General features: G+C 69.8%; 227 protein-coding genes, 4 tRNA genes and 1 pseudogene (2 of these 232 running past the window's edge). 130 read left to right on the top strand and 102 right to left on the bottom strand.

The window, feature by feature from the left end:
• The 6 genes in view from coxB to GON04_RS11420 are tightly spaced (at most 37 nt apart) and all read left to right on the top strand, a layout consistent with a single transcriptional unit that may run on beyond the window.
• A protein-coding gene (gene coxB / locus GON04_RS11440; protein WP_157397989.1) for a cytochrome c oxidase subunit II crosses the window boundary here: on the top strand, nt 1-861 show its 3' portion. 300 nt of this gene lie to the left of the window's left edge; the window shows 861 of its 1,161 coding nt (coding positions 301-1,161); its start codon lies beyond the left edge, outside the window; it ends in the stop codon at nt 859-861.
• Nucleotides 862-886: 25 nt separating this feature from the next.
• A complete protein-coding gene (gene ctaD, locus GON04_RS11435) occupies nt 887-2,542 on the top strand; it encodes a cytochrome c oxidase subunit I (protein WP_157397988.1) in 1,656 nt (551 codons plus the stop codon).
• Nucleotides 2,543-2,561: 19 nt separating this feature from the next.
• Nucleotides 2,562-2,678, top strand: coding sequence for a cytochrome oxidase small assembly protein (locus GON04_RS26765; protein WP_220132911.1), 117 nt, complete (start codon nt 2,562-2,564; stop codon nt 2,676-2,678).
• A 34-nt stretch (nt 2,679-2,712) separates the two neighbouring features.
• A complete protein-coding gene (locus GON04_RS11430) occupies nt 2,713-3,261 on the top strand; it encodes a cytochrome c oxidase assembly protein (protein ID WP_157398486.1) in 549 nt (182 codons plus the stop codon).
• Entirely contained in the window at nt 3,258-3,434 is a 177-nt protein-coding gene (locus GON04_RS11425) for a DUF2970 domain-containing protein (protein ID WP_181653999.1), read from the top strand. The genes GON04_RS11430 and GON04_RS11425 overlap by 4 nt, the downstream gene beginning before the upstream one ends.
• A 37-nt stretch (nt 3,435-3,471) precedes the next feature.
• Nucleotides 3,472-4,353: a cytochrome c oxidase subunit 3 gene (locus GON04_RS11420; protein WP_157397987.1), complete on the top strand. Its 882-nt coding sequence runs from the start codon at nt 3,472-3,474 to the stop codon at nt 4,351-4,353.
• Between the two features lie 64 nt (nt 4,354-4,417).
• Here GON04_RS11420 and GON04_RS11415 read toward each other — a convergent pair whose 3' ends face one another.
• Nucleotides 4,418-4,639 (bottom strand): twin transmembrane helix small protein, encoded by a 222-nt coding sequence (locus GON04_RS11415; protein ID WP_157397986.1) that lies wholly within the window; start codon nt 4,637-4,639, stop codon nt 4,418-4,420.
• Between the two features lie 24 nt (nt 4,640-4,663).
• Between GON04_RS11415 and GON04_RS11410 the strand changes: the two genes are divergently transcribed.
• Genes GON04_RS11410 through GON04_RS11385 form a run of 6 tightly spaced genes read left to right on the top strand, consistent with a single transcriptional unit; the run spans nt 4,664 to nt 9,474 of the window.
• Entirely contained in the window at nt 4,664-5,383 is a 720-nt protein-coding gene (locus tag GON04_RS11410; protein ID WP_157397985.1) for an SURF1 family protein, read from the top strand.
• Complete coding sequence (locus GON04_RS11405) at nt 5,334-6,047, top strand: hypothetical protein (protein ID WP_157397984.1); 714 nt, start codon at nt 5,334-5,336, stop codon at nt 6,045-6,047. Before GON04_RS11410 ends, GON04_RS11405 begins: the two co-directional genes overlap by 50 nt.
• Nucleotides 6,044-7,198 carry a COX15/CtaA family protein gene (locus GON04_RS11400; protein ID WP_157397983.1) on the top strand — a complete coding sequence of 385 codons (1,155 nt, stop codon included), beginning with the start codon at nt 6,044-6,046 and terminating at the stop codon, nt 7,196-7,198. Before GON04_RS11405 ends, GON04_RS11400 begins: the two co-directional genes overlap by 4 nt.
• Entirely contained in the window at nt 7,195-8,064 is an 870-nt protein-coding gene (gene cyoE, locus GON04_RS11395) for a heme o synthase (protein ID WP_157397982.1), read from the top strand. The genes GON04_RS11400 and cyoE overlap by 4 nt, the downstream gene beginning before the upstream one ends.
• Before the next feature lie 8 nt (nt 8,065-8,072).
• Nucleotides 8,073-8,663, top strand: a complete 591-nt coding sequence (locus tag GON04_RS11390; RefSeq protein WP_157397981.1) for an SCO family protein — start codon at nt 8,073-8,075, stop codon at nt 8,661-8,663.
• A 4-nt stretch (nt 8,664-8,667) separates the two neighbouring features.
• Nucleotides 8,668-9,474, top strand: a complete 807-nt coding sequence (locus GON04_RS11385; protein WP_338050937.1) for a DNA alkylation repair protein — start codon at nt 8,668-8,670, stop codon at nt 9,472-9,474.
• A gap of 130 nt (nt 9,475-9,604) precedes the next feature.
• Here the strand turns inward: GON04_RS11385 and GON04_RS11380 are convergent, their stop codons facing one another.
• The 4 genes from GON04_RS11380 to GON04_RS11365 all read right to left on the bottom strand — a co-directional run bounded on the left by GON04_RS11380 (nt 9,605) and on the right by GON04_RS11365 (nt 14,012).
• On the bottom strand, nt 9,605-10,615 hold the full coding sequence (locus tag GON04_RS11380) for a Bug family tripartite tricarboxylate transporter substrate binding protein (protein ID WP_157397980.1): 1,011 nt from the start codon (nt 10,613-10,615) through the stop codon (nt 9,605-9,607).
• A 94-nt stretch (nt 10,616-10,709) separates the two neighbouring features.
• On the bottom strand, nt 10,710-12,419 hold the full coding sequence (locus GON04_RS11375; RefSeq protein ID WP_157397979.1) for a 7TM diverse intracellular signaling domain-containing protein: 1,710 nt from the start codon (nt 12,417-12,419) through the stop codon (nt 10,710-10,712).
• 87 nt (nt 12,420-12,506) lie between these two features.
• Nucleotides 12,507-13,427, bottom strand: a complete 921-nt coding sequence (rpoH, locus tag GON04_RS11370; protein WP_181653997.1) for an RNA polymerase sigma factor RpoH — start codon at nt 13,425-13,427, stop codon at nt 12,507-12,509.
• A gap of 168 nt (nt 13,428-13,595) precedes the next feature.
• Entirely contained in the window at nt 13,596-14,012 is a 417-nt protein-coding gene (locus GON04_RS11365) for an Mpo1 family 2-hydroxy fatty acid dioxygenase (RefSeq protein WP_338050936.1), read from the bottom strand.
• A gap of 100 nt (nt 14,013-14,112) precedes the next feature.
• Between GON04_RS11365 and cutA the strand changes: the two genes are divergently transcribed.
• Nucleotides 14,113-14,448, top strand: coding sequence for a divalent-cation tolerance protein CutA (gene cutA / locus GON04_RS11360; RefSeq protein ID WP_157397976.1), 336 nt, complete (start codon nt 14,113-14,115; stop codon nt 14,446-14,448).
• Here the strand turns inward: cutA and selD are convergent.
• Both selD and senB read right to left on the bottom strand, forming a co-directional pair.
• The gene (gene selD, locus GON04_RS11355; protein WP_157397975.1) at nt 14,445-15,527 is read right to left on the bottom strand and encodes a selenide, water dikinase SelD; all 1,083 of its coding nucleotides are present in this window, start codon (nt 15,525-15,527) and stop codon (nt 14,445-14,447) included. The genes cutA and selD overlap by 4 nt on opposite strands.
• A complete protein-coding gene (gene senB / locus GON04_RS11350) occupies nt 15,524-16,513 on the bottom strand; it encodes a selenoneine biosynthesis selenosugar synthase SenB (protein WP_157397974.1) in 990 nt (329 codons plus the stop codon). The genes selD and senB overlap by 4 nt, the downstream gene beginning before the upstream one ends.
• Here senB and senA point away from each other — a divergent pair.
• Genes senA through phnE form a run of 5 tightly spaced genes read left to right on the top strand, consistent with a single transcriptional unit; the run spans nt 16,501 to nt 21,090 of the window.
• Nucleotides 16,501-17,682, top strand: a complete 1,182-nt coding sequence (gene senA / locus GON04_RS11345; RefSeq protein ID WP_157397973.1) for a selenoneine synthase SenA — start codon at nt 16,501-16,503, stop codon at nt 17,680-17,682. The genes senB and senA overlap by 13 nt on opposite strands.
• Nucleotides 17,683-17,713: 31 nt before the next feature.
• A complete protein-coding gene (locus tag GON04_RS11340) occupies nt 17,714-18,583 on the top strand; it encodes a putative selenate ABC transporter substrate-binding protein (RefSeq protein ID WP_157397972.1) in 870 nt (289 codons plus the stop codon).
• Between the two features lie 16 nt (nt 18,584-18,599).
• Nucleotides 18,600-19,427 carry an ATP-binding cassette domain-containing protein gene (locus GON04_RS11335; RefSeq protein ID WP_181653996.1) on the top strand — a complete coding sequence of 276 codons (828 nt, stop codon included), beginning with the start codon at nt 18,600-18,602 and terminating at the stop codon, nt 19,425-19,427.
• Between the two features lie 5 nt (nt 19,428-19,432).
• Complete coding sequence (locus GON04_RS11330) at nt 19,433-20,269, top strand: PhnE/PtxC family ABC transporter permease (RefSeq protein WP_157397971.1); 837 nt, start codon at nt 19,433-19,435, stop codon at nt 20,267-20,269.
• Nucleotides 20,270-20,274: 5 nt separating this feature from the next.
• Nucleotides 20,275-21,090: a phosphonate ABC transporter, permease protein PhnE gene (gene phnE / locus GON04_RS11325; protein WP_157397970.1), complete on the top strand. Its 816-nt coding sequence runs from the start codon at nt 20,275-20,277 to the stop codon at nt 21,088-21,090.
• A gap of 21 nt (nt 21,091-21,111) precedes the next feature.
• Here the strand turns inward: phnE and ftsY are convergent, their stop codons facing one another.
• Nucleotides 21,112-22,326 (bottom strand): signal recognition particle-docking protein FtsY, encoded by a 1,215-nt coding sequence (ftsY, locus tag GON04_RS11320; RefSeq protein WP_157397969.1) that lies wholly within the window; start codon nt 22,324-22,326, stop codon nt 21,112-21,114.
• Nucleotides 22,327-22,354: 28 nt separating this feature from the next.
• Between ftsY and GON04_RS11315 the strand changes: the two genes are divergently transcribed.
• The 4 genes from GON04_RS11315 (at nt 22,355) to coaD (ending at nt 26,491) form a co-directional block, all read left to right on the top strand.
• Nucleotides 22,355-23,797, top strand: coding sequence for a M16 family metallopeptidase (locus GON04_RS11315; RefSeq protein WP_157397968.1), 1,443 nt, complete (start codon nt 22,355-22,357; stop codon nt 23,795-23,797).
• A gap of 10 nt (nt 23,798-23,807) precedes the next feature.
• Nucleotides 23,808-25,166 carry a M16 family metallopeptidase gene (locus tag GON04_RS11310; RefSeq protein ID WP_157397967.1) on the top strand — a complete coding sequence of 453 codons (1,359 nt, stop codon included), beginning with the start codon at nt 23,808-23,810 and terminating at the stop codon, nt 25,164-25,166.
• Nucleotides 25,167-25,355: 189 nt separating this feature from the next.
• Complete coding sequence (rsmD, locus tag GON04_RS11305; protein ID WP_157397966.1) at nt 25,356-25,955, top strand: 16S rRNA (guanine(966)-N(2))-methyltransferase RsmD; 600 nt, start codon at nt 25,356-25,358, stop codon at nt 25,953-25,955.
• A 29-nt stretch (nt 25,956-25,984) separates the two neighbouring features.
• Entirely contained in the window at nt 25,985-26,491 is a 507-nt protein-coding gene (gene coaD, locus GON04_RS11300) for a pantetheine-phosphate adenylyltransferase (protein ID WP_157397965.1), read from the top strand.
• On the opposite strand, the gene GON04_RS11295 is transcribed toward coaD, so the two are convergent.
• The 8 genes from GON04_RS11295 to GON04_RS11260 all read right to left on the bottom strand — a co-directional run bounded on the left by GON04_RS11295 (nt 26,488) and on the right by GON04_RS11260 (nt 35,147).
• Nucleotides 26,488-27,180 carry an alpha/beta fold hydrolase gene (locus tag GON04_RS11295; RefSeq protein ID WP_338050935.1) on the bottom strand — a complete coding sequence of 231 codons (693 nt, stop codon included), beginning with the start codon at nt 27,178-27,180 and terminating at the stop codon, nt 26,488-26,490. The genes coaD and GON04_RS11295 overlap by 4 nt on opposite strands.
• Complete coding sequence (locus GON04_RS11290; protein ID WP_157397964.1) at nt 27,177-28,511, bottom strand: tetratricopeptide repeat protein; 1,335 nt, start codon at nt 28,509-28,511, stop codon at nt 27,177-27,179. Before GON04_RS11290 ends, GON04_RS11295 begins: the two co-directional genes overlap by 4 nt.
• Nucleotides 28,501-29,922, bottom strand: a complete 1,422-nt coding sequence (locus GON04_RS11285; RefSeq protein WP_157397963.1) for an amidase — start codon at nt 29,920-29,922, stop codon at nt 28,501-28,503. The genes GON04_RS11290 and GON04_RS11285 overlap by 11 nt, the downstream gene beginning before the upstream one ends.
• A complete protein-coding gene (locus GON04_RS11280) occupies nt 29,922-31,418 on the bottom strand; it encodes an ABC transporter substrate-binding protein (protein ID WP_157397962.1) in 1,497 nt (498 codons plus the stop codon). Before GON04_RS11280 ends, GON04_RS11285 begins: the two co-directional genes overlap by 1 nt.
• A gap of 102 nt (nt 31,419-31,520) precedes the next feature.
• Nucleotides 31,521-32,321, bottom strand: coding sequence for an ATP-binding cassette domain-containing protein (locus tag GON04_RS11275; protein WP_157397961.1), 801 nt, complete (start codon nt 32,319-32,321; stop codon nt 31,521-31,523).
• On the bottom strand, nt 32,318-33,313 hold the full coding sequence (locus GON04_RS11270; protein WP_157397960.1) for an ABC transporter ATP-binding protein: 996 nt from the start codon (nt 33,311-33,313) through the stop codon (nt 32,318-32,320). The genes GON04_RS11275 and GON04_RS11270 overlap by 4 nt, the downstream gene beginning before the upstream one ends.
• Before the next feature lie 5 nt (nt 33,314-33,318).
• Nucleotides 33,319-34,200 carry an ABC transporter permease gene (locus GON04_RS11265; protein WP_181653995.1) on the bottom strand — a complete coding sequence of 294 codons (882 nt, stop codon included), beginning with the start codon at nt 34,198-34,200 and terminating at the stop codon, nt 33,319-33,321.
• Entirely contained in the window at nt 34,197-35,147 is a 951-nt protein-coding gene (locus tag GON04_RS11260; protein ID WP_157397959.1) for an ABC transporter permease, read from the bottom strand. The genes GON04_RS11265 and GON04_RS11260 overlap by 4 nt, the downstream gene beginning before the upstream one ends.
• 57 nt (nt 35,148-35,204) lie before the next feature.
• Here GON04_RS11260 and GON04_RS11255 point away from each other — a divergent pair, with 57 nt between their 5' ends.
• Nucleotides 35,205-35,480 (top strand): YfhL family 4Fe-4S dicluster ferredoxin, encoded by a 276-nt coding sequence (locus GON04_RS11255; protein ID WP_157397958.1) that lies wholly within the window; start codon nt 35,205-35,207, stop codon nt 35,478-35,480.
• Here the strand turns inward: GON04_RS11255 and GON04_RS11250 are convergent.
• The 8 genes from GON04_RS11250 to GON04_RS11215 all read right to left on the bottom strand — a co-directional run bounded on the left by GON04_RS11250 (nt 35,477) and on the right by GON04_RS11215 (nt 41,800).
• A complete protein-coding gene (locus GON04_RS11250; protein ID WP_157397957.1) occupies nt 35,477-36,010 on the bottom strand; it encodes a hypothetical protein in 534 nt (177 codons plus the stop codon). The genes GON04_RS11255 and GON04_RS11250 overlap by 4 nt on opposite strands.
• A 32-nt stretch (nt 36,011-36,042) precedes the next feature.
• Nucleotides 36,043-36,651 carry an aminoacyl-tRNA hydrolase gene (gene pth / locus GON04_RS11245; protein WP_157397956.1) on the bottom strand — a complete coding sequence of 203 codons (609 nt, stop codon included), beginning with the start codon at nt 36,649-36,651 and terminating at the stop codon, nt 36,043-36,045.
• An 83-nt stretch (nt 36,652-36,734) separates the two neighbouring features.
• The gene (locus GON04_RS11240; RefSeq protein WP_157397955.1) at nt 36,735-37,415 is read right to left on the bottom strand and encodes a 50S ribosomal protein L25/general stress protein Ctc; all 681 of its coding nucleotides are present in this window, start codon (nt 37,413-37,415) and stop codon (nt 36,735-36,737) included.
• 112 nt (nt 37,416-37,527) lie between these two features.
• Nucleotides 37,528-38,505 carry a ribose-phosphate pyrophosphokinase gene (locus GON04_RS11235; protein WP_157397954.1) on the bottom strand — a complete coding sequence of 326 codons (978 nt, stop codon included), beginning with the start codon at nt 38,503-38,505 and terminating at the stop codon, nt 37,528-37,530.
• Between the two features lie 76 nt (nt 38,506-38,581).
• A tRNA-Gln gene (locus GON04_RS11230) sits at nt 38,582-38,658 on the bottom strand.
• Nucleotides 38,659-38,678: 20 nt separating this feature from the next.
• Nucleotides 38,679-39,545 (bottom strand): 4-(cytidine 5'-diphospho)-2-C-methyl-D-erythritol kinase, encoded by an 867-nt coding sequence (gene ispE / locus GON04_RS11225; protein ID WP_157397953.1) that lies wholly within the window; start codon nt 39,543-39,545, stop codon nt 38,679-38,681.
• A 3-nt stretch (nt 39,546-39,548) separates the two neighbouring features.
• On the bottom strand, nt 39,549-40,055 hold the full coding sequence (locus GON04_RS11220) for an outer membrane lipoprotein LolB (RefSeq protein WP_338050934.1): 507 nt from the start codon (nt 40,053-40,055) through the stop codon (nt 39,549-39,551).
• Nucleotides 40,052-41,800 (bottom strand): tetratricopeptide repeat protein, encoded by a 1,749-nt coding sequence (locus GON04_RS11215; RefSeq protein WP_232532976.1) that lies wholly within the window; start codon nt 41,798-41,800, stop codon nt 40,052-40,054. The genes GON04_RS11220 and GON04_RS11215 overlap by 4 nt, the downstream gene beginning before the upstream one ends.
• A gap of 39 nt (nt 41,801-41,839) precedes the next feature.
• Here GON04_RS11215 and mutM point away from each other — a divergent pair, with 39 nt between their 5' ends.
• Genes mutM through mutY form a run of 3 tightly spaced genes read left to right on the top strand, consistent with a single transcriptional unit; the run spans nt 41,840 to nt 45,702 of the window.
• A complete protein-coding gene (mutM, locus tag GON04_RS11210) occupies nt 41,840-42,655 on the top strand; it encodes a bifunctional DNA-formamidopyrimidine glycosylase/DNA-(apurinic or apyrimidinic site) lyase (RefSeq protein ID WP_157397951.1) in 816 nt (271 codons plus the stop codon).
• A gap of 48 nt (nt 42,656-42,703) precedes the next feature.
• Complete coding sequence (locus GON04_RS11205) at nt 42,704-44,662, top strand: dynamin family protein (protein WP_181653994.1); 1,959 nt, start codon at nt 42,704-42,706, stop codon at nt 44,660-44,662.
• Nucleotides 44,659-45,702, top strand: a complete 1,044-nt coding sequence (gene mutY, locus GON04_RS11200; RefSeq protein WP_157397950.1) for an A/G-specific adenine glycosylase — start codon at nt 44,659-44,661, stop codon at nt 45,700-45,702. The genes GON04_RS11205 and mutY overlap by 4 nt, the downstream gene beginning before the upstream one ends.
• Here the strand turns inward: mutY and rapZ are convergent.
• From rapZ to GON04_RS11185, 3 genes are read right to left on the bottom strand one after another with little or no spacing between them, the layout of a single operon-like run.
• Nucleotides 45,699-46,580 (bottom strand): RNase adapter RapZ, encoded by an 882-nt coding sequence (gene rapZ / locus GON04_RS11195; RefSeq protein ID WP_157397949.1) that lies wholly within the window; start codon nt 46,578-46,580, stop codon nt 45,699-45,701. The genes mutY and rapZ overlap by 4 nt on opposite strands.
• Nucleotides 46,577-48,229, bottom strand: a complete 1,653-nt coding sequence (gene recN, locus GON04_RS11190) for a DNA repair protein RecN (RefSeq protein WP_181653993.1) — start codon at nt 48,227-48,229, stop codon at nt 46,577-46,579. Before recN ends, rapZ begins: the two co-directional genes overlap by 4 nt.
• Nucleotides 48,226-49,125: an NAD kinase gene (locus tag GON04_RS11185; protein ID WP_157397948.1), complete on the bottom strand. Its 900-nt coding sequence runs from the start codon at nt 49,123-49,125 to the stop codon at nt 48,226-48,228. Before GON04_RS11185 ends, recN begins: the two co-directional genes overlap by 4 nt.
• Before the next feature lie 45 nt (nt 49,126-49,170).
• Here GON04_RS11185 and hrcA point away from each other — a divergent pair, with 45 nt between their 5' ends.
• The 17 genes from hrcA (at nt 49,171) to GON04_RS11105 (ending at nt 69,288) form a co-directional block, all read left to right on the top strand.
• Nucleotides 49,171-50,172 (top strand): heat-inducible transcriptional repressor HrcA, encoded by a 1,002-nt coding sequence (gene hrcA / locus GON04_RS11180; protein ID WP_157397947.1) that lies wholly within the window; start codon nt 49,171-49,173, stop codon nt 50,170-50,172.
• Between the two features lie 35 nt (nt 50,173-50,207).
• Nucleotides 50,208-50,284: transfer RNA gene (locus GON04_RS11175), tRNA-Ile, on the top strand.
• Nucleotides 50,285-51,987: 1,703 nt separating this feature from the next.
• On the top strand, nt 51,988-53,259 hold the full coding sequence (locus GON04_RS11170) for a hypothetical protein (protein ID WP_157397946.1): 1,272 nt from the start codon (nt 51,988-51,990) through the stop codon (nt 53,257-53,259).
• Complete coding sequence (locus tag GON04_RS11165) at nt 53,253-54,392, top strand: hypothetical protein (RefSeq protein WP_157397945.1); 1,140 nt, start codon at nt 53,253-53,255, stop codon at nt 54,390-54,392. The genes GON04_RS11170 and GON04_RS11165 overlap by 7 nt, the downstream gene beginning before the upstream one ends.
• A 903-nt stretch (nt 54,393-55,295) precedes the next feature.
• Nucleotides 55,296-55,430 carry a hypothetical protein gene (locus tag GON04_RS27065; protein ID WP_255481833.1) on the top strand — a complete coding sequence of 45 codons (135 nt, stop codon included), beginning with the start codon at nt 55,296-55,298 and terminating at the stop codon, nt 55,428-55,430.
• Nucleotides 55,431-55,438: 8 nt separating this feature from the next.
• Entirely contained in the window at nt 55,439-56,044 is a 606-nt protein-coding gene (locus GON04_RS11160; protein ID WP_157397944.1) for a HutD/Ves family protein, read from the top strand.
• A gap of 177 nt (nt 56,045-56,221) precedes the next feature.
• Nucleotides 56,222-57,277, top strand: a complete 1,056-nt coding sequence (locus GON04_RS11155; RefSeq protein WP_157397943.1) for a TRAP transporter substrate-binding protein — start codon at nt 56,222-56,224, stop codon at nt 57,275-57,277.
• A 22-nt stretch (nt 57,278-57,299) separates the two neighbouring features.
• Nucleotides 57,300-57,923: a TRAP transporter small permease subunit gene (locus GON04_RS11150; RefSeq protein ID WP_157397942.1), complete on the top strand. Its 624-nt coding sequence runs from the start codon at nt 57,300-57,302 to the stop codon at nt 57,921-57,923.
• Nucleotides 57,917-59,275 carry a TRAP transporter large permease gene (locus GON04_RS11145; RefSeq protein ID WP_157397941.1) on the top strand — a complete coding sequence of 453 codons (1,359 nt, stop codon included), beginning with the start codon at nt 57,917-57,919 and terminating at the stop codon, nt 59,273-59,275. Before GON04_RS11150 ends, GON04_RS11145 begins: the two co-directional genes overlap by 7 nt.
• Nucleotides 59,272-60,612, top strand: coding sequence for an MmgE/PrpD family protein (locus GON04_RS11140; protein ID WP_157397940.1), 1,341 nt, complete (start codon nt 59,272-59,274; stop codon nt 60,610-60,612). The genes GON04_RS11145 and GON04_RS11140 overlap by 4 nt, the downstream gene beginning before the upstream one ends.
• Before the next feature lie 91 nt (nt 60,613-60,703).
• Nucleotides 60,704-62,755: a hydantoinase/oxoprolinase family protein gene (locus GON04_RS11135; protein ID WP_157397939.1), complete on the top strand. Its 2,052-nt coding sequence runs from the start codon at nt 60,704-60,706 to the stop codon at nt 62,753-62,755.
• A gap of 8 nt (nt 62,756-62,763) precedes the next feature.
• Nucleotides 62,764-64,428: a hydantoinase B/oxoprolinase family protein gene (locus tag GON04_RS11130; protein ID WP_157397938.1), complete on the top strand. Its 1,665-nt coding sequence runs from the start codon at nt 62,764-62,766 to the stop codon at nt 64,426-64,428.
• The gene (hutG, locus tag GON04_RS11125) at nt 64,421-65,278 is read left to right on the top strand and encodes an N-formylglutamate deformylase (protein WP_370530043.1); all 858 of its coding nucleotides are present in this window, start codon (nt 64,421-64,423) and stop codon (nt 65,276-65,278) included. The genes GON04_RS11130 and hutG overlap by 8 nt, the downstream gene beginning before the upstream one ends.
• 11 nt (nt 65,279-65,289) lie before the next feature.
• Nucleotides 65,290-66,288 (top strand): LysR family transcriptional regulator, encoded by a 999-nt coding sequence (locus GON04_RS11120; protein ID WP_157397937.1) that lies wholly within the window; start codon nt 65,290-65,292, stop codon nt 66,286-66,288.
• Nucleotides 66,289-66,403: 115 nt separating this feature from the next.
• Nucleotides 66,404-67,591 (top strand): NAD(P)/FAD-dependent oxidoreductase, encoded by a 1,188-nt coding sequence (locus tag GON04_RS11115; protein WP_157397936.1) that lies wholly within the window; start codon nt 66,404-66,406, stop codon nt 67,589-67,591.
• A 14-nt stretch (nt 67,592-67,605) separates the two neighbouring features.
• Complete coding sequence (locus tag GON04_RS11110; RefSeq protein WP_157397935.1) at nt 67,606-68,355, top strand: electron transfer flavoprotein subunit beta/FixA family protein; 750 nt, start codon at nt 67,606-67,608, stop codon at nt 68,353-68,355.
• Nucleotides 68,356-69,288, top strand: a complete 933-nt coding sequence (locus tag GON04_RS11105; protein WP_157397934.1) for an electron transfer flavoprotein subunit alpha/FixB family protein — start codon at nt 68,356-68,358, stop codon at nt 69,286-69,288. It begins immediately after the preceding gene.
• Between the two features lie 557 nt (nt 69,289-69,845).
• Here GON04_RS11105 and GON04_RS11100 read toward each other — a convergent pair.
• Genes GON04_RS11100 through GON04_RS11090 form a run of 3 tightly spaced genes read right to left on the bottom strand, consistent with a single transcriptional unit; the run spans nt 69,846 to nt 72,265 of the window.
• Nucleotides 69,846-70,847, bottom strand: coding sequence for a Bug family tripartite tricarboxylate transporter substrate binding protein (locus GON04_RS11100; protein WP_157397933.1), 1,002 nt, complete (start codon nt 70,845-70,847; stop codon nt 69,846-69,848).
• Nucleotides 70,848-70,851: 4 nt separating this feature from the next.
• On the bottom strand, nt 70,852-71,274 hold the full coding sequence (locus GON04_RS11095; protein ID WP_157397932.1) for a carboxymuconolactone decarboxylase family protein: 423 nt from the start codon (nt 71,272-71,274) through the stop codon (nt 70,852-70,854).
• A gap of 16 nt (nt 71,275-71,290) precedes the next feature.
• The gene (locus GON04_RS11090) at nt 71,291-72,265 is read right to left on the bottom strand and encodes a Bug family tripartite tricarboxylate transporter substrate binding protein (protein ID WP_157397931.1); all 975 of its coding nucleotides are present in this window, start codon (nt 72,263-72,265) and stop codon (nt 71,291-71,293) included.
• 130 nt (nt 72,266-72,395) lie between these two features.
• On the opposite strand from GON04_RS11090, the gene GON04_RS11085 reads away from it, so the two are divergent.
• Nucleotides 72,396-73,142: a maleate cis-trans isomerase family protein gene (locus GON04_RS11085; RefSeq protein ID WP_157397930.1), complete on the top strand. Its 747-nt coding sequence runs from the start codon at nt 72,396-72,398 to the stop codon at nt 73,140-73,142.
• 4 nt (nt 73,143-73,146) lie between these two features.
• On the opposite strand, the gene GON04_RS11080 is transcribed toward GON04_RS11085, so the two are convergent.
• The 3 genes from GON04_RS11080 to GON04_RS11070 are packed head-to-tail and all read right to left on the bottom strand — an operon-like array spanning nt 73,147 to nt 75,867.
• Nucleotides 73,147-74,178, bottom strand: a complete 1,032-nt coding sequence (locus tag GON04_RS11080) for a threonine aldolase family protein (RefSeq protein ID WP_157397929.1) — start codon at nt 74,176-74,178, stop codon at nt 73,147-73,149.
• The gene (locus GON04_RS11075; RefSeq protein ID WP_198349254.1) at nt 74,162-74,944 is read right to left on the bottom strand and encodes an IclR family transcriptional regulator domain-containing protein; all 783 of its coding nucleotides are present in this window, start codon (nt 74,942-74,944) and stop codon (nt 74,162-74,164) included. The genes GON04_RS11080 and GON04_RS11075 overlap by 17 nt, the downstream gene beginning before the upstream one ends.
• 47 nt (nt 74,945-74,991) lie before the next feature.
• Complete coding sequence (locus GON04_RS11070; protein ID WP_157397927.1) at nt 74,992-75,867, bottom strand: IclR family transcriptional regulator; 876 nt, start codon at nt 75,865-75,867, stop codon at nt 74,992-74,994.
• A 124-nt stretch (nt 75,868-75,991) separates the two neighbouring features.
• Between GON04_RS11070 and GON04_RS11065 the strand changes: the two genes are divergently transcribed.
• The 10 genes from GON04_RS11065 (at nt 75,992) to GON04_RS11020 (ending at nt 87,649) form a co-directional block, all read left to right on the top strand.
• Nucleotides 75,992-76,969, top strand: a complete 978-nt coding sequence (locus GON04_RS11065) for a Bug family tripartite tricarboxylate transporter substrate binding protein (protein WP_157397926.1) — start codon at nt 75,992-75,994, stop codon at nt 76,967-76,969.
• A gap of 20 nt (nt 76,970-76,989) precedes the next feature.
• A complete protein-coding gene (locus GON04_RS11060) occupies nt 76,990-79,080 on the top strand; it encodes a hydantoinase/oxoprolinase family protein (RefSeq protein WP_157397925.1) in 2,091 nt (696 codons plus the stop codon).
• 125 nt (nt 79,081-79,205) lie between these two features.
• On the top strand, nt 79,206-80,897 hold the full coding sequence (locus tag GON04_RS11055; RefSeq protein ID WP_157397924.1) for a hydantoinase B/oxoprolinase family protein: 1,692 nt from the start codon (nt 79,206-79,208) through the stop codon (nt 80,895-80,897).
• Complete coding sequence (locus GON04_RS11050) at nt 80,894-81,634, top strand: SDR family oxidoreductase (RefSeq protein ID WP_157397923.1); 741 nt, start codon at nt 80,894-80,896, stop codon at nt 81,632-81,634. The genes GON04_RS11055 and GON04_RS11050 overlap by 4 nt, the downstream gene beginning before the upstream one ends.
• A 35-nt stretch (nt 81,635-81,669) precedes the next feature.
• Nucleotides 81,670-82,623: a Bug family tripartite tricarboxylate transporter substrate binding protein gene (locus GON04_RS11045; RefSeq protein ID WP_157397922.1), complete on the top strand. Its 954-nt coding sequence runs from the start codon at nt 81,670-81,672 to the stop codon at nt 82,621-82,623.
• Between the two features lie 58 nt (nt 82,624-82,681).
• Nucleotides 82,682-83,602, top strand: coding sequence for a Bug family tripartite tricarboxylate transporter substrate binding protein (locus GON04_RS11040; protein ID WP_157398476.1), 921 nt, complete (start codon nt 82,682-82,684; stop codon nt 83,600-83,602).
• A 14-nt stretch (nt 83,603-83,616) separates the two neighbouring features.
• Nucleotides 83,617-84,657 carry an ornithine cyclodeaminase family protein gene (locus GON04_RS11035; RefSeq protein WP_157397921.1) on the top strand — a complete coding sequence of 347 codons (1,041 nt, stop codon included), beginning with the start codon at nt 83,617-83,619 and terminating at the stop codon, nt 84,655-84,657.
• Between the two features lie 108 nt (nt 84,658-84,765).
• Complete coding sequence (locus GON04_RS11030) at nt 84,766-85,515, top strand: maleate cis-trans isomerase family protein (RefSeq protein WP_232532975.1); 750 nt, start codon at nt 84,766-84,768, stop codon at nt 85,513-85,515.
• Between the two features lie 35 nt (nt 85,516-85,550).
• Nucleotides 85,551-86,516: a Bug family tripartite tricarboxylate transporter substrate binding protein gene (locus GON04_RS11025; RefSeq protein WP_157397920.1), complete on the top strand. Its 966-nt coding sequence runs from the start codon at nt 85,551-85,553 to the stop codon at nt 86,514-86,516.
• Between the two features lie 608 nt (nt 86,517-87,124).
• Nucleotides 87,125-87,649, top strand: coding sequence for a tripartite tricarboxylate transporter substrate-binding protein (locus tag GON04_RS11020; RefSeq protein WP_157397919.1), 525 nt, complete (start codon nt 87,125-87,127; stop codon nt 87,647-87,649).
• A 316-nt stretch (nt 87,650-87,965) separates the two neighbouring features.
• On the opposite strand, the gene GON04_RS11015 is transcribed toward GON04_RS11020, so the two are convergent.
• A complete protein-coding gene (locus GON04_RS11015; protein WP_157397918.1) occupies nt 87,966-88,109 on the bottom strand; it encodes a hypothetical protein in 144 nt (47 codons plus the stop codon).
• A 367-nt stretch (nt 88,110-88,476) separates the two neighbouring features.
• On the bottom strand, nt 88,477-89,589 hold the full coding sequence (locus GON04_RS27175) for a flavin reductase (protein ID WP_157397917.1): 1,113 nt from the start codon (nt 89,587-89,589) through the stop codon (nt 88,477-88,479).
• A gap of 362 nt (nt 89,590-89,951) precedes the next feature.
• Between GON04_RS27175 and GON04_RS11005 the strand changes: the two genes are divergently transcribed.
• The 10 genes and pseudogenes from GON04_RS11005 to GON04_RS26750 all read left to right on the top strand — a co-directional run bounded on the left by GON04_RS11005 (nt 89,952) and on the right by GON04_RS26750 (nt 95,780).
• Nucleotides 89,952-90,467, top strand: a complete 516-nt coding sequence (locus tag GON04_RS11005) for a tripartite tricarboxylate transporter substrate-binding protein (protein WP_181654046.1) — start codon at nt 89,952-89,954, stop codon at nt 90,465-90,467.
• Between the two features lie 2 nt (nt 90,468-90,469).
• The gene (locus GON04_RS11000) at nt 90,470-91,570 is read left to right on the top strand and encodes an LLM class flavin-dependent oxidoreductase (RefSeq protein WP_157397916.1); all 1,101 of its coding nucleotides are present in this window, start codon (nt 90,470-90,472) and stop codon (nt 91,568-91,570) included.
• A gap of 4 nt (nt 91,571-91,574) precedes the next feature.
• Complete coding sequence (locus tag GON04_RS10995) at nt 91,575-92,114, top strand: alpha/beta fold hydrolase (protein ID WP_157397915.1); 540 nt, start codon at nt 91,575-91,577, stop codon at nt 92,112-92,114.
• The gene (locus GON04_RS10990; RefSeq protein WP_198349252.1) at nt 92,098-92,262 is read left to right on the top strand and encodes an alpha/beta fold hydrolase; all 165 of its coding nucleotides are present in this window, start codon (nt 92,098-92,100) and stop codon (nt 92,260-92,262) included. The genes GON04_RS10995 and GON04_RS10990 overlap by 17 nt, the downstream gene beginning before the upstream one ends.
• A 59-nt stretch (nt 92,263-92,321) precedes the next feature.
• Entirely contained in the window at nt 92,322-92,534 is a 213-nt protein-coding gene (locus GON04_RS10985) for a LysR family transcriptional regulator (protein ID WP_157397913.1), read from the top strand.
• Nucleotides 92,535-92,550: 16 nt separating this feature from the next.
• Complete coding sequence (locus GON04_RS10980; RefSeq protein ID WP_338050961.1) at nt 92,551-93,216, top strand: LysR substrate-binding domain-containing protein; 666 nt, start codon at nt 92,551-92,553, stop codon at nt 93,214-93,216.
• Complete coding sequence (locus GON04_RS10975) at nt 93,117-94,058, top strand: TRAP transporter substrate-binding protein DctP (protein ID WP_157397911.1); 942 nt, start codon at nt 93,117-93,119, stop codon at nt 94,056-94,058. Before GON04_RS10980 ends, GON04_RS10975 begins: the two co-directional genes overlap by 100 nt.
• 25 nt (nt 94,059-94,083) lie before the next feature.
• The gene (locus GON04_RS10970; protein WP_157397910.1) at nt 94,084-95,061 is read left to right on the top strand and encodes a Bug family tripartite tricarboxylate transporter substrate binding protein; all 978 of its coding nucleotides are present in this window, start codon (nt 94,084-94,086) and stop codon (nt 95,059-95,061) included.
• A 162-nt stretch (nt 95,062-95,223) separates the two neighbouring features.
• Nucleotides 95,224-95,619, top strand: a pseudogene (locus GON04_RS27250) (porin); the annotation flags it as partial.
• Nucleotides 95,620-95,636: 17 nt separating this feature from the next.
• Nucleotides 95,637-95,780: a hypothetical protein gene (locus GON04_RS26750; RefSeq protein ID WP_232532973.1), complete on the top strand. Its 144-nt coding sequence runs from the start codon at nt 95,637-95,639 to the stop codon at nt 95,778-95,780.
• A 459-nt stretch (nt 95,781-96,239) separates the two neighbouring features.
• On the opposite strand, the gene GON04_RS10960 is transcribed toward GON04_RS26750, so the two are convergent.
• On the bottom strand, nt 96,240-97,205 hold the full coding sequence (locus GON04_RS10960) for a Bug family tripartite tricarboxylate transporter substrate binding protein (RefSeq protein WP_157397909.1): 966 nt from the start codon (nt 97,203-97,205) through the stop codon (nt 96,240-96,242).
• A 14-nt stretch (nt 97,206-97,219) separates the two neighbouring features.
• Nucleotides 97,220-98,227: a Bug family tripartite tricarboxylate transporter substrate binding protein gene (locus tag GON04_RS10955; protein WP_198349249.1), complete on the bottom strand. Its 1,008-nt coding sequence runs from the start codon at nt 98,225-98,227 to the stop codon at nt 97,220-97,222.
• A 102-nt stretch (nt 98,228-98,329) separates the two neighbouring features.
• Between GON04_RS10955 and GON04_RS10950 the strand changes: the two genes are divergently transcribed.
• The 4 genes from GON04_RS10950 to GON04_RS10935 all read left to right on the top strand — a co-directional run bounded on the left by GON04_RS10950 (nt 98,330) and on the right by GON04_RS10935 (nt 101,995).
• Nucleotides 98,330-99,127 carry an IclR family transcriptional regulator gene (locus GON04_RS10950; protein ID WP_157397907.1) on the top strand — a complete coding sequence of 266 codons (798 nt, stop codon included), beginning with the start codon at nt 98,330-98,332 and terminating at the stop codon, nt 99,125-99,127.
• Between the two features lie 91 nt (nt 99,128-99,218).
• Nucleotides 99,219-100,211, top strand: coding sequence for a zinc-dependent alcohol dehydrogenase family protein (locus tag GON04_RS10945; RefSeq protein WP_157397906.1), 993 nt, complete (start codon nt 99,219-99,221; stop codon nt 100,209-100,211).
• Between the two features lie 119 nt (nt 100,212-100,330).
• Entirely contained in the window at nt 100,331-101,188 is an 858-nt protein-coding gene (locus GON04_RS10940; RefSeq protein WP_157397905.1) for an amidohydrolase family protein, read from the top strand.
• A gap of 27 nt (nt 101,189-101,215) precedes the next feature.
• Nucleotides 101,216-101,995 carry an SDR family oxidoreductase gene (locus tag GON04_RS10935; RefSeq protein WP_157397904.1) on the top strand — a complete coding sequence of 260 codons (780 nt, stop codon included), beginning with the start codon at nt 101,216-101,218 and terminating at the stop codon, nt 101,993-101,995.
• A 615-nt stretch (nt 101,996-102,610) separates the two neighbouring features.
• On the opposite strand, the gene GON04_RS10930 is transcribed toward GON04_RS10935, so the two are convergent.
• The 8 genes from GON04_RS10930 to GON04_RS10895 all read right to left on the bottom strand — a co-directional run bounded on the left by GON04_RS10930 (nt 102,611) and on the right by GON04_RS10895 (nt 107,848).
• A complete protein-coding gene (locus tag GON04_RS10930) occupies nt 102,611-102,793 on the bottom strand; it encodes a hypothetical protein (RefSeq protein WP_157397903.1) in 183 nt (60 codons plus the stop codon).
• An 18-nt stretch (nt 102,794-102,811) separates the two neighbouring features.
• The gene (locus GON04_RS10925) at nt 102,812-103,126 is read right to left on the bottom strand and encodes a hypothetical protein (RefSeq protein ID WP_157397902.1); all 315 of its coding nucleotides are present in this window, start codon (nt 103,124-103,126) and stop codon (nt 102,812-102,814) included.
• Nucleotides 103,123-103,335, bottom strand: a complete 213-nt coding sequence (locus GON04_RS10920; protein ID WP_157397901.1) for a hypothetical protein — start codon at nt 103,333-103,335, stop codon at nt 103,123-103,125. Before GON04_RS10920 ends, GON04_RS10925 begins: the two co-directional genes overlap by 4 nt.
• Nucleotides 103,336-103,693: 358 nt before the next feature.
• A complete protein-coding gene (locus GON04_RS10915) occupies nt 103,694-104,146 on the bottom strand; it encodes a hypothetical protein (protein ID WP_157397900.1) in 453 nt (150 codons plus the stop codon).
• Between the two features lie 217 nt (nt 104,147-104,363).
• Complete coding sequence (locus GON04_RS10910; protein WP_157397899.1) at nt 104,364-104,855, bottom strand: hypothetical protein; 492 nt, start codon at nt 104,853-104,855, stop codon at nt 104,364-104,366.
• A 470-nt stretch (nt 104,856-105,325) separates the two neighbouring features.
• On the bottom strand, nt 105,326-105,589 hold the full coding sequence (locus tag GON04_RS10905) for a helix-turn-helix transcriptional regulator (protein WP_157397898.1): 264 nt from the start codon (nt 105,587-105,589) through the stop codon (nt 105,326-105,328).
• A gap of 130 nt (nt 105,590-105,719) precedes the next feature.
• Entirely contained in the window at nt 105,720-106,496 is a 777-nt protein-coding gene (locus GON04_RS10900; protein WP_157397897.1) for a hypothetical protein, read from the bottom strand.
• Nucleotides 106,493-107,848 carry a site-specific integrase gene (locus GON04_RS10895; RefSeq protein ID WP_157397896.1) on the bottom strand — a complete coding sequence of 452 codons (1,356 nt, stop codon included), beginning with the start codon at nt 107,846-107,848 and terminating at the stop codon, nt 106,493-106,495. Before GON04_RS10895 ends, GON04_RS10900 begins: the two co-directional genes overlap by 4 nt.
• 314 nt (nt 107,849-108,162) lie before the next feature.
• Here GON04_RS10895 and GON04_RS10890 point away from each other — a divergent pair, with 314 nt between their 5' ends.
• A complete protein-coding gene (locus GON04_RS10890; RefSeq protein WP_157397895.1) occupies nt 108,163-108,753 on the top strand; it encodes a hypothetical protein in 591 nt (196 codons plus the stop codon).
• A 4-nt stretch (nt 108,754-108,757) separates the two neighbouring features.
• Here the strand turns inward: GON04_RS10890 and GON04_RS10885 are convergent, their stop codons facing one another.
• A complete protein-coding gene (locus tag GON04_RS10885) occupies nt 108,758-109,942 on the bottom strand; it encodes an MFS transporter (RefSeq protein WP_157397894.1) in 1,185 nt (394 codons plus the stop codon).
• A 79-nt stretch (nt 109,943-110,021) separates the two neighbouring features.
• Between GON04_RS10885 and GON04_RS10880 the strand changes: the two genes are divergently transcribed.
• Nucleotides 110,022-110,098 (top strand) — tRNA-Arg (locus GON04_RS10880).
• A gap of 243 nt (nt 110,099-110,341) precedes the next feature.
• Here GON04_RS10880 and GON04_RS10875 read toward each other — a convergent pair.
• Both GON04_RS10875 and GON04_RS10870 read right to left on the bottom strand, forming a co-directional pair.
• Nucleotides 110,342-110,854 carry a hypothetical protein gene (locus tag GON04_RS10875; RefSeq protein WP_157397893.1) on the bottom strand — a complete coding sequence of 171 codons (513 nt, stop codon included), beginning with the start codon at nt 110,852-110,854 and terminating at the stop codon, nt 110,342-110,344.
• A gap of 133 nt (nt 110,855-110,987) precedes the next feature.
• On the bottom strand, nt 110,988-111,128 hold the full coding sequence (locus tag GON04_RS10870; protein ID WP_157397892.1) for a hypothetical protein: 141 nt from the start codon (nt 111,126-111,128) through the stop codon (nt 110,988-110,990).
• 213 nt (nt 111,129-111,341) lie between these two features.
• Between GON04_RS10870 and GON04_RS10865 the strand changes: the two genes are divergently transcribed.
• Entirely contained in the window at nt 111,342-113,213 is a 1,872-nt protein-coding gene (locus GON04_RS10865) for a putative bifunctional diguanylate cyclase/phosphodiesterase (protein WP_157397891.1), read from the top strand.
• Between the two features lie 39 nt (nt 113,214-113,252).
• Here GON04_RS10865 and GON04_RS10860 read toward each other — a convergent pair whose 3' ends face one another.
• On the bottom strand, nt 113,253-113,651 hold the full coding sequence (locus tag GON04_RS10860; protein WP_181653991.1) for a response regulator: 399 nt from the start codon (nt 113,649-113,651) through the stop codon (nt 113,253-113,255).
• Nucleotides 113,652-113,817: 166 nt separating this feature from the next.
• Here GON04_RS10860 and GON04_RS10855 point away from each other — a divergent pair, with 166 nt between their 5' ends.
• The gene (locus GON04_RS10855) at nt 113,818-116,250 is read left to right on the top strand and encodes a bifunctional diguanylate cyclase/phosphodiesterase (protein WP_157397890.1); all 2,433 of its coding nucleotides are present in this window, start codon (nt 113,818-113,820) and stop codon (nt 116,248-116,250) included.
• 6 nt (nt 116,251-116,256) lie between these two features.
• Here the strand turns inward: GON04_RS10855 and GON04_RS10850 are convergent, their stop codons facing one another.
• Both GON04_RS10850 and GON04_RS10845 read right to left on the bottom strand, forming a co-directional pair.
• Complete coding sequence (locus GON04_RS10850) at nt 116,257-116,994, bottom strand: hypothetical protein (RefSeq protein ID WP_157397889.1); 738 nt, start codon at nt 116,992-116,994, stop codon at nt 116,257-116,259.
• 144 nt (nt 116,995-117,138) lie between these two features.
• Complete coding sequence (locus tag GON04_RS10845) at nt 117,139-117,429, bottom strand: hypothetical protein (protein ID WP_157397888.1); 291 nt, start codon at nt 117,427-117,429, stop codon at nt 117,139-117,141.
• A gap of 124 nt (nt 117,430-117,553) precedes the next feature.
• Between GON04_RS10845 and greB the strand changes: the two genes are divergently transcribed.
• Complete coding sequence (greB, locus tag GON04_RS10840) at nt 117,554-118,120, top strand: transcription elongation factor GreB (RefSeq protein WP_157397887.1); 567 nt, start codon at nt 117,554-117,556, stop codon at nt 118,118-118,120.
• Here greB and GON04_RS10835 read toward each other — a convergent pair.
• The 4 genes from GON04_RS10835 to GON04_RS10820 all read right to left on the bottom strand — a co-directional run bounded on the left by GON04_RS10835 (nt 118,109) and on the right by GON04_RS10820 (nt 122,337).
• Nucleotides 118,109-120,379 (bottom strand): RelA/SpoT family protein, encoded by a 2,271-nt coding sequence (locus GON04_RS10835; protein WP_181653990.1) that lies wholly within the window; start codon nt 120,377-120,379, stop codon nt 118,109-118,111. The two genes, greB and GON04_RS10835, sit on opposite strands and share 12 nt — an antisense overlap.
• Before the next feature lie 187 nt (nt 120,380-120,566).
• Entirely contained in the window at nt 120,567-120,770 is a 204-nt protein-coding gene (rpoZ, locus tag GON04_RS10830; RefSeq protein ID WP_135262476.1) for a DNA-directed RNA polymerase subunit omega, read from the bottom strand.
• 12 nt (nt 120,771-120,782) lie between these two features.
• Nucleotides 120,783-121,403 (bottom strand): guanylate kinase, encoded by a 621-nt coding sequence (gene gmk, locus GON04_RS10825; RefSeq protein WP_157397886.1) that lies wholly within the window; start codon nt 121,401-121,403, stop codon nt 120,783-120,785.
• Between the two features lie 19 nt (nt 121,404-121,422).
• Nucleotides 121,423-122,337 (bottom strand): YicC/YloC family endoribonuclease, encoded by a 915-nt coding sequence (locus GON04_RS10820; RefSeq protein WP_157397885.1) that lies wholly within the window; start codon nt 122,335-122,337, stop codon nt 121,423-121,425.
• Between the two features lie 69 nt (nt 122,338-122,406).
• On the opposite strand from GON04_RS10820, the gene GON04_RS10815 reads away from it, so the two are divergent.
• From GON04_RS10815 to GON04_RS10790, 6 genes are all read left to right on the top strand, one after another.
• Nucleotides 122,407-123,402: a serine/threonine protein kinase gene (locus GON04_RS10815; RefSeq protein WP_157397884.1), complete on the top strand. Its 996-nt coding sequence runs from the start codon at nt 122,407-122,409 to the stop codon at nt 123,400-123,402.
• 10 nt (nt 123,403-123,412) lie between these two features.
• Nucleotides 123,413-124,315 (top strand): PP2C family protein-serine/threonine phosphatase, encoded by a 903-nt coding sequence (locus GON04_RS10810; protein WP_157397883.1) that lies wholly within the window; start codon nt 123,413-123,415, stop codon nt 124,313-124,315.
• Between the two features lie 54 nt (nt 124,316-124,369).
• A complete protein-coding gene (gene rph, locus GON04_RS10805) occupies nt 124,370-125,095 on the top strand; it encodes a ribonuclease PH (protein WP_157397882.1) in 726 nt (241 codons plus the stop codon).
• A 43-nt stretch (nt 125,096-125,138) separates the two neighbouring features.
• Nucleotides 125,139-125,744 (top strand): RdgB/HAM1 family non-canonical purine NTP pyrophosphatase, encoded by a 606-nt coding sequence (gene rdgB, locus GON04_RS10800; protein ID WP_157397881.1) that lies wholly within the window; start codon nt 125,139-125,141, stop codon nt 125,742-125,744.
• A gap of 71 nt (nt 125,745-125,815) precedes the next feature.
• On the top strand, nt 125,816-126,979 hold the full coding sequence (gene hemW, locus GON04_RS10795) for a radical SAM family heme chaperone HemW (protein WP_220132915.1): 1,164 nt from the start codon (nt 125,816-125,818) through the stop codon (nt 126,977-126,979).
• 67 nt (nt 126,980-127,046) lie between these two features.
• Complete coding sequence (locus GON04_RS10790; RefSeq protein WP_157397880.1) at nt 127,047-127,238, top strand: DUF3606 domain-containing protein; 192 nt, start codon at nt 127,047-127,049, stop codon at nt 127,236-127,238.
• A 3-nt stretch (nt 127,239-127,241) separates the two neighbouring features.
• Here GON04_RS10790 and GON04_RS10785 read toward each other — a convergent pair whose 3' ends face one another.
• Entirely contained in the window at nt 127,242-127,583 is a 342-nt protein-coding gene (locus tag GON04_RS10785; RefSeq protein ID WP_157397879.1) for a hypothetical protein, read from the bottom strand.
• Between the two features lie 191 nt (nt 127,584-127,774).
• On the opposite strand from GON04_RS10785, the gene GON04_RS10780 reads away from it, so the two are divergent.
• The 11 genes from GON04_RS10780 to GON04_RS10730 all read left to right on the top strand — a co-directional run bounded on the left by GON04_RS10780 (nt 127,775) and on the right by GON04_RS10730 (nt 137,431).
• Complete coding sequence (locus GON04_RS10780; RefSeq protein WP_157397878.1) at nt 127,775-128,557, top strand: SDR family oxidoreductase; 783 nt, start codon at nt 127,775-127,777, stop codon at nt 128,555-128,557.
• 152 nt (nt 128,558-128,709) lie between these two features.
• The gene (locus GON04_RS10775; protein ID WP_157398470.1) at nt 128,710-129,219 is read left to right on the top strand and encodes a cupin domain-containing protein; all 510 of its coding nucleotides are present in this window, start codon (nt 128,710-128,712) and stop codon (nt 129,217-129,219) included.
• A 14-nt stretch (nt 129,220-129,233) separates the two neighbouring features.
• On the top strand, nt 129,234-130,058 hold the full coding sequence (locus GON04_RS10770; protein WP_157397877.1) for an alpha/beta fold hydrolase: 825 nt from the start codon (nt 129,234-129,236) through the stop codon (nt 130,056-130,058).
• The gene (locus tag GON04_RS10765) at nt 130,055-130,918 is read left to right on the top strand and encodes an IclR family transcriptional regulator (protein ID WP_157397876.1); all 864 of its coding nucleotides are present in this window, start codon (nt 130,055-130,057) and stop codon (nt 130,916-130,918) included. Before GON04_RS10770 ends, GON04_RS10765 begins: the two co-directional genes overlap by 4 nt.
• Nucleotides 130,915-132,582 (top strand): thiamine pyrophosphate-binding protein, encoded by a 1,668-nt coding sequence (locus GON04_RS10760; protein ID WP_232532972.1) that lies wholly within the window; start codon nt 130,915-130,917, stop codon nt 132,580-132,582. Before GON04_RS10765 ends, GON04_RS10760 begins: the two co-directional genes overlap by 4 nt.
• Nucleotides 132,583-132,585: 3 nt before the next feature.
• Nucleotides 132,586-133,380 (top strand): aspartate dehydrogenase, encoded by a 795-nt coding sequence (locus GON04_RS10755; protein WP_181653989.1) that lies wholly within the window; start codon nt 132,586-132,588, stop codon nt 133,378-133,380.
• On the top strand, nt 133,377-134,846 hold the full coding sequence (locus tag GON04_RS10750; protein ID WP_157397875.1) for an aldehyde dehydrogenase: 1,470 nt from the start codon (nt 133,377-133,379) through the stop codon (nt 134,844-134,846). Before GON04_RS10755 ends, GON04_RS10750 begins: the two co-directional genes overlap by 4 nt.
• Before the next feature lie 17 nt (nt 134,847-134,863).
• Nucleotides 134,864-135,847 carry a Bug family tripartite tricarboxylate transporter substrate binding protein gene (locus GON04_RS10745; protein WP_157397874.1) on the top strand — a complete coding sequence of 328 codons (984 nt, stop codon included), beginning with the start codon at nt 134,864-134,866 and terminating at the stop codon, nt 135,845-135,847.
• A complete protein-coding gene (locus GON04_RS10740) occupies nt 135,847-136,200 on the top strand; it encodes a hypothetical protein (protein ID WP_157397873.1) in 354 nt (117 codons plus the stop codon). The genes GON04_RS10745 and GON04_RS10740 overlap by 1 nt, the downstream gene beginning before the upstream one ends.
• Nucleotides 136,187-136,636, top strand: coding sequence for a RidA family protein (locus GON04_RS10735; protein ID WP_157397872.1), 450 nt, complete (start codon nt 136,187-136,189; stop codon nt 136,634-136,636). Before GON04_RS10740 ends, GON04_RS10735 begins: the two co-directional genes overlap by 14 nt.
• A 15-nt stretch (nt 136,637-136,651) precedes the next feature.
• On the top strand, nt 136,652-137,431 hold the full coding sequence (locus tag GON04_RS10730) for an SDR family oxidoreductase (protein WP_157397871.1): 780 nt from the start codon (nt 136,652-136,654) through the stop codon (nt 137,429-137,431).
• A 537-nt stretch (nt 137,432-137,968) separates the two neighbouring features.
• On the opposite strand, the gene GON04_RS10725 is transcribed toward GON04_RS10730, so the two are convergent.
• The 6 genes from GON04_RS10725 to GON04_RS10700 all read right to left on the bottom strand — a co-directional run bounded on the left by GON04_RS10725 (nt 137,969) and on the right by GON04_RS10700 (nt 142,816).
• A complete protein-coding gene (locus tag GON04_RS10725) occupies nt 137,969-138,958 on the bottom strand; it encodes a Bug family tripartite tricarboxylate transporter substrate binding protein (protein ID WP_157397870.1) in 990 nt (329 codons plus the stop codon).
• A gap of 55 nt (nt 138,959-139,013) precedes the next feature.
• Nucleotides 139,014-139,973 (bottom strand): PDR/VanB family oxidoreductase, encoded by a 960-nt coding sequence (locus GON04_RS10720; RefSeq protein ID WP_157397869.1) that lies wholly within the window; start codon nt 139,971-139,973, stop codon nt 139,014-139,016.
• 25 nt (nt 139,974-139,998) lie between these two features.
• Nucleotides 139,999-141,039, bottom strand: a complete 1,041-nt coding sequence (locus tag GON04_RS10715) for an aromatic ring-hydroxylating oxygenase subunit alpha (RefSeq protein WP_198349248.1) — start codon at nt 141,037-141,039, stop codon at nt 139,999-140,001.
• A 21-nt stretch (nt 141,040-141,060) separates the two neighbouring features.
• Complete coding sequence (locus GON04_RS10710; RefSeq protein ID WP_157397868.1) at nt 141,061-141,285, bottom strand: recombinase-like helix-turn-helix domain-containing protein; 225 nt, start codon at nt 141,283-141,285, stop codon at nt 141,061-141,063.
• Nucleotides 141,286-141,316: 31 nt separating this feature from the next.
• Nucleotides 141,317-142,282 carry a VOC family protein gene (locus tag GON04_RS10705; protein ID WP_157397867.1) on the bottom strand — a complete coding sequence of 322 codons (966 nt, stop codon included), beginning with the start codon at nt 142,280-142,282 and terminating at the stop codon, nt 141,317-141,319.
• A gap of 237 nt (nt 142,283-142,519) precedes the next feature.
• The gene (locus GON04_RS10700) at nt 142,520-142,816 is read right to left on the bottom strand and encodes a hypothetical protein (RefSeq protein WP_157397866.1); all 297 of its coding nucleotides are present in this window, start codon (nt 142,814-142,816) and stop codon (nt 142,520-142,522) included.
• Nucleotides 142,817-142,819: 3 nt separating this feature from the next.
• Here GON04_RS10700 and GON04_RS10695 point away from each other — a divergent pair.
• A tRNA-Ser gene (locus GON04_RS10695) sits at nt 142,820-142,909 on the top strand.
• 215 nt (nt 142,910-143,124) lie between these two features.
• A complete protein-coding gene (locus GON04_RS10690) occupies nt 143,125-144,747 on the top strand; it encodes an arylsulfatase (RefSeq protein WP_157397865.1) in 1,623 nt (540 codons plus the stop codon).
• Between the two features lie 51 nt (nt 144,748-144,798).
• Here the strand turns inward: GON04_RS10690 and GON04_RS10685 are convergent, their stop codons facing one another.
• From GON04_RS10685 to GON04_RS10650, 8 genes are all read right to left on the bottom strand, one after another.
• The gene (locus tag GON04_RS10685) at nt 144,799-145,596 is read right to left on the bottom strand and encodes a LuxR C-terminal-related transcriptional regulator (protein WP_157397864.1); all 798 of its coding nucleotides are present in this window, start codon (nt 145,594-145,596) and stop codon (nt 144,799-144,801) included.
• A 169-nt stretch (nt 145,597-145,765) separates the two neighbouring features.
• Entirely contained in the window at nt 145,766-146,110 is a 345-nt protein-coding gene (locus tag GON04_RS10680; RefSeq protein ID WP_157397863.1) for a P-II family nitrogen regulator, read from the bottom strand.
• 14 nt (nt 146,111-146,124) lie between these two features.
• Nucleotides 146,125-149,211 carry an efflux RND transporter permease subunit gene (locus GON04_RS10675; protein ID WP_157397862.1) on the bottom strand — a complete coding sequence of 1,029 codons (3,087 nt, stop codon included), beginning with the start codon at nt 149,209-149,211 and terminating at the stop codon, nt 146,125-146,127.
• Between the two features lie 10 nt (nt 149,212-149,221).
• Nucleotides 149,222-150,421, bottom strand: a complete 1,200-nt coding sequence (locus GON04_RS10670) for an efflux RND transporter periplasmic adaptor subunit (protein WP_157398466.1) — start codon at nt 150,419-150,421, stop codon at nt 149,222-149,224.
• 11 nt (nt 150,422-150,432) lie between these two features.
• Entirely contained in the window at nt 150,433-151,734 is a 1,302-nt protein-coding gene (locus tag GON04_RS10665) for a TolC family protein (RefSeq protein ID WP_232532971.1), read from the bottom strand.
• Between the two features lie 101 nt (nt 151,735-151,835).
• Nucleotides 151,836-152,207 (bottom strand): hypothetical protein, encoded by a 372-nt coding sequence (locus GON04_RS10660; protein WP_157397860.1) that lies wholly within the window; start codon nt 152,205-152,207, stop codon nt 151,836-151,838.
• Between the two features lie 150 nt (nt 152,208-152,357).
• A complete protein-coding gene (locus tag GON04_RS10655) occupies nt 152,358-153,449 on the bottom strand; it encodes an NUDIX hydrolase (protein ID WP_157397859.1) in 1,092 nt (363 codons plus the stop codon).
• A 49-nt stretch (nt 153,450-153,498) separates the two neighbouring features.
• Complete coding sequence (locus GON04_RS10650) at nt 153,499-154,719, bottom strand: CoA transferase (protein ID WP_181653988.1); 1,221 nt, start codon at nt 154,717-154,719, stop codon at nt 153,499-153,501.
• A 202-nt stretch (nt 154,720-154,921) separates the two neighbouring features.
• On the opposite strand from GON04_RS10650, the gene GON04_RS10645 reads away from it, so the two are divergent.
• The 18 genes from GON04_RS10645 to GON04_RS10560 all read left to right on the top strand — a co-directional run bounded on the left by GON04_RS10645 (nt 154,922) and on the right by GON04_RS10560 (nt 171,326).
• Nucleotides 154,922-156,133: an ABC transporter substrate-binding protein gene (locus GON04_RS10645; RefSeq protein ID WP_157397858.1), complete on the top strand. Its 1,212-nt coding sequence runs from the start codon at nt 154,922-154,924 to the stop codon at nt 156,131-156,133.
• Between the two features lie 9 nt (nt 156,134-156,142).
• The gene (locus GON04_RS10640; protein ID WP_338050933.1) at nt 156,143-156,985 is read left to right on the top strand and encodes an HTD2 family dehydratase; all 843 of its coding nucleotides are present in this window, start codon (nt 156,143-156,145) and stop codon (nt 156,983-156,985) included.
• A 23-nt stretch (nt 156,986-157,008) separates the two neighbouring features.
• Nucleotides 157,009-157,755, top strand: coding sequence for an SDR family NAD(P)-dependent oxidoreductase (locus GON04_RS10635; protein ID WP_157397857.1), 747 nt, complete (start codon nt 157,009-157,011; stop codon nt 157,753-157,755).
• 9 nt (nt 157,756-157,764) lie between these two features.
• Entirely contained in the window at nt 157,765-158,703 is a 939-nt protein-coding gene (locus GON04_RS10630; RefSeq protein WP_157397856.1) for an NAD(P)-dependent oxidoreductase, read from the top strand.
• Between the two features lie 5 nt (nt 158,704-158,708).
• Nucleotides 158,709-159,587, top strand: coding sequence for a branched-chain amino acid ABC transporter permease (locus tag GON04_RS10625; RefSeq protein WP_157397855.1), 879 nt, complete (start codon nt 158,709-158,711; stop codon nt 159,585-159,587).
• Nucleotides 159,580-160,575: a branched-chain amino acid ABC transporter permease gene (locus tag GON04_RS10620; protein WP_338050932.1), complete on the top strand. Its 996-nt coding sequence runs from the start codon at nt 159,580-159,582 to the stop codon at nt 160,573-160,575. Before GON04_RS10625 ends, GON04_RS10620 begins: the two co-directional genes overlap by 8 nt.
• Nucleotides 160,572-161,354, top strand: coding sequence for an ABC transporter ATP-binding protein (locus GON04_RS10615; RefSeq protein WP_157397854.1), 783 nt, complete (start codon nt 160,572-160,574; stop codon nt 161,352-161,354). The genes GON04_RS10620 and GON04_RS10615 overlap by 4 nt, the downstream gene beginning before the upstream one ends.
• Nucleotides 161,347-162,117: an ABC transporter ATP-binding protein gene (locus GON04_RS10610; protein WP_157397853.1), complete on the top strand. Its 771-nt coding sequence runs from the start codon at nt 161,347-161,349 to the stop codon at nt 162,115-162,117. Before GON04_RS10615 ends, GON04_RS10610 begins: the two co-directional genes overlap by 8 nt.
• Nucleotides 162,114-163,055: an SMP-30/gluconolactonase/LRE family protein gene (locus tag GON04_RS10605; protein ID WP_157397852.1), complete on the top strand. Its 942-nt coding sequence runs from the start codon at nt 162,114-162,116 to the stop codon at nt 163,053-163,055. The genes GON04_RS10610 and GON04_RS10605 overlap by 4 nt, the downstream gene beginning before the upstream one ends.
• Nucleotides 163,052-164,047 carry a Bug family tripartite tricarboxylate transporter substrate binding protein gene (locus GON04_RS10600; protein ID WP_157397851.1) on the top strand — a complete coding sequence of 332 codons (996 nt, stop codon included), beginning with the start codon at nt 163,052-163,054 and terminating at the stop codon, nt 164,045-164,047. Before GON04_RS10605 ends, GON04_RS10600 begins: the two co-directional genes overlap by 4 nt.
• A gap of 100 nt (nt 164,048-164,147) precedes the next feature.
• Nucleotides 164,148-165,365 (top strand): FAS1-like dehydratase domain-containing protein, encoded by a 1,218-nt coding sequence (locus GON04_RS10595; protein ID WP_338050931.1) that lies wholly within the window; start codon nt 164,148-164,150, stop codon nt 165,363-165,365.
• 25 nt (nt 165,366-165,390) lie between these two features.
• Nucleotides 165,391-166,557, top strand: coding sequence for a CoA transferase (locus GON04_RS10590; RefSeq protein ID WP_157397850.1), 1,167 nt, complete (start codon nt 165,391-165,393; stop codon nt 166,555-166,557).
• Nucleotides 166,554-167,753 carry a CaiB/BaiF CoA transferase family protein gene (locus tag GON04_RS10585; protein WP_157397849.1) on the top strand — a complete coding sequence of 400 codons (1,200 nt, stop codon included), beginning with the start codon at nt 166,554-166,556 and terminating at the stop codon, nt 167,751-167,753. Before GON04_RS10590 ends, GON04_RS10585 begins: the two co-directional genes overlap by 4 nt.
• A gap of 21 nt (nt 167,754-167,774) precedes the next feature.
• A complete protein-coding gene (locus GON04_RS10580; RefSeq protein ID WP_338050930.1) occupies nt 167,775-168,356 on the top strand; it encodes a cysteine hydrolase family protein in 582 nt (193 codons plus the stop codon).
• A gap of 7 nt (nt 168,357-168,363) precedes the next feature.
• On the top strand, nt 168,364-169,173 hold the full coding sequence (locus GON04_RS10575; RefSeq protein WP_157397848.1) for an HpcH/HpaI aldolase/citrate lyase family protein: 810 nt from the start codon (nt 168,364-168,366) through the stop codon (nt 169,171-169,173).
• 100 nt (nt 169,174-169,273) lie between these two features.
• Entirely contained in the window at nt 169,274-169,900 is a 627-nt protein-coding gene (locus GON04_RS10570; protein ID WP_157397847.1) for a GntR family transcriptional regulator, read from the top strand.
• A 72-nt stretch (nt 169,901-169,972) separates the two neighbouring features.
• Nucleotides 169,973-170,938, top strand: a complete 966-nt coding sequence (locus GON04_RS10565) for a tripartite tricarboxylate transporter substrate binding protein (protein ID WP_232532970.1) — start codon at nt 169,973-169,975, stop codon at nt 170,936-170,938.
• Nucleotides 170,939-170,960: 22 nt separating this feature from the next.
• Nucleotides 170,961-171,326, top strand: a complete 366-nt coding sequence (locus GON04_RS10560; RefSeq protein WP_157397845.1) for a translation initiation factor Sui1 — start codon at nt 170,961-170,963, stop codon at nt 171,324-171,326.
• 7 nt (nt 171,327-171,333) lie between these two features.
• Here GON04_RS10560 and ureG read toward each other — a convergent pair whose 3' ends face one another.
• From ureG to GON04_RS10525, 7 genes are read right to left on the bottom strand one after another with little or no spacing between them, the layout of a single operon-like run.
• A complete protein-coding gene (gene ureG / locus GON04_RS10555; RefSeq protein ID WP_157397844.1) occupies nt 171,334-171,984 on the bottom strand; it encodes an urease accessory protein UreG in 651 nt (216 codons plus the stop codon).
• The gene (locus tag GON04_RS10550; RefSeq protein WP_157398460.1) at nt 171,981-172,655 is read right to left on the bottom strand and encodes an urease accessory protein UreF; all 675 of its coding nucleotides are present in this window, start codon (nt 172,653-172,655) and stop codon (nt 171,981-171,983) included. Before GON04_RS10550 ends, ureG begins: the two co-directional genes overlap by 4 nt.
• The gene (ureE, locus tag GON04_RS10545) at nt 172,624-173,238 is read right to left on the bottom strand and encodes an urease accessory protein UreE (protein WP_157397843.1); all 615 of its coding nucleotides are present in this window, start codon (nt 173,236-173,238) and stop codon (nt 172,624-172,626) included. The genes GON04_RS10550 and ureE overlap by 32 nt, the downstream gene beginning before the upstream one ends.
• 13 nt (nt 173,239-173,251) lie before the next feature.
• Nucleotides 173,252-174,970 carry an urease subunit alpha gene (gene ureC, locus GON04_RS10540; RefSeq protein ID WP_157397842.1) on the bottom strand — a complete coding sequence of 573 codons (1,719 nt, stop codon included), beginning with the start codon at nt 174,968-174,970 and terminating at the stop codon, nt 173,252-173,254.
• Between the two features lie 6 nt (nt 174,971-174,976).
• Nucleotides 174,977-175,285: an urease subunit beta gene (locus GON04_RS10535; protein WP_157397841.1), complete on the bottom strand. Its 309-nt coding sequence runs from the start codon at nt 175,283-175,285 to the stop codon at nt 174,977-174,979.
• Nucleotides 175,285-175,464, bottom strand: a complete 180-nt coding sequence (locus GON04_RS10530) for a hypothetical protein (protein WP_157397840.1) — start codon at nt 175,462-175,464, stop codon at nt 175,285-175,287. The genes GON04_RS10535 and GON04_RS10530 overlap by 1 nt, the downstream gene beginning before the upstream one ends.
• A 21-nt stretch (nt 175,465-175,485) precedes the next feature.
• Nucleotides 175,486-175,788 (bottom strand): urease subunit gamma, encoded by a 303-nt coding sequence (locus GON04_RS10525; protein ID WP_157397839.1) that lies wholly within the window; start codon nt 175,786-175,788, stop codon nt 175,486-175,488.
• A 194-nt stretch (nt 175,789-175,982) separates the two neighbouring features.
• On the opposite strand from GON04_RS10525, the gene GON04_RS10520 reads away from it, so the two are divergent.
• Both GON04_RS10520 and GON04_RS10515 read left to right on the top strand, forming a co-directional pair.
• Nucleotides 175,983-179,351, top strand: a complete 3,369-nt coding sequence (locus GON04_RS10520) for a hybrid sensor histidine kinase/response regulator (RefSeq protein WP_157398459.1) — start codon at nt 175,983-175,985, stop codon at nt 179,349-179,351.
• Nucleotides 179,348-180,325, top strand: coding sequence for a response regulator transcription factor (locus GON04_RS10515; protein ID WP_157397838.1), 978 nt, complete (start codon nt 179,348-179,350; stop codon nt 180,323-180,325). The genes GON04_RS10520 and GON04_RS10515 overlap by 4 nt, the downstream gene beginning before the upstream one ends.
• 323 nt (nt 180,326-180,648) lie before the next feature.
• Here the strand turns inward: GON04_RS10515 and GON04_RS10510 are convergent, their stop codons facing one another.
• Together GON04_RS10510 and GON04_RS10505 are read right to left on the bottom strand one after the other, a co-directional pair.
• Complete coding sequence (locus GON04_RS10510; protein ID WP_157397837.1) at nt 180,649-181,272, bottom strand: hemerythrin domain-containing protein; 624 nt, start codon at nt 181,270-181,272, stop codon at nt 180,649-180,651.
• A 24-nt stretch (nt 181,273-181,296) separates the two neighbouring features.
• Nucleotides 181,297-182,448 (bottom strand): glycosyltransferase, encoded by a 1,152-nt coding sequence (locus tag GON04_RS10505; RefSeq protein WP_157397836.1) that lies wholly within the window; start codon nt 182,446-182,448, stop codon nt 181,297-181,299.
• 260 nt (nt 182,449-182,708) lie between these two features.
• On the opposite strand from GON04_RS10505, the gene urtA reads away from it, so the two are divergent.
• The 5 genes from urtA to urtE all read left to right on the top strand — a co-directional run bounded on the left by urtA (nt 182,709) and on the right by urtE (nt 188,532).
• The gene (gene urtA, locus GON04_RS10500) at nt 182,709-183,986 is read left to right on the top strand and encodes an urea ABC transporter substrate-binding protein (RefSeq protein ID WP_157397835.1); all 1,278 of its coding nucleotides are present in this window, start codon (nt 182,709-182,711) and stop codon (nt 183,984-183,986) included.
• A gap of 225 nt (nt 183,987-184,211) precedes the next feature.
• The gene (urtB, locus tag GON04_RS10495) at nt 184,212-185,780 is read left to right on the top strand and encodes an urea ABC transporter permease subunit UrtB (protein WP_157397834.1); all 1,569 of its coding nucleotides are present in this window, start codon (nt 184,212-184,214) and stop codon (nt 185,778-185,780) included.
• A 4-nt stretch (nt 185,781-185,784) separates the two neighbouring features.
• The gene (gene urtC / locus GON04_RS10490) at nt 185,785-186,951 is read left to right on the top strand and encodes an urea ABC transporter permease subunit UrtC (protein ID WP_157397833.1); all 1,167 of its coding nucleotides are present in this window, start codon (nt 185,785-185,787) and stop codon (nt 186,949-186,951) included.
• Entirely contained in the window at nt 186,948-187,823 is an 876-nt protein-coding gene (gene urtD, locus GON04_RS10485) for an urea ABC transporter ATP-binding protein UrtD (protein WP_157397832.1), read from the top strand. The genes urtC and urtD overlap by 4 nt, the downstream gene beginning before the upstream one ends.
• A 16-nt stretch (nt 187,824-187,839) precedes the next feature.
• On the top strand, nt 187,840-188,532 hold the full coding sequence (urtE, locus tag GON04_RS10480; protein ID WP_157397831.1) for an urea ABC transporter ATP-binding subunit UrtE: 693 nt from the start codon (nt 187,840-187,842) through the stop codon (nt 188,530-188,532).
• A gap of 199 nt (nt 188,533-188,731) precedes the next feature.
• Here the strand turns inward: urtE and GON04_RS10475 are convergent, their stop codons facing one another.
• The 6 genes from GON04_RS10475 to GON04_RS10450 form a co-directional block, all read right to left on the bottom strand.
• A complete protein-coding gene (locus GON04_RS10475; RefSeq protein WP_157397830.1) occupies nt 188,732-188,971 on the bottom strand; it encodes a hypothetical protein in 240 nt (79 codons plus the stop codon).
• A gap of 171 nt (nt 188,972-189,142) precedes the next feature.
• Nucleotides 189,143-189,634 carry a hypothetical protein gene (locus tag GON04_RS10470; RefSeq protein ID WP_157397829.1) on the bottom strand — a complete coding sequence of 164 codons (492 nt, stop codon included), beginning with the start codon at nt 189,632-189,634 and terminating at the stop codon, nt 189,143-189,145.
• Between the two features lie 133 nt (nt 189,635-189,767).
• Entirely contained in the window at nt 189,768-190,607 is an 840-nt protein-coding gene (locus GON04_RS10465; protein ID WP_157397828.1) for an urease accessory protein UreD, read from the bottom strand.
• 31 nt (nt 190,608-190,638) lie between these two features.
• Nucleotides 190,639-191,406 (bottom strand): ABC transporter permease, encoded by a 768-nt coding sequence (locus GON04_RS10460; protein WP_157397827.1) that lies wholly within the window; start codon nt 191,404-191,406, stop codon nt 190,639-190,641.
• Complete coding sequence (locus GON04_RS10455) at nt 191,403-192,218, bottom strand: ABC transporter ATP-binding protein (RefSeq protein ID WP_157397826.1); 816 nt, start codon at nt 192,216-192,218, stop codon at nt 191,403-191,405. Before GON04_RS10455 ends, GON04_RS10460 begins: the two co-directional genes overlap by 4 nt.
• Before the next feature lie 84 nt (nt 192,219-192,302).
• Entirely contained in the window at nt 192,303-193,337 is a 1,035-nt protein-coding gene (locus GON04_RS10450) for an ABC transporter substrate-binding protein (protein WP_157397825.1), read from the bottom strand.
• 331 nt (nt 193,338-193,668) lie between these two features.
• Between GON04_RS10450 and GON04_RS10445 the strand changes: the two genes are divergently transcribed.
• Nucleotides 193,669-193,935: a GlsB/YeaQ/YmgE family stress response membrane protein gene (locus GON04_RS10445; RefSeq protein ID WP_055891594.1), complete on the top strand. Its 267-nt coding sequence runs from the start codon at nt 193,669-193,671 to the stop codon at nt 193,933-193,935.
• 248 nt (nt 193,936-194,183) lie between these two features.
• On the opposite strand, the gene GON04_RS10440 is transcribed toward GON04_RS10445, so the two are convergent.
• Genes GON04_RS10440 through GON04_RS10425 form a run of 4 tightly spaced genes read right to left on the bottom strand, consistent with a single transcriptional unit; the run spans nt 194,184 to nt 198,948 of the window.
• The gene (locus GON04_RS10440) at nt 194,184-195,431 is read right to left on the bottom strand and encodes a M20 family metallopeptidase (RefSeq protein WP_157397824.1); all 1,248 of its coding nucleotides are present in this window, start codon (nt 195,429-195,431) and stop codon (nt 194,184-194,186) included.
• A gap of 27 nt (nt 195,432-195,458) precedes the next feature.
• Entirely contained in the window at nt 195,459-197,237 is a 1,779-nt protein-coding gene (gene uraD, locus GON04_RS10435) for a 2-oxo-4-hydroxy-4-carboxy-5-ureidoimidazoline decarboxylase (RefSeq protein ID WP_157397823.1), read from the bottom strand.
• Nucleotides 197,238-197,264: 27 nt separating this feature from the next.
• On the bottom strand, nt 197,265-198,242 hold the full coding sequence (gene puuE / locus GON04_RS10430; RefSeq protein WP_181653986.1) for an allantoinase PuuE: 978 nt from the start codon (nt 198,240-198,242) through the stop codon (nt 197,265-197,267).
• Between the two features lie 34 nt (nt 198,243-198,276).
• Nucleotides 198,277-198,948, bottom strand: coding sequence for a GntR family transcriptional regulator (locus tag GON04_RS10425; protein WP_157397822.1), 672 nt, complete (start codon nt 198,946-198,948; stop codon nt 198,277-198,279).
• Between the two features lie 64 nt (nt 198,949-199,012).
• Between GON04_RS10425 and uraH the strand changes: the two genes are divergently transcribed.
• Complete coding sequence (uraH, locus tag GON04_RS10420) at nt 199,013-199,366, top strand: hydroxyisourate hydrolase (RefSeq protein WP_157397821.1); 354 nt, start codon at nt 199,013-199,015, stop codon at nt 199,364-199,366.
• 82 nt (nt 199,367-199,448) lie between these two features.
• Here the strand turns inward: uraH and GON04_RS10415 are convergent, their stop codons facing one another.
• Complete coding sequence (locus tag GON04_RS10415; RefSeq protein ID WP_157397820.1) at nt 199,449-199,973, bottom strand: hypothetical protein; 525 nt, start codon at nt 199,971-199,973, stop codon at nt 199,449-199,451.
• A 149-nt stretch (nt 199,974-200,122) separates the two neighbouring features.
• On the opposite strand from GON04_RS10415, the gene xdhC reads away from it, so the two are divergent.
• From xdhC to GON04_RS10390, 5 genes are all read left to right on the top strand, one after another.
• Nucleotides 200,123-200,929, top strand: a complete 807-nt coding sequence (gene xdhC / locus GON04_RS10410; RefSeq protein ID WP_157397819.1) for a xanthine dehydrogenase accessory protein XdhC — start codon at nt 200,123-200,125, stop codon at nt 200,927-200,929.
• Nucleotides 200,930-200,937: 8 nt separating this feature from the next.
• A complete protein-coding gene (locus GON04_RS10405) occupies nt 200,938-202,137 on the top strand; it encodes a urate hydroxylase PuuD (protein WP_157397818.1) in 1,200 nt (399 codons plus the stop codon).
• Between the two features lie 29 nt (nt 202,138-202,166).
• Complete coding sequence (locus GON04_RS10400; RefSeq protein WP_157397817.1) at nt 202,167-202,586, top strand: secondary thiamine-phosphate synthase enzyme YjbQ; 420 nt, start codon at nt 202,167-202,169, stop codon at nt 202,584-202,586.
• A gap of 66 nt (nt 202,587-202,652) precedes the next feature.
• A complete protein-coding gene (locus GON04_RS10395) occupies nt 202,653-203,738 on the top strand; it encodes a tartrate dehydrogenase (protein WP_181653985.1) in 1,086 nt (361 codons plus the stop codon).
• A gap of 43 nt (nt 203,739-203,781) precedes the next feature.
• The gene (locus GON04_RS10390) at nt 203,782-205,104 is read left to right on the top strand and encodes a glycerate kinase type-2 family protein (RefSeq protein ID WP_157397815.1); all 1,323 of its coding nucleotides are present in this window, start codon (nt 203,782-203,784) and stop codon (nt 205,102-205,104) included.
• A gap of 9 nt (nt 205,105-205,113) precedes the next feature.
• On the opposite strand, the gene GON04_RS10385 is transcribed toward GON04_RS10390, so the two are convergent.
• The 4 genes from GON04_RS10385 to GON04_RS10370 form a co-directional block, all read right to left on the bottom strand.
• Complete coding sequence (locus GON04_RS10385; protein ID WP_157397814.1) at nt 205,114-205,383, bottom strand: YkvA family protein; 270 nt, start codon at nt 205,381-205,383, stop codon at nt 205,114-205,116.
• A gap of 111 nt (nt 205,384-205,494) precedes the next feature.
• The gene (locus GON04_RS10380) at nt 205,495-205,908 is read right to left on the bottom strand and encodes an acyl-CoA thioesterase (RefSeq protein WP_157397813.1); all 414 of its coding nucleotides are present in this window, start codon (nt 205,906-205,908) and stop codon (nt 205,495-205,497) included.
• A 37-nt stretch (nt 205,909-205,945) separates the two neighbouring features.
• Nucleotides 205,946-206,647 carry an SDR family oxidoreductase gene (locus GON04_RS10375; protein WP_157397812.1) on the bottom strand — a complete coding sequence of 234 codons (702 nt, stop codon included), beginning with the start codon at nt 206,645-206,647 and terminating at the stop codon, nt 205,946-205,948.
• 39 nt (nt 206,648-206,686) lie between these two features.
• Nucleotides 206,687-208,120 (bottom strand): MATE family efflux transporter, encoded by a 1,434-nt coding sequence (locus GON04_RS10370; RefSeq protein WP_157397811.1) that lies wholly within the window; start codon nt 208,118-208,120, stop codon nt 206,687-206,689.
• Nucleotides 208,121-208,245: 125 nt separating this feature from the next.
• Between GON04_RS10370 and GON04_RS10365 the strand changes: the two genes are divergently transcribed.
• The gene (locus tag GON04_RS10365; protein WP_157397810.1) at nt 208,246-208,698 is read left to right on the top strand and encodes a MarR family winged helix-turn-helix transcriptional regulator; all 453 of its coding nucleotides are present in this window, start codon (nt 208,246-208,248) and stop codon (nt 208,696-208,698) included.
• Between the two features lie 7 nt (nt 208,699-208,705).
• Here GON04_RS10365 and GON04_RS10360 read toward each other — a convergent pair whose 3' ends face one another.
• The 4 genes from GON04_RS10360 to GON04_RS10345 form a co-directional block, all read right to left on the bottom strand.
• Nucleotides 208,706-209,143 carry a hypothetical protein gene (locus tag GON04_RS10360; protein WP_157397809.1) on the bottom strand — a complete coding sequence of 146 codons (438 nt, stop codon included), beginning with the start codon at nt 209,141-209,143 and terminating at the stop codon, nt 208,706-208,708.
• A 154-nt stretch (nt 209,144-209,297) separates the two neighbouring features.
• On the bottom strand, nt 209,298-210,407 hold the full coding sequence (locus GON04_RS10355) for a helix-turn-helix domain-containing protein (protein ID WP_157397808.1): 1,110 nt from the start codon (nt 210,405-210,407) through the stop codon (nt 209,298-209,300).
• A gap of 165 nt (nt 210,408-210,572) precedes the next feature.
• Nucleotides 210,573-210,761 carry a CD225/dispanin family protein gene (locus GON04_RS10350; RefSeq protein ID WP_157397807.1) on the bottom strand — a complete coding sequence of 63 codons (189 nt, stop codon included), beginning with the start codon at nt 210,759-210,761 and terminating at the stop codon, nt 210,573-210,575.
• Between the two features lie 77 nt (nt 210,762-210,838).
• Entirely contained in the window at nt 210,839-211,204 is a 366-nt protein-coding gene (locus GON04_RS10345; protein WP_157397806.1) for a hypothetical protein, read from the bottom strand.
• A 202-nt stretch (nt 211,205-211,406) separates the two neighbouring features.
• Here GON04_RS10345 and GON04_RS10340 point away from each other — a divergent pair, with 202 nt between their 5' ends.
• On the top strand, nt 211,407-211,670 hold the full coding sequence (locus GON04_RS10340) for a hypothetical protein (RefSeq protein ID WP_157397805.1): 264 nt from the start codon (nt 211,407-211,409) through the stop codon (nt 211,668-211,670).
• On the opposite strand, the gene GON04_RS10335 is transcribed toward GON04_RS10340, so the two are convergent.
• Nucleotides 211,667-211,933: a cupin domain-containing protein gene (locus GON04_RS10335; protein ID WP_157397804.1), complete on the bottom strand. Its 267-nt coding sequence runs from the start codon at nt 211,931-211,933 to the stop codon at nt 211,667-211,669. The genes GON04_RS10340 and GON04_RS10335 overlap by 4 nt on opposite strands.
• 108 nt (nt 211,934-212,041) lie before the next feature.
• Between GON04_RS10335 and GON04_RS10330 the strand changes: the two genes are divergently transcribed.
• Nucleotides 212,042-212,236, top strand: coding sequence for a hypothetical protein (locus GON04_RS10330; RefSeq protein ID WP_157397803.1), 195 nt, complete (start codon nt 212,042-212,044; stop codon nt 212,234-212,236).
• Nucleotides 212,237-212,246: 10 nt separating this feature from the next.
• On the opposite strand, the gene GON04_RS10325 is transcribed toward GON04_RS10330, so the two are convergent.
• From GON04_RS10325 to xdhA, 3 genes are all read right to left on the bottom strand, one after another.
• The gene (locus GON04_RS10325) at nt 212,247-212,576 is read right to left on the bottom strand and encodes a hypothetical protein (RefSeq protein ID WP_157397802.1); all 330 of its coding nucleotides are present in this window, start codon (nt 212,574-212,576) and stop codon (nt 212,247-212,249) included.
• A 61-nt stretch (nt 212,577-212,637) separates the two neighbouring features.
• Nucleotides 212,638-215,025 carry a xanthine dehydrogenase molybdopterin binding subunit gene (xdhB, locus tag GON04_RS10320; protein ID WP_157397801.1) on the bottom strand — a complete coding sequence of 796 codons (2,388 nt, stop codon included), beginning with the start codon at nt 215,023-215,025 and terminating at the stop codon, nt 212,638-212,640.
• Nucleotides 215,022-216,473: a xanthine dehydrogenase small subunit gene (gene xdhA / locus GON04_RS10315; protein ID WP_157397800.1), complete on the bottom strand. Its 1,452-nt coding sequence runs from the start codon at nt 216,471-216,473 to the stop codon at nt 215,022-215,024. The genes xdhB and xdhA overlap by 4 nt, the downstream gene beginning before the upstream one ends.
• Before the next feature lie 88 nt (nt 216,474-216,561).
• Between xdhA and GON04_RS10310 the strand changes: the two genes are divergently transcribed.
• The 3 genes in view from GON04_RS10310 to GON04_RS10300 are tightly spaced (each overlapping or abutting the next) and all read left to right on the top strand, a layout consistent with a single transcriptional unit that may run on beyond the window.
• Nucleotides 216,562-217,503 carry a LysR family transcriptional regulator gene (locus GON04_RS10310; RefSeq protein ID WP_157397799.1) on the top strand — a complete coding sequence of 314 codons (942 nt, stop codon included), beginning with the start codon at nt 216,562-216,564 and terminating at the stop codon, nt 217,501-217,503.
• A complete protein-coding gene (locus GON04_RS10305) occupies nt 217,500-219,017 on the top strand; it encodes an ABC transporter ATP-binding protein (protein WP_157397798.1) in 1,518 nt (505 codons plus the stop codon). Before GON04_RS10310 ends, GON04_RS10305 begins: the two co-directional genes overlap by 4 nt.
• On the top strand, nt 219,004-219,859 hold the 5' portion of the coding sequence (locus tag GON04_RS10300) for an ABC transporter permease (protein WP_157397797.1). The gene runs 209 nt beyond the window's last position; only the first 856 of its 1,065 coding nucleotides appear in the window; the start codon lies at nt 219,004-219,006; its stop codon lies beyond the right edge, outside the window. Before GON04_RS10305 ends, GON04_RS10300 begins: the two co-directional genes overlap by 14 nt.

Raw genomic sequence — 219,859 nt, 5'->3', positions numbered from 1 at the left:
ACCCTGGTGCCTTTCCTCATCGTGATCGGCATGGCGCTGCCGGCCACCAAGGTGCTGGTCGCCGCCAAGGACACCAGCAACGCCGACCTGACCATCAAGGCCACCGGCTACCAGTGGAAGTGGGGCTACGACTACCTCAACGGCGAAGGCTCGGGCCTGTCGTTCCTGTCGACGCTGCTGCCCACGCACCGCGAGATCTCGAACGCGGGCGCCAAGGCCGACGTGCCGGACAACTACCTGTTCGAGGTCGACAACCCGCTGGTGGTGCCGGTCAACAAGAAGGTCCGCATCATCACCACCGCCAACGACGTCATCCACGCCTGGGGCGTGCCGGCGTTCGGCGTCAAGCAGGACGCCATCCCCGGCTTCGTGCGCGACACCTGGTTCCGCAGCGAGAAGACCGGCGACTTCTACGGCAACTGCTACGAGCTGTGCGGCAAGGAGCACGCCTACATGCCGATCCACGTCAAGGTGGTGACGGCGCAGGAATACACCGCCTGGGTCGGCGACCAGCAGAAGCGGGCCGCGGCCAAGCAGGACGACCCCAACAAGGTGTGGCAGCTCTCCGACATCGTCACCCGCGGCGAGAAGGTCTACGCCGCCAACTGCGCCGCCTGCCACCAGCCCAACGGCAAGGGCGCCGGCCCCATCAAGGCGCTCGACGGCTCGCCCATCGTGCAGGACGCCGACAAGTCCAAGCAGCTGCAGGTCGTGCTCAACGGCAAGGGCGCCATGCCGGCCTGGAAGCAGCTGTCCGACACCGACATCGCCGCCGTGGTCAGCTACACCAAGAACAACTGGTCCAACAAGACCGGCCAGGTCGTCCAGCCGTCCGAAGTGCTGGCGCAGCGCGGCAAGTAATCCAGGCATCCCGAGGTCACACCCCATGAGCGCAGTTCTCGACACCCACGGTCACGCGCACGAGCACGACGACCACCATGGCGCCCCCACCGGCTGGCGGCGCTGGGTCTACGCCACCAACCACAAGGACATCGGGACCCTGTACCTGCTGTTCTCGTTCACCATGCTGATGGTGGGCGGCCTGCTGGCGCTGGGCATCCGCGCCGAGCTGTTCCAGCCCGGCCTGCAGGTGGTCAACCCCGAGCTGTTCAACCAGCTCACCACCATGCACGGCCTGATCATGGTGTTCGGCGCCATCATGCCGGCCTTCGTGGGCTTCGCGAACTGGATGATCCCGCTGCAGATCGGCGCATCCGACATGGCGTTCGCGCGCATGAACAACTTCAGCTTCTGGCTGATGGTGCCGGCCGGCATCATGCTGGTGGGCTCGTTCTTCATGCCGGGCGGCGCCCCCGCCGCCGGCTGGACGCTCTACGCGCCGCTCACGCTGCAGATGGGCCCGTCGATGGACGCCGGCATCTTCGCGATGCACGTGCTGGGCGCCAGCTCGATCATGGGCTCGATCAACATCATCGTCACCATCCTGAACATGCGCGCGCCCGGCATGACGCTGATGAAGATGCCGATGTTCGCCTGGACCTGGCTCATCACCGCCTACCTGCTGATCGCCGTCATGCCCGTGCTGGCCGGCGCGATCACCATGACGCTGACCGACCGCCACTTCGGCACCACGTTCTTCAACCCCGCCGGCGGCGGCGACCCGGTGATGTACCAGCACATCTTCTGGTTTTTCGGCCACCCCGAGGTCTACATCATGATCCTGCCGGCCTTCGGCATCATCAGCCAGGTCGTGCCCGCCTTCTCGCGCAAGCGCCTGTTCGGCTACGCCTCCATGGTGTATGCGACCAGCTCGATCGCCATCCTGTCGTTCATCGTCTGGGCGCACCACATGTTCACCACCGGCATGCCGGTGACCGGGCAGCTGTTCTTCATGTACGCGACCATGCTGATCGCTGTGCCCACGGCCGTGAAGATCTTCAACTGGATCGCCACCATGTGGCAGGGCTCGATGACCTTCGAGACCCCCATGCTGTTCGCGGTGGGCTTCATCTTCGTGTTCACCATGGGCGGCTTCACCGGCCTGATCCTGGCGATCGCCCCGGTCGACCTGGTGCTGCAGGACACCTACTACGTGGTGGCGCACTTCCACTACGTGCTGGTGGCCGGCTCGCTGTACGCCATGTTCTCCGGCTTCTACTACTGGTCGCCCAAGTGGACCGGCGTCATGTACAACGAGACGCGCGGCAAGATCCACTTCTGGTGGTCGCTGATCGCGTTCAACGTCACGTTCTTCCCCATGCACTTCCTGGGGCTGGCCGGCATGCCGCGCCGCTACGCCGACTACGCGATGCAGTTCGCCGACTTCAACGCGATCGCCTCCATCGGCGCCTTCGCCTTCGGCCTCGCTCAGGTCTACTTCTTCATCTTCGTCGTGCTGCCCATCATGCGCGGCCAGGGCGCCCCGGCGCCCCAGCGGCCCTGGAACGACGCCGACGGCAAGGGTGCCGAGGGCCTGGAGTGGGAAGTGCCGTCGCCGGCCCCCTTCCACACCTTCGAGGTGCCGCCCCGCCTGAACGCCAGCGCCACCCGCGTGCTGGATGCGCAGCCCTCCGGCCACTGATCTGCCCGGACCCATGGCCATGGCCACCGACGATGACCGCAAGAAAGCCAACCGCCGCCTGGGCCTGATCCTGGCGTCGGTGGCCATCGTCTTCTTCCTGGGCTTCATCGCCCGCATGGCGCTGTTCAGGGGCTGAGCCGGTGGCCACGCGCAAGTCCCACAACCTGCGGATGGTCGGCAAGCTGTGCGTCGTCGCGGCCGGCATGTTCGCGTTCGGCTACGGGCTGATCCCGCTCTACAAGCACATCTGCGAGCTCACCGGCATCAACATCCTGGCGCTGGGCGAGCAGCAGGTGCCAGGCGCATCGCGCGCGCCGGCCAACTCGCAGGTCGACCTGTCGCGCACCATCACGGTCGAGTTCGATGCCAACTCGCGCGGCCCCTGGGACTTCAAGCCGGCGCAGCGCACGCTGCAGGTGCACCCGGGCCAGCTCACCACGGTGATGTACGAGTTCCAGAACGTGCAGAACCGGCGCATGTCGGCCCAGGCCATCCCCAGCTACGCACCGCGGCAGGCGGCGGCGCACTTCAACAAGATCGAGTGCTTCTGCTTCAACCAGTACACGCTGGAGCCGGGCGAGAAGAAGCAGTGGCCGGTGGCGTTCGTCATCGACCCCAAGCTGTCGAAGGACGTCACCACCATCACGCTGTCGTACACCTTCTTCGAGGTGGGCGCGGGCACCCCGCCGGCACCGGCCGGCGAGGGGGCGAGGTCGTGAACGTGCTGCGCACCGCGCGCGCGGTGGCCTGGTCGTTCCTCGGCATCCGCCGGGGTGCCGGCCTGGAAGAGGACATGAAGCAGCTCAATCCCGTCCACGTCATCCTGGTGGCGCTGGTCGGGGTGTTGCTGCTGGTGGGCGGGCTGGCCATGCTCGTCCACTGGATCGTTTGAGAATCACGGAAGAACCGAAAGCAGGAGTCGAGAAGAAATGAGTTCGAGCGCCAGCGGCACCACGCCCCATTACTACGTGCCGCACCCGTCGCGGCATCCGGCCTTCGCGGCCTTCGGCCTGCTCTTCGTCATCTTCGGCGCGGCGCAGTGGATCAACGGCGCCGACTGGGGCAAGTGGTCGGTGCTGTTCGGCCTGCTGTGGCTGTTCTGGGTGCTGTTCCAGTGGTTCGGCGACGCCATCGGCGAGAGCGAGGCGGGCCAGTACGGCCACCGCATCGACCTGTCGTTCCGCTGGAGCATGAGCTGGTTCATCTTCTCCGAGGTGATGTTCTTCGGCGCCTTCTTCACCGCCCTGTGGTGGATGCGCTCGCACTCGGTGCCGGCTCTGGGCGGCCTGGACAATGCCCTGCTGTGGCCCGACTTCAAGGCCGTGTGGCCCAGCGTCGCGCCCGGCGTCACCGCCTCGCCGGCCGGCATCATCGAGCCGTTCCAGACCATGACGCCGTTCTGGCTGCCGACGATCAACACGGCGCTGCTGCTGTCGTCGGGCGTCACGCTCACCATCGCCCACCACGCCCTGCGCGAGAACCACCGCGGCCGCACCATCGCCTTCATGTGGATCACCGTGGCGCTTGGCGTGACGTTCCTGTTCGTGCAGGGCTACGAGTACTTCCACGCCTACAGCGAGCTCAACCTCAAGCTCAGCTCGGGCGCCTACGGCTCCACCTTCTTCATGCTCACGGGCTTCCACGGCTTCCACGTGCTGATCGGCATGCTGATGCTGCTGTTCATCACGCTGCGCCTGATGAAGGGCCACTTCACCCCCGAACGCCACTTCGGCTTCGAGGGCGCCGCCTGGTACTGGCACTTCGTGGACGTGGTGTGGCTCGGCCTCTACACACTGGTCTACTGGCTGTAAGCGCGGCCGCACCGCAGCAAGTGAAAGGGGCCGCGCAAGCGGCCCCTTGTCCTTGGGTGGTGCGCTACCGGCCGACCGGGATGCCCGTGGGGTGGATCCAGCCGAGCTTCCAGGCGACCAGCACGCAGACGAACAGCAGGATGGAGAAGCCGACCCGGAACGCCAGCGCGCGCGCCATGTTGCTGGTCTTGGGCTTGCCGTCCTGGCCGTCGCGCATCATGAAAAAGAGCGCCGAGCCCAGGCTGCCGATGATGGCCAGGAAGGCCAACGCGACGAGGTACTTCATGCCGGCCATTATCCGGCCCGCCACATGACGCGCGCCCGCTTCTGGGTCGTCACCGCCGCCACCGCCGTCGGGGTGGCGGTGACCTTTTCCCTGGGCGCCTGGCAGTTCGGCCGCGCCCACCAGAAGGAGGCCCTGGCCGGCGCCATCGCCGCCCGCCGCGACCAGGCGCCGCTGCTGCCATCCGCGCTGCTGGCGCCCGACGTCGCCGGCCAGCTGCACAGCCCGGTCCGGCTGCGCGGCACCTGGGTGGCCGAGCGCACCGTGTTCCTCGACAACCGCCAGATGGGCGCGCGGGTCGGCTTCTACGTCGCGACCCCGCTGCGCCTGACCGGCACCGACCGCGCCGTGCTGGTCCAGCGCGGCTGGGCACCTCGCAACTTCGAGCGGCGCGAGGCGCTCCCGCCGGTCGAGACGCCGGCCGGCGAGGTCGAGCTCACCGGCCGCATTGCCCCGCCCCCGGCCAAGCTATACCAGTTCGGCTCGGCCGGTAGCGGCGCCATCCGGCAAAATCTCGACCTCGTGCCCTTTGCCGCCGAGACGGGCCTGCGCCTGCTGCCGGTCACGGTGCTCGAGACCGGGCCGGCCTCGCAGGGGCTGCTGCGCGACTGGCCCGAAACCGGTGGCCGCGGCCCCGACACCAATTACGGCTACGCCGCCCAGTGGTGGGCCCTCAGTGCCCTCATCGCCATCCTCTATGCCTGGTTCCAGTTCATCGCCCCCCGCCGCCGCGCCCCGCAGGCTTGACGAGCCGCTGGACCTCACCATCCACGCACTGCCCGGCCCGCGCGAGGTCGGGGAGGCGCAGCGCACGGTGCGCGGGCGCCTCAAGATGCTGTTCGTGATGCTGATCTGCGCGGCGCCGGTGGTGGCTTCCTATTTCACCTACTACGTCGTGCGGCCCGAAGGCCGGCGCAGCTTCGGCGAACTGATCGAGCCGCAGCGCGCGATGCCCGCGCTCACCGCCACCACGCTGGACGGCCGCCGGGTGCGGCTGGACAGCCTGAAGAACCAGTGGCTGCTGGTCAGCGTCGCGGGCGGGGCCTGTGCGGCGCCGTGCGAGCAGAACCTGTACCTGCAGCGCCAGCTGCGCGAGGCCCTGGGCAAGGACAAGGACCGGCTCGACTGGGTCTGGCTGGTCGAGGACGAGCAGCCGGTGCGGGCCGACCTGCGCCCGGCGGTCGCGGCCGCCACCGTTCTGCGCGTGCCGCGCGAGCAGCTCGCGCAGTGGCTGCAGCCGGCGCCCGGTCGCGCGCTGGCCGACCACCTGTATGTCATCGACCCGATGGGCCACTGGATGATGCGCATGCCGGCCGGGCTGAACCGCGAGGGCGCACCCAACGCCAAGCGCGACCTCGAACGGCTGATGCGCGCGTCGGCCAGCTGGGACCAGCCAGGGCGCCCGCAATGAACGGGCTGGTCGACCTGGCGCCGCTCACGCGGCTGATGCTCATGGGCGCGATCGTCGCGCTCGGGCCGATCGCCTGGCTGTGGCTGCGCAGCCGCAACGCCAGTGCGGCCCAGCGGCTGTCGCGCTTGACGCTGCTCACGCTGTTCCTCACCTTCGACCTGGTGCTGTTCGGCGCCTTCACCCGGCTCACCGATTCCGGGCTGGGCTGTCCCGACTGGCCGGGCTGTTACGCCAACGCCACGCCCGCCGGCGCGCACGAGCAGATCAGCGCCGCGCAGGCGACCATGCCCACCGGCCCGGTGACGCACACCAAGGCCTGGATCGAGATGGTCCACCGCTACCTGGCCACCGGCGTGGGCGTGCTGATCCTGACGCTGGCGGCCGGCACCTGGGCGCTGCGCCGGCGCGCCGCGCTGCCGGTCGATCCCTGGTGGCCCACCGCCACGCTGGCCTGGGTCTGCCTGCAGGGCGCGTTCGGGGCGCTCACCGTGACCATGAAGCTGTTCCCGGCCATCGTCACGCTGCACCTGCTCGGTGGCATGGTGCTGCTGGCCCTGCTGTGCCGGCAGGCCGTGGCCTACCGCCAGGCCGAGACCGGCGCCCGGCCCGCCGCCCTGTCCGGTGGCCGCTTCGCGCTGCTGGCCGCGACCGTGGCCGCGCTCTGGATCCAGGTCGCTCTCGGCGGCTGGGTCAGCACCAACTACGCCGTGCTGGCCTGCTCCCAGTTCCCCTCTTGCCAGGGCAGCTGGTGGCCGCCGATGGACTTCCGCCAGGCCTTCGAGCTGTGGCGCCCGCTCGGCCTCACCGGCGCCGGCGAGCATGTCTCGTTCGCAGCGCTGACGGCCATCCACTACGTGCACCGGCTGGCCGCCTACGTCGTCCTCGGCCTGCTGCTCGCGCTGGCCTGGCGCCTGCGCGATGCACTTCCGCGCCAGGCCCGGCTGCTCGGCCTGCTGGCCCTGTGGCAGCTGGCCAGCGGCCTGTCCAACGTCGTCCTCGGCTGGCCGCTGGCGGCGGCGCTGGCCCACACCGGCGGGGCGGCGGCCCTGGTGGTGGTGCTCACCTGGGCGCTGTGCGAGAGCCGGCCCGCCGGCGCCCGTGCGGCCGGCCGCTCCGCGGCCCTGGCGCGCGGCGAGGGAGTGCCCTCATGAGCCGCTTCGCCCAGTTCTACGCGCTGACCAAGCCGCGCGTCATCCAGCTCATCGTCTTCTGCGCGGTGATCGGCATGGTGCTGGCCGTGCCGGGCGCGCCGTCGGCCGACGACCTGCGCACCGCCGCCTTCGCCGCGTTCGGCATCTGGCTGGTGGCGGGCGCCGCCGCGGCGTTCAACTGCCTGATCGAGAAAGGCATCGACGCCAAGATGCGGCGCACCGCCTGGCGCCCCACGGCCAGGGGCGAGCTGTCGGACACGCAGACGCTGGTGTTCTCGATCGTGCTGTGCGCGCTGGGCTCGGCGCTGCTTTACGCCACCGTCAATCCGCTGACCATGTGGCTCACGTTCGCCACCTTCGTCGGCTACGCCATCATCTACACCGTGGTGCTCAAGCCGCGCACGCCGCAGAACATCGTGATCGGCGGCGCCTCGGGCGCCATGCCGCCGGTGCTGGGCTGGGCGGCCATGCGCGGCGATGTCGGCCCCGAGGCGCTGGTGCTCTTCCTCATCATCTTCCTGTGGACGCCGCCGCATTTCTGGGCGCTTGCGCTGTACCGGGTCGAGGACTACCGCAAGTCCGGGCTGCCGATGCTGCCGGTGACGCACGGCAGCGAGTTCACCCGGCTGCAGATCCTGCTGTACACGCTGGTGCTGGGGGCGGCCTGCCTGCTGCCGTTCGCCATCGGCATGAGCTCCTGGCTGTACCTTGTCACGGCGCTGGTGCTGAGCGCCGGCTTTACCTGGTACGGCCTGCGCCTGTGGCGGAACTATTCCGATACGCTTGCGCGCAAGACCTTCCGTTTTTCACTCATCCACCTCAGCGTGCTGTTCGCCGCGCTGCTGCTGGACCATTACCTGCTGTGAGGTGCACCATGGACCGCCGCCATGCCCTGGGACTGATCGCCGCCGCCGCCGCCCTGGCCGCCTGCGGGGAGAAGAAGCCGCAGTTCGCCGCCGTCGACCTCACCGGGGCCGACTACGCGAAGGATTTCTCGCTGCCCGACACCAACGGCCAGACGCGCAGCCTGAAGGACTTCCGCGGCAAGGCGGTGGTCGTGTTCTTCGGCTACACGCAGTGCCCCGACGCCTGCCCGACCACGCTGGCCGAGATCGCCCAGGCCAAGAAGCTGCTGGGCGCGGATGGCGACAAGGTGCAGGGCGTGCTCATCACGGTCGATCCCGAGCGCGACACGCCGGAGCTGCTCAAGGCCTACACCGCCAACTTCAGTCCCGACTTCATCGCGCTGCGCGGCACGCCCGAGCAGACGGCCGCCGTCGCCAAGGACTTCAAGGTCTACTACAAGAAGGTCGAGGGCAAGACGCCCGGCACCTACACCATGGACCACTCGGCGTCGAGTTTCGTGTTCGATCCGCAGGGCCGGCTGCGCCTGTACACCCGCTACGGCAGCGGCGCCCAGACGCTGGCCGACGACCTCAAGCAGCTGCTCGCCACCTCCGCCTGAGGTGGTGCAGCACCTGCTGGCGCGCCGGGGCGCGGCGCGCATCGCGCTGATCCCGCCGCCGGTGCTGGAGGCCCTGAACGACGGCCTGGTGCCCACGGTCAACCTGAACGAGTTCCTGGCGCTCGACCTCGCCCGGCTGGCCCGCAGCGTCGCCCGCGCCATCGGGCTGGACCCCGGGGCCGAACGGCTGGACGACACCCTGGCCATGCTGCCGGCGTTCAAGCCGGTCAAGCGCCACCTGCATGTCGCGCGGGCGTTCTACGACCTGACGCTGCCCCGCAGCGACCGCGACGCGGTGGCGCACCGCCTGGCCACCCACGCCAGCGACATCGCCCGCAGCTGGGCGGCCCAGTGGGTCGCCTTCTCCGGCCTGGGCCTGGACGGGCAGCTGCAGGCGGTGCGCCGCTTTGCCGCCGACCCGCACTTCGGCGTGCGCGAGATGGCCTGGTCGGCGGTGCGGCCGGCGGTGGCCACCGATGTCGACGCGGCCATCGCGCTGCTGGCCGGCTGGGTGCGTGACGACGACGCCAACCTCCGCCGCTTCGCCAGCGAACTCACCCGGCCGCACGGCGTCTGGTGCGCGCCGCTGCAGGCACTGAAAGCCGAACCCTGGCGCGGCCTGCCGTTGCTGGAGCCCCTGAAGTCCGACCCCAGCCTCTACGTGCGCAACTCGGTGGCCAACTGGCTGAATGACGCCAGCCGGACGCACCCCGAGTGGGTCGTCGAAACCTGTGCACGATGGACACGGGGATCCAAGACCCCCGAGACCGCCTACATCACCCGCCGCGCCCAACGCACCCTGAACAAATAACGACCGCAGGTCGATCCGTGCGCGCGCAATAGCATGCAGCGCGCACACACCTTGAAGGTGGATCCGGCTTCGCCGGTCCACCTTCAACCGATCAGAGCACTTCGAAAACGCGCAGCGTTTTCGAAGCGAATCACTCGGCCTTGATGCCCCGCATCTGGATCACGCCACCCAGCAGCGCGGTGTCGGCCTTGATGCGGTTGGCCAGGCCTTCGCTGGACGTGCCGGCCACCTGCCAGCCCTGCTGGAACAGCTTCTGGCGCACGTCGGGCATGCGCGCGATCTCGGCGATCAGCGACGACAGCTTGGCCACGATGGGCTTGGGCATGGAGGCCGGCGCGGCGGCCGCGGTCCAGATCTCGAGCTGCAGGCCGCGGGTGACGCCACCTTCGTCCAGGCTCGGGTACTCGGGCACCAGCGGGCTGCGGCCGGGGGAGGTGACGCCGATGGCGCGCAGTTTGCCGGCGCGGATCTGCGGCGCCGCCAGCCCGGGCGGCAGCAGCGCCAGATGCACCTGGCCGGCGATCATGGCGTTGATCACCTGCGGGTTGCCCGGATAGGGCACGTGCACCGGATCGATGTTGGTGCGCGTCTTGATCAGCTCCATGCCGATGTGGCCGACGGTGCCCACGCCCGGCGTGCCGTAGCTCCACTTGTTGCCGGCGTTGCGGGCGGCGACGAAGAATTCCTGCGCGTTGTGGCCGGGGGCGTTGGCCGGCGCCGTGAGCAGCAGCGGCGCGGTGCCGATCAGGCTCACCGGCGCCAGGTCCTTCAGCGGGTCGAACGGCGTGGCCGGGTTGAGCAGCTTCGCGATCGTCATGTTGCCGTTGATCATCACGCCGATGGTGTGGTCGTCGGTCGCGCGGACCACCGCATCGGCGGCGATGTTGCCGCCGGCGCCGGGCCGGTTGTCGACCACCACCGGCTGGCCCAGGGCCTTGGACAGCGGCTCGGCGATGGTGCGGGCGACCAGGTCCGGCGTCGAGCCGCCGGGGAAGCCGACGAGGATGCGCAGGGGCCGCGTGGGCCAGTTGGCGGCCGTGGCCGAGGCCGGTGCCGGTTTGCGGCTCTGCGCCAGCACGGGCGCCGAGGCGGCGGCAAGCGCCAGCGCCAGGGCGGCGCGGCGGTGGATGGGTTGGTCCATGTCCAAGATCCTGATGGGTGCAAGGGCTCCGGGGACGGAGCGGGGCCGTGATGCTAACGCGAGCGTGCTGGCAATCAGCTGGCGACCCCCCGCATCAGAAGTTGAGTGCCCGGATCTGCTTGCGCGAGTCGTTCCGGATGCCGCCCAGTGCGCCCTGCACCCATTGCAGCGTGGCCTCGGCATCGGGCGCCTGGTCGGGCAGCAGGGTGATGACCACCAGCAGGCGCAGCGTGACATCGGCGGGCAGGGCCTGCACCGGGCGCAGGCCGCTGGCCACCAGCTGCTGCGCCCGCGCGGTGGCCAGGTCGGGTGTCGTCGGGCCCTCGACCAGCAGCGCGAATTCGCGCTCGCCGATGCGCGCCGCCAGGTCGATGTCGGTTGCGGCCCGGCGCAGGTGCGAGGCGGTGACCACCAGGGCCCGGTCGAGCGTGTCGCGGCCGTGCTCGCCCAGCAGGGCCTCGGCATTGGCCACACGCACCAGCAGCAGTGCGCAGGGGCGCTTCTGGTTGCGGGCCCGGGCCATGGCCGCGTCCAGCCGCTGCACCAGGCTGCGCCGGTTGGCCAGGCCGGTGAGGGCGTCGGTGTGCGGCAGCGCGGTGGCGCGCTGCTGCGCCTCGCGGCGCCGGCTGGCGCGCAGGTTCAGGGCATAGAACAGGATCGGCATCTCCAGCGCGGCGCCGATCGCCAGCCCGTAGCGCGTGACGATGGAGTTGGGAATGACGTTCAGGCCGCGCAGGATGGGGAACACCGCCATCACCAGCACCGGCAGGAAGCCCAGCGCGATGACGCGGATGTCGGGGTCGTCGCCCTTGCGCCAGACCAGTCCGACCAGCACCGCCACCAGCCCCAGCGCCGCGCTGGTGAGCAGCAGGCGGGCGCCGAAGGTGGCCCGCGACGGCACCAGCGTGTCCAGAACCTGCGCGGCCAGCAGCAGGCCGATGAGGGCCAGCACCGCCAGGTTCAGTCGGCGCGAGAAGCGGGCCGGCTCGGTGACCACCTGCACGAACCACAGGGCCGCCGCCGCCGACAGGCCGGGCAGCAGGAAGGTGCTTTGGGCGTTCCAGTCGAGCCAGCGGTCCCACAGGTGCTGCGCGCCGACGCCCAGGTAGGCGGCCTGGCCCAGCGTGAACAGGATGAGGTAGAGCGCGTAGGCGGCGAAGTTGCGGTCGCCCCACAGCAGCGCATTGGCGACCGACACCAGCGCCAGCAGCATGGCGACGCCGAAATAGGCCCCGAACAGGAACTGCTCGCGCTCGCGCATGGCCAGCAGCTGCGGCTGGCTGTGCAGCAGCAGCGGGGCAGCGAAGTCCACCCGGTCGTGCTCGATCCGCGCCCAGTAGGTGGTGGGGCCGCCCTGGCGCGCCAGCTCGAAGGTCGGGACCCGGCCCGGGACCGGCCATTCGGACACCGGGCGGCTGTCGCCGGCTTCCTCCACCACCCAGCGCCCGCCCGGGCCGCGGTGGAACAGCTGCACCCGGTCGATGCCGGACGAGTCGACCACGAAGTACCAGCGCTCGCTGTCGCGCAGCTCGACGGTGAAGCGGACCCACAAGGCCGCCTGGTCGAGGCGATCCTGCTGCCCCGGCTGGCGCACCTGCCAGGGCAGCGCCGGCCCGGCGGCGTCGATCTCGTCGATGGTGCGGCCGCGACCCGCCTCGATCCAGGACTCGGCCGCGCCGCCCAGCGAGACGGCCGCGGCACCGGGCGTCAGGACGATGGGCGCCGGCTGGTCCTGCGCCAGGGCACCGCCGACCAGCAGCCAGCCGAGCAGGACGAGGAGGCGGAGGACGGACCGGCCAGGCACGGGCGGATTGTCACACCTGGACCGTAGCGGGCGGAGGGCAAAAAAAAGCCCGGCGCTGCCGGGCTTCTCGGCCGACGGCAGGAGCCGTCAGGCGAAGGCGGCGAGCGCCTTGCGCATCTTCTTCATCGCCGCGACCTCGATCTGGCGGATGCGCTCGGCCGACACGCCGTACTCGGCCGCCAGTTCGTGCAGCGTCATGCCGCCGGAGCCGTCGTCGTTCACCTTCAGCCAGCGCTCCTCGACGATGCGGCGGCTGCGCGGGTCGAGCTCTTCGAGGGCGGCGGCGATGCCGTCGCTGGCCATCACGTCGCGCTGCTGCGACTCCATGACGGCCGTGGGCTCGTGGCTGGCGTCGGCCAGGTAGGCGATGGGGCCGAAGGCATCCTCGCCGTCGTCACCGGGCGAGGGATCGAGCAGGACGTCGCCGCCCGACATGCGGGTTTCCATCTCGACGACTTCCTCGCGCTTGACGTTGAGTTCACGCGCCATGACGTCGATCTGGGCGTCGGTCAGCGTGTCGCGGTGGGTCTCGGCGTCGGCATCGTCCTTGAAGCCCTGCTTCATCGAGCGCAGGTTGAAGAACAGCTTGCGCTGGGCCTTGGTCGTGGCGACCTTGACCATCCGCCAGTTCTTCAGGATGTACTCGTGGATCTCGGCCTTGATCCAGTGCAGGGCGTAGCTCACCAGCCGCACGCCCTGGTCGGGGTCGAAGCGCTTGACGGCCTTCATCAGGCCGATGTTTCCTTCCTGGATCAGGTCGCCGTGGGGCAGGCCGTAGCCGAGGTACTTGCGCGAGACCGACACCACCAGCCGCAGGTGCGACAGCACCAGCTTCCCGGCAGCGTCCAGGTCGTCATGGGCCCTGAACTTGCGGGCGAATTCCTGCTCTTCGTCGACCGTGAGCATGGGCAGGCGGTTCACGGCCGAGATATAGGCGTCCAGATTGCCCAGCGATGGCACCACAGCCCAGGGGCTGGCCACGGCCAGGGCACCTGCGGGGGCTGTCATCGAAGCGGTCATACCGGGTGCTCCTTTCATAGTTGAGAGGCATGTTAGCACTCGATGAGTGAGAGTGCTAAAGGCCGGATCAATGCCCGCGATAGCGAAATGCGGGTTAACCCGAACCAGCCGTCATGGACCCTGGAACGGCCCCGGAAGTTCCGGGGACCTCAGCCGTCACCAGCGCAGGCCGAGCTTGCGAAACAGCAGGCTGAGCACGAACAGTGGCCCCACCCACAGGTACTGCAGGTCCTCGAAGAACGAGGGCTTGCGGCCCTCGAGCTTGTGGCCGACGAACTGGGCGATCCAGGCCGCCACGAAGATGCCGGCCGACAGGGGCAGCACCCGCTCGCCCATCGCATGGACCAGCGCCAGGGCCAGCAGGGACACCAGCGCCATGCTGGCCAGGAACACGCCCGACAGGCGGGCGTAATAGACCAGGCTGGCCGCCACGAAGGCATAGGCCACCCAGGGATGGAGGGCGGCCATCAGGCCGAGCAGGCTCAGCAGGATGAGCGGGATGGCCACGCAGTGGATGGCCTCGTTGCGCGGGTCCCGGTGGCTCTCGCCGTAGTGGGCGAGCAGGGCGTCCACGCGGCGCGGCGCGGCGACGCGCCGGCGGCAGGGTCGGTGGCGGACTGCATGGTGTCTCCCGGTCGTTGTTGGAACAATGGCGCCAGGAGAAGTTTGCACCATGGCACCCGGCAACGACACCCGTGTCCTCAGCCTCACGACCACGGTCGGGAACCGCGACGACGCGCGGCGGCTGGCCCGGGCGCTGCTCGACTGCCGGCTCGCCGCCTGCGTCCAGATCGACGCCGAGGTGGAGTCGCACTACCGCTGGGAGGGCGCCCTGTGCGCCGAAACCGAGCTGCGGCTGACGGTGAAGTCGCTGCCGGACCGCCTGGAGGCACTGCAAGCCTGGTTCGCCAGCGAGCATCCGTACCAGCTGCCGCAACTGCTGTGGCAACTCGACGAGGCCAGTGCGGCCTATGCCGACTGGGTACGCCAGGAAGTCAGCGCCCGCTAGCGCACCACCAGCCGCGGGCCGGCAGCGTCCGCCGCCTGGACCTCGCCGACGACGGCGGCGCCGTCGAAGCCATGGCGGCGGAACAGTGCCAGCACGGACTCCACGGCGGCCGGGGCGCAGGACACCAGCAGGCCGCCGCTGGTCTGCGGGTCGGTCAGCAGCGCCTGCGAGGTGGTGGCGAACCCGGCCGGCAACTGCACGTCGGCGCCATAGCCGGCCCAGTTGCGGCCCGACGCGCCGGTGACATGGCCGGCGGCGGCGAGCTCCGCCACCCCGGGCAGCAGCGGCACCTGGGCCCAGTCGATCACCGCGGTCAGCCCGGCGCCGCGCGCCAGTTCCAGCGCGTGGCCGGCCAGCCCGAAGCCGGTCACGTCGGTGAGCGCGTGCACGCCGTCCAGCGCCGCCAGCTCCGGGCCGGGCGTGTTCAGCCGGGTGGTGGTGGCGATCATCCGGGCGTAGCCGGCGGCGTCCAGCGTCTCCTTCTTCAGCGCCGCCGACAGTACCCCCACGCCGAGCGGCTTGCCCAGCACCAGCCGGTCGCCCGCGCGGGCGTCGGCGTTGCGCTTGACGCGATCCGGGTGCACCAGGCCGAGCGCGACCAGCCCGTAGATCGGCTCGACCGAATCGATGGTGTGGCCGCCCGCGATCGGGATGCCGGCGGCGCGGCAGACCGACGCCCCGCCTTCCAGGATGCGGCCGATGGTGGCGGTGGACAGCACGTTGATCGGCATGCCCACCAGCGCCAGCGCCAGGATGGGGCGGCCGCCCATGGCGTAGACGTCGGAGATCGCGTTGGTGGCGGCGATGCGGCCGAAGTCGAACGGGTCGTCGACGATCGGCATGAAGAAGTCGGTGGTGGCGATCAGCGCCTGCTCGTCGTTGAGCTTGTAGACCGCCGCGTCGTCGGCGGTCTCGATGCCCACCAGCAGCTCGGGCGGCACCGGGAAACCGGTCGTGCCCTTGAGGATGTCGGCCAGCACGCCGGGCGCGATCTTGCAGCCGCAGCCGCCGCCGTGCGACAGGGAGGTCAGGCGCGGCTCGGCGGCCGAGGCGACGGTGGGATGGTGGGGGGCGTTCATGGGGCGTCCAGCAGGTCCTGCACGAGTTGCAGCAGCGCGCGCCGTTCGGCTTCGGGATCGAACAGCCGGGCGCGGCGTCCGCATTGTGCGCGCAGGGTGGCCAGCAGGGTGCCGTCGGGGGCTTTGTCCAGTTCGCCGTGGCAGCGCAGCAGCAGCCGGCCCAGGGCTTCGGTGTCGCCGTGCGGGAAGTAGCCGGCGTAGTCATCGCCCAGCATGCCGACATTGCCAGGCACGTGCGAGGCCAGCACCGGAGTGCCGCTGCACACCGCTTCCATCACGACATGGGCCCCGCCTTCCAGCGCGCTCGGATGCAGCAGCAGGTGGGCACGCTGGATCACCCGGCGGGCCCGGTCATGGGGCAGGGGACCGAGCCAGCGGTAGCCGGCGTTCACCGCTTCGGTGGCGCGGGCCTGGGCCGCCCAGCCGGGATCGGCGTCGCCGACATGGTCGATCCGGACCCCGGCCACGCCGGCCAGCTGCCGCGCCAGTGCGAATACCGTGTCGGGGCTCTTCACCTCGCGCAGGTGGCCGACGACCGCGACCCGCAGGTGCCGGTGGGTCTTGGGCAGCGGCTGCCGCGTCGGCGCCGACTGGTAGATCACGCGCGCCTTGTGGCGCACCGCCGCCGGCAGTGCGGCCGGCGCCTGGTCCTGCAGCACGACCAGCCGGCCGGCCAGCGCCAGCGAGCGCTGCGCGGCCGCATCGTGCGGCAGGTCGGCCTGGTAAAGATCGGTGCCGGTCAGCACCACCGCCAGCCGCGCGCCACCGTGGGCGTCGGCCCAGGCGGCCACGGCGTCGGCCGAGCGGCGGGCATGCAGGGCCAGCATCACCTGGTCCCGCGCCGCAGCGCCGTCCGGCCAGCGGTCGGTGATGCGCACCCGGTGGTCCGTCGCCAGGTGCTGGTGCCAGCGGCGCGCCGTCTGCCAGTTCCCATTGTTGGCCTGGGCGAGCGCCGGGCTTACGATGACCACCGATGAGCGATGCATCCGTCGGTTATAGCGCGGCCACCCGATTGCGGACGGGCACGCGCGATGACGTGCGCGCGGCCCTGGTCGCGCAGCGCGCGCGCACCCTGGCGCTGGCCCAGCGCTACGTCGACGCGCTGGGGCCCGACCTCGCCGTTCCCTACGACCCCGGCCTGAACCCGCCGCGCTGGGAGCTCGGCCACGTCGCCTGGTTCCAGGACTGGTGGATCGCGCGCAACCGGCAGCGCCCGCTGGGCGTGCGCTGCGACCCGCTGCACCCGCGCCCGCCCGCGACGCTGGCCGGCGCCGACGACTGGTTCGATTCCAGCCGCATCGCCCATCGCCCGCGCTGGTCGCTGCCGCTGCCGCCGCTGGGCGGGCTGCGGCAGTGGATGGACGAGACCTTCGCGGCCACCCTGGGCCTGCTGGACGCGCTGCCGCCGGACGCGGGCGACGACGACCTGTACTTCTTCCGCCTCGTGTGCCTGCACGAGGCCATGCACGCCGAGGCGGCCTGCTACATGGCGCGCAGGCTGGGTTTCGCGGTCCCGCTGCCGCCGCGGCCGGTCGGCCCGCCGTCGGCCCTGCAGGTGCCGGCACAGGCGTTCGACCTCGGCTGGCAGGGCGCCGGCTTCGCCTTCGACAACGAGCTGCAGCCGAGGACGGTCGCGCTGGCCGCGTTCGAGATCGATGCCGTGCCCGTCACCTGGGCGCGCTACGCCGCCTTCGTCGACGCCGGCGGCTACCAGCAGCGCGACTGGTGGACCGCCGACGGCTGGCAGTGGCGCCAGCGCGAGCGGCAGCACCCGCCCCGGTTGCCGCGCGGCCACGACGCCGCCGTGCACCTGAGCTGCCACGAGGCCGAGGCCTGGTGCCGCTGGGCCGGACGCCGGCTGCCGTCCGAGGCCGAGTGGGAATGCGCCGCGCTCACGGCGCCGGGCTTCGCGTGGGGCCAGGCCTGGGAATGGACCGCCTCCACCTTCCAGGGCTGGCCGGGGTTCGTGGCCCATCCCTACCGCGACTACTCGCAGCCCTGGTTCGGGCGCCCGCGCGTGCTGCGCGGCGCCTGCGCCGCCACCTCGGAGGTGTTGGCGCACCCGCGCTACCGCAACTTCTTCGATCCGTGGCGCAGCGACATCTTTGCGGGCTTTCGCAGCTGCGCACTTCCCGCTCCGGCGGTTGCGGTGTAATCGCCCGCTGCACTTCGCAGCGAGGATTTCCATGCCGGGCCCCACACCGCTCACCCGCCGCGCGCTGATCGCGCTCACGGCCGCCGCCGCTTTCTCCGCCGCCCAGGCCCAGGGCCAGCGGGTGTTCCGCATCACCGCCATCCCGGACGAGTCGCCGACCGAGCTGGCCCGCAAGGCGGCGCCGCTGGTCAAGTACCTGGAGCAGCGGCTGGGCGTCAAGGCCGAGTACACGCCGGTGACCGACTACGCCGCCGCCGTCGAGGCGCTGGCCAACCAGCAGGTCGACCTGGCCTGGTTCGGCGGCTTCACCTTCGTGCAGGCGCAGCAGCGCTCGGGCGGCAAGGTGGTGCCGCTGGTGCAGCGCGAGGAAGACGAGAAGTTCCGCTCGGTGTTCGTCACCACCGAGGCCGGGATCAAGTCGCTGGCCGACCTGAAGGGCCGCACCCTCAGCTTCGGCTCGCAATCCAGCACCTCCGGGCACCTGATGCCGCGCAGCTTCCTGCTCGGCGCGGGCGTCGACCCGGACCGCGACCTGAAGCGGGTGGCCTATTCCGGCGCCCACGATGCCACCGTCGCCGCCGTCGCCTCCGGCAAGGTCGACGCCGGCGCGCTCAACATCTCGGTGTGGGACAAGCTGGTGGCCGACAAGAAGGTCGATCCGGCCAAGGTGCGCGTGTTCTTCACGACGCCCGCGTACTACGACTACAACTGGACGGTGCACGCGGACATGCCGGCGCCGCAGCGCGAGCGCCTGGCCAAGGCCTTCCTCGACCTGAACAACGCCACGCCCGAAGGCCGCGAGATCCTCGAGCTGCAACGCGCCACCCGCTTCGTGCCGACGCGTGCCGAGAACTACAAGGGCATCGAGGCCGCGGCGCGCAATGCCGGCCTGCTGAAGTGACCCAGGGTTCGCCGGCGTGCAGGTGACGCTTCGCGCCGCGCAGGTGCGGCATCTCTCCGCCGCGCGCGGCGCCGCTCCCACGCTGGCCTCGCTCACCCTGGCGCTGGCGCCGGGCGAGCAGGTGGCGGTGATCGGCCCCTCGGGTGCCGGCAAGACGACGCTGCTGCATGCGATGGCCTGTGCGCTGCGGCCGTCGGCCGGCCGGGTGGAGCTCGATGGCCAGGACCCCTGGTCGCTGGGTGCCGCCGCCCTGCGCCGTTTGCGCGGACGCCTGTTCCTGGCGCCCCAGGTGCCGCCGCTGCCGCCTCGCCAGCGCGTGGTGACGGCGGTGCTGGCCGGCCGGCTGCCGCACACCGGCCTGCTGGCCAGCCTGCGCAGCCTGGTCTATCCGGTCGGCATCGCGCAGGCCCAGGCCGCGCTGGCGCGCTTCGACCTCGCCGACAAGCTGTTCGAGCGGGTCGACCGCCTGTCCGGCGGGGAGCGGCAGCGCGTCGGGCTGGCGCGTGCGCTGGTCGCCGAGGCCGGTCTGCTGCTGGTCGACGAGCCGTTGTCGGCGCTGGACCCGGCGCGCGCCGGGCTGGCCTTGCAGTCGCTGTCCCAGGCCGCGCGCGACCGCAATGCCACGCTGGTCTGCACCATGCACGACGTGCCGATGGCGCTGCGCCATTTCCCCCGTGTCCTCGCACTGCGCGACGGCGCGCTGTGCTTCGACCTGCCGGCGGCCGCCGTCACGCCCGAGCGGCTGATGGCGCTGTACGACCAGCACCTCGACGAGCTGAAAGGGCCGGTGCCCGAGCCGGGCATGCTGCCGGCGCCGCCGCGAACGGCGCCCTACTGCCGCTGACGGCCATGGCGACCGCCCCGCTGCCAGCGCCCGCCGCGCGCGACCCGGCCTGGTCCGGCCGCGTCGGCTGGACGCTGGCTGCCCTGCTGCTGCTGTGGCCGCTGCTGGTGGTCGCGGAGTTCCGTCCGTGGCAGCTGTTCTCGGTCGAAGGCCTGCGGCCCGCGGCGCACTTCCTGGCCGACTTCGTGCCACCGCGCGCGGATGCGCAGTTCCTGGCGCTGGTGGCGCGCGAGACCTGGCGCACCGTGGCCATCGCGACCTGCGGCATGGTGCTGGGCCTGGCCATCGGCGTGCCACTGGCGTTGCTGTCGGTGCGCACGCTGTCGATCTCGGCGCTGGCCGGGCGGATGGGCGTGGCGCCGGCGGCCCTGCGCTGGTTCGTGCGCGCGGTGCTGGTGGTCCTGCGCAGCGTGCCGGAACTGATCTGGGCCCTGGTGTTCGTGCGCGTGGTGGGCCTGGGCCCCACCGCCGGCGTGCTGGCCATCGGGCTCACCTATGGCGGCATGCTGGGCAAGGTGTACGGCGAGATCCTGGAGAGCGGCGACCCGCAGGCCGCGAGCGCCCTGCTGCGCAACGGCAGCGGCCGGCTGCAGGCATTCTTCTACGGCCTGTTGCCGCAGAACGCGTCGGAGCTCACCAGCTACACCGTCTACCGCTGGGAGTGCGCGATCCGCTCCTCCGCGGTGCTGGGTTTCGTGGGTGCCGGCGGACTGGGCCAGCAGATGGACAACGCGATGAAGATGTTCAACGGCGCCGAGGTCTGCACCCTGCTGGTGGTGTTCGTGCTGCTGGTCGCGCTCACCGACCGCCTGAGCGGCTGGTTGCGCCGGCTGCTCGGGTGAGGGCGATGGCAGGCATGGCCGATCCCGTCCCGCCGCCGTCCTGGCGCAGCTTGCGCCTGCGGGTGGCCGCCTTTCTGCTCGCCCTGCTGGGTCTCGTCGGCCTGAGCTTCGCCTCGCTGGACCTGCAGTGGGGCCGCTTCTTCGGGCCGCAGTCGCTGGCCCGCATGGGCCGCTTCGCCGGCGAGTTGCTGTCACCCAGCCTGGACGGCCGCTTCCTCGCCAGGCTGGCGCCGGCCCTGCTGGAGACGGTGGCGATGTCGGTGGTCGGCACCTTGCTGGCGGCGCTGGGCGGCCTGCTGCTGGCGCTGCCGGCCAGCCGCACCCATGCGGGCGATCCGGCCCGCTGGCGCGGCCCCAGCCGGCTGCTGCTGAACGTGCTGCGCAGCGTGCCCGAGCTGATGTGGGCGGCGCTGCTGCTGATCGCCGCCGGCCTCGGACCCTTCGCGGGCACGATGGCGCTGGCGCTGCACACCACCGGCGTGCTCGGGCGGCTGTTCGCCGAGGCGATCGAGAACGCCGCGCCCGAGCCCGGCTTCGCGCTGCGCGTGCGCGGCGTCGGCGAGGCGCGCGTGCTGGCCTACGCCGTGCTGCCCCAGGTGACCCCCCAGCTGCTCAGCTACACGCTGTACCGGTGGGAGAACAACATCCGCGCGGCCGCGGTGCTGGGCGTGGTGGGGGCGGGCGGCCTGGGGCAGTTGCTGGCGTTCCACCTCGGGCTGTTCCAGATGGCCGAGACCGCCACCATCCTGGCCGCGATGCTGGTGCTGGTGCTGGCGGTCGATGGCGCCAGCCACGGGCTGCGGCGCCTGCTCACTCGCTAGGCGCCTGCGCCGTGCGGGCTGCTAGCCGAGCAGCGCCTGCGCGAACTCGCGCGCGTTGAACGTCTCCAGGTCCTCGAGCTTCTCGCCCACGCCGATGAAGTAGACCGGCACCGGCTTTTCCTGCGCGATCGCCGCCAGCACGCCACCCTTGGCCGTGCCGTCGAGCTTGGTGACCACCAGGCCGGTGAGGCCGAGCGCGGCGTCGAAGGCCTTGACCTGCGCCAGCGCGTTCTGCCCGGTGTTGCCGTCGAGCACCAGCAGCACCTCGTGCGGAGCGTCGTCCTGCGCCTTCTGCAGCACGCGCTTGATCTTGCGCAGCTCCTCCATCAGGTGCAGCTGCGTCGGCAGGCGGCCCGCCGTGTCGACGATGACCACGTCCTTGCCGCGCGCGCGGCCGGCCGTCACGGCGTCGAAGCTCACCGCCGCCGGGTCGCCGCCTTCCTGGCTGACGATCTCGACCGTGTTCCGGTCGGCCCAGATGGCGAGCTGCTCGCGCGCCGCGGCGCGGAAGGTGTCGGCCGCGGCCAGCAGGACCGAGGCGCCTTCGTCGGCCAGGTGCTTGGTCAGCTTGCCGATCGAGGTCGTCTTGCCGGCGCCGTTGACGCCCGCGACCATGATCACGGTGGGCAGGCGCTCGCCGATCACCAGCTCCTTTTCCAGCGGCTTGAGCAGCTGCGCCAGGGCCTCGTTCAGGATGTTCTTGACCTGCACCGGTCGCGTGGCGCCGGTCGCCGCCACCTTGCGCTTGACCTCGGCCAGCAGGTGCTCGGTGGCCCGCACGCCGGTGTCCGCCAGCAGCAGCGCGGACTCGAGTTCCTCGTACAGGGCGTCGTCGATCTGGCCGCCGGTGAACACCTGGGCCAGGCTGGAGCCGGTCTTGCGCAGACCGGCGCTCAGGCGGTTCATCCAGCCCTGGCGTTCCGGCGCCACCGGCTCCACCGGCGCCTGCACCGGGATCTCCATCGGCCGCACCAGCGCGCTGCCGATGAGGCCGCCGCCGGTCAGCGGCGCCGGCGCGGGTGCCGGTGTCGGGATGGGTGCGGGTGCTGGCGCAGGTGCGGGTGTCGGGATGGGCGCGGGTGCGGGTGCAGGTACCGGTGCCGGGATCGGCGCCGCCGGGGCGGCAACGGGTGCCGGCGCGGGGCTCGAGACGACGGGTGGAGTGGTCGGCGCCGGGCTCGCAACCGGGGCCGGGGCGGGAGTCGGGGCCGGTTTGCGGCGAAAGAAACTGAACATCAGCGGGTTTCTAGAATCAATGGATTCTATGAAACGCCCCCTGCGATGCGTGGCCGCTGCCTGCTGGGCCACGCTGATCCTCGCCGGGCCGCCCGCGCAAGCGCAGGCCGTGCCCGCCACCTCCACCACCTCCGCCCCGGCCCGCGCCGGTGCCTCGGTGCCCGTCCAGTTCACCCTGGCCAACGGCATGACGCTCATCGTCAAGCCCGACCGGCGCGCGCCCACGGTGGCCCACATGCTGTGGGTGCGCGTGGGTGCCATGGATGAGGTCGACGGCACCAGCGGTGTCGCCCACATCCTGGAGCACATGCTCTTCAAGGGAACGGCCCAGCTCGGGCCGGGCGAGTTCTCGCGCCGCGTGGCCGCGATGGGCGGGCGCGAGAACGCCTTCACCAGCCGCGACGCCACCGGCTACTACCAGCAGATCCCCAGCAACCGGCTGGAGGAGGTGATGAAGCTGGAAGCCGACCGCTTCGCCAACAACCGCTGGCCCGACGACGAGTTCAGGCGCGAGCTCGAGGTCGTCAAGGAGGAGCGCCGGCTGCGCATCGAGGACTCGCCGCGGGCCATGCTGTACGAGGTGATCAGCGGCGCCACCTACCTGGCCTCGCCCTACCGGCGGCCGATCTCGGGCTGGATGGGCGACCTGGAGACCATGGCCCCGCAGGACGCACGCGAGTTCTTCCAGCGCTGGTACGTGCCGGCCAATGCCGCCGTCGTGGTGGCCGGCGACGTCGACCCGCAACAGGTGCGCCGGCTGGCCGAGCGCATCTACGGCACCATCCCGGCGCGTCCCGTGCCGGCGCGCAAGGCGCGCATCGAGCCGGCGCAGGCCGGCGCCCGCCGGGTCGAGCACAAGGCGCCGGCCGAGCAGTCGTACGTGGCGCTGTCGTACAAGGTCCCGCAACTGCGCGGCTTCGAGCCGGGCCCGGAAGGCGACGATGCGCTGGCGCTGACGGTGCTGGCCGCGGTCCTCGACGGCTACAGCGGCGCGCGGCTCGATCGCGCCCTGACGCAGGGGCCGGACCGCGTGGCCGACAGCGCCGGGGCCGGCAACGGCCTGTGGGGCCGCGGGCCGCAGCTGTTCACCCTCGACGGCGTGCCGGCGCCGGGCAAGACGCCCGAGCAGGTCGAGGCCGCCCTGCGTGCCGAGGTGGCCAAGGTGGCGCGCGAGGGCGTCAACGAGGCCGAACTGCAGCGCGTGAAGACGCGCTGGGTGGCTGCCGAGGTCTACAAGCTCGATTCCGTCTTCAGCCAGGCGCGCGAGCTGGGCACGTTCTGGGTGCAGGGCCTGCCCCTCGATGCCAGCGAGCGCCTGATCGAACGGCTCAAGGGCGTCACCGCCGCCCAGGTCCAGGGGGTCGCCGCCCGCTACTTCGGCGACGACCAGCTCACCGTCGGCATCCTGCGGCCGCTGCCGCGCGACCCGAACGCCCGTCCCCGCACGCCGCCGGCCGGCCTGCGCCATTGAGGTTGTCCGCATGACCCGTCTTCTTCCTGTCCTGCGCGCCGGCCTGGCAGCGGTGGCCTGCCTGGCCACGGCCTCGGCCAGCCTGGCGGCGCTGCCGATCCAGAAATGGCAACAAGCCAGCGGCGCCACCGTCTACCTGGTGGAAAGCCACGCCATCCCGATGGTCGACGTGCAGATCGACGTCGACGGCGGCGGCCGCCGCGATCCCGCCGCCCAGGCCGGGCTGGCCAGCCTCACCGCCTCCATGACCGGCAAGGGCGTGCTGGCGGCCGGCAACGAGCCGGCCCTCGACGAGAACCAGCTGGGCGAGGCCTGGGCCGACCTGGGCGCCGGCTTCGGCGGCGACGCCGGCAGCGACCGCATGAGCTTCAGCCTGCGTTCGCTGACCGACCCGGCATTGCTGGAGCGGGCGGTGCACCTGGCGGCGCGCCAGATCGGCGAGCCGTCGTTCCCATCCGACGTGTGGCTGCGCGATCGCCAGCGCATCGCCGCCTCCATCCGCGAGGCCAACACCCGCCCGGGCACCGTGGCCGGCCGCGCCTACCGGCAGGCCGTGTACGGCGGCCATCCCTACGGCTACGAGACCACCGAGGCCACGCTGGCCGCCATCGAGGTGGACGACATGCGGCGCTTCCATCGCGCGCACGTGCTGCCGTGCCGGGCCAAGGCCAGCGTGGTGGGCAACGTCACCCGGGCCCAGGCCGATGCCATCGTCGCCGAGCTGCTGTCGCGGCTGCCGCAGGGCACCGGCGCCTGTCCGGTGCTGCCGCCGGTGGCCGACGTGCCGCCGCTCGCCGCCCCGGCCGCCATCGCCGTGCCGTTCCAGTCGGCGCAGGCCCACGTGCTGTTCGGCCAGCCCGGCTTCCGGCGCAGCGACCCCGACTTCTTCCCCCTGCTGGTGGGCAACTACATCCTCGGTGGCAGCGGGCTGGTGTCGCGCCTGTCGGACGAGGTGCGCGAGAAGCGCGGGCTGTCGTATGGCGCGTCGAGCTCGTTCTCGCCCGGGCTGCACGCCGGCGCCTTCACGGTGGGCCTGCAGACCCGGCCCGACCAGGCGGCGCAGGCGACCCAGGTCGCGCGCGAGACCGTGGCCCGCTTCGTGGCCGAGGGCCCGAGCGCGGCCGAACTGAAGGCCGCCAAGGACAACCTGGTGGGCGGGTTCGCGCTGCGCATCGACAGCAACCGCAAGCTGCTGGACAACGTGGCCTCGATCGCCTGGAACGAATTGCCGCTGGACTACCTGGACACCTGGACGGCGCAGGTGGAACGCGTCACTGCCGAGCAGGTGCGGGCGGCCATGGCGCGCAAGCTGCAGCCCGAGCGCATGGTCACCATCACCGTGGGCGCGACGCCGCCGGCGGTGCGCTGAGTCCTGTCAGTCATGACAGGGCCGCAGTGCGGGCGGCCCGAGCCCTGCTCAAGAATGGAGCCACCTGCTGTCACACAGGTGCCCGAGGAGCAACGTCAGGGCGACAACGCATCGCAAGCAGAGAGGATTCGGCGCGGGCCCCACGGGACCCGCGCCGATTTTTTTCGGGGCGGGCGGTAAGCTCGCCGCATGCCCAGAGCCACCGCCCCTGTCGCCCGCCGCGCCGTCCACGAGGTGCGCATCATCGGCGGCCAGTGGAAGCGCACCCGGCTGCCGGTGGCCGACAAGCCCGGCCTGCGTCCCACGCCGGATCGCGTGCGCGAGACGCTCTTCAACTGGCTCGGCCAGGACCTGGGCGGCTGGCGCTGCGTCGACGCGTTCGCCGGCTCCGGCGCGCTGGGACTGGAAGCCGCCTCGCGCGGCGCCGCGCAGGTGCTGCTGGTCGAGCAGGACCCCGAGCTGGTCGCCACCCTGCGCAGCGTGAAGGCCCGGTTGTCGGCCGACACGGTGGAGGTGCGGCGCGCCAACGGCCTGTCGGTGCTGAAGGACCTGGCCGGCACGCAGCAGGACCTGGTGTTCCTCGACCCGCCGTTCGATGCCGACCTGTTCGACAAGGCGGTGGCGGCGGCGGTCCCGACCCTGGCGCCGCAAGGGCTGCTGTACCTGGAGGCGCCCACGGCCTGGTCGGTGGCGCAGGCGGCCGGGCGGGGGCTGGAGCTGCGGCGCCACATCCGGGCCGGGGCCGTCCACGCCCACCTGCTGGGCCTGGCCGCCGGCGCGGCGCCATAATGCCTCCCCGGCTCGACCCCCGAGGCACCATGGCCCAGAACCAACCCGTGATCGCTGTCTATCCAGGCACCTTCGACCCCATGACCCTGGGGCACGAAGACGTGATCCGCCGCGCCATCCAGCTGTTCCCGCGGGTCATCGTGGCGGTCGCGGCGGGCCACCACAAGAAGGCGATGTTCACGCTCCCCGAGCGCATCGACATGGCCCGCCAGGTGGTGGCCGAGTACCCGCAGGTCGAGGTGGAGAGCTTCTCCGGCCTGCTGCGCGACTTCGTTGTCGCCCGCGGCGGCAAGGCCATGGTGCGCGGCCTGCGCGCGGTGACCGATTTCGACTACGAGTTCCAGCTGGCGGGCATGAACCGCAGCCTCATGCCCGAGGTCGAGACAGTGTTCCTCACGCCCAGCGACAAGTACCAGTTCATCAGCAGCACCTTCGTGCGCGAGATCGCGGTGCTCGGCGGCGAGGTCGACAAGTTCGTCTCGCCGCTGGTGCAGCAGCGCCTGATGGAGAAGGTGCGCAGCCTGGGCGGCACCTAGCCGGGCAGCCGGCCCAGCCACTCGCGCAGCAGGGCGTTCACCGCCTCGGGCTGCTCCATGGTCAGCATGTGGCCGCAGTGCGGCAGCAGCGTGAGCTCGGCGCCGGGGATGAGGGCGGCGATCTCGCGCGACAGCGCCGGCGGCGTGAGCCGGTCGTCCTCGCCGCACACCACCAGGGTCGGGCAGCGCACCTGCGGCAGGTGGGCCCGCGCATCCGGCCGCGCGACGATGGCGCGGTTCTGGCGGATCAACTGCGTGGCGCCGGCGCGCAGCACGAACGCGAGGTAGTCGGCCTGCAGGGCGGCGTCGGCGGCATGGAAGGCCAGGTCGGCATTGGGCCGGATCACCTCCTCGACGCGGCCCTGCGCGAACAGCACCATGGCCTGCTCGCGCAGCTGGCGCATCTCCGGGCTCTCGGGCTGGGCGTTGGTGCCGAGCAGCGCCAGGCCGGTAACGCGATCGGGTGCCTGGCGCACCGCCTCCATCGCGACGATGCCGCCCATCGACGCACCGCACAGCACCAGCGGGCCGGGGTGGCGCGCCAGCAGCGCCGCCGCCATCTCCGGGATGCTGGCGTGGCGCATGTGGACGTCGCTCACCTGCGGCTGCCAGCGGGCCAGGCCGGCCAGCTGGTGGCGCCACATGGCGGCGTCGGCCGCCAGCCCCGGCAGCAGGACCAGGGTGTTCACAGGAAGTGCTCCGTGGCGCCGCCCAGGCCGAGGGCAGCGTAGAGCGCGGCGGCCTGGCGGCGCAGGCGCCGGGACTCGGGCTGGGCGCGCAGCTGGGGCTGCAGCAGGTTCTGCGCGCCGCCCAGGTGGCCGCTGCGCACCAGCGCGTCGAGGTGGATCTGCGCGAACAGGTCGCGCTGGGCGTGGCTGCCGCCGATCTCCAGCAGGCGCGGCAGCGCCTGGCCGAGGTCGCGCACGCAGGCTGCGTGGTCGCCGCGCGTCCAGGCCAGCAGGCCACGCGCGGCCGGCCAGGCGACCTCGGCCCAGGCGGCGTCGGTCGGGCCGGCCGCGCGCGCCCTGGCCGCGATGTTGGCCAGCAGCGTGTCGGCCTCGGGCCGGCCGGCGCGGCCCAGTCCGACCAGGTACTGCAGGTCCAGGAAGGGTAGCACCTGGTCGGCCGTGCGCCGGGCCAGGTAGCCGGCCACGTCGTCCCAGCGGCTGCCGACGTCGACGCCGGCCAGTTCGAGCCGCGCCAGCAGCGACACGGCATTGACCTGGTCCTGCGTGTAGTCGCAGGCGACGCCCCAGACCTGCTGGTCGTAGAGCGCCAGCACCTCGTCGGCGCGGTCGAGGTCGAGCGCGAACAGCGCCTGGTGCCACCAGTTGTGCGTGACCATGAACGAGTTCAGCCCGGTCCAGGTCTCGCTGACGTCGGCCAGGAAGTCGTGGCCTTCGTGCAGCCGCCCCTGCGTGAGCAGCACGTGCGCCAGCGCGTGGTGCGCCCAGGGCTCCTTGCGCCGCATGGCAATGGCGGTGCGGGCCTGCGTCTCGGCCTCGTCGAGGGCGTGGCACTGCTCCCAGGCGAAGGCCAGCATGCCGTGCAGGTAGGGCACGTCGGCCGCCGCGGGCAGCGCGGCGAGGGCCATGCGCAGCATGCCGGGCGAGTCGCCGCGGTTGAACAGGTGGTAATGGCCGAGCTTGAGCGACGCCAGGTCGCGCGGGTGCTCGCGCGCCTGTGCCTCGTGCAGGGCGACGGCGCTCGGGATGTCGCCGTCGGCCCAGGCCGCGACGGCGGCAATGAACTGCCGCTCGCGCGGGGTGGCGGCGTGCGCGCCGGCCTGCGCGCGCAGCACGTGCGGGCGGGCGCTGGCGGCCGCGGTGGCGGACTCGGCGAACAGGTGCACGGCCGCGATCGCCGCCTGGACGATGGGGCTGGGATCGTGCTGCGCCTGCAGCACGTTGGCCGCCCGCGCCTCGCTGGCGATGAACCCCTCGACGAAGTCGTTCAGCAGCGCCAGGCTGGCGCCGCCGCCGTCCAGCGTGACGGGGTTGCCGAGCGTGTCAGTCCACATGCTCCCGTGACCCCGCCGGTGGCTGCGGCCAGGCCGGCATCGGCTCGCGCAGCAGCTCGAAGGCCCGCGCGACCTGCAGCACGCCGAGGTCGTCGAAACGCTGGCCGGCGATCTGCAGCCCGATCGGCAGGCCGTCGCGGGTGAAGCCGCAGTGGACCGACGCCGCCGGCTGCTCGGACATGTTGAACGGCACGGTGAAGCCGATGTGCTCCAGCGGCCGCAGCGGGTCGTTGGTGGGCGACGGCAGCTCGGCCGGGAAGGCCGGCACCGGCGACACGGGCGACAGCACGTAGTCGAACGCACGGCAGGCGGCGACGGTGGCGACGCGGGTGGCGTGGAACTGGCTCGCAGCCTTGAACATCGCCTCGCCGCCGAGCGTGGCGGCGCTGTCGGCCCACCGGCGGATGTAGGGCAGCACCAGCGCCCGACGCTCCGGCGGCAGGGCCTTCAGGTCGACATGCGAGCGCATGCGCCAGAAGTGGTCCATGCCGTCGAGCATGCCCTGGGTCATGAACGGCTGCATCGGCAGCACCGTGGCGCCGGCGCGCTCGAACAGGCGGGCGGCATGCTCGATGGCCGAGCGCACCTCGGGCAGCACGGCCAGGCCGCAGCCCGCCTCCAGCAGCAGGCCGATGCGCAGGCCGCGCAGGCGGCCGACGCCGCGGTCGCTGTCGTGCCAGGCGATGTCCTGCCACGGCAGGCTCATGCTGTCGCGCGGGTCGGCTCCCGACAGCACCTGCATCAGCAGTGCCGCATCGGCGACGCTGCGCGTCATCGGCCCGGCGGCACGGCCGGTGTACGGCGGGTCGATCGGGATGCGGCCCAGGCTGGGCTTGAGCGTGAAGATGCCGCACCAGCCGGCCGGCAGGCGCAGCGAGCCGCCGATGTCGGTGCCCACGTGCAGCGGCCCGTAGCCGGCCGCCGCGGCGGCGCCGGCGCCGGCGCTGGAGCCGCCGGGCGTCTTGGTCAGGTCCCACGGGTTGCGCGCCAGCGCGTGGTAGCTGGACAGCCCCGAGGAGAGCATGCCGTAGTCGGGCATGGTGGTCTTGGCGACCACCACGCCGCCGCTGTCGCGGACCCGGGCGGCGGGCGGGGCGTCGGCAGCCGCCGGCACCAGGTCGACGGCGGCGGTGCCCAGCGGCGTGGGGTCGCCGGCGGTGGCGATGTTGTCCTTGAGCGTGACGGGCACGCCGTCGATGGGGCCGAGCGGCTCGCCGCGCAGCCAGCGCGCCTCGCTCGCCCGCGCCTGCGCCAGCGCGCGCTCCGGACGCAGCAGGAACAGGGCCTGCAGGTGCGGCTCCCAGCGCTCGATGTGGCGCAGGACAGCCTGGGTGACGTCGACGGGCGACAACTCACGCCGGCGGTAGCCCGCCACCATCTCGGTGGCGGGGAGATCGTGCAGTTGCGGCATCAGGCCCAGGTCAGCGCGGAGAGGTCGTTCGCGAAGATCGGGAAGTCCTTCCAGAGTCCCTTCATGTTCTTGTTGGCCACCGTGACCCACTGCGGCTGGTACAGGAACGCGTGCACGCAGTCGTCGGCCAGCAGGCGCTGGGCGTCGGCCAGCAGCTTGGAGCGGTCCTGCGGGCGCTGGGCCTTCTTCAGGCGGTCGTAGATCTCGTTGAACTTCGGGTTGGAGTAGTTCCAGTAGTAGTCGGGCTTGGCGAAGTTGCCCAGGTCGAACGGCTCGACGTGCGAAATGATGGTCAGTTCGTAGTTGTGGGCGCCGCCATAGGTGTTGGACAGCCACTGGGCCCACTCGACGTTCTGCAGCTTGGCCGTGATGCCCACCTTGGACAGCTGCGAGGCGATGACCTCGCCGCCCTGGCGCGCGTAGGGTGGCGGCGGAAGGGTGATGGTGAGCTCCAGCGGGCCGCCGATGCCGGCCTCCTTGAGCAGGGCGCGGGCGCGGTCCGGGTTGTACGGGTTCACGCCGGTGGTGTCGACGTAGCCGAACGCGCCCGGCACGTAGTGGCTGCCGATCGGCGCGCCGTAGCCGTCGCCGGCGCCCTGGATGACGGCCTTGCGGTCGATGGCGGCGGCGATGGCGCGGCGCACGCGCACGTCGTCGAGCGGTTTCTTCTTGTTGTTGATGGCCAGGATGGTCTTGGCGCGCGAGCCGCTCACGACGACCTGGAACTTCGGGTTGTCCTTGAACTGCGCCACGCTGCGCGGCGTGACGCGCGGGAAGGCGTCGACGTCGCCGGCCAGCAGCGCGGCGACCTGCGCCGCCGGGTCGGGGATGAAGCGGAAGGTCGCGCGCTTGAGCTTGATGGCGGCGGCGTTGCGGTAGCCGTCCCACTTGGCCAGCGTGACCGACGAGCCCTTGACCCAGTTCTCCAGGCGGTACGGGCCGGTGCCGGTGGGCTTGGTGGCGTTGCCGTCGGCGCTCTTGGGCTCGACGATCACGGCCGTGGCCTGGCCGAGCAGGAACGGGAAGTCGGGATCGATCTCCTTGGTGAGGATGACGACCGTGTTCTCGTCGATGACCTGCGTGCTGATGTTGGCGAAGGTGCGCTTGTCCTTGTTGGTGCTCTTGTCGCCGCCGGCGCGGTCGAACGAGAACTTCACCGCCTGGGCGTTGAACGGCTCGCCGTTGTGGAACTTCACGCCCTTGCGCAGCTTGAAGGTGTAGGTGGTGAGGTCGGGCGAGACCTCCCAGCTCTCGGCCAGCAGCGGCGTGACGCTGCCGTCGGCGTTGATCTTGGTGAGCGTCTCGAAGACGTTGTAGAGCGTCACCTCGCCGATGGACGACGCCGCCCCGCCGGTGGGGTCGAGGCCGGGGCTGGGCTCCAGCGCCATGGCCAGCACGATGCTGTCCTTCCGGGCCTGCGCCAGGGCGAGGTCGGGCAGCGCCAGCGGCAGGCCGGCGAGGGCGGCGGAAGACAGGACGGTCCGTCGGTTCAGCATGGTGGGGCTCCAGGGAGGTTCAGGTGGGATACGGTGCGGCCTGGCTCAGCGGCGCGCAGGGCATCATCCCCGACATTCTCGCGCGCAGGCAAGAGGGATTGCTCATGCCGCGGGCGGCTCGGCGCGCGGCACGGCGGCCAGCAGGGCGCGGGTGTAGGGGTGCTCGGCGGCCTGGAACAGGCGCTCGGGCGGACCCTGTTCGACGATGGCGCCCTTCCACAGCACCGCGACGTCGTCGCACAGGTGGTGCACCACGGCCAGGTCGTGGCTGATCAGCATGTAGGTGACGCCGAATTCGCGCTGCAGGTCCTGCATCAGGTTGAGCACCTGCGCCTGCACCGAAACGTCGAGCGCGCTCACCGGCTCGTCGGCGACGATCAGGCGCGGCCGGGTGACCAGGGCGCGCGCGATGGCGATGCGCTGGCGCTGGCCGCCCGAGAACTCGTGCGGGTACTTGCCCAGGTCGTTGGCGCGCAGGCCCACCGATTCCAGCACCTCGCTGGCCCGCCGGTGCCTCTCGGCGGCGGCGCTGCCCTGCGCGGCCAGCGGCTCGCTGACGATGCGCTCGACGGTCTGGCGCGGATCGAGCGAGCCGTAGGGGTCCTGGAACACCATCTGGAAGTCGCGGCGCGCACGCCGCAGCTCGTCGCGCGGCAGCGCATGCAGGTCGCGGCCGTCGAGCAGCACCCGGCCCGCCGTCGGCTGGTCGAGCGCCATCACCAGCCGCGCGAGCGTGGACTTGCCCGAGCCGGATTCGCCCACGATGCCCAGGCTGCGGCCGGCGGCGATGGTGAAGCTCACGCCGTCGAGGGCGCGCATCGTCGGCGGCGGCGCGAACAGCGAGGTGCGCGGCATCGTGTAGTCGCGCGCCAGGTTCTCCACCTGCAGCAGCGGTGCGTTCATGCGGCCGCCTCCGCCTGCCGGGCGGCCGCCACGGCATCCAGGCGGATGCAGCGCGCCTGCTGGCCGGGCGCGATGGTCACCGGCGGCGGCGCGGTGACGTGGCATTCGGCGATCGTGAACCGGCAGCGCCCGGCGAACGGGCAGCCCGGCGGCAGGTCGGCCAGTTCGGGCACGGTGCCGGGGATGGTGACCAGCCGTCCGCCGCGCGCCGCCCCCAGGCGCGGCCGGGCACCGAACAGGCCCAGCGTGTACGGGTGCATGCGGTTGGCGAATACCGCGCGCGTGGGGCCGCTCTCGACCACCGAGCCGCCGTACATCACCAGCATCTCGCGCACGTTCTGCGCCACCACGCCCAGATCGTGCGAGATCAGGATCAGCGCCATGCCGCGCTCGGCGACCAGCTCGCGGATGAGGTCCAGGATCTGCTGCTGGATGGTGACGTCCAGCGCGGTGGTCGGCTCGTCGGCGATCAGCAGGTCGGGGCCGCAGGCCAGGGCCATGGCGATGGTGATGCGCTGGCGCTGGCCGCCGGAGAACTGGTGCGGGTAGGCGTCGAAGCGGCGGGCGGCGTCCGGGATGCCCACGCGGTCGAGCAACGCCAGGGCCTCCTTGCGCGCCTGTGCGGCGTTGAGGCCGCGGTGCAGGCGCAGCGGTTCGGCCACCTGGCGGCCGATGGTGTGCACCGGGTTCAGGGCCGTCATCGGCTCCTGGAACACCATGCCGATGCGGTCGCCGCGCAGGGCGCACAGGGCCGACTCGGGCAGGCCGACCAGCTCCTGGCCGTCGAAGCGGATGCTGCCGGTCACTTTCGCGCCCTCGGGCAGCAGGCCCATCAGGGCCATGACGGTGATCGACTTGCCGCAGCCCGATTCGCCCACCAGCCCCAGCGTCTGGCCGCGCTCGAGCGTGAAGCCGGCATCGCGCACGGCGCGCGCCGGCCCGCGCTGCGTCTGCAGCACGATGGTCAGGTCCTTCACTTCGAGCAGCGGCATCGGTCTCAGCGCTTGCGGGCCAGGCGCGGGTCGAGCAGGTCGCGCAACCCGTCTCCCAGCAGGTTGAGCCCGAGCACGGCCAGCGCGATGGCCACGCCGGGAAACACGGCCAGCAACGGGGCCTGGAACATCAGCGTCTGGGCCTCGCTCAGCATGCGGCCCCAGGAGGGCTGCGGCGGCTGCGTGCCCAGGCCCAGGTAGGACAGCGCAGCTTCCGCCAGGATGGCGATGGCGAACCGGATCGTCGCCTGCACTATCAGCACCGACACGATGTTGGGCAGCACGTGCTCCATGGTGATGCTGAACACGCCCTTGCCGCAGGCGCGCGCGGCCAGCACGAACTCGCGCCCCCAGACCCCGTTGGCCGAGGCGCGCGTGATGCGCGCGAAGGTGGGGATGTTGTAGATGCCGATGGCGATGATGGCGTTCACCATCCCGGGGCCGAACACGGCGGTCAGCATGATGGCCGACAGGATGGCGGGGAAGGCGAAGCCAAAGTCGGCGATGCGCATGATCACCTCCTCGACCCAGCCGCGGCGGGCCGAGGCGAGCAGGCCCAGCGCGGTGCCCGCCAGCAGGCCGATGCCGACCGCGATGACGCCGACCACCATGGACGCCCGGGCGCCGACCAGCAGCAGCGAGACCTCGTCGCGCCCGTAGGGGTCGGTGCCCAGCCAGTGGGTGCCGCCCGGCGGCAGCAGCCTGGCGGCCATGTCGACGTCGTAGGGCGAGTGCGGCGTCCAGGCTAGCGAGAGCGCGGCGGCGGCGGCGAGCAGCAGCGTCAGCAGGCCGCCGAGCACGAAGCTGCGGTGGCGCAGCGCGCGCCGCCAGAAGCCCGGGCCGCGTGCGGGCGGCGTGGCCACCAGGCCGGCGACGTCGGCGCTCATATGTCGCTCGCCTTCACGCGCGGGTCGATGCTGGCGTACAGCAGGTCGACCACGAAGTTGACGATCACCACCATGGCCGCCAGCAGCATGACGCAGTTGCGCACCACGATGAGGTCGCGGTTGGAGATCGACTGGAAGATCAGGCGTCCCAGGCCGGGCAGGTAGAACACGCTCTCCACCACGATGGTGCCGGCGAGCAGTTCGGCGAACTGCAGCCCCATGACGGTGACCACGGGAATCAGGGCGTTGCGCAGCACATGGCCCCACAGCGTGCCGCGCTCGCTGACGCCCTTGGCACGCGCGGTGCGCACGAAGTCCTCGCGCAGCACGTCCAGCACCGCCGACCGCGTGATGCGCGCCAGGATGGCCGACTGCACGGCGGCCAGCGACACGGCCGGCAGCAGCAATGCCCGCAGGCCCGGCAGGATGCCTTCGTCCCAGCCGGGGAAGCCGCCGGCCGAGAACCACTTGAGCTGGACCGAGAACAGCAGGATGAGGAGGATGGCGAACCAGAAGTTGGGGATGGCGATGCCCACCTGCGACAGCCCCATGACGGCGAGGTCGCCGGGCTTGTTGTGGCGCGCGGCGGCGTAGATGCCCGCCGCCAGCGCGATGGCCGCGGTGAATGCCATGGCCATCACGGCCAGCGGCACAGTCAGGCTCAGCCGTTGCGCGACCAGCTCGGACACCGGCGTGCTGTAGGCGTAGCTGTTGCCGAGGTCGCCGTTGAGCATGCCGCCCACCCAGTGCAGGTAGCGCTCCATCGGTGGCCGGTCGATGCCGAGCTGGACGGCCAGCGCCTGCACCGCCTCCGGCGACGCGTCGGGCCCCATGAGGATCTGGGCCGCGTTGCCCGGCAGGATCTCCAGCACCAGGAACACCACCGCCGAGGCGCCAACCAGCGTGGCGATCAGGGTGATCAGGCGCTTGAAGAGGAAGATGCTCATGCAGGCGGGGATAATGCCAGATCACCCCCAGGCAACTACCCTCTCCGGAGCGCACGCATGGCCTTGATGATCACCGACGAGTGCATCAACTGCGACGTCTGCGAGCCCGAATGCCCGAATGAAGCCATCTTCCTCGGGCCCGAGATCTACCAGATCGATCCCGGCAAGTGCACCGAATGCGTCGGGCACTTCGACGAGCCGCAGTGCGTGCAGGTGTGCCCGGTCGCCTGCATCCCGCTGAACCCCGAGCACATCGAGGACCGCGAGACGTTGTGGCGCAAGTACCGGCGCCTGACGCTGAAGGTGGAGCCGGGCGAGGGCGGCGCCGCCTAGGAGCTGCCGCCGGCCGGAGCGGGCCTGGCAATCTGCTGCGCGCGTGCCTCGGGGCCCGCGGCCGCCTTGGCAGACTTTCCCGCCGCGGTGCCGGCTGATTGGGTGTCCGCCTTGGCGTCCGCCCCGGACTTGCCCTTCTTGCCGTCCTTGTTCTTCTTCTTTGCCGGCGTGCCGGGAGCGCTGGCGGTGAACACGTCCAGCTTGCGGGTGGCGTTCTGCTCGGGCCACTTGTGGCCTTCGCGCACCGGCTCGGCCGGCGGCGGCGGGATGTACAGCGGCTGCGCGGCGGCCTGGCTCTCCTGGCGCACCCGGTCTTTCTCCAGCGTGGCGGCGAGCGCGGCGTCCCGACGGGCGTTCGCGCCTGCCTGGGCGCGGTCGGCGGCGCTGGGCGCGGGTGCCGTGGGCACCAGCTGGCCGCCGGCGCAGGGTTGCTGGCTGTAGCTGTCGCCGCAGCGGTAGATGGTCTGCGCCTGGGCGGTCAGGCAGGCGGCCGCCAGCAGCGGCGCGGCGGCCCGGACGGGTGATCGCATGGTTCTCCTCCCTCTGGCCGCCGCTGGCGGAATCAGCCTTCCGGCGGCCGCGGCGGCTTGGGCCTGGGAGGCTTGTGCGTGTGCACGATGAGCGTGGCCTTGTCCATCTCGCCGGCCAGCAGCGCCGGCACGGCCTGCATGGTGCGGTCGATGCAGGCCTCCATGGCCTCGCGCTGGTCGGGTGCGGGCTTCTTGAGCACCCAGTCGATCACCTCGGCCTTCACGCCGGGATGGCCGATGCCGAGGCGCAGGCGCCAGTAGTCGCCGGTGCCCAGTTGCGCGTGGATGTCGCGCAGGCCGTTGTGGCCGGCATGGCTGCCGCCGAACTTGAGCTTGGCCTGCCCGGGCACGACATCGAGCTCGTCGTGCGCGACCAGGATCTCCTCGGGCTGGATCTTGAAGAAGCGGGCCAGCGCGGCGACCGACTTGCCCGACAGGTTCATGTAGGTCTGGGGCTCCAGCAGCCAGATGGGCCGGCCATGCACGGAGCCGCGTGCCGCCAGCCCGTGGTAGCCCTTGTCCATGGCCAGGTGGAGCTTGAGGTCGCGCGCCAGCGCATCGACCCACCAGAAGCCGGCGTTGTGGCGGGTGGCCTCGTACTCGGGGCCCGGGTTTCCCAGGCCGACGAACAGCTTGATCATCGGGGAATGGTACGGTGAAAGCGGGCGCGGCCCACAAACGGCGAGGCCCGCCGAAGCGGGCCTCGTCCCTCAGGTGGAGGGGTTTACTTCTTGGCGGCGGCCTTGGCGTCCTTGGCGGGAGCAGCCTTGGCGTCCTTGGCCGGGGCGGCGGCCTTCGCATCGGCAGGCGCGGCACCGGCGGCCGCCTCGGTGGCTTCCTCGCCACCGCCGATGGAGACCACCGACACCAGCACCGGGTCCTTCTTGCCGTGGGTGATCGCGGTCACGCCCTTGGGCAGCTTGATCTCGCTCAGGTGCAGCGAGGTGCCCTTCTTCAGGCCCGACAGGTCGACCTCGATGAACTCCGGCAGGTCGCCGGGGAAGCACGAGATGTCGAGGTCGGAGATGACGTGGTTGACGACGCAGTGGTCGAGCTTGACGGCCTGCGACTCCTCGGCGCCCACGTAGTGCACCGGCACCTTCATGTGCAGCTTGGTCTTGGCGTCCACGCGCTGGAAGTCGACGTGCTGCACCAGCTGCTTGAACGGGTGCATGTTGACGTCGCGCAGCAGCACCTTGCTGACCTTGCCGCCCAGTTCCATCTCGAGGATGGTGGAGTGGAACGCTTCCTTCTTGAGGGCGTGCCACAGCGCGTTGTGATCCAGCTCGATGAGCTGCGGCTGGCCTTCACCGCCGTAGACGATGCCGGGCGTCTTGCCCGAGTTGCGCAGACGGCGGCTCGCACCCGTACCCTGCGCCTGGCGCTCGAAAGCGACGAATTTCATAGTGTTCTCCGATTGAAAGTCCACCGCGACCAGTGTGACTTCGGGGTTGCCGGGCCGGCTGCTGCCGGCCCATTCGATGGACACGGGCCCCATGCCCGCGCCCGTTCACGCCTCAGAACAGGTTTTCCTGCTCCGAGAACAGACTCATGACCGACTCGCCCTTGGCAATGCGCTGGATCGTCTCGGCGATCAGCGGCGCCACGGTGAGCTGGCGGACCTTGCTGCAGCCGCGCGCGGCGTCGGACAAGGGAATGGTGTTGGTGACGACGACCTCGTCGAGCGCCCCGCCCTTGGAGATGCGCTCGATCGCCGGGCCCGAGAAGATGGCGTGCGTGCAGTACGCGTACACCTTCTTCGCGCCGCGCTCCTTGAGCACCTCGGCCGCCTTCACCAGCGTGCCGGCGGTGTCGATCATGTCGTCCATGATCACGCAGTTGCGGCCGTCGATCTCGCCGATGACGTGCATCACCTCGCTGACGTTGGCGCGCGGGCGACGCTTGTCGATGATGGCCAGGTCGGTGCCCAGCTGCTTGGCCAGCGCCCGCGCGCGCACCACGCCGCCGACGTCGGGCGAGACCACGATGAGGTCTTCGTACTTCTTGGAGCGCACGTCGTGCAGCAGCACCGGCGAGGCGTAGATGTTGTCGACGGGGATGTCGAAGAAGCCCTGGATCTGGTCGGCGTGCAGGTCCATCGTGAGCACGCGCGAGACGCCCACGGTCTGCAGCAGGTTGGCCACGACCTTGGCCGAGATGGGCACGCGCGAGGAGCGCGGGCGGCGGTCCTGGCGGGCGTAACCGAAGTAGGGGATGACGGCGCTGATGCGTTCGGCCGAGGCGCGCTTGAGCGCGTCGACCATGATCAGCAGTTCCATCAGGTTCTCGTTCGTGGGCGCGCAGGTCGACTGCACCACGAAGACGTCGCGGGCGCGGACGTTGGTGTTGATCTCGACCGTGACTTCACCGTCGGAGAAACGGCCCACGCTGGCGGCCCCCAGCGAGATGCCGAGGTGACCCGCGATCTCGGCCGCGAGGCCGGGATTGGCGTTGCCGGTGAACACCATGAAATCGGGATGCGGTACGGGCTGCATGTGGACCCAGCGATCAGAGAACGGTTTGCCTCAATCTCGGACGCCTCGGCACGCGCTTGCGTGCCGGGCGGGTATTTGGCAGGGGAGGAAGGACTCGAACCCTCGCATGCCGGAATCAAAATCCGGTGCCTTAACCAACTTGGCGACTCCCCTACACGGGTGGTCCGCTGCAATCAGCGGGCCACCGATGAATCGTCGCTGGGTGCCCATCCCGCCAGGGGATGACCATCCATCTTGCCGCATTCCCGCACTGTCCAGCCATCGGGCACCGGGGCCCCTGTGGCCTGGAATCCCGGGGGCAGGGGCGCGAAGACCGCGCTGCCCGATCCGGTCATCCGTCCGGCCAGTCCCTGGGATGCCAGCCACCTCAGCGCCTCGCCCACCTGGGGACAAAGCTGCTCGGCGACAGGCTGCAGGTCGTTGCGGCCGAATTGCAACGGGTTTGCAGCAAAGCCTGCGAGTATAGCAGGCTCGGTGTCGCGGCGAAGGCCGGGCGTTCGGAAGATGGTGGCCGTGTCCAGACCGACCGACGGCTTGACGACCAGGAAACGCGCCGGCGGCACGTCCACCGGCGTGATCCGTTCGCCGATGCCCTCGACCCAGGCGTCATGGCCGCGCAGGAAGAACGGCACGTCGGCGCCCAGCGCGAGGCCGATGGATTCCAGCTGGGGCAGCGACAGGCCGGTGCCCCACAGCCGGTTGAGCGCGAGCAGGCAACTCGCCGCATCGGACGAGCCGCCGCCCATGCCGGCCTGCGCGGGCAGGCGCTTGTCGAGGACGACATGGGCGCCGGCCGTGCAGCCCGTGGCGGCCTGCAGTGCCCGGGCGGCCTGCAGCACCAGGTCGTCGGCCGGCACCGGCGTGCCGATGTCCTCGCGGCTGAGGGCGGCGCCAGGGCGCAGTTCGAAATGCAGCACGTCGTGCCAGTCGACCAGCACGAAGACCGACTGCAGCAGGTGGTAGCCGTCGGCGCGCCGGCCGGTGATGTGCAGGAACAGGTTGAGCTTGGCCGGTGCCGGCACATCGTGCAGCGCGCGCATGGCCTAGCGATCCAGCACGAGGCGCAGGTCGGCCTGGGGCGGCGGCGAGCGGCGCTGGGCGCGCAGGCGCCCGTCGGCCACGGACGAGAGATCGGCCTCCCAGCCCGGCACCGGCGTGTTCACGCCGGCCAGCCAGTCGAACAGGGCCGTGACCGGCACCGGCGCGCCGGTGGCCTGCTGCACCATCGCATCGACCGAAGCGAACTGCCGGGGGGCGTGGCCGGGCGATTCCAGGACCGCCGTACCCGGCTGCCAGCGCAGCACGGCCACGGTGCCGCCCAGCGGGTTGAAGAGGCTGAGGCTGCCCGCCTCGGCCCGGCCGCGCAGTTCGAAGCCGGCGGAAAACGACTGGCTCGGCTGGTCTTCCACGGCCAGTGCCAGGCGGCCGGTGCGCACGTCGGCGGGGACGGCTGCGTCGGCGGGAGCGCGGGGCGGCGACGCACAGGCGGCCAGCAACACCGCCAGCCAGGCAGCCATGGCGGCCTGGCCCAGCCGGGAGCGCCAGCTCACGGCTTCACGCGCAGGCGCTTGAGGGTCTCCTGCAGCGTTTCGTTCTCGGGCGCGACCAGCAGCCCTTCCTTCCAGATCGCCTGCGCGCGGTCGCGCTCGCCCATCGCCCATAGCACCTCGCCCAGGTGGGCGGCGATCTCGGCGTCGGGCCGGGCCTTGTAAGCGGTTTCGAGAATCTTCAGGGCTTCCGAGCGGTTGCCCAGCTTGAACTCGACCCAGCCCAGGCTGTCGCTGATGAAGGGGTCGCCGGGCACGAACTCCAGCGCCTTCTGGATCAGCTGCTTGGCCTCCGGCAGGCGCTGGCCCCGCTCGGCCAGCGAATAGCCGAGCGCGTTGTATGCATGGTGGTAGTCGGGCTTGAGCACGATGACCTGGCGCAGCAGCCGTTCCATGTCGGCCAGGTTGTCCAGCTTCTCGGCCAGCATGGCCTGGTCGTACAGCATGTCGACGTCGCGTGGATCCTTGGCTGTCGCTTCGGCCATGAGGTCGTACGCCGACTTGTACTGCTTGCCCTCGCGCAGCAGCTGGACTTCGGAGGTGAGCTTCATGCGCGCATCGGCGGGCGTGCGCTCGGGCACCGAGCGGATGAGCTTGCGAGCCTCGTCGAGCTTACCCTGACCGGCCAGGATGGAGGCGCGCCGGCTCTGCGCCGCCAGCAGGTCCTGCGCGTCCTCGATCTGGTCGAGCCAGGCATTGGCGGCGGGATAGTCCTTGCGCTTCTCGGCGATCTGCGCCAGCTGCAGGTAGGCCTGCGCCAGGCCGCGCGAGCGCTCCTCGCCGCCGCGCTGCGACTTGGCCAGCTCCACGTATTTCTTCAGCGACGTCTCGGCCGCGCCCAGCTGGTTCTCCTGTGTCTGCAGCGCGCCCTGGGCCAGCCAAGCTTCGGCCAGTTCCGGCTTTTCGGTCGTGACGATGTTCAGCTGCTGCCGGGCCTCGGGAACCCGCTGCGCGTCGAGCAGCGCGCGGGCATAGCCCATGCGCAGTTCGGGCATGGGCGTGCCCTGCAGGTAGGTACGGACGATGGCCTCCGCTTGCGGCAGCTTGGGATCCATCAGTTCCAGCCCGAGGATGGCCGGCGCCTCGGAGCGCGGGTTGACCGCCTGGGCGCGCCGCGCGGCCTCGATGGCGCCGGTGCCATCGCCGGCGGCCAGCCGCATGCGGCCGATGGTGGTCCAGGCCGCGGCGCCGGTGTCGGGGTTGCCGGCCGGCTCGGCGAGCGCCTGTTCGACCACCGTCACCGCCTGCTTCTTGTCGGTGGCGCGCGCGAACAGGCGGGGGATGGCGCCCAGGATGGCGTTGCGCTCCTTCGGGTCGGCCAGCGCGACCTCGGCGCGCAGCGGCTCGGCCGCCTCCGGCACCCGGTTCAGCGCCAGCAGGATCTGCAGGACGAAGCGATTGGCTTCGCGCGAGTCCGGAAAGGCCTGCTTCCAGGCGCGCGCCGCCTGCAGGGCGGCGTCGCCGGCCCGGCTCTGGAACGCGATCTCGACGGCGCGCTGGTACAGCTCGGGGTCGTTGGACTTGCGCGCCGCGTCCAGCATCAGCGAGTAGCCGGTCGCGGGCTCGCTGCCGCGCGCGTTCAGTTCGCCCAGCAGCAGCTGGTAGAACATCTCCGCGTCGAGTGCGCTGGGCACGGGCGGGGAGGCGGGGGCTTCGGTGGAGTCGGGCGCCGGAGCCTGCGCAAGCCCCGTCCCGGCCATGGCAAGCAGCAGCAAGGCGCTGGTCGCCAGGCGGATGGCGGGTTTCATCCAAACCATCATAATCCACGCCTCCCCGCGTGCCGCGCGATGCCTGAATTACCCGAAGTCGAGGTCACCCGCCTCAGTCTTGCCGACCGCATCGCCGGTGCCCGGATCGGTGCGGTGCGCCAGGGCAAGCCCCTGCGCTGGCCCCTGGGCTGCATGCCCCAGCAGCTGGTCGGCCGCACCATCCTCGGCGTGCGCCGCCGGGGCAAGTACCTCCTGCTGGATCTCGACCAGGGCCTGCTACTGGTGCACCTGGGCATGTCGGGCAGCCTGTCCTTCGCGGCCGAGGCTCCGCCGGCCGGAACCCACGACCACTTCGACCTGGTCACCGATCGGGGCGTGCTGCGCCTGAACGACCCGCGGCGGTTCGGCGCCGTCGTCCACGCCAGCGGCGAGCACGCGCACGAGGCCCGCAAGCTGCTGGGGGGATTGGGCGTGGAGCCGCTGGGCGAGCATTTCGATCCGGCCGGCTTCCATGCCGCCCTGCGCCTGCGCCGGGCGCCGATCAAGCAGGTGCTGCTGGCCGGCGACGTCGTGGTGGGCGTGGGCAACATCTACGCGTCGGAGGCGCTGTTCCTGGCCGGCATCCGGCCCACGCTCGCGGCCGCGCGCATCAGCGCCCCGCGCGCCCGCAAGCTGCACGCCGCCATCCGCGACGTGCTGGCGCGCGCCGTGAGCAAGGGCGGCAGCACGCTGCGCGACTTCTCCGATGCGCAGGGGCAGTCCGGCTACTTCCAGCTCGAGGCGATGGTGTATGGGCGGGCCGGCGATCCGTGCCGTGTGTGCGGCACCACAGTGCGCGGCATCCGCCAGGGCCAGCGTGCGACGTTCTACTGTCCGTCTTGCCAGAAAAGCTGATCCGTGGCAGGGCCCGGTGCTATATTCGTCCGCGACTACGGGGACCGAGTGGGCACTTCCTTCAACGAGCAATTCGACCAGCATGGCGCATGGCGACGTGAGTTCGCGCTGCGGCTGAAACTGCTGTCCGAGTGGCTGAAGGACCACGAACTGCTCGACGCGGCGATCCAGGAGCGCCTGCGCCGCCTCGAGTCCCAGGTGCGCTCCGACAAGGTGATGGTCGCCTTCGTCGCCGAGTTCTCGCGCGGCAAGTCGGAGTTGATCAACGCGATCTTCTTCGCCGGCTACAAGCGCCGCATCATGCCGGCCAGCGCAGGGCGCACCACCATGTGTCCCACCGAGCTGGGGTACGACGCCGAAGTCCCGCCCTGCCTGCGCCTGCTGCCGATCGAGACCCGCCTGCAGCCGCAGCCGCTGATGGAGTGGCGGCTGGCACCCGAGAAGTGGACCCGCGTCGACCTCGACGTCAACGATTCCGCGCAGCTCGCGCAGGCCTTCGAGAAGGTCGCGGAGGTCCGCAAGGTCACCATCGACGAGGCGAAGGCGCTCGGTTTCTGGCACGACGACACCCCCGAGGACAACCCGCTGCCCAGCGCCGACGGCATGCTCGAGGTGCCGCGCTGGCGCCATGCGCTGATCAACATCGCCCATCCGCTGCTCAAGCAGGGGCTGGTGATCCTGGACACCCCCGGCCTGAACGCCATCGGCGCCGAGCCCGAGCTCACCGTCAACCTGATCCCGCAGGCGCACGCCGTGGTGTTCATCCTGGCGGCCGACACCGGCGTCACCAAGTCCGACCTGGCGATCTGGCGCGAGCACCTGATCGCCGAGGACCAGGACGCCGACGCCCGCCTGGTGGTGCTGAACAAGATCGACACCATGTGGGACTCGCTGAGCACGCCCACGCAGGTGCAGGCCCAGATCGAGCGCCAGCGCGCCACCTCGGCCGAGATCCTCGGCCTGCGCAAGGACCAGGTCATCCCGGTGTCGGCCCAGAAGGGGCTGGTCGCCAAGGTCACCAGCGATGCCGATCTCCTGGCCGCCAGCCAGCTGCCGGTGCTGGAGAAGGCGCTGGGCGAGGGCGTCATGGGCCAGCGCCAGTCCATCCTGCGTTCCGCCGTCGCCTCCAACATCGCCGACCTGCGCACCGAGGCCGGCCGCGCCCTCAACATCCGCCGCCGCGACCTCGCCGAGCAGATGATCGAGCTCAAGGGACTGCGCGGCAAGAACACCTCCGTCATCCGGCACATGCGCTCGCGCATCGAGCAGGAGCAGCGCGACTTCGACGTCAGCGGCGCCAAGATCCATGCGGTGCGCTCGGTGCACCTGAAGCTGCTGCGCGAGGTGTTCGCGCTGCTGGGCACGACCTCGTTGAAGGCCGAGATGGCCGAGCTCACCAAGGAGCTGCGCCAGCCCGGCATCAAGCTGGGCGTGCGGCGCGCCTACTCGCTCACCTTCGACCGGCTGCGCCAGGCGCTGCGCAAGGCGCAGGCCACCAGCAACGAGATCCAGTCGATGCTCACCGGCACGTTCCGGCAGCTCAACGCCGAGTACGGCTTTTCGCTGCAGCCGCCGAAGGAGCCCGAGCTGTCCCGCTTCGAGCGCGACCTCGAGCTCATCGAACGCAGCCACCAGCAGTACCTGGGCGTGAGCAACGCCCTGCGGCTGGCGCAACCCGAATTCGCCGACCGCCTGGTGCGCGCACTGGCCACGCGGCTGCGCGTGGTGTACGAGTCGGCCCTGGGCGAACTCGAGTTGTGGAACAAGGCTTCCGCCGCCCAGCTGGATGCCCAGCTGCGCGAACGCCGCCGCAACTTCAGCCGCCGCCTCGAGGCCATCGAACGCATCCAGCAGGCAGCCTCGGGCCTGGACGACCGCATCGCCGAGATCGAGTCGCAGGAGACGGCCATCAACGAGCTGGACACCAAGCTGGCCGAGCTCACCGGCCACCTGGTCGCGGCGCCTCCGGTGGCCGCCGCCGGACAACCCCAGCTCCTGCGCGCATGAGCGCCGTCCCCGGCGACATCGCCGGGCGGGTGGTGCGCTGGCAGCGCAGCCACGGCCGCCAGGGCCTGCCCTGGCAGGACACCCGCGATCCCTACCGCGTCTGGCTGTCGGAGATCATGTTGCAGCAGACCCAGGTGGCGGTGGTCCTGGGCTACTACGAACGGTTCCTGCTGCGGTTCCCGGACGTGCGCGCGCTGGCCGCCGCCCCGCTGGACGACGTGCTCGGCCTGTGGAGCGGCCTGGGTTACTACAGCCGTGCGCGCAACCTGCACCGCTGCGCGCAGCAGGTGGTCGAGCAGCATGGCGGCCGGTTCCCCGCCAGTGCAGCGGCGCTGGATACCCTGCCCGGCATCGGCCGGTCGACGGCGGCGGCCATCGCGGCGTTCTGTTTCGGCGAGCGCGTGGCCATCCTGGACGGCAACGTCAAGCGGGTGCTGGCGCGCGCGCTGGCCTTCGGCGACGACCTGGCCGCCGGCGCCGCGCAACGGGCGCTGTGGGACCGGGCGGGCGAGCTGGTCCCGCGCGACGGCGCCGACATGCCGGCCTACACGCAGGGACTGATGGACCTGGGCGCCACCGTCTGCCTGGTGCGCGAGCCGAGTTGCCTGCTGTGCCCGCTCGAATCCGAATGCCTCGCCCGCCGCGAGGGCCGCCCCGACAGCTATCCCGTCAGGACCCGCAAGCTGCGCCGCACGGCGCAGTCGCTCTGGCTGCTGCAGGCGCAGGCCAGTGACGGTTCGGTGTGGCTGGAAAAGCGCCCGGTGCCGGGCGTCTGGGCGGGGCTCTATTGCCTGCCGCTGTTCGACTCGCGTGAGGAGTTGGCGCAAACGCTGCCGGCCCGGGCCCGCGCCGGCCTGCAGGACGAACCGCCCGTGCTGCACGTGCTGACCCACAAGGATCTGCACCTGCATCCGGTGCGGGCGGCGCTGCCGGCCCGGCCGCTACCGGGACGCGAAGGGCGTTGGTTCGCGCGAAACGACTGGGAGGCGCTGGGACTGCCCGCCCCGGTGCGCAGGCTGCTGGCCGCCGGCGGCGACTAGTCGCGCTCGAGTTCCCGGTGGCGCTTGAGCGTCGACCAGCGCTGCTGGAAGGCGGCGGCCAGGCGCTCCACCAGGTACACCGACCGGTGCTGGCCGCCGGTGCAGCCGATCGCCACCGTGACATAGCTGCGGTGGTCGCGCGCCAGCGGTTCCAGCCAGGCGGCGAGGAAGCTCTGGATGCCGCCGAACATCCTCTCGACGCTGTCCTGGCGGCGCAGGAACTCGGCCACCGGCTCGTCCAGGCCGGTGAGGTCGCGCAGCGCCGGGTCGTAGTGCGGGTTGGGCAGCATGCGCACGTCGAACACGTAGTCGGCGTCCACCGGGATGCCGCGCTTGAAGGCGAACGACTCGAACACCAGCGTGAGCTGGCTGTCGTCGACCGACAGCACGGACTTCACCTGGGCCTGCAGTTGCGCCGGCCGGATGGTGCTGCTGTCGATGACATGGGCCTGCTCGCGCAGGTCGGCGAGCAGTTCGCGCTCCAGTTCGATGGCATCGATGACGGCCCGCCGGCGCAGCAGGGGATCGCTTTCCTCGCCGGTCTGCTGCTGCGAGAGCGGGTGCCGCCGGCGGGTTTCGGAAAAGCGCCGCACCAGGGTGTCGGTGGTGGAGTCGAGGAACAGCGAGCGGATCCGCACGCCCTGCGCCCGCAGCTCGCGCAACTGCGCGGGAACCTGCGGCAGGGACGTGGCGCTGCGCACGTCCATGGCGATGGCGACCTGCTTGCCCTTGTTGGCCTGCTCGAGCGCGACGAACGACAGCAGCAGCTCGGGCGGGAGGTTGTCCACGCAGTAGTAGCCGGCGTCCTCCAGGGCGCGCAGGGCGACCGACTTGCCCGAGCCGGACATGCCGGTGATGAGGACGAGGTCGAGGCTCATGCCGCTGCGCTGCCCAGCATTTCCTTGGCGTGGGCCAGGGTGGTGCCGGACAGCCTCTCGCCGCCCAGCATGCGGGCCACCTCGGCGACGCGCTGCTCGCCCTGGACCGGCGCCACGCTGCTCGTGGTGCCTGCCTTGCCGCTCTGCTTGGCGACCACCAGGTGGTGGTCGGCGCAGGCGGCCACTTGCGGCAGATGGGTGACCGCCAGCACCTGGCGGTCGCGGCCCAGCTGCTTCATGAGCCGGCCGACCGTTTCGGCCACCGCACCGCCGACGCCGGCGTCGACCTCGTCGAAGATCAGGGTCTGGGCGGTGCCCAGCTGGCTGGTGGTGACCGCGATGGCCAGGGCGATGCGCGAGAGCTCGCCGCCCGAGGCCACCTTGCCGACCGGTCGCGGTGTCGCGCCGGGATGGCCGGCGACCAGGAAGGCGATGTCGTCCAGGCCGGCCGCGGTGGGCTCCGGCAAGGGTTGCACGGCCACCTCGAAGCGCCCGCCCTGCATGCCCAGCCCCTGCATGGCCTGCGTGATCGCCTTGGCCAGTTGCGGCGCGGCCTTGGTGCGGGCCTTGGACAGCGACCGCGCTTCGGCCAGGTAGGCCTGGCTGGCGCGCTGCTCGGCCGCTTCCAGGGCGGCCAGGTCCGCCGCCGCGTCGAGACGGGCGAGGTCGTCCTTCCAGCCGGCCAGCAGCGCCGGCAACTCGGCCGGCTGGCGCTTGTAGCGGCGCGCCAGCGACACCCAGGACGCCATGCGCTCGTCGAGTTGCGCGAGCCGCTGCGGGTCGAGGTCGGTCCTGCGCAGGTAGGCGTGCAGCGTGTGCGCCGCGTCCTCCGCCTGGGCCAGGCTGGACGCCAGCACGTCGGCCAGCTCGCGGAACTCCGGTTCCAGGTGCTGCTGCTCGTGCAGGGCGGCCTGGGCCGCGGACAGCCGCACCGTGGCGCCGCTGTCCTCGCCTTGCAGGGCCTCGATGGCGGCCTGTGCGGCATCGAGCAGCGCCTGGGCATGCGACAGCCGCGAGTGGCTGGTGTTCAGGTCGTCCCACTCGTCGGCCCCGGGGGCCAGCTTGTCGACTTCGCCGATCTGCCAGGCGAGCCGCTCGCGTTCGCGCTGGAGTGAATCCTGGGCGGTCCGGGCTTCGGCAAGAGCCTTCTGGGCGGTACGCCATTGCTGCCAGAGCTGCTGCAGCCGGGTGGCGGACGTGCCGGCGTAGGCATCGAGCAGGTCGCGCACGGCGTCGGGGCGGGTGAGGCTCTGCCAGGCATGCTGGCCGTGGATGTCGACCAGGCGTTCACCCAGCTCGCGCAACTGTGCGGCGGTGGCGGGGCTGCCATTGACCCAGGCGCGGCTCTTGCCCTGGTTGTCGATGCTGCGCCGCAGCAGCAGCGTGTCGCCGCCGTCGAAGCCGGCTTCCTCGAGCCAGCCTGCCAGCGCCGGCGGCTGGTCGAACTCGGCGCTGATCTCGGCGCGCGCCGCACCTTCGCGCACCACGCCGACGTCGGCCCGGGCGCCCAGCGCCAGTTGCAAGGCGTCGACCAGGATGGACTTGCCGGCGCCGGTCTCACCGGTCAGGACGGTGAAGCCGGCGTCCAGGTCCAGTTCCAGCCCGCGCACGATGACGAAATCGCGCAAGGCCATTCGCTTGAGGCTCACGATCCCCCCTCGTTCCAGTGCAGCTTCTTGCGCAGCGTGTCGTAATAGGTCCAGCCGATCGGATGCAGGAACCGCACCTGGTGGTCGGAGCGCTTGACCAGGATGCGGTCGCCATGCAGCAGCGAAGCCAGCGATTGCATGTCGAAGTTGGCGCTGGCATCGCGGCCCGCCACCAGCTCGATGGCGATCTCGCCGCTGTCCGGGATGACGATGGGACGGTTGGACAGCGTGTGCGGCGCGATCGGCACCAGCACCCAGACCGGGTTGGCGGGGTGCAGCAGGGGACCGCCCGCGGACAGGGAGTATGCGGTGGACCCCGTGGGGGTGGCGACGATCAGGCCGTCGGCGCGCTGGCTGGCGACGAAGTGGCCATCGACCTCGACCCGCAGTTCGACCATGCCGGAGGTGGCGCCCCGGTTGACCACCACGTCGTTCATGGCCTGGGCCTTGAACACGCAGCGGCCGTCGCGCATGACGCAGGCCTGCATGAGGCTGCGGCGGTCCTCTTCGTGTTCCCCCCGCAGCATGGGCGCCAGGACCTGCCGGTAGCGGTCGAGCGGAATATCGGTGATGAAGCCGAGGCGGCCCTGGTTGATGCCGATCAGGGGCACGCCGTGGCGCGCGAGCCGGCGGCCGATACCCAGCATGGTGCCGTCGCCGCCGATCACCAGGCCCAGGTCGCACTGGGTGCCGATGGCGGCGACATCCAGGACCGGATAGCCGACAATGCCCGAGGCGCTGGCCGTGTCGTGTTCGATGGCCACGTCGCAGCCTTCGGCCACCAGGAATTGCGCGATGTCCTCCAGCGCGGCGCGGTTGGACGCCGCCGCCGCCGTGCCACCGGCCCCGGCGTGGTACTTGCCGATCAGCGCGACCTGGTGGAACACGGAGTTCATCGTGGGCAAATTACATCATTAAAATTCCTGCGAGGCCTCCGCACCATGCTCGATGACCGTGCCAAGTTGTTGTTGAAAGCGCTGGTCGAGCGCTATATCGCCGACGGGCAGCCGGTCGGCTCGCGCACCCTGTCGCGCGCCTCGGGGCTGGAGCTGTCGCCGGCCACCATCCGCAACGTGATGTCCGACCTCGAGGAGCTCGGGTTCATCGCCAGCCCCCACACCTCGGCCGGCCGCATCCCCACCGCGCGCGGCTACCGCCTGTTCGTGGACACCATGCTCACCGTGCAGCGCGAGCAGTTCATGGCGCCCAGCCTGCCGGCCGACCAGCCGCAGCGCGTCATCGCCAACGCCGCCCAGCTGTTGTCCAACCTGTCGCAGTTCGTGGGTGTCGTCATGGCGCCACGGCGCAGTTCGGTGTTCCGCCACATCGAGTTCCTGCGCCTGTCGGAGCGGCGCTTCCTGGTGATCATCGTGTCGCCCGAGGGCGACGTGCAGAACCGGGTGGTGTTCACCGAGACCGACCACACCCAGAACCAGCTGGTCGAAGCCGCCAACTACATCAACACCCACTACGCCGGCCTGGCCATCGAGCAGGTGCGCGAGCGGCTCAAGGGCGAGGTCGAGCGGCTGCGCGGCGAAATCGTGCAGCTGATGCAGACCGCCGTCGACGCCAGTTCGGAGGCCATGTCGCAGCAGGACGACGTGGTGATCTCCGGCGAGCGCAACCTGCTGGCGGTGTCCGACTTCTCCAGCGACATGTCGCACCTGCGCAAGGCATTCGAGCTGTTCGAGCAGAAGACCCAGCTGATGCGCCTGCTCGACATCTCCAGCCAGGCCGCGGGCGTGCGCATCTTCATCGGCGGCGAGAGCAAGTTCGTGCCGTTCGAGGAGCTGTCGGTCGTCAGCGCCCCATACGAGGTGGACGGCCAGGTCGTCGGCACGCTGGGCGTCATCGGGCCCACCCGCATGCCCTACGACCGGATGATCCAGATCGTGGACATCACGTCGCGCCTGGTGAGCAACGCACTGAGCCACCACAAATAGGGGCTGCCCGGCGCGCTCCCTACAATCGTCCGCAGGGGGCGTTAGCTCAGTTGGTTAGAGCAGGGGACTCATAATCCCTTGGTCGCTGGTTCGAGCCCAGCACGCCCTACCAAAATCCGGCCCCTAGTGCTATCGAAAGAGGAGCGCCTGTCTCTGGCGACAGTCTGGTGACAGGCTTGGCGCGGCCTTCGTCTTTGTACGCGTCGAATATGAGTGTCTCGACGGTCGTTCAATGGGGCGCTTCAGAGGGGAACAGAGGGCCGGCGACTCACTCCCGCGGCAATGGAAGGAAGGGCCAGCTTTCGGGCCATGCGCGAAGGCTTGGGTTCCGAAGACCGGTGGTGTGTGCTGGCCGGCTCCTGTGAAAGCTGGGCCTCTCGATCGAACACAAACGGGTGGGGCGCCATCATGGGCGTACGGGGACACCTGCAGGCGGCCGAGACGGCGCTGTCGGAGATCGCCCGCCGTGCTCGCGCCCCCAACGCGTTTGACGGCCCGTGCAACTGCACCTGCAGGAAATCGAGCATCTCGACACCTTCGCGCTTCTGCACCAGGCAGGGGGTTGGCGAGCTTCCAGTAACCCTACGCTGTCGGCAGAGCAAGGCTGCTGTAACGGCCGACGTGCTCCATGAATGACGACGACACGTAGCGCTGCACGAAGACCTTGGGACCGTGAAGCGCTCAGTCACTACCGCGTAGTCCGGCCGCGGATCGGCCGGAGGATGGCCACCCGATCCCGGTACGTCGTGGATCAGGAACAGCACCGGCTCGAGCTGAGCAATCCTCTGGGCCCTTCTTGGCGATGGCCGACCTACAGTGAAATCGCACATCGTCCTACACGATGCCACCGGCCCATCAGTGGGGCGGTTGTATATTGATTCGGCCCCTAGCAAGGGCAAAAAGAAACCCCCGACGTGGATCAGACGTCGAGGGTTCTAGTGCAACAAGTCCGGCAGGACACCTAGGCCAGAGCTTCGGCTGGCCAGAAGGGAGCTCAACATGCTTTTCCGCTTCATTCGGTCTGTGGCCGGCGGCGTTTTCACGCTCGCAACCGCAGTGATGTTGTTGCGTACCTAACTGGCTCGCTCGGGGTTGCGACCTGAGCGAGCTCAGTTTAGATGCTGAATGGAGCTCTGCTGCATTCAAGTATCACTTCAAAGCAAATAAAGTGACGTCTGTTCAATTTAGTTGGGCAGTCTGGGTCTCCTATTTCTTTTTTCTGAGCTTTGTATGACACGAGTCTTTATTGAGCCCAAGCCGACTGGTGGCGGGACTATTACTCACTACGAGATCGACTACGGCGCCAGCACTGCGAGCAAGGGGCCTTACCCCACTCAAGAAGCGGCGGTCAAGGCCGCGAAGACTATGGAGCACGGCCCAAGTGCTGGTCGCGCGCGTCCGACACATTAACAAGGGCAATCCCGAGCACTGGCGCGCCGCATAAATCTAGGTATCGCCTGTGGGGGGCGGCCGACTCAATGCACCGGGCCCCCGCTGCCATCAAGGCGAGTGACGCGACACATCTGCCAATTCGGGGCGCTCAACCGACTCTGAAGATTAAGAGGCCGGGCTCCAGGTGAGGCGCCGACCGCGGTCTGTCACTGAGGAGAGTTGGCGGTAACTCCTACTGGGAGCGAAGCGTCTGACGTGCGGATGGACGGTCCGCAAGTCCCTGAGTGTTGAAGGCGCCTTTGGCGGAGGCGGCCGACATCCTCGCTTGCTTGCACCCCGGCGGAGTGGGTCAACCCTTGCAAGCGCCAGCAATCGAACTCACAGGCACATAATGCGCTCAACAATAGAGGAGCGGAGGTGGCAATGACCAAAGATCTGAATGGCGAAACACTGGGGGCGTGGATCATCCACCACGGCCGCAAGTTGCAAGCTGACCAAGCGGGCGCTGCCGAGTTTCCTTCTATCGATGGGGCAGCAAAAAGCGGACTGTTGTTGGCTGGGATGGCGGCCTCCGATGAGACTAGCCTGAGCGCCGCCGAAGTTGAGGCAGTTGCAAAAGCCGCCAAACTCAACCCCAAGACCGAGTTGAAATTCCATCTAGAGCAACTCAGAAGCCGTCAGGTGATCGACATCAGCTCCAGCGGCGATGTACAGGTACTCGGGGTTAGCTCGCGCAAGGTGCTTCAAGAAACCGCTGCCCTATTTGGTCAGCACGGCCCCACCGGGGAAGAGCGTGCCGTAATCGATGTCGCGGAGCAAACATCAGGAATACCCCAACTGCGCAGCGCTGAGACGAAGCGCATAAGTGACGAATTCAAGCTCTCTTCCCCAGCGGCAACAGATCTGCTGAGTCGCATGGAGGGAATGGGCCTCGTCGACTTCGAAGTTTCCGGATCAGACCGCATCCTCTTCAACGGAAACTTGTTTCGTCGCGGCAACATCCAAAAGACCCAAACGGTTCTTAATAGCTTATCGGCCGCCGACAGGCAGCGCGCTGGTGACTTCTCGGCAAAGCTTGAGAGCGCAGGGTGTATTGACCGAGCGGCCGCCCGAAAGGAACTTGGGGATACCCTGTTCGAGAAGCTATTGGCGGCGGGTTTCTATGATGTGAACACCGTGTCGAACGACTCCGGAGAGCATGTGTTCGTCACAGCCCCTGGGGCCTTTCACAAATTCGTTGACCCGATGGTCGACGATGCCTTCGATTCCGCCAAGGCGTTGGTCGCGGCCCTAACCTATGGCATCTCAAAAAGTGCGAGCTCGCGCGGGCGCATCACGATGCCGGCCGCCCTACTAAATAGGCTTGTTGCCGGCAACGAGATCGGGCCCGCCACTGCAATCGGCCAGGACTACCGCGTCCTTGAGCTGCGCCGCGTCATCAAGCTGAGACCCGCGGGTCGAGGCATGTATTTCATGAGGCTGCTTAAGAAGGACGTGGGCCAAATCGCCCAGCAGGTGCTTCTGCACGGCGGTGCAAGCGATCAAGTGGTCGCACTGCCTTCGGCATCCATGACAGCATATAAAGGCCCGGAGGAGTCTCGCGAGCGCCTGCGCAAGCAACAGCGGCCGGAGAGTAAGAAGCTCACATCGGACATTCTTCAGGCCTTGCGCGAAGAAGGGGGCAGCAAATGGTGAAGGCGCCGGCTGACAAGGGCGGGACTGCAGAGGAGGCGCTCGGACACTATTTCCGTGCGGCCGGCTTCTTCACGCTGCGCGGCGTTCCTTTCCGCCACGACGGTGAAGACCTTACCGACATTGACGTGTGGCTTTACGAGAGAGGCGGTGGCCTGCAGCGACGAAGATACATCGTCGACGCAAAATACAAGGCTAAGCCGAAAACCGCTGAGCGGCTGCTCTGGACTTCCGGGCTCCGCGACGCGGTGGGTATTGACGGGGCTTTCGTCGCCGCAACGAACGTAAGGGAAGCCAATCGTAGGCTAGCTAAGCGCCTGAGCCTCACAGTCCTGGACTTTCAAGCGCTCGGTGGCGGTGCGATTGGTGCGTTGGTACCGAAGGACAGAATTTTCAGGGAGGACCTGCTGAAACAGGTTGGCGCAGTCGACAAGAACCGAGAGAACAAGGAATGGCGCGCACAGCTTGACGATGTTCTTGCTTCTGCCTTGACTTCCTTCGGCGGCAGCAGCACGAACGTTGCGTTGCGCGCCGCGAGTTTTTTTGCCCACCAAGTGATCAGCTCCCAGCCGCAGTCCGTCGTGTCCGCCCTGGCGCTGAGGCTTTTCTATCTGTGTGCCTCAGTAGCTGCAGCCTCTCTTGACTATGTGTCTGCGCAAGCAGCATTTCAAACAACTGAGCAGCGCCACAAGGAAGTTGAAGATGTCTTGCGGTTCGGCGCAGATCACGGCGAGACGAAGTCGAGGTTTGACGTTGCAATTCGCATGACACGAGAACTGTTGCCCAACGGAATGCCGCTTAGCAATCAACTACGTGAAAAGATCGAGCAAAACATTGCTGCAATCCCTGCTGACCTCATCTCTGACGTCGTGACGAAGATGTTCAGCAAAGGCGCGCTGTTTGAGTCCGCAAGGCAACTTGAGGCCGCTGCACATGCCACCGAGTTGCGCGGATTTTCGGAGCTCCCGGCCGAAGCCAAATCACTCGCTGGCGCGTTGCTGGACTTCATGGCGATAGATCGTCAAAAAGTTGCAGCTGCTTGGGGTCCACTTTTCACGCCGGCTGAAACACCCGCACCGTCTGCCGCTCCGAGCACTCCTTCCTCCACGCAGCAACTTTTCGGGGAGAGCACTTGAGCCTCCGAAACTGCGTGGAGATCTTGACGAAGTGTCAAGCGCCGACGTCGTTCGGAGCAAGTCTTACAGGAATGCCTGCTTTCGGTGGCGGATTCAACCAGTCGACGCAACACAGTCGTCGAACATCTCGGCTGGCGTCCTTTAGCGCAGAGTCTTCCTCGGGCGTTCGCTGGATTTCTAAGTCTCCGTGTACTCGGTTCTTGGTCTTCTCCGCCACACTGCTTTCGCAGGGTAGCGTGTCGCACTGATCGAATGAACCCGCCGCCAGAAGCGGCCGATCTGTCACTGAACTGTCACCAGGCCCCGAGGGAAGCAGGGCCGCCCCGTGCAACTGCCCGAATGCGCGTGTGGATTCACAGTCCGCTGGTCTGGTGTACTCAGTGGCGGATCGGCGAAATGGCGACGGCGCTGTGCGGCGGGGCGCGTCTATTTGGCAGAGACTAAGTCCGCCAAACTGGGGTATCTGCTTCCAGCGGCCAGGAGCAGCCAAATGGGTAGGCACCGACGGGAGAGGAAGAAAGGCGATAGCCGTTTTGGGACACGGGGGGATTCTCGTAGCTGATCCGGCGGTACCTGCTCTTCCGTAACTTCGTGGGGCAACTGGGGTCCGGACCGAATCCCAGGTGGAGAAATTCCATGGCCGTGATGGTCGCGACACAGCCGGCGGCACTCGAGTTCGACCGACTAGTCGCGGCCCGCGCTTTGCGGGCGGGCAAAGCCAGCGAGCGTCCCCCGCCGCAGGCGGATGTGAGCACGTTTCTGACGGACGCGGGGCCGGGATTGGGGGGCGGGCAACATTGCATTCGGATTCCTGTTCCTCACCATCACGCGCCGTTTTGTTTTCGCGGCCTGGGTGCAGTCCCGCGAGCATCGAGGCCTCAACGAACAACTGTGAGGCTCACCATGAGCGAAGACCTCCCCCCACTGCTCGGCCGCTTCGACGACGTCTGCCCCGTCGACGATGAACAGGTTGTCGAATTCGTGGCCCCTCTCGCAGACCACGACAAGCTCGAGCACGTCGTCCTCGGCTACAACTAGCCTGCCGCATGCGCATCCTGCGGATCGACGAAATTCCCTCAATGCCGTGGAAGAACGGCAAAGGCTCGACGAGGCTGGTGGCCGAAGGGCCCGGATGGCGCATCAGTGTTGCGCGGGTCGGGCGCGACGGAGCCTTCTCGATGTTCAAGGGCACCTGGCGGCATTCCGTCGTCATCGCCGGTGGCCCGGTGGAGTTGTTGCGGGAGGGCGGGCCCGCAGTCCTGCTGAAGCGCGGTGTCGCCACGCGCTACCCGGGCGATGTGGCGTGGACGAGCCGGCTTCGGGGACCTCCGGCCGCGATCGTGAACATATTCACCGAGGAGCGCGTCTGCGCAGCGGTGCTCCAGCGAGGGCAGCAGGTTCGCTGCGAAGCCGACGCGCCCTCGGTTGCCGTCTTCGCAGTGAATTGCGAAGCGACGATTGCCTATAGAAATGGGCCCATCCAAGACGTCTTGCGGCCGGGGCATGTGCTGTTGCGTGACGACCCATACGACAGCTTCATCTGCTCCGCGCGCGGGCTCGCCGATCCGTCGGGCTCTTACCTCCTGGGAATCCGGATCGTTACCATTCAGGATCCCATCCTCGGCGGTCCCGGAGCGAGCGAGCGATCCTGATCCGAGCCGGTCGGCCCGAATAGCCCTGCAGGCGCTCCCGGATTATCACGGTTGCTTCACATCAGCATCAGTTCCAGCGCTGGTTTGGGGCCGATGTCGCGCACGATCGGCACATTAGCGCTCAGCCCTACTGCCAATGTGCGGTGGGCACCACCCACACCATCGAAGGGCAATGAGATGACTCCTATCCGCACACTCCTGGCGCTGTCCGCCCTGGCGATCTGCCATGTGGCGACCGCCGCCGACACCAAGCCGCTGGAGATCACGGCCGTGACGCAGGTCGGTCCGTTGTTCCCGCAGTACACCAAGGTGGATATCCCAATCCTGCGCGACGAATTGCAGGCAAAGTCCGGGGGCAAGATCAAGGTCAAGCTGGCCTCCTACCCGGAGATGAACGTCGGCGGACCCGAAGTCTTGCGCCTGCTGCGTTCGGGGCAGATCGACATCGGCGCCGTGACGCTCGCGACCGCTTCAGGCGACGTTCCCCTTCTCGATGGCTTCGACCTGCCTGGCCTGAACAACTCGATCCCGCAGGCCCGCAAGGTCGCCGACGCGCTTGCCCCTTTCGCTGACGAAAAGCTGCGGCGTCTGGGCGTCAAGCTGATTGCGACCTACACCTACACGCCGCAGATGCTGTTCTGCAATCGTCCCGTGACAGGGCTGGGCAGCCTCAAGGGCCTGAAGGTGCGTGTCGCAGGGCCTGCCCTCGGCGCGCTGGTCGAATCATTCGGTGGCCAGCCGGTCTCCCTCGCGTTTGGCGAGGTTTACACCGCGCTGGAACGCAAGACGGTCGACTGTGCCATCACTGGCGTGGGATCCGGCAACAGTGCCAAGTGGACCGAGGTCTCCTCCTCGCTCTACACGCGGATCATCTCGGGCGCCACTGCAGGCTACCTGGTGAACCTGTCGTGGTGGACAAAGCTCGATCCGTCGCTACGGACCATGATCAACGACTCGCTGATGAAGGTGCAGGAAGCACAGTGGAAGCTCGCGGACGAGGCGACGCAAGACGGCGTGGACTGCAACGTCGGCAATGCCGCCAAGTGCAAGATCCATGCGCTGGCCACGCACCCGATGACGGCGGTGAAGTCCAACCCAGCGGACGACGCGACGGTGAAGGCCGCACTGACTGACCGGATCCTGCCCGACTGGGTGAAGCGCTGCGGCCCCGATTGCGGCGACATCTTCAATCGCGTGGTGACCCCGGTCACCGGCGTGGCGTACAAGAAATAACAGGACCAGCGGGGCGAGAACCTTGACTCCGAACAACACTCCCCCGGTACAGCGCCGGATCGACGGGCTCGCCCTCTTCATGAGCCGCATCGCAGGTTGGGTCTACGTGGCCTGCGCGATGATGATCACATTCGACATCATTGCGCGCAACTTCTTCGGTTTCTCGTCGAAGGCCACCGTCGAACTCTCCGGCTACGCACTCGGCCTTGGCATCTCATGGGGCCTTGCGGGCGCCTTTGTTGCCCGCATGCATGTCCGCGTCGACATGCTGCTGGAAAAGCTGCCGCGCAGCCCGCGGGCATGGCTGCATCTGCTTGCGCTACTGTTGCTCCTGGGATTCTTGGGCGTTGTGGCCTACGGCGTCATCTACCTGGTCAACGATTCGTGGGAGTTCGATGCGCATGACCTGAGCGCCTTGCAAATCCCGCTGTGGGTTCCGCAGGGCGCCTTCACGTTCGGCATCCTGGCCCTCATCGGCGTCGTCCTGGTCGCCTTGGTACGGGTCGTACGCCTGCTCCTCGCAGGCGATCCCGACGGCGTCAACGCCGTCATGCGGCAGAAGTCCGCATCGGAGGAAGCCGAGGAGGCAATCGAGGCTTCCCATGCCGCACCTGCGACCGCCGTTGCCGAGGGGCGCGCATGCTAGCCCTCGCCATCTTCGCGCTCATCGGCGGCGCGTTGTTCCTGGCCGGCACCAGCATCAGTGTTCCGGCGGTGGGGGCCGTTCTGTTCGTGATTGCCTTTGCGTTCTTCTTCGCGGCGGGAGTGCACATAGCCGCGGCGCTAGGGACGCTGGGTGTGATGTTCGGTCTGATCTACCTTGATCGGCCGTTCTGGAACTTCGTCGGCGAGATCGTCTGGGGGCCGTCGACGAACTTCGTGCTCGTGGCGGTTCCTCTGTTCATCCTGATGGGGGAGATCATGTTGCGCGCGGGCCTCTCGGACAAGCTGTACCGATGCCTGGCGCTGTGGACAGGCCGCCTGCCGGGTGGCCTGCTGCACACCAACATCATTGCGTCTGGCGTGTTCTCCGCGATCTCGGGATCAAGCGTGGCAACCGCGGCCACCATGGGCTCGGTGGCATTGCCCTATTTCGCGCGTACCGGCTACTCGCCGCGCTGGGTGCTCGGCTCGGTCGCCGCCGGCGGCGCATTGGGAAATCTGATTCCCCCGGGCATCACCTTCATCCTGTACGGGCTGATGACCGAGACATCGGTCGGCGCCCTGTACAAGGCAGCCATCGGCCCCAGCGTCCTGGTGGTTGTGCTGTTCCTGCTGCTGATCGCGATGCACGGCATGAAGGACCGCCAACGCGCGGAACACGCGGCCTCCTGGGCGGAGAAGTTTCGCTCGTTGCTGGACCTAGTGCCGACGATCATCCTCATCGTCCTGGTGCTCGGTTCGATCTACGTCGGCTGGGCGACGCCGACCGAGTCGGCGGCACTTGGCGTAGTGGGCGCAATCGCCATCGCTGCGATCTCTCGCCGGCTCGATTGGAAGATGCTCAACGAATCGGCCGTCAACACCTCGCATGTCACGGCGATGCTGGGCCTGATCCTCTTCGGCGCGTACATCCTGAACCACGTGTTGACCCACCTCGGAGTACCGCGCGCTGCCTCGGAGATGCTGAAGGGCCTGTCGATGCAGCCCTGGATCGCGATGCTGTTGATCATGGGGTTCTACATCGCCTTGGGGACCTTCATGGAAGGTCTGTCCATGATCATCGCCACCACGCCGGTGATCTTCCCGATCGTTCTTGCCTTGGGCTACGACCCGGTTTGGTTCGGCGTTGTCGTGACGATGGCCGTGGAGATTGCGCTGATCAGCCCGCCCGATGGCACTGTCCTCTACGTCCTTCAGGGCATGCGGAAGGACGGAGGGTCGCTCAGCGACGTTTTTTCCGGCGTCATGCCCTTCGTGTTCGTCTATATCCTGGCAATGGTGATGCTCCTGGCATTCCCTCAGATCGCGCTCTATATCCCCAATCTCTACAAATGAAGCACGAAGTCGAACTCGGGCGTGGAACGGCGCATTTGCTGGCGGACCGCATCGCCAAACTGGAACTGGCGAGCTTGTCGCTCTCCACACTCCATGCGGCACGCCGTTGCGTCGTCGACGTGCTCGGCTGTGCCGCGGCGGGGCGTCGCGAATCGGGTGTCACCAGCGCGGCAACGTGGGCACGTGCGACATATCCCGCGGGCTTGAGCACCGTCTGGTTCTTGCGTGAGCGACTGTCTCCGGTGGGGGCCGCGTTCATCAATGCTTCAGCTGCCTCGATCCTGGACCTGGACGACGGGCATCGCGTGGCCGCCGGCCACCCGGGCGCCGCGATCGTTCCGGCGGTCTTGGCAGCTGGGGAGGCAAGCGGGGCCGGCATGCAGGACATGCTGCTGGCCATCGCCGCTGGCTACGAGGCCGGTGTCGCGTGCGCCCAATTGCGCAGCCCTGCAGCGCAGTCCACCGTGGCGACGGGTCGCTGGTCGACTATCGGTGTGGCCGCCGCGCTTGCCAAGCTGATGGGGCTGGATACCGAGCGTATGCGCCATGCACTCACGCTCGCGGAGTCGCACGCGCCCAATCTCCTGGCCGCCGACTACTCGGGGTTTCAGGGCGGGCATGTGAAGGAAGGCATTCCGTGGTCCGTGGTGTCCGGCTTCGCGGCGGCAGAACTCGCTGCGCAAGGTTTTCGCGGCTACGACCAGGCGCTGTCGAATCCGACTATGTACCGTGCTCCTCAGCCATCGGACGAAACCGGTGCGCCGCTCATTGAATCGACTTACTACAAGCGCTTCGCCTGTTGTCGCTGGATGCACAGCGCGATCGACGCGGCGCTGGACCTGAAGTCTCGGCTCCCGGTGAATGTGCCGGTGCAGTCGATTGCGATCGACACCTTTGCGCGGGCGGCCACCCTGCCGAATCAGGCAGAGCCGCGCGACCTGATTGCGGCTCAGTTCAGCGTACCGTTCGCCGTTGCGGCCGCCTGGCTGCGCGGTGCCGAAGCTCTGCTGCCGATGGATGAAAGCCTGCTCGCGGACGCGGAAGTGACTGAGTTCGCCCGGCGCATCCACGTCAATGTCGCCCCCGCTCTGGATGCGATGTATCCCTTAAAGGTGCCGGCACGCGTCACCGTGCAGACGCCTCAGGCCCAGGTGCAGGCGGAGGTGATCTCGCCTGTCGGCGACTACGACAACCCATTGGCGGACACGGCGCTGCTCGACAAAGCCGTCCATCTCGCGGGCCACGCTGGCGTTTCGCTGCCGCGCGTCGCACTGGCCGGAATCCTTTCGGGAGAAGCGACCGCGCGGCAGCTATTCGAGACCGTGCAGGCGGATTGAATTCGTCGGCCGCTGCGTACGCGCATGGCCCATAACTTGAATCTTCGGTGCGCGCGAACAGGCGCGTGACCCAACCACAACGGAGTCTGGAATGAGAATTGGCAGTGACATCGGCGGAACCTTCACGGACGTCGTGACCGCGACGGCCGATGGCCGGTTCGTGGTGACCAAGGTGCCATCGACGCCGCCCGATTTCGCCGCCGGTCTCGTTAATGGCGTTGAGCAAGGCATCGCCACGGCGGCTGGCAAAGCCGGCGACGTGCAAGAGGTGCTGCACGCCTGCACCGTTGCGACAAATGCGATCCTGGAGCATCGCGGCGCGCGCACCGGCTTGCTGACCACGCGCGGCTTTCGCGACGTGTTGGAGCTCAGGCGCATCCGTGTGCCGCGGCTTTACGATCCGCAATACGAGAGGCCCGAACCGCTCGTGCCGCGTGAACTGCGGTTCGAATTGGACGAGCGCATGGCCGGCGACGGCTCCGTACTGGTTGCGCTGACGGAAAGCGAGATCCAGCGCGCTGTGACGCTCTGCCGCGACCACAAGCTGGAAGCGGTGGCAGTGTGCTTCATCAACTCGTACCGGAATCCGGAGCACGAGCGGCGTCTGGGCGATGCATTGCGGAGCGCGTTGCCGTCGGTCTACGTCTCGCTGTCGGTCGACGTGCTGCCCGAGATGCGCGAGTACGAACGCACCAGCACCACCGTGATCAACTCGTACGTTGGGCCGCCCGTCAGCAAGTACCTGTCGACGACGCGTTCGACTCTGCAGGGCCGCGGCATCAAGGCGCCGCTGGTGCTGATGCAGTCGAGCGGAGGCGTAGCCACGGCGCAGGAGATCGAGAAGCTGCCAGCTCAGATCATCGAATGCGGCCCTGCGGCCGGCGTGGTCGGCGCAGCCAAGCTCGCGGCAGCTGTCGGCATGACCGACGTGATCGCTTTCGACATGGGTGGCACGACGGCCAAGGCGTCGCTGATCGAGAAGGGGAGACTGTTCCTGTCCGACAACTATGAGGTCGGCAGCGAACAGTCGTTCGGCGGTGTGATGGCCGGCGGCGCCGGCTACGCGCTTCGGCTGCCGGTGATTGACATCGCCGAGGTCGGTGCAGGCGGCGGTAGCCTGGTGGCAATCGACAAGGCCGGCGCGATCCAGGTCGGACCGCAGAGCGCCGGAGCGATTCCCGGGCCTGCGTGCTACGGGAAGGGCAACGTGCAGCCGACGGTGACCGATGCCAATGTGGCGCTCGGCTACATCGGCGCTCTCGCTGGCGGGTCGCTGCCCATTGATCCACTGCTGGCGCGCGATGCGATCCAGAAGACGGTGGTCGACCGCATCGGGGGCACGGTGGAAGCGGCAGCGCACGGCATCCGGCAAGTCGCCAATGCGCGCATGGCTCGCGCCATCAAGTCCGTCAGTACATACAAGGGCCGCGACCCTCGCGCCTGCGTGCTGGTCTGTTACGGCGGCAACGGCGGTGTGCACGGCCCGGACCTTGCGCGGCTGCTGCAGATCAAGGACGTCCTGATCCCGCCGGCGGCCGGCGTGTTCAGCGCGTTGGGGCTTCTGTGCGCGGACATGGAAGGCATCCGAATGGTTCCAGTCAACGCAGGAATCGCCAGCATCGAGGCCTCGCAGTTGCGCACCATGGTGGACAACGGCAGCCGCGACCTGCTCGCCAGCCCGCAGCTCGCGGGTGGCGCGGTGGATGCGTCCGCGATGATGCGGTACGAAGGCCAGCTGTTCGAATTGGCGGTAAGGATCCCCGACGGCGCCTATGCTGACCTTTCGCTGCTGACTCGAGCGTTCGAGAATGAACACGAGCGGACATACGGTCACCGTCCGCATGGCAACCATCCGGTGGAAATTACCTCGCTGCGAGTTGCCGTGCACCGGCCATCGCAATCGCCCATCGGGCGCGCGCTTGCGGCCCTGGAGCCGGTCTCTTCCACGATGCCGGAGCGGCGCTGCTATTTCGGCGAGGAGGCAGGTTGGGTGACGACGGCGGTGGTGAGCCGCGGCGCCGTCGGCCGCTCGCCACGCCCCGGCCCCATCATCGTGCAGGACGTGGATGGGACGACTGTCGTGCCGCCGGACGCCACTGTCTGGCGCGACGAGCTGAACAACCTTCGGATCACACTGCAATGAGGGCGCACATGGCCAAAATCGATCCCTATCTCCTCGAAGTCCTGCGCAGCGCGTTCGACACCATCGCCGACAACCTGGCGATCACCGTGATGCGTACGGCGTATTCCGAGATCGTGCGCGAGTCGCTTGATTTCTCGACCGCGCTGTGCGACGCGAATGGACAAACGCTGGCGCAGGGCGTGTGCACGCCCATGCACCTGGGCAGCTTCCACGACGCGATGGACAACCTGCGCCGCGAGCAGGCCGGCGACATTCATCCCGGCGATGTCTTCATCTTCAACGACCCGTTCCTCGCAGCGGGCCAGCACCTGCCCGACATCTATGTTGTTGCCCCTGTGTTCGTCGCAGGTCGCGTGGAAGGCTGGGCGACGACACTTGCACACCACTCGGACGTGGGCGGCATCGTGGCGGGAAGCAATGCGCTTGGCGCCGTCGAGGTGTTCCAGGAAGGCCTGCGCCTGCCCGTCCTGAAGCTGTATGAGAAAGGCAAGCCGAACTCCAGCGTCTGGAAAATCATCGAAGCGAACGTTCGCACGCCCAAGCTCGTGTTTGGCGACCTGCATGCCCAGGTAGCTGCTTGCACGAACGGCGTGCGCGAGTTCACGGAGCTGATCGACCGCTACGGCATCGATACTATCCGTGCGGCAGGCGAGGCTCTGCACGAGCACGCAGAGCGGTTGGTGCGGGCCGAACTAGCGGAGTTCCCCAAGGGCGACTATGCGTTCACGGACCACATCGACGGCCTTGGCGAGAACCCAGAGCCGGTCGTGTTCAAGGTCAAGGTGAGTTTTACCGGTGATGGCGTGATCGTCGATTGGACCGGTACCTCGCCGCAGGTGGCCGGTGGCATCAACTCGACGTTCCCGTTCACCAAGTCCTGCGCATACGCGGCGATCCGCAGCGTGCTCAGGCAGAACATTCCGAACTGCCATGGCTTCACCGTTCCGATCGAAGTGCGCTCGCCCGAAGGCACAGTTGTGCGACCGCTGTTCCCCGCACCGACGGGTGCGCGTGGCATCACCGGCTATCGCATGCTGGATTGCCTCATGGGCGCCCTTGCACAGGCCGTTCCCGACCGGGCGACTGCGGACGGCAGCGGCGGCTCGTCGCTGCCGACGTTTTCGGGAACGGTCAACGGCAAGCAGTTCATCTTCTGCGAGACGCTGATGGGAACCTCCGGTGCTTGTGCTGCCCACGACGGCCAAGAAGGCGTGGCGCACATCGGCGCCAACCAAGCCAACGTCCCGGTGGAACTGATTGAGGCACGCTACCCGCTGCGCGTTGAGGAGTATGGCTTCGTGAAGGATTCGGGCGGCGCCGGCTCACAGCGCGGCGGCATGGCCATTCGCCGCAGCTACCGGATCCTGAGCGACAGGGCCACGCTTAACATCCGCTCCGACAAACGCGCCAATCCCCCGCACGGCCTGTTCGGCGGCCAAGCCGGCGCCGGCTCGATGACGGTGATTCGGCGCGGCAGCGATGGCATCGTAGTCCCCGCATTGCCGACTTCGCCCATACCGCTGCGCGTTGGTGATGTCGTGGAGCACACGATGCCCGCTGGTGGCGGGTGGGGTGATCCGGCCGAACGTGCGCACGAACTGGTTCGCAAGGACCTCATGCAGGACCGCATCTCTGCCGAGGCTGCGCGCGACATCTACAAGCTGGATGTCTGAGCCCATGGTTCATACGTGCATTGAGGAACCGACGTTCGTTATCGAACGGCGCGGCGGTCCACTGCTCGTGTCGATCCCGCACCTGGGTACGACGATCCCGGACGACTTGCGACACCTCTACACCGAGGAGGCGCTCACGGTCGCGGATACCGACTGGCACCTGGACCGGCTCTATTCCTTCGCGAAAGCGATGGATGCCACCGTGCTGCGCGCGAAGGTGTCGCGGTACGTCATCGACCTAAACCGGCCCACGAATGGCGACTCGTTGTACCCGGGGCTGGTCACGACCACGCTGTGCCCCGCCGAAACCTTCCGGGGCGAGCCGGTGTACGCGGGAGTGTCCCCGCCGGACGCGGCCGAGGTTGAGCGGCGTGTGCGCGCCTACTGGCGCCCCTACCACGATGCGTTGAAGCAGGAACTGCAGCGGCTGCGCGCATCGCACGCCAACGTCCTGCTGTGGGAGGCGCATTCGATCGCCAGTGTCCTCCCGCGCCTGTTTTCGGGCAAGTTGCCGAGCTTCAACTTCGGCACCGCCGATGGCCAGAGCTGCGCTCGCGCGGTGATCGAAGGCGCGCTGGATGCCGTTCGTGCGACGAACGAGAGCTGGGTGTTGAATGGCCGCTTTAAGGGGGGCTTCATCACGCGGCGCTACGGCGCTCCCGGAGATGGCATCCATGCCATCCAACTGGAGATGTGCCAGTCCCTGTACATGGACGAGGCGCCGCCTTTCGGTTGGCGTGACGACCTTGCGCAGATCGCCATTCCGACAGTGCAAGCGGCAGTTCAGGGCGCCCTCGACCGATTGGCTAGACTTCCCCAAAGTGGGACGATGGAGCTGTCCCGTTCCTGAAGCGGATCAAGATGAACCTCACCGACGAGCAGTTGCGCCCGGACTGGGAATTGCTCGCCAGTTGGGTCGCTGTCATGGAAACCGGGAGCGTCTCCGATGCCGCCCGGCTGCTACGCATCTCGCAGGCCGCCGTTTCTCAGCGGATCAAGCAGCTGGAGACCATCTTCTCGACGCCGCTGCTGGATCGCTCGACCCGTCCCGCGCAGCCCACTGCCGCCGGCCAGCGACTGTTTGAGAACGCAAAGGACTTGCTCACGCGGTCCGACCAGATGATGGAAAGCGTGCGCAACGTGAGCCGGGCCAAGCGAATGATCGTGCGCTTCGGCTGTGTTGATTCGTTTGCGGCCACCATCGGTCCCCTGCTGATCAAGGCCCTCGCGAGTTCCTCGCACCAGATCCGCCTGTGGTCTGGCATCACGCCGACGCTTGATGCGCAGATCGAGGGCCGACAGCTGGACCTGGCAGTCACGACCAGCGTCATGTCGCTGCCGGGCATCTCGCGGGAGCAGCTGTTCACCGAGGCCTACTACGCGGTGTTGCCGGCGTCGTTCGAGGTGAGCAAGTTCGGTTCGCTACTCGATCTGAGCCGGCATCTACAGTTCATCCGGTACAGCGCACGCTCCGTGATCGGCCAGCAAGTCGATGAGTACCTGCAGCGCACAGGTGACGCGCTCGAGAGGACATGCGAGTTCGATGCGACCGATCCCCTGCTCAGCCTGGTGGCCAGCGGGATGGGTTTTGCGCTAACGACGCCTTTGTGCATCTGGCAATCCCGGCACTTTATCCCGGGCATCCGCGTCGTGCCGCTGTCATCCTTTGCCCGGCAGGGGCGGGCCTACCCGGACATGACGCGGACCTTCTTTCTGGCATTCCGTCAGGGTGAGCTGGGTACGCTTCCGACGGAAGTGCGTGACCTGGTGCGGATCGCCGTGCGACGCCAGCTCTCGCCGGAGATCGGTACGCAACTGGGGCTCGCCAAGGACATGCTCTGGACACCGCCGGAGACGTGACCAGAACGTGAAGTAATCGTGCGTCGAGCGCGGTTTTGCAGAGTATCGGTTTTCCTTATGTTCCGTCGGGTGGCGTCAGAGCGCTTGATGATTCCGGCAAACAGCTGGAGAACCCATGGAAAACTACGACGTGATCGTGATCGGGGGCGGAGTGATTGGCTCCTCGGTCGCCTTTCACCTCGCTCGCTTCGGCGCCAAGCGCGTGCTGCTGCTGGAGCGCGAGACAGTCGGCTCCGGAACGAGCTCGCAATCGTCCGGCATCCTGCGCACTCACTACTCTGTCAAGGAGAACGTCGAACTGGCCCGCCGCTCCTGGGACGTGTTCAAGGACTTTGCCGCTTACGTCGGCGATGACGACGCGTCTTGCGGGTTGGTGCAATGCGGCTACCTGATCTGTTCGGGCGATGACGAAAAGCTCGAGCCACTGCGTGCGTCTCTGCGCCAGCAGGAAGCGCAAGGAATTCCGCTGAAGTACCTGACGAAGCAGGAAGCCTCGCAGCTTCTGCCGATCGCGTCATTCGACGATGCGGCGCTGATCGGTTACGAGCCGGAAGCTGGCTTCGGCGATGCATACATGGTGGCAACCAGTTTCGCGAAGGCTGCGCGGCATGGAGGCGTGACCGTTCGCGAAGGCGTGACGGTCCAGCGTCTGGTGATTGAAGGCTCGCGCGTGGTTGGCGTGTCTACGTCCGTTGGTGACTTCGCCTGCGGCACACTCGTCAGCACACAGAACATTTGGACGCCGCAGATGGGGACCTGGGTGGGCCGCGATATGCCCGTCGTACCCGAGCGGCATGCAGTGCTCGCGCTCGAGTGCACTAGCGCACCATACACCTCTGCGATGCCGGTGTTCAAGGACCTGTCTTCGCCCGGGATGCTGTACTACCGTAGCTACGGCGGCAAACAGATGCTGGTCAGCGAAGGTCTCGTTGGTGAACGGCTGCCATCGACCGACACCGAGCAAGGCGACGTTCCCCTCGACTATGTGGCCGAAGTCGGTGCGCAAGTTGCTGCACGCTTTCCGGCCTACGACGCGGCGGGGCTCGCGTCATCGTGGACTGGAGTCTACGACGTGACGCCTGACTGGAATCCGGTGCTCGGGCGCCTGCCGGGCGTCGATGGACTCGTCATGGGTTACGGGTTTTCCGGGCATGGCTTCAAGCTGTCCCCGACGGTCGGCCGTGTCCTCGCGCAGGAGGCGCTTGGCATGCTGACCGACGTGCCGCTCGCGCCTTATTCCATCGAACGTTTTGCTACCGGCGCACTCCTGGTGGGCAAGTACGGTTCCGGCGCCGTCTCCTGAAGGAATCCCTTTACATGAAGATCCTGGTCCCGATCAAGCGGGTGGTGGACTACAACGTGAAGGTCCGCGTGAAGTCGGACAACACGGGTGTGGACATCGCCAATGTGAAGATGTCGATGAACCCGTTCGACGAGATTGCCGTCGAAGAGGCGGTGCGCCTGAAGGAAAAGGGCGTGGCCACCGAGGTGATCGCCGTGTCCTGCGGCGTGCAGCAGTGCCAGGAGACGCTGCGCACGGCGATGGCCATCGGCGCCGACCGGGCCATCCTGGTGCTGACCGACGAGGAACTGCAGCCGCTGGCGGTGGCCAAGCTGCTCAAGGCGCTGGTCGACAAGGAGCAGCCGGGCCTGGTGATCCTGGGCAAGCAGGCCATCGACGACGACTGCAACCAGACCGGCCAGATGCTGGCGGCGCTGGCCGACCTGCCGCAGGCCACCTTCGCGAGCAAGGTGGAAGTGGCCGACGGCAAGGCGAACGTCACGCGTGAAGTGGACGGCGGCCTGGAGACGATCTCCATCGACCTGCCGGCGGTGATCACGACCGACCTGCGCCTGAACGAGCCGCGCTACGTGACGCTGCCCAACATCATGAAGGCCAAGAAGAAGCAGCTCGATACCGTCAAGCCGGAAGACCTGGGCGTGGACGTCAAGCCGCGCCTGAAGACGCTGAAGGTCACCGAGCCGGCCAAGCGCAGTGCCGGCGTGAAGGTGCCCGACGTGGCCACCCTGGTTCAAAAGCTCAAGACGGAAGCGAAGGTGATCTAAATGACGGCCCTGGTGATTGCAGAACACGACAACAAGTCCATCAAGGCCGCAACGCTGAACACCGTCACCGCGGCCAAGGCCTGCGGGGGCGACGTGCACGTGCTGGTGGCCGGCGCCAATGCCGGCGACGCCGCCAAGGCTGCCGCGCAGATCGCCGGCGTGGCCAAGGTGATCCACGCCGATGGCGCACAGTTCGAGCACGGCCTGGCCGAGAACATGACCGCGCAGGTGCTGGCCATCGCCGGCAGCTACGAGCACATCCTGTTCCCGGCCACCGCCAGCGGCAAGAACATTGCCCCGCGCGTGGCCGCCAAGCTGGACGTCGCGCAGATCAGCGACATCAGGAAGGTGGACAGCCCCGACACATTCGAGCGCCCGATCTATGCCGGCAATGCCATCGCGGTCGTGCGGAGCAGCGACGCCACCAAGGTGATCACCGTGCGCACCACCGGCTTCGACCCGGCCGCCGCCACTGGCGGCAGCGCCGCGGTGGAGACCGTGGCCGCGGCGGCCGACAGCGGCAAGAGCCGCTTCGTCGGCCAGGAGATCGCCAAGAGCAACCGCCCCGAGCTGACCGCCGCCAAGATCATCGTCTCGGGCGGCCGTGCCCTGGGGTCGGCGGAGAAGTTCAACGAGGTGATGACGCCCCTGGCCGACAAGCTGGGCGCCGCCCTCGGTGCCAGCCGCGCCGCCGTCGATGCGGGCTACGCGCCCAACGACTGGCAGGTCGGCCAGACCGGCAAGATCGTCGCGCCGCAGCTGTACGTGGCGGCCGGCATCTCCGGCGCCATCCAGCACTTGGCCGGCATGAAGGACTCCAAGGTGATCGTGGCGATCAACAAGGACCCGGAAGCGCCGATCTTCAGTGTGGCCGACTACGGGCTTGAGGCCGATCTGTTCCAGGCGATGCCGGAACTGCTCCGGTCAGTCTGAGCTTTTCAGCACAATCCGATTCTGGCAACGCATCAGATTGCGACGTCGAGCATACGTCAGCCAAGAGGATGCTGCGGCGACGTGCTCGGCTAGGGGCTACTCTTCCGCCGATGTTTCTCCGCGTCTGTCCGCCTTTGACCGACGCGCGACCAGCGGATTAAGAGTCCAGATCAGGACTCCGCGTGTCTCGGAATTCCACCACGGGGCACAAGCGCCGACCTGCGGATCGGCAAAGTTCCTAGAGCGGCCGCTCGGTCCTCCAGTAGGTACTCGCTCGGAACGAGTGAACGGCGCGCCAGCATGATGAGCACGGCGATACGGGTGAAAGACTTGCTGGACGAGACGTACAGGGACCGGCGCGGGAACGGTGGGCTGCAGCTTGTGCGTCCAAGTTGCACCAGCCCGCATTCAGCATGACGACGTGACGTGACGTGACGTGACGTGACGTGACGTGACGTGACGTGACGTGACGTGACGTGTCGTGTCGATTCACGGGTTGCCGACCGCGGCCTTGCCATGCGGCCAGACGAGTGACCATTGCTCCGGCCGCTAAGTAGCTAGTCTGCTTTCAATCCAGCGTCTTTAACGATGCGTGACCAGTTTGCGAGTTCCGCGCGGACATGCTCCGCGAAAGCCTGGGGCGAGGAGGCAGCGACATCGAAGCCCATCTCGTTGAGCCGCCGCGTCACGTCGGGGAGCGCCACGACCGCGTTGATCTCGGCCGAAATCGCTTCGATCACGGCATCCGGCGTGCCCGCTGGCGCCATGTAGCCGAGCCAGGTCATCATCTGGAACGACTCCAGGCCCTTGACCTCCGAGATTGTGGGCAGCGTGCCGTTGAACAGCAGCGGCGAGCGCCGCGGACCGGTACTGGCCAATGGCCGCACCTTGCCGGTCGGGCCGTACTGGATCGCGGTCGACACGTTGTCGAACATCATCGAGACGTGCCCGGCAAGCAGGTCGGCGAGCGCAGGCGCCTGGCCCTTGTAGGGGACATGGAGGATATCTACGCCCGCGAGCAGCTTGAGCCACTCGCCGGCCAGGTGCGTCGCGCCTCCTGCACTGTGTGATGCGAAGGTGAGCTTCCCTGGCTGCGCCTTCGCCAGTGCCAGCAGTTGCAGCAGCGTCCGCGCCGGCACGGACGGATTCAGGACCACAACGTAAGGTTGCGTCGTGACCATGGTCACCGGCGCGAGATCACGCAGCACGTCGAACGGGATGTCCTTGAAGAAGGCCGGATTCGTCGTCAGCGGGATGGCGGCTGTGACGAGGGTGTGGCCGTCCGGTGGGGAGCGCACGACGCGGTTCGTGCCGATGTTGCCGCTGCCGCCGGGAATGTTTTCGACAACCACCGCGCGATTGATCCTCGGTCCCAGGTGGGTCGCGATCAACCGCGTCACCGTGTCGGTCGAGCCGCCCGGCGGATACGGCACCACGATACGGATCGGCTTGTCCTGGGGCCAGGATTGCCCGCTGGCGTTGGAGGCCAGGAAAGACGCCGTCACGATGGCCATTGCGCGTAACGCGCCGAGGAAGGTCTGGGATGCGATCCACGGCATGTCGTCACCCTCTGGGCCGCGAGGGTTCGGTGCTGCTTGCCGCTTCCTCGAACACCTCGCGCGCGATGCGGAAGCTCTCCAGCGCCGCCGGCGCGCCGCAATAGACGCCCGCGTGCAGGAAGATCTCGCGGATCTCGTCCTTCGTCACTCCCGTGCGCAGCGCTCCGCGCAAATGCAACTTGAGTTCCGCGGGGCGATTGAGCGCGGTGAGCATCGCCAGGTTCAGCATCGACCGCGTCTTGAGTTCGAGCGTGCCGCGGGCCCACGATGCGCCCCACGCATGCGCAGTCAGGTATTCCTGCAGCGGCCGAGTGAAGTCGTCGGTCGCGCGCAGCGACTCGTTCACGTAGTCGTCGCCGAGCACGCGTTTGCGCACGGCCAGGCCGCGCTCGAACAAGGCCTGCAGGTCGGGATCGGTGGGTTTCATCGCGGTGTCTCCTTCATCATTGCGCGCTGAGGCCGGCCGAGCGGATCAGCTTGCGGTACTTCTCGAGGTCCGCGCGGATGCGCGCGGCCAGTTCGGCCGGCGTGCTGCCGCCCGGCTGGTAGCCCAGGTCGATCATCTTGTCGGTCACGTCCTTGGCCTTCAGCGCCTGCACGACAGCGGCATTGAGCTTGTTCACGACGGCGGGCGGCGTGTTCGGGCCGGCGAGCAGCGCGTACCAGGCCGACACTTCGAAGCCTGGCACGCCGGCCTGCGCGACGGTGGGCACGTCGGGCGCGGCGGACGATCGCTCGGTGCCGCTGACGCCCAGCGCACGGAAGCGGCCCTCGCGCACGAGCGGCAGCGACGAAGGAATGTTGTCGAACATCACCGTGATCTCGCCGCTCAGGAGGGCGGTGCGCAGCGGCGCGCTGCCCTGGTACGGAACGTGAACCATGTTGATGCCGGTCATCGACTTGAGCAGTTCCATCGCCAGGTGCGGCGAGCCCCCCACGCTGCTGGACCCGTAGTTCAGCGCGCCGGGCTTGGCGCGGGCCAGATCGAGCAGGTCGCGCAGGTTCTGGATTGGCTGCTTGCTGCCCGTCACCAGGATCAGCGGCGTCTCGGCCACCAGCGACACCGGCGTGAAGTCGTTGACCGTGTCGTAGCCGGTGTCCTTGTAGAGGCTCGCGTTCGACCCGTGCGTGCCCTGCGTGGCCATGACCAGCGTGTACCCGTCGCCGGGTGCGCGCGCGACGCTCGCTGCGCCGATGTTGCCGCCGGCGCCGGGCCGGTTCACGACCACGATCGACTGGCCGAGCAGCGATCCCATCCGTTCACCAAGCACGCGCGCGGCGATGTCGGTCCCGCCGCCGGGCGGAAAAGGAACCACGATGGTGATCGGCCGTGTCGGGAAGTCCTGGGCGAGCGCGGGTGCAAGCGGTGCCGCGAGGCACGAGAACGCGATGACGATGCGGCGGAACGAGGAGGTCATGGCGGCTCCAAGAGGCGGGTTGCGCAGCGGGTGCGACGTGACTACCATCATACGGAGCACCTCGGAAATAGCATTCCGATCAACGGAATTCAACCAGCGACGCCCCCGCCACTCCAGAGGCAACACACCCATGGACAACAACATCCGCCGCCTCGGCATCATCATCCCGCCGGGCAATGTCGCGGTGGAACGCGAGTTCCCGCTGCACATCCCGCCGGGCATCGTCGTCAACACCAACCGGCTCGGCCGTCCCGATTCCAACCAGACGCCGGAGTCGATCCTGGCGATGAACGACACACTCGCGCAGACGGCGCGCGACCTGGCGCAGGCCTATCCGGAGGTGATCGCCTACGTGTGCACCGGCGGCAGCTTCCTCGAAGGGCCGGGCAATGAGGCCAAGCCGGCGAAGACCATCGAGCAGGTCACCGGCATTCCCGGCGTGTCGACGTCGATCGCGGTGGTGGAAGCGCTTCGTGTGCTGGGCGTGCGCAAGGTGCTGCTCGTCGGGCCGTACCCGCATCCGATCATGAAGACCGAGGTCGCCTTCCTGCGGCACTACGGCTTCGAGGTGCCGACGTACGAGACCTTCGAGTGCATGACGAGCGAAGCCAACCGCAAGCTCACGTCGGAACAGATCGCGCAGCGCGTGCTGGACAAGCGCTCGCTCATCGAAGATTGCGATGGCGTGTTCATCAGCTGCACCAACATCCTCGTCATGGACCAGATTGAGCGGCTCGAGCGTGAGCTCAGCAAGCCGGTCGTGTCGTCCAACCAAGCCACGCTGTGGGACGTTCTGCGCCGCATGAAGGTCGACTCGCGCGGCCTGCGCGGGGGCCGCCTGTTCGAGCAGCACGGCGTCACTGCCGCGGCCGCCTGAGCGTTCAGCCGGCGAGAGCGGCGCGAAAGCGCGCGATCTCGCTGGCCGCCGTCGCGAACGAAGCCACCAGCCGGAAGGTGCGCCGGCCGTCGGCGAGGCGGCCCTTGCCACGCAGCGCGATGCCGGCGGCGCCGAGCTTGTCGATCGCCGGCTCGGGCAACGCGGCGAACACGATGTTGCCGTCCACCGGATGCAGCAGTGCGCCGCCGTCCACTCGCTCGACGGTGTCCGCGACTTCGCGTGCCATCGCATTGGCATGCGACGCATTGGCCAGCCAGCGGCCGGACGCGATGCAGGCGAGCAGCTGCGCGGCCATGAAGCGGGATTTCGACAGCAGGTGACCGCCGCGCTTGAGGCGCTGCTCGAACAAGTCGGCCCGTGCGGGGTCGAAGAACACCACCGCGTCGCAGGACATCGTGCCGTTCTTGGTGCCGCCGAACGAAAGCACGTCGACGCCGCTACGCCACGTCACGTCGGCCGGCGATGCACGCAGCGCGGCCATGGCATTGGCGAACCGCGCCCCGTCCATGTGCAAGGGCAGACTGCGCTCGCGCGCGACGACACCGATCGCGCGCAGCGTCGGGAGGTCGTACGCGGTACCCGCTTCGGTGAGCTGCGTCACCGTGACCGCAGCGGCGCGCAGTGCACCGTGGCTGCCGCCGGCCAGGCCATCCAGCGCGGCCGTCAACGCAGTGACGTCCATGCGTCCGTGCGCACCAGAGACAGGAAGAAAGCCCGCGCCGCCGGAAAAGAAGCCGGTCGCACCGGCCTCGTTGCGCAGCGGATGCGCGTCTTCGTGGCAAGCGACGAGCCCCAGCGGACCGGCCAGGTGCGACAGCGAGAGCGCGTTCGCCGCCGTGCCGCTCACGACGGGGAACACCCGGACGTCGTGCTCGAACAGCGCACCGAATTCGCCGTCGAGGCGCCGGCTGTGCTCGTCGTCGCCGTAGCCGGGCATGTCGCCCTCGTTGCAGGCGGCAAGCGCCGCGAGCACCTGCGGGTCGACGCCCGCCGTGTTGTCACTCCTGAGCCACATGGGATGCCCTTCTTGCGGAATCTGCCGGCCTCTCCAGGCCGCTCACACCGAGGGCGCGCGACAGGTCGGTCGATGCGGTGATCAACGCTGCGCCGAGCCGTGCCTCATCGCGCGCGCGGAAGCGCTGTTCCGGCACGGTCACTGACAGGCTGCCGATCATGCGCCCGGCTTCGCCGTAGACGGGGACCGACAGCCCCACTGCGCCGGTGATGCGTTGGCTGCGCGACACCGCGTAGCCGCGCGCCCGGATCGCCGCCAGGTCAGTCTTGAGTTCTGTGACCGACAGCTTGCGGCCCGATCCGGGCGAAATCTCCGCGCGAGCGATCACCTGCTGGATGTCGGGATCGGGCAGGAAAGCCAGGATGGAACGGCCGGTCGCGCCCCATGCGAGCGTTTCGACGCCGTGCATGCGAACGCGATAGCGCAGCGGGTTGGCGGAGTCCACGCGCGCCACGAACGACATCGTGTGCCGGTGCGGGTGGTATACCGCGAGCAGGCAGGTTTCCCCGCAAGCATCGACGATGGCGCGCATCGGCTCAAGCGCGGCAGCAACGATGTCGTTGCCGTCCAGCGCCATTCGCGCCATGCGCAGGAACTCCGGGCCGATGCGGTAACGGCGCAAGTTGCTGCGCGCGACGAATCCGTCAGCCAGAAGCAGGTTCAGCAGCCGGTGCGCGGTGCTGGGCGCCAGGTCGAGGCCTTGCGCGACGTCCTTCACGCCGAACTCGCCTTCACCTTGCGCGATCAGGGTGAGCAGCTGCAGCACGCGGGTGACCGTGCCACTGCTGGTTTCGGTTGCGGACGCCGCCATCGTCAGTGGGCGCCCTGCAGTGACTGCGCCGCTGCGCTGATGTGCCGCGCGGTCTCCATGACCGCCGGCAGGAACCGCGGCAGCGCGGCGCGGTCGAAGCGCACTTTCGGCACGGTGAGTTGGACCGAGCCGATGGACCGCGAGGCGTGGTCCAGGATCGGCGCGGCGATCCCCACCGCGCCCTCGAGCCGCTCTCCGTACGAGACGCAATGGCCGGCGCGGCGGATGGACTCGAGCTGCTCGCGCAGCGTCGCCGAATCGACCACCGTGCCGGTCGTCACCTTCTCGAGCTTGCGGGACAGCACCCTGCGGATCACGGCCGGTGGCTGGAACGCCAGGATGGACTTGCCGCTCGCGCCCGCGTGCAGCGGGAGCAGCTCACCCATGCGCAGGACGTACTGCAGCGGCTCGCCGCACTCCTCCACGGCGGACACCATGAAGGCATCGTGCGGCGCATCCAGCAGGTTCAGGCAAGCCGACTCGCCGGTGCGTGCGACGAGCTCGCGCATGTTGGCCCGTGCGACGTCCATGAAGGTGGCGCCATGCAGGATGGCGCTCGCCAGGTTGTACATGCCGAGGCCGGGACCGTACGTCTTGCGGTCCGGGTCGTGCCGCACCAGGTCTTGGGCGACCAGCGCCTGCAGCAACTTGTACGTGACGCTGCCGGACAGACCCTCTTCGGATGCGAGCTCGGTGAGGTTCGCGGGCGTACGGCGCGTCGCCACGTGCCGCAGCAGCGCGAGCGCACGCTCGACGCCGGTCACCCGATTGCCATTCGTGCCCGTGCCCTTCGTCTCTCGTGTCGCGCTGCCACGGACGTGCTTCTGTGCCGGATCCTGCGCTTGCCGGACCTTCGATCCGGCCGGAGTCTTGCTCAATTCGCCTGTCTCCCCCTAGAATCAAAACGCCGGAAATCTTATTCCGTTGAACGGAATGCTAGACCATCCGGATCGGCCGCGCAAGCGGCGTGAGCGGAACCTGATCGCCGTCGGAGGAACCGAGATGAATGAAGCCAGCCGCAGGGCATTGCTCGGATCGGCAGCACTGCTTGCCACCGGCCTCGTTTCGCCGGCGAGGGCGCAGGGCTTCCCGTCACGCGCGATTCAGCTCGTGGTGCCCTATCCGCCCGGCGGCGCGGCGGACGCGCTCACCCGGCCGCTCGCGCTGCGGTTGAAGGACCTGCTGGGCCAGGCCGTCGTTATCGAGAACAAGTCGGGCGCCAACGGCATCCTCGGCATGCAGGCGGTCGCGGGTGCGCAGCCCGATGGCCACACGCTGGTGCTCGGTGCCATCGGGCCGCTCTCCGTCAGCCCCGCGCTGCAGAAGATGCCGTTCGACCCGCAGCGCGACTTCGCGCCGGTTGCATTCCTGGCCGCGGTGCCGAACGTGCTGGTGGTCAATGCGTCCACGCCGCTGAAGTCAGTGCAGGAGCTCGTCGCCCTCGCGAAGCAGAAGCCGGGGGAGTTGAACTACGGCTCTGCGGGCGCCGCGTCGTCGAACCAGCTCGCCGCCGAACTGTTCAACCAGGCCGCGCGCGTGAAGATCGCGCACATCCCCTACAAGGGGGGCGCGCCGGCACAGGCCGACCTGCTGGCCGGCCACCTGACGGTGATCTTCGACAACCTGCCGCCGTCGCTGCCCCACATCCGCTCCGGCGCGTTCCGGCCGCTGGCCGTGACGAGCCTGCGCAGGCAGCCTTCGCTGCCCGACGTGCCCACGATGGCCGAACTCGGCTACCCGAATTTCGAAGCCGGTTCGTGGTTCGGCCTGCTCGCACCGGCGGCCACGCCGCGACCGGTGATCGAGCGCCTGAACCGCGCCGTCGTCGATGTGCTGCGCGATCCCGCCATGCGCGAGACGTACGCGAAGCAGGGGTTCGACCTGAATCCCGGCACGCCGGAGCAGTTCGCGGAGTTCATCCGCAGCGAAGCCACCAAGTGGCAGGCCGTCGTGAAGTCGGCCGGCATCGTCAACCCCTGAGCCCAACCCGGAGCGCGCATTTGGCCAAGTTCTCTGTCGGCATCGACATCGGCGGCACCTTCACAGACATCGTGTTCTACGACCACGAGTCGGGGCGCCACATCAACCGCAAGGTCCTGACGACGCACGATGACCCCTCGCGCGCCGTGATCGAAGGCATGGCGACCGTGATCGCCGACGACGGCGTGTCGCCCGCGAGCATCGAGCGCGTCGTGCACGCCACCACGCTGTTCACCAACGCGCTCATCGAAAGGAAGGGTGCGAAGACCGGCATGGTCACCACGCGTGGATTCCGCGATTTGCTGGAGATCGCGCGCGAGCGCAAGTACGAGATCTACGACATCTTCCTGGAGATGCCCGCGCCGGTCGTGCCGCGCGACCTGGTGGTCGAAGCTGACGGCCGCTTAGGTCCCGACGGTGTCGAGGAGATCCCGCTCGACGAGCAAGGCCTGCTGCGTGAAGTGCAGAAGCTCGTGGACTCGGGCATCGAGTCGATCGCGGTGGTGTTCATGCACTCCTATGTGAACCCCGACCATGAACGGCGGGCCGCAGCCGCGATCGCCGAGCGGTTCCCGAAGCTCGCAGTGTCCGCATCTTGCGACGTCGCGCCGGAGATCCGGGAGTTCGAGCGCGCGTCGACGGCGGCGATCAATGCATACATCCAGCCGCTCGCGCGACTGTACCTCGATCGGCTCGCGGCGCAGGTACGCGAGATGGGCGTGGGTGCACCGCTGTTCATGATGCTGTCGAACGGGGGACTCACGCACCTGGACGAAGCCAAGCGTGTGCCCGTGCAGCTGCTCGAATCGGGTCCGGCCGCCGGTGCCTTGTCGGCGGCATTCTTCGGTCGCCACTCACGCGCGGACCGGCTGCTCGCCTTCGACATGGGCGGAACGACGGCCAAGCTCAGCGTGGTCGACCGCGGCGAGCCGCTGGTCGCATACAAGTTCGAGGCCGCCCGCGAGAAGCGCTTCGCCGAAGGCAGCGGCCTGCCCGTGAAGATTTCGGTTATCGAGCTGATCGAGATCGGCGCCGGCGGCGGTTCGATCGCGCGCGTCGACGACATGGACCTGCTCAAGGTCGGGCCGCACAGCGCGGGCTCGATGCCGGGGCCGGCGTCGTATGGCCGCGGGGGCACGCAGCCGACGGTCACCGACGCCAACTTCATCCTCGGTTACCTCAATCCGGCCTATTTCGCCGGCGGCACGATGGCCATCGACATGGCCGCGGCCACGCGCGCTCTCGAAGCGCTCGCCAAGCGGGCGCGCCTGTCGGTGCCCGAAGTCGCGTGGGGCATGGTCGACGTCGTCAACGAGAACATGGCGAGCGCCGCGCGCGTGCACGTTGCCGAGCGCGGCAAGGATGCCCGCGACTACGCGCTGCTGCCCACGGGAGGCGGCGGCCCGCTGCATTCGTACTACGTCGCGTCGAAGCTGGGCGTGCCGCGCATCATCTGCCCGCCCGCAGCCGGGGTCGCCTCGGCGCTGGGCCTGTTGATGGCGCCGGCCCGCGTCGACCGCGCGACGACGTTCATCGCACGACTCGACACGATGGACTGGAAGCAGCTGGAAGCGCTGTACCGCCGCCTCGAGAAGGACGCGAAGGCCGTGATCGCCGACACCGGACTCGACGCACGCTCGACCGCGGTGCGGCGCCTCGCGGACATGCGCTACGTGGGGCAGGGCTTCGAACTGGTGGTCACGCTGCCAGAGGGGCCGTACACCGCCGCTTCGCGTGATGCGCTGGTCGAAGCATTCGAGAACGAGTACACGGAGACCTTCAGCCGCAAGCCGCCCGCCGGCAGCGTGGAGATCGTGAACATCCGCTTGTCGGCGCAAGCGAGGGCCACGCGCGACGATGTCGTTCTGCACGGCTTCGGCAAGGGCCGCGGCGGCCTCACCGGCAGGCGAGCCGCGTACTTCCCCGAGTACCGCGATTTCCGCTCGACACCGGTGTACGACCGCTACCAGTTGCCCTCGGGCGTCATCCATACCGGCCCGGCCATCATCGAGGAGCGCGAGTCGACGCTCGTCGTCGGCCCCGGCGCGAAATTTCGCGTGGAGCCCAAAGGCAATCTCGTCGTCGACCTTCCCGCCAGCAGGAGCCAGTGACCATGCCCGCAGCACGCAAGACCGCCGCGACCCCGCGAAAGACATCGAAGACGGCTCGCTCGTCTTCTGCCCGCCAAACTGCACCGAAGAAGCTGGTTGCCAGGAACCCGGACGCGAAGAAGGCGATGCCGAGAAAGGCGTCTTCCAGCAGGACGGTCTCGAAGAAGAACGCAGCACCCGCGAAGGCATCGCGAGCGGCAGCGCCACGCTTCGACGCCGTCACGCTGCAGGTGCTGTGGACGCGCCTCATCACCATCGTCAACGAAGCGGCCGCCGCGCTGGCGCGCACGTCGTTCTCGACGCTGGTGCGCGAGGCCTACGACTTCTCCTGCATCATCACCGACGACAAGGGGCAGGGCCTGGCGCAGCCGCCCGGAAGCATCCCCGCGTTCATCGGCACGCTGCCGGCCACGGTCAAGCACTTCCTCGATGTCTTCCCGGTCGAGACGCTGCGGCCAGGGGACATCCTCATCACCAACGACCCGTGGAAGGGCACCGGCCACCTGGCCGACGTGTCGGTGGCCAAGCCGATCTTCCACAAGGGCAAGGTCGTCGCGTTCGCCGCGAGCGTGGCGCACGCGCCCGACATGGGCGGGCGCACGGGGTCGACGGAGTCGCGCGACGTCTACGAGGAAGGCTTCCAGATTCCCGCCATGCGCTTCTGCGCCGGCGGCAAGCCGGACCAGACCTTCCTGAAGATCCTCGAGGCGAACGTGCGTTCGGCCGACGAGGTGGTCGGCGACCTGTGGGCGCAGGTGAGCGCGCTGGAGGTGATCGAGAAGCGCCTGCTGCCGCTGATGCGCCAGTACAAGCTCGAGTCGCTGCGCGAGGTGGCCGACGACATCCACGCGCGGTCCGAGAAAGCGATGCGCACGGCGATCCGTGCGGTGCCCGACGGCACCTACCCCTACGAGTTCCAGACCGACGGCCTGCTGGACACGCCGGTCACGATCCGCATCGCGATCACTGTCAAGGGCGACGAGCTCGAGGTTGACTACGAAGGAACGTCGCCGCAGGCGCACAACGCGCTGAACTCAGCGTACTGCTACACCTACGCGTACACGATGTACGGCCTCAAGTGCGTGCTGTCGCCGGAGGTTCCGAACAACGAAGGCGCGTTCCGGCCGGTGCGCGTGAAGGCGCCCGTTGGTAGCATCGTCAACCACCAGTTCCCCAACTCGGGCTGCTCGCGCGTGATGATCGGCCACTACCTGCCCTTCGCCGTGCTGGGAGCGTTGGGGCAGGTGATCCCGCAACAGGTGATGGCCGGGCCGGGCTCGCCGATCTGGAGCGTGCTGATGCGCGGCAAGGACATGGCCGGCCGCCCCTTCTCCAACAAGATATTCTTCAACGGCGGCGTCGGCGCCAACCACCGGGCCGATGGCCTGAGCACGATGGCGTGGCCGAGCAACGTGTCGCTCACGCCGGCGGAAGTGCTCGAGCAGCTCACGCCGTGCCGTGTCGTGTCCAAGCAGCTGCGGCCCGACTCGGGCGGGGCGGGCCAGTTCCGCGGCGGCCTGGGCCAGGACATCCTGCTGGAGAACCGGTCGGCGCACCCGATGGTGCTGGCGTTCCTCGCCGAGCGCACCAAGCAGCCGGCGCCGGGTCTGGCCGGCGGCAAGGACGGCGAACTTGGTTCGCTGCTGATCGACGGCGAGCCGGTCGACCCGAAGCGGCAGCACATCCTGCAGCCCGGTGGACGCATCCTGATGCGCACGCCCGGAGGCGGCGGCTATGGCTCGCCGGACCGGCGCGCAGCCGACGCGATTGCCCGGGACCGCCGGCTCGCATTCACGGCAGCAGGGGCCAAGCGATGAACGCTCGCCGCGTGGTCGTGACCGGCGGCGCGGGCGGCATCGGCCGCGCGATCGCGCTGCGGTTCGCGCAGGGCGGGTGCGACCTGCACCTGCTCGGGCGCGATGCAGGCAGGCTGAAATCCGCCACCGACGAGATCGTGGGTGTGACGGGCCGCGTGGTCACGAGCGCGATCTGCGACCTGGGTGACGGAGAGTCCCTGCGCGACGCCTTTGCCGACCAGCGCATCGACGTGCTCGTCAACGCGGCGGGCAGCATCACGCGCAAGCCGCTCCTCGACACGCAGCCGGCGGACTGGCGCGGCGCCTGGAGCGACAAGGTGCTCGGCGCGATCGAGGCGACCCGGCTCGCCTGCGAGCGGATGCGCGCGTCGGGTGGAGGCGTGATCGTCAACATCATGGGCACGGCCGGCGTGCGGCTGAACCCGAAGACCATCATGACCAGCACGGCCAATGCCGCACTGATCGCCTTCACGCAGGCGGCGGGCTCGCAGTCGGTCGACTGGAACGTGCGCATCGCCGGCATCAACCCGGGCCTCACGGCTACACCGCGCACGCAAGACCTCGCGGCCGGCCGCGGCGGTGATTCGTACAAGGCCATGCTGGCCGACATGCCGTTCGGGCGCATGGCCTATGCGGGAGAGATCGCCGACTGCGCATGGTTTCTCGCGTCGCCGCAGGCGGCTTACATCTCGGGCACGGTGATCGACGTCGATGCGGGCGCGCGCTGGCGCGCTTGAGCGCGGCCCCCAATTGACTTCCGACTGGAGCTTCCATGGACAAGCGCCGCTTCCTGCAGTTCGCAACGCTGGCCCTGGCCGGCCCGGCCGCGTTCGCGCAGCAGAACGTCACGAAGATCGTGGTCCCCTATCCCGCGGGAGGCGCGTCCGACATCCTGGCCCGCACGCTGGCCGAAAGCCTGCAACGGTCGCTTGGACAGTCGGTCGTGGTTGAGAACCGCACCGGCGCCAGCGGCAACATCGGCGCGGCGCTCGTCGCGAAGGCGCCGCCGGACGGCCGCACGATCCTGCTCGGCAGCCAGGCGCTGTTCGCGGCGAGCACCAGCCTCTACAAGGACACGCTGCCGTTCGATCCGCAGAAGGACTTCGCGCCGGTGATCCTGGCCACGACGTTCGCGTGCGCGGTCGTCGTGCCGCAGGACTCACCGTTCCGGAGCTTCAAAGACCTGCTCGACCGCATCAAGGCTGACGACCGCACCACCTATGCGTCGGCGGGCAACGCGACCATCCAGCATTTCGGCGGCGAGATCCTCAAGCGCACGGCCGGCATCAAGTCGCAGCACGTGCCGTACAAGGGCGGCGCACCGGCGATCACCGGCGTGATGGGCGGCGAGACGACGTTCATGCTCGCGCTGCTGACCGAGGCCATGCCGCTGGTGCGAGGAGGACGCTTGCGCGCACTCGCGGTGACCACACCGTCACGGATTCCCGCGCTGCCGGACTTGCCGGCGGTCGCCGAATTCCTGCCGGGCTTCGAACTGGAAGGCTGGTACGGCTTCGCGGTTCCGGCGGCCACACCGAGGGACGTGGTCGCGCGGCTCAACACGGCTTTCGAAGCCGCGCTCAAGGAACCCGCCGTCCGGGCCAAACTCGACGAAGCCTGGTACGGCGTGGTCGGCGGCCCCCCCGCGCGGCTGGCCGACATCGTGGCCAAGGACACTGCGGTGCTGCGGCGCGTGGTGACCGAGAGCAACATGAAGGTCGATTGAGGGGAGCCGCGTGGTGAAACTCGCCCCATCCATCGTCGCGGCCGTCCTCGCGCTGGTCATGCCGCTGCTGGCGTCGGCACAGGTTTTCCCGGATCGCCCTATCACCTTCGTCGTGCCGTTCGCTGCCGGCGCGGCCACCGACCAGGTCGCACGCGCCGTGGCCGGTGCGGTGGCCACTGCCACGCGGCAGTCGGTGGTCGTCGAGAACAAGCCCGGAGCAAACGGCTTCATCGGCGTGCAGTTCGTCGCCAAGGCGACCGCCGATGGCCACACCGTGCTGGTCACCACCAATTCGACGCAGGTGGTCAACCTGCATTTGTTCCGCAAGCTGCCGTACGACCCGGTGGCCGACTTCGCGCCCGTCACCGCGCTCGGCCGCGGCGGGCAGTTCATGGTGGTCAAGCCGTCGTTCCCGGCGAAGACCGTGGCCGAACTTGTCGCGCTGGCGAAGAAGGATCCGGGCACGTACAGCTTTGGTGCGGGCAGTTCGCAAAGCCGCGTCGGCGTCGAACTGCTGCAGCAGATGGCCGGCATTCGGCTGCTGCACGTGCCGTACAAGGCCAACGCGCAGGCGCTGAGCGACCTCATGGGCGGGCAGACCGACATGATGATGGCCGATGCGACGCTCGCGCTGCCGCAGATCAAGGCCGGCACGCTGCGTGCCCTCGGCTACTCCGGCGACAAGCGCTCGGCCCTCGCGCCCGACGTTCCGACGGTCGCGGAAGCCGGCGTGCCCGGCTACGACATGGGCTATTGGTTCGCGGCCTATGTTCCGGCTAAGACACCACCCGCGGTGGTGCGGCGCTTGAACGAGTTGCTTGTCGCGGCCGCGCACAGCGAGGCTGCGCGCACTGCCTTTTACGGCCAGACAGGGACCGAGATCCTCACGACCACGCCCGAAGGGCTGGCGCAGTTCCAGGCGGACGAGTCGCGCAAGTGGGCCGGCATCGTCAAGTCCGCCGGCATCGAGCCGGAGTAGGAGACCCCATGGCTTTGTACGTATCCGCGGCCGAGGCGAAGCAGCTGCTCGGCATCCCCGATTCGTTGCGCATCGTGGAGCAGGCCTTCGCCGAGTACGGCCGCGAGCGTGTCGTTTCATCCGTGCCGTCGGCTTCGTACATGCTCGTGCAGAACGAGGCGCCGACGATGTTCTGGATCAAGTCGGCCAGCCTGCGGCCGCTCGGCGCTGCCGGTGTATTCTTCGGCGCGCAGTTCGGCGACTACTACTTCATGGTCACCGACAGCCGCACGGGCACGATGCGCGGCATCGTGGAGCAGGCCTGGCTCACCAAGCGCAGGACGGGCACGACGGGCGTCGTTGCCGCACGCAAGCTTGCCGGGCCGAACGCGCGCGTCGCGGCGCTGATCGGCGCGGGTCTCATCGGCGAGGAAGTGGCGCGCGTGCTGCCGCATGCATTCGCGCTCGACGACTTTCGTGTCGCATCGCGCACCTACGAAGGTGCGAGTGCCTTCGTCGAGCGGCTCAAGGCTCAAACCGGCGCACCGATGCGCGCCGTCGCTACCGCCGAAGAAGCGGTTCGTGGTGCCGACATCGTCATCACGATCACGCTCGCCTCGGAAGCTTTCGTGAAGCCTGGCTGGCTCAAGGAAGGCGCCGTGCTCGTGTCGATGGGCGGCGTGCCCGAAGTCGAGTTCGGCGTGCTGGCCGAGATCGACCGGCTGGTGGTCGATGACCCAGATTACGCGCTGCTCAAGGGCGACCTGGCGACCTGGGTCGACCGGGGCCACATCTCGCAGCCCGCGATGAAGGAGCGCATCGATGCCGACCTGGGCGAAGTGATGTGCGGCGCGAAGCCGGGCCGCCGATCGCCGTCGGAACGCATCCTCGCCATCGTGCAGGGCATGGCGGTGTGCGACCTCGCCACTGCGGTGTTCCTGCTGGACAAGGCCGAGACCGAAGGCGTCGGCCAATCCATCGTGGTCACGCCGCAGATGGAGATACCCGCGCTGGACAAGATGCAGCCACGCGCGCAGGCCATCTCCTCGGGCATCCAGCGGAGACGCCCGGGCTGAACCGGCCGCGTCCGGCCCGTCACCCCGCGATCGCCCAACCTGTTGGAGGAGCACTTGGCTCAAACATCCGAAACGATTCGCCCAGGGTCCCTGGCGAGCGATGCCAGCTTGGCGCTCAAGAGCATGGCTGCTTACAGCCCCTACGGATGGCGGGCGAAGCTCGGCGTGATCGTGCCGTCCACCAACACCGCGACGGAGGGCGAATGGCGGCACATGGTGCCCGACGGGGTGTCATTCCACGTGGGTCGCGCATTACTGACCGGAGCCACGTCGCAGGAGTCCTACGACATCATGGCGCGCGGGACCGAACGTGCCGCCGAGGAGCTGGCGACTGCCGACCTCGACCTTCTGGTCTATTGCTGTACGTCGGGATCGTTCATGGTCGGACGCGACGCGCTCAAGAACAAGCTATCCGGGATCAGCCGGTTGCCGGTCACGACCACGGCCGACGCCGTGCTCGAAGCCTTCGCCCGGCTGGGAATCACGCGGGTCGGGCTCGCCACGCCGTACATTGATCTCGTCAACCGTCGCGAAGTGGAATTCCTCGATGAGAACGGCATCACCGTCACGACGGTGATGGGCCTGCAGCTCGGTTCGACAGTCGAGGAGCGCCGCCTGATCAACCGGGTTCCACCCGAAGTGGTGTTCCGGATGGCACGTGCCGTAGATTCGCCGCAGGCCCAGGCGATCTTTCTCAGCTGCACGGCGCTGCCGACGATGGAGATGCTGGAAAGAATCGAAACCGCGCTGGGGAAACCCGTCATAGCCAGCAACCCCGCTACGTTGTGGCACTGCCTGCGGCGTCTCGGGGTGCACGACAAGCTGACCGGGCACGGCAGGCTTTTTGCCGAATTCTGAAGTCACCACGGAATCGCACAACCCGAGGAAAACCGATGAAAGTCGCTGCACGCATCGCCGTCGTGCTCGCCATGCTCTTGAGTTTGGCCGCCCACGCCCAGCCCTATCCCAGCCGCCCCGTGACGATGATCGTCCCGTTCCCGCCGGGCGGCGCCGCGCACCCGATCGGTCGCCTGCTCGCGAACGCGATGTCGAAGAGCCTCGGCCAGAACGTCGTGGTCGATACCAAGGCCGGCGCCGGTGGCGCGATCGGCCATGCCTACACCGCGCGTCAAGCTCCGAATGGCTACACGATCATGTTCACGGCTTCATCGATCGTCACCATTCCCGTAGCCGATGAAGTGAACGGCAGGCAGCCGACGTACCGCATGTCGGACTTCACGCCGATCGCGCTCGTGGCGGCCGACCCCCAGGTCCTGCTCGTGCCGGTGGGCAGCCCATGGAAAACGCTGGCGGACCTGCTGGCCGATGCGAAGGCGCGCCCGGGAAAGATCGCCTACAGCTCGGCGGGGGTCTATGGAACCAGCCACACATCCGTCGAGATGTTCGCGCAAGCAGCAGGAATCAAGTTGCTGCACGTGCCGTACCAGGGTGCCGGGCCGTCGATCTTGGCGCTGCTCGGCGGAGAAGTGCAGCTGACTGCGGTGACACCCGCCGTCGGCTTGCCGCACATCAAGGCGGGCAAGGTCCGTGCGCTCGCGTCTTGGGGTGGAACACGCCTTTCGAACGTCGCCGACATCCCCACGATGAAGGAGTTGGGCATCGACGCTGAGTTCTATAGCTGGGTGGCCCTGTTTGCGCCGGCGGGCCTGCCGAGCGACGTAGCGGAAACGCTCCGCAAGTCCGTGCGCCAGGCCGTCCAGGACCAGGAATTTCTCATGGGGATGGCTGCCCTCACCACCGAAGTCAACCTCCAGGAAGGCGCGCAGTTTGAGGCGTTTCTGGAGCGCGACTCCCGGCGGCTTGGCGAAGCGATTCGCAGGATCGGGAAAACGGAGTAGTGGTTTGCACACAGCGTCGGGCGGCAGATAGTGTTTGATCGGCTACGCGTGGCGTCGGCTGTACGTGCTGAATCGAAGAGACCGCGGCAAGTCAGTCCTTCAACGATTAAAGGACTTAGGGTCTGTCGCCGCGCTAGCGTGGATCTGACGCAGCCCAGCTTCGGGGTCGCGCCCAGTGCACCATGCCGGCAGCATCCCATCTCCATCATGCACCCAAACTCCACCATACCCCGAGTTCGAGTCGAGCACTGGAGCCGGTGAATCCCCGTTCGCGCGACGCAGACCGCCGGAATCTTAGTCCGCAGGTGCAGATAGCTTCCTCCGAAGCTTGCTGCGCCACTCCTAGGTGTAGTTGGCTGTCTGCTGTGGCGTCGCGGGCGCCCTTCCGGCTGCCCATGCCCCAAGAAATTCCGATGCCTCCATCTAAATAAACCTCTTTCCGCTCGCGGCCAGCCCCTTCGATACTGCGCCTCGGACATCAGAAAGGGGAAACATTCATGTCGGGAACCCAGAATTGGCAAGCGACCGCCTGGTCCCGCCGCCGCGTGCTGACCGCCGCCGGCGGCACGGCCGCATGGTCACCACACCCCACGTCTTAGCGCAGCCCGGTGACATTCCCCTCCCGCCCGATCAAGCTAATCGTCGGCTCTCCCGCAGGAGGGTTCACTGACATCGTCATGCGTGTGTCGGCTATCGAGGCCGACAAGAAGCTGGGTCAATCCGTGGTCGTGGAGAACCGCCCCGGCGCGGCCGGCGTGACGTCCTTTCTCGCGATCAAGAGCGCACCGCCGGACGGCTACACGATCGGCGCCGTCAACACCGCGGTGTGGCGCCAGCCCGTTCTCGAGGACGTGAGCTACGACCCGATCAAGGACTTCACCTACATCATCAACATTGTCGACAACGTGTTCGCCGTGGTGATGCTCGCGGACTCGCCGTTCAAGACCTGGGCCGACCTGCTGACCTGGGGTCGCGCCAATCAGGACAGGGTCTCATATGCCAGCCCGCCCGGCCTGGGTCAGAGCGCTCATCTGTTCATGGAGGAAGTGGCCGCGAAGGAGAAGGTCAATTGGCAGGCCGTGCCCTTCAAGGGAAGCGCGGAAAGCGTGACGGCGCTACTGGGGGGCGCGTGACCTTCGGCGCGGACACCGTCATCGGCACCAGCGCCATGGTGCGCAGCGGGAAGGCTCGCTACGTGGCGGTGGCGTCGGACCGCCGCATGAAGAGCTACCCACAGGTTTCCACTATGCGCGACCTGGGCTACCCCATCACGATCGACAGCCCCACGGTCGAGCGGGCGATCCATGCACGGTCATCCGTGCGACCAGGAGAATGTCGAAGGGGTGGGGCGGACCTAGCAAAGCCGCACCTTGAGCGGATCGAATTTCTCGGATTGCAGATGACTTCGCCTGCGTGGGAGGTTCGAGAGGGATCTGCAGCGTGGCCCACCTAGTCCGACCGTCCCAGCGTCAGCAGCCGTTCCTCGCCCCCGATGGTGGCGTAGTACCCCGGCTCTCGGGCCTCGCGCCAGTCCTTGCCGGCTTTGGCCCAGTAGTTCTGGCCGGTCGCAGGGCGGCCGCGACGGCGCGGCAAGTCCCATCCACTGCCACCGGCCCAACGCGCGCCCGCGAATGGGTCCCCATGCGGCCGAGAACAGCGGCATCGTGTAGGCCAGCGCGGCGCAGCGCCGCGACATAGTCTGCGGGGCTCCGCGCGGGGAGCAGCCAGCGACACGCCGGCCCGTAGCACCACGGCGAAGAGGATCGGGAGCGCCAGCAGGACACACGCCGCCCGGAAGGCCATGGGCGGCCAGGAGTTGACGCCCACCTAGGTGATGGACCAGTTGATTCGCCATCCGATGGTGAGCAGGACCGGCAGGACGGGCAGGACCAGGTGAGCTGTGCTGCGTGCAGCCAGACGACGCGCTTGGCGATCCGTCCAGGTCTGCCGTGCGTTGGGTTCAGCCTGATGTCGCGAGGCGTCGGGACACCGAGTCGGCGCAGCGTCTCATGCCGGTCACCAACCGTCCTCCGTCGGATGTGTCCAGGCCGTCGGTGGAGCCGATGGCGGTCAACGCGAGGACCATTGCGCCGTCAGGACCCACGACCGGCACGCTCACGGCGCTGATCGCACCGCCGTAAAGCTCCGCGAAGCGCTCGGTTGCTACCAGGCGGACCACGCCCGTGGCCCGGATGTGCGCCAGCTTTCCGGGCAGCTCCGGGTCGGGCCCGAGGACGCTGGTCGTCGCCAGTTCGCTCTCTATGAATGCCGCCGTCAGTTCGGAGGGCAGCCAGGCAGCGAAAGCGAGGCCGGTGGCGGAAGAAAGGACGGGCAGGACGAGGCCGGTGCGCAGGTTCTCGCTCACAGGTCGTTTCGACTCTTCCCAGCGCACGATTGTCGGTCCGTGGCTGCCCCAGACGCCTAGGCCCAACGTCTCGTCGAGTTCGTCGGACAGGTCGGCCATGGCGCGTGTGGCGATCCGTACGGCCTGCAGCCTGGCGATGTTCGGCCCGGACACCGTGGCTCCAGCGCCGCCGTCATGTGGTTGTGCGACAAGGTAGCGGCCGCCGCCGAACACGAGTGGCTGCCGCGCGTTGCGCTCGATGCGCTCGACCTGGCCCAGGAAGACGACGTGATCGCCTCCCGGGTAGCTGGCGACCTTGCGGCACTCCAGCCAGGCGGCGCAGCCTTCCAGCAGCGGGACGCCGCCGAGGCCGGGAAGGATCGAGTAGTCGGAGAACTTGTCAGAGTGGCCGCGGGCAAAGCGGTTGGAGACCGCCACCTGGTCTTCAGCCAGGATGTTGACGGCGAAACGGTCCGTGTCGCGGAACACGGGATGGCTCGGCGCCGTCAGCGACTGGCTCCACAGGACGAGGGGAGGATCCAGCGAGACCGAGCTGAATGAGTTGGCCGTCAGTCCGTGTGGGGTTCCTGTGGCATCCAGCGTGGTGATGACGGTGACTCCGGTCACGAAGGCGCCAAGCACCTGGCGCAATTCACGTGGGTCGAACAACGAAGTGGGACGGGTTTCCATGTCTTCACGGCTTTCATGGTTTCTCTTTAGCGTTTCCATGGTGCGTTGCCAGGTCGCGCAACGGAAATCAGATGATGTGATCCCCCGGATCACACCCCGTGATCGGCTGGCAGTAGGCTTCTTGATTCCCGGTATCAAGTCAGCTGATTTCGCAGCCGCCCCCCGCGCCGTTACCCTTGCGCCATGAGCGAAGCGATCTCGGCCACCTGGTGCGACCTCGACGCGGGCGACCGCGACACCTTCCTGGACTGGGCACACGCGCACTGGCTGCCCTGGCTTAAGCAGCGCCCGGGCATCGGCTGGGTCGCGCATTGCCGCGGCGTCGGCCATGGGCCGTCTCTGGCCATGTACCACGACATCGCCGGGACTTTCTCGCGCTCGCGAAGTAGCGGCCCGGCCGCATCGACCATGCGTCGGCCGGCACCGGCAGCTCGCGCCACATCTCGATGGAACTGCTCAAGGCCACCAGCCGCATCTCGCTCACCCACATCCCGTACCGCGGTGCCACGCAAAGCATCACCGACCTGGCCGGCGGCCAGATCGGCGCGGGCATGTCGGCGGTAGCCGTGGTGCTGCCCTTCATCAGGGATGGCCGGCTGGTTCCTCGGGCGGTGCCGCAGGCGCAACGCTCGGCCCTGCTGCCGGACGTGCCCACCTTCGCCGAAGCCGGGTTGCCAGGTTTTCAGTTCTCGACCTGGGTAAGCAGGTACGCCCCCAAAGGAACGCCGCGCCCCATCGTCAACCAGTTGAATGGCGAACTGCGCAAGGCGCTGGGCGACGCGGCGTTGCGCGAGCGGCTGACGCCGCTCGGCCTGGAACCCGCGCCCTCGTCGCCGGAAGACCTGCGCGACATGACCCGAAGCGGCCACGTGCGCGTCGGAAAACTGATCAAGGACATTGGCATCAAGCCGGAGTGAAGATGAAACTGGGCATGTTTATGATGCCGTTGCACCCGCTGCACCGGAACCCGACTCAAACCCTACAGGAAGACCGGCAGGCCATCATCCTGGCCGACCAGCTGGGCTTCCACGACGCGTTCGTCGGAGAGCACCTGACGGACAAGGCCGAGAACGTCACCAACTCGATGATCTTTCTGGCGACGCTGATCGCCGAGACGAAGCAGATCAAGCTGGCGACGGGCACTTCCAATCTGTCGCACATGCACCCGGTGCTCGTCGCAGCTCACGCGGCGATGTTCGACCACCTCGCGCAGGGCCGCTTCATCTTTGGCGTGAGCCCCGGTGCGCTGGTGTCCGACGCCGAGGCGCTGGGTATCCTCGACCAGGACCGCAACCAGCTGTTCGCCGAGGCCATCGACGTCATCTTGGCGATCTGGGGCGGCGAGGCGCCATACGACATCGCCCTGCCGAACAATCGCTTCAAGGTGACGACGCGCACCACGCAGGCCGCGGAGATCGGCATGGGCGTCATGTCCAAACCGTTCCAGCAGCCACGACCGGAAATCGTCGGCACCGTGGTGGCGCCGTTCTCCAGAGGCGTCATCGCCATGGGCGAGCGCGACTTTCACCCGCTGTCGGCCAACTTTCTGCTACCCCAGTGGCTGCCCAGCCACTGGAACAACTATTCGCAGGGCAAGACCAACGCCGGCGTGCAGGCCAGCACGGCCGACTGGCGCGTGGCGCGCACCGTGTTCGTGGCGGACGACGTGGCCACCGCCCGCTCGTATGGCCGCGACGACGCCAACAGCCCGTACCGCTTCTACTATTCGCAGCTCTTCACCAAACTCAAGAGGGCCAACCGGCACGAGGTGTTCAAGGAGCGGCGCGACCAGCGCGACGACGAGCTCACGCTCGACGGCGTGCTGGACAGGCTGGTTATCGCCGGCACGGTGAACGAGGTGGTCGACCAGATTCTGACCCTGCGCGAGAAGGTCGGCGACTTCGGCGAGTTGGTGTATGCCGGTATGGACTGGGTCGACGAGAAGCTCTCGCGCCGCTCGATGCAACTGATGGCCGAAGAGGTGATGCCGCGCGTCAACGCTGCAATCGCGGGGCGCTGAGGCGATGACTGCTGGCGCCATCGATCTCGAAGGCCGCTGCAATGTGCCAGGCGCCGCCATCGGCTGGCGCCTGCAAGGGCCGGCCGACGCGCCGGTGCTGATGCTGGGCAACAGCCTGGCGGCGGACGCAAACATGTGGGACTCGAATCTGCCGGCCCTCACAGGCCGCTTTCGCGTGCTGCGCTACGACATGCGCGAGCACGGCGGCTCATCCACGCCACCCCGCCCGTACACGATGGAGTTGCTGGCCGACGACGCCACCGCACTGCTGGACTCGCTGCGCATAGACCAGGTGCACTGCGTCGGCGTGTCTCTCGGCGGCGGGGCCGCGCAGCAGTTGGCTGCGCGCTACTCGGCCCGCATCACATCGGTGGTGCTGTGCGCCACCATGAGCCGGCAGTCCGTGCCAATAGCCTGGGTCGACCGCATCGTGCTCGTGCGGCAGTCCGGCATGCGGGCGCTTCGCGGCCGTCCGAGACCTGATGCAGGACGAGCTGCTGCCCCGCAACGCGATGCCCTGTCTGGTGATGGCCGGCGAGCATGACGTCGCCGCCACGCCGGCGATAGCGCAAGGCATGGCGCATAGCATTGCCGGCGCGCAACTACAGGTGATCGCCGACGCCGCGCACCTGCCCAACGTCGAACGGCATGCCGCATTCGATACCACCTTGCTGGCGTTCCTGCCGCGGTAGCTGTGGGCCCCCCGCCTGTAGACTGCGCGCGCGTAGCTGGTCGGCGTGACGAGGGTTCCATGGTCCCCAGCCTGCGCGAGATCCGTCTGTTCGTCGCCGTCTGCGAAGAGCAGTCCTTCACCGCCGCCGCGGTGCGCGAGCACGCCACGCAGTCGGGCGTCTCGCAGCACATCAAGAATCTCGAAGACCGCCTTGGCGTGCGGCTGCTCGACCGGCAAGAAGGCGTGCGGCCAACGCCGGCCGGAACCGCGTACTACCTACGCTGCCTCTAAGCGCTGAAAGCCCACTCTGTTCGGCCGGACGTGCGATTTCCTGGACTCGACGCCCGATGGCGCGCTCAAGCACGGCGAGCCGGTGCGCCTAAGCGAGCTGCCCGGCCTGCGGCGGATTGTGCCCGGCCTGGCCAATGCGCGGGCGCCGGTGCTCGAGCAGTACTTCGCCGCCAATGGTGTCGCCGTCGCGGCCCGCCGCGAGTCCGACACTATGCTGGGCACCCTGGACCTGGTGGCGCGCAGCGACTGGCGTGCAGTGCTGCTCGGCGTGTTCGACTCGTGCGACGTCGCCTCAGGCGCCTTCACGCTGAACCCGCTGGCCAATCCACCGCTGCTGCTGGACCTGACGGTGATCGAGCCCGAGCGCCAGCCGCTGTCGACCGCCGCCAGTGCCTTTTTCGGTGCCCTGCGAAAAGTGACCGACGAGGTCAACCTGGTGGCGACCCGCATGGCTGAAGAAGGCGCACCACATCAGCGGCGAACATACCCCGCATCAGATCAATTGATAGGGGGACCGGAGCCGCCAGTCCTTACCATGCGAGCTGGTTCCCGATTCAATTCCAAGACACAGGAGACAAGCACGTGCAGACATCCAGCGCCCGCTTCCAGTACCAGAGCGGCCACGACATGCGGTCCGACAACCCGCTGCACATCCGCCTGCTCGAGATGTGGGCCGCGGTGAATAAGGAGACCGACAACGCGCTGTCGGTGGAAGTCGTTCCCTGGGGCGGCCTGGGCGCATCGAAGACTTCGCTGAACAAGTTGCTCACTGGCGAGATGGCCTTCCACCCCATCTCGGGCATGCCGCTGTCCACAGTGGTCCCAATCGCCGGGATGGAAGGCTTGCCCTATGCCTATCGGACCGAGGAGGAAGCCTGCCGCGTGCTGGACGGCCCGTTCGGTGACCTCCTGCGCGAGCATGTGTCGGCGGTCGGGCTGGTGGTGTTCCCGAAGATCTGGCCGCAGGGCTTCAACCAGATGTCGAGCACCTCGCGCGCGATCCGCAGCGTGGAGGACCTCGACGGTTTCAAGCTTCGCACGGCGCAGGTGCCGTACAAGGTGGAACTGTTCACCTCGCTCGGCTGCGACCCGCAGCAGGTGCACTACCAGGGCATCCGCGATGCGCTGGTGTCGGGCCAGGCCGAAGGGCAGGAGACGCCCTACCTCTACACCGAGATCGACGGCGCGGCCGAGGTGCAGAAGTACATGAACATCACCAACCACCGATTCGCCACATTCTGGATGTGCGCGAACCCCAGGACTTGGGCGGCACTCCCCGCCGACGTGCAGGGTGTGGTCACGCGCAATCTCGACAAGTACGTCGAGCTGTACCGCCAAGACATGTGGGCCGCTAACGAAGGTGCGCGCGTGCGGCTGCAGAAGCGCCTGGAGTTCGTGCACACCGACACCAGCGGGTTCATACCGCGGCTAGAAAGGAACGGCTTCTTCGACCGGGCCCGCAAGTCCTTCGGCGCCAAGGCCTGGGACCTGCTGGAGAGCGTGCGCGGCAGCTATCCGCGTTGAGGAGATCGCGATGAATAACCGCTCTATGTCCTGGCGCCGCAATGTGCTGCGTGCCGCTGCCGGCCTGTTGCTGGCGTCCGGCGCCTCCACGGCCTGGGCCCAAGCCTGGCCCGCCAAGCCGATCAGCATCCTGGTCGGCCTGCAGGCAGGCACCGGCTCCGACGTCGCGGTGCGCACCATGGCCGAGCGGCTGGGCAATGCGCTCAAGCAACCCATTGCGGTGGAGAACTTGCCCGGCGCGAGTGGCTTGCTCGCCGCGCAACGCGGCGCTAAGGCGGCGCCCGATGGCTATTCGCTGGTCGTCCTGAGCAGTGCCACGGTCACGTCGATGCCATCGCTCACGCCCAATGTCGGCTTCGACCCGCTCAAGGACCTGGTGCCGATCGCGATGGTGGCCACCATCCCTAGCGTATTCTTCGTGCGCAGCGATTTCCCGGCGAAGACACTGCCCGAGTTGGTGGCCATCGCCAAGGCCAAGCCCGGGTCGCTCACCTACGCTTCGGGCGGTAACGGCAGCGTGCAGCACGTCGGGATGGAAGTCTTCAAGGCTCAGTCCGGCATCGACATGGTCCACGTCCCGTACAAGGGCAGCGTGCAGGCGACGTTGGACATCGCAGGCGGCCGCGTCGACGGCGGCCTGCAGGGCCTGAGCACGGTGCTGCCTTTCCTCAAGGACAACCGCGTGCGCGTGCTCGCCGCCACCAGTGAGGCGAGGACGCCGCTGCTCCCGGACACGCCGACGGTCAAGGAGCTCGGCCTCGGCAATTTCGTCTACGAACCCTGGACCGCGCTGTTCGCGCCGGCCGGCACGCCCAAAGCGGTGGTTGACCAGCTCAACGCCGCCGTGCGCCAGATCAGTGCCGACGCTGCCTACAAGGCCAAGTACGAATCCATGGGTCTAGGCACCGCGGATCTTGCGCCGGACACCCTCGCGCGCATGGTGCAGGTCGAGAATGCCGGCAACGCGAAGATCATCCGGGAGCGGAACATCCGGGCGGACTAACTGGAAAGGCGCCGCAGGCGCCTTGTCACGCCCTGCCTTTCGAGAATCAGCAGTATTGCGCTGCACATGGCTCTGGATAAGACATAGGCGCGTCTAGAGGGGGATAAGCTCGCCTGCAAGGGACGCTCCACCCATGCAACTGGGCCTCAACGCTTCAACTACGACCAGGGTCCGCTGGCGGTCCGGTTCTCGGCATACCGGCACCAGACGACCAACGGCGCTGGCGGAAGCACTTCGGGGACCGACGAGGCCGCCGCCGGGCCATGCGCTTACATGCTCGGCGTAGGGTATGACTTCGGTCGGGCCAAGGCCGGCCTGACCTACGACCGCTCCGAGCTGCGTGACCTCACGGCCGCCGCCACGACTGCGCCCGAGCTGGCTGGTGTGGGCTCCGCGCAGCGGTCCTTGTGGGTGCTGCCTGTCACCGTGCCGCTGGGGACAGGTCAGCTGATCGGCACGTTCGCTCGCGCCAGCGACGTCAAGTTGGGTGTCCGCGGCACCGCGGCCAACACCGGCGCGAAGCTGTTCTCGCTGGGATACAGCTACCCGCTGTCGAAGCGCACGCGCTGGGCATCGTGTATTCCCGATTGGACAATGGCGCGGCCGGCGTCTACCGCCTGTACAACACCGGCAACGTCCTGGTCAACGACGGCGCGGCGAACGTCACCGCCGGAACCGATCAGTCGCTGGTCTACGCCGGCATTCGCCACGTGTTCTGAGTGAACCAGCAGCCCCGTTCTCGCTTCCGTAGGGGCGCAATGGACGGGGGTCGTTGCTGAAGGTGGGGAAGTTTAGGACCGGTCGGCGAAGCCTCACCACTGCTCGCGTTGCGCGGACGCCCCTCTCCGACTGCGTGGCGTGGCATCGATGAGGGGCCTGCCCGAGGGATTGAGAGTCCGCGGGCCGATGTCTGTTTTATGTCGCTCGCCTGCGATCCCAATGCACGCGACGAGGTACCGATGCAGGACGACGCATACGTGAGCTGGCCCGGCTTGGCCTTGGTCAGGCGCACTAGGCCGGCCAGCTGGCCGCGGGAACGTACGGATGGACGCCGGAGGTGATGGGCTCTCCCAGCGGAGCGGCGGAAGTCGCGCTGGGGGAACGCGGCGTTGTTGGTGTCCGCGATGGATACGGCCGCGTCAAGCGTGCTTCCCCGGCCAGCGCGGCGGCGTGGGGAGTCATTCCGCCGTGATGTTGGCCGCCTTCACCAGCTCGGCGTACTTGCGCAGTTCCGCATCCAGCTCGGTGCGGAACGCGGCCGGCGAGCTCGCCACCGGTTCGTAGCCGCCCTTCAGCAGGTAGTCGCGCACGTCGGGCTGCTGCACCGCTTTGGCCACCTCGACGTGCAGTCGCTCGACGACTGCCGCCGGCGTGCCGGCCGGGGCCAGCACGCCGTGCCAGGAGCCTGTGAACTCGTAGCCCGGCAGCACTTCGTTCACTGCCGGCACGTCCTTCGCGCCCGGCCAGCGTTGCGAGCCGGTGTAGCCGAGCGCGCGCAGACGTCCGGCGTGGATGTGCTGCACGGCGGCGGTGGGCGAGACGAACATCACCTGCACCTCGCCGCCGATGAGGGCCGCGAGGGCGGGCGCGACGCCCTTATACGGCACGTGCAGCATGCCGGTGGCCGCGCGCTGGTTGAACATCTCGGCCGCCAGGTGCGTGCTGTTGCCATTACCCGCCGAGGCGTAGCTAAGCTGCTTGCCGGCCTGTTTCGCGACGGCGATGAGGTCCTTGAGCGACCGCGCCGGCACTTCGCTGCCCACGAGGACCAGGTAGCCCTCGCTCACGGCGACGTTGGTCACCGGCACGAAGTCGCGCCGGGCATCGAAGGGCAGCTTCTTGTAGACGCTCGGATTGATGGCGAAGGCGGGTGTCGTGTAGAGGAAGGTGTAGCCGTCGGGCGCCGCCTTGGCCACCGCGTCCATGCCGAGGATGCCGTTGGCACCGGCCTTGTTCTCGATGACGAAGGGCTGGCCTAGTTGCGCCTCCAGTTGCCTCGCCACCTTGCGCGCATTGGAGTCCGGCGTGCCGCCAGCGGGGAAGGGCAGCACCAGGCGGATCGGGCGGCCCGGCCAGGCTTGCGCGCGGCTCCACGTCGGGAGCGTCGAGAGGGCGCCGAAGGCCAGGAGGGTTCGTCGATCCATGGGGTGTCTCGCTGTCATTCCGGCGTGATTTTGGCGGCGCGCACGATGTCGGCGTAGCGGCGCGCCTCAGACTGCACGAACGCCGCGAACTCAGGTTGCGGTCGGCCGCCGGGCTCGTAGCCGCCCTGCACGAGGAAACTGCGCACCTCGGGCACCTGCAGCGCCTTGCGGAACTCGGTGTTCAAGCGCGTCACGATGGCCCTGGGTGTGCCGGCGGGCGCGAACAGCGCGTGCCAGCCGCTGTCGAACGCGAAGCCCGGCAGCGCTTCGGCGATGGCGGGCACGTCGGGCAATTCGGGCCAGCGCTTGGTGCTGGTGAAGCCCAGGGCGCGCACCTTGCCGGACTTGATATGCGCCGTGGCCACCGTCGGCGGGATGAACATGGCCTGCACCTCGCCGGCAATGACGGCGTTGAGCGCGGGTGCCGCGCCCTTATAGGGCACGTGCGTGATCGCGATGCCCGCGCGGTCGGCGAAGGTCTCGGCCGCCAAGTGGAGCGTGTTGCCGATGCCGGGCGAGGAGAAGGTGAGCGGCCGGCCGCGCTTGGCGTGGTCGATGAGGGCTGGCAAGGTCTCCACGCCGAGGGCCGGGTTCACCACGAGCAGGTAGCCGTCGCCCAGGGCCACGTCGGTGATGGGCAGCACGTCGCGCGCCAGGTCGTACGGCACCTTCTTGTACATGCTGGGGTTGATGACCAGCGAGGGCGTGGTGAGCAGCAGCGTGTAGCCGTCGGGCGCGGCCTTCACCAGCGCCTCGGCGGCGATCATGCCGTTGGCGCCGGCACGGTTGTCCACCAGCAGCGTCTGGCCCACCTGCCGCGACACGGCCTCGGCGATCTTGCGGGCGATCGAGTCGGGCGTGCCGCCGGCGGCGAAACCCACCAGCAGGCGGATGGGGCGCTGTGGATAGCCCTCCTGCGCGAACGAAGGGCCGGGCACGGCCGCCGCAGCGGCCGCGGCGAGCAGAAGCGCGCGGCGACCCGGGCTGGCAGGCGCGCCAGCGCAGTTGGCGTCGGATCTCATCATCGGTTGTCTCGCTCCATCGCGCGCAGGTGGGCGCGCCCCGAAACTCTAAGGCGTGAGACCCGCCACCTACAATCCGGGCCGTGCGCGAAAGTCCACAACATGGACGCTGAGTCCAAGTCCAGCACGCGCGGCGCGCAGAGCCTGCGCCGTGCGCTGGCCGTGCTGCGCCTGGTCGCGGAAACGCAGGAGCGTGGCATCCGCCTCGTCGACCTGGTGGCCGGCACTGGCCTTAATCGGCCGACGGTGCACCGCATGCTGCAGGTGCTGCGCGAGGAAGGTGTGGTCGAGCAAGACGGCGAGACGCGCCGTTACCGGGTGGGCGCGGAGCTGGCGCTGCTGGGTATGGCACGCGGCAGCCGCTTCCCGATCCGCGGCGTGGCCGAACCCTTCCTCTACGAGCTAGCGGCCAAGGTCGGCGACACGGTGTTCCTTACCATCCGCCAAGGCGGCGACAGCGTCGCCATCGACCGCGTCACCGGCAACTACCCCATCCAGGTCCTCGCCACCGAGACCGGCGTACGCCGCCCCCTTGGCGCCGGCGTGGCGGGCGTGGTCATCCTCGCGAGCCTGCCGGGCGCCGAAGCCACCGCGCTCGCCGCCGGCAATGCCCGGCGCCTCACGCGGCTCGGCTTGACCGTCGCCGGCCTGCAGGAGCGGGTCGAGGAAGCGCGTGCGCTCGGCTATGCCTGGGCCCCGATGGGCGTGGTGCCGAACACCAGCGCGGTCGCGGTGCCGGTGGTGGACGAACTCGGCAAGCCGCTCGCCGCCGTGACGGTGGCCGCGATGGCTGACCGGCTCTCGCGCGAACGGCTGCCCGTCGTCGTCACCGCGCTGCGCGACACCGCGCGGCGCATCGCGCGACGGCGCAGCGAGCTGGATGGCCGCCGCGCGCCCTGATGTTCACGATGTGGACGGCCGCGGCGCGCGGCGGTTCTCGTGCGTGCGGCAGCGGGGCTACAGTGCCGCGTTCTGAACCGAGCCGCATCACATGAAAGTCATCCAGATCCAACGCACCGGCGGGCCCGAGGAGTTGCAGTGGGTGGACCTGCCCGACCCGCTTGCCGGGCCGGCCGACGCCGTGGTGCGGGCCGAGGCCATCGGCGTGGGCAAGCCCGACGTCATGATCCGCACCGGCGTGTATCCTTGGATGCCGCCGCTTCCAGCCATCCCCGGCAACGAGATGGTCGGCGTGGTTGAGTCCCTGGGGCCCGAGGCGCGCGGCGGCCTGCAGGTGGGGCAGCGGGTGCTGGTCAGCGCGCGCGAGCTGGCCTCGCGCGGCGGCTGCTACGCAGAGCGCATCCGCGTGCCGGCCGATGCGCTGTTCGTGCTGCCGCCGGGCCTGGACCCGCTGGCCGCGGTGAGCATGGGCAACTACCAGCTGGCGCTGGGCATGCTGTTCGATTCGGGGTCGGCGACGCCGCGCTCGGTGCTCGTGCAGGCAGCGGCCGGTGGCGTGGGCATCGCCCTTGTGCAGACCGCGGCTGCGCACGGCATTCAGGTGATCGCCGTCGCCGGCACCGAGGCCAAGTGTTCCTATGTGCGCGAGGCCGGTGCGCACCACGTGCACCGCCGCGGCAGCAGCGACCTGCGCGAGGCGGTGTTGGCGGCCACGGCCGGCCGCGGGGTAGACATGGTATTCGACCACGTCGGCGGCGCCGGCTTCGTGGGCCAGCTGGACCTGCTTGCCGCGCGCGGCACGCTTCTGTCGTACAACGTGCTGCAGGGTATCCCGCCGGAGAATCTAGTCGCGGAAATGCGCAAGCGGCTCGATCGCAGCGTGGCCGTGCGCTGCTACTCGGTGCACGTGTTGGACCACGACCGTGCGCGGCGCCGCGAACTGATGCAGGGCGCCATCGACCTGCTGGCCCAGGGGCGCATCCGCCCGCCCGCGCCGCGCACCTTCGCCTTGCGCGACGCGCAGGACGCGCACCGCTTGCTGGACAGCGCCGACCTGATGGGCAAGATCGTCCTCGTGCCCTGATCGCAGGTCGCAGCCCAGAGGCGGGCAGGTTCCACGATGTGGACGTTCGTCGCATCGCCGGCTTGCCGCCCCTCGGGCGCCTCCCTAGAGTGGCCGCTGTCGTACAACAAGGAGAAGCGATGGTGATGGTTGCAGACTCGCAGGTGCACGTGTGGGGTGACGAGGCCCCCGGCCGGCCTTGGATTGCCGGCGGCCAGGAGCGGCTGCGCCACATGGGCCACCTGCCGTCCCTGGGCCCCGACTACCTGGTGGGCAAGATGGACGAGGGCGGCGTCCAGCGGGCCGTGCTGGTGCCACCGACCTGGGACCAGGACCGCATTGACGTCGCCCTGGAGGCGCACCGGCGTTTTCCTGACCGCTTCCGCGTGATGACACGCATCCCGGTGAACAAGCCCGACGAGGCGCGCGAGATGCTGCGCGGCTTGCGCAAGGAGCCCGGCGTCGCCGGTGTGCGCCTGACCTTCAGCTTCGAGACCGAACGCGACTGGATCCACGACGGCACTGCCGACTGGTTCTGGCCCTACGCCGAGGAGCACGACATCCCGGTGATGATGCTGGTGCCCCATGGCAAGGACAAGGTGGCCCGGATCGCGGAGAAGCACCCGAAGCTGCGCCTCTCGATCGACCACATGGGCATCCTCGGTAACACGACGGACGACAAGGTAGCGCCTTACGTCGAGGCCACCGCGGCGCTGGCCCGCTTCCCAAATGTGACGGTGAAGCTGTCTAACATCCCGAGCTTTTCGACCGCCAAGTACCCCTTCGCCAACGTGATGCCCTACGTGCAGCAGCTGGTGCAGGCGTTCGGCGCACAGCGCTGCTTCTGGGGCACGGACCTGTCCCGCATGCTGGGCAAGTACGGCGTCGATTACACGGCCGGCGTGGCGCTGGTCACCGACCACATGCCCTTCCTGTCGGAACGCGAGAAGGCGCTGGTGCTCGGCGAGGCGCTCTGCACCTGGCTGCGCTGGGACTAGGTTTATCGAGATCAGCGGGAGGCAGGAATGGATCTGGGAATTGCCGGTCGACGCGCGCTGGTGTGCGCCTCGTCAAAGGGCCTGGGGCTCGCTTGCGCCACGGCCCTGGCGCAGGAAGGCTGCGAGGTTACGCTCAACGGCCGCGACGCGAAGGTGCTCGAGAGCGCCGCGCAGGAGCTGCGAGATCGTACCGGCGCGAAGGTGAGCACCGTCGCGGCGGACCTGAACACGGTGGACGGACGGGCGCGCATCGTGGCTGCGTGCCCCAAGCCGGACATCCTGGTGAATAACAACGCCGGGCCGCCGCCGGGCAACTGGTCCGAGTTTCAGCGCGAGGACTGGCTAGCCGCGGTGGAGTCGAACATGCTGGCGCCCATCCTGCTGGTCCAGGCGTTCGTGCCTGGCATGCGGGTACGCAAATTCGGCCGCGTGGTAAACATCACGTCGGCCATGGTGAAGGCGCCACTGGCCCACATGACGCTGTCGACGGCGGCGCGCGCGGGGCTCACGGCGTTCTGCAAGGCAATCTCGCGGGAAGTGGCCGCGGACAACGTCACCCTCAACAACCTGCTGCCCGAGCGTATCGACACCGGTCGCCAGAAGTTCATGATCGAGCGGCGCGCCAAGCTCGACGGCGTGAGCACCGAGGAGGCGCGCCGCACGATCACCAACACCATCGCTGCCAAACGCTTCGGCTCGCCGCAGGAATTCGCCTCGGCATGCGCCTACCTGTGCAGCGACCTGGCCGGCTTCATCTCCGGCCAGAACGTGCAGGTGGACGGCGGCACGTATCCCGGCCTGGTGTGAACTAGGCCTGCTTGATCACGTGGAGGCGCATTGCCGCGAAGCCGGCACGTCGCTTGCGAATCTAGCGCGCGTGCACCTGTTCCAGACCGATCTCGCAGATTTCCAGGGGGTCTACCAGGCTTGGCGTGACCGCTGCCCAGGCAAGCCGCTGCCGTTCGTGCTCGTGCGCACGCCGGCCCCCAGCCGGTCCCAGCGTGCACGCTGGTCGCGGACATGTTGGTCTACGCGCCTTCGTGAAAACGAGGGAACTCTAGCGCACTATCGGTTCGGCAGGCCGGATGGCTCGCGGTCTGTTGCGTCGCGTCATGGCTTACCAGGTACAGACCCGCCCGTACATGGGCTCCCGTACGAACGCAGTGGTCGCTTCAACTAGGGCGCCGCCGAGCAGGATGGTCGCATGCGGTGAGAAGCGTCCGTTGCGCACCTACGGATTGACACTCCGGCGGTTCGGATCGGGACCGCTGTGGTTCAGCTCCACGGGTAGGGACTTCGTCACAGCCACCGGATCACAAATCGTGGCGGACCAGGCGGCGGACAGCAGGAGGAGGGCGTCAGGAGCGTGATTCGGCGCGGCACTTGACAGACTCCTGCTCCGTCAGTGACAGGGATCTCGTGCTACGCCCTTTTCTTCTTCAAGCGGTAGGGAGTCTTTTGCCGCAGGAAGTCCTGCTTCGCTGCCTCAGCGGCGACAGGCAATGCAGCGACAAATGAGACTAACGCGCCCGTGGCGGCAATCACCATCGCAACGCCAAAGAGAAGTGCGCACCACGGTGAGAGGCTGTAGATCAGCGCGATCACGGCGGTCGCGATCGAGGCCTAGCCAACCAAGTACCCAGTGTTGTGGATGACCCGGATCAAGGGCACGCGCAGCAACGCAGGCGACGTCAGCTTCATCCACATCCAAAGCTGGTCGCGAAATCCCATGCTTAGCCAGACCGGGAGCGCGACGGATGCGCTTGCGAGAGAGACCAGCTGGGAGGTCTTCTGCACGCCGATTTGTGCGATCAGAAGGATGATGGCGAGCGATGCGCCGGCTGCTGCGAAATGCAGAGTGCGCGTTGCCTCCAAGTCCTCGCGGGTCGTGATCTTGTTGAGGTAGCCCGTGATCTCTGGACTGGGCGGCGTGTTCATGCGCGCCGCCCGATCTTGCTGACTGCAGCTGTGAGTGTGTCGACGGCAAGCTGCGCGAAGCGCTGGGTGGAGCGCGCGTCCTTGTGGCCGAGCACTTGATTCCGAGTCTTCGGAAGGCGCTTGCGAGCCCGGATGCGGCCGGCCCCTGGAATGACGTGGTCGAACCCAAACCCGAACGCACTTCGGTCGCGGTCGCGGTAGATCGGCATGAGGCTTTGAACTCCAGGATGTCGGCTTCGTCGAAGACTACCTGCCGGCCTATGCGGGCGCAGGGAATGGGCCCGGCCGGCGCGGCCAAATCGTACACGGCGCGGCTGGACACCCCGGAGAATGGCGGCGGCTCGGGCGGCAAGCTTCTGAGGAAATAGACACTCGTGGGGACATGCCCTGGCGTTCCGGTTGAAACATTGGGTGCACGCCTACGCCTCTTTCGGCCGGTCCACCCAGTAGGTGAGTACTCTGACTTGCGGACGGTCAATCCCCAGGTTTGCACCGCACTTCACTGGTGGGCGCCGCCCAAAGCCGCTCCGGTGACAATCTCGGTGACAGTTCAGGTTTCCGCGCGCATCAGTCGCGGGTTTTGCGGAGGTTCTGTGCGCTGTTGACGAGCACGGCCTCGACCGCCGCACTTCGATCGGACAAGTAGCCGAGAAAGACATTCACGTAAGCGTCGTACTTGCGCAGGAGTCGCGCGTACGTTGCCCAGTGCAGATGCTTTGGCTTGGCGCCGTGGCCACGGATGACGCCGGGCGGCCACTCGAACATGCGCCTGATTGCATTGGCTTGGCGCAGAGCACGGGCCGGTGTCGTTTCGCGCTGGCTTCGATAGGCGAGCTGCAAGCAACGTCGACAGGCGAACGCGCCACGCCCATACAGGACTGCCGTCCGAGCTGCGCAGACCGGACAAACCCACCACCAGCGGAAACCGCCGAAGTGGCAGGGAGTCGGCGCGAGCTGGATGTCGAAGACAAGCTTGCGCCACCGACCTGACTCGAGCCAGCTCGACTCGATGCCGATCATGGCGGCGCCCGTGCCGTGGGCGAGAGCGCGGGCCGCGGGAACAGGCCCAGCGCCCCACGCCAACGCAATGAGTGCCCCCGGGACGAGTGCACCTTGTTTGACAAGCGGCCGGATATCAAGGCGCCAGAAGTCATCTGTGCACCTGCGCCCGTCACGCCGCCCGCTTGACATGCCGCCCATCTTTTTACGAAATCAACAGCGAACCGGCAGGTGTTGCTTACTTGGCTGTTGCTTTGGGCTTGCGACCGCGCTTCTTAGCGACCGGCTGGCGCTTGACTCGGGGCGCCTCCGTTCTCGAGTCCTCGAATGTGAGCTCGCAGGAGACACCAAGGTCCTCCAGGTAGCGGAACACCTTATTCGCGTCGACCCACACGCGAGCGTCCAGCACCTCAGAAGCTTCAGCAGCCCCGACGTCTAGCGCCAATCCAGCAGCTTCAGGAGTCGCTGCAGCGCGCTGGTGGAGCGCCCGGGTGAGTGCCAACCTGGCGGCATCGACTGGGCGCACCTGGATCAGGACCCCTCCGTCGTGCTGCGCAGGCGGTAAGTCGCCCGTTACTGTCACGTGCTGGTGCAACGCTTCGAACAAGCGTTCCTCGATGCCCGCAAGCAGCGAGTTCGCAACCCTCGCGCTCTTCACGTAGTCCGGGACATCGGGGAACACCAGCTGCCATGTGCCGGCGGCATTTTCGATGACTGCTGCGTACTTCATTGCTCTCACCTTTCAAGCTGATGGCACCGGGGTGCCGGTTGGAAAATTGGTGCGCCGCCGATTGGGGCAGGAGGGGCGCGTGGCCGGCACTTTCGCTCCGGGGTGGTCGCCGCCGGGGGAAACCGCCTTATCCCGCCATCTGAGGCCCCTCGGGTACCTCTGCCTTATCTACGGCCCTTCAACCAGTAGCCCCCCTACCCCCATACGGAGAAGGAAGGCACTTCAACTGATCACCCGCGCATTCGACTGATACCGGCTGGCCTCTCTCAGTCGCCCCAGGTCGCGCGGCCCCTCTCGGGTCAGCCAACACCTGCCTACTTCCATCGGAGTTGCACCGGGGTAGGTAACGGTTTCTGGCGGGGAACGCTGCCCCGGTGTTTCTTGTCCTGGCGGCCCATGCAGGCCCAGTTGCATTGGCGCGGGACCCACGCCTGTGCATCACGGGTACGGCATTGCGTACTTCGCTGCGATCAGGAACGAGCGGAGCGCGGGCGCCTGGCAGACGGGATGCCGGCGCCGTTGCGCGGTACACAGGTAGGGGGAGCGGTCGGCTTTCCGGCCTGAGCCTTCTTCTCGACGTACGCTTCGAGATCCGCTTCGCGGACCACTGTCGCCTTGGGGCCAAGGCTGATTAGCTGGGGAAAATCAGGGTCAGTCTTGGCCTTCAGCCAGAACGTGGAAAGCCCTATCCCGAGAGCTTGAGCCGCCTCTCGCGGCCGGAGGTTCTTCACCATCTTTGCGCACTCCGCTGAAAGACCAACAACGAAGTTGGTCTAGGTGCGCGATGGTTCGTCTAACTCGATCCAATTACGAGAGTTGAGCTGGCTGGATGCTCATTGAGCTGGCTCACTGGCATTTTCGGAACTACCGATGCAGTTCGCCCTCCCAGTCTCGGAACCAGCCGGTGAGGACATTCTCGTTCTGAAACATTGGGAACTGATCCATGATGTGCCGGGCCAGAGGCGCCTTCTTTCCTCGGAACTTCGGCTCATCCCTGAGCTTCAACCACATCTCTTTAACAGCTTTCTTCGCTAGCTGCTTTTCATTGTTCGCCAAGCCCGCGATGGCGTTCTCTCGCGCCATGTCGCTCCTGGCCTTTATCCGAGATAACGGAGGCCCTGCATTTGCGAGCGCGTCTCCGGCGCGCAGCACCTCCTCAACTGCCATAGCTGCATCGACGGAATCTATGCTTTGAATAGCACTGTCAATCCACACGAGACAAAGCATGCTCCAGAACTGGCCTGTCCGAGCCGAATCTTTGGGGCTTGCCAAGACCAAGTCGTGGAGCAGCATGGCCTCTGAGGATCCCTGCGAATACTTCTGAGGATCCAATGGCGCCAGTCGCTCAAAGGTCTTTTCGGTGTATTGCTCCCAGTTGAACGTCTTTGCGTGGGCGCGTAGTGCCGTCAAAACGGCACTGCACTGCGTGTGCCACGTGTTCATGTCCGGCAATCCAGCCTGTCCAAGGTTTCGCATGGCGCGATACCCGAGCAGCAGAAGCTCAGGAGCCTCTTCGCTCGCGAGCAGGGTCTTACCAGCTTCATCGCGCAGCTCGTAAGTTTCACCACCGAGGTACGAGCGGACTGGGTCGAAGTTAAAAAAGAGGCGTCCCGGTTTCCAATGCGCCCACGCTCCGTTCATTTGACCTCCTTCAATGCGACACGGGGATGGGAGGTGCGTGCGCCGATTGATCGATTGAGAGTTCGGATGAGCAGATCTAATGCGTCCCGCTTCTCCGCCATGTACTCATGCGCGTCGTAGTGCCGCTCCTGAACTCCTCCAATGCCGTGAGACTGCAACAGTCCGCGCACGTGCAGCGAAACGCCCGCCTCTGCCAGTGCCGTCTCGATGCCGCTTCGAACTCTCTTGAGCTGGAAGCCTTGCAGGCCGGCTGCGCGCGCCACTTCGGCCGCCCATGCCGTCAAGCTGGTTGGGTGCATAGGCGTGGTGCCGCCGTCGGTTGAGAGCACAAAGCCGTCCTTGGGGAGCTGTCGAAGTTCCCTAGCAATGACGTCCGTCTTCGGGAGCAGGTGCTCCCGCGGCTCGGCCCGCCGGCCCTTGGCATCCATCAACCGGACAGAAAACGCAGACACATCCGCTGATCGGAGTCGGACGAGTTGAGCAGGGCGCTGCCCTCCCATGGCCACGTGGAGCCGAAGCGCGGCTCCGATGGAGCCTTCCTTCTTCCGCAATTCACGCCAATACCGCTGTAGATCGATCAGCGGGAGCGGGTTCTTCTCCGCCCGGCTCGGAATGGGCGCAGTCGCTTCGACGGGGTTGCTGACCACCATGAACGGAATGAACCCCGAAGGCAGTCTTGCATCAGAGTCGGCTTTCAAGGCGCAGGCATAGGCGGCCCGCAGGTACGACCGCAGTTTCCTTGCCGTAGTGGCTTTTCCCGCCTCGACAAGCGTGCGGAGTACCACGACGATTTCTCGCTTTTCGACCTCGACTGCGGCCTTGGAAGCCAGCCCTGGATGTGCGGTGTACAGGTGATTGTGAAAGACGTTCTTCGCGCCGGCTGCGGAGACTTTGTTCTGTGCCGCCAGCCACGCTACGTATTCGTCGCAGAGAGCACGCAACGTGTTGGTGGCGCGTGCGCGGGTGAGTTCGTCCTGCTTGCGGCGCTCCTGGTCCTCCCGCTCGCGCTTGGCCACTAGTCCACCAGGGGTCTCCGCATTCAGCTTTGCAAGCTCTCGGGCGGCTTCAACGGCGGCAGCAACGGAGTAGCCACGCCCTGAGGGTTTGAGTGACTTCGGAGGGGCGCCTGAGTCATATGCCCCGATCGGGACCCTGGTGGTTTTTCCTGCTTGGGTAAAACGCCAGTAGAACTGAGCGGTGCCTGCTGGTAGGCGCCGAGCCTCGAGCGATCCGCCCATCGGGATCTTCTCCAGGACGATTGACCGGCCTAACTCCAACGCCGCGATTCGCTGCCCAGCTGTGAGCAATCGTGGATTCGCGGTGACAGTGTCGGTGACAGAATCTTCGCGCATGAGTTTGTCCTTTTGTGGACAACTCTAGACGTTTTCTCCTCTGAGAAGCAACCGGCCCAATGTCTAACGCGATCTAAGCCCGCCTAGGGGATGCTGACTCATAATCCCTTGGTCGCTGGTTCAAGTCCAGCACGCCCTACCACCGCGGCCTGCCCGCGACTTCCTCCTCGACTCGTCGTTCTCCTGCGCCGCAGGAGCCTCCCGGCGCGCCGTCCATCCGGCTGCCGTGGCCGTCGAAACATCCGCTCACATATAGTGCTCGGTGAAGGCCCGCCAGTGGCCCGCACAGCGAGGAGACGACGACGATGGGGCTGATGCAGAAGTTGTTCGGGGGCGCCGAAGCGCAGCCCTTGCCGTCCGCACGTTCGCGGGCCAGCGCGCCCCAGGGCGGCAGTGAGGGGCGGGCGGTTTCGCCCATCAGCATGCGGCGGGAGTTGCTGCGGCTGGCCCTGCGCCAGAGCCTCCTGAAGAACGGCATCCCCAGTTCCTGGATCGTCGCCGAAGCGCTCGAGGTCTCCCCGCGGGGCGGCGGCACGCCCGGGGTCCACATCCGGCTGGTGATGCAGCATTGGGAGCCGCGCCTGCTGCCCTACACGCTGTCGTTCCAGCAAGACCTCGAGCAGCGGCTGCTGGCGGTCGAACCCGAGGTCCGCAGTTGGCTGCGCGGCTTCTCCTGGCAGTACGCGAAGGTCGAAGGAGAGCCCGGCCCGATGCCCGATCCGGCCACCTGGGCCGACGGCACGCCGCAGCCGGAAAGCGCGCCGGTCGCCATGGAGCCGCCCCAGCCCGGTCCTCCCCGCAAGACCAAGGAAGATCTGGCGCGCCTGTTCGCGCAGCAGGACCGGATCCGCGCCAGGGACGAGGCGCCACCGGATTTCGCGCCCACCCAGCCGGCGAGCTGGTGAGGGCCTAGGGGCTGGCCGGCACCGGGCCCGGCTGCCGTGCCGGCCGGATCGCCAGGAGTGCCAGCAGGCACAGGCCACCGAGCGCCACCGTCCCCAGGAGTGCCTGGACGCCCCAGCGGTCCAGCGCGAGGCCGAAGGCGTAGGGCGACATCGCCTGCGTGATCCGCGCCGGCAGCATCAGCCAGCCCTGGCGGGCGCCATAGCCGCCGGCGCCGAACAAGGCCAGCGGCAGCGCGCCATTGGCCACCGTCATGATCCCGTTGCCCATGCCGTGCAGCACCGCGAAGGCGGGCGCTGCGGCCGGTCCGACCGCCAGCAGCAGCAGGGCGCCGGCCGGATGTCCCAGGGCCGCACAGCGGGCCGACAGCAGCGGGTGGTAGCGGCGCAGCAGACCGAATTCCAGCAACCGCGCCGTCACCTGCGCCGGACCGATCAGTGCACCGACCAGCACCGCCCCCGCCAGCGTCGCGCCGGCGTGCTGGAGCACGCTCGGCAGGTGGGCCGCCATGGCGGTGCTGGTGAACCAGGTGATGGCGAAGACCAGGGCGAGCAGGGCCGCGGTGCCGCGCGGCACGCGGGCCGGTCCGCCGGCCGGCGCGGCGTCCGTCGCCGCCAGCCGCACGGGCTCCGGCGCCCGCGGCAGCGTCGCGTAGAGCGCCAGTCCGAGGGTCACGTGCAGCAGGGCCCAGGCGGCGCAGGCACCGCGCCAGCCGTACGCTTCCAGCAGGGCGGCGCTCAGGGGCCAACCGATGGTGCTGGCGAAACCTGCCATCAGGGTCACGCCCGTGATCGGTGTCCGCGCCTTGGGGCCGTGCAGCCGGACCAGGCAGGCGAAGGCCGCGTCGTACAGGCCGCTGCCCATCGCCAGCCCCATCACGGCCCAGGCCGCGAACAGCCCGACCTGCCCGTCGGCGCTGGCCATGAGGGCCAGCGCCGTGGCGAACAGCACCGAGCTGCCCAGCAGCACCGGGCGACCACCGTGCAGGTCGATGGCGCGGCCTGACCAGGGCGCCGTGAAGGCGGAGATGACGAGCGCAACCGAGAAGGCGGCGTACACCGCCGAAGGCGCAAAACCCAGTTCGCGCGCGATCGGCGCACCCAGCACCGCCGGCAGGTAGTAGCTGGATGCCCAGGCCAGCGTCTGGGCGCCGCCGAGGGCCACGGTGATCCGCGCGCGAGGCTCGAGCATGGCGCGCAGTATGTCCGTGGAAGCCGTCGCCGGTGGGGCCGAAAACAGGTCGCCGACTGATGCTATACTTGCGGGCTTCGCGGCTGTAGCTCAGTTGGATAGAGTACTTGGCTACGAACCAAGGGGTCGTGGGTTCGAATCCTGCCAGCCGCACCAGATTCTTCTGGAATTCATACGGGTCACGTGTTCAGAGCACGTGACCCGTTTTTCTTTGCGCGAGCGCGGAGTCGGGCAGCGGGCCGCCGAGGCTCCTGGCCGACCGGGACGCCAGGCGGGCCGGAGGACTCCACTTGCCATGGCCGACGCGGCATGCGCAGCCGCTTGGCGTCAGGCGCTTTTACAAGTGAACCGCCGATGGGCACCCATTCGCGCAGGCCGGTCCCCGCGCGCCCGATCCCCTCAGAGCGCCGCCCAGTCCGTCGCCTTGCGGGTCTCGTTGTCCGGATGGGCGCTCCACGCCGAATCGTCCATGTGCACGAAGGCGGGGGCGTTCTCCAGCATGGTGAGGTCGTGCCCCAGTTCCTTGAGCAGGGACCGCTCCAGGATCTGGCCCGAGGGGTGGACCCACAGGCCGCCGAAGTGCGCGGCCTCGGCAGCCCAGCTGGCGGCCACCATCCGCCGGACCCCGCGCTCCAGGATCGGCAGACCGATCAGCAGGCGCAGCCCCGAGACCCGGTCCCACTTCACCAGCCGCAGCATCCCCGTCAGCAGGTGGCGGCCGTCGCGCATTACCCCGCCATGGCGGATCTCGATGTCGACGCAGGTCTTGTCGACCATCGCCCGCGCCAGCACGTCCAGGATGCACGCACGGAATTCGTCCTGCAGTTCCTCGACCGTCGCGTCCTGCACATCCATGCCGGTCTGCACGAAGGGCGCGGCGTTTCGGCGGAAGAGCTTCCGGATGTCGAACATGGCCGCGTCTCCTCGATCGTTGTGGCGGTTTTATAACGTCCGCCGTAAGTGCGAACTAAGGTCTGAAGGTATTGTCCTACAAGGCCTGATGCTCGTGTGCAACATGGGGCGGCGCGGACCAGGCGCACCTCCATCAGATCAGTGCCAGGGCGCCCCAGGCCGTTGCCGCCGCCAGGATGAGCAGTGCGACGGGAAGGACCAGCGTCCGCACGAACTGCCTGTTGCGCCAGCGGCGCCATTCCCGGGTCCTGTACCCATCCGTTTGTTTTGTCATGCCTCAGCCTCCACGGCCGATCAGACCGGAATGGAACTGACTCAACCCTGACCGGCGCCGCCAGCCCATCAGTGAGGTCCTACGCCAAAAGGACGCCAGCGCCGACAGCCCACGGTTCAGCAGGACCGTCAGAGTGGGCCCCGTGAAAGATTTCCTTACGTCATGTAAGCGGTTGCCGCCGGGCTTGGGGCTGCGACCGGGGCCGGGCGGGCGATGAACCTGCTGCAGGTCACGTCCCTGGCGAGCCGGCGCCGCGCGGTGCCGGCCGACGACCCGGCGCAGACAACCTCCGGGCCGGCGCTGGCGCGGACTCCCGCCTTGCTGCTACCGACCGACGAGCCCGAGCGACTGGCCCACCTGCGCAGCCTCGGGCTGGCCGAGCCCGGCGGCGATCCGGAAGCCGCCCGCTTCGTGGAGCTCGCCGCCATGCTGTGCGGCGTGCCGATGGCCGCGCTAACCATCGTCGATGCCACGCGCCAGCGCTACCTGGCCAGCCGCGGACTGCCGACCAGGGAGATCGCGCGTGAACACGGCCTTTGCGCACGCGCCATCGTCTCCGGCGAGCCGCTGATCGAGGTGCCCGACACGGCGCGCCTGCCGTGGTTCGATCCGCTCGTGCACGGGACGCGCGCGCAGCCCGTGCGCTTCTACGCCTGCGTGCCGCTGCGCACGCGGCAGGGCAGCGCGATCGGGACGCTGTGCGTGATGGACAGCGTGCCGCGCCGGCTCACCCGGGCCCAGCGCGAAGCGCTCCTGTCCCTGGCCGCCAGCGTTGCATCTCAGCTCGACTTGCGCCGGCAGCTGCGCGAGGCGACGCAGACGGATCGGCTCACCGGCCTGTCGAACTGGTCCCACTTCGAGGACCGGTTCGAAGCCGGCCGGCCCGAACGCGGCGTGGCCTGCTTCGTGCGCCTGAAGTCGATCAACCAGATCGGCACGGCCCACGGCTTCCGTACCGCGGACGCCTTGATCCGGCAGTTTGCCGACCGCTTGCGCGGCCTGGCTGCCGAGGGCGCCTTGGTCGGCCGCATCAAGCGCGGCCTGTTCCTGGTGTTCTTCCCCGGCGCCGATCCGGATGGCTTCGCCCAGGCCCAGGCACAGCGGCTGGCGACGCGCCTGGAGGAGCCGTACCGCGTGGATGCGCTGACGCTGGTGTGTCCCGTGCACCTGGGCTTCGCCGACTTTCCGCGCGACGGGCGCACGCTCGACGACGTCGTGAACGCCGCCGACGTGGCGCTGCAGCTGGCCATCGAGCGCGACGAGCCGGCCGTCCTCTTCGACAGCGCGGTGGCGCCGGCGGCGCGTGCGCACTACCGCCTGGAGCCGCAACTGCGCGAGGCGCTGGCGCGCGACGAGTTCATCAACCTGTACCAGCCCAAGGTGGACCTCGGAACGGGCCGGCTGGTGGGCGTCGAGGCACTGGTGCGGTGGGTGCATCCGCAGCGCGGCCTGCTGACCCCCGCCGAGTTCGTGCCGGCGCTGGAGGCCACGGGACTGATCCGCGAGGCGGGACGGCACATCCTGCGCCGCGCGGTGGCCGACTGGCGCAGGTGGCGGGAGGCCGGCCTGCGCGCACCACGCATCGCCGTCAACGTTGCCGCGGCCCAACTGCGCGAAGGGCGGTTGCTCGACGACCTGCGGGACGTGCTGGCCGGCCTGCCGGACGAACGCGAGGCACTGGCCGTGGAGGTGACCGAGAGCGTGCTCATCGGCGACATGGAACAGGCGATCGACGTGCTCGCCAGGATCCGGGCGCTCGGGATTCCGGTCGCCATCGACGATTTCGGCACCGGCTATTCCTCGCTTTCGTACATCGTCCGGCTCCCGGTCGACGAGGTGAAGATCGATCGCTCGTTCGTGGAGCGCCTCGCCAGCGACGATGCGTACCGCGGCATCGTCGCCACCTGCGTCGGCCTGGCGCGCAACCTCGGGCTGAAGGTGGTTGCCGAGGGGATCGAGACGCCGGAGCAGGCGCGCCAGCTGCAGATCCTGCAGTGCGACCACGGCCAGGGCTTCCTCTACAGCCCGGCGGTGTCGGCAGCAGAGATCGCTGCCCTGCTGACGTCGGGGCGGTTTCCCGTCTGAGCCGACGGAAGTCGGGCAGGGTGGCGGACTTGTCCGTCCTCAGGCGCCGTCGCCAGCAAGGCACGCGCACTGGCGTGCGCAGTAGTCGACCAGGGCGTCGATCTCGGTGGACTTGTCGAAGACGGCGTCGACGCCGAGTTGGGCACAGCGCTTGCGCACGCCGGCATTCACGTAGTTGCTGAACACCACGACTTTCTGGTTCGGGCGGCGCTGGGCCAGGCGCTGCACCAGCCCCATGCCCGAGCCCTGTCTCAGGAGCAGGTCGATGAGGAGCAGGTCCCAGGGATGGTCGGACGCACCGAGCCAGTCCTGCGCTTCGCGCTCGGTGCCGAGGGCCACCTGGACCCGGATGCACGTGAGCTCCTCCAGCGCACCGACGAGGTTCTCCCGCACGGTCGCGTTGTCCTCGACGATGACGGTCCGGAGTTGGGGAGGCACGGGGGTAAGGAGTGGTATCAGCTGTGTCGCACTTTTAAGCAGCGACGAGTTGGGCCAAGCGGGACCGCTACCTGAACTGCAGTAGGACGCTGCCTACCTCGACGAGCGTCCGGCCGCCGTACCATCGACCCATCGGGGGCAGGCCCCGGCGCCCCCTCACTCCACCATGCCCATCTCCCACCCGGCGCCGCAGGACGGCGTGCTCCGCATGCTCGAGCACGCCGCATCCATCGGTGTGTGGCGGCTGGATCTCGACCGCGGCGCGCTCGAATGGTCCGAGCAGCTCGCCGCCATCCATCGCGCGCCGCCCGGCTACCGGCCGGACGAACCCTTGGCCCACTACACACCCGAGAGCCGCGCCAAGCTCGCGCCCCTGCTGCAGGCCTGCATCGCCGAGGGCGCGCCGTTCGACGACGAAGCCCAGGTCTTGCAGCTCGACGGGCGTCGCTCGTGGGTGCGCGCGCTCGGCCAGCCGGTGCGCGACGAAGCCGGTCGCATCGTCGCGGTGCAGGGCGCGGTGCAGGAGATCGCCCCGCGCGGCGCGCGCGCCGCCACCTTGTTGCGGATGGGGGCGGCGCTCAGCAGCGGCGAGGCCTTCGTCACCATCGACGCCAACGGCCAGTACACCTTCCTCAACGAACAGGCCGAGCGCCTGCTGGGCAGCGATGCACAGCAGCTGCTCGGGCGGCGCCTGTGGAACTCGTTCCAGAAGACGGTGCGCCTGCGCCTGGAAGAGCAGTTCCGCACCGCCTGCGCCAGGGGCGCACGCCTGGAGTTCGAGGAACTGGACGCCAGGCTGGCGCACTGGTTCGAGGTCCGGGCTTTTCCCTTCGCCGGCGGGATGGCGGCGCACCTGCGCGACGTCACCAGCCGGCGCAAGGCGCAAGAGCAGTTGCGCCTGCTGGAAGGCAGCATCTCGCGCCTGAACGACATCGTCATCATCACCGAGGCCGGCCCGTTCAGCGAGCCCGGCCCGCGGATCGTGTTCGTCAACGAGGCCTTCGAGCGTCGCACCGGCTACAGCCGCGACGAGGTGGTGGGCCGCAGCCCGCGCTTCCTGCAGGGACCGAATTCGCAGCGCCGGGCCCTCGACCAGATCCGTGCGGCGCTGGAGGAATGGCGGCCGGCGCGGGTGGACCTGATCAACTACAAGAAGAACGGCGAGCCCTACTGGGTGGACCTTGACGTCTCGCCGGTGTGGGACAAGCAGCGCAAGCTCACGCACTGGGTGGCCGTCGGCCGCGACGTCACCGAACGCAAGCTGGCCGAGGAGAAGATCCAGCACCTGGCCTTCTACGACGCGCTGACCAAGCTGCCCAACCGGCAGCTGCTGATGGACCGCCTGCACGCGGCGCTATCCGACCCCGCGCGGCCGCGCGAAGGCGCGCTGATGTTCATCGACCTCGACAACTTCAAGGTCCTGAACGACACCCTGGGTCACCAGAAGGGCGACACGCTGCTGCAGCTGGTGGCCGAACGGTTGCGCTCGTGCGTCTCCAAGGGCGACACGGTGGCGCGCCTGGGCGGCGACGAGTTCGTGATCCTGCTGGAGAACCGGGGCGACAAGCCGCTCGACCCCGCCAAGGGTGCGCGTGCGGTGGCCGAGCGCATCCTGGCTGCGCTGGGCGAGCCCTACGTGCTGCCGGGTTACCTGCACCACAGCACCTGCAGCATCGGGGTGACCCTGTTCGGCCACACCGACCGCACGGTGAGCGAACTGCTCAAGCAGGCCGACCTGGCCATGTACCAGGCCAAGAACGCCGGCCGCAACACCGTCTGCTTCTTCGATCCGGAGATGCAGGCGGTGGTGAGCGCGAACGCCGCCCTGGCCTCCGACCTGCGGCAGGCTTGGCGCGAGACGCAGTTCCAGATCGACTACCAGCCGCAGGTGGGCCACGACGGTCAGATGATCGGCGTGGAGGCCCTGTTGCGCTGGAAGCATCCGCAGCGCGGCATGGTCCGCCCCGACCACTTCATCGCCGCGGCCGAGGAGACGTCACTCATCATCCCCATCGGCCGTTGGGTGCTCGACCAGGCTTGCGCGCAGATCGCGGCCTGGGCCCACCGCCAGGAACGGCGCCACCTCACGGTCGCGGTCAACGTCAGCGTGCGCCAGTTCCGCCACCCGGAGTTCGTCGACGAGGTGATGAGCGCGATCGAGCAGTCGGGAATCCAGCCGCACAAGCTCAAGCTCGAGCTGACCGAAAGCCTGCTGGCCGATGGCATCGACGTGACGATCGCCAAGATGGGCCGCCTGAAGGCCATGGGCGTGACCCTGTCGCTGGACGACTTCGGCATCGGCTACTCGTCGCTGTCGTACCTGAAGCGGCTGCCGCTGGACCAGCTCAAGATCGACCGCGAGTTCGTCAAGGACATCCTGACCGACGCCAACGACGCGGCCATCGCCAAGGCGGTGATCAACCTGGCCCACAGCCTCGACCTGGACGTGCTCGCGGAAGGCGTGGAGACCGAGGCGCAGCGCGAGTTCCTGGCCCGCCAGGGCTGCCACTCGTACCAGGGTTACCTGTTCTGCAAGCCGCTGCCCATCGACGAGCTCGAGGCGTTCATGGAACGGCTGCCGGTGGAGGCGCCGGCCTGAGAGCCGTCAGACCGGCGCGATCTGCAGCGGCGTCGTCGCCACCATGCGCGGGATGCGCATGACGATCTGGTCCTGCGTGCGCAGCAGCTCGATGCTCTCGGACAGCGCCAGGGCCTGCACGTCGTTCCAGTCCAGGGCCCGGTAGCCGGGCTCCGCCGCGATGGCGTCCACTGCGCCGTCGTCGTCGCTGCGCGGCGTGCAGCGCACGGTGAGCACCGCGAAGCCGGGCGAGATCTCGGCCAGCACAACAAGGTCGCTGGGCTTGCCGGCGGCGTCGGCCATCGACAGCAGCGAAGCAGCCACCAGGTGCCGCAGGGCCACGCGGGACACCTCGAAGTCGGCCTCCGGCACCTCGTTGGCCAGGGTGCAGCCGCGGAAGTTGAAGCTGCTGCGCAGCAGCGCCACGCAGTCGTCCACGCCGTCGCGCAGGCGGGTCGTCTCGTCGTCCGACGGCGAGATCCAGGCCGCCACCTTGAGCGACGTCATCACGGCGTCGCGCGCCAGCCGGTTCATCTTGCCGATGCTGGCCTCGAGGTCGGCAGGCGAGGGCGTGCCGCGCTCCAGCCGCGCCGTCAGCACTTCGGCCAGCATGGCAACCGCCTGCAGGTGGACGACCATGTCGTGCTTGAGCGCGGGCGCAAGCCGGCGCAGCACGCCGTAGCGGGCCGCTTCGGCGTTGGTGCGGGGGCGGCGCGCGGACGGCTGGGCCTGCGCGGTGCCCTGAGTCTGGGCGGCGACGCTCATCGGGCGAGCCTTGTGGAATTCGGCGACGTTGCTGGCCTGACTGCTCGGTTCATGTGACTGGATTGTTGGGAGCGGGGCCGTGAATCATCGTCAGGCGATGACATCGGGGGGTGTAGGAGATCACCGGTGTCGCGCTTGCCGGCTTCAGGCCGCCAGCACTTCCTCGTCGCACACCCGTGCCCAGGCTGCCTGCACGGCGCCGCGCGCCTCGTCCCAGGTGAGGCGGGAGCGGCCCTTGACCCGTTCCCAGTCCAGCCGCAGCGTGTCCTCCAGCTCGTCGAAACGGCCGCTGCGGCGCAGCGGCGCCGTGTAGCCCACGCGGTAGGCCGGCCCATAGTCGTCGTAGCCCAGCCCGGCGCGGTAGTACGGCTCGGTGCGGAAGCTCAGCTGCCAGTGGGCATCTTCGGCGGTCGGGTTGATCAGGCGCGTGGTCATGGGCGGCGGTTCTCCTTCGCGCGATGGTGGGGCTGGCCCAGCAGCAGCAGGGGCAGAAAGGGACGACGCCGCATGTAGGACAGCGACGCCGACGCGTCCGCCGCCGGTGGCTATGCTTGGGATCATGAGCAAGGCGTTCACCCGTGAAACCGACAGCGAGGACGACGAGGACGCAGGTCCGGCGTTGCCGCCCAGCGGCCGCAACTACATCACCCCCGCAGGCTACGCGCGGCTGCGGGCCGAACTGCTGCAGCTGATCGACGAGGAGCGGCCCAAGGTGGTCGAGGTCGTGCACTGGGCCGCCAGCAACGGCGACCGGTCCGAGAACGGCGATTACCTGTACGGCAAGAAGCGGCTGCGCGAGATCGACCGCCGCATCCGTTTCCTCACCAAGCGGCTCGAGATCGCCGAGGTCACCGATCCCACGCTGCACCACGGGCACAACCAGGTGTTCTTCGGGGCCACGGTCTCCTATGCGGAAGAGTCGGGCGCCGAGCGCACCATCACCATCGTGGGCATCGACGAGGCCGACAGCCTGCACGGCCAGGTGAGCTGGATCTCCCCGATCGCGCGTGCGCTGCTCAAGGCCGCCGAAGGCGACGTGGTCAAGCTCGTCACGCCTGCCGGCGTGCAGGAGGTCGAGGTGCTGGAGGTGCGCTACCCGGCGCCGCAGGCCGCGTCAGCTGCCTGAGTGCCCGGCGCGCAGCCGCTGGGCGCGCATCACCGAGGGCGTGCGCTTGAGGGTGCGCATGACGGCCTCCAGGTGCGCGCGGTCGCGCACGGCGATCAGGAAGCGCAGGTCGGTGGCGTCCTGGCCGCGGTCGTCGTCCATGTCGACGTGGGTGATGTCGGCTTCCACACCGGCTAGCGCCGACGCCACCCGGGCCAGCACGCCCTTGGTGTTGGCCACCGTCACCATGACCATGGTCTCGAACGGCCGTACCGGCTCGTCGGCCCACTCGACGCCGATGAAGCGCTCGCTGTCCTTGTGCTGCAGCCGCCGTGCGACGGCGCAGTCCTCCATGTGCACCACCAGGCCTTCGCCACGGCCGAGGTAGCCCACGATGGCATCGCCCGGCACCGGACGGCAGCAGGCGGCGAACTGCACCGAGGCGTTCTCGCTGCCATCGAGCACCACGCCGCCCTGCGAGACGTTCTCGTGCGCGGTGTAGCGCTCGCGGGTCATGAGCAGGGCGTCGGGGCGCTCGCCGCGCTCGGTCATCAGCGTCATCAGGCGCTTGGCCACGATGCCCGCGATGCGCTTGCCCAGGCCCAGGTCAGTGAGCAGCTCGGCCCGGCTCTTGTTGCCGGTGAAGCGCAGCAGCCGCTCCCACATGGCGTGGTGTTCCTCGTCGTCGGCCGGCGACCGTTCGATGCCTTCGGCGCGCAGCGCCTGGGCGAGCAGCTTCTCGCCCAGTTCCTGCGATTCGGCCTGGGCCAGCGACTTCAGGTGGTGGCGGATCTTGGAGCGCGCGCGCCCGGTGCGCACGAACCCCAGCCAGGCCGGATTGGGGGTGGACACGGCGGCCGTCACGACCTCGACCACGTCGCCGTTCTTCAGCTCCGTGCGCAGCGGCACCTGCACGCCGTTGATCTTGGCGGCCACGGTGCGGTCGCCCACGTTGCTGTGGATGGCGTACGCGAAGTCGACCACCGTCGCGCCGCGCGGTAGCGCCAGGATCTGGCTCTTGGGCGTGAACACGTAGACGGCGTCGGGGAACAGGTCGATCTTGACGTGGTCCCAGAACTCGGCGGCGTCGCGCGTCTCGTGCTGGATGTCCAGCAGCGACTGCAGCCACTTGGTGCCCAGGCGCTCGGCGGTGTCGGCGTCGGTGGGGTTGGCCTTGTACAGCCAGTGCGCCGCCACGCCCGACTCGGCCACCACGTGCATGGCCTCGGTGCGCATCTGGAATTCCACGTTCACGCCCGAGGGGCCCACCAGCGTGGTGTGCAGCGACTGGTAGCCGTTGACCTTGGGGATGGCGATGTGGTCCTTGAAGCGGCCCGGCACCGGCTTGTAGGTCTGGTGCAGGATGCCCAGCGCCGTGTAGCAGTCGGTGACCGACGGAACGACGACGCGGAAGCCGTAGATGTCTGTGACCTGCGCGAACGACAGGTGCTTCTCGTCCATCTTGGTGTAAATGGAGTACAGCGTCTTCTCGCGGCCGGCGATGCGCACCTTCATGCCGGCGGACTCGAAGGCCTGCTCGACCTCGCGCTGCACCTTCTGGATCAGGTCGCGGCGGCGGCTGCGGGCCCGCGCAACCGCCTTGTCCAGCACCTTGTGGCGCCACGGGCGCAGGTGGCGGAATGCCAGTTCCTGCAGTTCGCGGTAGGTCTGGTTCAGGCCCAGGCGGTGCGCGATCGGCGCGTAGATGTCCAGCGTCTCGCGCGAGGTGCGGCCCCATTTCTCGCGCGGCACGTCGTCCAGCGTGCGCATGTTGTGCGTGCGGTCGGCCAGCTTGATCAGGATGACCCGGACGTCGCGGGCCATCGCCAGCAGCATCTTGCGGAACGACTCGGCCTGGCTTTCCTCGCGGGTGTTGAACTGCAGCTTGTCGAGCTTGGTCAGGCCGTCGACCAATTCGGCCACCGGCGCGCCGAAGCGCTCGATGAGATCGGGCTTGGTGACGCCGCAGTCCTCGATCGCGTCGTGCAGCAAGGCCGCCATCAGCGCCTGGGCGTCGAGCTTCCATTCGGCGCACTGCGCCGCGACGGCGATGGGATGGGTGATGTAGGGCTCGCCGCTGGCGCGGATCTGGCCCAGGTGCGCCTCGTCGGCGAAGCGGTAGGCCTGCCGGACCTGCTCCACGTCGCCCGGCTCCAGGTAGTCCAGGCGCGCCGTGAGCGCGGCAAAGCTGGCGGCCGCGGCATTGGCGGCGGCCGGACTGGGGAGGACGGGGGTGGGGCGCGAGCCCTTGCCCGTCCTGGAGGGGAGGACGGCACTCACGCCCCTAATGTAGCCGCAGGCCCGGTGAGGCGCGCGGCAGCAAGAAAAAAGCACCGCGTGGGCGGTGCTCTTTGGACGGGCTCGACGCCCGGTCAGGCCGGAAGTGGCCCGTTCAGGACGAGATGTGCATGACCCGGTGGGTGATCGTGGATCCCGGCGTGCGCCGGGATGCCCGGCCCGGCTGCGCTCAGCCGGGCACCTTCTTCAGCATCTCGAGGCCGATCTTGCCGTCGGCGATCTCGCGCAGGGCGGTGACGCCGGGCTTGTTCTTGCTCTCGATCTTGGGTGCGTGGCCCTGGCTCAGCATGCGGGCGCGGTAGGTCGCGGCGAGCACCAGCTGGAAACGGTTGGGGATCTTCTCGAGGCAGTCTTCGACGGTGATGCGGGCCATGGCGGTCTCAAGTCAGGGGATGTGGAGGGCCTCGAAGGTCTCGGCCCGGGCGCGGCGTTGGGCGGAATACTTCAGGCGCTGGGCATGAACGATGGCCTTCAGGTCGAAAAGGGCTCGCTCGAACAACTCGTTGATTATAACGAAGTCGAATTCCGTCGCCTTGGCCATCTCCTCGGCCGCGTTCTGCAGGCGCAGTTCGATGACGTGGGGGGCATCCTCGCCGCGCCGCTCCAGGCGCGAGCGCAGTTCCTCCCAGCTCGGAGGCAGGATGAAGACCAGCACCGCATTGGCGAAGATGCGCTTGATCTGCAGCGCGCCCTGGAAGTCGATCTCCAGGATGACGTCGGCGCCCTGGGCGATGCGGTCCTCGATCATCTTCTTGGAAGTGCCGTAGCGCTTGCCGTGCACGTGGGCCCACTCGACGAACGAGCCGGCCAGCACCATCTGGTCGAATTCCTGGGCCGAGACGAAGAAGTACTCGCGGCCGTGCTTTTCCTGGCCGCGCGGCGGCCGGGTGGTGTGCGAGACCGAGGGCTGCACCTGGGAATCGAGTTCCAGCAGGGCCTTGACCAGGCTCGACTTGCCGGCCCCGCTGGGGGCGGCGACGACGAAGAGGTTGCCGGGGTAGTCCATCTAGGTGGGGCTCGTGCGCCTACTCGATGTTCTGGACCTGCTCGCGCATCTGCTCGATCAGGACCTTCATGTCGACGGAAATGCGCGTGAGTTCCAGCGCGGCCGACTTGGAGCCCAGCGTGTTGGCTTCGCGGTGCAGTTCCTGGATCAGGAAATCCAGCCGCTTGCCGATTTCGCCGCCCTTGCGGACCAGCCGTTCGATCTCGTCGACGTGGGCGGCCAGCCGGGTCAGTTCCTCGGCGACGTCGATGCGGATGGCAAAGGCGGTGGCCTCGCTCAGGGCACGGTCCTGGGCGGCTTCCGGCGTCGCGGCGCCCTCGGCCAGCCCCATGGCCTCGTTCCAGCGCTCCAGGAAGCGCGCGCGCTGCTGTTCGACGAGTTGGGGCACCAGCGGCTTGGCCTGGGCGGCCAGTTCGCGCAACTGCTGCAGGTGGCCCAGGAGCATGTCGGCCAGCCGGGCGCCCTCGCGGGCGCGGGCGGCCAGCAGGTCGTCCAGCGTCCTGGCCGCCAGCTCCTGCAGCGGCGCAGCCAGATCGCGCGGGGCTCCCTCGTCGGCGGCGCCCAGCCGCAGCACGTCGGCCACGCCCAGGGCGGTGGCGTCGGGCAGCCAGGTGCGCACGGTGTCCTGCAGCGACGCCAGCCGCTGCAGCAGGCGCGCGCTGGGTTCGCGCACCGAGTCGGAGGCGGCGCTCTCGACGCCGGCGCGCAGTTCGACCTTGCCCCGCTTGAGCTTTCCCTGCAGCAGTTCGCGCAGCGCAGGCTCGTGCTGGCGCAGGTCTTCCGACAGGCGGAAGGAGAGGTCGAGAAAGCGGCTGTTGACCGAGCGGATCTCCAGCCCCACCCGGGCCGCCGGGCCTCGGCTTTCCTGACCTGGCGCGGCCTGCGCCATGCTGTGCTGGCCGCTGGCATAGCCGGTCATGCTGTAAACTGCCATCGACTCTTCAGGGGTGTTGCGGGATACCGAGGATAACCGGGGCGGTCGAGGCCCCTACAGTCTCAAATTATGTCAAAGGTCAAGCCAGCGCCCTTGCCACCGGACACGGTGATCGGTGGCTACCGCGTTGTGCGAAAGCTCTCGGCCGGCGGCTTCGGGGTGGTCTACCTCTCGGTCGACAACGAAGGGCAGCAGGTCGCGATCAAGGAATACCTGCCCGCCTCGCTGGCCGGCCGCGCTCCCGGCGAGCTGCTGCCGCAGGTGCAGCCCGAGAAACTCTCCCTCTACCGCCTGGGCCTCAAGAGCTTCTTCGAGGAAGGCCGCTCGCTCGCCCAGATCTCGCACGCCTCGGTGGTCAGCGTGCTGAACTTCTTCCGCGAGAACGAGACCGTCTACATGGTGATGAACTACCTGGAGGGCGCGACCCTGCAGGACTTCATCATCACCGCGCGCGAGCTGAAGAAGCAGAAGGTGTTCCGCGAGTCCACCATCCGCTCGCTCTTCGACGAGATCCTGCGCGGGCTGCGCATCGTGCACCAGCACAAGATGCTGCACCTGGACATCAAGCCGGCCAACATCTTCATCACCGACGACAACAAGGCGGTGATGATCGACTTCGGCGCGGCGCGCGAGGTGCTGTCCAAGGAAGGCAACTTCATCCGGCCGATGTACACGCCCGGCTTCGCCGCGCCCGAGATGTACCGGCGCGACTCGTCGATGGGCCCGTGGACCGACATCTATGCCATCGGCGCCTGCATCTATGCCTGCATGCAGGGCTACCCGCCCAACGACGCCCCGCAGCGCCTCGAGAAGGACCGGCTGGCCCTGGCCCTGTCGCGCCTGCGCGGGGTCTACTCGGACAACCTGATCGAGGTGGTCGAATGGTGCATGTCGCTCGACCCGCTGTCGCGCCCCCAGTCGGTGTTCGCCCTGCAGAAGGAGCTCAGCCGCGAGGGCGAGCGGCGCTACACCAAGCTCACCGTGGGCGAGAAGATGCGCCTGCAGTTCGACAACATGGTGTCGGACACCAAGAAGAAGGCGACCGTCGGCGCCAAGCTCAAGTGAGTCGCGGGCGATGAAATTCTCCGTCTTCCAGATCAGCCGCAAGGGCGGCCGCGAGAAGAACGAAGACCGCATGGGCTACTGCTACACGCGGGAATCGGGCCTGTTCGTCCTGGCCGACGGCATGGGCGGCCACCCCGAGGGCGAGGTCGCCGCGCAGCTGGCGCTGCAGACCATCTCGGCGCTGTACCAGAAGGTCGCGCGGCCGACGGTGGCCGACCCGGCCGAGTTCCTGGCCAGCGCGCTGATGGCGGCGCACCACCAGATCATCCGCTACGCCAGCGAGAAGGGCATGCTGGACACGCCGCGCACCACCGTCGTGGCGGTCATCCTGCAGGGCACCTCGGCCACCTGGGTGCATTGCGGCGATTCGCGCCTGTACGCGGTGCGCGCTGGCGAACTGCTCACGCGCACGCGCGACCATTCGTACCTGGAGCAGCACGGCCCCGGGGCGGCGCGGCTGCAGCAGATCAACCGCAACATCCTCTTCACCTGCCTGGGCTCGCCCACCAAGCCGGTGTTCGACGTCACCGGCCCGGTCACGCTCCAGGAAGGCGACAAGCTGATGCTGTGCTCCGACGGCCTGTGGAGCTCCGTCCCCGACGCCGAGATCGTGCGCCACCTGGCCGGCAAGCCGGTCTCCGAATGCACGCCCGAACTGGTCGAGGTGGCGCTGCGCAACGGCGGCCCGGGCGGCGACAACGTCACCGTCATCGCACTCGAGTGGGAAACGCCCGACGCCTTCGAGTCCACCCATGGCGTGTCCACCGACAGCATCTCCGACGGCGTGTTCGCCTCCACCATCCAGGCCGGCGTGATGGACACGCTCATCGACGACCTGGACGATGCCGCCATCGAGCGCTCCATCGCCGAGATCAACGAGGCCATCAAGCGCTCGGCCGCCCGCAAGGGCTGAGGCCGGCGTCCCGGCGCCGCGCGGGCGGCGCCGACTTTTTTGCGAGAACCAGCCATGGCTTACACCAGGACCGGCGGCCGCGCCGCCGACCAGCTCCGCCCCGTGCGCCTCACGCGCGGCTTCACCATCCATGCCGAGGGCTCGGTCCTCGTCGAGTTCGGCCAGACCCGCGTGCTGTGCACCGCCTCGGTCGAGGACAAGGTGCCGCCGCACAAGCGCGGCAGCGGCGAGGGCTGGGTCACGGCCGAATACGGCATGCTGCCGCGCGCCACCCACACCCGCAGCGACCGCGAGGCCGCGCGCGGCAAGCAGAGCGGCCGCACGCAGGAGATCCAGCGCCTCATCGGGCGTTCGCTGCGGGCCGTGTTCGACCTGAAGAAGCTCGGCGAGCGCACCATCCACCTCGATTGCGACGTGCTGCAGGCCGACGGCGGCACCCGCACGGCCGCCATCACCGGCGCCTTCGTGGCGGCGCAGGACGCGGTCAACAAGCTGATGGCCACCGGCAAGCTGGCGGTCTCGCCTATCACCGGGCCGGTCGCCGCGGTATCGGTGGGCATCGTCCAGGGCATCCCCATGCTCGACCTCGAGTACGTCGAGGACGTGGCCTGCGACACCGACATGAACGTCGTCATGACCGGCGCCGGCCACTTCGTCGAGGTGCAGGGCACCGCCGAGGGCGTGGCGTTCACCCGGGCCGAGATGGACCAGCTGCTGCGCCTGGCCGACAAGGGCGTCGCCGAGCTCGTCGAGCACCAGCGCCGCGCGCTCGAGGGCTGACCCCGCGGCCCGTCCCGCCGGGTCGGGCGGGCGACAATCGGCCATGTCTTCGCGCATCGTCCTGGCCTCCAACAACCGCGGCAAGCTGGCCGAGCTGCGGGCCATGCTCGAGCCGCTCGGGCTGCAGCTCGTGCCGCAGGGCGAGCTCGGCATCCCGGAGGCCGAGGAGCCGTTCCGCACCTTCCTCGAGAACGCGCTGGTGAAGGCGCGCCATGCGGCGCGTTACAGCGGCCTGCCGGCCATCGCCGACGACGCCGGCCTGTGCGTCGACGCCTTCGGCGGCCTGCCGGGCGTCGACACCGCCTACTACGCCACCCAGTTCGGCTATCCCAAGGGTGATGAGCACAACGTCCGGGCCCTGCTGGAACAGATGCGCGGCGTCGACGACCGCCGCGCCGCGCTGGTCAGCACGCTGGTGGGGGTGCGTTCGCCCGAGGATCCCGAGCCGCTGGTGGCGGTCGGCCGCGCGGTCGGCGAGATCGCGCGCGAGCCGGCCGGCGAGCACGGCTTCGGCTTCGACCCCGTCATGTTCCTGCCGTCCTTCGGCCGCACCTTCGCCCAGCTCGCGCCCGAGGTGAAGAACGCCAACAGCCACCGCGGGCAGGCGGCGCGCCAGATGGTGCAGCTGATCCGGGAGCGCTGGCTGTGAGCATTCCCATCCGCGTGCCGGTGCAGGCGGACTCCCAGCCGGCCGTACCGGCGCGCGACCTCGCGCACTACATGCGGCCGGGCCTGCTGCAGCTGCCGGCCCTGCCGCCGCTGTCGGTGTACGTCCACCTGCCGTGGTGCCTGCGCAAGTGCCCGTACTGCGACTTCAACTCGCACGAGGTGGCCGGCGAGCCGCCGTTCGACCGCTACCTCGACGCCGTGCTGGCCGACCTCGAGGCCGCGCTGCCGCTGGTCTGGGGGCGCACGGTGCACAGCGTCTTCATCGGCGGCGGCACGCCCAGCCTGTTTCCGCCCGCGGCCATCGCGCGCCTCGTGGGCGACCTGCGCGCGCGGCTGAAGCTCGAGCCGGGCTGCGAGATCACGCTGGAGGCGAATCCCGGCACCTTCGAGCGCGACCGCTTCCGTGGCTACCGCGACGCCGGCATCACCCGGCTGTCGATCGGGGTGCAGAGTTTCGACGACGACCACCTGCGGGCGCTGGGCCGGGTGCACGACCGGGCCCAGGCCGTCGCCGCTGCCGAAGAGGCCGCCGCGGCCTTCGAGACCTGGAACCTCGACCTGATGTACGCGCTGCCGGGGCAGGACCTGGCGGGCCTGGAGCGCGACCTCGGCCAGGCCCTGGCGCTGCTGCCGCCGCATCTGTCGGTCTACCACCTGACCGTGGAGCCGAACACGCTGTTCGCCAAGTACCCGCCGCCGCTGCCGGACGATGACCTGGCCTACGCCATGCTCGACCGCATCACCGAGGTGACGGCCGTCCAGGGGCTGGAGCGCTACGAGGTCTCGGCCTATGCCAAGCCGGGCCATGCCTGCCAGCACAACCTGAACTACTGGGAGTTCGGCGACTACCTGGGGCTGGGCGCGGGCGCCCACGGCAAGCTGAGCTTCGCGCACCGCGTGGTGCGCCAGATCCGCTTCCGCGACCCCCGGCTGTACATGGACAACGCGCTCGCCGGCCGCGCCATCGCGCAGGAACAGGAGGTCGGGCGCGCCCAGCTGCCGTTCGAGTTCATGCTCAACGCGCTGCGCCTGCGGCACGGCTTCTCGCTGCAGTCGTTCTTCGAGCGCACCGGCCTGCCGCTGTCGGCCATCGCGCCCCAGCTGGCCGAGGCCGAGCGGCGCGGGCTGCTGGAGCGGCAGGGCGACACGGTGCGTCCGACCGGGCGCGGCTTCGACTTCCTGTCCGACCTGCAGGAGCTGTTCGTCGGCGAGTGATTGGCCGGCCCGTCCTACAGACGCCGGCGTGGTGCCGTCCACCATGGGCGCTTCGAAGGAGCAGTGCATGTCCGACGACAAGACCAAGGTGGGCGGCCAGGACCGCGAGCGCATCGACGTCAACGAGGCCTACGAACTGCGCGACTGGGCCAGGAGCATGAGCACCACGCCCGAGCGCATCAAGGAGGCCGTGCAGGCCGTGGGCGATCGCGCCGACAAGGTGCGCCAGTTCATCTGCGAGCAGGCGCGCGCCCGCTGAGCGTCAGCCGGCCGGCTGGTCGGTGCCGTGCTGGGCCTGGGTCTGCGCCTTCCGACCGAGGTGCGGCAGCACGCTGGAGGCGCCGTGCCCCGAGCGCCCGTGCTGGCCGATGGCGCCGTACCAGCTGCGCCGCTCGCCGGCCAGTTGCATGCCTGAGCGAGGGCCGCTCCAGGCGCGCGAGTCCCGCACCGTCTGGCGGGCCAGCTCGTCGCCCAGCCCGGTGACCTCGGCGACCGAGCGGGCCGCCTCGGCCGGCGAGGCGCCGGCCGCGCGCAGGAACTCCATGGCCTTGGGCAGGTTGCAGCCATGGCCGAGGGACTCGCGCAGCAGATCGTCGTAGCTCACGCAAAAGATCCTAGCGCAGCGTTCCACCCGGGCGCCAGCGCCACCCGCCCGATCCCGATCCGGGCGCCGGCGCGCCAGACGTCCAGCCGCGCACGCATCCATCCAATGCCCCTGCCGACCACTCGGAATCGGCCACGGGGGCCAAACCGTGCCAGAATCCGGTGCGTTACTTGGATGAATCAGCGTTTCATATGCAAAACACAAGTACTTCTTCCGCCGGCCCGCTCCTGAGCGGCCGCAGGATCCTCGTCACCGGCGGGGCGCGTGGCCTGGGCGAGGCGTTTGCCCGCGCCTGCGTGGCGCAGGGTGCGCAGGTGGCGCTGACCGACATCCTGCACGAACGCGGCGAGCAGGTCGCGGCCGAGCTGGCCCAGGCGCATCCCGGCGCCGCCTTCTACCTGCCCATGGACCTGGCGTCGCCCGAATCGATCGCCCAGGCCACCGCGCAGGCGGCCGAGCGCCTGGGCGGCCTCGACGGCCTGGTGAACAACGCCGCCATCACCAACTCGGGCGGCAAGCCGATGGAAGAGATCGGCGTGGACACCTGGGACCGCGTGATGGATGTCAACGTGCGCGGCACCTGGCTGGCCACCGTCGCCGCCCGGCCGTTCCTGGCCGCCTCCGGCCGCGGCCGCGTGGTCCACCTCGCCTCCGACACCGCCCTGTGGGGCGCTCCCCGCCTGATGGCCTACGTCGCCAGCAAGGGCGCCGTGATCGCCATGACGCACGCGATGGCGCGCGAGCTGGGCGCCGACGGCATCACCGTCAACGCCGTCGCCCCCGGCCTCACCCTGGTCGAGGCCACCGAATACGTGCCCGAGGCACGCCACCGCTACTACCAGGAAGGGCGCGCCATCGCGCGTGCCCAGGTGCCGGCCGACGTCGCCGGGCCGGTGCTGTTCCTGCTGTCCGACGCCGCCTGCTACGTCACCGGCCAGGTGCTGCCGGTCAACGGCGGCTTTGTCATGCACTGACCCGCCCGGGTCGCCCGCTACCGCTTTTCTTCCTCCTTCCTCCATCCCTCCAGGAGCCTTCGATGTCCCTCGCCGCCGCCAACGAGCCGCAGTTCAACGCCCTCGGCCTGCTCGACCCGCAGACCCCGCCCGAATCCGAGATCCAGGCCGCCATGCTCGCCCAGCCGGGCCAGAGCTTCGCCGACTGGATGGAAAGCCGCGTGGCCCGCAGGTCCACCCGCCGCTACGACTGGGACGCGCTCAAGTTCCAGGCCGACTACGACCCCACGTACCGCCGCGCGCAGATGCGCTACGTGGGCACCGGTGGCACCGGCGTCATGAAGGACGTGAACACCGTGCCCTCGGGCCACTTCACCTTCTCCACCATGGTGATCCCGGCCGGCAACATCGGCCCCTCGCACATCCACTACGACGTGGAAGAGGTCTTCTTCGTGCTGCGCGGCGCGATGAAGGTGGTCTGCGAGAAGGACGGCCAGCGCTGGGAGGCCGTGCTGCAGGAGCGCGACCTGATCTCGGTGCCCCCCGGTGTCTACCGCGAGGAGCACAACATCGGCGACGAGGACGCCCTGATGTGCGTGATGCTCGGCTCGCCCAGGCCGATCACGCCGGTCTACCCGCCCGACTCGCCGCTGGCCAAGATCAAGCGCGACCTGCAGCGCTGATCCGGGCACCCGCCATGTCCACCCAGACCCCGTCGCTGTCGCCCCGCTTCCCGTCGCACGGCTGTGCGACCGCCGGCGGCACCATCGGCTACCGCGAAGCCACCGGCGAGCGGCCGCTGGTGCTGCTGCACGGCATCGGCTCGGGCGCCCCGAGCTGGTTGCGCCAGCTCGACCAGCTGGGCGGCCGCTTCCGCGTGCTGGCCTGGGACGCACCCGGCTACGGCGAGAGCCAGCCGCTGCCGGCCGCGCAACCGACCGCGCATGACTACGCCGCCCGCCTGTGGCAATGGATGGACGCGCTGGGTGAGCAGCGGCCGCTGGTGCTGGTGGGCCATTCGCTGGGTGCCCTGATGGCGGCGGCAGCCGCCGCGGCGCAGCCGCAGCGCGTGCAGCGCCTGTTGCTGCTGTCGCCGGCGCAGGGCTATGGCCGGGCCGATGCGGCGGTGCGCGAAGCCAAGCTGCGCGACCGCCTGCACAACCTGCAGACGTATGGCCCGGCCGGCATGGCGCAGCGCCGCGCGCCGGCCATGCTGTCGCCCGCGGCCACGCCCGAACAGATCGCCGAGGTCGGTGCCACCATGGCGCGGGTGCACCCGGCCGGCTACACCCAGGCCACCCACATGCTGGCGAACGCCGACCTGGCCGGCCTGCTGGAACAGGTCCGCTGCCCGGTCACCGTCGGCTGCGGCGACGCCGACGGCATCACGCCGCCGGCCGGTTGCCGGGCCCTGGCCGAGCGCCTGCACCTGCCCTATGTCTCGCTCGGCCCGGTCGGTCATGCCTGCGCGGTCGAGGCACCCGGGGCCGTCAGCCGCCTGATCGAGGAGAGCGCCGCATGAGCCGCACGGCCGCGACCAAATCCGTCCCCGAGGCCGAGGCCGACGCGCCGGCCGCCGAGGACAGCCGCTACCTGGTGCCGGGGCTGGCGCGCGGGCTGCAGCTGCTCACCTGCTTCAGCCGCACCGAGCCGCAACTGTCCGGCGCCGAACTGGCGCGCCGGCTCGAGCTGCCGCGCGCCTCGGTGTTCCGGCTGCTGCAGACGCTGGAGCAGACCGGCTTCGTCGAACGCGTGCCCGACAGCGCCAGCTACCGGCTCGCCATCGGCGTGCTGCGCCTGGGCTTCGAGTACCTGGCCTCGATGGAGGTGACCGAGCTGGGCCGGCCCATCATCGAGCAGCTGCGCACCGACACCGGCTACTCCGCCCACCTGGTGGTGCGCGACGGCCAGGACGTGGTGTTCGTCGCCAAGGCGGTTGGCGCCAACGCGCTGTTCCACTCCATCCAGGTCGGCGCCCGCCTGCCGGCGCACGCCACCGTGCTGGGGCGGCTGCTGCTGTCCGAGCTCACGATGCAGGAGCTGGCCCAGCTCTACCCGACGACACCGCTCAGGAGCTTCACCCCGCGCACGCCCACCACGCTGGCGCAGCTCAGGGCCCTGATCGACACCGACCGCGCCAACGGCTACGGCATCAGCCAGGGCGGTTTCGAGACCGGCATCACCACCATCGCGGCCCCGGTCCACAACGACCGCCACGAAGTGGCCGCCGCCATCAGCATCACCGTGCCGGCCCAGCAGATCAGCGCCGACCAGGCCGGCACGCTGGTGCCCAAGGTCCGCCAGGCCGCCAGCGCGCTCAGCCAGATGCTGGCCCACATCCCCCATCCGGGCGGCAGCGCCGCCTCCAGGACATCCGCATGACCGCTTCCATGCCCACCCGCATCACCGTTGGTGAACTCGCCGCCCGCTTCCTCGAGCGCTGCGGCGTGCGCGCCGCCTTCGGCGTGATCTCCATCCACAACATGCCCATCCTCGACGCGTTCCACCGGCGCGGCGAGATCCGCTTCGTGTCGGCGCGCGGCGAAGCCGGCGCCTGCAACATGGCCGACGCCTACGCCCGCGTCACCGGCACGCTGGGCGTGTGCGTCACCAGCACCGGCACCGGCGCCGGCAACGCGGCCGGCGCGCTGGTCGAGGCGCTGACCGCCGGCACGCCGCTGCTGCACCTGACCGGGCAGATCGAGTCCGACTACCTGGACCGCGACCTGGGCTACATCCACGAGGCACCGGCCCAGCTGCAGATGCTGCAGGCGGTCGGCAAGGCGGCCTTCCGCATCCGCAACGCCGAGACCGCTCTGGCCACCCTGCGCGAAGCGGCGCGGCTGGCCTTCACGCCGCCCTGCGGCCCGGTGAGCATCGAGATCCCGATCGACATCCAGGCCCGCCTGCTCGACCTGCCGGCCGAACTCGATCCGCTGCCGGTGGCTCCCGCCGAACCGGCGCCCGAGGCGGTGCGCGCCCTGGCCGCGCGGCTGCAGGAGGCGCGCCGGCCGCTGCTGTGGCTGGGCGGCGGCGCCCGCGGCGCCAGCCAGGCGGTCGCCCGTTTCGTCGCCATGGGCTGGGGCGTGGTCACCAGCGTGCAGGGTCGCGGCGTGGTGGCCGAGGACCATCCGGCCTGCCTCGGCTCGTACAACCTGCAGCCAGCCGCCGAGCAGCTGTACGGCACCTGCGACGCGATGCTGGTGGTGGGCTCGCGCCTGCGCAGCAACGAAACGCTGCGCTACCGGCTCAAGCTGCCCGAAGCGCTGTACCGCATCGATGCCAACCCGCTCGCGCACAACCGCGGCTATGCCAGCGAGCTGTTCGTGCACGGCGATGCCGAGCGCACCCTGAACGCGCTGGCCGACCTGCTGGAAGGCCGCATGCAGGTCGACCCGGCCCTGGTCGGCGACGTGCAGCGCGCGCGGGCCGCGGCGGCGACTGCCGTCGACGCCGCGCTCGGTGCCTACGTGGCCCTGAAGGACGGGGTCCAGGCGCAGTTCGGCAATGCACTCTGGTGGGTGCGCGACATCACGCTGTCCAACAGCATGTGGGGCAACCGCGCCCCGGTGCTGGACCACCCGCGGGCCGGCGTGCACGCGCTGGGCGGCGGCATCGGCCAGGGCCTGGCGATGGCCATCGGCACTGCCGTCGCCGACGCGCAGCACGGGCTGCAGCGCCGCACCGTGGCCCTGGTGGGCGACGGCGGCTTCATGCTCAACGTCGGCGAGCTGGCCTGCGCGGTACAGGAGAAGGCGGACCTGGTGGTGCTGCTGATGAACGACAGCCGCTACGGCGTCATCAAGAACATCCAGGACGACCTGTACGGCAGCCGCCATGCGTACGTCGAACTGCACACGCCCCGCTTCGCCGACTTCTGCGCCAGCCTGGGCGCCCGCCACCTGCTGCTGAACGACCCGGCTGCCACCGGCGAGGTGCTGGCCCAGGCCGCCGCCCTGCGCGGTCCGGTGGTCGTCGAAGTCGACATGGCGGCCTGGGGCCCGTTCAAGGCCAAGTTCGCCGGCCCCATCCTGAAGAAGGACTGAACCGTGCCCGAGCAGCAAGTCACCCTGGTGGGCCACGGCGCGATCGGCCGTTCGCTGGTGCAGCGCAGCGCCGCCCTCCCGGGCGTGCGCATCACCCACGTCGTGGTCCCGCCGCACCACCGCGACGCAACCCAGGCGGCGCTGCCGGCCTCCATCGAGGCCTGCTCCACGGTGCCCGCCAGCACCCGGCTGCTGCTGGAATGCGCCGGCCACTCGGCCCTGCTCGAGCACGTGCTGCCGGCGCTGGAGCGCGGCGTCGAGTGCGCCGTGCTGTCGGTGGGCGCGGTGTCCGAGCCCGGCATGCTGGAGCAGCTGGAGGCGGCCGCCCGGCGCGGGGCGGCCCAGGTGCACCTGCTGTCGGGCGCGATCGGCGGCGTCGACGCGCTGGCGGCGGCGCGCCTGGCCGGCCTCGACGACGTCACCTACACCGGGCGCAAGCCGCCGGGCAGCTGGAGCGGCACGCCAGCCGAGCAGTCCTTCGACCTGCGCGCCCTGCGCGAGCCCACCGTCATCCTCGAGGCCAGCGCGCGCGAGGCGGCGCGCCTGTATCCGAAGAACGCCAACGTGGCCGCGACCATCGCACTGGCCGGGCTGGGCCTGGACCGCACCCGCGTGCAGCTGGTGGCCGACCCCGGCGTGACCGAGAACATCCACGAGATCCGCGTGCGCGGCGCCTTCGGCGAGATGGCCATCACCATGCGCGGCCAGCCGCTGGCCGACAACCCCAAGACCTCGGCGCTCACGGTGTTGTCCGCGCTGCGCTTCCTCTCCAACCGCACATCGCCGGTGACCCTATGACCGAGCAGCTCCAGACCCTGATCGCCGGCCGCTGGCGCGATGCCTCCGGCCCCCAGTACGCAACCGAGTACCCGCACGACGGCAGCACCGTGGCCACGCTGCACGCCGCCACCGCCGCCGACGTCGACGAGGCGGTACAGGCGGCCGAACAGGCCCGCCGGCAGCGCTCCTGGGCCGGGCTCAAGCGCCACGAGCGCGCCGCCATCCTGCACCGCATCGCCGCCGGCATCCGCAGCCGCGGCGAGGAGCTGGCGCAGCTGCAGCGCCTGGACAACGGCAAGCCGGTCAACGAGACCCGGGCCCTGGTGGCCAGTGCCGCCGGCACCTTCCAGTTCTTCGCGGCCGCCTGCGAGACCTGGGAGGACCAGCTGACGCCGGCGCGCGGCGACTATCTGACCATGAGCGTGCACGAGCCGCTCGGCGTGGTCGGCGCCATCACGCCGTGGAACTCGCCCATCGCCAGCGAGGCGCAGAAGATCGCGCCGGCCTTGGCCGCCGGCTGCGCCGTCGTCATGAAGCCGGCCGAGATCACGCCGCGCATGGCGATCGAGCTGGCCCGCATCGCGCAGGACGCGGGCGTGCCCGACGGCATCCTCAGCGTGCTGCCCGGCAAGGGGTCCATCGTGGGCGACGCCCTGGTCAAGCAACCGCTGGTCCGGCGCATCGCCTTCACCGGCGGCACCACCGTCGGCCTGGGCATCGCCCGGCTGGCGGCCGACAAACTCATGCCCACCTCGCTGGAGCTGGGCGGCAAGTCGCCCACCATCGTCTGCGCCGACGCCGACCTGGACCACGCGGTCAAGGGCGTCCTCTACGGCATCTTCAGTTCCTCCGGTGAGTCGTGCATTGCCGGCTCGCGCGCCTTCGTGCACGCCAGCGTCTACGACGCCTTCAAGGCGCGCCTGCTCCAGGCCGTGCAGGCGCTGCGCGTGGGCGACCCGGCGCTGGAGTCCACCCAGATGGGCCCGCTCGTCAACCAGGGCCACCGCGCCTCGGTGGAGCGCTACGTCGGGCTGGGACTGGAAGAGGGCGGCAAGCTGCTGGCCGGCGGCCGCCGGCCCGACGGCGCGGCGTACGGCCGCGGCAGCTACTACCTGCCCACCGTTTTCGAGGGCCTGCCCAACGGGGCGCGCATGTGCCAGGAAGAGATCTTCGGCCCTGTTCTTGCTTTGCTGCCCTGGACCGACGAGGCCGACCTGCTCGCGCAGTGCAACGACAGCGTGTTCGGGCTGGCATCGGGCATCTGGACCCGCGACTACAAGACGGCCTGGCGCATCGGCAGCGCGCTGCAGACCGGCACCGTCTGGATCAACACCTACAAGCTGTTCTCGGTGAGCACCCCGTTCGGCGGCGTCAAGCAAAGCGGCACCGGCCGCGAGAAGGGCCGCCTGGGCATCCTCGAGTACACCGCGCAGAAAAGCTTCTATTGGGGCCTGAACGACGCGCCCCTGCCCTGGGCCGATTGACAACGGAAACCACACGCATGCACACCTTCCTGCTTTCCCGCCGCTCCCTGCTGGCCGTGGCCGCCGCCGCGGCCCTGCTGCCGCAACTGTCCTGGGCCCAGCCCGGCGGCGAGCGCATCACCATCGTCGCGCCGTTCCCGCCCGGCGGTCCGGTGGACACGCTGTCGCGCATGCTGGCCGACGGCCTGGCCAAGCGCTACAACAAGCCGGCGGTGGTGGAGAACCTGCCCGGCGCCGCCGGCAACATCGGCATCGACAAAGTCAAGCGCGCCAAGCCGGACGGCACCACGCTGCTGGTCATCCCGGCCGGCAACCTGACCATCAACCCGACGCTGATGGCGAACTTCCCGTTCAACATCGACAAGGACTTCGCGCCCATCACCATGCTGGCCAAGACGCCCAACGTGCTGGTGGCCGCCCCGGGCGCGAAGTTGCGCAACGTCAAGGAGCTCGTCGAGCAGGCCAAGGCCAAGCCGAACACCCTGTCGTACGCCAGCCCGGGCGTGGGCAGCGGCCTGCATCTGGCCGGCGAACTGTTCAAGCAGCAGGCCGGCATCGACATCCTGCACGTGCCGTACAAGGGCACCGCCCCGGCGCTCAACGACGTGCTGGGCGGCACCGTGCCGCTGATGTTCACCAACCTGCCGGCGGCCCTGGGCTTCATCAAGTCGGGCAAGCTGGTGGCCCTGGGCATCACCGACGACGTGCGTGACAAGACGGTGGCGCCTGAGATCCCGACGCTCAAGGAGCAGGGCATTCCCGGCGTGGTGGTGACGTCCTGGTATGGGGTGCTGGCGCCCGCCGGCACGCCGCCGGAGCTGGTCGCCAGGCTGGCCAGCGACGCCGCCGAAATCCTGTCGCAGCCCGCCGTGCGCGAGCAGCTGCATGCCCAGGGCCTGCAGGAAGTGGCGCAGAAGCCGGCCGAGTTCGCGGCCCACATCAAGGCCGAGACGGCGACCTGGGCCCGCATCATCAAGGCCCGCAACATCCAGGCCGAGTGATGGCCGACGCCGCTGCCGCGCCGTCCGGAACGCCCGAGTCCGGCAACGTGCTGCTGACCATCGTGCTCAAGCACCACCCGGGCCTGGTGCTCGACGACGTACAGGCCAGGCTCAAGGCCAGCCAGTGGTGGGACCGCTTCCCGGTGCCCGGCACGCGCGTGGTGTCCTGGACCGTCGCCATGGGCCTGGGCCAGATCGTCACGCTGGAGCTGCCGCCGCACCTGCTGGGCCTGGTGAACCTGGAGCTGGAACGCTCCGCCTGGGGCGTGTTCTCGACCGAGGTCTACCCGACCTACGACTTCGTGCCGGTGCGCGAGCGCATCAAGGAGCGGGTGCGCCATGGCGGCCAGTGACACCACCGCGGCGCTGCGCGTGCGCGCGCCGCAGGTGCCCGAGCTGCCGACCGCGACCTGGGCCAACGGCTGGCGGATCGGCCACGAGGTCGTGCTGTCCGGCATGACCGCGCACCCGGCCAGCCGCGAGGCGGCCGCGCGCGGTGCGCCGCTGGGCGCCTACGAGCAGACCCTGCTGGTGCTTGGCAAGCTGGAGGCGCTGGTGCAGGCCGCCGGCGGGCACCGCCACAACATCGTGAAGACCGTGGTGTACGTCACCGACATCGCCGACAAGGACGAGGTCGGGCGGGCCCGCCGGGACTTCTTCCAGGGCCACTATCCCTGCTCGACGCTGGTGGCGGTGGGCGGGCTGGTGTTTCCCGAACTGCGCGTCGAGATCGACGCCTGGGCACGGCTGGACGTCGACCTGCGCCAGGCCGTTGAGCCCGCCGCCTGAACCGGAGGACGAGCCATGGATCTGGGGATCGCGGGACGCAAGGCGCTGGTGTGCGGCGCCAGCGCCGGACTGGGCCATGCCTGCGCGCAGGCGCTGGTGGAGGAGGGCGTGCACGTGGTCGTGGTGGCGCGCACCGAGGCGCCGCTGCGCGCGGCCGCCGCCGCGCTTTCCGCACTGGGCCCCGGCGCGGTCGACTGGGTGGCAGCGGACGTCACCACGCCGCAGGGGCGCGCGCGCATCCTCGAGCAGCATCCGGCGTTCGACATCCTGGTCACCAATGCCGCCGGGCCGCCGCCGGGCGACTTCCGCCAGTGGACGCGCGACGACTGGATCGCCGCCGTGGACGCCAACATGCTGGCCCCCATCGAGCTGATCCGCGGCACGGTGGACGGCATGATGGAGCGCGGCTTCGGCCGCATCGTCAACCTCACCTCCAGCGCCGTGAAGTCGCCGCTGGAGATCCTGGGCCTGTCCAACGGCGCCCGCGCCGGCCTGACCGGCTTCGTGGCCGGCCTGGCGCGCAGCACCGTGGGCCGCGGCGTCACCATCAACAACCTGCTGCCGGGCACCTTCGACACCGCGCGCCTGGCCGGCAACTTCGCCGCCCAGGGGCGACGCGAGGGGCTGACGGTCGAGGAGGTGCGCGCACGCCGCCTCGCCAAGCACCCCGCCCACCGCTTCGGCGACCCGGCGGAACTGGGCAAGGCCTGCGCGTTCCTGTGCAGCGTGCATGCCGGGTACATCAACGGGCAGAACATCTTGCTGGATGGGGGGTCGTACCCCGGGGTTTTCTAACTTCTCCCCAGGCAGGGAACCCCCTCACCCAAGGCTTTCCCGAGCAGGGAACCCCCTCACCCCAACCCTCTCCCCCGAGGGGGAGAGGGGCGGAGCTTGAAGGTGCCGTGGCCGCGCACGCATTCGGAGCCGCGCCGGTCGGCCTGCGTTGCGAGGGGATGACAAGGTCCGTCATGCCGGGCTTGACCCGGCATCCATCGCCGGAACGCGGATGGGGCGCGATCGGGCAACAGGAGATGGATTGCGGGTCAAGCCCGCAATGACGACCGCGTTGGACTGTGGGTCAGCCTTGCGATGACGACGCGTTGGGCTGCCGGTCAACCTCGCGATGACGAGGCCCTGCCATTGACAGCCTCGGCCGCAAGCACGCCCGATTCACGCGCCGCGGCCTTCACGCCATGAAGCTCCGCTCCCTCTCCCCCTCGGGGGAGAGGGTTGGGGAGAGAGGGTTCCCTGCTCGGGAAGGCCTTGGGTGAGGGAGCTCCGCTTGAGATGGGCCGGCGCGTATGCCGGCGGACCGAGTCCGCCGTGGCGGACTCAATCCGCCGTGATCGCCAGATCCTTGATCACCTTCCCCATGACCTTGAATTCATCCGCGTTCAGCTTGCCCAGCAGTTCCGGCGTGCCGCCGCCCGGGGTGGAGCCGACGGCGATGATCTTCTCGGCGACGTCGGGCATCTTCAGGATCTCGTTGACGTGGCTGTTCAGCGTCGCGAGCACCTGGGGCGGCGTGCCCTTGGGCGCGAACAGGCCCATCCAGGAGGTGTTGACGATGTCCTTGTAGCCGGCTTCGACCAGGGTCGGCACGGTGGGCACCAGCGGCGAGCGCTTGGCGTCGGCGATGGCCAGCGGCACCAGGCGCTTGTCCTGCACGTATTGCGACACCACGCCGGGGGTGAGCCAGGCCGTGTTGACGTGGCCGGCGACGACGTCGGTGACCGAGGGCGCGATGCCCTTGTACGGCACGTGCTGCATCTTCACGCCGGCTTCGCGGTTCAGCCACTCGCCCACGATGTGCATCGGCGAGCCGCTGCCCGGGCTGGCATAGGTGACGTTCTTGCCGCCCTTGGCGGCCGCCACCATCTCGGGCACGGTCTTGTAGCCGGCCTGCGGGTTGGCCACCAGGATCAGCGGTTGGTAGGCGGCGGTGACGATGGGATCGAAGCCGTTCAGCACGTCGTAGCCGGCGCCCGGCGGCAGCTTCAGCACCATCTGCGCGGTGGTGAATGTCTTGGGCGTCAGCAGCAGCGTGTAGCCGTCGGCCGGCGCCTTGCTCACGTAGGTGTTGCCCACGGTGCCGGCCGCGCCCGGGCGGTTGTCCACCAGCACCGGCACCTTCAGGCGGGGCGACAGCTTCTCGGCGATGGCGCGCGCCACCAGGTCGGTGTCGCCGCCGGCCGGGTACGACACGACGATGGTGACCTGCCGGGCGGGCCACGGTGCCTGCGCGAGCGCGGAGGTGGTGGCGGCCAGCGGCACGAGCGCCAGGCCGGCAGCCTGGAGGAAATGACGACGTCGGAGGCTCATCGGAGATTCCTGGAAACGGTGGACAAGAAGGAGATGACGAGAGCAAGAACCGGGCTCAGAGGTCCAGCACGAGGCGCTCGCTGCGGCAGCCGCCCACGCAGACCATCATGGTCTTGTTGCGCGCGCGCTCGGCTTCGGTGAGCACGCTGTCGCGGTGGTCGGGCAGGCCCTCGAGCACCGTCGTCTCGCAGGAGCCGCAGATGCCTTCCTCGCAGCTGGTGGTGGGCTCCACGCCGCAGGCGCGGATGGCGTGCAGCAGCGTGTTGTCGGGCATGACCTGGATGGTCTTGCCCGAGCGGCGCAGTTCGAGCTGGAAGGTCGTCCTGGCGTCGCTCGCGGCCTCGACCTCCAGCGCGGCGAAGCGCTCGATGTGGGCGTTGGCGTAGCCCAGTTCGGCACAGCTCTTCTCGAAGGCGTCCAGCATCGGCGCCGGCCCGCAGGCGTAGTAGTGGGTGTCGACACCGGCCGGGCGCGCCGCCAGCAGCGCGCGCAGGTCCGGCGGGCCGCCCTTCTCGACATCGAAGTGCCAGTGCACGGTGCTGCACAGGGCGGCCAGCTCGTCGACGAAGGCCGCCTGCGTGCGCGAGCGCGCCAGGAAGATCACCTCGAACGAGCGGCCCAGCCGCTGCAGGCGCCGCGCCATCGCCAGGATGGGCGTCACGCCGATGCCGCCGGCCACCAGCACCGTGTGGGCCGCGTCCTCGTGCAGGCTGAAGTTGTTGCGCGGCGCCCCGATGCGCAGCACCTGGCCCACGCGCAGCTGCTCGTGCACCCAGCGCGAGCCGCCGCGGCTGCCGCGGTCCTTCAGGATGCCCAGCAGGTAGCGGTCGGGCTCGCCCGGGTCGTTCAGCAGCGAGTAGCTGCGCACCAGGCCGCTGGGCAGGTGCACGTCGACATGGGCGCCGGCGTCGAAGGGCGGGAGGTGCTGTCCAGGCAGCGGCAGCAGTTCGACGCTGACGATGTCGTCGGCTTCCAGCCGCAGGGTGCGCACGCGCGCGTCGAGGGTCTCGGCCATGGTCTGTCCGTCGTCGGGTGCGGCCTCAGGCGGGCGCGCCGGCCTTCTCGACCTGCTGCTTGGCCAGGTTCTTCAGGTGGCGGCGCAGGCGCACGATGCCCATGTCGTGCTGGTATAGGTGCTCGCGCCTGTTGGCGTCGGGCTCCATGTTCTCGATCGCCACCCGGTCCTGCTCCAGCACGTCCCAGTGGCGCTGCTCCAGCCGGTTGCGGTACAGGAATCGCCAGGTGTCGCGCTGCCAGCCGGTGACGCGGCGGCAGCGCCAGTGGAAGACGCCCGAGGTGCGGTTGGTGATCGGCGTGTAGCTGCCGATGATGGAGAAGTTGCCCCCCGGGCCGCCGGTCTTGGGGTACGGGATTTCCAGCCGCATCACGTGGATGCCGGTGTCCATCCACTCGGTCCAGTCGAAGTTGACGTCGCGCTGGCCCTTCTTCTCGAACACGAAGCCGGTGGGCGTGTCGCGCAGCTGGAACTCGGCGCTGATGTCGCCCTCGGCCATCGAGTGCGACTGCTTGTGCAGGAAGGCGCCGTGCATCGGGTCGATGACGTTGTCGACCACGTAGCGGTAGTCGCAGCCCCACTCGGTGTAGCAGAGGAAGGACGACCACTCGGGCGAGGTCAGCTGCTCGGGCAGGCGCAGCGGCGGCGCGGCCTCCAGGTGCGGGTCGGTGGCGTTGTAGACGAACACCGCGCCGGCGCCTTCCTGCACGTGGAAGCGGCGCGCGGCCTTGGAGCCTTCGAGCTTGCAGCCGGGGCTGCCGGGCACGCGGGTCACGACGCCGTCCTGGCGCACCTCGACGCCGTGGTAGGGGCAGGCCAGGCGGTCGCCCAGCACCATGCCCAGTGACAGCGGGGCGCCGCGGTGCGGGCAGTGGTCCTCCAGCGCGTTGACGCGGCCGGTGCCGGGGTCGCGCCAGAGCACGATCTTGTAGCCCAGGCGGCGCAGCGAGATGGGCGCGTCCTTCACGAAGCTGGACGGGCACACGGGGTACCACAGGTCCTTGAGGCCGACCTCGAGGACGTGGTCGGCGGGATCCTGCTGGAACATCACGTTGGTGGTCTGCATGGGGTTCTCCGGTGTGCGGCGTCAGGCGCCCAGGCGGGCCATCTCGGCTTCGTAGACGGCCGGGCTCCAGGGCTCGCCATTGGGGCCCGACGGGCCCGAACGGTTGAGGTAGGCGACCAGGCCCTCGAGGTCGTGGATGCCCTGGCTGAAGGCGCGCTCGATCGCGTCGCCCAGCAGGTTCTCGTAGGCCGTCGGCGGCGTGGTGCGGGTCTGGTGGGTCTCGTTGTACAGATCGGGGGTGCGCATGCCGGTCTCCAGTGCGGGGCGGGTCGTGGGGTCAGGACTTGGGGCGGTCGGTCATGAAACGCCCGCTGGGCGCCTCGGCGTTCACCTGGCGGCGGGTGTTGCCGTCGATGCCGCCCTTGATGGCCCATTCGGCGAACACCGTCGGGCCGGGCGTGAAGTCGCGCGGCTGCCAGGCCGCGGTGAGTTCGTCCTCGTCGGTGTAGTACTCCACCAGGCCGCCGGCGGGGCTGGTGAAGTACCAGAAGATGGCCGAGGAGATCGGGTGCCGGCCGGGGCCCAGTTCGGTGTCCCAGCCGCAGCGCGACATGTGCATGCCGCCGCCGAACACCTCGTGCACGTCGCGCACCGCGAAGGCCACGTGGTTCAGGCCCTTGCGCGGCTGCGGCGGCTGCAGCAGGAACAGGTCGTGGTGGCCGCCCTCGGGCGTGCAGCGCAGGAAGCTGCCGCGCTCGGGGTAGCGGTCGGACATCACGAAGCCGAGCTGGCGCTCGTAGAACTCGGTGGCCGCCTGCAGGTCGGTGACGAACAGCACCACGTGGCCCACCTCGATGGGCGTGGCGCGCTCGTATTGCGGGCTGGGCTTGTCCAGGCGCTGGCGGGCGCTCCAGGTGTTGGTGGCCGCGCAGTCCAGGTCCAGGGGGCGCTTGCGCGTGACCTGCAGCCGCACGGCCAGCCCGGAGGGGTCGGTGCAGCCGATGCGGGACCCGCTGTCGACGAAGCCGGGCTGCGACGCCAGGCGCTGGCGGTAGCCGGCCAGGGCGGCCTCGTCCGCCACGCCCCAGACCACCTCGCGCAGCGTGGGGTCGGGCTCCAGGCCGGCCGGCAGGCCGGGCTTGCCGGAATGGGCCACGACCACGCGGCAGCCGTTGAGCGACTCGAAGACCAGCTCGTCGGCCGCTTCGGAGCGCAGCGCCAGGCCCCAATCCTGGAAGAAATTGCGGCAGGTGGCCAGGTCGGCGGCGCCGAAGGTCACTTCATCGATCCCGAGAACGCTCATGGGCACTGTTCCTTGCGTGTGGCGGGCCCCGGAGGGACACCGGGGTGGTCCGCGTGCCGTTTCAGGTATGAAACACAGTTTCTATCGTGAAACGTGGCCCATTCTAGGACCCTGTTTTCCAAAAGCCAAGGTGCTGCGCGAATCCCGAGCGAACCATAAGGTCGGTCCCACGGTCGGGCTACACAAGCGGCGGCGCCCGGGCGGCGGACCGACCGGGCGCGTGCCGACGGTGCGCGCTCAGGACGCCGGCTGCAGGTCCCGCAGGGCCTGCTGCAGCCACGCCGAGCAGTCCGGCGCCGCCTGCAGCGGCCACTCGATGCGCACCGTGGCGCCACCGCGCTGGATCTCGACCCGGATGACGTCGCGGGCCCGTCCGGCCCACAGGCGTGACCACCAGCCCGTGGCCGGTACGGCCCGGGCGATGGCGTCACGCGGGCGGATGGCGCTGCCAGGGCACCGCCAGGACGGAGCCGGCGATGACGTGCTGGAGTGAGAGGCAAGCCCGCACCACCACGCACCTAGAATCGCGGTCACCCCGGAGGCTTGGGGGAGTGGTTTAACCCAACGGTCTTGAAAACCGTCGGCGCTGTGAGGCGCCCGTGAGTTCGAATCTCACAGCCTCCGCCAGGGATCGAGGACGGGCGCGGCCTTTGGGGTCGTGGCCTTCCCGGGAGATCGGTCATTGTCGGGCTGACAGGGCTGTCGCTGCCTCTGTCCAACCTTGGACACCACCGCGCGCCGATGCGCAGGGCCGTAAGACCTTCGTCCACCTGTCCCTTGGTCCACTTCCGCCCTCTTGATCAGCACCGCCATGATCGAGCGCCCACAAACTGGAGAACTCCATGGCGCGCTGGAAAAACAGAGCCAGGAATGCGATCGTGCGTGCCGCCTCGACGGCCTTCACCGCGACCTGCATCGGCCTGGCGGCACTGTGCGCGCCGGCCGCACTGGCGCAGAACACGCAGGGCAAGAAGCCCAACATCGTCGTCATCTTCGGCGATGACGTCGGGCTCTGGAACATCAGCGCCTACCACCGCGGGATGATGGGCGGGTCGACCCCCAACATCGACCGGCTGGCCAGGGACGGGGCCATCTTCACCGATTACTACTCGCAGAATTCCTGCACCGCTGGTCGCGCTGCGTTCATCACCGGCCAGTCGCCCCTGCGAACCGGCCTGCTGAAGGTGGGCCTGCCCGGCGCCAGGCAGGGTCTGCAGGACAAGGATCCGACGATCGCCGACCTGCTCAAGCCCATGGGCTATGCGACGGCCCAGATCGGCAAGAACCACCTGGGCGACCGCAATGAATACCTGCCGACCCTCCATGGCTTCGACGAGTTCTACGGCAACCTCTATCACCTGAATTCGGAGGAGGAGCCCGAGGACCCGGACTATCCCAAGAACCCCGAGTTCCATGCACGCTTCGGCCCGCGCGGCGTGCTCGATTGCAGGGCCACGCCGACGGCCCAACCCGGCGACGACCCGCGCTTCGGGGCGCCGGGCAAGCAGGCCTGCAAGGACACCGGCCCGCTGACCAGGAAGCGGATGGAAACGGTGGAGGACGACCTCCTGGCCCGTTCGGTCGACTTCATGGACCGATCGGTCAAGGCCGGCAAGCCGTTCTTCCTGTGGCACAACTCGACCCGGATGCATGTCTGGACTCGCCTGTCTCCAAAGTGGGAGAACAAGAGCGGCTATGGCTTGTACGCCGACGGCATGCAGGAGCTCGACCACGTGGTCGGCCAGTTGCTCGACAAGCTGGACCAGCTCGGGATCGCCGACAACACCATCGTCGTCTTCAGCAGCGACAACGGGGCGGAGATCTTCACCTGGCCGGACGGCGGCATGATGCCGTTCAAAGGTGAGAAGGGGACGACCTGGGAAGGGGGCTTCCGCGCCCCCGCTGTCGTGCGCTGGCCTGGCGTGGTCAAGCCCGCCAGCGTCGTCAAAGCCGTGATGTCCCACGAGGACTGGCTGCCCACGTTCATGGCCGCCGCCGGCGATGCCGACGTCAAGAAGAAGCTGCTGGGGGGCATGCGCGCGGGCGACAGGACCTACAAGACCCATCTGGACGGCTACGACTTCATGCCCTTCTTCAAGGGTGAAGCGAAGGCGCCGCGCCGGGAGTTCTTCTTCTTCGACGACAACGCCAACCTCAATGCCATCCGCTACGACGACTGGAAGATCACCTTCTCCTGGATCGAAGGCCATCTCTTTTCCGGCAGCCGCAAGAGTGCCAATGTTCCCCTGGTGGTGAACCTGCGGCAGGACCCGTTCGAGCGCACCCCGTTCGAATCGGACTCCTACCGTCGCTTCCAGGCCGACAAGCTGTGGACGCTGGTGCCGGCGCAGGCGATCGCCGGCCAGTTCATCCAGTCGTTCAAGGACTATCCGCCCAGCCAGCGCACCGGCAGCATGAACCTGGACCAGGTGATGGAGAGCCTGCAGAGCGGCGCAGGGAAGTGAGGGGAGTCCTGCCCTGCGCGATCCCCCACGCGAGCGCCGCGCGAGTCGGCACTACAGCAGCCCACGGCTGTTCGCGCAGCTGACCGCCTGCGCGCGCGACCGCACGTGCAGCTTGAGGTACAGGTTCTTGATGTGCGAGTTGACCGTCGTGCAGCCGATGGCAAGGTGTTCGGCGATCTGGCTGCTCGTCAGGCCGCTGGCGATCATTCGCAGCACCTCGTGCTCGCGGGCCGAGAGCGTCCCGCAGACGCTGGCCACGGGCGGCGCGGGCACGTCGGGTTGCCGGCGCGCCTTGAGCAGCAACCGGCGCGACAAGGCGGGCGTGATCGCGGCGCCGCCATTGGCCACCTGCAGCACCGGCTCCACGTAGCTCATGAACCAGCACTGCTTCCACAGGTAGCCGGCCGCGCCCAGGTCGAAGGCCCTGGCGGCATCCTCCTCGCTCAAGGCGCGGGACAGGGCGATCACCTCGACCTGCGGGTCGAGCTTGCGGGCCTGCGAGACCAGCTCGAAGCCGGCGCCCTCGCCCAGGCTGACATCCACCATCAGGACGTCGAACGGGCCCTCCCGGAGCAGCCGGCGACCGTCGCGCAGCGAACCGGCCTGCCCGGCCACCAGGGTGCGCGCATCGTCCATCAGCTCGCGGGCGATGACGCCGCGGGCATGCGGATCGGCGTCGACCAGGGTCACGCGCACCGGCGCGCCGGGCTGGCCCCGCATGGTCGCCGGCCAGACGTGGGGCGCGGTCGCGAACTGCTGAGGCCGGCCCTCGTCGCCACGGGACCGCCATTCGCTCGCCGACCTGGCATCCCGCGTGGCCGGATGGCTGTCGCTGCGTTCCAAGGACATGTCGCACCTCCTGGCCTCCATGACACAGGGACGCGGCACGACGCGCAACGCGCTATCCGGCGGCGGCCTGATCCGGATCAAGCCCGTGGCCGATTTCACTGCTGCTCAGTTGTTTTCACGCCGCGGCCGTTCGGCCTGCGGCGCCGCCGGTCGGCCTGTCGCCGGCCTCCTAGCCCGGGGGCGCGCCGTCGATCACGCTGCCGTCGCGGATGCGGTGGATGTCGTCGATGGCAACCGTCCACACGATGCCGTCGCCGATCTGGCCGGTGGCACAGCTGGCGATGATGGCCGCCCGGATGGGTTCGACCATGGCGTCGTCGGCCAGCACGCTGACCATCAGCTTGGACGAGAAGTCGGTCAGCTCCTGGCGCACGGTGCGATGGCCGATCGCGGCCGGCGCGGTGAAGCCCTCGGCCCTGAACACCGTCACGCCGGGGAAGTTGGGGATGGCGCGCAGCGCCTCGCGCAGGCGGTCGAGGCGGTGCGGGCGCACGATGGCGCGGATTTCCTTCATGGTCCGGGTCTCCTTCAGGCTTCTTGCGGACGGTCGTCGAACCAGCGGTACAGCGCGGGCAGCACCACCAGGGTCAGCAGGGTCGAGGTGATCAGGCCGCCGATCACCACCACGGCCAGCGGCTTCTGCACCTCGGAGCCGGGACCGCTGGCGAACAGGAAGGGCACCAGGCCCAGCAGCGCAACGGTGGCGGTCATCATCACGGGCCGGAAGCGCAGGATGCAGCCCTCGCGCACCGCCTCGGCCACCGCCAGCCCGTCCTCGCGCAGCCGGCGGATGCAGCTGACCAGCACCACGCCGTTGAGCACGGCGATGCCCCACAGCGCGATGAAGCCCACCGAGGCCGGCACGCTGAGGTACTCGCGCGTCACGAACAGGCCGACCAGGCCGCCGACGGAGGCGAACGGCAGCACCAGGATGATCAGCGACGCCAGCTTGAGCGAGCGGAACAGCATGAACAGCAGGAAGAAGATGGCGGCGATGGTCAGCGGCACGATCACGGCCAGCGTCCCCATGGCGCGCTCCATGTTCTCGAACTGGCCGCCGAACACGAACGAGTAGCCCTCGGGCAGCTTCACCTCGCGCGCCAGCCGCTCCTGCACCTCGGCGACGAAGCCGCCCAGGTCGCGTCCCTCCACGTTGGCGCCCACCACCACCCGGCGCTTGCCGCCCTCGCGGCTGATCTGCGCGGGGCCGTCCAGCAGCGCGATGCGTGCCACCGAGGCCAGCGGCACCAGGGCGCCGTCGGGCGCGCGCAGCGTGATGGCGCCGATCGCCTCCACCGAGTTGCGCGCGCTCTCCGGGAAGCGCACCGCGATGCCGAAGCGGCGCTCGCCCTCGTAGACCGTCGACACCTCCTTGCCGCCGATGGCGGTCTCGATCAGCGCGTGCACGTCGGCCACGTTGAGGCCGTGCCGGGCGATCGCCTTGCGGTCGATGTCGATGGTGAGCGACTGCTGGCCCGACAGCCGCTCGATGCGGATGTCGCGCGAGCCGGGCACGGCGCGCAGCAGGCGGGCCACGTCTTCCGAGACCCGGCGCAGGCCCTCCAGGTCGTCGCCGAACACCTTCACCGCCAGCTGCGAGCGCACACCGGTCACCATCTCGTCGACGCGCTCGGCGATCGGCTGCGACAGCACGATCTGCACGCCGGGAATGGTCGACAGCCGCCGGCGAATGTCCTCGTCGATCTCGTCCTGGGTGCGGTCGCTGTCCGGGTCCAGCAGCACGATGGGGTCGGACTCGTTGGGCCCGGCCGGGTCGGCCGGCGACTCGCCGCGGCCCAGCTTGGACACCACCATGCGCACGCCCGGCACCTCGGCGATGCTCTTCATCGCGGCGGTCTCGATGCGCAGCGACTCGTCCAGCGAGATGCTGGGCACGCGGTTGATCTGCGGCGTCAGCGCACCTTCCTTCATGGTCGGCATGAACGACTTGCCCAGGAACGGCACCAGCGCCACCGAGACCAGCAGCAGCAGCACCGCCAGGCCCAGCGTGCGGGCGCGCCGGGCCAGCGCCGCGTCCAGCAGCCCGACGTAGCGGCGCTTGAGGAAGGCCAGCACCGGCGTGTCGTGGTCGGCGCCGCCCTTCATCAGGAACGAGCACAGCACCGGCGACAGCAGCAGCGACACCACCAGCGAGACCGCCAGCGCGATGGCGATGGTCAGCGCCAGCGGCGCGAACAGCTTGCCCTCGATGCCCTGCAGCGTCATGAGCGGCAGGAACACCAGGATGATGATGGCGATGCCGAAGATGGTGGGGGTGGCCACCTCGCTGGTGGCCGCCAGGATGGTGCGCACCCGCGAGCCGCCGGGATCGGCCTGGCCCAGGCGCTGGTGCACGTTCTCCACCACCACCACGGTGGCGTCGACCATCAGGCCGATGGCGATCGCCAGCCCGCCCAGCGACATCAGGTTGGCCGAGATGCCGTAGCGGTTCATGACGATGAAGGTGACCAGCGGCGCGATCAGCAGCGTGGCCACCACGATCAGGCTGGAGCGCACGTCGCCCAGGAACACGAACAGCACCAGCACCACCAGCGCGATGCCTTCCACCAGCACCTTGCCCACGGTCCAGAGTGCAGCGTCCACCAGCTCGGTGCGGTCGTAGTAGGGCACGATCTGCAGCCCGCCGGGCAGCAGGCCCTGGGCGTTGATCTGGTCCACCCGCGCCTTCACCCGGGTGACGATCTCCTTGGCGTTGCCGGCGCGCGCCATCAGCACGATGCCCGAGACCGACTCGGTGTAGCCGCCCTTGACGATGGCGCCCTGGCGCACCTCGCTGCCCAGCTGCACCTCGGCCACGTCGCGCAGGTACACCGGCACGCCGCCGGATTCCTTGACCACGATGGTCGCGATGTCGTCGAGGTCGCGGATCAGGCCCACCCCGCGGATCAGGAACTGCTCGCTGGCCTGCGGCAGGATGCCGCCGCCGGCGTTGGCGTTGTTGCGCGCCACCGCGTCGACCAGCTGCTCCAGCGCGATGCCGTGGTAGCGCAGCCGCTGCGGATCGGCCAGCACCTGGTATTGGCGCACGTAGCCGCCCTGGGAGTTGATCTCGGCCACGCCGGGGATGGAGCGCAGCAGCGGCCGCACCACCCAGTCCTGCACGATGCGCCGCTCGGCCAGCTCCGCCGGCGTGAGCGCGCGCTTGCCGTCGTCCGGGTGGTCCAGCGTGTACTGGTAGACCTCGCCCAGGCCGGTGCTCACCGGCCCGAGCACCGGCGTCACGCCGGCCGGCAGTCGGGCGCCCACCTCGATCAGCCGCTCGGTCACCAGCTGGCGGGCGAAGTAGACGTCGGTCTTGTCGGTGAAGACCAGGGTGAGGATGGACAGGCCGCTCTTGTTGAGCGAGCGCATCTCCACCAGCCCGGGCAGGCCGGTCATCGCGATCTCCACCGGCACGGTGACGAAGCGCTCGATCTCCTCGGGCGAGCGGCCCGCGAACTCGGTGGCCACCTGCACCTGCACGTTGGTCACGTCGGGGAAGGCGTCGACCGACAGCCGGGTCGCCTCGCGCACGCCGAACGCGCACAGCAGCAGCGCCAGCACGACCACCAGCAGCCGCTGCGAGAGCGCGGCGCGGATCAGGGATTGCAGCATCGGGCCGGTCCTATTCGAGCTCGGCGCGCTTGCGCTCGTTGTTCATGTGGAACGCCCCCTCGACCACCACCGCCGCGCCGGCCTGCAGGCCCTGGAGCACCGGGCGCTGGCCATCGACGGCCGGCCCCAGCTCCACCGGCGTGAGCCGGTAGCGCTGGCCCTCGGTGCGCAGGAAGACATGGTCGCGGTCGTTCTCGCGCACCACGGCGCCGGCCGGCACCGTGAGCTGGCGCGTCGCCGGGCCGGCGATGCGCAGCGTGGCCAGCATCTGCGGCTTGAGCGCCCGGTCCCGGTTGTCCACCTCGGTGCGGATGGTCACGGTGCGGGTGTCGGGCGAGACGGTGTCGCTGATGAACACCACCTTGCCGGCGAGCTTGCGCTCGCCCAGCGCCGGCACCGCCACCTCGACCTGCTGGCCGAGGGCCACGGCGCGCGCGGTGCGCTCGGGCAGCGCCCCGACCACCCAGGCGGTGGACAGGTCGGCGACGGTGAACAGCGGGTCGCCGGGCTGCGACACCTGGCCCTTGCTCACGGTGCGCTCGGTCACCACCCCGGCCAGGGTGGCGGTGACGCCGGCCGCCTCGGCCAGGGCGCCGCGCTCGCCCAGGTGGGCGATGGCGTCGGCCGGCACGCCCATCAGGCGCAGCTGGTCGGCGGCGGCGCGCGACTCGGCCCGTGCGATCGCGAGTTCGGCCTCGCGCCGCTGCACCTCGGCCGAACCGATCACGTCGGCCTGGATCAGCTGGCGGGCGCGGTCGACGGCGCGCTCGGCCAGCTGCGCCGCCGAGGTGGCGCGCAGGAACGCCAGTTGCGCGGCGGTGAGCTCGGGGCTGGCGATGCGCGCCAGCGTCTGGCCGGCGCGCACGGTGTCGCCCACCTCGGCCAGCACCTCGGTGATGCGGCCGGTCATGGCGGCGCCGATGCGGGCGACGCGCTTCTCGTTGGCGTCGATGCGACCGACCACCTCCTGCACCACCGCGATCTCGCGGCTGGCCGCGGTCTCGACCTTGAAGTTCGGGGCCATCGCCGGCGGGATGTCGACCACCAGCGGGTCGGACGCCTTGCCGGCGGGCGCCTGGGCCGCGGGGGCGGTGGTTGCGGCGGCGCTCGCATCCGAAGCGGGCCGGCCGCAGCCCGCCAGCAGCAGGGTGGCGAGGGCCAGCAGCACGGTGGGGCGGAACGCCGACGGGAAACGGGTGGGAAAGTGCATGGTGGGCTCGCTCACGGGATGGGGCGGGAGAGGGTGGACTCGGGCACGGCGTAGCGGCCGGCCAGCTGTTCGAGTTCGATGGCGGCGGCCTGCACCTGGAAGCGGGCGTCGATCAGGTCGGCGCGGATGCTGCGCAGCAGGCGCTGCGCATCCAGCACGTCCAGGATGCCGCGCTCGCCGAAGCGGTAGGCGGCCTGGGCCACCCGCAGGGCGGCCTCGGCGCCGGGCAGGGCGCCGGTGGCCAGGGCGTCGGCCCGCAGCCGCGCGACTTCCAGCGCCTGTGCGGCCGACTGCAGTTGCCGGTCCAGTTCGACCTGCCGGCCGTCCAGCAGCGTGCGCGAGCGCTCCAGTTCGGCGCCCGCCTCGGCGATGGGGCCGCTGCGGCGGTCGAACAGCGGCACCTGCACCGTGGCGGTCAGCACGGCCTGGCGCACCTCGGGATCGCGCACCTGGCCGTAGCGCAGCTCCACCCCGGGCAGGCGGCTGGCACGCGATTCGTCGAGCCGGGCCTCGCGCCGCCGCACCTCGCTGCGCAGGAACTGCAGCTCGGGGTTGTGCTCCAGCGCCTCGCGCTGCAGGGTGGCCAGCGGCGGCAGGTCGGCGGCGTCGCCCAGCGTCGCCGCCAGCCGCCAGCGCGGCGGCAGCCGGCCGGCCGCCAGCCGCTCCAGCGCCAGCCCGGCCTGCTCGACCCGCAAGCGCGCCGCGGCCTGCTGCTGGCGCGCGTTCGCCACCTCGGCGGCGGCCTTGATCGCCTCGTAGCGCGGCGCCTCGCCGCTGTCCACCCGCACCTGCACGCGGCTGCGGATCTCCTCGAGCAGGGCGGCGGCGTCGGCCGCCGCGGCCGCCTCCTCGCGGCGCAGCAGGTACTCGAAGGCCTTCAGCCGCACCTGCGCGACCAGCTCGTTGGCGGTGATGCCGGCCTGCCAGTCGGTGCCGGTCTGGCCGTGGCGGGCCCCGGCGATGCGGGCCTCGCGCACGGCCGGGTTCTCGATCAGCTGCGAGACGCCCCAGCCGGTGACGGCGCCGCCGGTGACGCCGGGCAGGCGCGCGCGGTTGCTGCCGCTGAGCGCCTCCAGGCGCGGGTTGGCGTAGGCGGCGGCTGCGTCGACGGCGCCGGCGGCGGCCTCGCGGCTGCGCAGGGCGGCGCGCAGCGCGGGGTTGTAGCGCAGGGCGGCCTGCACCAGGTCGGCGATGCCCAGGACGGTCTCCTGGGTCGCGCCCGGATCGGGCGGGGGTGGGGGGGCGGCGGCCGGGGCCTCCGCCCGCGCGGCCACCGCGGCCGACAAGGCGCAGGCAGCCACGACGAGGGTCAATCGTGGAAAGTGGACGGGCATGGTCGATGCCGCGGGCACGGGCCCGCGGTCGGCAAGGGATCGGACAGGGACGGGGTGCCGCGGCCGTGCCGCGGCGGCGCTCAGGCGAGCGCGCGCGGGGGCCGCTGCGGCGGCGGCTCGCTGCGCTGCGGCCGGCCGGCGATGGCGGTGGGCGCCAGGGTGTGCGAGGCCAAGATGGAAGGGAGCGTCAGCCCCGGCAGGGCCTTGTGGTCGCTGGCGTCGGCGTCGCAGGGCGGCTCGACGGACAGGCTGCGGACGTCGTCATCGCCGGCGTCGTCGGCGGCCACCAGGACCATGGTGTCGAGGTCGATGTCCTGCGCCTGCAGCTCCTGCGCCGGCGGCGCGAAGGCGAGCACGAGGGCGCAGACGCAGGCTGCCACCAGCGCGAGCAGCCAGCCGACCGCGCCACCGGTGGCGGCGTGGTCAGGAGGAGGGGCGAGGGTGGCGGACACGGGTCGGAGGCACGGCGGCAAGCGCCGCGATGATACGGATGGGAGTCGGATCGGGGTGCCCCGGTTCACGTCCGCGGCGGCGCCGTCAGGGTGTCGTCAGCAGCTCGGCGGCGGCGCTGCGGCAGCGGGAGGCGCGCCGGGGCGCGGACGTCAGCGTCCGCCCGGCGGCTGGTCGAGCCGCTGCAGGAAACCGTGCGACGGGGCGAGCCAGCCGGCCTGGCCGCGCAGCTCGGGCGGCACGGCGGCGGCATCGGCCGCGATCAGGACCCGGTCGTCGGCCACCCAACGGATGGCCGCGGGCGGCAGTTCTTCCCAGCCGGACGCATCGCTGCCGAGGCGGTACACATTGCGCCCGTCGGCGCCCACGCTCCGCTCGACCTGCTCGCTGATGCGCACCGGGGTGTCCGGCCGCAGTTCGCACCAGGCGTCGCAGCGCCCCTGCGGGTCGAGCTTGCCGACCTCCTCGTAGGCGGGATGGTCGGGGCGGATCGACTCCAGCCCGGTGGCGGCCAGCGCCAGCCGGGGTTGCGTGACGGGAACCTCGCGCACCGCGCCGGCCCAGCGCTCGAGCGCGGCGCAGTCGCCGAACTGCCCGATGGTCTCGAGCACGGCGCGGGTGGGAACCATCAGGCGGCGCTGGTTCGACGGCAACAGCGCCTCCGCCGGGGTGATCCAGACATGGTCGACCGTCTCGATGGTGTCGTGGGCGGCCGCCTGGTCGCCCGGCGCGCGGGTGACGAAGAAGCGGGTGTCGAAGCGCTTGGGCCGGCCCAGGGGCGTGACCCAGTGGGCGATGTAGTGCAGGCGCTCGGGCACCAGCCGCAGCGAGAACTGGCGGCACAGGTCGGACAGGCTGGTCTTGCCCTGCTTCAGGTCATGGCGCCAGCTGGCGGCCGGCCATCCGGACTCGGCCTCCAGCGACGCGTCCTGGCCGGCGGCGTTGACGGCGAACAGGATGCCGGCTTCCTCGAAGCACTCGCGGATCGCCGCCAGGTAGTAGGCCAGTCCACCCTGCTCGAGGCGCAGGCGGGCGCTGGCGTCGCCGTCGGTCAGCGCCGACGCATGCGGTGCCGGCTCGCGGTCGCCCGGATCCAGCAGCCCGCCCGGGAAGACCCAGGCGCCGCCGTTCTGGTCGGTGCTCTCGGCGCGCCGCAGCAACAGCACCTCGATGCCGGCACGGGGCAACTGGGCATCACGGACGACGACGACTGTCGCGGCTGGCCGGGGTTCGCGCACTTCCATCACGCCTCGATTGTGGCGCAGCGGCGGCACTCGACTCCAGGCCGGCCTGCTAGCCACGCACCGGCGCCCAGGCGAACGACTGGGGCGTGGCGATGCCCGCCGCGCCGGAGGTCACGAGCCGGTCGCACTCCGCCGCGTCGAGGCCGGCCGCGCGCAGGACCTCCAGCGTGTGTTCACCCAGCTCCGCCGGGGGCACTGTCGCCACGTCACCGACCGCGCCTAGGCGGGGGAACTCGGGCACCTGGAAGCCGAAGCCGCGGTAGCCCACGTCGCGCAGCTTGCCCGGGTGGCGGGCCTGCGGGGCATCCAGCACGCGCTCCAGCGGCAGCACCTCGGTGAAACCCACGCCGGCCGCCTGCAGCCGGGCCGCGGCCTGCTCGAAGGTGAGCGCGCCGATGGCGCTCTTCACGACGGCCTCGACCGCGTCACGGGCCTTCTTGCGGTTCTTCAGCAGGGCCAGCGACTCGTCGTCGGCCTGCGGCAGGGCCAGGGCCCGGCAGAACTTCGCCCAGTGGGCGTCGGTGAGCATCAGCAGGTACATCCAGCGGCCGTCGGCGGTGCGGTAGGCGCCGTAGCCCGGCATGCTGAACTCGCCGTGCGGCTCGCGCTCGGCCCGCCCCAGCAGCTGCGTCTTCAGCTGGACGCCCACCAGGTCGCGGGAGGCGACGTGCAGCCCGGTCTCGTACAGGCCGACCTCGACCGGCGCCGGCTGGCGACCCTGCCTGGCCTGCAGCAGCGACGACAGGATGCCGATCACGGCATAGGCGCCCGCGAACTGGTCATGGTACGAAGGGCCCAGCCGGCTCGGCCGGCCGTTGATCACGTTGCCCTCCATCACCCCGGTCGCCGCTTCCGCGACGGGATTGGAGGCGAGGTCGTCTTCCTGGGGACCGGCTGCGTAGCCGCGGATGTGGCAGTAGATCAGCCGCGGGTTGATGGCCTGGCAGTCCTGCTGGGTGAGCTGGAGCTTGCGCGCCGCCTTGGGCGCCAGGTTGTGCACCAGCGCATCGGCGCCGGCCAACAGTTTGCGGAAGGCCGCGTGGCCGTCCGCCGTGGCCAGGTCGAGGCACACGCTCTTCTTGCCGTGGCTGTAGGCGATGAAGGTTCCGCTGGGGCCGCCGCGGACCAGGGCGCGGGTCGGGTCGCCCCGTGGCGGTTCGACCTTGATCACCTCCGCGCCCAGCTGCGACAGGATGTGGGCGGCGAACGGCGCCGCCAGCATCGTGCCCAGTTCGATGACGCGCAGGCCGGCGAGGGAAGGAGTGTCCACGATCAGTCCTCAAAAGAATGCATTCTACACAATGAGGCGATCTGCCGAGTTGCGTGATCTCTCGTTCTGAGCGCCTTTGGAGCGCAATTTCAAGGGATGAACGCGGGTAAACCCGGAATCGGCGGCGTGCCGAACACCATATAGAATGCATTCTTCCGAACGGCGCAGCAACCGGCCGCCATTCCCCCAAGGAGACTCGACCATGCTTAGAAGGACCTTCCTCTCCAGCACTGCGGCCGCCGCCGCGGCAGCCGTCCCGGGCCTGGCCGGCGCCCAGCAGGCGTCGCCCGGCATCGATGTGGCGGCCAAGACCGTGACCGTGGGCGCGTTCACGCCGATCACGGGTCCGGTGCCCTTCTACACGATCCTCACCCACGCGGCCGAGTCGTGCTTCAAGTGGGCCAACGAGACCAACCAGCTCAACGGCTGGAAGATCAACTACGTGACCTACGACGACGGCTATGAGCCGGCGCGCAGCGTGGCCGTCACGCGCCGCCTGGTCGAGGAGAACAAGGTCTTCGCGCTGGCCGCCCCGGTCGGCACCGCGCAGTCGGTGGCCGTGCTGCCCTATGCGAAGGAGGTCGGCCTCCCGGTGATCGGTCCCATCGGCGGCGCCACGGCGCTGTTCGCCGAGCGGCTGGCCTTTCCGCTCCTGCCCGACTACGGCTGGTCGGCAGCCTCCAACCTCGACTACGCCTGGACCGACCTGAAGGCAGCCCGCGTGGCGCTGCTGTGGGAGAACGACGAGCTGGGGCGGTCGGCCAAGCGCGGCTTCGACCTCCACTGCGCGACGAGCAAGAAGGAGCCGGTGGAGTCGATCCCGTTCGAGGTGCGCAACACCGACTTCACCCCGCACGTGCGCCGGCTGGCGAACGCGAAGGCCGACGTGGTCATCCTGTTCGGCTCCAACGCCAACCTGGCCGCCGCCCTGAAAGCGGCCGAACGCATCGGCTACGACGCCAAGTGGATGGCGCCGTTCTTCACCGCCGATCCCACCACCCGCAAGCTGGCCGGCCCGCTGCTCGACGGCGTGTACTTCTCGTCCTGGCTGCTGCCGGTCACGGCCGATGATCCCAACGTCAAGGCCTACCGCGACCACGTCGCCAAGAACTACCCGAGCGACCCCATCGGCGTGTTCGGCCTGAACGGGTGGAGCAACGGTGCCCTGTTCGTCAAGGGCTTCCAGATGCTGCTGGCCAGCGGCAAGCCGCTCACGCGGGCCAACCTCGTCGACGTGATGGAGACGATGACCAACCAGAGCGTCGGAGGTGCGCGCAACGTGAGCTTCAAGGCCGGCGACCATCGCGGCGCCCGCCAGGAAGGCATGGTCCAGGCGGCGGCGGACGGCAGCTTCAAGCTGGTGCGCGACTTCAAGCCCTACCCGGCCGAAGTGTTCGACGCCAAGCTCTCCTGAGGTGCCCGCGTGACCGTGAACTACGCCGACTGGGTGGGCCGCCAGGAATCGACCACCGAGCGCATCGACGCCAGGGTCGTCCAGGCCATGGCCGCCACGCTGGACTGGCCGGCCGCCCCGCAGGCGGGCACGGCGCTGCCCCCCGGCTGGCAGTGGCTGTTCTTCAATCCCACGGTGGCCCGCAGTGGCCTGGGCACTGACGGACACCCGAAGCGCGGCGGCTTCCTGCCGCCGATCGAACTGCCACGCCGCATGTGGGCCGGCAGCCGGCTGAGCTACACCGGTGACCTCCTCGTCGAAGGGCAGGCCACGCGTGCCAGCCGCATCGCCAAGGTGGAGAACAAGGTCGGCAAGCGCGGGTCGCTGTGGTTCGTGACCGTGGAACACACGACCTCCAGCCAGGGCAGGACCTGCATCGTCGAGGAGCAGGACATCGTCTACCGGGAAGCCACGCCGCCGTCGGCCGCGCCCGCGGCCAGGCCGGAGCGCTTCGACGGCCAGGCGCAGTGGGGCCGCGACGTCGTGCCCGACACCACGCTGCTCTTTCGCTACTCGGCGTTGACCTTCAACGGTCACCGCATCCACTACGACCAGGCCTATGCCCGTGACGAGGAGGGCTACCCGGGGCTGGTCGTGCACGGTCCGCTGACGGCCACGCTGCTGCAGCAGCTGGCGCTGGAGCAGGGCGGCGGCCGTCCGCTCGCGCGCTTCGACTTCCGCGGCGTCAACCCGCTGATCGCGGGCCGTCCGTTCCGGCTCGAGGGACGCGACGCCGGCGATGGAACGCTCGCGCTGTGGGCGCGGGGACCGGACGGCGAGCTGGCCATGTCGGCCACCGCGACCTTCCGCTGATCGAATTCAAGGAGTACAGACACATGGCACAGCATCTGAGCGGCCCCCCGAGCCTGGAGGGCCAGGTCGCACTGATCACGGGCGGAGCCGGCGGCATGGGCCGCGCGATCGCCGCGGCGTTCAAGGCAGCGGGCGCCCGCGTGGTCGCCACCGACCGCGCCGAGCACGAGGACGTGGGCCCCGGCATCCAGTACCGCCAGTACGACGTCACCTCGCGTGCCGCCACCGACAAGGTGGTCGACGCCGTCATCGCCGAACACGGCAAGGTCGACATCCTGGTGCTGTGCGCCGGCATCATCGCCCGCACCCCGCTGGGCGACAGCACCGACCAGGAGTGGGACGACATCCTGTCGGTCAACGTCAACGGCGTGGTCAACCCGACCCGCAAGCTGTTTCCCCTGATGTGCCAGCGGGGCTTCGGCAAGATCCTGGCGGCGGGCTCCATCGCCGCCAAGAACGGTGGTGTCGCCTCCGGGCCGGCCTACGTCGCGTCGAAGGCGGCGGTGCATGGCCTGATGCGCTGGATCGCCAAGGCCGGGGCGCCGCACGGGGTGTACGCCAACACCCTCGCGCCCGGCCCGGTCGAGACGGCGATGTGGGCCAACGTGACCGGCAGCACGGGCGCGCCGGCGGCCAACGCCACCGTCCCCCTCGGCCGTTACGGCAACGCGGTCGACATCGCGCAGGCGGCGCTGTTCCTGTGCTCGCCCGCGTCCAACTGGATCACGGGCACGTCGCTGGACATCAGCGGCGGCATGTGGATGGACTGAGGCACGGCCATGCGATTCCAGACCGGACCTTCCATCGGCTTCATCGGCCTGGGCGTGATGGGCGGCCCGATGTGCCGCAACATGGCCCTCAAGCACGGCGAGGACGTCATCGCCTATGACGCCAGTCCTGCCGCGTTCGACGCCGCCCTGCACGGCACCAAGGCCCTGCGCGCCGGGTCGGTGGCCGAGATCGCCGCGCGGGCGGACATCGTCTTCCTGTCGCTGCCGGGCGCCCCGCAGGTCGAGCGCGTGTGTCTCGGCGCCGAGGGGCTGACCAGCGGCGAGCGCAAGCCCTGGATCGTCGTCGACCTGAGCACCACCGCGGTCGCGGCCGCGCGCGACGTCGCCGAGCGCCTGCGCGCCCGCAACGTCGCCTTCGCCGATGCGCCGGTGGCCCGCACACGGGAAGCCGCGCAGCGCGGCGATCTCAGCATCATGGTCGGGGCGGAGCAGGCGCTGTTCGACAAGATCGAGCCGCTCCTGCGCTACATCGGGTCGGACGTGACGCGCTGCGGCGAGGTCGGGTGCGGGCAGGTCGTCAAGTTGATCAACAACGCGCTGGTGTTCGAGAACACCATGGCCCTGGCCGAGATGATGGTGCTGGGCCAGCGCGCCGGCGTCGCGCCGGCCATGCTGCTCGATGCGGTGGCGAAAGGGTCGGGCGACAGCTTCGTGCTGCGTAACCACGGGCGCAAGGCCATGCTGCCGCGCGAGTTCCCGGACAAGTCGTTTCCGCCCGAGTACGTGCTGAAGGACCTGGGCTACGTGCTCGAACTGGCGGCCCAGACCGGCGTCGCGGCCCACGTGGCCGACCTGGCCCGGCGCTACTACGAAGCGACCGCGGGCAACGGGTTCAGCGGGCGCTACTTCCCGGCGGTGATCGAGATGGTCGACCGCAGCATCGGACCGGCGCCGGCGCCGGCGCCGGCGCCGGCGGGCGAGGGCTGAGCCACATGGGCGACCTCATCGGCCTGGCCTGGTCGGGCGTCATCAGCGGCTGCCTGTACGCCATGGGCGCCATCGGCATCGTGCTGATCTACAAGAGCTCGAACGTCGTGAACTTCGCCCACGGCAACCTCGCCGGTCTGGCCGCGTTCATCGTCTTCGGCTTCACGGCCGGCATCCTGGGCAACATGGCGTGGGGCGTTGCCGTGGTGCTCACGCTCGCCATCATGGTCGTGGTGATGGCGGCCAGCTACCTGCTGATCGCGCCGCTGGTGTTCAAGTCGGACCTCACCAGCACCATCGCGACCCTCGGCATCGGCCTGGTCGCCCAGGGCGTCACGCAGCTGGTGTTCGGCTCCAACGTGGTGTCGATGGACCTGCCGCTGCCGGCGTGGAAGGCGCAGCTCGGGCCCATCCGCGTGACCTCGTACGACGTGGCGGTGCTGCTGGTGACGGCCACGGCCATCGGCCTGCTCTACCTGCTGATCGAGCGCACCCGTGTCGGCATCGCCTTCCGCGCCGTGTCGGCCAACCCGTTCGCCAGCCGGGTCTGCGGGCTGAACCTGCGCAACGTGCACCTGTTCTCGTGGGTGGTGGCGGGCGTGCTCGGCCTGGTCGCTTCCCTGCTGATCGTGCCAACCACCTTCCTGTCGTCGACCAGCGTCGCGTCCTTCATGTTGCAGGCGTTCGCAGCCGCCGTCGTCGGCGGCTTCAGCAGCCTGCCCGGCGCGGTGCTGGGCGGCATCTTCATCGGCGTGCTGATGAACCTGCTGTCGTTCTACGTCGCCGCGGAGTTCAACAACACCTACCAGCTGGCCATCATCCTGCTCGTCCTGAACCTGTTCCCCAAGGGCGTCCTGGCCGTGCGCGGAGGTGCCCGTGTCTAGCCTGCCGCTGACCACCGCCGCCGCGCAACCGGTGGCCGCGCAGCCTGCCGCCGCCGGGGCGCGCCGGCCGCTGTCGGCCGTCCTGCCGGCGCTCGGCCTGGGCGTGCTGCTGGTCCTGCCGCTGCTGGCCGGTGGCTACTGGACGTTCACGCTGGGCCTGTGCTTTGCCAACGCCATCGCCATCCTCTCGGTGAGCTTCCTGGTCCGCTACGGCGGCGAGGTGTCGATCGGCCACGGCGTCTTCGTCGCCGCCGGGGCCTACACGGTCGCCCTGATGGAGAAGTACCTGGGCTTGTCGGTGCTCGCCGCGCTGCCGCTGGCGGCCGTCGCGGGCGCCCTGCTCGGCGCGGCGTTCGCGTTCCCCTCGCGCCACCTGTCCGGCATCTACCTGGCCGTCGCGACGATGGCGCTGGCGCTCTCGCTGCCGGAGGTGCTGCTGCACTTCTCCACGCTGTCGGGCGGCTACGAAGGCCTGTACGTCAAGCTCGATGCGGTGCCCGGTGCCGCCAAGTCGCTCCAGCGCTACTACCTGCCGCTGCTGGGCCTGGCGGCCGTGGTCCTGCTGCTGAAGAACTTCCGCCGCTCGCGCCAGGCCATGGCGCTGCTGCTGATCCGCACCTCCGCCCATGCAGCGGAATCGTTCGGCATCCGCCGCAGCTGGGCCCGCCTGTGGTGCATGGCCCTGAGCGGCGCCATCGCCGCCATCGCCGGGGCGCTGCTGTCCTTCAGTTCCTCGACCGTCTCTCCCAACAGCTTCACCCTCTGGACGTCGATCTTCCTGCTGGTCGGCTCGGTGGTGAGCCTCTATTCGCTGTCCCTGGTGGGCAGCCTGGTCGGCGGCCTGTTCCTCACCCTGATGCCGCTGCTGCTGGCGGGGGCCGGCAACTGGGTGCCCATCCTCTACGGCGCCGCGCTGCTGGCGGTGGTGCTGGGCGTCAATGCCCTGCCGCCCCACGTCCGGGCCCGCCTCGAGGGAGGCCGCACATGAGCGCCGTCCTCGACGCCCCCACGCTGGTGGTGGAGAACCTGTCGCTGTCGTTCGGCGGCAACCAGGTCCTGCACGACCTCGCGCTGGAGCTGCGGGCGGGCGAGATCACCGGCCTGATCGGCCCCAACGGGGCCGGCAAGACCAGCTTCTTCAACTGCCTCACCGGCCTCTATGCGCCCCGGCAGGGCGGGATCCGGTTCGCCGGCCGGCGCATCGACGCCCTGCCGCCGACCGGGCGCGCCGCGCTGGGCTTCTCGCGCAGCTTCCAGCACGTGGCGCTGTGCCCGGAACTGAGCGTGGTCGAGAACGTCATGATCGGGCTCGACCGGCAGTCGACATCGGGCTGGCTGGATGCCTTCCTGCCGCTGGCGGGCGGGCGTGCCGAACGGGTGCGCAACCGCGAACAGGCGCTGGCGGCCCTGGCCAGGCTCGGCATCGCCCACGTGGCCGACGAGTCGCCGGCGCAACTGCCGCCCGGCACCCTGCGCCTGGCCGAGATCGCGCGCGCCATCGCCGGGTCGCCCCGCGTGCTGCTGCTCGACGAACCGGCCGCCGGCCTGAATTCGGTGGAGACGCACGACCTGGCGCTGGCGCTGCAGAAGCTGCGGTCGCCGCAGCTGGTGCTGGTGGTCGTCGAACACGACATGGATCTGATCATGGCCGTCTGCGACACCATCCACGTGCTCAACGTCGGCCGCCTGCTGGCTTCCGGCAGCCCGGCGCAGGTGCGCGCCAACCCCGAGGTCGTGCGGGTCTACCTGGGAGACGAGGATGTCTGACGCCGCTTCCAGCCTGCTGCAGGTCGACGGCCTCACCGTGCGCTATGGCGCCGGTCCCGTGGTGCACGGCGTGGCGCTGTCGGTGCAGTCCGGCACCGTCGCGGCGCTGCTGGGCGCCAATGGCGCCGGCAAGTCCAGCACGCTGCGCGCCATCGCCGGCCTGGAGCCGGCGGCCGGCCGGGTGCTCTTCGACGGCCGCGACGTGTCGCGCCTGTCGGCCGCGCAGCGCTTCCGCTGCGGCCTGGTCTACGTGCCCGAGGGCCGGGCGATCGTGTCCGATCTCAGCGTCGCTGAGAACCTCACCCTGGGGTCCTACTTCGTCGACGCGGCCACGCGGGCCCGGCGCCGCGACATGGTGCTGGAGTTCTTCCCGGAGATCGCCAACCGGCTGCGCTCGCCGGCCGGCCTGCTCAGCGGCGGCGAGCAGCAGATGCTGGCCATCGGCCGCGGACTGATGTCGGGCCCGCGCCTGCTGCTGCTGGACGAGCCTTCGCTGGGTCTCGCGCCGCTGCTGGTCGCGCGCGTCTACGAACGGCTCGCGCTGATCCAGAAGGAACAGGCGCTGTCGGCCCTGCTGGTGGAGCAGAGCTTCCACACGGCGGCGAAGCTGGCCGCCAAGGCCTGGGTGATGCGCCAGGGGCGCATCGTCGGAGAACTCGACGCGGTTGCGCTGCGCAGCCGCGAAGGGCGCCAGCAGGCGATCGATGCCTACCTGGGCGCGCGCCAGGAGCCGGTGGTCCCGGCGCAGGGAGAAGCGGCATGAAGCAGTTCCGGTTGGACGGACAGGTGGTCGCCAGCGGCCTGCGCTTTCCCGAGGGGCCGGTCGCCCTCCAGGATGGCAGCGTGCTGGTGACGGAAATCGCCGGCGGCACGCTCACCCGCGTCTGGCCGGCCGGCGCCGTCGACGTCGTCGCCCACCTGGGCGGCGGTCCCAACGGCGCTGCGATCGGCCCCGATGGCCACTGCTACGTCTGCAACAACGGCGGCTTCAGCTGGCGCACCGACGACGGCTTCACCCGGCCCACCGGTGCGGCCGCCGACTACGCCGGGGGCGCCATCCAGCGCGTGAACCTCGCCACCGGCACGGTGGAGCAGCTGTACACGCACTGCGACGGCGTCGCGCTGCACGGCCCCAACGACATCGTGTTCGATGGCCAGGGCGGCTTCTGGTTCAGCGACTTCGGCAAGACCTTCGAGGACCGCATCGTGCGCGGCGCCGTGTACTACGCGCGCACGGACGGCAGCTTCATCCGGCGCGCCGCCCACCCCTTCCTCACGCCCAACGGGGTCGGACTGTCGCCGGACGGCGCCACCCTCTACGTGTCGGAAACCGAGACCGGCCGCCTGTGGGCGTATCCGGTCCTGGAAGCGGGCGTCCTGGGCCTGGCGCCCTGGCCGTCGCCGAACGGCGGACAGCTCGTCCATGGCCTGCCGGGCTTCCAGCGCTTCGATTCGCTCGCCCTCGAGGAGGGCGGCAATGTCTGCGTGGCCACCCTCGTGAACGGGGGCATCCACGTCTTCTCGCCGGCCGGCGATCTGCTGGAGTTCCACGCCGCGCCGGAGGGCTACTGCACCAACATCTGCTTCGGCGGCCCCGGGCGGCGCACCGCCTTCATCACCCTGTCCGGCTACGGCCAGCTGTTCGCGGCCCAGTGGCCGCGCGCCGGGCTGGCACTGGCCCACCAGGATCCCTCCGCATGAACACGACCGTCCTCACCCGCCGCCGCCTGCTCCAGGCCGGCTCCGCCCTGGCCGCCGGCGCCCTCGCAGCGCCGTTGGTCGCGCTGGCACAGCCCGCTTGGCCCGACCGGCCGGTGCGCGTCATCGTTCCCTACGCGGCGGGGCAGGGGGCCGACGTGCTGATGCGCCTGATCGGCCAGGAACTGTCCCGGACGCTGAACCAGCCGCTGGTGGTGGAGAACCGGGCCGGTGCGGGGGGCAACATCGGCGCCGCTGCGGCCGCCAAGGCGCCGGCGGACGGCTACACCTTCCTGTTCGGCACCAACGCCACCAACGCGGCCAACGAGTTCCTCTACCCGAATCCCGGGTTCAACGCGGCCGCGGATTTCGACGCCGTCGCGATGGTTGGCCTGCTCCCGATGGTGATCGGCTCCACGGCGGCCGATCTGCCGGCCAACGGGGTCGCCGAACTCGTCGCGCAGGCCAAGGCCAGGCCCGGCACGCTGAACGTCGGCCTGCCCAGCACCACGGCCAACGTCGTCTTCGCCCAGTTCGTGAAGTCGGCCCAGGCGCCGCTGTTCGCCGTGAAGTACAAGTCGTCGGCGCAGTCGATGACCGACGTGCTCGGCGGGCAGATCCCGCTGGTGATCGACACCGTCACCGCGGCCCGGCCCCATGTCGCCAGCGGCAAGCTCAAGGTGGTCGGCATCACGTCCCTCAAGCCCAGCGACATGCTGCCGGGTGTGCGGTCCGTGGCCGAGCAGGGCGTGCCCGGCTTCGACGTCGTGGCCTGGGACGCGCTGTTCGCCCCGCGCGGAACGCCGCCGGAGGTCACGCAGAAGTTCGCGCAGCACGTCCAGCGCGCGCTGCAGGTCCCCGAGATCCGCCGCAAGCTGCTGGACATCGGCGTCGAGCCCCTGTTCATGGGCCCCGCCCAGCTGGATGCCTTCGTCAAGGACGAGCGCCAGAAGTGGGGCGCCACCATCAAGGCGGCCGACATCCGCATCGACTGAACCGTGATGACCACCACCCGCGCCGCGAGGCGTTCATTTTTGCACCAATGAATGCATTCTGCATTCCAGTTTGTTTGATTGCCCCATCAGGAGAACCCCAGTGAGCACCGTCATGACCGCCGCCCCCGAATCCGAAGTGGGCCATCGCCCGGCCGAAGGCCGCATCACCGACGAAGCCGTCGCCGCCGCGCGCGCCATGATCGGGCTGCACCTGCGCCCCGAAGGCCCGTACCTGCAGGACGCCACGGCCGACACCCTGCGCAACTGGTGCAACGGCATCGGTGACCTGAATCCGCTCTACCGCGACGTCGGCTATGGGTCCGCCGCCCGCTACGGCTCCGTCGTCGGCCACCCGATGTTCCCGATGGCCTTCGGCTGGCTCGGCCGCACGCGCTGGGGCCTGCCCGGCGTGCACGGCTTCTATGCCGGCAACGACTGGGAGCTGTTCCGCCATGTCCGCCCCGGCGACCGCATCTCGGCCATCGAACGCGTCGTCGGCGTGGAGGAGAAGGAGAGCAAGTTCTCCGGCCGCCTGGTGCTGCAGTACGTCGAGGCCAGCTACTTCAACCAGCGCGGCGAGCTGGTGGCCCGCGGCCTGGGCACCTGCACCCGGCACGAGCGCAAGGCGGCCCGGGACACCGGCAAGTACAAGGAGATCGAGCAGTACCAGTACTCGAACGAGGAGCACGACCGGATCGACCAGATCGTGCTGGACGAGCCCAAGCACATCCGCGGCGCGAACGTGCGCTACTGGGAGGAAGTCGAGATCGGCGAGCAGCTGCCGACCATCGCGCGCGGACCGCTGTCGCTGATGGACACGATGGGCTTCCTGGTCGGTTGCGGCCGGGGCCACACCCACGGCGTGGTGCTGCAGGCCGCGGTCAAGCACCCGGGCCACTTCTTCCGCAACCCGGAGGCCGGCGGCGGCGTGGAGTACACCGGCATCGGGCACCACCGGGAGTCGGTGGCCAAGGAGGTCGGCGTGCCGGGCACCTACGACTACGGCCCCCAGCGCTCGTCCTGGATGTGCTCCCTCATCACCAACTGGATGGGCGACGCCGGCGTGCTCAAGCGGGTGCGCACCGAGATGCGCCGCTTCAACATCGTCGGCGACACCACCTTCTGCAAGGGCAAGGTCGTGCGCAAGTACGTCAAGGACCGGACGGCGCTGGTCGACATCGAGATCGCCGCCGAGAACCAGCGCGGCGAGGTCACCACGCCCGGCATCGCCACCGTGGCGCTGCCCTCGCGCGACGTCAAGCTGCCGGCGTTCATCGATGGCTCGGGCGTCGATCTCGAGCTGCCGGTGATCCGCTGAACCGGTCCGGATCGCGAGAGTTCGCATGCACTCACCCGACTCGAAATCCGGTCCGTCGGCGCCGCTGGCCGGCTGCCGCGTCCTGGAGCGCTCGCGGACCGTCGCGGCCGCCTATGCCGGACGGCTGCTGGCCGCGATGGGGGCCGAGGTCATCATGCTGGAGCCGCCCGGCGGCTCGCCGCTGCGGGCGGCGCCCCCCTTGCTGGCGGACAGCGGCGAGAGCGCGCTGTTCGTGTACCTGGCCGCGGGCAAGCGGAGCCTGGTCTGCGACCCGGCCTCGCCCGCCGGGCGGGTGCTGCTGGACCGCGAGCTGGACCGCGCCGACATCCTCATCGAGGACACACCGGTCGACGAGCGGGCGGCGCAGGGGGTCGACGCCGGCTCGGTGCGCGCGCGCTTCCCCCAGCTCGTGCACGTGAGCGTGCTGCCGTTCGGCGCCACCGGGCCCAAGGCGGGCTGGGACGGCGAGGAAGTGAACCTGCTGCACGCGGGCGGCGAGGGCTTCCTGCTGCCCAACGGCCTGTCCAACGAACTGTTTCCCGAACGCGCGCCGCTCAAGATCTACGGCCACTTCGCGGGCTACCAGGGCGGCGCCAGCGCGGCCCTGTGTGCGCTCTCCGCCTGGTGGGCCGTGCCGCAGTCCGGCGGCCAGTACGTCGACGTGTCGGTGCAGGACGCCGTTCTGTCGGTCGGCGCCTTCGCGCTGCAGCGCCTGGGCGATGGCTCGCTGGAGCACCGCACCATGCGCCGCTTCCGCTACGGCGGCGTGTTCGCGGTGCGCGACGGCTACATCGAGCTGCTGACGCTGGAAGACCGGCAGTGGAGCGGCCTGGTGGAGCTGCTGGGGCGGCCGGACTGGGCCGCCGACCCCGGGCTGCAGGATCCCCTCGAGCGCAGCCGGCGCGGCGACGAGATCAATGGTCACGTGCGCGAGTGGATGGCGCGCCACCATGCCGACGAGATCGTCAGCCGCGCCCAGGACCTCGGGGTACCGGTGGCCAAGTACCGCACGCCGGCCGAAGTGGCGCAGGGCCAGCACGAGCGTGCGCGCGGCCTGTTCCATCCCGTCCGGCTCGAGAGCGGCCAGCAGGCCGACGTGCTGCTCGCGCCGTTCAAGTTCCATTGCACGCCGCTGCCCGGCCCGGGCAGCGTCCCCGTGCTGAACGAAATGGCAGCGGGAGCCACCCGATGACCCCTTCCCAGTCCCCCCTCGCCGGCGTTCGCATCGCGGATTTCACGATCCACGCGGCGGGACCCTTCTGCACGCACCTGCTGTCCCAGATGGGCGCCGAGTGCATCAAGATCGAAAGCCGCACGCGGCCGGACGCCTTTCGCAAGCCGCACGCGGTCTACGGCCGGATGCAGGCCGCGACCTTCGACCAGGTGTCCGCCAACAAGCTGTCCGTGCGCCTGAACCTGAAGCAGCCCGAAGCGGTGGCGCTCGCCAAGCGCCTGGTCGCGCTCTCGGACATCGCCGCCGAGAGCTTCCGCCCCGGGGTGATGGCCCGCCTGGGGCTGGGCTTCGACGAGCTGCGCCAGGCCCGGAGCGACATCGTCCTGCTGTCGCTCTCGGCCTCGGGCCAGACCGGCCCCGACTCGCACTTCGCCGGCTATGCGCCGCTCTTCGGTGCCTGGGGCGGCCTCGGCTGGATGACCGGCTACAGCGACGGGCCGCCGGTCGAGATGCGCCACGTGATGGACCACTCGGCCGGCATGCATGCCGCGCTGGCCACGCTGGCGGCACTGCACCAGCGGCGCCGCACGGGCGCCGCGCAACACGTCGACCTGGCGGCGCGCGAGGTGGCCTCGGCGATGGTCGGCGATGCGCTGGTGCTGGCCAGCGTCGGCCAGACCCCGGTGCGGCCCGGCAACGCGGACCTGGCCATGTCGCCGCACGGCGTCTATGCCACGGCGCAGGCCGACCGCTGGATCACGCTGGCGATCCGCAGCGACAGCGAATGGCTGGCCCTGCTGCGCGTGCTGGGGCAGACCCGCACGGACGGCCGGTTCGCCACCGGCTCGGCGCGCGTGCGCTACGCGGCGCAGGTTGACCAGCTGGTGGCCCAATGGCTGGCGGACTGCGACGCCGACGACACGGCGGCGCGGCTGCAGGAGGCCGGCGTCTGCGCCCACGTCTCCTGGAGCCTGCAGGACATCGCGGATGATCCGCACCTGCGCGAGCGCGGCGCCCTGGTGGAGGTGAGCGCGCCCGACATCCCGGCCCGCCTGGCGGTCGGTGCGGCCGGCCGGTTCTCCGGCACGACCGACGTGGGCATCCGGCGGCTGACGCCGGCGCTCGGCCAGGACGAAGACTATGTGTTCGGCGAACTGCTGGGGCTGGATTCGTCCCAGCGCGCGGACCTCGAGGCCCGCGAGATCATCGCCTGACCCGACGCGAAAGGAACCCTCGTGAGCGACTCCATCTACCTCGTGCTCGACATGATGAACGACCTGGTGCATGCCGATGGTCCCAACGGCAAGGCGCCCTACGGCGAGCAGGTCCGCGGCCGCGGCATCGTCGGCAAGACCCGGCGCGCCATCGACAAGGCCCGTGCCGCCGGCCTGCCGGTCGGCTTCGTGCGCGTCGGCTTCTCGCCCGACTACCGCGAATGCCCGCCCAACTCGCCGATCTTCTCCGGCGCGCGCAAGAACGGCATCTTCCAGCTCGGCACCTGGGGCACCGAGACCCACCCGGACCTGGGCCAGCAGCCCGGCGACTTCGACATCGTCAAGCACCGCGTCAGCCCGTTCTACGCGACCAGCCTGGAGGCGATCCTGCGCGCCCGCGGCATCCGGCGCATCTACTGCTCCGGCATCTCCACCAATGCCGTGGTGCAGGCGACGGTGCGCGACGGCCACGACCGGGACTACGAGGTCGTGGTGCTCGAGGATTGCTGCTGCGCCCTGTCGGCCGAGGAGCATGCGGCTGCCATGGACAACCTCAAGCGCTTCTGCACGATCACGACCTCGGACCAGGTCGCGTTTGCGTGAGCCACCGATGAGCCGCATCGCCCGCACCCTCCTGTTCGTCCCGGGGGACCGCCCCGAGCGGTTCGCCAAGGCCGTCGCCAGCGGCGCCCACGATGTCATCCTGGACCTCGAGGATGCGGTCGCGCCTGCAGCCAAGGAGCAGGCCCGGACGGCGGTGGCCGCCTGGCTGGCCGACGGTGGCCAGGCCGTCGTGCGCATCAACGGCGCCGACACGCCGTGGTTCGATGGCGACGTGGCCGCGCTGCGGGAGCTGACCGGCGCCCGCGTCATGTTGCCCAAGGCCGAGCCGGCCTCGCTGGCCCGCCTCGCGGTCGCGCTGCCGGGGCGGCCGGTCATCGCCCTGGTGGAAACCGTGGCCGGCTACCTGGCGCTGCGCGAGGTCGCCGGCAGCGGCGGCGTCGAACGGCTGGCGTTCGGCAGCGTGGACTTCGCCGCCGAGAGCGGCATCGCGGACGAGGGCGAGGCCATGACCGCGATCCGCGTCCAGCTGGTGCTGGAGTCCTGCCGCGCGGCGCTGGCGCCGCCGGTCGACGGCGTCGGGCTCGAGTTCACCGACGAGGCGGTGATGCGCGAGGACGCCCTGCGATCGCGCCGGCTGGGGTTCGGCGGCAAGCTCTGCATCCATCCGCGGCAGGTCACGGCCGTGAACGGGGCCTTCCGGCCCAGCCCGGACGAGGTGGCCTGGGCGCAACGCGTACTCGCCGCCTTCGAGCGCAGCCAGGGCGCCGCGACCTCCGTGGACGGGAAGATGATCGACAAGCCCGTCGTCGAGCGCGCGCGCCGGATCATGGACGAGTCGGGAAAGGGCGGCGCATAAAATGCATCGGAACACCTCGCTTGCTGCCGTTCGCGCGGCGACCACGGGCGGCGTGTCGGTCGCGGCCCCTGCTGCGGCCAGGCCCTTGCAGCTGGTGACGATGGAATACCGAACCAAAGAGGAGCAGGTCGCCGACTACCTGCGCGAGCGCATCATCTCCGGCGTCTACGCCCGCGGCTCCCGCCTCAAGCAGGCGGAGATCGCGGAGGAGCTGCACCTGAGCATCACCCCGGTGCGGGAGGCGCTCAAGCTGCTGGAGGCCGAGGGCTACGTCAGCGGCGATTCCTACCGCGGCGCCCGGGTGGTGCCGTTCGACCCGACGGCGTCGGCCGAGATCCTGCAGCTGCGCCTGATGCTGGAGGCGCAGCTGGTGCGCGGTGCGGTCGACAAGGCGACCTCCAAGGACATCCAGGAGCTGCGGGCCCTCGCCGACGAATTCGAGGCGGCGTTCAACGCCGGCGATCGGGCCTCGGCGCGCGGGATCAACTACCGCTTCCACCGCCGCATGTACGACATTGCGGCCATGCCCCAGACCCTGCACTTCGTCCAGATCCTCTGGGCGCGCTATCCCTTCGACCTGATCAACGCCGTCTCCGGGCGCGGCAAGGACGCCGCGGCCGAGCACGACGAGATCCTGAGGGCCTTCGCCGAAGGCGACTCGTCCAACGCCGTGCTGTCGATGCGCAAGCACATCGAATCGGGCTGGACGCTCCTGAAGCCCGACTAAGGGCAACCGATGTCGCGCCAGCCGGCGTCCGCTCGACCAATCAATGCATTGTGCATGAAGGAGACCCAGCCCATGTTCCAACGCCGCCACGCCCTGGCCGCCCTCGGTGCCGGCCTGCTGACCTCGCCGGCCAGCTGGTCCCAGGCCGGCTGGCCCGCACGGCCGATCCGGATCGTCGTGCCCGTGGCGGCTGGTGGCGGGACCGACTTCACGGCCCGGGTCCTGGCCGACAAGCTCGCGGCCGCGCTGGGCCAGCCCGTCGTCGTCGAGAACCGCCCCGGCGCCTCCGGCAACCTGGGACTGCAGCACGTGGCCGCCGCACCGGCCGACGGCTACACGCTGGTGATGCCGATCACCTCCTTCCCGATCAATCCCAGCCTGTACAAGCTGCCGTTCGACACGGTGAAGGACTTTGCGCCCGTCGTCCTCGGCGGCACGCTGCCGCTGGTGCTGGTGGTCCATCCCGGCGTGCCGGCCAAGAGCGTGCAGGATCTGATCGCGCTGGGCCTGGCCAAGACGCCCCTCAGCTATGCGAACTCGGGCAACGGGACCACCGCCCACCTGGCCGGTGAACTGTTCAACCGCATGGCGGGCATCCAGATGACCGGCGTGAGCTACAAGGGCGGCGGGCCGGCGGTCAACGACCTGCTGGGCGGGCACGTGCAGGTGTACTTCTCGACCATCCCGTCGGTGTCCCAGCACATCGAGTCGGGCAAGCTGCGCGCGTTGGGGGTCACCGGCAGCACGCGCAACCCCGACCTGCCCGGCGTGCCGACGGTGGCCGAGGCCGGACTGCCCGGGTTCGAGGTCACGGCCTGGTTCGGGTTGTTTGCCCCGGCGCGCACGCCCAGGGCCGTCATCGACCGCCTGAACGCCGAGCTCGTGAAGATCCTGGCCATGCCGGACGTGCGCCAGAAGCTGGCGGTCCACGGCGTCCAGCCGGGCGGCGGAACGCCGGACGCGCTGCGCGACTTCCTCGCCAGCGACATCGACAGGTGGGGCAAGGTCGTTCGCGAGGCGGGCATCCGCGCGGAATAGTCCGGGCGACAATCGCCCCCCGATGAAGTCCCGCCCGTCCGCCGGCGGCCTGGTCTATTCCACCGACCTGGGCCGCATGTGTCCCGCCTGCCGCCGCCCGGTGGCGCAGTGCGCCTGCGCGCGCAGCGCTGCCGCGGCACCGGCCGGCGACGGGTTCGTGCGCGTCTCGCGCGAGACCAAGGGCCGCGGCGGCAAGGCGGTGACGGTGGTGCGCGGGCTGGCGCTGGACGCGGGGGCGCTCGACCAGCTGGCCCGCCAGCTCAAGGCCGCCTGCGGCTCCGGCGGGACCGTGAAGGACGGCGCGGTGGAAGTGCAGGGCGACCACTGCGACAAGGTGCTGGCCCTGCTGAAGGACCAGGGCCACCGGGTCAAGCGCGCCGGCGGCTGAGCGCCGCTCAGCCGGCCAGCAGCCCGGCCCGCTCGATGAAGCCGACCACCTCGGCCAGCCCGGCCTGGGTCTTGAGGTTGGTCATCACGTAGGGTTTGCCGCGCCGCATGCGCTGCGTGTCCGCCTCCATCACGCCCAGGTCGGCGCCCACGTGCGGCGCCAGGTCGGTCTTGTTGATGACGAACAGGTCGCTCTTGGTGATGCCGGGGCCGCCCTTGCGCGGGATCTTCTCGCCGGCCGCGACGTCGATCACGTAGAGGGTCAGGTCGCTCAGCTCGGGGCTGAAGGTGGCGGCCAGGTTGTCGCCGCCGCTCTCGACGAACACGATGTCGGCGTCCGGGAACTGCGCCAGCATGCGGTCGATCGCTTCCAGGTTGATCGAGGCGTCCTCGCGGATCGCCGTGTGCGGGCAGCCGCCGGTCTCCACGCCCAGGATGCGCTCGGCCGGCAGCGCGCCGCTGACGGTGAGCAGGCGCTGGTCTTCCTTGGTGTAGATGTCGTTGGTGATGGCCACCAGGTCCCAGCGGTCGCGCATGGCCTTGCACAGCATCTCGAGCAGGGTGGTCTTGCCGGAGCCGACCGGGCCGCCGATGCCCACCCGCAGCGGCGGCAGCTTCTTGGTGCGGTGGGGGATGTGGTGCAGGGCGGAGGCGGTCATGAGCGGAACAGGCGGGAGTACTGCGTTTCGTGGCACGCCGACAGGATGGCGAGCATGGGGGTGAAGGCCTGGCGGGCGTCGTCGTCGAGCGCCAGGGCATGGTCGACGGCGGCCGGGATCTCCGCCGCCAGCCGCTGCAGGATGCGCTGGCCGCCGCCCTGGCCGAGCGGCACGGCCTTGATGGCGGCCTGTGCCATCGCCTCGGCCCAGCCGAACGCGAACACCAGCGCGACCTCGCGCACGCTGCAGTCGATGTCGGCCGCGGCGTGGGCGAAGGCCACCGGCCAGGTGTAGCCGGCGCCCTCGCGGCCGACCGACTTCATCCACTCGCCCAGCGAACGGCCCATCTGCTCGGCCTGCAGCTTCAGCTCGCTGGTCTCGCGCGTGCGGCGCACCCAGGCGTCCAGCGCGGCGACCCGCTCGCCGTCGCCGGCGCGGAAGGCGGCGACGGCGGCGCCGACGACGGACAGGTCGGATTCCGCCAGGGCCAGGTGCAGTTGCTCCTCCAGCCAGTCGGCGGCCGTGCGTTCGTCCGTGACCAGGCCGGCGTCGACGGCCGCTTCCAGGCCCTCGGAATACGAGAAGCCGCCCACCGGCAGCGCCGGCGAGGCCAGCCAGACCAGGCGCAGCAGCGCGGCGTCAGTGCGAATGGCCGTGCCCGTGGTGTCCATGGTCGTGGCCGTCGTGCGCGTGGTCGTGCGCATGGTCGTGGTCGTGCCCGTGGCCGCTGCCCTCGTAGCCGCCGTGCTCCGGCGCCAGCGGGCCGTGGCCGCCGTGCGCGTGTCCATGGCCGTGGCCGCCGGCCGCATACGCCCCGCCCTCGGGCTCGAACGCCTCCTGCGCTTCCTGCACGATCAGGTGCATGCCGCGCAGCATGGCGGCCAGCACGTGGTCGGGTTCGATCTTCAGGTGGTCGGGGCGCAGCTCGATGGCCACGTGGCGGTTGCCCAGGTGGTAGGCGGCCCGGGTGAGGTCGAAGGCGCTGCCGTGCTGGCTGCAGTGCGTGATGCGCAGCACCGGTTGCGGCGCCGCGACCACGCGGACCATCGAGCCGTCCTCGGCCACCAGCACGTCGCCGCCGCGCACCACGGTGCCACGCGGCAGGAACACGCCCAGGCGGCGGCCCTGCGAGTCGGTGGCCTCGAAGCGGCTCTTCTGGCGCACATCCCAGTCGAGTTCGACGGTGGCGGCGCGCCGCACCAGCACGGGCGCCAGGCCCTGGCCGCCGGCCAGGCATTTGGAGACGGTCAACATGCCCCGGAGGGTACTAGAAGAGGAAATACCGCTGCGCCATCGGCAGCACCCGGGCCGGCTCGCAGGTGAGCAGCTGGCCGTCGGCCCGCACGGCATAGGTCTGCGGATCGATCTCCATGGTCGGCAGGTAGTTGTTGTGCACCAGGTGCTGCTTGCGCACGCCGCGGATGCCCTTGACCGCTGCCAGGGTCTTGGCCAGGCCGTAGCGCTCGCCCACGCCGGCGTCGAACGCGGCCTGCGAGACGAAGGTGAGCGAGCCGCGCGCCAGCGAGCCGCCGTAGGCGCCGAACATCGGCCGGTAGTGCACCGGCTGCGGCGTCGGGATCGACGCGTTGGGGTCGCCCATGGCCGCCATCGCGATGCTGCCGCCCTTGAGGATGAGGAAGGGCTTGACGCCGAAGAAGGCCGGCTTCCACAGCACCAGGTCGGCCCACTTGCCCGGCTCGATGCTGCCCACCTCGTGGCTGATGCCGTGCGCGATGGCCGGGTTGATCGTGTACTTGGCCACGTAGCGCTTGGCGCGCACGTTGTCGTTGCGCTCGCCGTCGCCGGGCAGCGGGCCGCGCTGCAGCTTCATCTTGTGCGCGGTCTGCCAGGTGCGCAGGATGACTTCGCCGACCCGGCCCATGGCCTGCGAGTCGCTCGACATCATGCTGATGGCGCCCAGGTCGTGCAGGATGTCCTCGGCCGCGATGGTCTCCTTGCGGATGCGGCTCTCGGCGAACGCCAGGTCCTCGGCGATGGCCGGGTCGAGGTGGTGGCACACCATCAGCATGTCGACGTGCTCGTCGAGCGTGTTGACGGTGTAGGGCATCGTCGGGTTGGTCGACGACGGCAGGAAGTTGGCCTCGCCCACCACCCGCAGGATGTCCGGCGCGTGGCCGCCGCCGGCGCCCTCGGTGTGGAAGGCGCACAGCGCGCGCCCCCTGGTGGCGGCGATGGTGTTCTCGACGAAGCCCGACTCGTTGAGCGTGTCGCTGTGGATGGCCACCTGGGTGTCGGTGGCCTCGGCGACGTCCAGGCAGTGGTCGATGGCGCTGGGCGTCGTGCCCCAGTCCTCGTGCAGCTTCAGGCCGATGGCGCCGGCCTCGATCTGCTCGCGCAGCGGCGCGTGCCGGCTGGCGTTGCCCTTGCCCAGGAAGCCCAGGTTCATCGGGAAGGCATCGGCGGCCTGCAGCATGCGCTGCATGTTCCAGGGGCCGGGCGTGCAGGTGGTGGCGAAGGTGCCGGTGGCCGGGCCGGTGCCGCCGCCCAGCATGGTGGTGATGCCCGAGGCCAGCGCCTCCTCGATCTGCTGCGGGCAGATGAAGTGGATGTGGCTGTCGATGCCGCCGGCGGTGACGATGTGGCCCTCGGCGCTGATGATCTCGGTGCCCGCGCCGATGACGATGTCGACGCCCGGCTGCGTGTCGGGGTTGCCGGCCTTGCCGACGGCGGCGATGCGGCCGTCCTTCAGGCCGATGTCGGCCTTGACGATGCCCCAGTGGTCGAGGATGAGCGCGTTGGTCAGGACGCAGTCCATCGCGCCCTCGGCACGGGTGCGCTGCGACTGCGCCATGCCGTCGCGGATGGTCTTGCCGCCGCCGAACTTCACTTCCTCGCCGTAGCCGCCGGCGCGCAGGGTGTAGTCGTCCTCGACCTCGACCACCAGGTCGGTGTCGGCCAGGCGGACCCGGTCACCGGTGGTGGGTCCGAACATTTCCGCGTAGGCGCGGCGCCCGATCTTGGCCATGTCTTGCTAGAGCTTTCCCTGGACGAGGGCACGGAAGCCGAACACCTGGCGGTCGCCCGCGTAGTCGACCAGTTCCACGGTGCGCTGCTGGCCCGGCTCGAAGCGCACGGCGGTGCCCGAGGCGATGTTCAGCCGCATGCCGCGCGCCGCGGCGCGGTCGAAGTCGAGCGCGCCGTTGGTCTCGGCGAAGTGGTAGTGCGAGCCGACCTGGATCGGCCGGTCGGCGGTGTTGCGCACCACCAGCGTGGCGGTGCGGCGGCCGGGGTTGAGGTCGTGCTCGCCCGGGTCGGTGAGCAGTTCGCCGGGGATGGCCATCACTTGCCGCCGCGCGAGAACCAGAGCGCGAGCGCGGCCAGGGCGGCCACCAGCAGCAGGCCGGCGCTGTCGGTGGCGTGCCAGTGGCTGCCGGCCAGGCCGTGGCCGTCGTGGGCCAGCGCGGGCAGGCAGACGAGGGCGGCGAGCGCGGTGGCGAGGCGGGCGGAAAGCGTGGTCATGGGGCGGCTCCTGGCAGCTGTTCAGACGATGGGCTGGTGGACGGTCACCAGCTTGGTGCCGTCGGGGAAGGTGGCTTCGACCTGGATGTCGGGAATCATCTCGGGCACCCCTTCCATGACGTCGGCCCGGGTGAGGACGGCGCGTCCCTCGCTCATGAGCTGGGCGACGGTCCTGCCGTCGCGCGCGCCCTCCATCACGGCGGCGGAGATCAGCGCCATGGCTTCCGGATAGTTCAGGCGCAGGCCGCGCGCCTTGCGCCGTTCGGCCAGCAGGGCGGCGGTGAAGATCAGGAGCTTGTCTTTTTCGCGGGGCGTTAGTTCCATGCGCGGTCGGTCCGGGGCGGGGTCGGGCCGTCCTCCTGCAAGTGCTGTGCCGTGGCGCTGCCGCCCGCGCCGGCTCGGCACGGAACCTGCACGACCGTCGCGTGAACGAGGTCATTCCCATCCTGCCCCACGACCCGCCCCAGCGGGTGGTGAAGGTGCGGCGCGACTACAACGCCTGGGTCGCGCGCGAGACCATGGAGGACTACGCGCTGCGCTACGCCCCGCAGCGGTTCCGCCGCTGGTCGACCTTCCGGGTCGCCAACACCGCCTTCGGCGCCGCCTCGTTCCTGATCCTGGAGGCGGTGGGCGCCACCCTGCTGGTGCAGTACGGGTTCCTGAACGCCTTCTGGGCCATCCTGGCCACCGGGCTGATCATCTTCGGCGCCGGCCTGCCGATCAGCATCTACGCCGCCCGCCACGGCGTCGACATGGACCTGCTCACGCGCGGCGCCGGCTTCGGCTACATCGGCTCGACGATCACCTCGCTGATCTACGCCTCGTTCACCTTCATCTTCTTCGCCCTCGAGGCGGCCGTGATGGCCTATGCGCTGGAGCTGGCGCTGGGCATCCCGCCGCGCTGGGGCTACCTGGCCTGCGCGCTGGTGGTGATCCCGCTGGTCACGCACGGCGTGTCGGCCATCAGCCGGCTGCAGGTCTGGACCCAGCCCCTGTGGCTGGTGATGCTGGTGGTGCCCTTCGTCTACGTGTTGGCGCGCGATCCTGGGGCGTTTTCGGGCGTCGTGCACTACGCTGGTGAAAAAAGTGGCGTTTCCGGTTTCGATCTGCACAGCTTTGGTGCGGCGCTGACGGTCGGCATCGCGCTCATCACGCAGATGGGCGAGCAGGCCGACTACCTGCGCTTCATGCCCGCGGCCACGCCGGCGAACCGGGGCCGCTGGTGGCTGGGCGTGCTGGCCGGCGGGCCGGGCTGGGTGATCCTGGGCGTGCTCAAGATGCTGGGCGGCGCGCTGCTGGCCTACCTGGCCATCAGCCACATGGTGCCGCCGGATCGCGCGGTCGACCCCAACCAGATGTACCTGGCGGCCTACGAGTACGTGTTCCCGCACTACGGCGTCGCGGTGGCAGCCACGGCGGTGTTCGTCGTGGTCTCGCAGCTGAAGATCAACGTCACCAACGCCTACGCCGGCTCACTGGCCTGGTCGAACTTCTTCTCGCGCGTCACCCACAGCCACCCGGGCCGGGTGGTCTGGGTGCTGTTCAACACGCTGATCGCCTTCATGCTGATGGAGATGAACGTCTTCCAGGCGCTGGGCGACGTGCTGGGGCTGTACTCCAACATCGCCATCGCCTGGATCATGGCGGTGGTGGCCGACCTGGTGGTGAACAAGCCGCTCGGCCTGTCGCCCCGCGGCATCGAGTTCAAGCGCGCCTACCTGTACGACATCAACCCGGTGGGCGTGGGCGCGATGGCCCTGGCCTCCACCGCCTCGGTGGCGGCCTTCCTGGGCGTGTTCGGCCCCACCGCGCAGGCCTTCTCGGCGCTCATCGCCATGGGGGTGGCCTTCGTCGCCGCGCCGGCCATCGCCTGGGCCACCGGCGGGCGCTACTACCTGGCCCGCCCGCAGGAAACGCCGGCCGACCCCACCGCGCTGCGCCGCTGCGTGGTGTGCGAGCGCGAGTACGAGGCGCCCGACATGGCGCACTGCCCGGCTTACCAGGGCTGCATCTGCTCGCTGTGCTGCACGCTGGACGCGCGCTGCGGCGACGCCTGCAAGCCGCGGGCGCGGCTGGCCTGGCAGTGGTCGGCCCTGCTGCGCGCCCTGCTGCCGCGGCGCACCTGGACCTACCTGGACACCGGCCTGGGCCACTTCCTGCTGCTGATGCTGGTCATCGTGCCGTTGCTGGCGGCGGTGTTCTCCCTGCTGTACCACCAGGAGCTGCGCGCGCTCGACGCCATCGCGCCCGACGCCGCCGTCGTCGCCGGTGCCGCGCTGCGCGCGGGCTTCGTCAAGGTCTATGTGGCGCTGCTGGTCATCGCCGGCATCGTGGCCTGGTGGCTGGTGCTGGCGCACAAGAGCCGGCAGGTTGCGCAGGAGGAGTCGAACCGCCAGACCCACCTGCTGGTGCGCGAGATCGACTCGCACCGCCAGACCGACGAGGCGCTGCAGCAGGCCAAGCGTGCCGCCGACGAGGCCCGGCGTGCGGCCGAGCAGGCCAACCAGGCCAAGAGCCGCTACATCGGCGCCATCAGCCACGAGCTGCGCACGCCGCTCAACAGCATCCTCGGCTACGCGCAGCTGATGGGCGAGGACGCCGGCCTGCCGCCGCACCGCAAGCAGGCCGTCAACGTCATCCGCCGCGGCGGCGAGCACCTGCTGTCGCTGATCGAGGGCACGCTGGACATCGCACGCATCGAGGCCGGCAAGCTCACGCTGGCGGTCAAGCCGATGCGCTTCGCCGACTGCGTGCACGAGATGGCCGGCCTGTTCGAGCTGCAGGCGGCCGGCAAGGGGCTGGCCTTCCGCTTCGACGTCGAGGGCCACATCCCCGAGGTCGTGCGAGCCGACGAGAAGCGGGTGCGGCAGATCCTGATCAACCTGCTGGGCAACGCGGTGAAGTTCACCGCCCAGGGCCAGGTGAGCCTGCGCGTGCGCTACGCCCGCGAGCTGGCCGACATCGAGGTCGCCGACACCGGGCCCGGCATGACGGCCGCCGAGATCACCCGGGTGTTCGAGCCGTTCGCGCGCGGCGAGGGCGCTGCCCAGTCGGCGCCGGGCGCCGGGCTGGGGCTGACCATCGCCAAGATGCTCGCCGACCTGATGGGCGGCGAGCTCACCGTGGACAGCGCGCAGGGCGCCGGCTCGCGCTTCAAGGTGCGCCTCTTCCTGCCGCAGGTGCACGGCGTGCGCCCCGAGGCGCAGGCCGCGCTGCGGCCGGCCGGCTACGAGGGCGTGCGCCGGCGCATCCTGGTGGTCGACAACGAGGAGGCCGATCGCGAGCTGCTGGTGCAGCTGCTGGAGCCGCTCGGCTTCGAGCTGCGCACCGCTGCCAGCGGCCACGACGCGCTCGACCTGCTGGCCGCCGGGCTGGACCCCGACGCCATCCTGATGGACCTGGCGATGCCGGGCATCGACGGCTGGGAGACGCTGCGCCGGGCGCGCCGGCTGGCGCCGCTGCGCGCGCGCGTCGCCATCGTCTCGGCCAACGCCTTCGACAAGGGCCTGGACAACGACGCCGGCGTGCCGGCCGACGACTTCCTGGTCAAGCCGGTGCGCCACACCGAACTGCTCGACTGGCTGCAGCGCGCGCTCGGCCTGCACTGGCTGGCGCAGGCCGCCGCGCAGCCGGCGCCGCGGCCGCCGGCCGCTGCCTTCATCGGCCCGCTGCCCGATGCCGCCGCGCTGCAGGCCTTGCAGCAGCTGGTGCAGCTGGGGTACCCGCGCGGCGTGCTCAACAAGCTCGACGCCATCGAGGCCGACCAGCCCGAGGCCGCCGCCTTCTGCGCCGCGCTGCGCGAGCAGGCGCGCGCGTTCCAGTTCGAGGCCATGGGCCAGGCCCTCGCCCGGGCACTGGGCGGCGCCCCCGAGGAGACCGTGCGATGACCGTGCCGCAACCGCTGCACCAGGCGCTGGACCGCAGCAACAGCGACGTCGTGCTGATCGTCGACGACGTTCCCGACAACCTGGCCGTGCTGCACGACGCGCTCGACGAATCGGGCTACACCGTGCTGGTGGCCACCAGCGGCAGCGCCGCCCTGGCCCGCGCCGGCCAGGCCCTGCCGGACATCGTGCTGCTCGACGCCATGATGCCGGGCATGGACGGCTTCGAGGTCGCGCGCCGCCTGAAGGCCGCGCCCGAGACAGCGCACATCCCCATCATCTTCATGACCGGGCTGACCGAGACCGAGCACCTGGTTGCCGCACTGGAGGCCGGCGGCGTCGACTACGTCACCAAGCCGATCCGGCCCAAGGAAGTGCTGGCCCGCATGAACGTGCACATGCAGGGCGCGCGGCAGGCCCGCCAGACGCGCAACGCGCTCGATGCCTTCGGCTACGCCAGCATTGCCGTGCGCGCCGCCGACGGCCGGCTGCTGTGGCAGACGCCGTTGGCGCGCCAGCTGCTGCTCGCGTACTACGGCAGCAGCGGGCCGCTGGCGCCGGCGCCGGTGCAGGCCTGGTTGCGGCGCCACCTGCGCGAAGCCGAGCAGCTGGTGGAGCCGCCGCGCCTGACGGCCGAACTGGGCGCCCGGCGCCTGACCTTCCGGCTGCACCAGCAACTGGGGCAGGACGAGGAGGGCGGCGACTGGCTGATCGTGATGCGCGAGGTCTCGGACGACGCCGTCATCGGCGCCATGAGCCTGTCGTTCAAGCTCACGGCGCGCGAGGCCGAGGTGCTGTACTGGGTGGTCAAGGGCAAGATCAACCGCGACATCGCCGACATCGTGGGCGCCAGCCCCGCCACGGTGAAGAAGCACCTCGAGCGGGTGTTCGACAAGCTCGGGGTCGAGACGCGCACGGCGGCGGCGGGCATGGCGATGAACAGGATCCGGCAACTACACCCTAGCTTCGAGGGGTGAACCCCTCTCGCGACTCCCAAGCAGGGAACCCCCTCACCCGGCACGGGGACCGGGGACCCAAGCAGGGAGCCCCCTCACCCCAACCCTCTCCCCCGGGGGGAGAGGGGGCGGGGCTTGAAGGTGCCGTGGCCGCGTGCGGCAATGGGGCCGCGCCGGTCGGCCTGCGTAGTTGGGGGCCGGGATGCGTGCTTCTGTGCCGACGTCGACAGTTGCACTCATCGTCATGCGGGCTTGATCCGGCATCCATCTCCCGAGGGCGATCAGGGCGCGATCCGACAGCCGGAGATGGATTGCGGGTCAAGCCCGCAATGACGAGGTCGGCCTCAATGTCCCCACTTGGCCGGATGCCAGGCCGACCCGGAGTCGCGGGTGAGGCCGCCCGTCCGGCGCGCCAGCAGGATGCCGCCGGCGGCGGCCAGCGCGCCGGCTGCTGCCAGCATGGTGCCGCTGCTCATGGAGCGGGCCATGCTGCCGGCCAGTTCGCCGCTGCGCGGGCCCAGCAACTCCAGGCGGCGCTTGGTCATGCGCGCGCCCATCTCGGACAGCTGGCCGGCCAGCAGGCGCTCGGCCTTGGGCAGCAGGTCGGTCTCCTCGTCGGCCACGTGGTGCATCACGGTGCGCATCAGCTCCAGCAGCGTGGCGTCGAACGCCGGCTCGCCGGCCTGCAGCGCCTTCAGCCGGGCGATCAGCTCGCGCATCCGGTCGTGCTCGGGCTTGGCCTTGTCCAGCATTTCGTCGGGCGACACCTCGCGCAGCGCCGGGTAGAAGATCTCCTCCTCCAGCTGGGCGTGCACCTCGAGCGCGAGGCAGATGTTGTCGGCCAGCCCCTTCTTGACCCGGGCCGGCGTGTCGGCCTGGTACTGGTGGAAGGCGGCCATCACGTGGGTGTGGTCCATCCGGATCATGCTGGTGATGGACGGCGAGAGGCGGCTGAACATGGATGCCATGGCGTGCTCCTGCGGTTGATGTCGTCAGGCCACCTTGGCCAGCGACTTGTCGGACGTCTCGGCCGCGGCGGCGGCGGTTTCCTTGGCGCGATCGGCGGCCTCGATCAGCGTCGCCATCGCCAGCGCCGTCCGGTCCCACGACGTCTGGGCGATCGCCTGGGCGAGATCGAGCGCATGGGCGCGGCGCTGCTCCGGCGTGCGCGCCAGGATGCGCTCGCAGGCGGCGACGTAGTCGGCCGCCGTGTCGGCGATCGACACCACGTGCCCGTACGGTTCCATCACGTCGCGGATCGAGGTGCTCACGGACGGACGGCCGCAGGCCATGTACTCCAGCATCTTGGTCGGGCTGATGAAGCGCGTGGCCTCGTTGAGCGCGAACGGCATCAGGCACACGTCCCAGCCGCAGATGAACGAGGGCAGGTCCTGGTAGCTCTGCTGGCCCACCCAGTGGATGTTGGCATGCCGCGGCAGCCCGGCCGGATCGATCTTGACCACCGGGCCCACCATGACGACCTGCCAGTCCGGGTGGGTGGTGGCCAGGGCCTCGACCAGCTCCATGTTGATCCGCTCGTCGATCACGCCGCAGTAGCCCAGCCGGGGACGCGGCAGCGCGGCCTGCAGCGGATGCTCGGCTTCGCCCTGCGCGAAGTGGCGCGCATCGACGCTGCTCGGAAAGCAGTGCACGCTGGGATGGCGGCCCTTCTTGGAGTTGTACAGGCTGGGACCGCCGGCGAACACCAGGTCGGCCTCCTTGAACAGCACGTTCTCGCGTTGCACCAGCTGGCGCGGCGCGTTCTTGAACAGCGTCAGTTCGTCCATGCAGTCGTACACGATGCCGCGCGGCTGCAGCTCGGCCGCCAGCGGCACCGCCATCGGCGTGTAGAACCAGATCCAGTAGTCGGTGATCCGCTCCGTGCGGATCGCGTCGGCGACGAACTTCTGCAGCACCGAGATGTGCTCGTCGTGGAAGCCGGGCGCCGCCGCGCTGACGTGGGGCCGCCACACCTCCACCCCCTCGGCCGGCGAGAACTTCTCCAGCCGCTGCTCGGCCTCACCCACCACCGGCTCCTCCACGAACACCACGCGCCAGTGTCGTGCCAGGCGCGACAGCAGGTGCTGCGGCCGCTGGTAGACGAAGTTCCAGCGCAGGTGGGAGAAGACGATGAGAGTTTGCATGAGGGCTCCTGGACAACGGAGTTGGGATGCGTTGCGGCGTTGCCGACGATCATGCCGAGACAGCGCGCAAGTCCCTGTAGGAGCAAGGCTTTTTTGCTGCGGTGCGGCGCCGCACGGCCCCGCGGCGCGCGGCCGTACGCCACACGGCGTATGGCTGCGAGCTCAGCGTCTTCCTAGCATCCGGTTGTCCACCGAAAGTCCGCACGGACCGGTGAGGCGAGCCTCCCAGACCCCGTCCACCCCTCTTCCTGGAGCACCAGATGCAAAGACGATTCACCCTCAAGGCGTTGACCGCCGCGGTGGCCCTGGCGGGCACCGCCACCCTCCCGGCCTTCGCCCAGTCGGGCGGCACCATCAAGGTCGGCGTGCTGCACAGCCTGTCGGGCACCATGGCCATTTCCGAGACGGTCCTCAAGGACACCGTGCTGATGGCCATCGACGAGATCAACGCCAAGGGCGGCGTGCTCGGCAAGAAGCTCGAGCCGGTGGTGGTCGACCCCGCGTCCAACTGGCCGCTGTTCGCCGAGAAGACCAAGCAGCTGCTCACGCAGGACAAGGTCTCGGTCATCTTCGGCTGCTGGACCAGCGTGAGCCGCAAGTCGGTGCTGCCGGTGGTCGAGGAGCAGAACGGCCTGCTGTTCTACCCCGTGCAGTACGAGGGCGAGGAGCTGTCCAAGAATGTGTTCTACACCGGCGCGGCGCCCAACCAGCAGGCGATCCCGGCCGTCGAATACCTCATGAGCAAGGAAGGCGGCGGCGCCAAGCGCTTCGTGCTGCTTGGCACCGACTACGTCTATCCGCGCACCACCAACAAGATCCTGCGCGCCTTCCTCAAGAGCAAGGGCGTGAAGGACAGCGACATCGACGAGAAGTACACGCCGTTCGGCCACAGCGACTACCAGACCATCGTCGCCGACATCAAGAAGTTCTCCGCCGGCGGCAAGACCGCCGTCATCTCCACCATCAACGGCGACTCCAACGTGCCGTTCTACAAGGAGCTGGGCAATGCCGGCCTGAAGGCCAAGGACGTGCCGGTGGTCGCCTTCTCGGTCGGCGAGGAGGAGCTGCGCGGCGTCGACACCAAGCCGCTGGTGGGCCACCTGGCCGCCTGGAACTACTTCATGTCGGTCAAGAACCCGACCAACGACGAGTTCACCAAGAAGTGGGCCACGTACGCCAAGGCCAAGGGCATCGCCGGCCACAAGGACAAGCCGCTCACCAACGACCCGATGGAAGCCACCTACATCGGCGTCTACATGTGGAAGCAGGCGGTCGAGAAGGCCAAGTCCACCGACGTCGACAAGGTCATCGCGGCGATGTCCGGCCAGACCTTCAAGGCCCCGTCCGGCTTCACCGCCAAGATGGACGAGAAGAACCACCACCTGCACAAGCCGGTGTTCATCGGTGAGGTCAAGGCCGACGGCCAGTTCAACGTGGTCTGGAAGACGCCCGGCCCGGTCAAGGCCAAGCCCTGGTCGCCCTTCATCGACGGCAACGACAAGAAGAAGGACGAGCCGGACGGCAAGTCCAAGACCTGAGCATCACGCGCGGCGATCCTGATCCACACACCGTCATGGCGGGCTTGACCCGCCATCCATCCCCGGATGTTTCGGCATCCCGGCCCTCGGTTCCGTTCGGGGTGCGGGCTGCTCCGGAGATGGATCCCGGGTCAAGCCCGGGATGACGGCTCACCATCGGCCGCTGCTGGCGGGCCCGGTTCTTGCGCAATGGACGGCGTGCCGTCCATTCCACAGGTTCCAGCAATGAAGCGACTCCTCCTACTCCTGGCCCTGGCCTGGATGGCGCCGGCCCAGGCGCTCACCGCCGACGAGGCCAAGGCCATCGCGCTGGGCGAAAGCGACGCCCGCATCGAGGCGCTGAACAAGGCCATCGCCACCGCCGACGACCGCACCGCCGCATTCCTGCAGGCGCTGGCCGACGACGTGGTCAAGGTCGCCGGCGACAAGGTGTTCATCGTGCGTGACGGCAAGGGCGCCGATCCGGTGACCGGGGCGGCGGTCGACGTTCCCGCGGACGCCGAGGACGTGGTCAGCAACAACCGCATGCGCAGCGAACTCGATGGCGCCCTGGCCGCCCTGCAGCTGTTCTCGCCCGATGCCGCGCTGCGCCGGCGCGCCGTGCAGTCGTTGCAGAAGGAGCCCGACGAGGCCCGCCTGCCCCTGATCGAGAAGGCCTACGCGGCCGAGAAGGACGCCGGCATCCGCGACCAGCTCGGGCTGGTGCGCGCCGCCGTGCTGCTGGGCAGCAGCGACAAGGGCAAGCGGCTCGAGGCCGCCCGCCTGCTGGGCGGCAGCCGCAACCCCGCCACCAAGCCCCTGCTGGTCGAGCGCCTGCGCGAGGAGCCCGAGGCCGAGGTGAAGGCGGCGCTGGCCGCCTCGCTGCGCCAGGTCGACGCCGCGCTCGCCTGGGGCGACCGGCTGGGTGCGCTGTTCTCCGGCGTCAGCCTGGGTTCCATCCTGCTGCTGGTGGCGCTGGGACTGGCCATCACCTACGGCCTGATGGGCGTGATCAACATGGCGCACGGCGAGCTGATGATGATCGGCGCCTACGCCACCTACGTGGTGCAGGGCGTGTTCCGCAGCTGGCTGCCCGGCCACTTCGACTGGTACCTGGTGGCCGCCGTGCCGGTGTCGTTCGCCGCATCGGCGGCGGTCGGTGCCATCCTCGAGCGCGGCGTCATCCGCTTCCTGTACGGCCGCCCGCTGGAGACGCTGCTGGCCACCTGGGGCATCAGCCTGATGCTGATGCAGCTGGTGCGCAGCGTGTTCGGGGCCCAGAACGTGGGCGTCGAGAACCCCAGCTGGATGAGCGGCGGCGTGGTGCTGCTGGGCAACCTGCAGCTGCCCTGGAACCGCATCGTCATCGTCGGCTTCGCCTTCGCGGTGCTGGCCGGCATGGCCTTCCTGATCGCCCGCACCCGCCTGGGCCTGTTCGTGCGCGGCGTCACCCAGAACCGCCCCATCGCCTCCTGCATGGGCGTGAACACCGCCCGCATCGACACCTATGCCTTCGCGCTCGGCTCCGGCATCGCCGGCCTGGCGGGCTGCGCCCTGAGCCAGATCGGCAACGTCGGCCCCGACCTCGGGCAGGCCTACATCGTCGACTCGTTCATGGTCGTCGTGCTGGGCGGCGTGGGCCAGCTGGCCGGCACCGTGTACGCGGCGCTCGGCCTGGGCATCCTGAACAAGTTCATCGAGGGCTGGGCCGGCGCCGTGCTGGCCAAGATCGCCGTGCTGGTGCTCATCGTGGTGTTCATCCAGAAGCGGCCGCAGGGCCTGTTCGCCGTGCGCGGCCGCAGCGCGGAGGCCTGATCGCATGGACCGCGCACCCTCCATCGTCGCTGCCGCCGCCACCCCCGAGCCGGTCGTGCTGCCGGCGGCCCGCCCGCTGCTCACGCGCGCCGGCTGGACCGCCTTCCTGGTCGCCCTGGTCACCGTCTGCGCCCTGGCGCCGGTGCTCAACCTGGTGGTGCCGGCCGACAGCCCGTTCCACATGGGCGAGTACGCCGTCGCCCTGATCGCCCGGATCATGTGCTACGCCATCTGCGCGCTGGCGATGGACCTGATCTGGGGCTACACCGGCATCCTGTCGCTCGGCCACGGCCTGTTCTTCGCCCTCGGCGGCTACGCCATGGGCATGTACCTGATGCGCCAGATCGGCCGCGACGGCAACTACAAGAGCGACCTGCCCGACTTCATGGTGTTCCTGGACTGGAAGGCGCTGCCCTGGCACTGGACCTTCTCCGACAGCTTCGTCGCCACCTGCCTGCTGGTGGTGCTGGTGCCGGCGGCGGTGGCCTTCGTGTTCGGCTTCTTCGCCTTCCGCTCGCGCATCAAGGGCGTGTACTTCTCCATCATCACGCAGGCGCTCACCTACGCCGCCATGCTGCTGTTCTTCCGCAACGAGACCGGCTTCGGCGGCAACAACGGCTTCACCGACTTCAAGCGCATCCTGGGCGTGCCGCTGCAGACGCCGTCGATGCGCATGACGCTGTTCGTGTTCACCGGCCTGACGCTGCTGGGGTTCTTCCTGCTCGCCCGCTGGCTGGTCACGGCCAAGTTCGGCCGCGTGCTGCAGGCCATCCGCGATGCCGAGACGCGCGTCATGTTCTCGGGCTACAACCCGGTGGGCTACAAGCTGGCGATCTGGACCCTGTCGGCCGTCATGTGCGGGGTGGCCGGCGCCCTGTACGTGCCGCAGGTGGGCATCATCAACCCGGGCGAGATGAGCCCCGCCAACTCGATCGAGATTGCCGTCTGGGCCGCCGTCGGCGGCCGTGCCACCCTCATCGGCCCCATCGTCGGCGCCTTCCTGGTCAGTGGCGCCAAGAGCTGGCTCACCGTGAGCGCGCCCGAGTACTGGCTGTATTTCCTGGGCGGGCTGTTCATCGTCGTCACGCTGTTCCTGCCCGACGGGCTGGTGGGCCTGGCCCGCCGGCTGCGGCTCGCGGGCGCCGCCGCCCTGGAGGCAAAGGCGCCATGACACCGGACCTGATGGACGAGGGCGCGCGACGCGTCGCGGCAGCCAAAGGGGGCGCGACCTCGGGCAAGACCGAATCCGGCGGGCGCGCCGCCGGATTCGCCCGCCTGGTGACGGCCGGCGAAGTCGACACCAGCCACGGCCGCATCCTGTACCTCGACGAGGTGAGCGTCAGCTTCGACGGCTTCCGGGCCATCAACAAGCTCTCGCTCGACATCGCGCCGGGCGAGCTGCGCTGCATCATCGGCCCCAACGGCGCCGGCAAGACCACGATGATGGACATCATCACCGGCAAGACGCGCCCGGACAGCGGCACCGTCTTCTTCGGCAGCACCATCGACCTGCTGCGCTACAAGGAGGCGCAGATCGCCGCCCTGGGCATCGGCCGCAAGTTCCAGAAGCCCACGGTGTTCGAGCAGCTCACGGTGTTCGAGAACCTGGAGCTGGCCCTCAAGGCCGACAAGGGCGTCAAGGCCTCGGTGTTCTTCCGCCTCGACTCCGCCCAGGGCGACCGGCTGGCCGAGGTGCTGCGCACCATCCACCTGGCCGCGCACGTCAACCGCCCGGCCGGCACCCTGAGCCACGGCCAGAAGCAGTGGCTGGAGATCGGGATGCTGCTGATGCAGGACCCCAAGCTGCTGCTGCTGGACGAACCGGTGGCCGGCATGACCGACGAGGAAACCGCCCGCACCGCCGAACTGTTCCTGTCGCTCAAGGGCCAGCACTCGCTGATGGTGGTGGAGCACGACATGGGCTTCATCCAGACCATCTCCGAGAAGGTCACGGTGCTGCACGAGGGCTCGGTGCTGGCCGAGGGGTCGCTGGCGCAGGTGCAGAACGATGAACGCGTGATCGAGGTCTACCTCGGCCGCTGAACCCCGGAATGCACGCATGCTGAACGTCAAGTCCATCAACCAGTACTACGGCGGCTCGCACATCCTGCGGGACGTCAGCATGGAGGCGGCGCTGGGGCAGGTCACCGTCATCCTGGGGCGCAACGGCGTGGGCAAGACCACGCTGCTCAAGTCGCTCATGGGGCTGGTGCCGATCAAGTCGGGCGCCATCGAGTTCGACGGCAGGCCGATCCACCAGTGCACGCCCTATGAGCGGGCGCGCGCCGGCATCGGCTTCGTGCCGCAGGGCCGCGAGATCTTCGCGCGGCTGACGGTCGAGGAGAACCTGCGCATGGGGCTGGCCTACAAGCCGGCCGGCATGCCGGTGCCCGCGCAGCTGTACGAGCTGTTCCCGGTGCTGCGGCAGATGCTGGGGCGGCGCGGCGGCGACCTGTCGGGCGGCCAGCAGCAGCAGCTGGCGATCGCCCGCGCACTGGCGGCCCAGCCCAAGCTGCTGGTGCTGGACGAACCCACCGAGGGCATCCAGCCCAGCATCATCAAGGACATCGGCCGCGTCATCCGCATGCTGGCGGACCGCGGCGACATGGCCATCGTGCTGGTCGAGCAGTATTACGACTTCGCCCAGGAACTGGCCGATCGCTACCTGGTCATGGAGCGCGGCGAGGTCATCGCCGCCGGCGCCGGCAAGGACATGGAAGCCGCCGGCGTGCGCCAGCTGGTGGCGATCTGACGACAGCGGCCGTGGGCGGCTGCCTACCGTGGGTGGCGTGGCTGCCCGGCAATCCGGTCGCGATGGGGGAGCTACCTTGGGTGCATCGACAACCCAAGGAGATTCACATGCCCGTCATCCTCTGGCTTCTCGGCGTCCCGCTGTTCGTGGTCGTGCTGCTGATGCTGTTCCACGTCATCTGACGCCCCGCGCAGGCCCGTCAGGGCTTGCGCTGGATCTGCCCGAGCTGCTCCTGGGTCCGCCCCGAGCGCTCGCGGCGGTTCCCATCCGCGGTTTCGCCGCCGGCCGCCGGGTTCGGCATGGCGCGCCGCCCCTGGTTGCCGGACCACTGGTTGCCATACGGCTGGCGGCCGGAGCCACCTTCCCAGTTCACTTCGTTGCGGTAGCCATGGCGGGCCTGGGCCGGGCCCGGGTCGATGGCGGGAGTCTGCTCGTTCATGGGCTCTCCGTGGGTGACGCGCTGCACAAGCCGCGCACGCTGCAAGGCTAGCGGAGATGCTCATCGTCCCTGTAGGACGCGGCCCTGTCTACGCGCCGTTACGGCGCGGCGGGCGATGCCGCCACCCGATTGATTGGGCGGGTGGCGGAGGGGCGGGTGGCCGGAGGGGGTTCAGCGGGTGGCCGGCGGGACCACGACCACCGGTGCGCCCTGCGTCTTGGGTTCGACGCGCAGTTCGGTGTTGCCCGGCGGTGGCACGACCGTCTCGACCTCGCGCAGCACACCGCCGCCGGCGACGCTGCCGCTGGTGTTGCCGTAGCCCAGCACGCGGGCCTCGCAGGCCGACTTGTCCTCGCCCGACAGGGCGTCGCAGCGGGCCCGCGCGTTGGCTTCGAGGGTGCTCGGCGCCGGGGCGGCCTGGCCTTGCTGCCTGTCGGCGCGGGCATTGCGGGCCTCGCGCAGGCAGGTCTCACGGTCCTGTTGGCTGCGGCCTTCGGTGCAGGCCTGCACTTCCTGCTGGTAGTTGCCGGAGGCGTCGATGCCGGTGGCGCCGGTCGGCGTGCCGGCAACCTGTGCGGTGGCCGCGGTCATGGCCAGCAGCGCGGCGCCACCGAAGGACAGCAGGCTGCGGCGCGGGCGCCGCAGGTGTCGTCGCAATGTCATGGGGAGCTCCTGCGAATCACGATGGATCCACTCTAGGCAGCCGGCCATCCCGGCGTTGCCGGAGGAACGGCAGCGCCGGCGGCGGCGCACGGCGCCGTGGACCGTAGGAGGCTGCTGGCAGCGCCCGGTGCCGCTACAGCGCCCACAGGCGCGGCACGGTGGGCTCGAGCTGCCACAGCTGCTGCCGCCAGGCCGCGCGCACCTGGCGCAGCAGGTCCATCGCCGGCTCGACCAGGGGCGCCAGCACCCGCACCACCACCGCCTGTCCGCACGGGCTGGTGGCGCCCGCGGTCGCGGCCAGGGCATGCCCCTGCAGCACCTCGCGCGCGCTGTCCAGCGCCAGCTCGCGGCGCGTCCGTGTGAGTTCGTCGCCGGCGGCCAGCACCAGCGTGGCCACGCAGCGGTGGCCGGCCAGGCCGAGCGGGCCGTCCATCAGGCGCCGGTTGGCGCCGGCGATGCGCCCGCGTTCGAGCCAGGCCTGCTCCAGTGCCAGCTCCTGCAGCACTCTGCCGGCCACAAACGGCTGGCCCGACGCGGGCAGGCCCAGCGCCGTGATGTCCCACGCCAGCAGTTCGGCGCCGGGCGCCAGCGACAGCTGGAGCCGGTTCTCGGCCAGGCAGCCGCTGTAGCAGAGCGTCTCCAGCGGCAGCCACTCGAAGCGTGCACCGGCCTCCAGGCGCAGCCGCGTGCGCTGCACGGCGGCGGCACCGTCCGAGCGGTAAAAGCGCGCCGCGCCGGGCGTGGTGACAAGCCCGTGCGCACCGGCGCCGACCTCCACCGCGATGTCCAGCACGTCCCCGCCGACCAGGCCGCCGGGGGGGTGCACCAGCACGTTGTGGCAGACCGCGTCGCCCTCGGGGTAGAGGGTCTGCAGCACGCGCAGCGGGCCGTCGTGCTCGAAGCGCGCCACGCTGCGGCCGCCCTCGAGCGCCAGTTGCAGGCGCAGCCGCGCGTGCCAGCCCGCGCCGGTCATGCGGCGGCTGGCGCCCGGGCGGCCGGACGGTTCATTGGCCCTGCGAGCCGCGGTGCGCCCAGGCCGTGGTGTGGCGCTCGATGTAGCTGAACAGCTCGTACATCAGCATCGCCATCGCGCCCACCACCACCAGGCCGGCAAACGCCAGGCCCATCTGCATCGCCGAGCCGGCCGAGATGAGCAGGTAGCCGATGCCCTCGTTGGCCGCCGTCATCTCCGAGACGGTGGTGCCGACGAAGGCCAGCGTGATGGCCACCTTGAGCGAGCCGTAGAAGTACGGCATCGAGCGCGGCAGGCCCACCTTCACCAGCACGTCCCAGCGCTTGGCGCCCAGCACCCGCAGCACGTCCTCCAGCTCGGGCTCCAGCGTCGCCAGGCCGGTGGCGATGTTGACCATGATGGGGAAGAAGGAGATCAGGAAGGCGGTGAGCACGGCCGGGCCGACGCCGATGCCGAACCACACCACCAGGATCGGCACGAAGGCCGCCTTGGGCAGCGCGTTGAACGCGGTCATGAGCGGGTACACGGCCGCATAGGCGAGGCGCGAGCTGCCGATCAGGAACCCGAGCAGCACGCCGACGACGATGGCCAGCCCGAAGCCCGCCAGCGTGACCCAGAAGGTGCGCCAGGCATGGGCGGCGATGACGCCCTTGAACTCCACCAGCTGGGTCCAGATGCGCAGCGGGCTGGGGAAGATGAACTCCGACACCTGGAAGGCGGAACACACGACCTGCCACAGCAGGATGACGGCCACCAGCAGGATCCAGGGCGACCAGGTCTCCAGGCGGCGGGACGTCATGGCGCCACCGCCGCGTCGCCGGTGCGGCGGATGGCGCCGATGTGCCCGCGCAGTTCCAGCACGATGTCGGTGAACTCCTTGGTGTAGGTGACCTCCAGCTCGCGCGGGCGCGGCAGGTCGATCTGCCGCCGCACGACGAAGCGGCCCGGGCTCTTGCTCATGACGTAGACGGTGTCGGCCAGGAACACCGATTCGCGCAGGTCGTGGGTGACCAGGATGACGTTGAACTTCCGCTCGGTCCACAGGTCGCGCAGGATGCACCACAGCTCCTCGCGCGTGAACGCGTCGAGCGCGCCGAACGGCTCGTCGAGCAGCAGCATCTTGGGTTCGTGGATCAGCGCGCGGCAGATGCTGGCGCGCTGCTGCATGCCGCCCGACAGCTGCCACGGGAACTTGTCCTCGTAGCCGCCCAGGCCGACCTTCTGCAGCAGCTGGCGGGCCCGCTGCTGGTACTCGTCGCGGCGCTGCTTGAACTGGCTGCGGTGCGGCTCGACGATCTCCAGCGGCAGCAGCACGTTGTCGACCGTGGTGCGCCAGGGCAGCAGCGAGGGCGCCTGGAATGCCATGCCGGAGATCTTGAGCGGCCCGGTGACCGGCTGGCCGTCGATGAGGATGCGGCCCGTGCTGGGCATGCGCAGCCCGGTGGCCAGCTTCATGAAGGTGGACTTGCCGCAGCCCGAGGGGCCGACGATGGCGATGAATTCGCCCTGGTGCACCTGCAGGTCGATGGCCTCGACCGCGAAATGGTTCTGGGCCAGCAGCTCCTCGTTGTAGGCGAGCCAGACGTCCCGGAAATCGACGAAGGAATTCATGGTGAGCGTTGCGCGAGCGGCGTGCAGCAGGGCGCGCCGCGGGCTCCCGACCCGCGCGCCAAGCCCGCTGCCGGACGCAGACCCTTATTTCTTCGCCGTCAGCACGTTCAGATCCGCCTTCGAGGGCAGGAACGAGGCGTTCCAGATCGCGTCCGGGTTGACGCGGGTCTTGGTGTTGAAGGCGTCGGACACCTGCGAGGCCATCAGCGACAGGCGGCCGGGGTTGACCTGGCCGAAGCCCTCGGCGCGGGCGTCGGCGCTGTTGACCACCGTGTCGAGGCACAGCTTCAGGCGGCGCGTCTCGAGCTCGGTGTTGATGATGCCGTCGCGCGCCTTGACGTCGGCGATGGCCGCCGCCGGGTTGGCCAGCACGTCCTTCACGCCCTTGGCGAAGGCGCCCAGGAAGGCCTTGATCGCCTGCGGGTTCTCGCGGATCAGCTTGGGCGAGACGATGATCACGTTGCCGTACAGCTTCACGCCGTAGTCGGGGTACTGCAGCACCACGACGTCGTCGGCCTTGACGCCGCGCGCCTCCAGGTTGAGCAGCGAGGTGAAGGTGAAGCCGGTGATGGCGTCGATGTCCCCGCGCGCCAGCATGGTCTCGCGCAGCGGCGGGTCCATCGCGGTCCAGGCCACGTTGCCGATGTTGTTGGCCTTGGCGAAGATCGGGAAGGCGCGGCGGCCGGCGTCGAACACCGGGGCACCCATCTTCTTGCCGTTCAGGTCGGCCGGCGTCTTGATGCCCGACTTCTTGAGCGCCATCACCGAGGCCGGCGTGTTGTTGTAGACCATCATCACCGCCACCGGCTTGTTCGGCGCGTCGGGATTGTTGGCGTGGAATTCCATCAGCGCGGCCAGGTCGGCGAAGCCGATGTCATAGGTGCCCGAGGCCACCCGGGTGACGGTGCCGCCGGAGCCGTTGCCGGCGTCGATGGTGACGTCGAGCTTGGCCTCCTTGAAGTAGCCCTTGGCCGCCGGCGTCAGGAACAGCGCCGCCGGGCCTTCGAAGCGCCAGTCGAGCTGGAACTTCAGCGGGGTCACGGCCTGCGCGAACGCAGGTGCCATGCCGGCGGCGAGCGTGGTGGCGGCGACGGCCTGGAGGAAGTGTCTTTTTTTCATGGTCGTGTCGGGTCGGATGGGCTGGGGTGCGGCATGCCTGTTAGCAAGAAGGGTGCCTCAGGCGGATTGTCGTTGGCCCTCCGTCAGCGTTCCCCCGGAAATACCCCGCCCCGGCCGGGCTGGTGAAACGCCGAACGCAAGTAGGGGTTGTCCGACGCCCCGGCTGGATGGCCCCGCACGGTGAGCCTGTGTCGCCGACTACGCCTGCGCTAGGGCGGCGCGACCATATTGCGTGCACCGGCTGCCGGGATTTGGGGTGGCAGGGGGTCGGGACCTTCCTGGGGCCCGGCAGCACGCAACAAGACGCCGTTCGCGGCACAAGGAGTTAGTCATGGGCTTTTTGATTTGGCTGATCGTGGGTGGAATCGTCGGCTGGCTGGCCAGTCTCATCATGCGGACGGACGGCCAGCAGGGCATCCTGCTGAACGTGATCGTCGGTATCGTCGGCGCCTTCATCGGCGGCTGGGTGATTTCGCCGATGGTCGGTGTGCCGACCATCAACGAAGGCATCAGCATCGGCTCCGTGCTGGTCTCGCTGGTCGGCGCCGTCATCCTGCTGGCCATCGTCAACCTGTTCCGTCGCGGTCGGGTGCGCTAAGTCGCTATTGGCTAGTTGAACGAAGCCGGGCGGAGCCCGGCTTCGTTCAATGGGAGGTCGCGCTGCATGCTATTGGCGCGACCGCAGTGCCGTCTGCGACGGCAAGTGCAAGCGGTCGGTTGTTGCGCGCTCTGGCGGCAGCGGCCGGCGTTGTTGCATGGGGCAGCCAATCCCTGCCCCACGTTGCGGGCCCGACCCGCAAGCCCGTCCGGATCCGATCTGGCCCTGCGGATCCGGACACCTCCTCTTCAGCCATTACCGAGCAAGTCCAGCAGCACGCGCGCGACCACCTTGGTGGCGCGGCGCAGGTCGTCCAGCGCGATGCGCTCGTCGGCCCGCTTGGCGTTGGACTCGAGCACCGTGCGCGGGCCGGCGCCGTAGATGACGCCCGGGATGCCGGCCTCGGTGTACAGCCGCACATCGGTGTACAGCGGCGTCCCCAGCGCCGGGATCGGCTCGCCGAAGACGGCCTGGCCGTGGCGCTGCAGGGCCTGCACCAGCGGCTGGTTGCCGGGCAGCGGCACCATGGCCCGGGCCAGCAGCAGCCGCCGGACATCGACCTGCAGGGTCTTGCGGCCGCGCGGCGGATCGAACGACGCAGCGGCCGCCGCGATGGTGGCGCGCAACAACGCCTCCACCTGCGCCGGGTCTTCCTCCGGGATCATGCGGCGGTCGAGCTTGAACACCACCTTGCCGGGGATGACGTTGGTGTTGGTGCCACCGGCGATCCAGCCGACGTTCAGGTAGGGGTGCGTGATGCCCTCGACGCTGGAGCGCACCTGCAGGTAGTCGCGGTTGAGTGCGTACAGCGCCTGCAGGATGTGGGTGGCGCCCTGCAGGGCGTCGGTGCCGCTGTCCGGGATGGCGGCGTGGCTCATCTCCCCCTGCACGGTCACTTCCAGCTGCAGGCAGCCGTTGTGCGCCACCACCACCTGGTAGCTGAAACCGGCGGCCAGCATCAGGTCGGGCTTGGTGATGCCATGGCGCAGCAGCCAGCCCGGCCCCATCTCGCCGCCGAACTCCTCGTCGTAGGTGAAGTGCAGCTCCACCCCGCCGCGCAGGGTCGCACCCAGCGACTCCAGCGCGCGCACCGCGTAGCTGAAGGTGGCGAAGTCGCACTTGCTCACCGCCGCCGCGCGGCCATAGAGGAAGCCGCCGTCGACGGTGCCGCCATACGGGTCGTGGGACCAGCCCTCGCCGGGCGGCACCACGTCGCCGTGCGCGTTCAACGCGATCACCGGCCCGTCGCCGTAGCGTCGGCGCACCACCAGGTTGGTGATCGACTCCAGGCCGTAGGCGCGCACGTCGGCGGCCGGCACCGGGTGCTTCTCGGCGGCGAAGCCGAACGCGTGCAGCAGTTCGGCGGTCCGCTCCGCGTGCGGGGCGTTGTTCCCGGGCGGGGTGTCGGTGGGCACCCGCACCAACTCCTGCAGGAAGCGCACCTCCTCGTTGAAGTGGGCGTCGATCCAGGCGTCGAGGCGGTCGTGGTCGGTCATGGCGGCGGGGGCGATCGGGGGCGCCGGTCAGGCGGGGGTGTCACTGGCGAGCTGGTCCAGCAGGTGGCGCAGCGCGCGCACCGCCAGGTCGATGTCGTCGGCGGTCGTGCTCTCCAGCGGGTTGTGGCTGATGCCGGCGTTCTGGCCGCGCACGAACAGCATGGCCTGCGGCATGACCTCGTGCAGCTTCATCGCATCGTGGCCGGCGCCGCTGGGCATGCGGTGCAGCGGCACGCCCAGGGCCTGCACCGCACGCTCCCAGCGGGCCTGCCACTGCGGATGGCTCGGCGCGGCGGCGGCCCGCATGGTCTGCTCGGTGCTGGCGCGCACGCCGCGCCGGTCGCAGATCGCCTGCAGCTGCGCCAGCACGTCGGCCACCAGCGCATCGCGCTGCGGATCGCTGGGCGCGCGCAGGTCGAGCGTGAACTGGCAGCGCCCGGGCACCACGTTGGTGGAGCCGCCCGGCACGTTCAGGATGCCGATGGTGCCCACCGAGTCGCCGTCGCGCGCGGCGCGCTGCTCGACGAACAGGGCCAGTTCGGCGACCGCCACCGCCGCATCGCGCCGCCGGCCCATGGGCGTGGTGCCGGCGTGGCTGGCCATGCCGGTCACCTCGCACAGGTAGCGCACGCCGCCGTTGATGGACGTGACCACGCCCAGCGGCAGGTCCATCTCGTGCAGCACCGGTCCCTGCTCGATGTGGACCTCGACGAAACCGAGGTAGGCCGCCGGGTCGCGACGCAGCGCCCGGATGGCCTCCAGGGTGGCGGGCAGCCCGGCGTGCTGCATGGCCTCGCGCATGCTGGTGCCGTCGGCGTCCTTCTGGTCCAGCCAGGCCGGATCGAAGCCGCCGATGAGGGCGCCCGAGCCCAGGAAGGTGGCCTTGTAGCGCTGGCCTTCCTCCTCCGCGAACCCCACCACCTCCAGGCCGAAGGGCAGGCGCCGGCCCTGCGCCGCGAGCGCGCGCACGCAGGCGATCGGCACATAGATGCCCAGCCGGCCGTCGTACTTGCCGCCGTTGCGCACCGTGTCGTAGTGCGAGCCGGTGAGCAGGCGGCGGTCACCGGTGCCGCGGTACAGGCCCACCACGTTGCCGACCGCGTCGACCGCCACCTCGTCGAAGCCCGCCCCGCGCATGTCCTGCTCGATCTGCCGGGCTGCCGCGCGGTGGGCGTCGGTGAGGTAGGTGACGGTGAGCTGGCCCTTCTCGGCGAAGCCCGGGTCGCTGTGCTGTGCCAGCCGCTCGAGCTGGTCCCAGACCTGCTCGCCCTCGGCCGGCGCGACGCCGAACTTGTCGTTGACGCGCAGCTCGACCACCCGGTGCACGTTGCGCAGGCACTCCTCGCGTTCGGCCTCGACCGGGTTGGCCAGCCGGCGCGCGAAGGTCTCGATGATGGCGGCGCGCGACAGCCCGGTGCCGCGCGGGCCGCGCACGGCCAGGATGAAGGGAAAGCCGAACCGGGCGTTGTAGTCGGCGTTCAGCTGCTGGATGGTGGCGAACTCCTGCGGCGTGCAGTCGGCCAGGCCGGCCTTGCCCTGCTCGTGGGTGGATTCGGCGGTAAGGCTGTTGGCCACCATGGCCTTGCCGGCCAGTTCGGGGTGGGCCCGCAGCAGCGCGAGCTGTTTCTCCACGCCGGCCTGCGCGACGACGGCCGCCATCGCCTGCTTCAGGTGCGCCAGCGAACGGAACGGCCGCTGCGCCAGCGCCTCCCGTGCGATCCAGGGCGAGTGCTCGTACAGGCCGTCGAGCAGTTGCGCGGCCTCGTCGGCGGACGCGGCGTTGAGTTGGTCCAGGGTGATGGCCATGGGTTCGGAATCCGTGAAGGGGAGCGCTCAGCCCGCGAACGGGTGGATCAGTCGCCAGTGGCGTGCCAGGTCGATGCGGCGGCAGACCCACACGTGCTGGTGCTTCTCGATGTGGTCGAGGAACTTCTGCAGGGCGACGATGCGCCCGGGCCGCCCGAGCAGGCGGCAGTGCATGCCCACGCTCATCATCTTGGGCCGGTCCAGCCCGTTCGGGTCGCCTTCGGCGTACAGGGCGTCGAAGGTGTCGCGCAGGTAGACGAAGAAGTCCTCCGCCTGCGCGAACCCCTGCGGCAGCGAGAACCGCATGTCGTTGGTATCCAGCGTGTACGGCACCACCAGGTGGGCGGCCGGGGTGCCGTCGGAGCGGCGCACCTTGATCCAGAACGGCAGGTCGTCGCCGTAGTAGTCGCTGTCGTACTCGAAGCCGCCGTCGTCGACCACCAAGCGGCGGGTGTTGGGGCTGTCGCGCCCGGTGTACCAGCCGGCGCCGTGGATGGCGCCCGGGCTGCCGTGGCGCTGCCCGGTGAGCTGCTCGATGGCGCGGATGGCCAGCCGCATGTGCTCGCGCTCGGTCGCCTTGTCGACGTCCTGGTAGTGGATCCAGCGCCAGCCGTGGCTGGCGATCTCGTGGCCCAGCTCGACGAAGGCGGTGGCGAGTTCGGGGTGGCGCTGCAGCGCCATGCCGACGCCGAATACGGTGAGAGGCAGCTGGCGCCGCTCGAACTCGCGCAGGATGCGCCACACGCCGGCGCGCGAGCCGTACTCGTAGATGCCCTCCATGCTCAGGTGCCGGGCCGGGTAGCTGGCCGGGTTGAACATCTCGGACAGGAACTGCTCGGAGCCCGCGTCGCCATGCAGCACGGCGTTCTCGCCGCCTTCTTCGTAGTTCAGGACGAACTGCACCGCGATGCGGGCCTTGCCCGGCCAGTCGGCGCGGGGCGGGTTGCGGCCGTAGCCGACCAGGTCGCGCGGGTAGGGCGCGGTGCTGTCGTAGGAGGTACTCACGGGGTCCTCGGGTGCGGTGCGGGGCCGATGGGCGTCATGCGGCGGCCAGCGCCAGGGCGATGTCGTGGGTGGGCGGCGGGCGGTCGAACGCCAGGCTGGCCTCGACGTTGCGCAGGTGGTCGTCCATCAGCTCGGCGGCGCGGTCGCCGTCGCGGGCGGCCAGGGCGCGCACGATCTCGACGTGTTCCTCCTGGGAATGCTCGGCGGCGCCGGCGCGCTGGTACATGAGCGTGATGAGCGAGCTGCGGGAGATCAGGTCCTGCAGGATCTGGGCCAGCACCTCGTTGCCCAGCAGCCGTGCCATGCGCACGTGGAAGTCGCCCAGCAACTCGATGCTCTCGGTGGCATTGGCGTCGTCGAGCGCCGCCTTCTCGCGCGCCACGTGCTCGCGCAGGGCCCGCACGCGCGCCGGCGTCGCCTCGCGGGCGAAGCTGCGCGCCATCTCGGCCTCCAGCATGCGGCGCACCGCGAACACCTGGCGCGCTTCCTCGACCGTGGGGGCGGCCACGAAGGCGCCGCGCGCCGGTTCCAGCCGCACCAGCCGGTTCTGGGCCAGCTGGTGCAGGGCCTGCCGCACCAGGGTGCGCGAGACGCCGAAATGGTCGGCCAGCTTCTGCTCCGCCAGCTTGGTGCCCGGCTGCAGGCGGTGCCCGGCGATGGCCTGGGTCAGCTCGCGGGCGATGACGGCAGTGGTGGTCGGCTCCATGCCGGGGATGATAGCGGCTCCGGCAAAAGTGTATACACTCTTGTCGACCAACCAGGAGTCACCCATGGGCCTGAGCACCCACGTCCTCGACACGATGCATGGCACGCCGGCCGCCGGCATGGCGGTGGCGCTGTACACCGTCGCGGATGGCCAGGCGAGCCTGGTGCGCCGTTTCGTGCTGGACCGCGACGGGCGCAGCCCCGACGGCCCGCTGTACCGCGACGGTGAGTTGCAGGCCGGCCGCTACCGGCTGGTGTTCGAGGTGGCGGCCTATTTCCGCGCCCGGGGCGTCACGCTGCCCGAGCCGGCCTTCCTCGACCAGGTGACGCTGGACTTCGGCATCGCCCGCCCGCAGGAGCACTACCACGTGCCCCTGCTGGCCAGCCCCTGGAGCTATTCGACCTACCGCGGCTCCTGAGGTGAGACAGCGCCATGACGGGCCGCGCCCGCGAGCCATCCGCCGCTGCCGCGGGCAGGGCGCCCACGGCGGCGGGGGGCGGCTAGTCCTGCCCTTCGGTCAGGGTGTCGAGCTGGAAGCGGCCGCTCTTGTGCCACAGCCAGGTGTCGGTGTAGACCACGTGGCCCATGCGGGCCGGCACCGGAAAGGGCGCGGCGGAGCGCACGGTGCGCTCGATCTCGGCCATGACTTCCGGCGCATGCCTGGGCGCGCGCATCCAGCTGACGGAGCGCACGTCGCCTTGCCGGTCGACCTCGACCTGCAGCACCCCGATGGCGTACAGCAGGGGCGGCATCCGGCCCTTGTAGATGCGCTCCTTGTTGAGGCCGTACAGGTGGCTGGCGGCATCCTGGCGGTAGGCCCGGGCACTGCCGGCGGCCGACACGCGCACCTTGCTGGGGGCCGGCGGCGCCACCACGACCGGCTCCGCCGGGGCAGCCGGCGCGACGACGGGCGGTGGCGCCGGTTCGGGCGGCACCGGGGCGGACGTGCAGGCGGCCAGCAGGGCGGCGACGGCGCTGGCCGGCAGCAGCCAGGCCGCGCGGCGGCGCGGAGCGGATTGGGACATGCGATCTCCTCCTCGAAGGGCCTGGTGACTGCGGCCCGTTGGCGGCGATCTTCGCCGCCTGCTGAGCCAACGACCACGGTGGATGTCCGGATGACCTGGTTAACAGCTGAGTTCGGTTGTTGCCTTTCGTCACGTCCCGGGGTGGATGCATGAGCGACTGGGCGCGCGTGCTGGCGGCGGGCGGCGAGGCGGTGCTCGTCACCGTCGAGGCCGTGCAGGGCTCCGGTCCGCGCGAGGCCGGCGCCTGGATGCTGGTCGCGGCGCACGCCGTCGCCGGCACGATCGGTGGCGGCCGGCTCGAGTTCGACGCCATCGCCGCCGCCCGCGACCTGCTGGCGGGCCCGCCAGCGCCGCCGCAGACGCGCCGCTATGCGCTCGGCCCCAGCCTGGGCCAGTGCTGCGGCGGCGTCGTGCACCTGCACTACGAGCGCGTGGCGCCGGCCGACGCGCCGCTGCTCGCGCCGCGGCTGGCCATCCCGGTCCACCCGGTGGCCCTGTTCGGCGGCGGCCATGTGGGGCGGGCGATCGTGCGCGCGGCCGCCGACCTGCCGTTCGCGCTCACCTGGATCGACAGCCGCGACGAGATCTTCCCGGACGACGTGCCGGCCAACGTGCAGTGCGAACACTCCGACCCGGTGCATGGCGCGGTGGCCGGCCTGGCGCCGGGCAGCGCCGTGCTGGTCATGAGCTTCAGCCACGCCGAGGACCTGGACGTGGTCGCGGCCTGCCTGCAGCGCCGGCGCGAGCGGGCCGACCTGCCGTTCGTGGGCCTGATCGGCAGCCGCACCAAGTGGGCCACCTTCCGCCACCGGCTGGAGCAACGCGGCTGGCAGGCGGCCGACCTGGACGCCGTGCGTTGCCCGATCGGCGTGCCCGGCATCACCGGCAAGCAACCCGCCGTCATCGCCGCCAGCGCGGTGGCACAACTCCTGCAGGCGTTCGACGCCGGGACCTGAACACACCCATGGAAAGCTATCTCCTCGACTGGACCAACCTGCTGCTGCGCTGGCTGCACGTCATCACCGCCATCGCCTGGATCGGCTCCTCGTTCTACTTCGTGTTCCTGGACTCCAGCCTCACGCCGCCGCAGGACGAGGACCTGAAGCGCCAGGGCGTCAGCGGCGAACTGTGGGCGGTGCACGGCGGCGGCTTCTACCACCCGGTCAAGTTCGCGCTGGCGCCGCCCAGGCTGCCGGAGCACCTGCACTGGTTCTACTGGGAGGCCTACACCACCTGGATGTCGGGCTTCGCGCTGCTCACGGTGTCGTACCTGTGGAACGCCGGCACCTACCTGGTCGACCGCCAGCTGATGGACTGGTCGCCCGGTGCCGCGGTGGCGGCGGCGCTCGCCTTCCTGGTGGTGTTCTGGCTCGCCTACGACGCCATCTGCCGGGTGTTCGAGGGCCGGCCGAACGGCGACACCTGGGTCGGGGCGCTGGTGGCGCTGCTGGTGGGCGTGGCGGCCTGGCTGGCCTGCCAGCTGTTCCCGGGCCGCGCCGCCTTCCTGCTCACCGGCGCCATGGTCGCCACCGCCATGACGGCCAACGTGGGGATGTGGATCATCCCCGGCCAGCGCAAGATGGTGCGGGCCATCCAGGCCGGCCAGCCGGTGGATCCCATCCACGGCCAGCGCGGCAAGCAGCGCAGCGTGCACAACACCTACTTCACGCTGCCGGTGCTGGTGGCCATGCTGTCCAACCACTACAGCTTCCTCTGGTCGCACCCGCGCAACTGGCTGGTGCTGGTGCTGCTCATGGCCGCCGGCGCCGCCATCCGCCAGTTCTTCGTGCTGCGCCATGGCTGGAAGCTGGGGCGGCACGGCAACCCGCTGCCCTATGCGCTGGCCGGCCTGGCGCTGGTCGCCGCCACCGTCGTCTGGCTGACGCCCGCGCCGCAGGCCGCGGCGACGGCCCGGCCGCAGGCGGTGGGCTATGCCCAGGTGCGGCCCATCCTGGAGCAGCGCTGCTACATGTGCCACGGCGCGCAGCTGCAGATGAAGAACGTGCGGCTGGACACGCCGGAGGCGCTCAGGCAGCACGCCGCCAACGTCTACCAGCAGGCGGTGGTGGCCCGGCTGATGCCGATGAACAATGCCACCGGCATCACCGAGGCCGAGCGCGCCACCCTCGGCCAGTGGTTCCAGCAGGGCGCCCGGGTCGACTGAGCAGCGCGGGCGGCCGGACAATCGTCCGCATGGTTGCCCACCAGTCCACCCTCGCCATCGCGACCTCCGGCCGCGGCACCCGCTCCATCACCGACGCGGTGGCCGACGCCGTCGAGCAGTCGGGCATCACCACCGGCATCGCCCATGTGTTCGTGCAGCACACCAGCTGCTCGCTGGTGCTCACCGAGAACGCCGACCCCGACGTGCGGCACGACCTCGAGACGGTGCTGGCGCGGCTGGCGCCCGACGGCGACCCGGCCTGGCGCCACGACACCGAAGGGCCGGACGACATGGCGGCGCATGCGCGCTCGGTGCTGACCGGCTGCGCGCTGTCGCTGCCGGTTGGTGGCGGGCGCCTGCTGCTGGGCACCTGGCAGGGCCTGTACCTGTGGGAGCACCGCACCCAGCCGCAGCGGCGCACCGTGGTGGTCACCCTCCTGGGCGGGTGATTCCCCGGGCAGCGCGGCCATGGTTTGCGCCTAGACTGCGCCCCTTGCGCAACCCAGGAGGTTCCCGTGCCCCACTACAAGATCGCCTGCATTCCCGGAGACGGAATCGGCAAGGAAGTCGTCCCGGCGGGCCAGCAGGCGCTCGAAGCGCTGGCGGCCTCGCAGGACGGCCTGTCGTTCAGCTTCCAGTCGTTCGGCTGGGGCGGTGACTGGTACCGCGCCCACGGCGAGATGATGCCGGCCGACGGCCTGGACGCCCTGCGCGGCGCCGATGCCATCCTGTTCGGATCGGCCGGCGACCCGCAGATCCCCGACCACGTCACGCTGTGGGGACTGCGGCTGAAGATCTGCCAGGGCTTCGACCAGTACGCCAACGTGCGGCCCACGCGCATCCTGCCGGGCATCGACGGGCCGCTCAAGCGCTGCACACCCAGGGACCTGGATTGGGTGATCGTGCGCGAGAACTCCGAGGGCGAGTACGCCGGCGTCGGCGGCCGCGCGCACCAGGGCCACCCGATCGAGGTCGCCACCGACGTCAGCATCCTCACCCGCGCCGGGGTCGAGCGCATCATGCGGTTCGCGTTCCGGCTGGCGCAGTCGCGCCCGCGCAAGCAGCTCACCGTGGTCACCAAGTCGAACGCGCAGCGCCACGGCATGGTGATGTGGGACGAGATCGCGCTGCAGATCAGCCGCGAGTTCCCCGACGTGCGCTGGGACAAGGAACTGGTCGACGCCTGCACGGCGCGCATGGTCAACCGGCCGGCCTCGCTCGACACGCTGGTGGCGACCAACCTGCACGCCGACGTGCTGAGCGACCTGGCGGCGGCGCTGGCCGGCAGCCTGGGCATCGCGCCCACCGGCAACATCGACCCCGAGCGGCGCTACCCCAGCATGTTCGAGCCGATCCACGGCTCGGCGTTCGACATCATGGGCAAGGGCCTGGCCAACCCGGTCGGCACCTTCTGGAGCTGCGTCATGCTGCTCGAGCACCTCGGCGAGACCGCCGCGGCCCAGCGGCTGATGCGCGCCGTCGAGGCCGTGACGGCCGATCCGCGGCTGCACACCGGCGACCTCGGCGGCCAGGCCACCACCGCGCAGGTGACCGAGGCCGTGTGCCGCCGCCTTCGCGAACCGGCAACGGCCGCGGCCTGAGAACGGATCGCTCGCGGCGCCGGGCCCGCTGCACAATCGGCGGATGCCCTCCGCACCACCGTCCCCGCACACCGACCCGCGCGCCTTCCTCGAGCACCTGTACCAGGCCGCCGTGCGGCGAGCCCTGCCGCTGCACGGCACGGCGCCGTTCCTGCCGGCGCCGCCGCGTGGCCGCACGCTGGTGCTGGGTGCCGGCAAGGCCGGCGGCGCGATGGCGCAGGCGGTCGAGGCGCTGTGGCCGGCCGACGCGCCGCTGTCGGGCCTGGTGGTCACCCGCTACCACCATGTGCCGCCGCGCCCCGCCGGCCTGGCCAGCCGCATCGAGGTGGTGGAAGCCTCGCACCCGGTGCCCGATGCGGCGGGGCTGGCCGCCGCGCAGCGCATCCTCGGCCTCACGCAGGGCCTGACCGCCGACGACCTGGTGCTGTTCCTGATCTCGGGTGGCGGGTCGGCGCTGCTCACGCTGCCGGCCGAGGGCCTGTCGCTGGAGGACAAGCAGCGCATCAACCGCGAGCTGCTGCACTCGGGCGCGAACATCGGCGAGATGAACTGCGTGCGCAAGCACCTCTCGCGCATCAAGGGCGGCCGGCTCGCCGCCGCCTGCGCGCCGGCGCGCGTCGTCACGCTGACCATTAGCGACGTGCCGGGCGACGATCCCTCCGTCATCGCCAGCGGGCCCACCGTGCCCGATGCGAGCACCTGCGCCGATGCGCTGGCCATCCTGCGGCGCTACGGCATCGCCGTGCCCGAGACCATCCGCGCCGGGCTGGAACAGGGCACGCTGGAGACGCCCAAGCCCGGCGACCCGGCCTTCGCCGGCCACGCGGTCCACCTGATCGCGACGCCGCAGCAGTCGCTCGAAGCGGCGGCCGAGGTGGCGCGTGCGGCCGGGATCGAGGCCCACATCCTGAGCGACGAGATGGAAGGCGAGTCGCGCGAGGTGGGCAAGGTGCAGGCGGCGCTGGCGCGGGCGGTCGCGCGGCGCGGCCAACCGTTCGCGCGGCCCTGCGTCATCCTGTCCGGCGGCGAGACCACCGTCACCGTGCGCAAGCAGCCCGAAGGCACACCGCGCGGCCGCGGCGGGCGCGCCGGCGAGTTCTGCCTCGGCCTGGCGCAGGCCCTGCAGGGGCAGCCCGGCGTCTGGGCGTTGGCGGCCGACACCGACGGCATCGACGGCGTGGAAGACAACGCCGGCGCCTTCGTGGCGCCCGACACGCTGGCGCGGGCGGCGCGCCAGGGCCTGAAGGTCGACCAGCACCTGGACCGCAACGACGCCTACGGCTACTTCAGCGCCTTGGGCGACCTGGTGGTCACCGGCCCGACCCACACCAACGTCAACGACTTCCGCGCCCTGCTGGTGCTGTGAGCCGCCGGCTCAGCGGTGGCGCGCGGCGTCGGCCGCGATGTGCGGCGGCAGGCGCCTGAGCAGCCAGCGGATCGCCAGCGGGATCAGCACGATGTCGTCCACCGCGCCCAGGAAGGGGATCGCATCGGGGATCAGGTCGATCGGCGAGACCAGGTACAGCACGAGCAGCGCCGTGCCCACCTTCAGCCAGGCCGGGGCGGCGGGATGGCGCAGCGCGAACCACAGCTGGCGCGCATCGCCCTTGAACAGCGTCCACAGCAGGCTCAGGCGTTTGAACATTCCTCGGTCTCCATCGTCGGCAGCTGCAGGGCTGCGACACCGATGTTGCGCCGGATGCCGGCGCTTGCAAGGGCCCGCGAACGCGGCGTTACACGGGTTGCGCGCCGGTGCTCAGGTGCACAGCGCGCGGATCGGCTCCGGGATGGGCAGCGCGTGGATGCTGCCGTCGGCGCGGCGGCCGGCGAAGATGCGCACCTCGTCGCACTCCATCAGCAGCTCGTCGCCGCGGGTGACCCGGTAGCGCTGGACGAAACTCTTGCCGCGCCACTCGGCGATCGAGGCGTGGATCTGCAGCGTGTCGCCGTAGGTCGCGGTCTTGAGGAAGCGGGCATGCGTGTCCACCAGCGGGGTGCCGATCACGCCCAGCGTGGCCTCGGTCTCGGTCCAACTCGGCACGCCGCAGGCGATGAAGAAGTGGCGCGACGCGGCGTCGATCCAGCGGAAGAAGTTGGGGAACCAGACGATGCGCGCCGGGTCGCAGTCGCCGAATTCCACGCGCTGTTCGTAGATGATCTCTCGGGCCATGGCCGCATTGTCGGCCCAGGCGCGGCCCGCGCGGCCGTCAGGCGGCCGCCAGGTAGACGGGCGCGTCGGCCGACAGCCCGCGCTTGACCTGCTGGCTGATCTCGTCGGCCAGCACTTCCTCCTGGCCGGCCTCCAGCGCGTCGAGCGCGCGGCCCACCACCACGGCTGCCGACGACTTGGGAGCGTCGATGTCGCGCGTGAGGTCGGTGTCGACGAAGCCCACGTGCAGGGCCAGCACCTGCGTGCCCTGCGGCCGCAGTTCGTGGCGCAGCGAGTTGGTCAGGCCCCAGGCGGCCGACTTGGTGGTGCCGTACAGGCCGAGCGTGCCGCGGTTGATCCAGCTGGCCACCGACAGCACGTTGAGCATCGCGCCGCCGCCGTTGCGCGCCAGCACGGGCGCGAAGGCCCGGGCCATGCGCAGGATGCCCAGCACGTTGACGTCGAACTGCGCCTGCAGCGACGCCACCGGGTCGTCGCCCAGGGCGCCGCCGAACTTCGCGATGCCCGCGTTGTTGACCAGCACCGTGACGTCGCCGCAGCGGGCGGCGGCGGCCGCCACCGCGGCGTCGTCGGTGACATCCAGCCGGATCGGCTCAACGCCGGCCAGGGTGACCTTGGCGGGGTCGCGGCTGGCCGCGTAGACCTTGCGGGCGCCGCGGGCGAGCGCGGCCTGGGCGAAGGCGAGGCCGATGCCGCGGTTGGCACCGGTGACGAAGACGACGGCGTTGTCGAGGGTCATGCTGGACTCCTGGAGGAAGGGGATCGGATCGGGAAGGATTCAGGGGGCGGCGGGGACCTGCAGGCGGCGCAGCAGGGCGTCGGTGCGGCGCGGCCAGCCGAGCGGGCCGAACCAGGCGCCGCCGGCGATCGCGGCGGCGCTGAGCACGCCGTAACCGAGCAGGGCCAGGGCCTGGGCGGCGAACACGCCGGCCAGGCCGGCGCCCCAGCGCAGCGCGAGCCAGCCGCCGGTCGCGGCCACCAGCAGGCGGACGACGTTGGCCAGCACCGGCCACAGCAGGCGGCCGGCGCCCTGGGAGGCGAAATAGAGCACCAGGCCGAGGCCGAAGAAGCCGTAGAACGGCCCCACCAGGCGCAGGTAGAGGCTGCCGGCCGCAATGACATCGGGGTCGGGACTGAACAGGCCCATCCAGGCGACGGGGAAGGCGGTGGCCAGCAGGCCCACGCCTTCGGCCAGCACGAAGGCCAGCGCCGCGCCGGTCCAGGTCGCCTGCAGCGCACGGCGGCGCTGGCCCGCACCCATGCAGGTGCCCACGATGGCGACCAGCGGGCCGCCGAAGCCGAACACCAGCGGCACCAGCAGGTACTCGAGCCGGGCGGCCGTGCCGTAGCCGGCGATCGCCGCCGCGCCGTGGGCGCCGGCATAGCCGGTGGCGACGGCGATGGCGACGTTGGTCGCGACCGTGGAGACCGCGCCGGCCGCGCCCACCCGCAGGATGTCCAGCAGCAGGTCGCGCCGCAGGTGCAGGCCCCGCAGGAGTGGCCGCACCACGCTGCGGCCGCTCGCCAGGTACCAGGCCAGCCACAGCGTGCCGCCCAGGTAGTACAGCAGCAGGGCCAGCGCGCCGCCGGCAACGCCCAGGGCCGGCAGCGGCCCCCAGCCGAAGATCAGCAGCGGCGACAGCGGCACCAGCGCCGCCGTGCCGACGCAGGTCACGATCGCCGGCACCGCCATGTTGCCGGTGCCGCGCACCACCGAGGCCAGCGCGTTGAACAGCCAGATCAGCACCGCGCCGGCGAACACCCAGCCCGAGTAGGTGAGCGCCACCTGCAGCACGGCGCCGTCACCGCCCATGCGCCGGTACAGCGCCTCGCCGCCGAGCAGGGCGGCGGCCGTGAACGCCAGACCGAACACCACCGACAGCAACGCGGCGTGCTGCGCCAGCGCGTCGGCGTCGTCACGCCGGCGGGCGCCGAGCGCGCGTGCCACCGACGAGGAGATGCCGCCGCCGATGGCGCCGGCCGACATCATCTGCATCAGCATCACCACCGGGAACACCAGCGCCACGCCGCCGAGCGCGTCGACGCCCAGCTTGCCGATGAACCAGGTCTCGATCAGGCCGGCGGCGGCCTGCGCCCCCAGCACCAGCACGTTGGGCGTGCCCAGCCGCAGCAGGGTGGGCAGGAGCGGCGCCTCCAGCAGCCGGCGGGTGCGGGGGTCGAGGGCGGGCGGCGGTGCGGCGGCGTCGGACATGCGGGTCTCGTGGGTTTCCTGTGGTACGTGCATATGCACGTTTCGGCGAGCCGCGATAATACGTGCATGTGCACGTTCCTGCTTGTCCCGGTTGCGATCAGGGCCGCCGATCCGCGGAGGTTGCGATGAGCGCCGATGTCTGCCACTGCGCCGCCGTCCGGCAGGCCGGACGCTGGATCACCCAGCTCTACGACGAGCACCTGGCGGCCGTGGGGCTGCGCTCGACCCAGTTCGCCGTCCTGTCGCAACTCGACCGGGGCGGCCCGCTCGGCATCGTCGGGTTGGCCGAGGCCATGGTGATGGATCGCACCACCATCACCCGCACCGTCACGCCGCTGGAGCGCGACGGCCTGGTGGCGATCGAGGCCGCCGAGGGCGACCGCCGGCGCCGGGTGGTGACGCTCACGGCCAAGGGACGGACCGTGCTGGCGGCCGCGCGGCCGCACTGGCGGCGCGCGCAGGCGGCCTTCGAGCGCCACTTCGGCGCCGACGAGGCCACCGCCATGCGCGGCCTGCTGCGCGCGGTGCCGCAGGGACGCCGCCCGAAGCCGGCCCACCCGGATCCGGCCGGCCACTGAACCGCGGCTAGATCGAATCGGTGCTGCTGGGGCGGCTGTCGGTCACGCCGGGGTGGCGCATGGCCAGTTCCAGGATTTCGCACCAGGTGCGCTGTTCCAGGCTGGGCATGTCGATGCGCCACTCCGGGTGCACCGGGTCGGCGACCCGGACCACCAGCGCACCATCGCCCGGGACCGGCGGGGCGGCCCAGCTGTGCACCGCCTCCAGCGGGTACGACCGCCAGGAGCGGCCCTGGCGCAGGTGGACCAGGCGGCGCCCGGTGTGCAGGGCGATGCTGCTGCCGCTGTCGATGAAGCCGCCATCCGGTCCGTCGTAGCTGAAGTCCGGCGCGCCGAGCGACTGCACGGCACGCCGGAAGGCTTCGCGGGCCCTGATGCGCAGCCACAGGGCCACGCCGATGAGGCAGGTGCAGAAGGCCAGCACCAGCAGGGTCAGCAGACTCATGGCGGCGCCTCCGGCCAGCCCGCCGCCGGACGGGCCTGCAGGCGGACGCAAGCCCACAACCGCAACAACACCATGGAACGATCAGACTGCATCGCGACCTGGCAGTCTGGCGATGACGGCGGCCGCCGTCATCGCGCGTTCGAGTGATGCTGGGTCAGTGCGGCGTCGTGCCGTAGGGTTGCAGCAGGCGGTTGACGACCCGCACCACGTCGGCCTGGCGGTGGACGCCCAGCTTGGCCAGCACCGCCTTGAGCTGGCTCTTGACCGTGTGCAGGCTCACGCCCCGGGCGGCGGCATGCGCCTCCAGCATGGTCCCCGCGCCCAGCGCGACGGCCAGGGCGGCCTCGGCGGCGGTCAGGCCGTACAGCGACTGCAGCACCGGGCCCGGCACCCCGGCGGCGCCGCTGGTCGACAGGAACAGCGCGGCGCGGCGGGGACCGGCGACGCGTGCCGGCAACGGCAGCACCAGGCATTGCAGGTCCGGCGCAGGCGGCTGGCGCACCAGGAAGGTGGCGTCGGCCGCCGGGTGCGGGCCGGCCAGGGCGGCTTGCAGTCGGGCCAGGAACTGCCCCTGCACCCGGCCGTCGCGAAACTGCAAGACGCCCTGGCGCACCGCGACCGGGTGGCCGGCGTCGACGAGGTCCTGGGCGCAGCGGTTCAGGTGCACCACCTGGCCGTCGGCGCCGACGATCGCCAGGCCTTGCCCGAGCCCGTCGACGGCGTCGCGCAGCGGATCGAGCAGCGACTCGAGCCGGGCGATGCGGCGCCGCGTCGCCAGCGCGCCGCGCAGGTGCGGAAACACGCGTTCCACCGTCTGGCGGTGGTCGACGTCGAAGGTCCTGCGCCGTTCCGGCCGCACGAAGGTGATCTTGGTGCTGGACTCGGCGTCCTGCGCCACCATGCCGCCGATGGCATGGAACACCTGCACGTGGCGCAGCCAGTCGGCGTAGTACTCGGTGCGCTTGAGCAAATGGTCCGGGTAGAGCATCGAGGAGGTGACCACCGCACCGGGCAGCATGGTCGAGCGGTTCGCAGCCCAGACGTTGCGCGGCAGGAAACGGGCGAAATACCGCTCCAGCGCCTCCTGTCCGATGCCCTGCTCGGAGATGACGCAGTCCACTCCGGCGTTGTCGCCGCGCAACTCGTAGATCAGGTGGCCGCAGGCATCGATGGAGCGTGCCACCGCGCCCAGCGCCTCGTCCCAGCTGTCCTCTCCCAGGCCTGCCCCATAGAGGCGCCCGATAACTCTTTCGTATTCGTCCATACCCCGCGGACTTCCTGCTCTTTGGAACCGACTCTACCGCGCGGCGGTGCTCGGCCGTCCGGGGTATGTCCCGATCCGGGGTCGGGAACGCGCGCTCGGGCCCACCGGGGCTGCGACGCAAACGGATGGGCTGGCCGCGGCCAAGCGGCTGTCAGCGGCCCGGGTTCACCAGAAGAAGGCGATGGCGAATCCCAGCGGGGGGCAGAACGTCAGCAGCACCAGCACCGCCCAGGCCAGGTGGTCCATACCGGTCAGCCCGCGCTGCTGGCGGTCGGCCTGGGCCCGCGTGGCGTTGAGGGAATCCCAGTCGAATTCGCTGTCGTGGAAGCCGGAATCGGCGGCGGCTGCGGGCATGGGATGGATGCTGCTGGGCTGGAGGGTGGCGGGATCTAGGGTTTACCCTGAATCTACAGAGGATCGCACGGACTCGGTCACACGCGCCGGGTGCGCTCGTACAGGTCGTGGCGCTCGTACACGTTCAGCGGCCGCGCGGCCCGCACGGCGGCAAGGGCGCGGGGCGCGGGCAGGTGGTAGACGGCCGACCGGGCCATGTCCTCGGCGTCGCGCAGGGCGTCGCGCGGCGAACGCCGCGGCACCTGGCTGCAGCCCTTGAGGAGGCAGTCGGCCTCCCAGTAGCTGGCCGGCTCCCCGGCGCAGATCTTGTAGTAGCCGGTGTACTCGCCGCTGCCGTCGCCGGTTTCGAGGGCGCACAGCGCCATGTGCCAGCCGCGCAGGCCCACGAGCAGCCGTTCGTGCGTCTGCCAGTCTGCAGTCCTCGCGATCGTCCTGGTGCCCATGGCGGTTCTCCCTCGTGCGCATGCTCCGCGTGGCTCAGCGGGAGGGCTGTAGGACAAGGCCCCGAGGCAGGGCGCCTGCGGGATTTCACCGACTGTGTCCTGTGCGCATCGCCCGGCCCAACCGTGCACGGCCCGGCCGCTTTGCTCGCCACCACAGCGGCTCGACCGTGGCCGCGCGGCCGGGCGTCGGCATCATCGACCCATGCACGCTTTCCTCACCCGCTGCTTCGCCGCCAGCCCGCGCCGCCTGGTGCGCGGCGGCCTCGCCTTGTTCTTCCTGGGCACCGCCATCCTGCTGGCAGCGGTCGCGGCGCAACTGGTGCCGGCCGCGTCGGCCTGGTTCGTGCCCGACGGCGCGTTCGGCTACACGGCGGCGGCGTCGCTGGTGTGCTGGGGCGTGTGGGCGATGGGCGCCGGCCTGCGCCAGGCCCGCGCACAGCGCGCCCGGCCGCCGCGCGGGCGCTAGTTGCGGCGCGCGACCCAGTAGGTCGCACCCTCGGGGCCGTAGCGCTCGGCGTGCGGCGTGCCGGGCGGCAGCTGGAAGGTGTCGCCGGCGACCAGGTGGCGCTCGTCCAGCCACATCTCGCCCCGCACGACCAGCGCATCGGCGAAGAACGGGTGGCTGTGCGTGGCCACCACCTGCCCCGGATCCCAATGCCGCTCGAGCACCTCGTCGAAGCCGCGCGCCAGCGCAGCGCGCCGGAACTCATCGAAAGTGGGGAGGGCCATGGCCGGATTCTTCCACGTGGCGAGGAATTCGGATGCCCGGACCGGCAACACTCCTACAGGCCGCGCGTGCGCGCCTTCCCACCATGGGGGCTCGCAAAGGAACGGAACATGTCGCCCCAACAACCCCGCGTCCAGGTCATGCACCCCCCGCTCGATGGCAGTGGCTGGGGCCCTTGGTCCTGCGAGGCGGTCGAGGCCGCCGACGGTCCCGGGCTGCTGGTCAGCCGTGTCTTCTGGCTCGGTGGCGGCCTGTCGGTGCTGCTGTGGGCCGGCATGACGCTGCTCGCCCTGCAGTGGATCTGAGCGCGTCCGCTCAGCCCTTCAGCAACCGCTCGGCCTCGCGCTCGTCGATCGGCAGCAGGTAGCCGTGCGCCAGTGCGCGGGCGAAGTGGCGCAGTCCCCTGGGCTGGTGCCGCAGCGACACCCGGTAGGCCTCGACTTCCGCCCACAGGCGAAACGCCGGGCAGGTGAAGTAGTGCCACCAGAACCGCAGCAGGCCGACCTCGCGCATCTGCCGGCAGTGCACCGCCTCGTGCGCCAGCAGCCCGGCGTCGCGGCGGCCGCGCGGGTGCACCACCACCAGCCGGGGCGTCACGGTCATGCCGTCGGCCCAGAACAGGAGCGGGGTGGTCACGATGCGCATGCGGGGTCGATTCTGCCGTGCCCGCGCCGGCCGTGCCGGACACGGGCATTCCCCGCCGGCGTCAACCCAGCGCGCGCAACACGTTCTCCGCCGTTGCCGGCGCCACCAGCGGGGCCTGGCCGTCGCCGCGGGCGGCCGCCACCGCCTCGCGCAGCGCCTCCCAGGCGCTGATGGCCAGCATGAAGGGCGGTTCGCCCACGGCCTTGCTGCCGCCCACGTTGTCCTCGCGGTTGCCCTCGTGCCAGAACTGCACGACGAAGTGCGCCGGCACGTCGCCGGTGGCGGGGATCTTGTAGGTGCTGGGGGCGTGCGTGGCCAGCAGGCCCTGCTCGTTCCAGACCAGCTGTTCGGTGGTGAGCCAGCCCACGCCCTGGATGAAGCCGCCCTCGACCTGGCCGATGTCGATGGCCGGGTTGAGCGAGGTGCCGACGTCGTGCAGGATGTCCACCGCCAGCACCCGGTTCTCGCCGGTGAGCGTGTCGATGGCGACCTCGGTGCAGGCGGCCCCGTAGCTGAAGTAGTAGAACGGCCGGCCGGTGAGCGTGGTCTTGTCGTAGTGGATCTTGGGCGTGCGGTAGAAGCCGTCGCTCCACAGCTGGATGCGGTTGGCGTAGGCAGCCTTCACCACCGCGTCGAAGCTGCGCGTCTGCCTGGGCGAGATCACCTCGCCGGCGCGCAAGTCCACGGCGCCGGCGCCGCAGCCATCCAGCCCGGCCACGAAGGCGGCCAGGTTGTCGCGGATGTTGCGGGCCGCGAACTGCGCCGCCCGGCCGTTCAGGTCGGTGCCGCTGGAGGCGGCGGTGGCCGAGGCGTTGGGCACCTTGCCGGTCTCGGTGGCGGTGCAGCGCACGCGCTCGAACGGTACGCCCAGCTCGTCGGCCACCACCTGCATGATCTTGGTGTGCAGCCCCTGGCCCATCTCGGTGCCGCCATGGTTGACCTGCACGCTGCCGTCGGTGAACACGTGCACCAGCGCGCCGGCCTGGTTGAAGAAGGTGGCGGTGAAGCTGATACCGAACTTGACCGGCGTGAGCGCGATGCCGCGCTTGATCACCGGGCTGGTCGCGTTCCAGGCCGCGATGGCGGCGCGCCGCTGCTGGTAGCGCGACGACTGTTCGAGCTGGTCGATGAGCGGGTGCAGGATGTTGTCCTCCACCTTCATCTGGTAGTGCGTGACATCGCGCTCGCCCACGCCGTACAGGTTGGCACGGCGCACCGCCAGCGGGTCCTTGCCCAGCTTGCGTGCGATCTCGCCCAGGATGGCCTCGATCAGGATCACGCCCTGGGGGCCGCCGAAGCCGCGGAAGGCGGTGTGGCTCTGGGTGTTGGTCCGGCAGCGGTACGACGCGATCTCGACGTCGGCCAGGTAGTAGGCGTTGTCGGTGTGGAAGATCGCCCGGTCGGCCACCGGGCCCGACAGGTCGGCCGAGAAGCCGCAGTTGGCCAGCATGGTGACCCGCAGGCCGGCCAGGCGGCCGTCGTCGTCGAAGCCGGCCTGCCAGTCGTAGGCGAACGGGTGCCGCTTGCCGGTCACCAGGAAGTCGTCGTCGCGGTCCAGCCGCAGCTTGACCGGGCGCCCGGTCTTGCGCGCGGCCAGGGCGGCCCACACGGCCAGGTGGCCGGCCTGGGTCTCCTTGCCGCCGAAGCCGCCGCCCATGCGCCGGCACTCGACGGTGACGGCGTTGTTCTCCAGCCCGAGCGCATGCGCCACCCAGTGCTGCACCTCGCCCGGATGCTGGGTGCTGGAATGGATCCACCACTGGTCCTGCTCCAGCGGCAGCGCATAGGCGACCTGGCCTTCGAGGTAGAAGTGCTCCTGGCCGCCGACCTCCAGCTGGCCGGCCAGGCGGTGCCGCGCCGCCGCCAGCGCCGCCTCCGGGTCGCCGCGGCGCACCACCACCGGCGGCAGCACGTAGCTGCGGTTGGCATGCGCCTCGCGCACGTCCAGCACCACCGGCAGTGGCTCGATGTCCAGCCGCACCAGGCGGGCCGCCCGCCGCGCCTGCATCACGCTGTCGGCGACCACCAGGCCGACGACCTGGCCGACGTGCTCGACCCGGTCGCGCGCGAAGATGGGTTCGTCGTGGACGAAGGTCGCGAGCACCGGGTCGCCCGGGATGTCCCGGGCCAGCACCACGGCCCGCACGCCGGGCAGCGCCAGTGCCGCCGCCGGGTCGATGCCGCGCAGCAGGCCGTGGCCCACGGTCGACAGGATGGGGGCGGCGTGCAGCGTGCCGCGCACCTCGGCGATGTCGTCGACGTAGGTCGCGCTGCCGGCCACCTGGGCGCGGGCGCTCTCGTGCGGCTGCGCGCGGCCCATGGCCCGGCCGGGCGTGGCCGGCGCATGGGGCGAGCCGGTGGCCGGCGCCAGGTTGCGTTCGCCGGCATCGGCCGGGCCGGTGGGGCCGCCACCGGTGGCGGCCGTGAAATCGACGTCGCGCGCGGTCATGCGGTCACCTCAAGCTCCTGGCTTTCCAGGTTGATGCCGGCCTGGCCCTGCGTCTCCAGCCAGAACCGCTGCAGCAGGTTGCCCAGCACGGCGTGGCGGTAGGCGGCCGAGGCCCGCATGTCGGAGATCGGCTGGAATTCCTGCCGCAGCACGCCGATGGCCTGCTGCACGGTGGCTTCGGTCCACGGCTTGCCGGCCAGGAAGGCCTCGGTGCGCAGCGCCCGCGCCGGGGTCGCGGCCACGCCGCCGGCACCGATGCCGATGCCGGCTACCCGGCCCTCGTCCAGCTCCAGCCGCAGCACCAGGCAGACGGCGGAGATGTCGTCGTCGAAGCGGCGGGACACCTTGTAGGCGCGCAGGAACTCGCCGGCGCGCGGGCGCGGCACCAGGATCCAGGCCACCAGTTCGTCCGGCTGCAGCACGGTGCGGCGGTAGCCGGTGTAGTAGTCCTCCAGCGCCAGGTGGCGGTGACCGTCCTGCTTCATCAACACCAGCCGGGCGTCCAGCGCGATGAGCAGCGGCATCGTGTCGCCGATCGGCGAGCCGTTGGCGACGTTGCCGCCCAGGGTGCCGGCATTGCGCACCGGCAGTCCGGCGAAGCGGTTGGCGAAAGTCCGCAGCTGCGGCCGCTGTTCCACCAGCGCGGCGAAAGCGTCGGTCAGCGCCACGGCGGCCCCGATCGCCACATGGTGCTCGTAGTCCTCGATGCGGCGCAGCTCGCGGGCGCGGGTGACGTCCAGCACCTGATCGAACTGCCGGTGCTGCTTGGTGACCCACAGGCCGACGTCGGTGCAGCCGGCCACCACCTGGGCCTGCGGGTGCGCGGCACGCGCGGCCAGCAGGCCGGACAGGGACTCGGGGGCCAGGTAGGCGCCGCCCGCCGGGGCCTCGCCGAGCTGCTGCAGCTGGGCGAGCACTTGCTCCTCATCCACCCGCACCAGCGGCAGGTCGGCCATCGCCTGGGCCGCGTCCAGGATGGGGCGGTAGCCGGTGCAGCGGCACAGGTTGCCCGACAGTTCCTCCTGCGCCAGCGCCCGGGTGACCGGCTCGCCGCGGCAGACATGGTTCTGGTACATGCCGAACAGGCTCATCACGAAGCCCGGGGTGCAGAAGCCGCACTGGGAGCCGTGGCAGCGCACCATGGCCTCCTGGGCCGGGTGCAGGCTGCCGTCGGCGCCGGCCAGGTCCTCGACCGTCCAGACGGCCAGGCCGTCGACCGAATGCGCCAGCCGGATGCAGCTGTTGACGGCGCGAAAACGCAGCCGGCCGTCCACCGCCTCGCCCAGCACCACCGTGCAGGCGCCGCAGTCGCCTTCACCGCAGCCTTCCTTGGTGCCGGTGGCGCCCAGGTCCTCGCGCAGCAGCTCGAGCAGGGTGCGCTCGGGTGGTACATTGCCCAGCGAAACAGGTTCGCCACGGCGCAGGAAGCGGATCGTCTTGGTGTCCATGGAGCTTTGGAAGGGGAAACCCGAGGGTAGAGCGACTGGCGCACCGCGTGCATAAGAACCACCGTATGCCAACGATGCCCGCCGCGGTATGAGAGATCAAGCGCTTTTCGACAAGATCGACCTCCATCTCATCCGAGTCCTGCACACGGTGTTGATCGAACGCAGCGTTTCCCGGGCCGCACTGCGGCTGGGCATGTACCAGCCCCAGGTGTCGGCCGCCCTGAAGCGGCTGCGCGAGCTGGCCGGCGACCCGTTGCTGGTGCGTTCGGGCGCCACCATGGTGCCCACCGAGGCTGCGTTGCGCATGATCGAGCCCAGTGCAAGCATCCTGCGTGCCGCCGAGGGCCTGTTCAGCGACGTGCGCGGCTTCGAACCGGCCGCCGCCACCCAGACCTTCCGCATCGCGGCCAGCGACTACCTCGATCCGCAGTTCCTGCCGGCCCTGGTGGCCGACCTCAAGCGCGAGGCGCCGCACACCGGCATCGAGATCCACCCGCTGTCGGCCGACGGCGACTACCGCGCCCGCCTGGCCCAGGGCGACATCGACGTGGTGATCGGCAACTGGCTGCAGCCGCCCGGCGACCTGCACCGCGCCGAGCTGTTCACCGACGAGGTGGCCTGCCTGGTCGCGCAGGACCATCCGGCCGTGCGGCGCGGCTGGAGCACCGACGACTGGCTGGCCTGCGAGCATGTCGCGCCCACGCCCACCCACGCCGGCGCGCGCGGCGTCATCGACGAGCACCTGGAGGCCCAGGGCCTGGCGCGCAACATCACCGCGCGCTGCGCCCACTTCGGCCTGATCCCGGCCATGGTGGCGTCCAGCCTGCTGGTGCTGACCACCGGCCGCCTGTTCTGCGAGCGCTACCTGGCGCGGCTGCCGCTGGCCATCCTGCCGCCCCCGGTCGCCTTTCCGCCCCTGACCTACTACCAGCTCTGGCACGCCCGCAGCCACGGCTCCGCCGCGGCGCGCTGGCTGCGCACGCGCACCCGGGCCGCCGCGGCCGGCCTGCGCCCACAACAAGAACAATGACCGCCTCCCCCCGCCTGCAGCTGCAGGGCATCACCAAGCGCTACCCGTCGGTGGTGGCCAACGACGGCATCGGCCTGTCGGTCCTGCCGGGCCAGACCCACGCGGTGCTGGGCGAGAACGGTGCCGGCAAGTCGACGCTGATGAAGATCATCTACGGCTCGGTCAAGCCCGACGCCGGCCACGTCCTGTGGAACGGCCAGCCGGTGACGCTGCGCAACCCGCAGGAGGCGCGCGCGCTGGGCATCAGCATGGTGTTCCAGCACTTCAGCCTGTTCGACACCCTCACCGTGGCCGAGAACGTGTGGCTGGGCCTGGACCGGCACCTGTCGCTGGCCGAGGTGGTGCGCCGCATCGAGGCCAAGGCGGCCGAGTACGGCCTGCAGGTCGACCCGGCGCGGCCGGTGCACACGCTGTCGGTCGGCGAGATGCAGCGGGTGGAGATCATCCGCGCGCTGCTCACCGACCCCCGCCTGCTGATCCTGGACGAGCCCACCTCGGTGCTCACGCCGCAGGCGGTCGAGAAGCTGTTCCTGGTGCTGCGCCAGCTCGCCGCCCAGGGCTGCAGCATCCTGTACATCAGCCACAAGCTGCACGAGATCCGGGCCCTGTGCGACGCCTGCACGGTGCTGCGCGCAGGCCGCGTCACCGGCACCTGCGACCCGCGCCAGGAGAGCAATGCCTCGCTGTCGCGCCTGATGATCGGCGCCGAGCCGCCCCGGCTGGAACACAACGACCGCCGCCCGGGCGAGCCGGTGCTGCAGGTGGCCGGGCTCACGCTGGAGCGCGATTCGCCGTTCGGCGTCGACCTGCACGAGGTGGGCTTCGAGGTGCGCGCCGGCGAGGTGGTGGGCATCGCCGGGGTGTCGGGCAACGGCCAGCGCGAGCTGCTGTATGCGCTGTCGGGCGAGGACACCCGGGCCGCGCCGGCCGCCGTGCGGGTGGCCGGCCAGGCCGCCGGCCGCTTCGGCCCCGCGCGCCGCCGCGCCCTGGGCCTGCACTTCGTGCCCGAGGAACGCCTCGGCCGCGGCGCCGTGCCCTCGCTGCCGCTGGCGCACAACCTGATGCTCACCCGCACCGACGCGGTCGGCCGCTCGGGCTGGATCGACGTGCGGGCGCTGTCGGCGCAGGCGGCCGACATCATCCGGCGCTTCAACGTCAAGGCCGGCGGACCGCTGGCGGCGGCGCGCTCGCTGTCGGGCGGCAACCTGCAGAAATTCATCGTCGGGCGCGAGATCGATGCCCGGCCGAAGCTGCTGGTGATCTCGCAGCCCACCTGGGGCGTCGACGTCGGCGCCGCGGCCCAGATCCGCGGCGAGATCCTGCAGCTGCGCGACGCCGGCTGTGCGGTGCTGGTTGTCAGCGAGGAGCTGGAGGAGCTGTTCGAGGTGAGCGACCGCCTGCACGTCATCGCCAAGGGCCGGCTGTCGCCGTCGCTGCGCCGCGCCGACGCGACGGTCGGGAAGATCGGCGAGTGGATGAGCGGGCTGTGGGAGGGCGAGCATGCTGCGGCTTGAACCGCGCCCCGAGGCGTCGCGGCTGTGGAGCGTCGGCTCGCCGCTGCTGGCGCTGGCCCTCACGGTGGTCATCGGCTCCCTGCTGTTCGTCGCCCTGGGCAAGGACCCGGTGCGCGGCCTGCAGGTGTTCTTCTGGGAGCCGGTCAAGTCGGCCTACGCGCTCGGCGAGCTGATGGTCAAGGCCACGCCGCTGCTGCTGGTGGCGCTTGGGCTGGCGGTGTGCTTCCGCTCCAACGTCTGGAACATCGGCGCCGAGGGCCAGTTCGTGCTGGGCGCCATCGCCGCCGGCGGCGTGGCCCTGCTGGCCGGCAAGGACACCGGGCGCTGGATCGTCATCGCCATCCTGCTGGCCGGCGTGGCCGGCGGCATGGCCTGGGCGTCGATCACGGCGCTGCTGCGCGACCGCTTCAATGCCAGCGAGATCCTGGTCAGCCTGATGCTGGTGTACGTCGCCGAGCAGCTGCTGTTCTGGCTGGTGTTCGGGCCCTGGAAGGACCCGGGCGGCTACAACTTCCCGCAGACCAAGACCTTCGAGGCCGTGACCCGCATCCCGCGCCTGATGACGGGCTCGCGCGTGAGCATCGGGCTGGTCCTCGCGCTGCTGGGCGCCGGGGCCTTGTGGGTGTTCCTGTTCCGCACCCGCGCCGGCTTCGCCCAGCAGGTCGGCGGGCTGGCGCCGGCGGCGGCGCGCTACGCCGGCTTCTCCTCGCGCCGGGCGCTCTGGCTGGCGCTGCTGGTGTCGGGCGGGGCGGCCGGGCTGGCGGGGGCGCTGGAAGTGGCCGGCCCGATCGGCCAACTCACCCCCTACGTGCCGGCCGGCTACGGCTTCGCCGCCATCATCG

The sequence above is a fragment of the Ramlibacter pinisoli genome, assembly GCF_009758015.1.
GTDB lineage: Bacteria > Pseudomonadota > Gammaproteobacteria > Burkholderiales > Burkholderiaceae_C > Ramlibacter > Ramlibacter pinisoli.
Note: the sequence above shows the minus strand (reverse complement) of the source record. Positions and strands in the feature narration are given on the sequence as shown.

Coding starts and splice junctions, on each gene's coding strand:
- ctaD (WP_157397988.1), top strand. CDS start 887: ATGAGCGCAGTTCTCGACACCCACGGTCACGCGCACGAGCACGACGAC.
- GON04_RS26765 (WP_220132911.1), top strand. CDS start 2,562: ATGGCCACCGACGATGACCGCAAGAAAGCCAACCGCCGCCTGGGCCTG.
- GON04_RS11430 (WP_157398486.1), top strand. CDS start 2,713: ATGGTCGGCAAGCTGTGCGTCGTCGCGGCCGGCATGTTCGCGTTCGGC.
- GON04_RS11420 (WP_157397987.1), top strand. CDS start 3,472: ATGAGTTCGAGCGCCAGCGGCACCACGCCCCATTACTACGTGCCGCAC.
- GON04_RS11415 (WP_157397986.1), bottom strand. CDS start 4,639: ATGAAGTACCTCGTCGCGTTGGCCTTCCTGGCCATCATCGGCAGCCTG.
- GON04_RS11410 (WP_157397985.1), top strand. CDS start 4,664: ATGACGCGCGCCCGCTTCTGGGTCGTCACCGCCGCCACCGCCGTCGGG.
- GON04_RS11405 (WP_157397984.1), top strand. CDS start 5,334: ATGCCTGGTTCCAGTTCATCGCCCCCCGCCGCCGCGCCCCGCAGGCTT.
- GON04_RS11400 (WP_157397983.1), top strand. CDS start 6,044: ATGAACGGGCTGGTCGACCTGGCGCCGCTCACGCGGCTGATGCTCATG.
- cyoE (WP_157397982.1), top strand. CDS start 7,195: ATGAGCCGCTTCGCCCAGTTCTACGCGCTGACCAAGCCGCGCGTCATC.
- GON04_RS11390 (WP_157397981.1), top strand. CDS start 8,073: ATGGACCGCCGCCATGCCCTGGGACTGATCGCCGCCGCCGCCGCCCTG.
- GON04_RS11380 (WP_157397980.1), bottom strand. CDS start 10,615: ATGGACCAACCCATCCACCGCCGCGCCGCCCTGGCGCTGGCGCTTGCC.
- rpoH (WP_181653997.1), bottom strand. CDS start 13,427: ATGACAGCCCCCGCAGGTGCCCTGGCCGTGGCCAGCCCCTGGGCTGTG.
- cutA (WP_157397976.1), top strand. CDS start 14,113: ATGGCACCCGGCAACGACACCCGTGTCCTCAGCCTCACGACCACGGTC.
- selD (WP_157397975.1), bottom strand. CDS start 15,527: ATGAACGCCCCCCACCATCCCACCGTCGCCTCGGCCGCCGAGCCGCGC.
- senA (WP_157397973.1), top strand. CDS start 16,501: ATGAGCGATGCATCCGTCGGTTATAGCGCGGCCACCCGATTGCGGACG.
- senB (WP_157397974.1), bottom strand. CDS start 16,513: ATGCATCGCTCATCGGTGGTCATCGTAAGCCCGGCGCTCGCCCAGGCC.
- GON04_RS11340 (WP_157397972.1), top strand. CDS start 17,714: ATGCCGGGCCCCACACCGCTCACCCGCCGCGCGCTGATCGCGCTCACG.
- GON04_RS11330 (WP_157397971.1), top strand. CDS start 19,433: ATGGCGACCGCCCCGCTGCCAGCGCCCGCCGCGCGCGACCCGGCCTGG.
- phnE (WP_157397970.1), top strand. CDS start 20,275: ATGGCAGGCATGGCCGATCCCGTCCCGCCGCCGTCCTGGCGCAGCTTG.
- ftsY (WP_157397969.1), bottom strand. CDS start 22,326: ATGTTCAGTTTCTTTCGCCGCAAACCGGCCCCGACTCCCGCCCCGGCC.
- GON04_RS11315 (WP_157397968.1), top strand. CDS start 22,355: ATGAAACGCCCCCTGCGATGCGTGGCCGCTGCCTGCTGGGCCACGCTG.
- GON04_RS11310 (WP_157397967.1), top strand. CDS start 23,808: ATGACCCGTCTTCTTCCTGTCCTGCGCGCCGGCCTGGCAGCGGTGGCC.
- rsmD (WP_157397966.1), top strand. CDS start 25,356: ATGCCCAGAGCCACCGCCCCTGTCGCCCGCCGCGCCGTCCACGAGGTG.
- coaD (WP_157397965.1), top strand. CDS start 25,985: ATGGCCCAGAACCAACCCGTGATCGCTGTCTATCCAGGCACCTTCGAC.
- GON04_RS11290 (WP_157397964.1), bottom strand. CDS start 28,511: ATGTGGACTGACACGCTCGGCAACCCCGTCACGCTGGACGGCGGCGGC.
- GON04_RS11285 (WP_157397963.1), bottom strand. CDS start 29,922: ATGCCGCAACTGCACGATCTCCCCGCCACCGAGATGGTGGCGGGCTAC.
- GON04_RS11280 (WP_157397962.1), bottom strand. CDS start 31,418: ATGCTGAACCGACGGACCGTCCTGTCTTCCGCCGCCCTCGCCGGCCTG.
- GON04_RS11275 (WP_157397961.1), bottom strand. CDS start 32,321: ATGAACGCACCGCTGCTGCAGGTGGAGAACCTGGCGCGCGACTACACG.
- GON04_RS11270 (WP_157397960.1), bottom strand. CDS start 33,313: ATGCCGCTGCTCGAAGTGAAGGACCTGACCATCGTGCTGCAGACGCAG.
- GON04_RS11265 (WP_181653995.1), bottom strand. CDS start 34,200: ATGAGCGCCGACGTCGCCGGCCTGGTGGCCACGCCGCCCGCACGCGGC.
- GON04_RS11260 (WP_157397959.1), bottom strand. CDS start 35,147: ATGAGCATCTTCCTCTTCAAGCGCCTGATCACCCTGATCGCCACGCTG.
- GON04_RS11255 (WP_157397958.1), top strand. CDS start 35,205: ATGGCCTTGATGATCACCGACGAGTGCATCAACTGCGACGTCTGCGAG.
- GON04_RS11250 (WP_157397957.1), bottom strand. CDS start 36,010: ATGCGATCACCCGTCCGGGCCGCCGCGCCGCTGCTGGCGGCCGCCTGC.
- pth (WP_157397956.1), bottom strand. CDS start 36,651: ATGATCAAGCTGTTCGTCGGCCTGGGAAACCCGGGCCCCGAGTACGAG.
- GON04_RS11240 (WP_157397955.1), bottom strand. CDS start 37,415: ATGAAATTCGTCGCTTTCGAGCGCCAGGCGCAGGGTACGGGTGCGAGC.
- GON04_RS11235 (WP_157397954.1), bottom strand. CDS start 38,505: ATGCAGCCCGTACCGCATCCCGATTTCATGGTGTTCACCGGCAACGCC.
- ispE (WP_157397953.1), bottom strand. CDS start 39,545: ATGCGCGCGCTGCACGATGTGCCGGCACCGGCCAAGCTCAACCTGTTC.
- GON04_RS11215 (WP_232532976.1), bottom strand. CDS start 41,800: ATGAAACCCGCCATCCGCCTGGCGACCAGCGCCTTGCTGCTGCTTGCC.
- mutM (WP_157397951.1), top strand. CDS start 41,840: ATGCCTGAATTACCCGAAGTCGAGGTCACCCGCCTCAGTCTTGCCGAC.
- mutY (WP_157397950.1), top strand. CDS start 44,659: ATGAGCGCCGTCCCCGGCGACATCGCCGGGCGGGTGGTGCGCTGGCAG.
- rapZ (WP_157397949.1), bottom strand. CDS start 46,580: ATGAGCCTCGACCTCGTCCTCATCACCGGCATGTCCGGCTCGGGCAAG.
- GON04_RS11185 (WP_157397948.1), bottom strand. CDS start 49,125: ATGAACTCCGTGTTCCACCAGGTCGCGCTGATCGGCAAGTACCACGCC.
- hrcA (WP_157397947.1), top strand. CDS start 49,171: ATGCTCGATGACCGTGCCAAGTTGTTGTTGAAAGCGCTGGTCGAGCGC.
- GON04_RS11170 (WP_157397946.1), top strand. CDS start 51,988: ATGACCAAAGATCTGAATGGCGAAACACTGGGGGCGTGGATCATCCAC.
- GON04_RS11165 (WP_157397945.1), top strand. CDS start 53,253: ATGGTGAAGGCGCCGGCTGACAAGGGCGGGACTGCAGAGGAGGCGCTC.
- GON04_RS27065 (WP_255481833.1), top strand. CDS start 55,296: ATGAGCGAAGACCTCCCCCCACTGCTCGGCCGCTTCGACGACGTCTGC.
- GON04_RS11160 (WP_157397944.1), top strand. CDS start 55,439: ATGCGCATCCTGCGGATCGACGAAATTCCCTCAATGCCGTGGAAGAAC.
- GON04_RS11155 (WP_157397943.1), top strand. CDS start 56,222: ATGACTCCTATCCGCACACTCCTGGCGCTGTCCGCCCTGGCGATCTGC.
- GON04_RS11145 (WP_157397941.1), top strand. CDS start 57,917: ATGCTAGCCCTCGCCATCTTCGCGCTCATCGGCGGCGCGTTGTTCCTG.
- GON04_RS11140 (WP_157397940.1), top strand. CDS start 59,272: ATGAAGCACGAAGTCGAACTCGGGCGTGGAACGGCGCATTTGCTGGCG.
- GON04_RS11135 (WP_157397939.1), top strand. CDS start 60,704: ATGAGAATTGGCAGTGACATCGGCGGAACCTTCACGGACGTCGTGACC.
- GON04_RS11130 (WP_157397938.1), top strand. CDS start 62,764: ATGGCCAAAATCGATCCCTATCTCCTCGAAGTCCTGCGCAGCGCGTTC.
- hutG (WP_370530043.1), top strand. CDS start 64,421: ATGTCTGAGCCCATGGTTCATACGTGCATTGAGGAACCGACGTTCGTT.
- GON04_RS11120 (WP_157397937.1), top strand. CDS start 65,290: ATGAACCTCACCGACGAGCAGTTGCGCCCGGACTGGGAATTGCTCGCC.
- GON04_RS11115 (WP_157397936.1), top strand. CDS start 66,404: ATGGAAAACTACGACGTGATCGTGATCGGGGGCGGAGTGATTGGCTCC.
- GON04_RS11110 (WP_157397935.1), top strand. CDS start 67,606: ATGAAGATCCTGGTCCCGATCAAGCGGGTGGTGGACTACAACGTGAAG.
- GON04_RS11105 (WP_157397934.1), top strand. CDS start 68,356: ATGACGGCCCTGGTGATTGCAGAACACGACAACAAGTCCATCAAGGCC.
- GON04_RS11100 (WP_157397933.1), bottom strand. CDS start 70,847: ATGCCGTGGATCGCATCCCAGACCTTCCTCGGCGCGTTACGCGCAATG.
- GON04_RS11095 (WP_157397932.1), bottom strand. CDS start 71,274: ATGAAACCCACCGATCCCGACCTGCAGGCCTTGTTCGAGCGCGGCCTG.
- GON04_RS11090 (WP_157397931.1), bottom strand. CDS start 72,265: ATGACCTCCTCGTTCCGCCGCATCGTCATCGCGTTCTCGTGCCTCGCG.
- GON04_RS11085 (WP_157397930.1), top strand. CDS start 72,396: ATGGACAACAACATCCGCCGCCTCGGCATCATCATCCCGCCGGGCAAT.
- GON04_RS11080 (WP_157397929.1), bottom strand. CDS start 74,178: ATGTGGCTCAGGAGTGACAACACGGCGGGCGTCGACCCGCAGGTGCTC.
- GON04_RS11065 (WP_157397926.1), top strand. CDS start 75,992: ATGAATGAAGCCAGCCGCAGGGCATTGCTCGGATCGGCAGCACTGCTT.
- GON04_RS11055 (WP_157397924.1), top strand. CDS start 79,206: ATGCCGAGAAAGGCGTCTTCCAGCAGGACGGTCTCGAAGAAGAACGCA.
- GON04_RS11050 (WP_157397923.1), top strand. CDS start 80,894: ATGAACGCTCGCCGCGTGGTCGTGACCGGCGGCGCGGGCGGCATCGGC.
- GON04_RS11045 (WP_157397922.1), top strand. CDS start 81,670: ATGGACAAGCGCCGCTTCCTGCAGTTCGCAACGCTGGCCCTGGCCGGC.
- GON04_RS11040 (WP_157398476.1), top strand. CDS start 82,682: ATGCCGCTGCTGGCGTCGGCACAGGTTTTCCCGGATCGCCCTATCACC.
- GON04_RS11025 (WP_157397920.1), top strand. CDS start 85,551: ATGAAAGTCGCTGCACGCATCGCCGTCGTGCTCGCCATGCTCTTGAGT.
- GON04_RS27175 (WP_157397917.1), bottom strand. CDS start 89,589: ATGGAAACGCTAAAGAGAAACCATGAAAGCCGTGAAGACATGGAAACC.
- GON04_RS11000 (WP_157397916.1), top strand. CDS start 90,470: ATGAAACTGGGCATGTTTATGATGCCGTTGCACCCGCTGCACCGGAAC.
- GON04_RS10995 (WP_157397915.1), top strand. CDS start 91,575: ATGACTGCTGGCGCCATCGATCTCGAAGGCCGCTGCAATGTGCCAGGC.
- GON04_RS10990 (WP_198349252.1), top strand. CDS start 92,098: ATGGCCGGCGAGCATGACGTCGCCGCCACGCCGGCGATAGCGCAAGGC.
- GON04_RS10985 (WP_157397913.1), top strand. CDS start 92,322: ATGGTCCCCAGCCTGCGCGAGATCCGTCTGTTCGTCGCCGTCTGCGAA.
- GON04_RS10970 (WP_157397910.1), top strand. CDS start 94,084: ATGTCCTGGCGCCGCAATGTGCTGCGTGCCGCTGCCGGCCTGTTGCTG.
- GON04_RS10960 (WP_157397909.1), bottom strand. CDS start 97,205: ATGGATCGACGAACCCTCCTGGCCTTCGGCGCCCTCTCGACGCTCCCG.
- GON04_RS10955 (WP_198349249.1), bottom strand. CDS start 98,227: ATGAGATCCGACGCCAACTGCGCTGGCGCGCCTGCCAGCCCGGGTCGC.
- GON04_RS10950 (WP_157397907.1), top strand. CDS start 98,330: ATGGACGCTGAGTCCAAGTCCAGCACGCGCGGCGCGCAGAGCCTGCGC.
- GON04_RS10945 (WP_157397906.1), top strand. CDS start 99,219: ATGAAAGTCATCCAGATCCAACGCACCGGCGGGCCCGAGGAGTTGCAG.
- GON04_RS10940 (WP_157397905.1), top strand. CDS start 100,331: ATGGTGATGGTTGCAGACTCGCAGGTGCACGTGTGGGGTGACGAGGCC.
- GON04_RS10935 (WP_157397904.1), top strand. CDS start 101,216: ATGGATCTGGGAATTGCCGGTCGACGCGCGCTGGTGTGCGCCTCGTCA.
- GON04_RS10925 (WP_157397902.1), bottom strand. CDS start 103,126: ATGAACACGCCGCCCAGTCCAGAGATCACGGGCTACCTCAACAAGATC.
- GON04_RS10920 (WP_157397901.1), bottom strand. CDS start 103,335: ATGCCGATCTACCGCGACCGCGACCGAAGTGCGTTCGGGTTTGGGTTC.
- GON04_RS10915 (WP_157397900.1), bottom strand. CDS start 104,146: ATGATCGGCATCGAGTCGAGCTGGCTCGAGTCAGGTCGGTGGCGCAAG.
- GON04_RS10910 (WP_157397899.1), bottom strand. CDS start 104,855: ATGAAGTACGCAGCAGTCATCGAAAATGCCGCCGGCACATGGCAGCTG.
- GON04_RS10905 (WP_157397898.1), bottom strand. CDS start 105,589: ATGGTGAAGAACCTCCGGCCGCGAGAGGCGGCTCAAGCTCTCGGGATA.
- GON04_RS10900 (WP_157397897.1), bottom strand. CDS start 106,496: ATGAACGGAGCGTGGGCGCATTGGAAACCGGGACGCCTCTTTTTTAAC.
- GON04_RS10895 (WP_157397896.1), bottom strand. CDS start 107,848: ATGCGCGAAGATTCTGTCACCGACACTGTCACCGCGAATCCACGATTG.
- GON04_RS10890 (WP_157397895.1), top strand. CDS start 108,163: ATGCAGAAGTTGTTCGGGGGCGCCGAAGCGCAGCCCTTGCCGTCCGCA.
- GON04_RS10885 (WP_157397894.1), bottom strand. CDS start 109,942: ATGCTCGAGCCTCGCGCGCGGATCACCGTGGCCCTCGGCGGCGCCCAG.
- GON04_RS10875 (WP_157397893.1), bottom strand. CDS start 110,854: ATGTTCGACATCCGGAAGCTCTTCCGCCGAAACGCCGCGCCCTTCGTG.
- GON04_RS10870 (WP_157397892.1), bottom strand. CDS start 111,128: ATGACAAAACAAACGGATGGGTACAGGACCCGGGAATGGCGCCGCTGG.
- GON04_RS10865 (WP_157397891.1), top strand. CDS start 111,342: ATGAACCTGCTGCAGGTCACGTCCCTGGCGAGCCGGCGCCGCGCGGTG.
- GON04_RS10855 (WP_157397890.1), top strand. CDS start 113,818: ATGCCCATCTCCCACCCGGCGCCGCAGGACGGCGTGCTCCGCATGCTC.
- GON04_RS10850 (WP_157397889.1), bottom strand. CDS start 116,994: ATGAGCGTCGCCGCCCAGACTCAGGGCACCGCGCAGGCCCAGCCGTCC.
- GON04_RS10845 (WP_157397888.1), bottom strand. CDS start 117,429: ATGACCACGCGCCTGATCAACCCGACCGCCGAAGATGCCCACTGGCAG.
- greB (WP_157397887.1), top strand. CDS start 117,554: ATGAGCAAGGCGTTCACCCGTGAAACCGACAGCGAGGACGACGAGGAC.
- rpoZ (WP_135262476.1), bottom strand. CDS start 120,770: ATGGCCCGCATCACCGTCGAAGACTGCCTCGAGAAGATCCCCAACCGT.
- gmk (WP_157397886.1), bottom strand. CDS start 121,403: ATGGACTACCCCGGCAACCTCTTCGTCGTCGCCGCCCCCAGCGGGGCC.
- GON04_RS10820 (WP_157397885.1), bottom strand. CDS start 122,337: ATGGCAGTTTACAGCATGACCGGCTATGCCAGCGGCCAGCACAGCATG.
- GON04_RS10815 (WP_157397884.1), top strand. CDS start 122,407: ATGTCAAAGGTCAAGCCAGCGCCCTTGCCACCGGACACGGTGATCGGT.
- GON04_RS10810 (WP_157397883.1), top strand. CDS start 123,413: ATGAAATTCTCCGTCTTCCAGATCAGCCGCAAGGGCGGCCGCGAGAAG.
- rph (WP_157397882.1), top strand. CDS start 124,370: ATGGCTTACACCAGGACCGGCGGCCGCGCCGCCGACCAGCTCCGCCCC.
- rdgB (WP_157397881.1), top strand. CDS start 125,139: ATGTCTTCGCGCATCGTCCTGGCCTCCAACAACCGCGGCAAGCTGGCC.
- hemW (WP_220132915.1), top strand. CDS start 125,816: ATGCGGCCGGGCCTGCTGCAGCTGCCGGCCCTGCCGCCGCTGTCGGTG.
- GON04_RS10790 (WP_157397880.1), top strand. CDS start 127,047: ATGTCCGACGACAAGACCAAGGTGGGCGGCCAGGACCGCGAGCGCATC.
- GON04_RS10780 (WP_157397878.1), top strand. CDS start 127,775: ATGCAAAACACAAGTACTTCTTCCGCCGGCCCGCTCCTGAGCGGCCGC.
- GON04_RS10775 (WP_157398470.1), top strand. CDS start 128,710: ATGCTCGCCCAGCCGGGCCAGAGCTTCGCCGACTGGATGGAAAGCCGC.
- GON04_RS10770 (WP_157397877.1), top strand. CDS start 129,234: ATGTCCACCCAGACCCCGTCGCTGTCGCCCCGCTTCCCGTCGCACGGC.
- GON04_RS10765 (WP_157397876.1), top strand. CDS start 130,055: ATGAGCCGCACGGCCGCGACCAAATCCGTCCCCGAGGCCGAGGCCGAC.
- GON04_RS10760 (WP_232532972.1), top strand. CDS start 130,915: ATGACCGCTTCCATGCCCACCCGCATCACCGTTGGTGAACTCGCCGCC.
- GON04_RS10750 (WP_157397875.1), top strand. CDS start 133,377: ATGACCGAGCAGCTCCAGACCCTGATCGCCGGCCGCTGGCGCGATGCC.
- GON04_RS10745 (WP_157397874.1), top strand. CDS start 134,864: ATGCACACCTTCCTGCTTTCCCGCCGCTCCCTGCTGGCCGTGGCCGCC.
- GON04_RS10740 (WP_157397873.1), top strand. CDS start 135,847: ATGGCCGACGCCGCTGCCGCGCCGTCCGGAACGCCCGAGTCCGGCAAC.
- GON04_RS10735 (WP_157397872.1), top strand. CDS start 136,187: ATGGCGGCCAGTGACACCACCGCGGCGCTGCGCGTGCGCGCGCCGCAG.
- GON04_RS10730 (WP_157397871.1), top strand. CDS start 136,652: ATGGATCTGGGGATCGCGGGACGCAAGGCGCTGGTGTGCGGCGCCAGC.
- GON04_RS10725 (WP_157397870.1), bottom strand. CDS start 138,958: ATGAGCCTCCGACGTCGTCATTTCCTCCAGGCTGCCGGCCTGGCGCTC.
- GON04_RS10720 (WP_157397869.1), bottom strand. CDS start 139,973: ATGGCCGAGACCCTCGACGCGCGCGTGCGCACCCTGCGGCTGGAAGCC.
- GON04_RS10715 (WP_198349248.1), bottom strand. CDS start 141,039: ATGCAGACCACCAACGTGATGTTCCAGCAGGATCCCGCCGACCACGTC.
- GON04_RS10710 (WP_157397868.1), bottom strand. CDS start 141,285: ATGCGCACCCCCGATCTGTACAACGAGACCCACCAGACCCGCACCACG.
- GON04_RS10705 (WP_157397867.1), bottom strand. CDS start 142,282: ATGAGCGTTCTCGGGATCGATGAAGTGACCTTCGGCGCCGCCGACCTG.
- GON04_RS10690 (WP_157397865.1), top strand. CDS start 143,125: ATGGCGCGCTGGAAAAACAGAGCCAGGAATGCGATCGTGCGTGCCGCC.
- GON04_RS10685 (WP_157397864.1), bottom strand. CDS start 145,596: ATGTCCTTGGAACGCAGCGACAGCCATCCGGCCACGCGGGATGCCAGG.
- GON04_RS10680 (WP_157397863.1), bottom strand. CDS start 146,110: ATGAAGGAAATCCGCGCCATCGTGCGCCCGCACCGCCTCGACCGCCTG.
- GON04_RS10675 (WP_157397862.1), bottom strand. CDS start 149,211: ATGCTGCAATCCCTGATCCGCGCCGCGCTCTCGCAGCGGCTGCTGGTG.
- GON04_RS10670 (WP_157398466.1), bottom strand. CDS start 150,421: ATGCACTTTCCCACCCGTTTCCCGTCGGCGTTCCGCCCCACCGTGCTG.
- GON04_RS10655 (WP_157397859.1), bottom strand. CDS start 153,449: ATGGAAGTGCGCGAACCCCGGCCAGCCGCGACAGTCGTCGTCGTCCGT.
- GON04_RS10645 (WP_157397858.1), top strand. CDS start 154,922: ATGCTTAGAAGGACCTTCCTCTCCAGCACTGCGGCCGCCGCCGCGGCA.
- GON04_RS10635 (WP_157397857.1), top strand. CDS start 157,009: ATGGCACAGCATCTGAGCGGCCCCCCGAGCCTGGAGGGCCAGGTCGCA.
- GON04_RS10630 (WP_157397856.1), top strand. CDS start 157,765: ATGCGATTCCAGACCGGACCTTCCATCGGCTTCATCGGCCTGGGCGTG.
- GON04_RS10625 (WP_157397855.1), top strand. CDS start 158,709: ATGGGCGACCTCATCGGCCTGGCCTGGTCGGGCGTCATCAGCGGCTGC.
- GON04_RS10615 (WP_157397854.1), top strand. CDS start 160,572: ATGAGCGCCGTCCTCGACGCCCCCACGCTGGTGGTGGAGAACCTGTCG.
- GON04_RS10610 (WP_157397853.1), top strand. CDS start 161,347: ATGTCTGACGCCGCTTCCAGCCTGCTGCAGGTCGACGGCCTCACCGTG.
- GON04_RS10605 (WP_157397852.1), top strand. CDS start 162,114: ATGAAGCAGTTCCGGTTGGACGGACAGGTGGTCGCCAGCGGCCTGCGC.
- GON04_RS10600 (WP_157397851.1), top strand. CDS start 163,052: ATGAACACGACCGTCCTCACCCGCCGCCGCCTGCTCCAGGCCGGCTCC.
- GON04_RS10590 (WP_157397850.1), top strand. CDS start 165,391: ATGCACTCACCCGACTCGAAATCCGGTCCGTCGGCGCCGCTGGCCGGC.
- GON04_RS10585 (WP_157397849.1), top strand. CDS start 166,554: ATGACCCCTTCCCAGTCCCCCCTCGCCGGCGTTCGCATCGCGGATTTC.
- GON04_RS10575 (WP_157397848.1), top strand. CDS start 168,364: ATGAGCCGCATCGCCCGCACCCTCCTGTTCGTCCCGGGGGACCGCCCC.
- GON04_RS10570 (WP_157397847.1), top strand. CDS start 169,274: ATGGAATACCGAACCAAAGAGGAGCAGGTCGCCGACTACCTGCGCGAG.
- GON04_RS10565 (WP_232532970.1), top strand. CDS start 169,973: ATGTTCCAACGCCGCCACGCCCTGGCCGCCCTCGGTGCCGGCCTGCTG.
- GON04_RS10560 (WP_157397845.1), top strand. CDS start 170,961: ATGAAGTCCCGCCCGTCCGCCGGCGGCCTGGTCTATTCCACCGACCTG.
- ureG (WP_157397844.1), bottom strand. CDS start 171,984: ATGACCGCCTCCGCCCTGCACCACATCCCCCACCGCACCAAGAAGCTG.
- GON04_RS10550 (WP_157398460.1), bottom strand. CDS start 172,655: ATGGACACCACGGGCACGGCCATTCGCACTGACGCCGCGCTGCTGCGC.
- ureE (WP_157397843.1), bottom strand. CDS start 173,238: ATGTTGACCGTCTCCAAATGCCTGGCCGGCGGCCAGGGCCTGGCGCCC.
- ureC (WP_157397842.1), bottom strand. CDS start 174,970: ATGGCCAAGATCGGGCGCCGCGCCTACGCGGAAATGTTCGGACCCACC.
- GON04_RS10535 (WP_157397841.1), bottom strand. CDS start 175,285: ATGGCCATCCCCGGCGAACTGCTCACCGACCCGGGCGAGCACGACCTC.
- GON04_RS10530 (WP_157397840.1), bottom strand. CDS start 175,464: ATGACCACGCTTTCCGCCCGCCTCGCCACCGCGCTCGCCGCCCTCGTC.
- GON04_RS10525 (WP_157397839.1), bottom strand. CDS start 175,788: ATGGAACTAACGCCCCGCGAAAAAGACAAGCTCCTGATCTTCACCGCC.
- GON04_RS10520 (WP_157398459.1), top strand. CDS start 175,983: ATGGAGGACTACGCGCTGCGCTACGCCCCGCAGCGGTTCCGCCGCTGG.
- GON04_RS10515 (WP_157397838.1), top strand. CDS start 179,348: ATGACCGTGCCGCAACCGCTGCACCAGGCGCTGGACCGCAGCAACAGC.
- GON04_RS10510 (WP_157397837.1), bottom strand. CDS start 181,272: ATGGCATCCATGTTCAGCCGCCTCTCGCCGTCCATCACCAGCATGATC.
- GON04_RS10505 (WP_157397836.1), bottom strand. CDS start 182,448: ATGCAAACTCTCATCGTCTTCTCCCACCTGCGCTGGAACTTCGTCTAC.
- urtA (WP_157397835.1), top strand. CDS start 182,709: ATGCAAAGACGATTCACCCTCAAGGCGTTGACCGCCGCGGTGGCCCTG.
- urtB (WP_157397834.1), top strand. CDS start 184,212: ATGAAGCGACTCCTCCTACTCCTGGCCCTGGCCTGGATGGCGCCGGCC.
- urtC (WP_157397833.1), top strand. CDS start 185,785: ATGGACCGCGCACCCTCCATCGTCGCTGCCGCCGCCACCCCCGAGCCG.
- urtD (WP_157397832.1), top strand. CDS start 186,948: ATGACACCGGACCTGATGGACGAGGGCGCGCGACGCGTCGCGGCAGCC.
- urtE (WP_157397831.1), top strand. CDS start 187,840: ATGCTGAACGTCAAGTCCATCAACCAGTACTACGGCGGCTCGCACATC.
- GON04_RS10475 (WP_157397830.1), bottom strand. CDS start 188,971: ATGAACGAGCAGACTCCCGCCATCGACCCGGGCCCGGCCCAGGCCCGC.
- GON04_RS10470 (WP_157397829.1), bottom strand. CDS start 189,634: ATGACATTGCGACGACACCTGCGGCGCCCGCGCCGCAGCCTGCTGTCC.
- GON04_RS10465 (WP_157397828.1), bottom strand. CDS start 190,607: ATGACCGGCGCGGGCTGGCACGCGCGGCTGCGCCTGCAACTGGCGCTC.
- GON04_RS10460 (WP_157397827.1), bottom strand. CDS start 191,406: ATGACGTCCCGCCGCCTGGAGACCTGGTCGCCCTGGATCCTGCTGGTG.
- GON04_RS10455 (WP_157397826.1), bottom strand. CDS start 192,218: ATGAATTCCTTCGTCGATTTCCGGGACGTCTGGCTCGCCTACAACGAG.
- GON04_RS10450 (WP_157397825.1), bottom strand. CDS start 193,337: ATGAAAAAAAGACACTTCCTCCAGGCCGTCGCCGCCACCACGCTCGCC.
- GON04_RS10445 (WP_055891594.1), top strand. CDS start 193,669: ATGGGCTTTTTGATTTGGCTGATCGTGGGTGGAATCGTCGGCTGGCTG.
- GON04_RS10440 (WP_157397824.1), bottom strand. CDS start 195,431: ATGACCGACCACGACCGCCTCGACGCCTGGATCGACGCCCACTTCAAC.
- uraD (WP_157397823.1), bottom strand. CDS start 197,237: ATGGCCATCACCCTGGACCAACTCAACGCCGCGTCCGCCGACGAGGCC.
- GON04_RS10425 (WP_157397822.1), bottom strand. CDS start 198,948: ATGGAGCCGACCACCACTGCCGTCATCGCCCGCGAGCTGACCCAGGCC.
- uraH (WP_157397821.1), top strand. CDS start 199,013: ATGGGCCTGAGCACCCACGTCCTCGACACGATGCATGGCACGCCGGCC.
- GON04_RS10415 (WP_157397820.1), bottom strand. CDS start 199,973: ATGTCCCAATCCGCTCCGCGCCGCCGCGCGGCCTGGCTGCTGCCGGCC.
- xdhC (WP_157397819.1), top strand. CDS start 200,123: ATGAGCGACTGGGCGCGCGTGCTGGCGGCGGGCGGCGAGGCGGTGCTC.
- GON04_RS10405 (WP_157397818.1), top strand. CDS start 200,938: ATGGAAAGCTATCTCCTCGACTGGACCAACCTGCTGCTGCGCTGGCTG.
- GON04_RS10400 (WP_157397817.1), top strand. CDS start 202,167: ATGGTTGCCCACCAGTCCACCCTCGCCATCGCGACCTCCGGCCGCGGC.
- GON04_RS10390 (WP_157397815.1), top strand. CDS start 203,782: ATGCCCTCCGCACCACCGTCCCCGCACACCGACCCGCGCGCCTTCCTC.
- GON04_RS10385 (WP_157397814.1), bottom strand. CDS start 205,383: ATGTTCAAACGCCTGAGCCTGCTGTGGACGCTGTTCAAGGGCGATGCG.
- GON04_RS10380 (WP_157397813.1), bottom strand. CDS start 205,908: ATGGCCCGAGAGATCATCTACGAACAGCGCGTGGAATTCGGCGACTGC.
- GON04_RS10375 (WP_157397812.1), bottom strand. CDS start 206,647: ATGACCCTCGACAACGCCGTCGTCTTCGTCACCGGTGCCAACCGCGGC.
- GON04_RS10370 (WP_157397811.1), bottom strand. CDS start 208,120: ATGTCCGACGCCGCCGCACCGCCGCCCGCCCTCGACCCCCGCACCCGC.
- GON04_RS10365 (WP_157397810.1), top strand. CDS start 208,246: ATGAGCGCCGATGTCTGCCACTGCGCCGCCGTCCGGCAGGCCGGACGC.
- GON04_RS10360 (WP_157397809.1), bottom strand. CDS start 209,143: ATGAGTCTGCTGACCCTGCTGGTGCTGGCCTTCTGCACCTGCCTCATC.
- GON04_RS10355 (WP_157397808.1), bottom strand. CDS start 210,407: ATGGACGAATACGAAAGAGTTATCGGGCGCCTCTATGGGGCAGGCCTG.
- GON04_RS10350 (WP_157397807.1), bottom strand. CDS start 210,761: ATGCCCGCAGCCGCCGCCGATTCCGGCTTCCACGACAGCGAATTCGAC.
- GON04_RS10345 (WP_157397806.1), bottom strand. CDS start 211,204: ATGGGCACCAGGACGATCGCGAGGACTGCAGACTGGCAGACGCACGAA.
- GON04_RS10340 (WP_157397805.1), top strand. CDS start 211,407: ATGCACGCTTTCCTCACCCGCTGCTTCGCCGCCAGCCCGCGCCGCCTG.
- GON04_RS10335 (WP_157397804.1), bottom strand. CDS start 211,933: ATGGCCCTCCCCACTTTCGATGAGTTCCGGCGCGCTGCGCTGGCGCGC.
- GON04_RS10330 (WP_157397803.1), top strand. CDS start 212,042: ATGTCGCCCCAACAACCCCGCGTCCAGGTCATGCACCCCCCGCTCGAT.
- GON04_RS10325 (WP_157397802.1), bottom strand. CDS start 212,576: ATGCGCATCGTGACCACCCCGCTCCTGTTCTGGGCCGACGGCATGACC.
- xdhB (WP_157397801.1), bottom strand. CDS start 215,025: ATGACCGCGCGCGACGTCGATTTCACGGCCGCCACCGGTGGCGGCCCC.
- xdhA (WP_157397800.1), bottom strand. CDS start 216,473: ATGGACACCAAGACGATCCGCTTCCTGCGCCGTGGCGAACCTGTTTCG.
- GON04_RS10310 (WP_157397799.1), top strand. CDS start 216,562: ATGAGAGATCAAGCGCTTTTCGACAAGATCGACCTCCATCTCATCCGA.
- GON04_RS10305 (WP_157397798.1), top strand. CDS start 217,500: ATGACCGCCTCCCCCCGCCTGCAGCTGCAGGGCATCACCAAGCGCTAC.